General features: G+C 67.0%; 202 protein-coding genes, 1 tRNA gene and 1 riboswitch (2 of these 204 only partly in view). Of the genes, 109 read left to right on the plus strand and 94 right to left on the minus strand.

Translation table 11 applies throughout. The features are described 5' to 3' along the window. Positions 1–1,361 carry the 5' portion of an FAD-binding oxidoreductase gene (locus OHZ10_RS03510; RefSeq protein ID WP_059236028.1) on the minus strand. The gene continues 49 nt to the left of window position 1, outside the view, so only the first 1,361 of its 1,410 coding nucleotides appear in the window; the start codon lies at positions 1,359–1,361; its stop codon lies off the left edge, out of view. Positions 1,362–1,497: 136 nt separating this feature from the next. On the opposite strand from OHZ10_RS03510, the gene OHZ10_RS03515 reads away from it, so the two are divergent. After that, positions 1,498–2,049: a cob(I)yrinic acid a,c-diamide adenosyltransferase gene (locus tag OHZ10_RS03515; RefSeq protein WP_059236027.1), complete on the plus strand. Its 552-nt coding sequence runs from the start codon at positions 1,498–1,500 to the stop codon at positions 2,047–2,049. A 94-nt stretch (positions 2,050–2,143) separates the two neighbouring features. Next, entirely contained in the window at positions 2,144–3,352 is a 1,209-nt protein-coding gene (hmpA, locus tag OHZ10_RS03520; protein ID WP_174993209.1) for an NO-inducible flavohemoprotein, read from the plus strand. A gap of 77 nt (positions 3,353–3,429) precedes the next feature. Here hmpA and aroG read toward each other — a convergent pair whose 3' ends face one another. Continuing rightward, positions 3,430–4,503, minus strand: a complete 1,074-nt coding sequence (gene aroG, locus OHZ10_RS03525; protein ID WP_059236025.1) for a 3-deoxy-7-phosphoheptulonate synthase AroG — start codon at positions 4,501–4,503, stop codon at positions 3,430–3,432. Here aroG and OHZ10_RS03530 point away from each other — a divergent pair. Continuing rightward, on the plus strand, positions 4,502–4,789 hold the full coding sequence (locus OHZ10_RS03530; RefSeq protein ID WP_174993210.1) for a hypothetical protein: 288 nt from the start codon (positions 4,502–4,504) through the stop codon (positions 4,787–4,789). The genes aroG and OHZ10_RS03530 overlap by 2 nt on opposite strands. Before the next feature lie 110 nt (positions 4,790–4,899). Here the strand turns inward: OHZ10_RS03530 and tldD are convergent, their stop codons facing one another. From tldD to OHZ10_RS03545, 3 genes are all read right to left on the minus strand, one after another. Beyond that, entirely contained in the window at positions 4,900–6,366 is a 1,467-nt protein-coding gene (tldD, locus tag OHZ10_RS03535; protein ID WP_059236024.1) for a metalloprotease TldD, read from the minus strand. Between the two features lie 85 nt (positions 6,367–6,451). Next, entirely contained in the window at positions 6,452–7,279 is an 828-nt protein-coding gene (locus OHZ10_RS03540) for a carbon-nitrogen hydrolase family protein (protein ID WP_174993211.1), read from the minus strand. Between the two features lie 62 nt (positions 7,280–7,341). After that, complete coding sequence (locus OHZ10_RS03545; protein WP_342703637.1) at positions 7,342–11,541, minus strand: YhdP family protein; 4,200 nt, start codon at positions 11,539–11,541, stop codon at positions 7,342–7,344. Positions 11,542–11,772: 231 nt separating this feature from the next. On the opposite strand from OHZ10_RS03545, the gene glnE reads away from it, so the two are divergent. After that, the gene (glnE, locus tag OHZ10_RS03550; protein ID WP_256085579.1) at positions 11,773–14,574 is read left to right on the plus strand and encodes a bifunctional [glutamate--ammonia ligase]-adenylyl-L-tyrosine phosphorylase/[glutamate--ammonia-ligase] adenylyltransferase; all 2,802 of its coding nucleotides are present in this window, start codon (positions 11,773–11,775) and stop codon (positions 14,572–14,574) included. Positions 14,575–14,667: 93 nt separating this feature from the next. On the opposite strand, the gene recN is transcribed toward glnE, so the two are convergent. Then, complete coding sequence (recN, locus tag OHZ10_RS03555; RefSeq protein WP_340623811.1) at positions 14,668–16,317, minus strand: DNA repair protein RecN; 1,650 nt, start codon at positions 16,315–16,317, stop codon at positions 14,668–14,670. A gap of 19 nt (positions 16,318–16,336) precedes the next feature. Then, positions 16,337–17,239 (minus strand): NAD kinase, encoded by a 903-nt coding sequence (locus OHZ10_RS03560; RefSeq protein WP_059236015.1) that lies wholly within the window; start codon positions 17,237–17,239, stop codon positions 16,337–16,339. A gap of 131 nt (positions 17,240–17,370) precedes the next feature. On the opposite strand from OHZ10_RS03560, the gene hrcA reads away from it, so the two are divergent. The 3 genes from hrcA (at position 17,371) to OHZ10_RS03575 (ending at position 20,085) form a co-directional block, all read left to right on the plus strand. Further along, entirely contained in the window at positions 17,371–18,393 is a 1,023-nt protein-coding gene (gene hrcA, locus OHZ10_RS03565; RefSeq protein WP_011544637.1) for a heat-inducible transcriptional repressor HrcA, read from the plus strand. Between the two features lie 135 nt (positions 18,394–18,528). Continuing rightward, a complete protein-coding gene (gene hemH, locus OHZ10_RS03570; RefSeq protein WP_059236013.1) occupies positions 18,529–19,593 on the plus strand; it encodes a ferrochelatase in 1,065 nt (354 codons plus the stop codon). An 84-nt stretch (positions 19,594–19,677) separates the two neighbouring features. Next, positions 19,678–20,085, plus strand: a complete 408-nt coding sequence (locus OHZ10_RS03575; protein ID WP_342703640.1) for an RNA-binding S4 domain-containing protein — start codon at positions 19,678–19,680, stop codon at positions 20,083–20,085. Here the strand turns inward: OHZ10_RS03575 and OHZ10_RS03580 are convergent. Beyond that, the gene (locus OHZ10_RS03580) at positions 20,057–20,218 is read right to left on the minus strand and encodes a hypothetical protein (RefSeq protein WP_174993215.1); all 162 of its coding nucleotides are present in this window, start codon (positions 20,216–20,218) and stop codon (positions 20,057–20,059) included. The genes OHZ10_RS03575 and OHZ10_RS03580 overlap by 29 nt on opposite strands. A 355-nt stretch (positions 20,219–20,573) precedes the next feature. Here OHZ10_RS03580 and grpE point away from each other — a divergent pair, with 355 nt between their 5' ends. From grpE to OHZ10_RS03605, 5 genes are all read left to right on the plus strand, one after another. Then, positions 20,574–21,119, plus strand: coding sequence for a nucleotide exchange factor GrpE (gene grpE / locus OHZ10_RS03585; protein ID WP_059236009.1), 546 nt, complete (start codon positions 20,574–20,576; stop codon positions 21,117–21,119). A gap of 10 nt (positions 21,120–21,129) precedes the next feature. Then, positions 21,130–21,555, plus strand: coding sequence for a thioredoxin family protein (locus tag OHZ10_RS03590; RefSeq protein ID WP_059236007.1), 426 nt, complete (start codon positions 21,130–21,132; stop codon positions 21,553–21,555). A 147-nt stretch (positions 21,556–21,702) separates the two neighbouring features. Continuing rightward, entirely contained in the window at positions 21,703–23,655 is a 1,953-nt protein-coding gene (dnaK, locus tag OHZ10_RS03595; RefSeq protein WP_174993216.1) for a molecular chaperone DnaK, read from the plus strand. A 265-nt stretch (positions 23,656–23,920) separates the two neighbouring features. Beyond that, positions 23,921–25,057 carry a molecular chaperone DnaJ gene (gene dnaJ / locus OHZ10_RS03600; RefSeq protein WP_043189531.1) on the plus strand — a complete coding sequence of 379 codons (1,137 nt, stop codon included), beginning with the start codon at positions 23,921–23,923 and terminating at the stop codon, positions 25,055–25,057. 3 nt (positions 25,058–25,060) lie between these two features. Then, positions 25,061–27,013, plus strand: a complete 1,953-nt coding sequence (locus OHZ10_RS03605; RefSeq protein ID WP_342703643.1) for a bifunctional anthranilate synthase component I family protein/class IV aminotransferase — start codon at positions 25,061–25,063, stop codon at positions 27,011–27,013. Between the two features lie 28 nt (positions 27,014–27,041). Here the strand turns inward: OHZ10_RS03605 and OHZ10_RS03610 are convergent, their stop codons facing one another. The 8 genes from OHZ10_RS03610 to hda all read right to left on the minus strand — a co-directional run bounded on the left by OHZ10_RS03610 (position 27,042) and on the right by hda (position 33,091). Next, the gene (locus OHZ10_RS03610) at positions 27,042–27,470 is read right to left on the minus strand and encodes an STY0301 family protein (RefSeq protein ID WP_342703644.1); all 429 of its coding nucleotides are present in this window, start codon (positions 27,468–27,470) and stop codon (positions 27,042–27,044) included. After that, on the minus strand, positions 27,467–27,766 hold the full coding sequence (locus OHZ10_RS03615) for a BPSL0067 family protein (RefSeq protein WP_196486606.1): 300 nt from the start codon (positions 27,764–27,766) through the stop codon (positions 27,467–27,469). The genes OHZ10_RS03610 and OHZ10_RS03615 overlap by 4 nt, the downstream gene beginning before the upstream one ends. A gap of 237 nt (positions 27,767–28,003) precedes the next feature. Then, the gene (gene panB / locus OHZ10_RS03620) at positions 28,004–28,819 is read right to left on the minus strand and encodes a 3-methyl-2-oxobutanoate hydroxymethyltransferase (RefSeq protein ID WP_256085585.1); all 816 of its coding nucleotides are present in this window, start codon (positions 28,817–28,819) and stop codon (positions 28,004–28,006) included. Between the two features lie 43 nt (positions 28,820–28,862). After that, positions 28,863–29,549: a deoxynucleoside kinase gene (locus OHZ10_RS03625; RefSeq protein ID WP_059236000.1), complete on the minus strand. Its 687-nt coding sequence runs from the start codon at positions 29,547–29,549 to the stop codon at positions 28,863–28,865. After that, a complete protein-coding gene (folK, locus tag OHZ10_RS03630) occupies positions 29,546–30,088 on the minus strand; it encodes a 2-amino-4-hydroxy-6-hydroxymethyldihydropteridine diphosphokinase (RefSeq protein WP_006476832.1) in 543 nt (180 codons plus the stop codon). Before folK ends, OHZ10_RS03625 begins: the two co-directional genes overlap by 4 nt. A 35-nt stretch (positions 30,089–30,123) precedes the next feature. After that, complete coding sequence (gene pcnB / locus OHZ10_RS03635) at positions 30,124–31,662, minus strand: polynucleotide adenylyltransferase PcnB (RefSeq protein ID WP_059235996.1); 1,539 nt, start codon at positions 31,660–31,662, stop codon at positions 30,124–30,126. A 5-nt stretch (positions 31,663–31,667) separates the two neighbouring features. Further along, positions 31,668–32,345: an HAD family hydrolase gene (locus OHZ10_RS03640; protein WP_034182802.1), complete on the minus strand. Its 678-nt coding sequence runs from the start codon at positions 32,343–32,345 to the stop codon at positions 31,668–31,670. A gap of 11 nt (positions 32,346–32,356) precedes the next feature. After that, positions 32,357–33,091, minus strand: a complete 735-nt coding sequence (gene hda / locus OHZ10_RS03645) for a DnaA regulatory inactivator Hda (RefSeq protein WP_059235994.1) — start codon at positions 33,089–33,091, stop codon at positions 32,357–32,359. 250 nt (positions 33,092–33,341) lie between these two features. Between hda and purM the strand changes: the two genes are divergently transcribed. The 3 genes from purM to OHZ10_RS03660 all read left to right on the plus strand — a co-directional run bounded on the left by purM (position 33,342) and on the right by OHZ10_RS03660 (position 36,212). Further along, on the plus strand, positions 33,342–34,397 hold the full coding sequence (purM, locus tag OHZ10_RS03650) for a phosphoribosylformylglycinamidine cyclo-ligase (protein WP_342703650.1): 1,056 nt from the start codon (positions 33,342–33,344) through the stop codon (positions 34,395–34,397). Between the two features lie 140 nt (positions 34,398–34,537). Next, positions 34,538–35,758, plus strand: coding sequence for an ISL3 family transposase (locus OHZ10_RS03655; RefSeq protein WP_059233026.1), 1,221 nt, complete (start codon positions 34,538–34,540; stop codon positions 35,756–35,758). 58 nt (positions 35,759–35,816) lie between these two features. Then, on the plus strand, positions 35,817–36,212 hold the full coding sequence (locus OHZ10_RS03660) for a YybH family protein (protein ID WP_059235989.1): 396 nt from the start codon (positions 35,817–35,819) through the stop codon (positions 36,210–36,212). Between the two features lie 36 nt (positions 36,213–36,248). On the opposite strand, the gene tet is transcribed toward OHZ10_RS03660, so the two are convergent. After that, complete coding sequence (gene tet, locus OHZ10_RS03665; RefSeq protein ID WP_342703652.1) at positions 36,249–37,442, minus strand: Tet(A)/Tet(B)/Tet(C) family tetracycline efflux MFS transporter; 1,194 nt, start codon at positions 37,440–37,442, stop codon at positions 36,249–36,251. 62 nt (positions 37,443–37,504) lie between these two features. Here tet and tetR point away from each other — a divergent pair, with 62 nt between their 5' ends. Next, positions 37,505–38,137 (plus strand): tetracycline resistance transcriptional repressor TetR, encoded by a 633-nt coding sequence (gene tetR / locus OHZ10_RS03670; RefSeq protein WP_174993222.1) that lies wholly within the window; start codon positions 37,505–37,507, stop codon positions 38,135–38,137. A 5-nt stretch (positions 38,138–38,142) separates the two neighbouring features. Here the strand turns inward: tetR and miaA are convergent, their stop codons facing one another. Together miaA and mutL are read right to left on the minus strand one after the other, a co-directional pair. After that, positions 38,143–39,120, minus strand: a complete 978-nt coding sequence (gene miaA / locus OHZ10_RS03675) for a tRNA (adenosine(37)-N6)-dimethylallyltransferase MiaA (RefSeq protein ID WP_059235986.1) — start codon at positions 39,118–39,120, stop codon at positions 38,143–38,145. Further along, positions 39,117–41,117, minus strand: coding sequence for a DNA mismatch repair endonuclease MutL (gene mutL / locus OHZ10_RS03680; RefSeq protein ID WP_342703653.1), 2,001 nt, complete (start codon positions 41,115–41,117; stop codon positions 39,117–39,119). Before mutL ends, miaA begins: the two co-directional genes overlap by 4 nt. 183 nt (positions 41,118–41,300) lie before the next feature. Between mutL and OHZ10_RS03685 the strand changes: the two genes are divergently transcribed. Further along, positions 41,301–41,984: a DedA family protein gene (locus OHZ10_RS03685; protein ID WP_059235982.1), complete on the plus strand. Its 684-nt coding sequence runs from the start codon at positions 41,301–41,303 to the stop codon at positions 41,982–41,984. A gap of 77 nt (positions 41,985–42,061) precedes the next feature. Here OHZ10_RS03685 and OHZ10_RS03690 read toward each other — a convergent pair whose 3' ends face one another. The 3 genes from OHZ10_RS03690 to OHZ10_RS03700 all read right to left on the minus strand — a co-directional run bounded on the left by OHZ10_RS03690 (position 42,062) and on the right by OHZ10_RS03700 (position 47,464). Beyond that, positions 42,062–42,874 (minus strand): mechanosensitive ion channel family protein, encoded by an 813-nt coding sequence (locus OHZ10_RS03690; RefSeq protein WP_059235980.1) that lies wholly within the window; start codon positions 42,872–42,874, stop codon positions 42,062–42,064. A gap of 202 nt (positions 42,875–43,076) precedes the next feature. Next, entirely contained in the window at positions 43,077–44,909 is a 1,833-nt protein-coding gene (locus OHZ10_RS03695; RefSeq protein ID WP_342703654.1) for an HAD-IIIC family phosphatase, read from the minus strand. 593 nt (positions 44,910–45,502) lie between these two features. After that, positions 45,503–47,464: a GSCFA domain-containing protein gene (locus OHZ10_RS03700; protein WP_342703656.1), complete on the minus strand. Its 1,962-nt coding sequence runs from the start codon at positions 47,462–47,464 to the stop codon at positions 45,503–45,505. A 383-nt stretch (positions 47,465–47,847) separates the two neighbouring features. On the opposite strand from OHZ10_RS03700, the gene OHZ10_RS03705 reads away from it, so the two are divergent. Beyond that, complete coding sequence (locus OHZ10_RS03705) at positions 47,848–48,243, plus strand: hypothetical protein (RefSeq protein ID WP_155627173.1); 396 nt, start codon at positions 47,848–47,850, stop codon at positions 48,241–48,243. A 171-nt stretch (positions 48,244–48,414) separates the two neighbouring features. On the opposite strand, the gene OHZ10_RS03710 is transcribed toward OHZ10_RS03705, so the two are convergent. After that, positions 48,415–49,215, minus strand: coding sequence for an ABC transporter permease (locus OHZ10_RS03710; RefSeq protein WP_059235975.1), 801 nt, complete (start codon positions 49,213–49,215; stop codon positions 48,415–48,417). Beyond that, positions 49,212–49,847: a hypothetical protein gene (locus tag OHZ10_RS03715; RefSeq protein WP_342703658.1), complete on the minus strand. Its 636-nt coding sequence runs from the start codon at positions 49,845–49,847 to the stop codon at positions 49,212–49,214. The genes OHZ10_RS03710 and OHZ10_RS03715 overlap by 4 nt, the downstream gene beginning before the upstream one ends. Positions 49,848–51,164: 1,317 nt before the next feature. On the opposite strand from OHZ10_RS03715, the gene OHZ10_RS03720 reads away from it, so the two are divergent. Further along, on the plus strand, positions 51,165–54,146 hold the full coding sequence (locus OHZ10_RS03720) for a glycosyltransferase (protein ID WP_081051876.1): 2,982 nt from the start codon (positions 51,165–51,167) through the stop codon (positions 54,144–54,146). Positions 54,147–54,208: 62 nt separating this feature from the next. Beyond that, positions 54,209–55,114 carry an NAD-dependent epimerase/dehydratase family protein gene (locus OHZ10_RS03725; protein ID WP_081051875.1) on the plus strand — a complete coding sequence of 302 codons (906 nt, stop codon included), beginning with the start codon at positions 54,209–54,211 and terminating at the stop codon, positions 55,112–55,114. Positions 55,115–55,246: 132 nt separating this feature from the next. On the opposite strand, the gene OHZ10_RS03730 is transcribed toward OHZ10_RS03725, so the two are convergent. The 3 genes from OHZ10_RS03730 to OHZ10_RS03740 all read right to left on the minus strand — a co-directional run bounded on the left by OHZ10_RS03730 (position 55,247) and on the right by OHZ10_RS03740 (position 59,953). Then, on the minus strand, positions 55,247–56,677 hold the full coding sequence (locus OHZ10_RS03730) for a mannose-1-phosphate guanylyltransferase/mannose-6-phosphate isomerase (protein ID WP_174993227.1): 1,431 nt from the start codon (positions 56,675–56,677) through the stop codon (positions 55,247–55,249). A gap of 76 nt (positions 56,678–56,753) precedes the next feature. After that, on the minus strand, positions 56,754–58,517 hold the full coding sequence (locus tag OHZ10_RS03735; protein WP_342703659.1) for a capsular biosynthesis protein: 1,764 nt from the start codon (positions 58,515–58,517) through the stop codon (positions 56,754–56,756). A 284-nt stretch (positions 58,518–58,801) separates the two neighbouring features. After that, the gene (locus OHZ10_RS03740) at positions 58,802–59,953 is read right to left on the minus strand and encodes a glycosyltransferase family 1 protein (protein WP_342703661.1); all 1,152 of its coding nucleotides are present in this window, start codon (positions 59,951–59,953) and stop codon (positions 58,802–58,804) included. 175 nt (positions 59,954–60,128) lie between these two features. On the opposite strand from OHZ10_RS03740, the gene OHZ10_RS03745 reads away from it, so the two are divergent. The 3 genes from OHZ10_RS03745 to OHZ10_RS03755 all read left to right on the plus strand — a co-directional run bounded on the left by OHZ10_RS03745 (position 60,129) and on the right by OHZ10_RS03755 (position 63,775). Then, positions 60,129–61,307: a polysaccharide biosynthesis/export family protein gene (locus OHZ10_RS03745; RefSeq protein ID WP_174993230.1), complete on the plus strand. Its 1,179-nt coding sequence runs from the start codon at positions 60,129–60,131 to the stop codon at positions 61,305–61,307. 154 nt (positions 61,308–61,461) lie between these two features. Then, on the plus strand, positions 61,462–62,511 hold the full coding sequence (gmd, locus tag OHZ10_RS03750) for a GDP-mannose 4,6-dehydratase (RefSeq protein WP_059235963.1): 1,050 nt from the start codon (positions 61,462–61,464) through the stop codon (positions 62,509–62,511). 121 nt (positions 62,512–62,632) lie between these two features. Continuing rightward, on the plus strand, positions 62,633–63,775 hold the full coding sequence (locus tag OHZ10_RS03755; RefSeq protein ID WP_059236894.1) for a glycosyltransferase family 4 protein: 1,143 nt from the start codon (positions 62,633–62,635) through the stop codon (positions 63,773–63,775). Here OHZ10_RS03755 and OHZ10_RS03760 read toward each other — a convergent pair. The 3 genes from OHZ10_RS03760 to OHZ10_RS03770 form a co-directional block, all read right to left on the minus strand. Further along, the gene (locus tag OHZ10_RS03760; protein ID WP_342703664.1) at positions 63,761–64,900 is read right to left on the minus strand and encodes a glycosyltransferase family 1 protein; all 1,140 of its coding nucleotides are present in this window, start codon (positions 64,898–64,900) and stop codon (positions 63,761–63,763) included. The two genes, OHZ10_RS03755 and OHZ10_RS03760, sit on opposite strands and share 15 nt — an antisense overlap. Positions 64,901–65,065: 165 nt before the next feature. Then, positions 65,066–65,725, minus strand: a complete 660-nt coding sequence (locus tag OHZ10_RS03765) for an ABC transporter ATP-binding protein (RefSeq protein WP_059235959.1) — start codon at positions 65,723–65,725, stop codon at positions 65,066–65,068. Between the two features lie 145 nt (positions 65,726–65,870). Further along, on the minus strand, positions 65,871–67,022 hold the full coding sequence (locus OHZ10_RS03770) for a hypothetical protein (protein ID WP_425394777.1): 1,152 nt from the start codon (positions 67,020–67,022) through the stop codon (positions 65,871–65,873). Positions 67,023–67,468: 446 nt separating this feature from the next. Here OHZ10_RS03770 and OHZ10_RS03775 point away from each other — a divergent pair, with 446 nt between their 5' ends. The 7 genes from OHZ10_RS03775 (at position 67,469) to OHZ10_RS03805 (ending at position 81,603) form a co-directional block, all read left to right on the plus strand. After that, positions 67,469–68,674: a capsular biosynthesis protein gene (locus OHZ10_RS03775; protein ID WP_342703666.1), complete on the plus strand. Its 1,206-nt coding sequence runs from the start codon at positions 67,469–67,471 to the stop codon at positions 68,672–68,674. Beyond that, positions 68,667–69,458, plus strand: coding sequence for an SDR family NAD(P)-dependent oxidoreductase (locus tag OHZ10_RS03780; RefSeq protein WP_174993233.1), 792 nt, complete (start codon positions 68,667–68,669; stop codon positions 69,456–69,458). Before OHZ10_RS03775 ends, OHZ10_RS03780 begins: the two co-directional genes overlap by 8 nt. Continuing rightward, positions 69,455–70,987, plus strand: a complete 1,533-nt coding sequence (locus OHZ10_RS03785) for an LTA synthase family protein (RefSeq protein WP_059235952.1) — start codon at positions 69,455–69,457, stop codon at positions 70,985–70,987. Before OHZ10_RS03780 ends, OHZ10_RS03785 begins: the two co-directional genes overlap by 4 nt. A 3-nt stretch (positions 70,988–70,990) precedes the next feature. Further along, positions 70,991–78,625 (plus strand): SDR family NAD(P)-dependent oxidoreductase, encoded by a 7,635-nt coding sequence (locus OHZ10_RS03790; RefSeq protein ID WP_342703668.1) that lies wholly within the window; start codon positions 70,991–70,993, stop codon positions 78,623–78,625. Continuing rightward, positions 78,622–79,539: a UDP-3-O-acyl N-acetylglycosamine deacetylase gene (locus tag OHZ10_RS03795; RefSeq protein ID WP_340623823.1), complete on the plus strand. Its 918-nt coding sequence runs from the start codon at positions 78,622–78,624 to the stop codon at positions 79,537–79,539. The genes OHZ10_RS03790 and OHZ10_RS03795 overlap by 4 nt, the downstream gene beginning before the upstream one ends. Positions 79,540–79,603: 64 nt before the next feature. Next, a complete protein-coding gene (locus OHZ10_RS03800; protein WP_174993236.1) occupies positions 79,604–80,932 on the plus strand; it encodes an aminotransferase class I/II-fold pyridoxal phosphate-dependent enzyme in 1,329 nt (442 codons plus the stop codon). Then, positions 80,929–81,603 (plus strand): GNAT family N-acetyltransferase, encoded by a 675-nt coding sequence (locus OHZ10_RS03805; RefSeq protein ID WP_059235944.1) that lies wholly within the window; start codon positions 80,929–80,931, stop codon positions 81,601–81,603. Before OHZ10_RS03800 ends, OHZ10_RS03805 begins: the two co-directional genes overlap by 4 nt. 24 nt (positions 81,604–81,627) lie before the next feature. On the opposite strand, the gene OHZ10_RS03810 is transcribed toward OHZ10_RS03805, so the two are convergent. Together OHZ10_RS03810 and OHZ10_RS03815 are read right to left on the minus strand one after the other, a co-directional pair. Continuing rightward, positions 81,628–82,461, minus strand: a complete 834-nt coding sequence (locus OHZ10_RS03810) for a class II glutamine amidotransferase (protein WP_059236892.1) — start codon at positions 82,459–82,461, stop codon at positions 81,628–81,630. 156 nt (positions 82,462–82,617) lie between these two features. Continuing rightward, positions 82,618–82,947, minus strand: coding sequence for a carboxymuconolactone decarboxylase family protein (locus OHZ10_RS03815; protein ID WP_043189451.1), 330 nt, complete (start codon positions 82,945–82,947; stop codon positions 82,618–82,620). Positions 82,948–83,077: 130 nt separating this feature from the next. On the opposite strand from OHZ10_RS03815, the gene OHZ10_RS03820 reads away from it, so the two are divergent. The 10 genes from OHZ10_RS03820 to OHZ10_RS03865 all read left to right on the plus strand — a co-directional run bounded on the left by OHZ10_RS03820 (position 83,078) and on the right by OHZ10_RS03865 (position 93,916). After that, positions 83,078–84,025, plus strand: a complete 948-nt coding sequence (locus OHZ10_RS03820) for a cupin domain-containing protein (protein ID WP_059235942.1) — start codon at positions 83,078–83,080, stop codon at positions 84,023–84,025. Between the two features lie 103 nt (positions 84,026–84,128). Beyond that, entirely contained in the window at positions 84,129–84,572 is a 444-nt protein-coding gene (gene yiaA / locus OHZ10_RS03825; RefSeq protein ID WP_059235940.1) for an inner membrane protein YiaA, read from the plus strand. Positions 84,573–84,710: 138 nt separating this feature from the next. After that, a complete protein-coding gene (locus OHZ10_RS03830) occupies positions 84,711–85,775 on the plus strand; it encodes a glycosyltransferase family 2 protein (RefSeq protein ID WP_340623824.1) in 1,065 nt (354 codons plus the stop codon). Between the two features lie 66 nt (positions 85,776–85,841). Further along, on the plus strand, positions 85,842–86,858 hold the full coding sequence (locus tag OHZ10_RS03835) for a hypothetical protein (protein ID WP_342703669.1): 1,017 nt from the start codon (positions 85,842–85,844) through the stop codon (positions 86,856–86,858). Further along, a complete protein-coding gene (locus tag OHZ10_RS03840; protein WP_226196939.1) occupies positions 86,855–87,604 on the plus strand; it encodes a ferritin-like domain-containing protein in 750 nt (249 codons plus the stop codon). Before OHZ10_RS03835 ends, OHZ10_RS03840 begins: the two co-directional genes overlap by 4 nt. Further along, entirely contained in the window at positions 87,601–88,758 is a 1,158-nt protein-coding gene (locus OHZ10_RS03845; protein WP_059235934.1) for a hypothetical protein, read from the plus strand. The genes OHZ10_RS03840 and OHZ10_RS03845 overlap by 4 nt, the downstream gene beginning before the upstream one ends. Further along, positions 88,755–89,372, plus strand: a complete 618-nt coding sequence (locus OHZ10_RS03850; protein WP_342703672.1) for a phosphatase PAP2 family protein — start codon at positions 88,755–88,757, stop codon at positions 89,370–89,372. Before OHZ10_RS03845 ends, OHZ10_RS03850 begins: the two co-directional genes overlap by 4 nt. Beyond that, a complete protein-coding gene (locus OHZ10_RS03855) occupies positions 89,369–90,316 on the plus strand; it encodes a fatty acid desaturase family protein (protein WP_342703673.1) in 948 nt (315 codons plus the stop codon). Before OHZ10_RS03850 ends, OHZ10_RS03855 begins: the two co-directional genes overlap by 4 nt. 43 nt (positions 90,317–90,359) lie before the next feature. Beyond that, on the plus strand, positions 90,360–91,514 hold the full coding sequence (locus OHZ10_RS03860; protein WP_342703675.1) for a beta-propeller fold lactonase family protein: 1,155 nt from the start codon (positions 90,360–90,362) through the stop codon (positions 91,512–91,514). Positions 91,515–91,591: 77 nt separating this feature from the next. Then, the gene (locus OHZ10_RS03865; RefSeq protein ID WP_342703677.1) at positions 91,592–93,916 is read left to right on the plus strand and encodes a hypothetical protein; all 2,325 of its coding nucleotides are present in this window, start codon (positions 91,592–91,594) and stop codon (positions 93,914–93,916) included. A gap of 208 nt (positions 93,917–94,124) precedes the next feature. Here OHZ10_RS03865 and OHZ10_RS03870 read toward each other — a convergent pair. The 9 genes from OHZ10_RS03870 to OHZ10_RS03910 all read right to left on the minus strand — a co-directional run bounded on the left by OHZ10_RS03870 (position 94,125) and on the right by OHZ10_RS03910 (position 100,660). Next, positions 94,125–94,201: transfer RNA gene (locus OHZ10_RS03870), tRNA-Lys, on the minus strand. 110 nt (positions 94,202–94,311) lie between these two features. After that, the gene (ybgF, locus tag OHZ10_RS03875; protein WP_059235926.1) at positions 94,312–95,061 is read right to left on the minus strand and encodes a tol-pal system protein YbgF; all 750 of its coding nucleotides are present in this window, start codon (positions 95,059–95,061) and stop codon (positions 94,312–94,314) included. 19 nt (positions 95,062–95,080) lie between these two features. Beyond that, complete coding sequence (gene pal, locus OHZ10_RS03880; RefSeq protein WP_011351072.1) at positions 95,081–95,593, minus strand: peptidoglycan-associated lipoprotein Pal; 513 nt, start codon at positions 95,591–95,593, stop codon at positions 95,081–95,083. A 17-nt stretch (positions 95,594–95,610) separates the two neighbouring features. Beyond that, a complete protein-coding gene (gene tolB / locus OHZ10_RS03885) occupies positions 95,611–96,906 on the minus strand; it encodes a Tol-Pal system beta propeller repeat protein TolB (RefSeq protein WP_059235924.1) in 1,296 nt (431 codons plus the stop codon). Between the two features lie 108 nt (positions 96,907–97,014). Continuing rightward, on the minus strand, positions 97,015–98,064 hold the full coding sequence (gene tolA / locus OHZ10_RS03890) for a cell envelope integrity protein TolA (RefSeq protein WP_059235922.1): 1,050 nt from the start codon (positions 98,062–98,064) through the stop codon (positions 97,015–97,017). After that, on the minus strand, positions 98,061–98,510 hold the full coding sequence (tolR, locus tag OHZ10_RS03895; RefSeq protein ID WP_059235921.1) for a protein TolR: 450 nt from the start codon (positions 98,508–98,510) through the stop codon (positions 98,061–98,063). Before tolR ends, tolA begins: the two co-directional genes overlap by 4 nt. Positions 98,511–98,520: 10 nt before the next feature. Further along, on the minus strand, positions 98,521–99,198 hold the full coding sequence (gene tolQ / locus OHZ10_RS03900; protein WP_021157170.1) for a protein TolQ: 678 nt from the start codon (positions 99,196–99,198) through the stop codon (positions 98,521–98,523). A gap of 130 nt (positions 99,199–99,328) precedes the next feature. Then, the gene (ybgC, locus tag OHZ10_RS03905) at positions 99,329–99,814 is read right to left on the minus strand and encodes a tol-pal system-associated acyl-CoA thioesterase (RefSeq protein WP_342703680.1); all 486 of its coding nucleotides are present in this window, start codon (positions 99,812–99,814) and stop codon (positions 99,329–99,331) included. Positions 99,815–99,913: 99 nt separating this feature from the next. Further along, entirely contained in the window at positions 99,914–100,660 is a 747-nt protein-coding gene (locus OHZ10_RS03910; protein WP_059235917.1) for an SDR family NAD(P)-dependent oxidoreductase, read from the minus strand. Positions 100,661–100,840: 180 nt separating this feature from the next. After that, a riboswitch (ZMP/ZTP riboswitch) is annotated at positions 100,841–100,941 on the plus strand. Positions 100,942–101,078: 137 nt separating this feature from the next. On the opposite strand from OHZ10_RS03910, the gene glyA reads away from it, so the two are divergent. The 7 genes from glyA to OHZ10_RS03945 all read left to right on the plus strand — a co-directional run bounded on the left by glyA (position 101,079) and on the right by OHZ10_RS03945 (position 105,870). Next, entirely contained in the window at positions 101,079–102,326 is a 1,248-nt protein-coding gene (gene glyA, locus OHZ10_RS03915; RefSeq protein ID WP_059235915.1) for a serine hydroxymethyltransferase, read from the plus strand. Positions 102,327–102,332: 6 nt separating this feature from the next. Then, on the plus strand, positions 102,333–102,812 hold the full coding sequence (gene nrdR, locus OHZ10_RS03920; RefSeq protein WP_059235913.1) for a transcriptional regulator NrdR: 480 nt from the start codon (positions 102,333–102,335) through the stop codon (positions 102,810–102,812). A gap of 153 nt (positions 102,813–102,965) precedes the next feature. Next, complete coding sequence (locus tag OHZ10_RS03925) at positions 102,966–103,529, plus strand: GspH/FimT family pseudopilin (protein ID WP_256085613.1); 564 nt, start codon at positions 102,966–102,968, stop codon at positions 103,527–103,529. Positions 103,530–103,534: 5 nt separating this feature from the next. Then, positions 103,535–103,936 (plus strand): hypothetical protein, encoded by a 402-nt coding sequence (locus OHZ10_RS03930; protein ID WP_081051914.1) that lies wholly within the window; start codon positions 103,535–103,537, stop codon positions 103,934–103,936. Then, the gene (locus tag OHZ10_RS03935; RefSeq protein WP_342703682.1) at positions 103,926–104,759 is read left to right on the plus strand and encodes a PilW family protein; all 834 of its coding nucleotides are present in this window, start codon (positions 103,926–103,928) and stop codon (positions 104,757–104,759) included. Before OHZ10_RS03930 ends, OHZ10_RS03935 begins: the two co-directional genes overlap by 11 nt. A 140-nt stretch (positions 104,760–104,899) precedes the next feature. Then, positions 104,900–105,427 carry a pilus assembly protein gene (locus OHZ10_RS03940; RefSeq protein WP_081051873.1) on the plus strand — a complete coding sequence of 176 codons (528 nt, stop codon included), beginning with the start codon at positions 104,900–104,902 and terminating at the stop codon, positions 105,425–105,427. Further along, positions 105,424–105,870, plus strand: coding sequence for a type IV pilin protein (locus OHZ10_RS03945; protein ID WP_342703684.1), 447 nt, complete (start codon positions 105,424–105,426; stop codon positions 105,868–105,870). The genes OHZ10_RS03940 and OHZ10_RS03945 overlap by 4 nt, the downstream gene beginning before the upstream one ends. A 54-nt stretch (positions 105,871–105,924) precedes the next feature. On the opposite strand, the gene OHZ10_RS03950 is transcribed toward OHZ10_RS03945, so the two are convergent. The 3 genes from OHZ10_RS03950 to OHZ10_RS03960 all read right to left on the minus strand — a co-directional run bounded on the left by OHZ10_RS03950 (position 105,925) and on the right by OHZ10_RS03960 (position 107,226). Continuing rightward, on the minus strand, positions 105,925–106,368 hold the full coding sequence (locus tag OHZ10_RS03950) for a DUF3318 domain-containing protein (protein WP_059235905.1): 444 nt from the start codon (positions 106,366–106,368) through the stop codon (positions 105,925–105,927). Positions 106,369–106,411: 43 nt separating this feature from the next. Further along, positions 106,412–106,801, minus strand: a complete 390-nt coding sequence (locus OHZ10_RS03955; RefSeq protein WP_059235903.1) for a phage holin family protein — start codon at positions 106,799–106,801, stop codon at positions 106,412–106,414. Positions 106,802–106,923: 122 nt separating this feature from the next. Further along, positions 106,924–107,226, minus strand: a complete 303-nt coding sequence (locus OHZ10_RS03960) for a DUF883 family protein (RefSeq protein WP_006494044.1) — start codon at positions 107,224–107,226, stop codon at positions 106,924–106,926. 318 nt (positions 107,227–107,544) lie between these two features. Here OHZ10_RS03960 and OHZ10_RS03965 point away from each other — a divergent pair, with 318 nt between their 5' ends. Further along, positions 107,545–108,183, plus strand: a complete 639-nt coding sequence (locus OHZ10_RS03965; RefSeq protein WP_034187217.1) for a peroxiredoxin — start codon at positions 107,545–107,547, stop codon at positions 108,181–108,183. Between the two features lie 122 nt (positions 108,184–108,305). Here the strand turns inward: OHZ10_RS03965 and OHZ10_RS03970 are convergent, their stop codons facing one another. Then, a complete protein-coding gene (locus tag OHZ10_RS03970) occupies positions 108,306–109,493 on the minus strand; it encodes an acyl-CoA dehydrogenase (RefSeq protein WP_059235901.1) in 1,188 nt (395 codons plus the stop codon). 115 nt (positions 109,494–109,608) lie between these two features. On the opposite strand from OHZ10_RS03970, the gene OHZ10_RS03975 reads away from it, so the two are divergent. Together OHZ10_RS03975 and OHZ10_RS03980 are read left to right on the plus strand one after the other, a co-directional pair. Further along, on the plus strand, positions 109,609–110,400 hold the full coding sequence (locus OHZ10_RS03975) for an IclR family transcriptional regulator (protein WP_342703688.1): 792 nt from the start codon (positions 109,609–109,611) through the stop codon (positions 110,398–110,400). A 148-nt stretch (positions 110,401–110,548) separates the two neighbouring features. After that, entirely contained in the window at positions 110,549–110,959 is a 411-nt protein-coding gene (locus OHZ10_RS03980; RefSeq protein WP_256085617.1) for a GFA family protein, read from the plus strand. Between the two features lie 132 nt (positions 110,960–111,091). Here OHZ10_RS03980 and OHZ10_RS03985 read toward each other — a convergent pair whose 3' ends face one another. Then, entirely contained in the window at positions 111,092–111,895 is an 804-nt protein-coding gene (locus tag OHZ10_RS03985; protein ID WP_059235895.1) for an EAL domain-containing protein, read from the minus strand. Positions 111,896–112,247: 352 nt separating this feature from the next. Between OHZ10_RS03985 and OHZ10_RS03990 the strand changes: the two genes are divergently transcribed. The 5 genes from OHZ10_RS03990 to fahA are packed head-to-tail and all read left to right on the plus strand — an operon-like array spanning position 112,248 to position 118,176. Further along, on the plus strand, positions 112,248–113,909 hold the full coding sequence (locus OHZ10_RS03990) for an FAD-dependent oxidoreductase (RefSeq protein ID WP_342703690.1): 1,662 nt from the start codon (positions 112,248–112,250) through the stop codon (positions 113,907–113,909). Positions 113,910–113,936: 27 nt separating this feature from the next. Further along, positions 113,937–114,167 (plus strand): DUF2783 domain-containing protein, encoded by a 231-nt coding sequence (locus tag OHZ10_RS03995; RefSeq protein ID WP_342703692.1) that lies wholly within the window; start codon positions 113,937–113,939, stop codon positions 114,165–114,167. After that, positions 114,164–115,525 carry an MFS transporter gene (locus OHZ10_RS04000; RefSeq protein WP_342703694.1) on the plus strand — a complete coding sequence of 454 codons (1,362 nt, stop codon included), beginning with the start codon at positions 114,164–114,166 and terminating at the stop codon, positions 115,523–115,525. Before OHZ10_RS03995 ends, OHZ10_RS04000 begins: the two co-directional genes overlap by 4 nt. A gap of 15 nt (positions 115,526–115,540) precedes the next feature. Then, on the plus strand, positions 115,541–116,875 hold the full coding sequence (gene hmgA / locus OHZ10_RS04005) for a homogentisate 1,2-dioxygenase (RefSeq protein WP_174993247.1): 1,335 nt from the start codon (positions 115,541–115,543) through the stop codon (positions 116,873–116,875). Next, positions 116,872–118,176: a fumarylacetoacetase gene (gene fahA / locus OHZ10_RS04010; protein ID WP_059235883.1), complete on the plus strand. Its 1,305-nt coding sequence runs from the start codon at positions 116,872–116,874 to the stop codon at positions 118,174–118,176. Before hmgA ends, fahA begins: the two co-directional genes overlap by 4 nt. A gap of 95 nt (positions 118,177–118,271) precedes the next feature. Here the strand turns inward: fahA and OHZ10_RS04015 are convergent, their stop codons facing one another. The 5 genes from OHZ10_RS04015 to OHZ10_RS04035 form a co-directional block, all read right to left on the minus strand. Continuing rightward, entirely contained in the window at positions 118,272–119,432 is a 1,161-nt protein-coding gene (locus tag OHZ10_RS04015; protein WP_059235881.1) for an MFS transporter, read from the minus strand. Between the two features lie 93 nt (positions 119,433–119,525). Next, entirely contained in the window at positions 119,526–120,695 is a 1,170-nt protein-coding gene (locus OHZ10_RS04020; RefSeq protein WP_059235879.1) for an MFS transporter, read from the minus strand. 242 nt (positions 120,696–120,937) lie between these two features. Next, complete coding sequence (gene bluB, locus OHZ10_RS04025) at positions 120,938–121,687, minus strand: 5,6-dimethylbenzimidazole synthase (protein WP_174993250.1); 750 nt, start codon at positions 121,685–121,687, stop codon at positions 120,938–120,940. A gap of 172 nt (positions 121,688–121,859) precedes the next feature. Then, complete coding sequence (locus OHZ10_RS04030) at positions 121,860–122,858, minus strand: 2-hydroxyacid dehydrogenase (protein WP_059235876.1); 999 nt, start codon at positions 122,856–122,858, stop codon at positions 121,860–121,862. Between the two features lie 30 nt (positions 122,859–122,888). Next, entirely contained in the window at positions 122,889–123,872 is a 984-nt protein-coding gene (locus tag OHZ10_RS04035) for a LysR family transcriptional regulator (RefSeq protein WP_059235873.1), read from the minus strand. A gap of 750 nt (positions 123,873–124,622) precedes the next feature. Between OHZ10_RS04035 and OHZ10_RS04040 the strand changes: the two genes are divergently transcribed. Next, positions 124,623–125,834, plus strand: coding sequence for a pyridoxal-phosphate-dependent aminotransferase family protein (locus OHZ10_RS04040; protein ID WP_059235871.1), 1,212 nt, complete (start codon positions 124,623–124,625; stop codon positions 125,832–125,834). Between the two features lie 27 nt (positions 125,835–125,861). On the opposite strand, the gene OHZ10_RS04045 is transcribed toward OHZ10_RS04040, so the two are convergent. Continuing rightward, on the minus strand, positions 125,862–126,797 hold the full coding sequence (locus OHZ10_RS04045) for an AraC family transcriptional regulator (protein WP_256085622.1): 936 nt from the start codon (positions 126,795–126,797) through the stop codon (positions 125,862–125,864). Positions 126,798–126,931: 134 nt separating this feature from the next. On the opposite strand from OHZ10_RS04045, the gene OHZ10_RS04050 reads away from it, so the two are divergent. Then, on the plus strand, positions 126,932–127,822 hold the full coding sequence (locus OHZ10_RS04050) for a DMT family transporter (protein ID WP_059235867.1): 891 nt from the start codon (positions 126,932–126,934) through the stop codon (positions 127,820–127,822). A gap of 119 nt (positions 127,823–127,941) precedes the next feature. Here OHZ10_RS04050 and OHZ10_RS04055 read toward each other — a convergent pair whose 3' ends face one another. Next, positions 127,942–129,156, minus strand: a complete 1,215-nt coding sequence (locus OHZ10_RS04055; RefSeq protein WP_342703700.1) for an MFS transporter — start codon at positions 129,154–129,156, stop codon at positions 127,942–127,944. A gap of 338 nt (positions 129,157–129,494) precedes the next feature. On the opposite strand from OHZ10_RS04055, the gene xdhA reads away from it, so the two are divergent. The 4 genes from xdhA (at position 129,495) to OHZ10_RS04075 (ending at position 134,526) form a co-directional block, all read left to right on the plus strand. Next, the gene (xdhA, locus tag OHZ10_RS04060; protein ID WP_342703702.1) at positions 129,495–131,033 is read left to right on the plus strand and encodes a xanthine dehydrogenase small subunit; all 1,539 of its coding nucleotides are present in this window, start codon (positions 129,495–129,497) and stop codon (positions 131,031–131,033) included. 18 nt (positions 131,034–131,051) lie between these two features. Then, entirely contained in the window at positions 131,052–133,412 is a 2,361-nt protein-coding gene (xdhB, locus tag OHZ10_RS04065) for a xanthine dehydrogenase molybdopterin binding subunit (RefSeq protein WP_059235862.1), read from the plus strand. A 1-nt stretch (position 133,413) separates the two neighbouring features. After that, complete coding sequence (gene xdhC / locus OHZ10_RS04070) at positions 133,414–134,031, plus strand: xanthine dehydrogenase accessory protein XdhC (RefSeq protein WP_059235860.1); 618 nt, start codon at positions 133,414–133,416, stop codon at positions 134,029–134,031. Positions 134,032–134,124: 93 nt separating this feature from the next. Next, positions 134,125–134,526: a nuclear transport factor 2 family protein gene (locus tag OHZ10_RS04075; RefSeq protein ID WP_342703703.1), complete on the plus strand. Its 402-nt coding sequence runs from the start codon at positions 134,125–134,127 to the stop codon at positions 134,524–134,526. Positions 134,527–134,553: 27 nt separating this feature from the next. Here the strand turns inward: OHZ10_RS04075 and OHZ10_RS04080 are convergent, their stop codons facing one another. The 3 genes from OHZ10_RS04080 to OHZ10_RS04090 all read right to left on the minus strand — a co-directional run bounded on the left by OHZ10_RS04080 (position 134,554) and on the right by OHZ10_RS04090 (position 137,749). Then, a complete protein-coding gene (locus OHZ10_RS04080; RefSeq protein ID WP_256085624.1) occupies positions 134,554–135,501 on the minus strand; it encodes a LysR family transcriptional regulator in 948 nt (315 codons plus the stop codon). Positions 135,502–135,570: 69 nt separating this feature from the next. Then, positions 135,571–136,209, minus strand: a complete 639-nt coding sequence (locus OHZ10_RS04085) for a DsbA family protein (protein WP_059235855.1) — start codon at positions 136,207–136,209, stop codon at positions 135,571–135,573. 94 nt (positions 136,210–136,303) lie between these two features. Then, positions 136,304–137,749, minus strand: a complete 1,446-nt coding sequence (locus OHZ10_RS04090; RefSeq protein WP_256085625.1) for a TAXI family TRAP transporter solute-binding subunit — start codon at positions 137,747–137,749, stop codon at positions 136,304–136,306. Positions 137,750–138,189: 440 nt separating this feature from the next. Here OHZ10_RS04090 and OHZ10_RS04095 point away from each other — a divergent pair, with 440 nt between their 5' ends. The 5 genes from OHZ10_RS04095 (at position 138,190) to OHZ10_RS04115 (ending at position 144,491) form a co-directional block, all read left to right on the plus strand. After that, positions 138,190–138,555 carry a BON domain-containing protein gene (locus tag OHZ10_RS04095; protein ID WP_059235851.1) on the plus strand — a complete coding sequence of 122 codons (366 nt, stop codon included), beginning with the start codon at positions 138,190–138,192 and terminating at the stop codon, positions 138,553–138,555. A gap of 138 nt (positions 138,556–138,693) precedes the next feature. Beyond that, positions 138,694–140,784, plus strand: a complete 2,091-nt coding sequence (locus tag OHZ10_RS04100; RefSeq protein ID WP_342703705.1) for a D-(-)-3-hydroxybutyrate oligomer hydrolase — start codon at positions 138,694–138,696, stop codon at positions 140,782–140,784. Positions 140,785–141,399: 615 nt separating this feature from the next. Continuing rightward, positions 141,400–143,235, plus strand: coding sequence for a S10 family peptidase (locus OHZ10_RS04105; RefSeq protein ID WP_059235847.1), 1,836 nt, complete (start codon positions 141,400–141,402; stop codon positions 143,233–143,235). A gap of 261 nt (positions 143,236–143,496) precedes the next feature. Beyond that, positions 143,497–144,054: a nucleotidyltransferase domain-containing protein gene (locus OHZ10_RS04110; protein ID WP_059236884.1), complete on the plus strand. Its 558-nt coding sequence runs from the start codon at positions 143,497–143,499 to the stop codon at positions 144,052–144,054. After that, positions 144,054–144,491, plus strand: a complete 438-nt coding sequence (locus tag OHZ10_RS04115; protein WP_174993254.1) for a hypothetical protein — start codon at positions 144,054–144,056, stop codon at positions 144,489–144,491. Before OHZ10_RS04110 ends, OHZ10_RS04115 begins: the two co-directional genes overlap by 1 nt. Positions 144,492–144,605: 114 nt before the next feature. Here the strand turns inward: OHZ10_RS04115 and OHZ10_RS04120 are convergent, their stop codons facing one another. The 5 genes from OHZ10_RS04120 to OHZ10_RS04140 all read right to left on the minus strand — a co-directional run bounded on the left by OHZ10_RS04120 (position 144,606) and on the right by OHZ10_RS04140 (position 149,953). Next, positions 144,606–145,394 (minus strand): sulfite exporter TauE/SafE family protein, encoded by a 789-nt coding sequence (locus tag OHZ10_RS04120; RefSeq protein WP_059236882.1) that lies wholly within the window; start codon positions 145,392–145,394, stop codon positions 144,606–144,608. Positions 145,395–145,709: 315 nt separating this feature from the next. Beyond that, positions 145,710–147,149: a DHA2 family efflux MFS transporter permease subunit gene (locus OHZ10_RS04125; protein ID WP_342703707.1), complete on the minus strand. Its 1,440-nt coding sequence runs from the start codon at positions 147,147–147,149 to the stop codon at positions 145,710–145,712. A 136-nt stretch (positions 147,150–147,285) separates the two neighbouring features. Beyond that, positions 147,286–148,017, minus strand: a complete 732-nt coding sequence (locus OHZ10_RS04130; RefSeq protein ID WP_059235841.1) for a DsbA family oxidoreductase — start codon at positions 148,015–148,017, stop codon at positions 147,286–147,288. A gap of 182 nt (positions 148,018–148,199) precedes the next feature. Beyond that, positions 148,200–148,994, minus strand: coding sequence for a helix-turn-helix transcriptional regulator (locus OHZ10_RS04135; protein ID WP_174993256.1), 795 nt, complete (start codon positions 148,992–148,994; stop codon positions 148,200–148,202). Next, the gene (locus tag OHZ10_RS04140) at positions 148,991–149,953 is read right to left on the minus strand and encodes an ornithine cyclodeaminase family protein (protein WP_342703709.1); all 963 of its coding nucleotides are present in this window, start codon (positions 149,951–149,953) and stop codon (positions 148,991–148,993) included. Before OHZ10_RS04140 ends, OHZ10_RS04135 begins: the two co-directional genes overlap by 4 nt. Before the next feature lie 379 nt (positions 149,954–150,332). On the opposite strand from OHZ10_RS04140, the gene OHZ10_RS04145 reads away from it, so the two are divergent. From OHZ10_RS04145 to OHZ10_RS04185, 9 genes are all read left to right on the plus strand, one after another. Next, positions 150,333–151,112: an ABC transporter substrate-binding protein gene (locus OHZ10_RS04145; RefSeq protein ID WP_059235835.1), complete on the plus strand. Its 780-nt coding sequence runs from the start codon at positions 150,333–150,335 to the stop codon at positions 151,110–151,112. Between the two features lie 67 nt (positions 151,113–151,179). Next, on the plus strand, positions 151,180–152,424 hold the full coding sequence (locus OHZ10_RS04150) for an NAD(P)/FAD-dependent oxidoreductase (protein WP_059235833.1): 1,245 nt from the start codon (positions 151,180–151,182) through the stop codon (positions 152,422–152,424). A gap of 525 nt (positions 152,425–152,949) precedes the next feature. Next, positions 152,950–156,174 (plus strand): hypothetical protein, encoded by a 3,225-nt coding sequence (locus OHZ10_RS04155; RefSeq protein WP_342703710.1) that lies wholly within the window; start codon positions 152,950–152,952, stop codon positions 156,172–156,174. A gap of 300 nt (positions 156,175–156,474) precedes the next feature. Further along, positions 156,475–156,834, plus strand: coding sequence for a hypothetical protein (locus tag OHZ10_RS04160; RefSeq protein WP_340623849.1), 360 nt, complete (start codon positions 156,475–156,477; stop codon positions 156,832–156,834). Between the two features lie 27 nt (positions 156,835–156,861). Then, on the plus strand, positions 156,862–157,377 hold the full coding sequence (locus tag OHZ10_RS04165; protein WP_059235828.1) for a sigma-70 family RNA polymerase sigma factor: 516 nt from the start codon (positions 156,862–156,864) through the stop codon (positions 157,375–157,377). After that, positions 157,374–158,156 (plus strand): anti-sigma factor, encoded by a 783-nt coding sequence (locus OHZ10_RS04170; RefSeq protein ID WP_342703712.1) that lies wholly within the window; start codon positions 157,374–157,376, stop codon positions 158,154–158,156. The genes OHZ10_RS04165 and OHZ10_RS04170 overlap by 4 nt, the downstream gene beginning before the upstream one ends. Positions 158,157–158,182: 26 nt before the next feature. After that, positions 158,183–158,596 carry a hypothetical protein gene (locus OHZ10_RS04175; RefSeq protein ID WP_059236880.1) on the plus strand — a complete coding sequence of 138 codons (414 nt, stop codon included), beginning with the start codon at positions 158,183–158,185 and terminating at the stop codon, positions 158,594–158,596. After that, the gene (locus OHZ10_RS04180) at positions 158,593–159,225 is read left to right on the plus strand and encodes a LolA family protein (RefSeq protein WP_059235824.1); all 633 of its coding nucleotides are present in this window, start codon (positions 158,593–158,595) and stop codon (positions 159,223–159,225) included. The genes OHZ10_RS04175 and OHZ10_RS04180 overlap by 4 nt, the downstream gene beginning before the upstream one ends. Before the next feature lie 44 nt (positions 159,226–159,269). Continuing rightward, the gene (locus OHZ10_RS04185; RefSeq protein WP_256085633.1) at positions 159,270–159,785 is read left to right on the plus strand and encodes an SRPBCC family protein; all 516 of its coding nucleotides are present in this window, start codon (positions 159,270–159,272) and stop codon (positions 159,783–159,785) included. A gap of 16 nt (positions 159,786–159,801) precedes the next feature. Here OHZ10_RS04185 and OHZ10_RS04190 read toward each other — a convergent pair whose 3' ends face one another. The 6 genes from OHZ10_RS04190 to OHZ10_RS04215 form a co-directional block, all read right to left on the minus strand. Further along, positions 159,802–160,851 (minus strand): ABC transporter ATP-binding protein, encoded by a 1,050-nt coding sequence (locus OHZ10_RS04190; protein WP_059235819.1) that lies wholly within the window; start codon positions 160,849–160,851, stop codon positions 159,802–159,804. Between the two features lie 28 nt (positions 160,852–160,879). Next, positions 160,880–162,478, minus strand: coding sequence for an iron ABC transporter permease (locus OHZ10_RS04195; protein WP_342703715.1), 1,599 nt, complete (start codon positions 162,476–162,478; stop codon positions 160,880–160,882). A 2-nt stretch (positions 162,479–162,480) separates the two neighbouring features. Beyond that, on the minus strand, positions 162,481–163,515 hold the full coding sequence (locus tag OHZ10_RS04200; protein ID WP_059235816.1) for an iron ABC transporter substrate-binding protein: 1,035 nt from the start codon (positions 163,513–163,515) through the stop codon (positions 162,481–162,483). 61 nt (positions 163,516–163,576) lie between these two features. Then, entirely contained in the window at positions 163,577–164,884 is a 1,308-nt protein-coding gene (gene efeB / locus OHZ10_RS04205) for an iron uptake transporter deferrochelatase/peroxidase subunit (protein WP_342703717.1), read from the minus strand. An 11-nt stretch (positions 164,885–164,895) separates the two neighbouring features. Further along, positions 164,896–166,029 carry a hypothetical protein gene (locus OHZ10_RS04210; protein WP_174994368.1) on the minus strand — a complete coding sequence of 378 codons (1,134 nt, stop codon included), beginning with the start codon at positions 166,027–166,029 and terminating at the stop codon, positions 164,896–164,898. Positions 166,030–166,106: 77 nt separating this feature from the next. Further along, positions 166,107–167,573: a carbohydrate porin gene (locus OHZ10_RS04215; protein WP_342703719.1), complete on the minus strand. Its 1,467-nt coding sequence runs from the start codon at positions 167,571–167,573 to the stop codon at positions 166,107–166,109. A 681-nt stretch (positions 167,574–168,254) separates the two neighbouring features. On the opposite strand from OHZ10_RS04215, the gene OHZ10_RS04220 reads away from it, so the two are divergent. Together OHZ10_RS04220 and groL are read left to right on the plus strand one after the other, a co-directional pair. Then, entirely contained in the window at positions 168,255–168,548 is a 294-nt protein-coding gene (locus OHZ10_RS04220; RefSeq protein ID WP_059235800.1) for a co-chaperone GroES, read from the plus strand. Positions 168,549–168,594: 46 nt separating this feature from the next. Then, the gene (groL, locus tag OHZ10_RS04225) at positions 168,595–170,235 is read left to right on the plus strand and encodes a chaperonin GroEL (protein WP_011351137.1); all 1,641 of its coding nucleotides are present in this window, start codon (positions 168,595–168,597) and stop codon (positions 170,233–170,235) included. Positions 170,236–170,419: 184 nt separating this feature from the next. Here groL and OHZ10_RS04230 read toward each other — a convergent pair whose 3' ends face one another. Beyond that, the gene (locus OHZ10_RS04230; protein ID WP_059235797.1) at positions 170,420–171,286 is read right to left on the minus strand and encodes a hydroxymethylpyrimidine/phosphomethylpyrimidine kinase; all 867 of its coding nucleotides are present in this window, start codon (positions 171,284–171,286) and stop codon (positions 170,420–170,422) included. 253 nt (positions 171,287–171,539) lie between these two features. On the opposite strand from OHZ10_RS04230, the gene OHZ10_RS04235 reads away from it, so the two are divergent. The 8 genes from OHZ10_RS04235 (at position 171,540) to OHZ10_RS04270 (ending at position 178,143) form a co-directional block, all read left to right on the plus strand. After that, the gene (locus tag OHZ10_RS04235) at positions 171,540–171,710 is read left to right on the plus strand and encodes a rubredoxin (protein ID WP_004186709.1); all 171 of its coding nucleotides are present in this window, start codon (positions 171,540–171,542) and stop codon (positions 171,708–171,710) included. A gap of 104 nt (positions 171,711–171,814) precedes the next feature. After that, on the plus strand, positions 171,815–173,116 hold the full coding sequence (locus tag OHZ10_RS04240; protein ID WP_340623857.1) for a hypothetical protein: 1,302 nt from the start codon (positions 171,815–171,817) through the stop codon (positions 173,114–173,116). A 182-nt stretch (positions 173,117–173,298) separates the two neighbouring features. Then, positions 173,299–173,877 (plus strand): YqgE/AlgH family protein, encoded by a 579-nt coding sequence (locus tag OHZ10_RS04245; RefSeq protein WP_006491354.1) that lies wholly within the window; start codon positions 173,299–173,301, stop codon positions 173,875–173,877. Then, positions 173,874–174,323, plus strand: a complete 450-nt coding sequence (gene ruvX / locus OHZ10_RS04250; RefSeq protein WP_011351144.1) for a Holliday junction resolvase RuvX — start codon at positions 173,874–173,876, stop codon at positions 174,321–174,323. The genes OHZ10_RS04245 and ruvX overlap by 4 nt, the downstream gene beginning before the upstream one ends. After that, a complete protein-coding gene (gene pyrR, locus OHZ10_RS04255; RefSeq protein ID WP_059235792.1) occupies positions 174,310–174,822 on the plus strand; it encodes a bifunctional pyr operon transcriptional regulator/uracil phosphoribosyltransferase PyrR in 513 nt (170 codons plus the stop codon). The genes ruvX and pyrR overlap by 14 nt, the downstream gene beginning before the upstream one ends. A 73-nt stretch (positions 174,823–174,895) precedes the next feature. After that, entirely contained in the window at positions 174,896–175,927 is a 1,032-nt protein-coding gene (locus tag OHZ10_RS04260; RefSeq protein WP_006476735.1) for an aspartate carbamoyltransferase catalytic subunit, read from the plus strand. Positions 175,928–175,979: 52 nt separating this feature from the next. Beyond that, entirely contained in the window at positions 175,980–177,266 is a 1,287-nt protein-coding gene (locus OHZ10_RS04265) for a dihydroorotase (protein WP_342703724.1), read from the plus strand. Positions 177,267–177,285: 19 nt separating this feature from the next. Beyond that, positions 177,286–178,143: a lysophospholipid acyltransferase family protein gene (locus tag OHZ10_RS04270; RefSeq protein ID WP_059235787.1), complete on the plus strand. Its 858-nt coding sequence runs from the start codon at positions 177,286–177,288 to the stop codon at positions 178,141–178,143. A 32-nt stretch (positions 178,144–178,175) separates the two neighbouring features. On the opposite strand, the gene OHZ10_RS04275 is transcribed toward OHZ10_RS04270, so the two are convergent. After that, positions 178,176–179,015 carry a symmetrical bis(5'-nucleosyl)-tetraphosphatase gene (locus tag OHZ10_RS04275; protein WP_059235785.1) on the minus strand — a complete coding sequence of 280 codons (840 nt, stop codon included), beginning with the start codon at positions 179,013–179,015 and terminating at the stop codon, positions 178,176–178,178. 343 nt (positions 179,016–179,358) lie between these two features. On the opposite strand from OHZ10_RS04275, the gene rfbB reads away from it, so the two are divergent. From rfbB to OHZ10_RS04325, 10 genes are all read left to right on the plus strand, one after another. Beyond that, complete coding sequence (gene rfbB / locus OHZ10_RS04280; RefSeq protein WP_059235783.1) at positions 179,359–180,420, plus strand: dTDP-glucose 4,6-dehydratase; 1,062 nt, start codon at positions 179,359–179,361, stop codon at positions 180,418–180,420. Positions 180,421–180,431: 11 nt separating this feature from the next. Then, positions 180,432–181,325, plus strand: a complete 894-nt coding sequence (rfbA, locus tag OHZ10_RS04285; RefSeq protein ID WP_174994372.1) for a glucose-1-phosphate thymidylyltransferase RfbA — start codon at positions 180,432–180,434, stop codon at positions 181,323–181,325. Beyond that, entirely contained in the window at positions 181,310–181,858 is a 549-nt protein-coding gene (gene rfbC / locus OHZ10_RS04290; protein ID WP_059235779.1) for a dTDP-4-dehydrorhamnose 3,5-epimerase, read from the plus strand. The genes rfbA and rfbC overlap by 16 nt, the downstream gene beginning before the upstream one ends. Beyond that, entirely contained in the window at positions 181,855–182,751 is an 897-nt protein-coding gene (gene rfbD / locus OHZ10_RS04295) for a dTDP-4-dehydrorhamnose reductase (protein WP_174994374.1), read from the plus strand. The genes rfbC and rfbD overlap by 4 nt, the downstream gene beginning before the upstream one ends. Before the next feature lie 76 nt (positions 182,752–182,827). After that, on the plus strand, positions 182,828–183,634 hold the full coding sequence (locus OHZ10_RS04300) for an ABC transporter permease (protein WP_342703727.1): 807 nt from the start codon (positions 182,828–182,830) through the stop codon (positions 183,632–183,634). Beyond that, entirely contained in the window at positions 183,624–184,937 is a 1,314-nt protein-coding gene (locus OHZ10_RS04305; protein WP_059235773.1) for an ABC transporter ATP-binding protein, read from the plus strand. The genes OHZ10_RS04300 and OHZ10_RS04305 overlap by 11 nt, the downstream gene beginning before the upstream one ends. 77 nt (positions 184,938–185,014) lie before the next feature. Next, a complete protein-coding gene (locus OHZ10_RS04310) occupies positions 185,015–186,160 on the plus strand; it encodes a DegT/DnrJ/EryC1/StrS family aminotransferase (RefSeq protein WP_059235771.1) in 1,146 nt (381 codons plus the stop codon). Next, positions 186,147–187,451 (plus strand): glycosyltransferase, encoded by a 1,305-nt coding sequence (locus tag OHZ10_RS04315; protein ID WP_059235769.1) that lies wholly within the window; start codon positions 186,147–186,149, stop codon positions 187,449–187,451. Before OHZ10_RS04310 ends, OHZ10_RS04315 begins: the two co-directional genes overlap by 14 nt. A gap of 35 nt (positions 187,452–187,486) precedes the next feature. After that, on the plus strand, positions 187,487–188,851 hold the full coding sequence (locus tag OHZ10_RS04320) for a glycosyltransferase family 4 protein (protein WP_059235767.1): 1,365 nt from the start codon (positions 187,487–187,489) through the stop codon (positions 188,849–188,851). A gap of 55 nt (positions 188,852–188,906) precedes the next feature. After that, a complete protein-coding gene (locus OHZ10_RS04325; protein ID WP_342703730.1) occupies positions 188,907–190,811 on the plus strand; it encodes a glycosyltransferase family 2 protein in 1,905 nt (634 codons plus the stop codon). A gap of 70 nt (positions 190,812–190,881) precedes the next feature. Here OHZ10_RS04325 and OHZ10_RS04330 read toward each other — a convergent pair whose 3' ends face one another. Beyond that, entirely contained in the window at positions 190,882–193,455 is a 2,574-nt protein-coding gene (locus OHZ10_RS04330) for a glycosyltransferase (RefSeq protein ID WP_342703732.1), read from the minus strand. Between the two features lie 123 nt (positions 193,456–193,578). Between OHZ10_RS04330 and OHZ10_RS04335 the strand changes: the two genes are divergently transcribed. Genes OHZ10_RS04335 through OHZ10_RS04350 form a run of 4 tightly spaced genes read left to right on the plus strand, consistent with a single transcriptional unit; the run spans position 193,579 to position 198,241 of the window. Then, positions 193,579–194,370, plus strand: coding sequence for a glycosyltransferase family 2 protein (locus tag OHZ10_RS04335; RefSeq protein ID WP_233464356.1), 792 nt, complete (start codon positions 193,579–193,581; stop codon positions 194,368–194,370). After that, entirely contained in the window at positions 194,367–195,332 is a 966-nt protein-coding gene (locus tag OHZ10_RS04340; protein ID WP_340623863.1) for an SDR family oxidoreductase, read from the plus strand. The genes OHZ10_RS04335 and OHZ10_RS04340 overlap by 4 nt, the downstream gene beginning before the upstream one ends. A gap of 5 nt (positions 195,333–195,337) precedes the next feature. Next, the gene (locus OHZ10_RS04345) at positions 195,338–196,354 is read left to right on the plus strand and encodes an MraY family glycosyltransferase (protein WP_059235757.1); all 1,017 of its coding nucleotides are present in this window, start codon (positions 195,338–195,340) and stop codon (positions 196,352–196,354) included. 12 nt (positions 196,355–196,366) lie between these two features. Further along, complete coding sequence (locus OHZ10_RS04350; protein WP_059235754.1) at positions 196,367–198,241, plus strand: polysaccharide biosynthesis protein; 1,875 nt, start codon at positions 196,367–196,369, stop codon at positions 198,239–198,241. Positions 198,242–198,346: 105 nt separating this feature from the next. Here the strand turns inward: OHZ10_RS04350 and OHZ10_RS04355 are convergent, their stop codons facing one another. The 5 genes from OHZ10_RS04355 to OHZ10_RS04375 are packed head-to-tail and all read right to left on the minus strand — an operon-like array spanning position 198,347 to position 203,775. Further along, positions 198,347–199,453 (minus strand): glycosyltransferase, encoded by a 1,107-nt coding sequence (locus OHZ10_RS04355; protein WP_342703736.1) that lies wholly within the window; start codon positions 199,451–199,453, stop codon positions 198,347–198,349. Between the two features lie 27 nt (positions 199,454–199,480). Next, the gene (galE, locus tag OHZ10_RS04360) at positions 199,481–200,503 is read right to left on the minus strand and encodes a UDP-glucose 4-epimerase GalE (RefSeq protein ID WP_059235750.1); all 1,023 of its coding nucleotides are present in this window, start codon (positions 200,501–200,503) and stop codon (positions 199,481–199,483) included. A gap of 15 nt (positions 200,504–200,518) precedes the next feature. After that, the gene (locus OHZ10_RS04365; RefSeq protein WP_342703738.1) at positions 200,519–201,655 is read right to left on the minus strand and encodes a glycosyltransferase family 4 protein; all 1,137 of its coding nucleotides are present in this window, start codon (positions 201,653–201,655) and stop codon (positions 200,519–200,521) included. 42 nt (positions 201,656–201,697) lie between these two features. Next, entirely contained in the window at positions 201,698–202,522 is an 825-nt protein-coding gene (locus OHZ10_RS04370; protein WP_342703739.1) for a glycosyltransferase, read from the minus strand. Further along, a complete protein-coding gene (locus OHZ10_RS04375) occupies positions 202,519–203,775 on the minus strand; it encodes a lipopolysaccharide biosynthesis protein (protein WP_059235743.1) in 1,257 nt (418 codons plus the stop codon). The genes OHZ10_RS04370 and OHZ10_RS04375 overlap by 4 nt, the downstream gene beginning before the upstream one ends. A 243-nt stretch (positions 203,776–204,018) precedes the next feature. Here OHZ10_RS04375 and OHZ10_RS04380 point away from each other — a divergent pair, with 243 nt between their 5' ends. From OHZ10_RS04380 to waaA, 4 genes are all read left to right on the plus strand, one after another. Next, the gene (locus OHZ10_RS04380) at positions 204,019–205,413 is read left to right on the plus strand and encodes a phosphomannomutase/phosphoglucomutase (protein WP_256085640.1); all 1,395 of its coding nucleotides are present in this window, start codon (positions 204,019–204,021) and stop codon (positions 205,411–205,413) included. A gap of 175 nt (positions 205,414–205,588) precedes the next feature. Beyond that, the gene (gene waaC / locus OHZ10_RS04385) at positions 205,589–206,584 is read left to right on the plus strand and encodes a lipopolysaccharide heptosyltransferase I (protein ID WP_342703741.1); all 996 of its coding nucleotides are present in this window, start codon (positions 205,589–205,591) and stop codon (positions 206,582–206,584) included. A gap of 24 nt (positions 206,585–206,608) precedes the next feature. Further along, entirely contained in the window at positions 206,609–207,493 is an 885-nt protein-coding gene (locus OHZ10_RS04390) for a Kdo hydroxylase family protein (RefSeq protein WP_342703742.1), read from the plus strand. Positions 207,494–207,530: 37 nt separating this feature from the next. Beyond that, positions 207,531–208,889, plus strand: coding sequence for a lipid IV(A) 3-deoxy-D-manno-octulosonic acid transferase (gene waaA, locus OHZ10_RS04395; protein ID WP_059235737.1), 1,359 nt, complete (start codon positions 207,531–207,533; stop codon positions 208,887–208,889). A 59-nt stretch (positions 208,890–208,948) separates the two neighbouring features. Here the strand turns inward: waaA and ureG are convergent, their stop codons facing one another. The 16 genes from ureG to hemN all read right to left on the minus strand — a co-directional run bounded on the left by ureG (position 208,949) and on the right by hemN (position 223,515). Continuing rightward, positions 208,949–209,596, minus strand: coding sequence for an urease accessory protein UreG (gene ureG, locus OHZ10_RS04400; protein ID WP_059235735.1), 648 nt, complete (start codon positions 209,594–209,596; stop codon positions 208,949–208,951). A gap of 16 nt (positions 209,597–209,612) precedes the next feature. Continuing rightward, complete coding sequence (locus OHZ10_RS04405; protein WP_059235733.1) at positions 209,613–210,293, minus strand: urease accessory protein UreF; 681 nt, start codon at positions 210,291–210,293, stop codon at positions 209,613–209,615. Continuing rightward, positions 210,280–210,879 (minus strand): urease accessory protein UreE, encoded by a 600-nt coding sequence (ureE, locus tag OHZ10_RS04410; protein ID WP_059235731.1) that lies wholly within the window; start codon positions 210,877–210,879, stop codon positions 210,280–210,282. The genes OHZ10_RS04405 and ureE overlap by 14 nt, the downstream gene beginning before the upstream one ends. 18 nt (positions 210,880–210,897) lie before the next feature. Next, the gene (ureC, locus tag OHZ10_RS04415; RefSeq protein ID WP_059235730.1) at positions 210,898–212,604 is read right to left on the minus strand and encodes an urease subunit alpha; all 1,707 of its coding nucleotides are present in this window, start codon (positions 212,602–212,604) and stop codon (positions 210,898–210,900) included. Positions 212,605–212,635: 31 nt separating this feature from the next. Beyond that, positions 212,636–212,941, minus strand: coding sequence for an urease subunit beta (locus OHZ10_RS04420; RefSeq protein ID WP_034187295.1), 306 nt, complete (start codon positions 212,939–212,941; stop codon positions 212,636–212,638). A 7-nt stretch (positions 212,942–212,948) separates the two neighbouring features. Then, positions 212,949–213,251 carry an urease subunit gamma gene (gene ureA, locus OHZ10_RS04425; protein WP_006406310.1) on the minus strand — a complete coding sequence of 101 codons (303 nt, stop codon included), beginning with the start codon at positions 213,249–213,251 and terminating at the stop codon, positions 212,949–212,951. Positions 213,252–213,487: 236 nt separating this feature from the next. Next, positions 213,488–214,363: an urease accessory protein UreD gene (locus tag OHZ10_RS04430; RefSeq protein WP_342703747.1), complete on the minus strand. Its 876-nt coding sequence runs from the start codon at positions 214,361–214,363 to the stop codon at positions 213,488–213,490. A gap of 154 nt (positions 214,364–214,517) precedes the next feature. Continuing rightward, positions 214,518–215,210: an urea ABC transporter ATP-binding subunit UrtE gene (gene urtE, locus OHZ10_RS04435; protein WP_059235726.1), complete on the minus strand. Its 693-nt coding sequence runs from the start codon at positions 215,208–215,210 to the stop codon at positions 214,518–214,520. A 4-nt stretch (positions 215,211–215,214) separates the two neighbouring features. Then, positions 215,215–216,072: an urea ABC transporter ATP-binding protein UrtD gene (gene urtD / locus OHZ10_RS04440; RefSeq protein ID WP_059235724.1), complete on the minus strand. Its 858-nt coding sequence runs from the start codon at positions 216,070–216,072 to the stop codon at positions 215,215–215,217. Beyond that, positions 216,069–217,256 (minus strand): urea ABC transporter permease subunit UrtC, encoded by a 1,188-nt coding sequence (urtC, locus tag OHZ10_RS04445; RefSeq protein WP_342703750.1) that lies wholly within the window; start codon positions 217,254–217,256, stop codon positions 216,069–216,071. The genes urtD and urtC overlap by 4 nt, the downstream gene beginning before the upstream one ends. Before the next feature lies 1 nt (position 217,257). Next, entirely contained in the window at positions 217,258–218,877 is a 1,620-nt protein-coding gene (urtB, locus tag OHZ10_RS04450; RefSeq protein ID WP_342703752.1) for an urea ABC transporter permease subunit UrtB, read from the minus strand. A 146-nt stretch (positions 218,878–219,023) separates the two neighbouring features. After that, on the minus strand, positions 219,024–220,331 hold the full coding sequence (urtA, locus tag OHZ10_RS04455) for an urea ABC transporter substrate-binding protein (protein WP_059235720.1): 1,308 nt from the start codon (positions 220,329–220,331) through the stop codon (positions 219,024–219,026). Positions 220,332–220,694: 363 nt separating this feature from the next. After that, the gene (locus OHZ10_RS04460; RefSeq protein ID WP_059235719.1) at positions 220,695–221,018 is read right to left on the minus strand and encodes a rhodanese-like domain-containing protein; all 324 of its coding nucleotides are present in this window, start codon (positions 221,016–221,018) and stop codon (positions 220,695–220,697) included. A gap of 14 nt (positions 221,019–221,032) precedes the next feature. Then, positions 221,033–221,689: a protein-L-isoaspartate O-methyltransferase family protein gene (locus OHZ10_RS04465; protein ID WP_059235717.1), complete on the minus strand. Its 657-nt coding sequence runs from the start codon at positions 221,687–221,689 to the stop codon at positions 221,033–221,035. A 104-nt stretch (positions 221,690–221,793) separates the two neighbouring features. Beyond that, the gene (locus OHZ10_RS04470; RefSeq protein ID WP_059235716.1) at positions 221,794–222,051 is read right to left on the minus strand and encodes a hypothetical protein; all 258 of its coding nucleotides are present in this window, start codon (positions 222,049–222,051) and stop codon (positions 221,794–221,796) included. Between the two features lie 72 nt (positions 222,052–222,123). Continuing rightward, positions 222,124–223,515, minus strand: coding sequence for an oxygen-independent coproporphyrinogen III oxidase (hemN, locus tag OHZ10_RS04475; protein WP_059235714.1), 1,392 nt, complete (start codon positions 223,513–223,515; stop codon positions 222,124–222,126). A gap of 159 nt (positions 223,516–223,674) precedes the next feature. On the opposite strand from hemN, the gene OHZ10_RS04480 reads away from it, so the two are divergent. The 3 genes from OHZ10_RS04480 (at position 223,675) to OHZ10_RS04490 (ending at position 225,489) form a co-directional block, all read left to right on the plus strand. After that, complete coding sequence (locus OHZ10_RS04480; RefSeq protein WP_226196932.1) at positions 223,675–224,001, plus strand: YkgJ family cysteine cluster protein; 327 nt, start codon at positions 223,675–223,677, stop codon at positions 223,999–224,001. Next, positions 223,998–224,579 carry a DUF1439 domain-containing protein gene (locus OHZ10_RS04485; protein WP_059235712.1) on the plus strand — a complete coding sequence of 194 codons (582 nt, stop codon included), beginning with the start codon at positions 223,998–224,000 and terminating at the stop codon, positions 224,577–224,579. The genes OHZ10_RS04480 and OHZ10_RS04485 overlap by 4 nt, the downstream gene beginning before the upstream one ends. Positions 224,580–224,658: 79 nt before the next feature. Beyond that, entirely contained in the window at positions 224,659–225,489 is an 831-nt protein-coding gene (locus OHZ10_RS04490; protein WP_174994386.1) for an undecaprenyl-diphosphate phosphatase, read from the plus strand. Between the two features lie 93 nt (positions 225,490–225,582). Here OHZ10_RS04490 and trmB read toward each other — a convergent pair whose 3' ends face one another. From trmB to OHZ10_RS04505, 3 genes are all read right to left on the minus strand, one after another. Next, positions 225,583–226,350: a tRNA (guanosine(46)-N7)-methyltransferase TrmB gene (gene trmB / locus OHZ10_RS04495; RefSeq protein ID WP_059235706.1), complete on the minus strand. Its 768-nt coding sequence runs from the start codon at positions 226,348–226,350 to the stop codon at positions 225,583–225,585. Between the two features lie 348 nt (positions 226,351–226,698). Further along, a complete protein-coding gene (gene uraD / locus OHZ10_RS04500) occupies positions 226,699–227,226 on the minus strand; it encodes a 2-oxo-4-hydroxy-4-carboxy-5-ureidoimidazoline decarboxylase (protein ID WP_342703758.1) in 528 nt (175 codons plus the stop codon). Positions 227,227–227,375: 149 nt separating this feature from the next. Then, the gene (locus OHZ10_RS04505) at positions 227,376–228,314 is read right to left on the minus strand and encodes a LysR substrate-binding domain-containing protein (protein WP_256085644.1); all 939 of its coding nucleotides are present in this window, start codon (positions 228,312–228,314) and stop codon (positions 227,376–227,378) included. A gap of 378 nt (positions 228,315–228,692) precedes the next feature. Here OHZ10_RS04505 and OHZ10_RS04510 point away from each other — a divergent pair, with 378 nt between their 5' ends. The 3 genes in view from OHZ10_RS04510 to uraH (OHZ10_RS04520) are tightly spaced (at most 46 nt apart) and all read left to right on the plus strand, a layout consistent with a single transcriptional unit that may run on beyond the window. Then, positions 228,693–230,033, plus strand: a complete 1,341-nt coding sequence (locus tag OHZ10_RS04510; protein WP_174994301.1) for an MFS transporter — start codon at positions 228,693–228,695, stop codon at positions 230,031–230,033. 2 nt (positions 230,034–230,035) lie between these two features. Then, positions 230,036–230,557 (plus strand): hydroxyisourate hydrolase, encoded by a 522-nt coding sequence (gene uraH / locus OHZ10_RS04515; protein ID WP_174994302.1) that lies wholly within the window; start codon positions 230,036–230,038, stop codon positions 230,555–230,557. Between the two features lie 46 nt (positions 230,558–230,603). Next, a protein-coding gene (uraH, locus tag OHZ10_RS04520) for a hydroxyisourate hydrolase (RefSeq protein WP_059235698.1) crosses the window boundary here: on the plus strand, positions 230,604–230,686 show its 5' end (the start). Its footprint extends 253 nt past the window's final position; the window shows 83 of its 336 coding nt (coding positions 1–83); its start codon is at positions 230,604–230,606; its stop codon lies off the right edge, out of view.

Below are 230,686 nucleotides of genomic sequence, written 5' to 3' on the forward strand. Positions count from 1 at the left end.
GCGAGCTTGATCGCGCGCATCGTGTCGATCGCGTTGTCGCCGTGCTCCTTCGGCAGGAAACGCATCTTGTGCAGCCCGACGCCGTGCTCGCCCGTGCAGGTGCCGCCGAGGCGCAGCGCGCGCTCGACGATCCGGTCGTTGATGTGCTCGGCTTCGGCGATTTCCTCGGGTTTGCCGGGATCGATCAGGATCGCGACGTGGAAATTGCCGTCGCCGACGTGACCGACGATCGGGCAGGGCAGCGACGACGCGCGCAGGTCGACTTCGGTTTCCTCGACGCATGCGGCGAGCTGCGAGATCGGCACGCACACGTCGGTCGTCACCGCGCGACAGCCGGGCTTCAGCTGCAGCATCGCGAAGTACGCGTTGTGGCGCGCGGCCCAGAGCCGGGTACGGTCCTCGGGGCGCGTCGCCCATTCGAAGCCCTGGCCGTTGTTCTGGCCGGCGAGCGCCTGCACGAGCTCGGCCTGTTCCTTCACGCCGGCCTCGGTGCCGTGGAATTCGAAGAACAGCGTCGGCGCTTCGGTCAGCGTCAGGTTCGAATGGCGGTTGATCGAGCGCACGGCGAGCGCATCGACGAATTCGACGCGCGCGATCGGCACGCCGATCTGGATCGTCTCGATCACGGTGCGTACTGCGTCGCCCATCGTCGGGAACGTGCAGATCGCGGCCGATACGGCTTCGGGCAACGGGTGCAGGCGCAGCGTGATCTCGGTGATCACGCCGAGCGTGCCTTCGGACCCGACGAACAGGCGCGTGAGGTCGTAGCCGGCCGACGACTTGCGGGCGCGCGAGCCGGTTTTCACCACGCGGCCGTCGGCGAGCACCGCGGTCAGGCCGAGCACGTTCTCGCGCATCGTGCCGTAGCGCACGGCGTTGGTGCCCGATGCGCGGGTCGCGGTCATTCCGCCGATGCTGGCGTCGGCGCCCGGGTCGATCGGGAAGAACAGGCCGGTGTCGCGCAGCGCTTCGTTGAGCGCCTTGCGCGTGATGCCCGGCTCGACCGTTACAGTCAGGTCTTCGGCGTTGATCGACAGCACACGGTTCATTTCCGACAGGTCGAGCGACACGCCGCCGCGCACCGCGAGCAGGTGGCCTTCGAGCGACGAGCCGGCGCCGTACGGGATCAGCGGTACGCTGTAGAGCGAGCACAGCGACACGACTTCGCATACGTCGTCGGTGCTGTGCGCGAACACGACGGCGTCGGGCAGTTGCGGATCGAACGGCGATTCGTCGCGGCCGTGGTGGGCGCGGACCGCGTCGGCGGTCGACACGCGCTCGCCGAAGGCGGCGCGCAGCGCATCGAGCATGGCGGGGGGCAGCGGGCGGCGCGTGGTGGCCGGCGGGGCAGGGTGATTCACGAATGTCTCCTGACTGCTTGTCAAACTTTCGGCCCATTCTACGCTGTAACGCCCGCTGCGCCTCCCGCCGCGGGCTGCGATAATCGCGTTCCAGCCACCCGGGCCGCATCGCGGCCGCGCACGAGAGGACATTCGCATGGGCAACCGCTTGAGCAAGATCGCGACGCGCACGGGCGACGACGGCACCACCGGCCTCGGCGACGGACGGCGCATCGGCAAGGACGACGCGCGGATCGCCGCGATCGGCGACGTCGACGAACTGAATTCGAATCTCGGCGTGCTGCTGGCCGAGACGCTGCCGGACGACGTGCGCACGGCGCTCGTCACGATCCAGCACGACCTGTTCGATCTCGGCGGCGAGCTGTGCATCCCCGGCCATGCGGTGCTCGACGACACGCACCTCGCTCGCCTCGACCGGTGGCTCGCCGACTACAACGCGACCCTGCCGCCGCTGAAGGAATTCATCCTGCCGGCCGGCTCGCGGGCGGCGTCGCTCGCGCACGTCTGCCGGACCGTGTGCCGCCGCGCGGAGCGCTCGATCGTCGCGCTCGGGCGCCATGACACGCTCCATGATGCGCCGCGGCGCTACGTGAACCGGCTGTCCGACCTGCTGTTCGTGCTCGCGCGCGTGCTGAACCGCGCCGGCGGCGGGGCCGACGTGCTGTGGGAGCGCGGGCGCGTCCGCTGACGCGCCGTCGCGTTTTTGCGCACTGCGACAATTTGCCCAGGGAGCGTGTATTTTTAAAGATGTATTGTATGGGCATGTTTAACGGAGAACGAACATGACCCACATCACCGCTGACCAGATGGCCCGTGTGAAGGCCACCGCCCCCGTCCTTGCCGTGCATGGCGCGACGATCACGAAGCACTTCTACCAGCGCATGTTCGCGCGTCATCCGGAACTGAAGAACCTGTTCAACCAGACGCACCAGAAGACCGGCAGCCAGCCGGAAACGCTCGCGAAGGCCGTCTACGCGTATGCGGCGAACATCGACAACCTCGGGGCGTTGGGCGGGGCGGTGTCGCACATCGCGCACAAGCATGCGAGCCTGAACATCCGTCCCGAGCATTACCCGATCGTCGGCGAGAACCTGCTCGCGTCGATCGTCGAAGTGCTCGGCGACGCGGTCGATGCGCAAACGCTCGAAGCGTGGCGCGTCGCATACGGCCAGCTCGCGCAGATCCTGATCGGCGCCGAGGCCGACCTGTACGCGGGCGCTGCGTGGAGCGGCTTCCGCCCGTTCAAGGTCGCGCGCAAGGTGCGCGAGAGCGACGAGATCACGTCGTTCTACCTGACACCCGCCGACGGCGGCGCGGCGCCGGCCTTCGAGCCGGGCCAGTACATCACGGTGAAGCGCTACGTCGGCGATCTGGGCGTCGACCAGCCGCGCCAGTACAGCCTGTCCGATGTGCCGCACGGCAAGTGGCTGCGCATCTCGGTGAAGCGCGAAGCCGGCCTGCCGGAAGCGATTCCCGCCGGCAAGGTGTCGACGCTGATGCACGACGGTGTCGAAGAGGGCTCGATCGTCGAAGTGACCGCGCCGATGGGCGAATTCTCGTTGAAGCGCGGCGTCGATACGCCGGTCGTGCTGATCTCCGGCGGCGTCGGCCTGACGCCGATGGTGTCGATGGCGTCGACGCTGGTCGACGAAGGCAGCAAACGTGACGTGCGGTTCGTCCACGCATGCCGTTCGGGCGCGGTGCACGCATTCCGCGACTGGCTGAACGAGACGGTGCACGAACACGCGAACGTCAAGCGCACGGTGGTGTACGAGCTGGTCGGCCCGAACGATCGCGCCGGCATCGACTACGACCTCGAGGGGCGCCTCACGCCGGAGCGCGTGCAGCAATACGCACGGGTGCCGGACGCCGACTACTACATCTGCGGCCCGGTCGCGTTCATGAAGGCGCAACGCGATGCGCTGGTGGCGCTCGGCGTCGCGCCGGAACGCATCAATACCGAGATCTTCGGTTCGGGCGCGCTCGAGTGATGTGTTGACCGGCAGTCAGCGGCCCATGAAAAAAGCCCGGCGCGAGCCGGGCTTTTTCGTTGCGGCGGTCCGGGCGATCAGTTGCCGCTGCCGCGCGCGACGCGGCGTGCCTTGACCGATTCCGCGAGGCCCTCGAGCACCTTCACGCTGTCGTCCCACGCGATGCACGCGTCGGTGATGCTCTGGCCGTAGGTCAGCGCGCAGCCTTCCTTCAGGTCCTGGCGGCCTTCGACCAGGTGCGACTCGATCATCACGCCGACGATGCGAGCGTCGCCGGCCGCGATCTGGCGGCCGATGTCCGCGCAGACGGGGATCTGGTTCTCGTGCTTCTTCGAGCTGTTCGCGTGGCTCGCGTCGATCATCAGGCGCGCGGCGAGGCCCGCCTTGCCGATGTCCGCGCAGGCGGCGTTCACGCTGTCCGCGTCGTAGTTCGGCGTCTTGCCGCCGCGCAGGATCACGTGGCAGTCCTCGTTGCCGGCCGTCGACACGATCGCCGAGTGGCCGCCCTTCGTCACCGACAGGAAATGGTGCGGCTGCGACGCGGCCTTGATCGCGTCGACCGCGATCTTCACGTTGCCGTCGGTGCCGTTCTTGAAGCCGACCGGGCACGACAGCCCCGACGCGAGCTCGCGGTGCACCTGCGACTCGGTCGTGCGCGCACCGATCGCGCCCCACGAGACCAGGTCGGCGATGTACTGCGGGCTGATCATGTCGAGGTATTCGGTCGCGGCCGGCAGCCCCATTTCGTTGATCTGCAGCAGCAGCTCGCGCGCGGTGCGCAGCCCTTCGTTGATCTTGAAGCTGTTGTCGAGGTGCGGATCGTTGATGAGCCCCTTCCAGCCGACCGTCGTGCGCGGCTTCTCGAAGTACACGCGCATCACGATTTCCAGTTCGCCCTTGAAGCGCTCGCGTTCCTTCACGAGCCGGCCCGCGTATTCGATCGCCGCCTTCGTGTCATGGATCGAGCACGGCCCGACGACGACGATCAGCCGGTCGTCCATCCCGTGCAGGATGCGGTGCATCGACTGGCGCGAGTTGTAGATCAGCTCGGACGCGGCTTCGGAGCACGCGAATTCGCGGATCAGGTGAGCGGGCGGCGTCAGTTCCTTGAGTTCGCGAATGCGGACATCGTCGGTGTTGTGCGGGGGCATGCTGTTTCTCCTTGGTTCCGGGCGCCGTTCGATCAGTGGGCGTGCGGCAGATTCATCAATTCAAGCGATTCAGTGGTTTCGGTCGGGGCCGCGGGACCGCTGCGGCGGCGACCGGGTGGCGAAGGGCGAAAAAAAACCGCCGGGTTCGCCGGCGGTTTTTTCGGGAATTTCGGTTGCGCTTTACGCGCCATCAACCCTCTCGATCCGCCAGCGGTCTGAGATACCAAAAAAAGTAAAAGTAAAACTTGGCGGACATGACGGGGATTCGGTTCGTCAAAAAAGTTGATTCGGAATTTATACCGCGTCGTCGGACAGCTGGCAACCGGGAAACGTCGAAAATGCGGACAATCCGCGCGTTTTATCCAAAATGCGCGGATTGTCTGCGCCGCGATGCGGTTATGCCGTACCGCCGACGGTCATCCTGTCGATCCGCAGGGTCGGCTGGCCGACGCCGACCGGCACGCTCTGGCCTTCCTTGCCGCACACGCCGACACCCGAGTCGAGCGACATGTCGTTGCCGATCATGCTCACGTCCTTCAGCGATTCGGGGCCGCTGCCGATCAGCGTCGCGCCCTTCACCGGGTAGGTGATCTTGCCGTTCTCGATCATGTACGCCTCGGACGCCGAGAACACGAACTTGCCGTTCGTGATGTCGACCTGGCCGCCGCCGAAGTTCACCGCGTACAGGCCGTTCTTCACCGACGCGATGATTTCCTGCGGATCCTTGTCGCCGTTCAGCATGTACGTGTTCGTCATGCGCGGCATCGGCAGCGCCGCGTACGACTCGCGCCGTGCGTTGCCGGTGACCGGCATCTTCATCAGGCGTGCGTTCAGCGTGTCCTGGATGTAGCCCTTCAGGATGCCGTCCTCGATCAGCGTCGTGCACTGCGTCGGGTTGCCTTCGTCGTCGATGTTCAGCGAGCCGCGGCGGTTCGGCAGCGTGCCGTCGTCGACGACGGTCACGCCCTTGGCAGCAACCCGCTCGCCGATCCGGCCCGCGAAAGCCGACGAGCCCTTGCGGTTGAAATCGCCTTCGAGGCCGTGGCCGATCGCCTCGTGCAGCAGCACGCCCGGCCAGCCCGGCCCGAGCACGACCGTCATCGCGCCGGCCGGTGCGGGGCGGGCGTCGAGGTTGACGAGGGCCGCGTGTACGGCGTCGTCGACGTAGCGCGACAGGACTTCGTCGGTGAAGTAGCCGTAGTCGAAGCGGCCGCCGCCGCCGCCGGAGCCGATCTCGCGGCGGCCGTTTTGTTCGGCGATCACCGTGACCGACACGCGCACGAGCGGGCGGATGTCGGCCGCGAGCGCGCCGTCGCTGCGCGCGACCAGCACGACGTCGTATTCGCCGGCGAGGCCGGCCATCACCTGCGTGATGCGCGGGTCGCGCCCGCGCGCCATCTGCTCGATGCGCTCGAGCAGCTTGACCTTGGCCGTTGCGTCGAGCGATGCGAGCGGGTCGGACGGCAGGTACAGGTCGCGGCCCGAGATGCCCTTCAGCGACGTCGCGGCCTTGATCTTCTGGCGGCCGCCACCGGCTGCCGCGATCGCCTTGGTGGCCGCGGCGGCTTGCGCGATCGCTTCCGGCGACAGGTCGTCCGAGTACGCGAACGCGGTGCGGTCGCCCGCGACCGCGCGCACGCCGACGCCCTGGTCGATGCTGAAGCTGCCCGATTTGACGATGCCTTCCTCGAGGCTCCACGCTTCGCTGCGGGTCGCCTGGAAGTACAGGTCCGCGTAGTCGACGCGGTGCGTGAAGATGTCGGCGATCGTGCGCGTGAGCAGGCTTTCGTCGAGGCCGTACGGCGTGAGCAGGATGTCCTTCGCCAGCGCGAGGTTGCGGATGCCGGGTTCGATGATGTTCATGCGGATATCGGGGTTTCTCAAAAAGTTGTCGGGTGCTGCTGGGCAGATGGGTTGGCCGCGCGGCGTTTCAAGCGGTGCGGCGAATTCAGGTCAGTACGCGGTGCCGCCACGCGGGCAGGCTCTGGCGCACGTCGGCAATGCGTTGCGGGTCGATCGAGCCGAGCACGACGCTGGCACCGACATCGCGGACCGCGACGATCTCGCCCCACGGATCGATCAGCATGCTGTGGCCCCAGGTGCGCCGGCCGTTCTCGTGCTTGCCGCCCTGCGCGGCCGCGAGCACGTAGCACTGGTTCTCGACGGCCCGCGCGCGCAGCAGCGTTTCCCAGTGCGCGCGGCCTGTCGTATACGTAAACGCCGACGGGACGACGATCAGCGCGCAGTCGCCCATCCGGCGATACAGCTCCGGAAAGCGAAGATCGTAACAGACCGACAGGCCGACCCGCCCGAACGGCGCGTCGAACGCGACGACCGTGTCGCCCGCGCGGATCGTGCGGGCCTCGTCGAACGATTCGTCGCCTTTCTCGAAGTTGAACAGATGGATCTTGTCGTAGCGCGCGGCCTCGTGGCCGGACGGATCGAACACGAGCGTCGTGTTCAGCACGCGATCGGGTTCGGGCGCCTTCAGCGGCAGCGTGCCGCCGATCACCCAGACGCCGTGGCGCCGTGCGGCGTCCGCGAGGAAGCGCTGGATCGGGCCGTCCTGGTACGGTTCGGCGAGCGCGAGCTTGTCGGTGTCGCGATGGCCCATGAAGCAGAAATACTCGGGCAGCAGCACGAGCTGCGCGCCTTCGCCGGCGGCTTCCGCGATCAGGCGGCGCGCTTCGGCGAGATTGCGTGTGACGTCCGGCGTGCTCACCATCTGCAGCGCGGCGACCCGGAAGGGTGTGGCGGAACGGGTGTGGTCGGTCATCGCGGGATCGGTTGCGTCATAAATGGGGTGCGGCCCGGCACCACGGGCGGTTCGATGCGCGCTCAATGGTTCACCGCACTGGCCGGACCGTGATCCATCTTACCTTGATCGCCTCGCACCCGCTCGATGTGCGGGTGCGCCCACGAACCGGTGATCGCGTAGTCGAGCGCGAACGCGCGCGACAGCGTTTCCGACAGCGCGTAGTTCGCGGCCAGCACGCCGATGCCGAGCAGCGGGTTGATGACGGCCGCGCCGATCGCGGCTGCGCCCGCGCTGATTTTCGGCGCGACGTGCGCATGCAGGTCCTGCGTCTCGGTGCCGAGATCGACCGCGCCGCGCACGGTGACGTTCGCGGGCCCCGTCATCATCGAGAAGTCGTCGGTGCGCGCGATCCCGTTTGAAATCTGGCCGGTGCCCGTGATCTTGTCGAACGGCAGCCCCTTGCCCACCACGTCGCGGAAATTCAGCGTCAGGAAGCGCGCGAGGCTCTGCAGGCTCAGCACGCCGAGGAGTTTCGCCGCGCCCGGATCGACTTTCAGGATTTGCCCGTGTTCGAGGTCGAGCGCGACCTGGCCGCCGAGCGATGGGAAGTCGAGCGCGGTCGGGCCGCCGCGCCAGCCGACCTTGCCCGTTACCGAGCCGTGACCGTCCGCGAGCGTCCGCGGCAAGCCGACGCGGTCGAGCAGCGCGCCCGCGTTGCCGATGTCGAGCTTGAAGTCGAACACGGTGCGGCGCGGCGCATCGTTTTCGTCGGCGCCGCGGGCGAGCGCGCGGCGCGACGTGCGCCAGTTGCCGGTCGCGGTCAGCTTCGCGGCCGGGTTCGACAGTTCCAGCTTGTCGAGCTGCCACACGGGCGTGCCGTCTTCGTCGATGTTGCGCGCGTTGACGACGAGACGGCCGATGTCGTGGTCGCGCGCGACGACCTGGTCGACGATCAGGTCGATCGACGGCATCGGGCGGTCGGTCGGCGTCGGCAGGTTCATCGCGCGGCCGACGAGGTCGTGCTGCGCACTCTGCGGCACCACGAGCTTCGCGAGCCGCGCATTCAGCACGCCTGCGCCGTTGTGGCCGCCGCCGGGCGCCCACGACAGGTAGCCCGATACCTGGTTCGATGCGATGTTCGCCTGCCAGAGGTCGTCGACATGCGACGCGCCGACGATCACGTTCTCCCAGTTGCGCTTGAGCAGCTTCAGCGTGCCGAAGTGGAACGCGAAGCGCTTCGGCGCGAAGCTCGCGAAATCGACGCGCGGCGCGGTCTGCGGCTCCGGTACGCGCGGCGTGTCCGGTTTCAGCGTGTGGGCGAGCGCGAGCCATGCGTCGGCGTCCAGCTCGTCGACGTCGACGGCCGCGCTCACGCCGTCCTGCGGCATGTCGGGCATCCGGTGGATGCCCATCGCGCCGCGCACCGCGCGCAGCGGCTGGCCGCGCGTCGCGTCGAGCAGGTAGGTCGCGGACACCGGGCCGAGCGTCAGGTCGGCATGTTCGAGGCGCTTGCCGTCCGCCTGCGGCGCCGGCTGCAGCGTGAAGCTGAACGGCATCGGCGTGCCGGCCTGTTTCGCGAACGGTGCCGGGAAGTTCAGCGCGACGCCCGTCAGGTCGGAATGCGCGCTGATGTCGGGCAGGCGGCCCGGCGCGCCGCGCACGGCGACCTTGTACGGCGCATCGCCGACCACGTGTTCGAGCAGCGCGGCCGCCGGGCCGTGCAGGTTCAGGCCGCGTGCGGCGTCGAGCGCGAGCCGGCCGTCGACGTCCACCGTGTACGGGCCGTGCGACTGGAAGTTGCCGCTCGCGCGCACCGGGCCGCCGAGGAAGCGTCCCGACAGGTCGTGCAGCGATGCGCCGGCCTCGGTGAAGCGGACGCTGCCGCGCAGTGCCGACAGCGGCGGCACGCCGCGGGTCGACAGCGTGTTGCCGCCGAACGCGAGCGCGCCTTCGATGTGCGTATGCGGATGCGCGACGTGCTGCGGAATCGTGATCTTGAGCGCGAGCGACGCGGGCCCCTGCGCATCGATCCGCTGGCCGATATGGCCGCTCATCGTGCCGAGCGAGCTGTTGTCCGCATAGTCGACCAGGTCGGCGAGCGGCCCCTGTGCATGGCCGTCGATGATCAGCGGCGAGTGGGTCGGATTGCCGAGATCGTCGATGCGGCCCGCGACCTTCGTCAGCGCGACGCGCTTGTAGTGCGCGCGCTCGATGTCGAAGCGCAGCTTGTTCTGCGCGAGCTCGAACACGCCGTCGATCCCGTCGAGCGCCGGCCAGACGCTCGGCGTGCCGTTCGCGAGCTTGCGCGGCGGGTACGGCGTCGGCTCGAAGCGGCCGCCGGTGAATGGCGCGACGATGTGGAACACGCCGGCGTCCGGCTCGTGTTCGAACGGGAATTTCTCGAGCGGGCCGCGGGCGACGATCGACGCGCCCTGAGTGACCTTGCCGTCCTGCAGCGCGTGGCCGAGATAGTCGCGCAGGTGTTCGGACATCCCGGTCGGCAGGTAGCGCGGAATGCGCGCCACCGACGCGCGGGCGAACTCGGCGCGCAGGTCGAGCGAGCCGCGGCCGTGGCCGGGGTTCGTGTAGGAACCCGACACCGCGATTTCGGCATCGGGGTTCGACACGAGCAGGTCGGGCAGCGTCACGTCGACGCGCGCGTGCTTGTCGCCGGGCGCGGGCGCGATCACCCATTTGACGTTGCCGCGCAGCCGGTCGAACGTCAGGCGCGGCTCGTCGAACTCACCGGGCACCGTGACGGCCGCGTTGACCGTGTCGAAATGCGCGGTGCCGCCCGTCTCGCTCGCGTCGACGCGGCCCCACAGGTTTTCGACGCCCGGCCAGCCGGCGCGCGGGTGGCCGCGCGGCGACAGGCCGGGCGGCGGCTCCTGCGCGGCGAAGCTGAGGCCTTGCAGGTCGCCGAGGAAGCGATAGCGGACGATCGGCGCGGCGCCGGTGCGGCGCTCCTCTTCCGCGAGGTCGGCCCGCGCGGGTTTCGCGCGCTCGACTTCGATCTGGTAGTTCGACATCATCCCGCGCGGATCGATCTTGATCAGTTCGTTGCGCAGGCGTGCAGGCAGCGGCAGGCCGCGAATGAATTCGCTGAGGATGCCGAGATCGACGCGATCGCCGACGACGCTGATCAGTTGCCCCTGGGTCGCCGTCGGCACGCGGTAGCGGGCCGTCAGCGTCGACAGCGCGAGCGAGCGGGCGAGCGGCGTGCCGTCGTCGAGCGGCGGCTGGCCGAGTTCCGCGTGGAAGCGCGACAGGTGCAGCGTGTAGTCGTGCCCCGTGTCCATCGCCATGTCCCAGCCGAATCCGACCACCGGCACGTCGAGCCGCGGCTGCGTCGGCCGCACGCGCAGCGTGACGTCGGCGCCCTGCAGGTCGCCGCCCGCCGAGCGCAGCCGGCCGTCGCGGAAGGTCGCCCAGATCGCGTTGTCGATCCGGCCGGCATGGATCGTGAGCGGGATGTCGAGGTAACGGGCGAGCGTCTGCAGATCGACGGGGCCGGTCGACAGGTACGCGTCGCCGGTCCAGTTGGACGGCTTGCCGACCGGCGCGAGCGCCTTGTGCGTGAAGCGCGCGCGGAAATCGAGCGGGCCGAGCAGCAGTGTGCCGTTCGCGGGCGCCTGCAGCGCGGCCCGGTGTACGCGGCCGTCGTTGAGCACCGCGATCCGGATGCCCGACAGCACGAGCTCCGGCGCGTCGTGCTGCGCGTCGCGCCAGCGCAGCGTGCCGCCGCGCAGCACGATCGCTTCCTGCTTCAGCAGCCAGGTGCCGAACGTGTCGTTGCCGCCGTGGGTGGTCGCGACGCCGATGCCCGCGACGCTCAGCGAACCGTCGGCCGCGCGCGCGACGACGAGGTCGGGCTGGTCGACGATCAGGCTCGACAGCGCGGGCGACAGTCGCAGCAGCGACATCCACGACAGCGCGGCGGTCGCATGCGGTACCGACAGCGCGATCTTGCCGTCACGGCCGCGGATCGTCAGGTTCGTGAGTTCGACGCCCGGCTGCATGCCGGACCAGTTCGGGGAAAGCTTGCCGATCGAAAGCTGCGCGTGGAGCTTGTCGGACACGAGGCGCTCGATGCGCGGACGGAATTCGTCGATGCGGGGCAGCAGCACATAGCGCAGCCCGAGGAACGCGCCGGACGCAACGAAGTAGGTGCCGATCCCGACTGCCAGCGTCACCTTGAACACGCGACGCAGGACCGGATGATCGTGCTTCGGAGGTCCCGCTTCGGGCGCAGCTACGGCGGATTCCTGACGGTCGGACATGCGGCGGACGGGCGGCGATATGGTAGTTTTGCAGACTGACGTTGAAATGTATCACACGGGTTCGTGCCGGCGGCCGTTGCGGCAGCACGGCACGGGCTTTCCGGCGCGCGGTTTCGCGGCGGACGCACGTGCGTCCGCCGCTGCCGCGCCGAGTTCACGAGACCGGCCGGCAGCGGGGCGCGTACGCGCCGGGCCGCTGCCGGCCGGCCTTTCCGCCAGGCCCGCTTCTCGATGACCGACGCTTCCGCCCTGATCAGCACGTCCTATTCCCGATACCTCGCCCGCGCGGCTGCCGCGCGGCCCGCGCTGGCCGACCAGGTCGCCGCATGGGCGGCCGCGCCGCTCGGCCGCGCGCAGCTCGACGCGCGCCTCACCGAATTGCTCGCGACGCCGGCCGGCACGGCCGCGCCGACCGAGGAGCAACTGAAGCGCGCGCTGCGGCAACTGCGCGCGGAGGCGTTCGGCGCGGTCGCGGAGCGCGACCTGCGCGGGCTGGCGGACGTCGCCGAAGTGACGGGCGCGATGACCGATCTCGCCGAAGTGGCCGTGCAGCGTTCGCTCGCGCTGCTGTCGACCGAGCTCGAGGCGCTGTACGGCGAGCCGCGCGGCGCCGACGGCCAGCGCGTCGTGCTCGGCGTGGTCGGAATGGGCAAGCTCGGCGGCCGTGAGCTGAACGTGTCGTCGGACATCGACCTGATCTTCGTCTACGAGGACGACGGCGAAACGACCGGCGGCGCGCGTTCGCCGCTGTCCACGCAGGAATACTTCACGCGGCTCGGCCGGCGCCTGATAGGCGTGCTGTCCGAGGTCACGGCCGACGGCTACGTGTTTCGCGTCGACATGCGGCTGCGCCCGAACGGCGATTCGGGGCCGCTCGTCTGCAGCCTCGGGATGCTCGAGGAATATTTCTACGTGCAGGGGCGCGAGTGGGAGCGCTATGCCTGGATCAAGGGGCGGCTCGTGTCGGAAGGCGACAGCGACGCGGCCCGGCGGCTGGAGTCGCAGCTCGAATCCATCGTCAAGCCGTTCGTGTACCGCCGCTATCTCGATTTCGGCGTGATCGGCGCGATCCGTTCGCTGCACCAGCAGATCCGTCACGAAGCCGCGCGCCGCGCGTCGATGCGGCCCGACAAGGCCGACGACATCAAGCTCGGGCGCGGCGGGATCCGCGAGATCGAGTTCAGCGCGCAGGTGTTCCAGCTGATCCGCGGCGGCCAGGATGCCGAATTCCGCGTGCGGCCGACGCTCGCGGTGCTGCGCCATGCGCAGGCGCGCGGGCTGATCGGCGAGGACGTGCGCGCGCGCCTGTCCGATGCTTACAACTTCCTGCGCACGCTCGAGCACCGGCTGCAGTACCGCAACGACGCGCAGACGCACGCGATGCCGGTCGAGCCCGATGAACGCGCGGCGCTGGCCGCATCGCTCGGCTTTGCCGACTATGCGGCGCTGATGACGGTGCTGGACGGCCACCGGACCTTCGTCGAGGCGCAGTTCCACCAGATCTTTGCCGACAAGGTGAGCGGCGGGCCTTGCGCGGCCGGCGACGACACGGCCGCCGCGTGGATCTGGAGCGGCGCGCTGGCCGACGACGGCGAGGACGACGCGCTGGTCGCGCGCCTCGACGGCCTCGGTTTCACCGATCCGGCCACCGTGCTCGCGCGGCTGCGCGCGATCTGGCAATCGTCGCGCTACACCGGGCTGCCGGAAAAGAGCCGGCAGCGCTTCGACAGCGTCGCGCAGCGGGCGCTCGACGCCGCCCCGAAGATCGACGCCGCACGCCGCGACGACACGATCGTGCGCCTGTTCGACCTGCTCGAGACGGTCAGCCGGCGCGGCGTCTATCTCGCGCTGCTGACCGAATACCCGGCCGCGCTCGACCGCGTGCTGTCGGTGCTCGGCGCGACGCGCTGGGGCGGCGGCTACCTGATCCGCCACCCGCAACTGCTCGACGAGCTGCTCGACGACGAGGCGATCGCGAGCCCGTTCGACTGGCCCGCGTTCAAGGACGCGCTGCGCGCACGCCTCGCGGCGGCGGACGGCCCCGAGCAGCAGATGGACTTGCTGCGCCACGCGCAGCACGCGGAGGTGTTCCGGATCCTGCTGATCGATCTGGCCGGGCAACTGTCGGTCGAGCATGTGAGCGACCGGCTGTCGGAGCTGGCCGACGCGGTGCTCGACGTGACGATCGAAGTCGTCTGGTCGCAGCTCGCGAAGCGCCATCGCGACGTGCCGAAGTTCGCGGTGATCGCGTACGGCAAGCTGGGCGGCAAGGAGCTCGGCTACGCGTCGGATCTCGACCTGATCTTCCTGTACGACGACCCCGACGAGCGCTCGGCGGACGTCTACACGACCTTCACGCGGCGCCTCATCACGTGGCTCACGACCGCGACCGGTGCGGGGGCGCTGTTCGACATCGACCTGCGGTTGCGGCCGAACGGCGAGGCCGGGCTGCTCGTCACCGATCTCGATGCGTTCCGCCGCTATCAGCTGCGCGAGGGCGACGCCGCGAACACCGCGTGGGTGTGGGAGCACCAGGCGCTGACGCGTGCCCGCTACAGCGCGGGCGATGCGCAGATCGGCGCGGACTTCGAGGCGATCCGCCAGCAGGTGCTGACGACGCCGCGCGACGGCGGCGTGCTCGCGAAGGAGATCGTCGACATGCGCGGCAAGGTGTTTGCCGGCCACCCGAACCAGACCGAGCTGTTCGACCTGAAGCACGATCGCGGCGGGATGGTCGACATCGAGTTCATCGTCCAGTACTGGGTGCTGCTGCATGCGTCGAGCGACGCCGAGCTGATCCGCAATACCGGCAACATCGCGCTGCTGCGCGAGGTCGCCCGCTTCGGGCTGATGGGCGAGGACGAGGCCGAGCGCGTCGGCGCGGCGTACCGCAAGTACCGGAAGCTGCAGCACAAGCTGCGGCTCGACGGGATGGAGAAGGCGCGTGTCGATCCGGCGATGGTGGCCGACGAGCGGGCTGCGGTGACGGCGCTGTGGGAGCGCGTGTTCGGCGCGGTTGAAACGGGCGTTTGAACGAAAGCAGGGCAGTGCGCGGTATCGACCCGCGCACCGCCCTGAATCGCCAATGTGCGAACCCGTTCGGCTTGAACGGAGCAGGCGGCCGCGTCAGGCCGCCAGCATTTCCTTCGCGTGCTTGCGGGTGGTGGCGGTGATCTCGAGCCCGCCGAGCATCCGCGCGACTTCCTCGATCCGGTTGGCGCGGTCGAGTGCGACGACCGTCGACACCGTGCCGCCGCGATCGTCGGCGCCCTTCGCGACCTGGAAGTGATGGTCGCCGCGCGCGGCGACCTGCGGCAGGTGCGTCACGCACAGCACCTGGCGGTCGCGCCCGAGCTGGTGCAGCAGGCGGCCGACCACTTCGGCGACGCCGCCGCCGATCCCCGTATCGACTTCGTCGAAGATCAGCGTCGGCGTCGGGCTTGCCGCGCTCGCGATGACCGCGAGCGCGAGGCTGATCCGCGCGAGCTCGCCGCCCGACGCGACCTTCGCGAGCGGCCGCAGCGGCACGCCCGGATGCCCGGCGACGCGGAATTCGACCTGCTCGAGCCCGTGCGGGCCGCCGTCGGCAAGCGGCACGAGTGCGACTTCGAAACTGCCGCCCGCCATCGACAATTCCTGCATGCCGGTCGTGACGGCCGTACCGAGCGCCTTCGCGGCCTGCGCGCGCGCCTTGGACAGGTGCCGGGCGTCGGCGAGATAGGCTTCGCGCGCCTTGGCCTGCGTCGCTTCGAGCGCGCCGAGATCGGCGGCTGCGTCGAGCGCGACGAGCTGCGCGCGGCGCGCCGCATGTTCCTCGTGCAGCGTGTCGGGCGGCAGCCGGAACTTGCGGGCGGTCGAGTGCAACGCATCGAGCCGCGTTTCGACCTGCGCGAGCCGCTCGGGATCGAGATCGGCGCGCTGCGCATAGTGCGACAGCGAATAGACGGCTTCCTGCAACTGGATCTCGGCCGGTTCGAGCGACGCGAGCGCATCGCTGAGCGAGGTGTCGTAGTCGGCCAGGCTGCGCAGCTTCGACACGATCGCGCCGAGTTGCGGGAGCATCGCGTCGTCGGATTCGGACAGCGCGTTGAGCGCGCCGCGCACGCCTTCGATCAGGTTCGCCGAATGCGACAACCGCTTGTGTTCGTTGCTGACTTCGTCCCATTCGCCGGGCTGCGGCGAGAGCTTGTCAAGCTCGGCGAGCTGCCACGCGAGCTTTTCGCGTTCGAGCTGCAACTCGCGCTCGTGCGCTTTCGCGGCGTCGATCGCCTGCGTCGCGTCGCGCCACACGCGCCATGCGCGTGCGACGTTCGCCGCATCGGCGACGAGCCCCGCGTGCGTGTCGAACAGTTCGCGCTGCGCGTCGGGCCGCATCAGCAACTGGTGCGCGTGCTGGCCGTGGATGTCGACGAGCATCTCGCCGAGTTCGCGCAGCTGTGCGAGCGTCGCGCTGGTGCCGTTGATGAACGCGCGCGAACGGCCATTCGCGTCGATCACGCGGCGCAGCATCACGGTGTCCTCGGCGTCGAACGCGTGTTCGTCGAGCCAGCGCGCGACGCGGTCGTGCGGCGTGAATTCGGCCGTGATGTCGGCGCGGCCGCAGCCGGTACGCACGACGCTCGCGTCGGAACGTTCGCCGAGCGCGAGGGCAAGGGCGTCGATCAGGATCGATTTCCCGGCGCCGGTTTCGCCGGAAAAGACGGAAAAGCCGCTGTCGAATTCGAGATCGAGCGCGGCCACGATGACGAAGTCGCGGATCGAGAGGTGGCGGAGCATGATGTAGGGCGGAGCGGCGTCAGGACGCCTTGTCGTCTTCGTTCGAGGCGTGTTCGTTCCAGTGCAGCTTCTTGCGCAGCGTCGTGTAGTAGCTGTAGCCGACCGGGTGCAGGAACGGCACCGTGTGCTTCGAGCGGCGCACCTCGATCGTGTCGTTCAGTTCGAGCGACGTGAACGACTGCATGTCGAAGTTCACGTTGACGTCGCGCCCGCCGACGATCTGGATCGCGATTTTCGAATCGTCGGGCAGCACGATCGGCCGGTTCGACAGCGCATGCGGCGCGATCGGCACGAGCACGATGCCCGCCAGCTGCGGGTGAAGAATCGGGCCGGCCGACGACAGCGCGTAGGCGGTCGAGCCGGTCGGCGTCGCGACGATCAGGCCGTCCGAACGCTGGTTGTACATGTACCGGCCGTCGACCGACGCGCGCAGCTCGACCATCCCGGAGAAGCCGCTGCGGTTCACGACGACGTCGTTGAACGCGATTGCGTGGTAGATCGGTTCGCCGTCGCGCATGATCCGCGCCTCGAGCAGCGCGCGCTCCTCGCGCTCGAACTTGCCGGCCAGCATCACGGGAACGAGCGCGTGCATGTCGGCCGCGGCGATGTCCGTGATGAAGCCGAGCCGCCCGTGGTTGATCCCGATCAGCGGTGTCCGGTACGGCGCAAGCTGGCGGCCGATGCCGAGCATCGTGCCGTCGCCGCCGAGCACCACCGCCACATCCGCTCGCGCCCCGATTTCGGCCGGGGTGAGCGCCGGGTAGCCGGTGATGCCGATTTCGCGCGCGGTATCGCCTTCGAACACGACCTCGAAGCCGAGCTTCGCGATGCTGGCAGCCAGCGTGGCGAGCGGCTCGGCGATGACGGGCGTGTTGCTCCGGCCGACGAGCGCGACAGTATTGAACTGATTACCGGTTTTCATGCCGGCATTACACCATAGCTCGTTGACGAAAAGAACCGGCTGTGCGCCGAAGGGGCCGGATCGGGCCGGCCCGCGCAACGGAGGGAGACGCCACTCGCCGCGGTCGCGCGGTTGCGCTAAAATTTTCCACCATGCTAGATCCTCGCGCACGAACCCTCCTGAAAACCCTGATCGAACGGTATATCGCCGACGGTCAGCCAGTCGGATCGCGCACGTTGTCCCGTTATTCCGGGCTCGAGCTGAGCCCGGCGACGATCCGCAACGTGATGTCCGACCTGGAGGAGCTCGGCCTCGTGTCGAGCCCGCACACGTCGGCCGGCCGCGTGCCGACGCCGCGCGGCTACCGGCTGTTCGTCGACACGATGCTGACGGTCGAGGCGCCGATCGACGCCGAAGCCGTCGCGCGGCAGGTGCAGAACACGCTGCAGGCCGGCGAGCCGCAGCAGCGGGTGGTCGCGGCCGCCGCGAGCGTGCTGTCGAACCTGTCGCAGTTCGCGGGCGTCGTGCTGACGCCGCGCCGCAGCCACGTGTTCAAGCAGATCGAGTTCATGCGCCTGTCCGACAAGCGCATCCTGCTGATCATCGTCACGCCCGAGGGCGACGTGCAGAACCGGATGCTCGCGACGCCGCGCGACTATTCGCCGTCGCAGCTGACCGAGGCGTCCAATTACATCAACGCGCATTTCGCCGGCCTGTCGTTCGACGAGGTGCGCCGCCGCCTGCGCGACGAGATCGACCAGCTGCGCGGCGACATGACCACGCTGATGCACGCGGCCGTGACGGCCAGTACCGAGGTGCCCGACACCGAGGACACCGTGCTGATTTCCGGCGAGCGCAACCTGCTCGAAGTGGCGGATCTGTCGTCCGACATGGCGCGGCTGCGCAAGCTGTTCGACGTGTTCGACCAAAAGACGGGCCTCCTGCAACTGCTCGACGTGTCGAGCCACGCCCAGGGCGTGCAGATCTTCATCGGCGGCGAATCGACGCTCGTGCCGATCGAGGAAATGAGCGTCGTCACCGCGCCTTACGAGGTGAACGGGCAGATCGTCGGCACGCTCGGCGTGATCGGCCCGACCCGCATGGCGTACAACCGCGTGATCCCGATCGTCGACATCACCGCGCGCCTGCTGTCGCTCACGCTGAGCCAGCAATAGGCTGCAATCGGCAGCCTGATCCCGCCCCGTCATCGTGTCGCAATGCCGCCCGCGCCGACAGTCGGCCGAACGGCACGGGGCGGCCCGCTATAATTGAGAGCCGTCCGGTCCCGTGCCCCGAGCACGTTCTTGCCCATGCGTTTCGATCTTGAGCCGCCTTCGAGCATCGCGGCTGCCCATCGCATCGGTGTGCTGCTGATCAATCTCGGCACGCCCGACGCGCCCACGCCGCGTGCGGTGCGGCGCTACCTCGCCGAATTCCTGTCGGATCCGCGCGTCGTCGAGATTCCGCAGGCCGTCTGGCAGGTGCTGCTGCGCACGCTGATCCTGCCGCTGCGCGGCCGCGCGTCCGCGAAGAAATACGCGGCCGTCTGGATGCCCGAGGGCTCGCCGCTGCGCGTGTACACCGAGCGCCAGACCGACAGCGTGCGGCACCTGCTCACGTCGAACGGCTATCACGTGACGGTCGACTACGCGATGCGCTACGGCAGCCCCAGCATTTCGCACGCACTCGCGCAGTTCAAGCGCGCGGGCGTCGAGCGCGTGCTGCTGATGCCGATGTATCCGCAATACTCGGCGTCGACCACGGCCACCGCCTTCGATGCCGCCTTCGACGCGCTCGCGCGCATGCGCAACCAGCCGGAAGTGCGCACGGTACGGCATTACGCCGACCATCCGGCCTATATCCATGCGCTGGCCGAGCAGGTGCGCCAGTACTGGGCGCAGCACGGCCGCCCCGATTTCGCGGCCGGCGACAAGCTCGTGCTGAGTTTCCACGGCGTGCCGAAGCGCACGCTCGACCTCGGCGACCCGTATCACGACCAGTGCCAGCAGACGGGCGCGTTGCTGATGGCCGCGCTCGGGCTGTCGACGACCGAATGCCGCGTGACGTTCCAGTCGCGCTTCGGCAAGGCCGAATGGCTGCAGCCGTACACCGCGCCGACGCTGCGCGAGTTCGGCGAGGCCGGCGTGCGGCGGGCCGACGTGTTCTGTCCTGGTTTCACGGCCGATTGCCTGGAGACGATCGAGGAGATCGGCATGGAAGTGCGCGACGCGTTCCTCGCCGGCGGCGGCAAGACGTTCCACCGCATTCCGTGCCTGAACGGCGCGCCCGCGTGGATCGGCGCGGTCGGCGAGATCGTCGCCGAGAATCTGCAGGGCTGGCCGGTCAAGGCCGCGCAGCCCGAAACGGTGAACTGAGATGAAACGACCCCCACGCTCACTTTGCTCGCTGCCCCCCGAGGGGACGGTCAGCCTCCTTGGGGCGGCCCGGCGGAGGCTGACATGAACTACCAGATTTCCACGGATCCCGGCGCAAAGCTGCGCATCGACAAATGGCTATGGGCGGCCCGCTTCTTCAAGACGCGCTCGCTCGCGACCGATGCGGTCGACAAGGGGCACGTGAAGATCGGCGGCGCGGCGGTCAAGCCGGCGAAGGACGTGCGGGTGGGCGACGAGGTCGAGATTGCGATCGACGGCATCGTCTGGCACATTGCCGTGCTGGGCGTGTGCGACGTGCGCGGGCCTGCGAGCGTCGCGCAGGCGCTTTACGCGGAAACGGAAGCAGGGCGGGCCGCGCGGCTCGCCGAACTGGAGCGGCGCCGCACGTATCGCGAGCCGGCGGCCGAACTGCACGGCCGGCCGACGAAGCGCGACCGGCGCATCATCGACAGATTTTCGGGTGGGCGCTGAACATCTGGTCGAATGTCGCCCGCGCGCTGCCGTATTCGGTCGTGCGGTCGGTAACGGCTCCGGACAGGCAGATGGTGGTGGTGCCGGCAATGAGTACCAGCGCGACCACCGATATCGCAAAGGTCAGTTTCACGGTACTCCCCTCGGGCTCAAGGGTGAAAACGGCGCCAGGTGGATGTCAGGCGGCGGTCAGCTAGGGGTAAACACGCTTTTCCGACGCTTGACTGGAGTGTAGTGCAGCGGGCCTGTGCCAAGCTAGTACTTGCCAGGTAAGCGTTGTTACAGCCGGTTTCGCCCGATCTGGTGGACTGTGCGGGCCACGCCCCGCCGGGCGGCGCGGTTGTTTCGCGGCATTGGCGAATGCCGGCGAATAACCCTCTTGAAATCGCAGTTTTCGCCCTTATTTGCACCAACAATGTGCGGTTCCGCCGGGTATACGGTCCGGCGGTTGCCGATTTGGCTTCAACCTCTAATCGACTTTCAGCGACATGGAAAACACGCAAGAGAACCCGGCTACCCAATCGGCCGAAGACATCGGCAGCGAGAAGCAGGCGGCGCAAGGCGCCGCTCCCGCCGCCGAAGCAGCCGACGCGGCGCTCGCGGAGGCTCAAGCCAAGGTCGCCGAGCTGCAGGAGAGCTACCTGCGGGCGAAGGCCGAGACCGAGAACGTCCGCCGCCGCGCGCAGGACGACGTGTCGAAGGCGCACAAGTTCGCGATCGAGAGCTTCGCGGAACACCTGCTGCCGGTGCTGGACAGCCTGGAAGCGGCCGTCAGCGACACGTCCGGCGACATCGCGAAGGTCCGCGAAGGCGTCGAGCTGACGCTGCGCCAGCTGACGAGCGCGCTCGAGAAGGGCCGCGTCGTCGCGCTCAACCCGGTCGGCGAGAAGTTCGATCCGCATCAGCACCAGGCGATTTCGATGGTGCCGGCCGACCAGGAGCCGAACACCGTCGTCACCGTGCTGCAAAAGGGCTATACGATCGCCGACCGCGTGCTGCGTCCGGCGCTCGTCACCGTCGCCCAGCCGAAGTAAGGCTGCCGGGATGGTGCCCGCCGGCGTCGATCCGGCCGCGTTCGACGCGTTCGACATGCAGGCGCTCGACGCTGGCACGTTCGACGCGGCCATCGGCGGCGCGGGCGACGCGCTGGCGGTGGTGTTCTTCTGGGGCGTCGACTGCTTCAACTGCGAGATCGCGAAGAAGGCGATGCTCGCCCAGCCCGACGCGATCCGCGCGCTGGATCTGAAGTGGTTCCATTGCAACGTGTACGAACACCATCAGCTGGGGCGCCGCTTCGGGCTGCACGGCGTGCCGACGTGGTTCTTCTTCCACCGCGGCAAGCGGCTGGGCCGCGCGACGGGCTGGCATGGCCTCGCGCAGTTCCAGGCGGCCGTGTCGGCGGCGCGGGCGAAGGTCGCGGCGGCGGCCGGCGATCCGCCGGGCGGCGATCCGCTGGCCGGCGGCGATTGAAAAAATTTAATATCCGCATCGCTCGTCGGGTCTTGAAAACGGACCGGACGGACGCATTTCGGGAACAGAGTTGAATTCTGGCGTGCGAAACCGCCCAAAAGCGCGGGGTTTCGTGCAGCAAACAAGCATTTCTGGAGATTAGGAAAAATGGGAAAGATCATCGGTATTGACCTCGGCACCACGAACTCGTGCGTCGCCATCATGGAAGGCAACCAGGTCAAGGTCATCGAGAACTCGGAAGGCACGCGCACCACGCCGTCGATCATCGCCTACATGGACGACAACGAAGTGCTCGTCGGCGCGCCGGCCAAGCGTCAGTCGGTGACCAACCCGAAGAACACGCTGTTCGCGGTGAAGCGCCTGATCGGCCGCCGCTTCGAAGAGAAGGAAGTCCAGAAGGACATCGGCCTGATGCCGTACACCATCGTCAAGGCCGACAACGGCGACGCATGGGTTGAAGCGCACGGCGAAAAGCTCGCGCCGCCGCAGGTTTCGGCGGAAGTGCTGCGCAAGATGAAGAAGACGGCCGAAGACTACCTCGGCGAGCCGGTCACGGAAGCCGTGATCACGGTGCCGGCGTACTTCAACGACAGCCAGCGCCAGGCGACCAAGGACGCCGGCCGCATCGCAGGCCTCGAAGTCAAGCGGATCATCAACGAGCCGACCGCAGCCGCGCTCGCGTTCGGTCTCGACAAGGTCGAGAAGGGCGATCGAAAGATCGCCGTGTATGACCTCGGCGGCGGTACGTTCGACGTGTCGATCATCGAGATCGCGGACGTCGACGGCGAAATGCAGTTCGAAGTGCTGTCGACCAACGGCGACACGTTCCTCGGCGGCGAAGACTTCGACCAGCGCATCATCGATTACATCATCGGCGAGTTCAAGAAGGAGCAGGGCGTCGACCTGTCGAAGGACGTGCTCGCGCTGCAGCGCCTGAAGGAAGCCGCTGAAAAGGCGAAGATCGAGCTGTCGTCGAGCCAGCAGACCGAAATCAACCTGCCGTACATCACGGCGGACGCGTCGGGCCCGAAGCACTTGAACCTGAAGATCACCCGCGCGAAGCTGGAAGCGCTGGTGGAAGACCTCGTCGAGCGCACGATCGAACCGTGCCGCATCGCGATCAAGGACGCCGGCGTCAAGGTGTCGGACATCGACGACGTGATCCTGGTCGGCGGCCAGACGCGCATGCCGAAGGTGCTGGAAAAGGTGAAGGAGTTCTTCGGCAAGGATCCGCGCCGTGACGTGAACCCGGACGAAGCCGTCGCAGTCGGCGCGGCGATCCAGGGCCAGGTCCTGTCGGGCGACCGCAAGGACGTGCTGCTGCTCGACGTGACCCCGCTGTCGCTCGGTATCGAGACGCTCGGCGGCGTGATGACGAAGATGATCAGCAAGAACACGACGATCCCGACGAAGCACGCACAGGTGTACTCGACGGCCGACGACAACCAGGGCGCCGTGACGATCAAGGTGTTCCAGGGCGAGCGCGAAATGGCAGCGGGCAACAAGCTGCTCGGCGAGTTCAACCTCGAAGGCATCCCGCCCGCACCGCGTGGCGTGCCGCAGATCGAAGTGACCTTCGACATCGACGCGAACGGCATCCTGCACGTCGGCGCGAAGGACAAGGCGACCGGCAAGGAAAACAAGATCACGATCAAGGCGAACTCGGGCCTGTCCGAAGCTGAAATCGACCAGATGATCAAGGACGCGGAAGCGAACGCAGCGGAAGACCACAAGCTGCGCGAGCTGGCCGATTCGCGCAACCAGGGCGATGCACTGGTCCACAGCACGAAGAAGGCGCTGTCCGAGTACGGCGACAAGCTGGACGCGGGCGAGAAGGAAGCGATCGAAGCGTCGCTGAAGTCGCTCGAGGAAGTGCTGAAGGACACGTCGGCCGACAAGGCGGCGATCGACGCGAAGGTCGAGGAACTCGGCAAGGTGTCGCAGAAGCTCGGCGAGAAGATGTACGCCGACATGCAGGCCCAGCAGGCAGGTGCGGCTGGCGCGGCCGGTGCAGCGGAAGGCGCGGCCCACGCGGGTGGCGCACAGCAGGCTGCCGACGACGTCGTCGACGCCGAGTTCAAGGAAGTGAAGAAGGACTAAGCCGGGTTGCAATGGCACCGCACGCCGCGCGTGGAAACGCGCGCGGCGCGACTGACCAGCGGCTGAAAAGCGGTCTGTCTTTCCTTCCGGATGGCCGGATCGACTCCACGCCTGGCGGGCTTCGCGGCCCTCCGGGCACATTTGTTTTTTGGCGGGTGCTGCGCGAGCCGTCCGCGGACGGCGCAGCGCCAGACGAGTCGAGAGACTTTACTGCAGGCGAAAGGAGCCGCCGCGTGCGCGATGCGTGGCGGCACAGTGAATCGATATGGCGAAACGGGATTACTACGAGGTTCTGGGCGTCGCGAAGAATGCGAGCGACGACGAAATCAAGAAGGCATATCGCAAGCTTGCGATGAAGTATCACCCTGACCGCAATCCGGACAACAAGGATGCGGAAGAGCATTTCAAAGAGGTGAAGGAAGCCTATGAAATGCTGTCGGATGGTCAGAAGCGGGCCGCGTACGACCAGTACGGCCACGCGGGCGTCGATCCGAACATGGGCGGTGCGGGTGCACAGGGCTTCGGCGGCTTCGCGGATGCGTTCGGCGACATCTTCGGCGACATCTTCGGTCAGGCTGCGGGCGGCGCCGCGCGCGGCGGCCGTGGCGGCCCGCAGGTGTACCGCGGCGCCGACCTGCGCTACAGCATGGAAATCACGCTCGAGCAAGCTGCGCACGGCTACGACACGCAGATCCGCGTGCCGAGCTGGGTATCGTGCGAGGTGTGCCACGGGTCGGGCGCGAAGCCCGGCACGAAGCCGGAAACCTGCCCGACCTGTCATGGCCAGGGCACGGTGCGCATGTCGCAGGGCTTCTTCAGCATCCAGCAGACCTGCCCGAAGTGTCATGGCACGGGCACCTACATTCCCGAGCCGTGCGTGCATTGCCACGGGTCGGGCAAGGTGAAGGAAACCAAGACGCTCGAAGTGAAGATCCCGGCCGGGATCGACGACGGGATGCGGATCCGCTCGGCCGGCAACGGCGAGCCGGGCATCAACGGCGGGCCGCCGGGCGACCTGTACGTCGAGATCCACATCAAGCCGCACTCGGTGTTCGAGCGCGACGGCGACGATCTTCACTGCCAGATGCCGATCCCGTTCACGACCGCCGCGCTCGGCGGCGAGATCGAAGTGCCGACGCTGGCCGGCCGTGCATCGTTCCCGGTGCCGGAAGGCACGCAGTCGGGCAAGACGTTCCGCCTGCGCGGCAAGGGCATCAAGGGGCTGCGTTCGAGCATCGCGGGCGATCTGTACGTGCACGTGCAGGTCGAGACGCCCGTGAAACTGACCGACAACCAGCGCGACCTGCTCAAGCAGTTCGAGAAATCGCTGGCCGAGGGCGGCGCGCGTCACAGCCCGCAGAGCAAGAGCTGGTTTGACCGTGTGAAGAGCTTCTTCGAGTAAAGCATGACTGAAGGCAACGAGAGCGCGTCGTTCGCGCTCTTGGACGATTGCGACTCGACCGCGTCCGCGCGGTCGAGTCGTTTGTATTCGGGCTTCGTGCACGAACGCGTGTGCACGGACCCGGCGCAGCTCGACGAAATCGATGCGGCGGTCGCGCAGGACCTGCGCGACGGGCTGCACGCGGTCGTCGTCGGCGATTACGAATTCGGACGCAACCTGCAACGAGCGCAGCCGGGCCATGCCCCGCTGCGCTTTTTGCTGTATGCGCATTGCGAGCGCCTGTCGCGCGACGAAGTCGACGCGTGGCTTGCGCAGCAGGACGGCGGCGGCGCGCCGTCGATCGCGGGTGTCGCGCATGTCGCGAAAAGTGTATCGCGCGACGCGTTCGACGCGGCGATCGCCGCGGTGCACGACGCGTTGCGCGCGGGCGATTCGTACCAGGTCAACTACACGTACCGGCTGAATTTCGACGTATTCGGCACGCCGCTCGCGCTGTACCGGCGGCTGCGCGCGCGCCAGCCCGTGCGGTACGGCGCGCTGATCGCGCTGCCCGGCGGCGCGTGGGTCGTGTCGTGTTCGCCGGAACTGTTCGTCGAGAAGCACGGCGACGTGCTGCGCGCGCGGCCGATGAAGGGCACCGCGCCGCGGTCGGCCGATCCGCGCGACGACGCGGCAGCTGCCGCGTTCCTCGCGAACGATCCGAAGAACCGCGCGGAAAACGTGATGATCGTCGACCTGCTGCGCAACGACGTGTCGCGGATCGCGCGAACCGGCACCGTCAAGGTGCCGGCGCTGTTCTCCGTCGAACCGTATGCGTCGGTGTGGCAGATGACGTCGACGGTCGAGGCCGGCTGGCGCGATGGCACGACGTTCGCGCAGATGCTGCGCGCGCTGTTTCCATGTGGGTCGATCACGGGCGCGCCGAAGTACCAGACGATGCAGCTGATCGATGCGATCGAGTCGACGCCGCGCGGGCTTTATACGGGCGCGATCGGCTGGCTCGACGCCGTGAAGCAAGGCGCCGATTCCGACGCGACGGGTGATCGCCTGGCCGGTTGTGGCGACTTCTGCCTGTCGGTCGCGATCCGCACGTTGACGCTCGATGCTGCGGGCGACGGTGCTGACCGCGAAGGTGCGACCGGTGCCGGCGCCGAAGCACGCAATCCGGCAACGCCAATCACCGGTCGCCGTCGCGGCACGATGGGCGTTGGCGCGGGCATCGTGCTCGACAGCGTCGCGGCCGACGAATATGCGGAGTGCGAATTGAAGGCACGATTCCTGACGGACGCCGATCCCGGCTTCCAGCTGTTCGAAACGACGGCCGCCACGCGTGCGGACGGTATTCGCCATCTCGACCGCCATCTCGCCCGGCTGCAGCGCAGCGCGGATGCGTTCGGCTTCCGCTTCGACGCCGACGCGTTGCGCCGCGAGATCGACGCGCGCTGCGCGGCGCTCGACGGCGGCGATGCTTACCGGATGAAGCTCGCGCTCGCGAAGGACGGCACGGTCGAAATCGTCGCGGCGCCGCTCAAGGCGTTGCCGGCAGGGCCGGTCGGCGTGATGCTGGCGTCCGCGCACGGTTTCGCACCGACCTGCGCGAGCGATGCGCTGCTGCTGCACAAGACCACGCGCCGCGCCGAATATGACCGCGCGTGGCAGGCGGCGGAAGCGCTGGGCGGCTTCGACATGCTGTTCGTCAACGAGCGCGGCGAGGTGACGGAAGGCGGGCGCTCGAACCTGTTCGTGAAGCTCGACGGCCAGTGGGTGACGCCGCCCCTCGCGTCCGGCGTGCTGCCAGGCGTGATGCGCGGCGTGCTGCTCGACGATCCGACACTAGGCGCAAAAGAGCGCGCGCTGATGCTCGATGATGTGCTGAACGCGGATGAGTTGATGATCTGCAATGCGTTGCGCGGGCCGCTGGCAGCGCGGCTGATTCACGGCTGCGCACCGGCCTGAACGCGGATTACCTCTGCGGCGTACATTGCTAGCTTTGTACGATGGCGTGCCCACTTTTGTAGCGTGCGATGCAAGTCTGTGCCTGTTTGCCCAGTGGCCGTGCGATTACGACGCTCGTATTGCCGTAGTCGCACGAAACCCAGTAGTCTTCACGGTTTTCGGCAAGCGACCAGATATGAATGTCGCTTTTTGACTCGGAACGCGAGCGGTTCGGCCGCAACGACATCATCCGATCCGGCGACCCTGACCAGAAGGTGACGCTGGCAAGTGGATAGGTGTTTTGCGTGTCGAAGTTTTTCCAGCCATCGGGTGGTTGACCATCGAGTTGCTGGGTAACGGCAATGCGTGTGGGGCAATCCGTGGTTGCCGCGGACGCGGGTAACGCGGTGAGCGGACTGCATGCGAGCGCGGCGATGGTGAGCAGCCGATTCGGTGTTGGGCGGATGAACATCGTCATTTCACGACCGAAAATGCATCGGCGTTATTGCTCGGATCGATGTAACGGCCGTTTTTGTCCTTGCCTTTGAACGGAATGCCTCTTCTCTGAATTGCCTTGAGTGAACGCCATTGTTCAACGACGTGGATACCTCGGACATCCTGGCCTAGATAGAACGCTGCATGATTGCCGTGTGGTCGGCTTGGGTAGCGATCGTTCTCGAAAGTTGCAATGACGGTTCCAACGCGGAGACTCTGATCGCCGCTTGCTTTTTTCTCCGGGCGCCAGATGGCGGTGGGGCCGACGGAAGCGTAAATTTTGACCGGCGCGACGCATTATCCGTCGCCTGCGAGCTTTTGCCCGACGAGTTCAGTCGCCTTCTCATGCACGTGAGCCATCTTTGTCGCTCCTTCGATCGACGAAGGCTGGATGGTTTCAGCGACGAAGGCGAGCAGAAATAGGACGAGTTAGAAAGTATGTGCTGTCCATCGGGGCAGTGCGAGTCGCGGTGTGCCGCAGCTTGCCGCCAGCGCGCCACGGCACTGTCGCCCGGATTAGAACGAATGCTCGGGGCCGGGGAACGACCGGTCCTTCACCGCGCTCACATAGGCTTCGACGGCCGCCTGTATGTTCGGCTGGCCCTGCATGAAGTCCTTCACGAATCGCGGCCGCTTGCCGGGAAACACGCCGAGCATGTCGTGCAGCACGAGCACCTGTCCCGAGCAGTCGACGCCCGCGCCGATGCCGATCGTCGGAATCTTCAGCATGTGCGTGACTTCGGACGCGACGAGCGTCGGCACGGCTTCGAGCACGACGAGTTGCGCGCCCGCGTCCTCGACCGCGCGCGCGTCGCGCAGCAGCTGCGCGGCGCCGGCTTCGGTCTTGCCCTGCACCTTGAAGCCGCCGAACGCATGCACCGATTGCGGCGTGAGGCCGACGTGCGCGCACACGGGCACCGAGCGTTCGACGAGGAAGCGGATCGTTTCGGCGAGCCATTCGCCGCCTTCGAGCTTGACCATCTGCGCGCCCGTGCGCATCAGCTTGACCGCGTTCGCGAACGCCTCGGCCGGCGTGCCGTACGTGCCGAACGGCAGATCGGCGACGACCAGCGCGCGCGGCTGCGCGCGTGCGACGCAGGCCGTGTGATAGGCGATGTCGTCGAGCGACACGGGCAGCGTGGTCGTGTGGCCCTGCAGCACGTTGCCGAGCGAATCGCCGATCAGCAGCACGTCGGTGCCCGCGCGATCGAGCAGCGCGGAAAAGCTCGCGTCGTAGCAGGTGAGCATCGCGATCTTCTCGCCGGCGTCGCGCATTGCCTGCAGCTTGGGCACCGTCACGGCAGGCCGGCTCGATTCCTGGAGATAGGTCATGGGAAATCCGGGTCGATGGGTGAAGAACGACAGGCGGGACGCGTCAGCGCGTCGTCTCGCCCTTGACGAAGAATTCCTTGCGGCCGCGCATCGTCTCGATGCGCTCGACCAGCAGGGCGAGATCTTCGGGGGAGTCCAGCGGGTTCAGGTGTTCCGCGGCGACCGTCAGCACCGGCGTGCGGTCGTAGTGGTAGAAAAATTCGTTGTACGCGTCGACGAGCGAGCGCAGGTACGCATCGCTGATCTGCAGCTCCATCGGCAGCCCGCGCTTCTGGATGCGCGAGAACAGCACTTCGGGGCTCGCCTGCAGATAGACGACGAGGTCGGGCGACGGCGCCTGCGGCACGTCGACGTGCGTCGCGACCGAGCGATACAGCTGCCATTCGTCTTCCGGCAGGTTCAGCCGCGCGAAGATGTCGTTCTTCTGCGGCATGAAATCGGCGATGACGGGGCGGCCCGTTTCGAGCGCGCCGATCAGCTCGCGCGCCTGCTGCGCGCGCTGCAGCGCGAACGACAGCTGCACGGGCAGCGCGTAGCGCGCGGTGTCGCGATAGAAGCGTTCGAGGAACGGGTTGTCCTGCGGGCGTTCGAGCAGCGTCTGCATCGACCAGCGCTCGGCGAGCAGGCGCGCGAGCGTCGTCTTGCCGACGCCGATTGGGCCTTCGATCACGAGATAGCGGTGCGGGGCGCGCAGGTCGGGCGCGGTGACAGTCAGCGGAGTCGAGTTCATCGGCAGCGGGTCTTGTCGGCGTCTTCGCCGGCAGCGAGTGCCTTCTGCATCAGGCACTGGCAGGTTTGCACCTTCTCGACGCGCTGGTCTGCCACGGCGGCGAGGAAGGCGTCGGCACGGCCGCGCGCGGGAATGTCGAGCGCCGGCTCGATCTCGACGAGCGGCACGAGCGCAAACGCACGGTCGGTGAGGCGCGGGTGCGGGACGATCAGGTCGGGTTCGTCGATCGAATCGGCGCCGAACAGCAGGATGTCGAGGTCGAGCGTGCGCGGCGCATTGCGATACGGGCGCTCGCGCCCGAAGTGATGTTCGATCTTCTGGCAGAGCGCGAGCAGCTCGCGGGCCGACAGCGTCGTGTCGAGCTTGACGACGCAGTTGTAATAGTCGTCGCCGCCCGCTTCGAAGGGCGCCGTGCGATACAGGCTCGATTTCCCGAGGATCGAGATGGTGCGCTGCTGCGCAAGGCACACCACCGCGTCCTTCAGGGTCTGGCGCGCATCGCCGAGATTCGCCCCCAGTCCGATATATGCAACCGTCATGGCATCACTTCCTACGTCGTTCGCCGGCGAGCGCGTCAGTCGTCGGAACCGCCCGAGGTATCCGGTGCCTGCTCGGCGGCACCTTCACCCGGCTGGCGGTTTCGCACACCGCCGCGGCGGCGCCGCTTGCGGGGCGATTTTTCCTTCGAGCCGCCCTGCGTGAGCAATGCCTCGCGAGCAGCCGCGTCGCCTTCGATGAAATCCGTCCACCACTGTCCGACTTCCGCATCGAGCTCGCCGGATTCGCAGCGTAACAGGAGGAAATCATACCCCGCTCTAAACCTTTGGTGTTCCAGCAGCCGCATCGCGCTGCGGCCCGAGCGTTTCTCGAGGCGCAACTGCAGGCCCCAGATCTCGCGCATGTCGGCCGAATAGCGTTTGTGGATCGCGAGTTTCTCGGTCTGCATGTCGAGCACGTCGTCCATCGCGCGATGGAGCGCCGGCACCGGAATTTCGCCTTCGGCCGTGTATTGCTCGAAGCGCTGGCGCATGTCGTGCCACAGCAGCGTCGCGAACAGGAAGCCCGGCGACACCGGCTTGCCGGCGCGCACGCGCGCGTCGGTGTTGTTCAGCGCGAGCGTGATGAACTTCTCGCCCTGCGGCTGTTCGAGTACGACGTCGAGGAGCGGCAGCAACCCGTGGTGCAGGCCTTCCTTGCGCAGCCGCGTCAGGCATGCGAGCGCGTGGCCCGACAGCAGCAGCTTCAGCATTTCGTCGAACAGGCGTGCGGCCGGCACGTTGTTGATCAGGTCGGCGAGCGCGTTGATCGGCTCGCGCGTGTGCGGCTCGATCTCGAAACCGAGCTTCGCCGCGAAGCGCACGACGCGCAGCATCCGCACCGGATCCTCGCGGAAGCGGGTAGCCGGATCGCCGATCATCCGCAACAGGCGGGCGCGCATGTCGGCCATCCCGTCGTGGTAATCGAGCACCGTCTGCGTCGACGGGTCGTAGTACATCGCGTTGATCGTGAAGTCGCGGCGCGCGGCATCTTCATGCTGCTCGCCCCACACGTTGTCGCGCAGCACGCGGCCGCTCGCGTCGACCGCGTGCGTGCGGCGATCGAGTTCGTCGCGCTTCAGGCGCTTGGGCGGCTCGGCGGCGGCCGCTTCGGGCGGCGCATCGACCAGCGCGCGGAACGTCGACACCTCGATCAGTTCCTGGCCGAACTGCACGTGGACGATCTGGAAGCGGCGGCCGATCAGGCGCGCGCGGCGGAACAGGCGCTGGACTTCGGTCGGCGTCGCGTCGGTCGCGACGTCGAAGTCCTTCGGCGCGATGCCGAGCAGCAGGTCGCGCACGGCGCCGCCGACGATGAACGCGCGAAAGCCCGCCTGCTGCAGCGTGTCGGTCACGCGCACCGCGTTCTTCGAGATCAGCGCCGGATTGATGCCGTGCACGCTGGCCGGCACGACGGTCGGCTCATGGTTGCTGCGCGGCTTTTTCGCGCCACCGCCACGGGTGCCCTTCGGCGCGCGCGGGGCAGCAGGGGCCGCTTCGTCGGCCGGGGCCGCTGCGGGAGAGGTTTGCTCGCTTTCGTCCTGGCCGAGCAGCTTGCGGATGAATTTTTTGATCACGACGTTCAGAAGAGATCGAGGATACGCCAGCCGCGGGTGCTTGCATGCGCACGCAGCGTGTCGTCAGGGTTGGTCGCGATCGGGTCGGTGACTTTCTCGAGCAGCGGGATGTCGTTGTGCGAGTCGCTGTAGAAGTAGCTGTGCGCGAAGTCGTCCCAGTGCTTGCCGAGCGACGCGAGCCACGCTTCGGTCCGCACGATCTTGCCTTCGCGGTAGCTCGGCGTGCCGGTCGGTCGGCCCGTATACGGTGAATCGGGGTGCCCGTCGGTCGTCTCGACCTCGCACGCGATCAGCGTATCGACGCCGAACGCGGTCGCGATCGGGCGCGTGATGAATTCGTTGGTTGCGGTCACGACGCAGCACAGGTCGCCCGCATCGAGGTGCTTGCGCACCAGTTCGAGCGCGGCGGGCGTCATCGCGGGCCGGATCACCTCGTGCATGTACTGCTCGTGCCATTCGGCGAGCTGCGCGCGCGAATACTTCGCGAGCGGCGTGAGCATTGCCGTGAGGTACGCGTGGATGTCGAGCTTGCCGGCCTTGTAGTCGGCGAAGAACTGATCGTTCTGACGCGAGAAGCTTTCCGCGTCGACGATGCCGAGCTTCACCATGAAGCGGCCCCATTCGTGGTCGCTATCGGTCGGGATCAGCGTGTGATCGAGGTCAAAGAGTGCCAGATTAGTCATGGAAGCGCATTTTACTCGAAGCGGTTCGGGCCCGTGCCCGGTGGTGTGATGTCGTCGCCGGGACGCGCGAGCATCCGGCGCAGCAGCGGCAGCGTGACGGCGCGTTTCTGCTCGAGCGAAAAGCGGTCGAGCGCGTCGAGCAAGGCCATCAGGCTCGGCATGTCGCGGCGGAAATGGGTCAGCAAATAGGCGGCGATGTCGTCGGTGAGCGCGATCCCGCGCTCTTTCGCGGCGAGCTTGAGCACCGCGATCTTGCCGGCGTCGGACGGCGGCGACAGGTGGAACACGAGCCCCCAGCCGAGGCGCGTGCGGAGATCCTCGCGCACGTCGAGCGCGAGCGGCGCTGCGGGGCCCGCCGCGACGAACGCGCTCGACGGGTGCGCACGCACTTCGTTGAACAGGTTGAACAGCGCGACCTGCTGCGTGTCGCTCATCCGGTCGCAGTCGTCGATCGCGTAGATGCCGATGCGCGGATCGAACGTGAACGCGCCGAGCGGGCTCTGCGGCGTCAGGTAGCGCGCGTAGCCGTACGACGCGTCGCTCACGAGCGCCTGCAGCAGGTGGGTGCGGCCGCTGCCGGGCTCGCCCCAGATGTAGAACGACCGGTCCGGCACGGGGCCCGCCGCGAGCGCGAGGTCGAGCTTCTGCAGGCGCGAGATGAGCTCGTCGTTCTCCTCGTTCATGATGAAGTTGTCGAACGTGGCGGGCGGCGGCGTGCCGAGATCGAGCGTCAGTTGACGGGACACAACAGTCACAATGCAGGTCGGTTGAAAATACGCGCGCCGTACGCCGGGCACGCGCCGGGGGCTGCGGTTCCATGGGCTTCACGCGCGGCCGCACGCACGGCGCCGCGCGGGTTTCGGCGCGGTTCGCTCGGCGTTGAAAACGGGGACGTGTTGACCAAGATGCAATCCCTGACGATTCGGTGCTGGGAATTCCGGCCAACGGGCCGGCTTCGGGTAAAATCGCATTTTACCGACCTTCTCGCATTCCCCCATGAATCCTCCGAAATCCGCTCCTGACGCTCAGGGTCTGTCCTATCGCGACGCAGGTGTCGACATCGACGCGGGCGACGCGCTCATCGACAAGATCAAGCCTTTTGCGAAGAAAACCCTGCGCGACGGCGTGCTCGGCGGCATCGGCGGGTTCGGCGCGCTGTTCGAAGTGCCGAAGAAGTACAACGAGCCGGTGCTCGTGTCGGGCACCGACGGCGTGGGCACCAAGCTCAAGCTGGCGTTTCATCTGAACAAACACGACACGGTCGGCCAGGATCTGGTCGCGATGAGCGTGAACGACATCCTCGTGCAGGGCGCCGAGCCGCTGTTCTTCCTCGACTACTTCGCGTGCGGCAAGCTCGACGTCGACACGGCCGCCACGGTCGTCAAGGGCATCGCGCAGGGTTGCGAACTGTCGGGCTGCGCGCTGATCGGCGGTGAAACGGCCGAAATGCCGGGCATGTACCCGGACGGCGAGTACGACCTGGCCGGCTTCGCGGTCGGTGTGGTCGAGAAGAGCAAGATCATCGACGGCAGCACGATCGCCGAAGGCGACGTGGTGCTGGGCCTTGCGTCGAGCGGCATCCACTCGAACGGCTTCTCGCTCGTGCGCAAGATCATCGAGCGCGCGAACCCGGACCTGTCGGCCGATTTCCATGGCCGCTCGCTGGCCGACGCGCTGATGGCGCCGACCCGTATCTACGTGAAGCCGCTGCTCGCGCTGATGCAGAAGCTGTCGGTGAAGGGCATGGCCCACATCACGGGCGGCGGTCTCGTCGAGAACATCCCGCGCGTGCTGCGCGAAGGCCTCACCGCCGAGCTCGACCAGAACGCATGGCCGCTGCCGCCGCTGTTCAAGTGGCTGCAGGAGCACGGCGGCGTCGCCGATGCCGAAATGCACCGCGTGTTCAACTGCGGCATCGGCATGGCCGTGATCGTCTCGGCGGCCGATGCGGACGCAGCGATCGCCGACCTGACCGCCGCCGGCGAACAGGTGTGGAAGATCGGCACCGTGCGTGCGACCCGCGAAGGCGAGGCGCAGACGGTCGTAGTCTGACCGCAGCAGCAGATGCAGCAAGGAAAGCCGCCCGGAGTCGATCCGGGCGGCTTTTTTTTGGTTCATCGCAGGAAACCGTGGAGCCTTGAAGAGCGATTGCGTAACCTGACGCCTGACTTTATGGAGGTCAGGAGGCAGAATTGCTCGATCGCAAGGCACTTCAGGCACTGGGTTGCTGGACAGGCTATCGGCTGGAGCGGGTGGAGTGGCCGCAGGGCGATAGCCGCACGCTGTCGCTGTACTTGAAGCCGGTCAGCAAGGTCATGTACTGCGAGCAATGCGGAGCGCGTTGCCAGCAAATCCACGAGACGACGGTTCGTCGGGTGCGCGATCTGCCGCTGTTCGAGTACCGGGTGGTGTTGCATGTGCCTCGTCGCCGGGTCTGGTGCGAACGCTGCGGCGGGCCGAGGCTGGAGAAGCTGGACTGGCTGGGACGCTACCAGCGGGTGACGGAGCGATTCGCCAAGGCCTGCGAGAAGCTGCTGCAAGCGGCCAGCGTGCAAGCGGTAGCGGCCTTCTACGACCTGGGCTGGCATACGGTCAAATCGATCGACAAGATGCGCTTGCGCGCACGCGTGGCCGAGCCGGACTGGTCAACGATCCGCTATCTGGCGATGGACGAGTTCGCGCTACATAAAGGCCATCGCTACGCCACGGTGGTGGTCGATCCGATCGGCCGGCAAGTGCTCTGGATCGGACAGGGGCGCTCTCGCGAGACGGCCAGGGCCTTCTTCGAACAACTTCCCGCGGGCGTCGCCGAGCGCATCGAAGCGGTCGCGATCGACATGACCACGGCCTACGAGTTGGAGATCAAGGCGCAGTGTCCACAAGCCGAGGTGGTCTACGACCTGTTCCACGTCGTCGCCAAGTACGGGCGCGAGGTCATCGATCGGGTGCGCGTTGATCAGGCCAATCAGTTGCGCCACGACCGGCCGGCCCGGAAGGTTCTGAAGTCCAGTCGCTGGCTGCTGCTGCGCAACCGTCGCAACCTGAAGCAGGAACAGGCCGTGCATCTGAAGGAACTGCTGGCCGCCAATCAGCCGTTGCTGTGCGTCTACGTGCTACGGGACGAACTCAAGCGGCTCTGGTTCTACCAGAAGCCAGCTTGGGCGCAAAAAGCCTGGGAGCAATGGATCGAGCAAGCACGGCAAAGCGGGATTGCCGCGCTGCAACTGTTTGCGCAGCGTCTGCAGAGTTACTGGCACGGAATCCTCGCCCGCTGCCGCCATCCGCTCAATACCAGCGTCGTCGAAGGCATCAACAACACCATCAAGGTCATCAAACGCAGGGCCTACGGGTACCGCGACGAGGAATATTTCTTCCTCAAGATCCGCGCCGCGTTCCCCGGTAATCCTCGATGAACCTTTTTTTTCGGGTGCGCGTGCAGTACGGACGCGCGCCGATGAAGGAGGGACGACGATGACCGAAGACGAACACGCGATCCGCGCGCTCGTGGACAACTGGTTCGTGTCGAGCCGGCGCGGCGATCTGGCGACCGTGCTTGACCTGATCGCCGACGACGCGATCTTCATGGTGGCCGGCAAGCCGCCGTTCGACAAGGCAGCGTTCGCGGCCGCGTCGCGTGACGCGAACGCAGGCGCCGAGCATGCGCCGAAGGTCGACGGCCGTTACCGGATCGACGAGCTGCGCGTGCTCGGCGACTGGGCGTACATGCGCAATTTCATCGAGATCGAGGCGACGCCGCCGGGCGGCGACACGATCCGCCGCTCGGGCCATACGCTGACGATCTTCCGCAAGGCCGACGGCCGCTGGCAACTCGTGCGCGATGCGAATCTCGTGACGCTCGTGCATTGAACGCGGCGGCACGGGTGGCGGGGCACCCGCCGATGCTCATGCGGACGGCCGCGGCGCGTTTGCCGGGCGCGTGCCGGCCAGCAATGGCGGCACCAGCAGGTACAGCAGCGCCGCCGCGGCCCAGACGAGCCCCGGCCACGTCGTGCGCGTCGCCGCGTAGGTTGCGGTGACGACCAGCGGCCCTGCGACGCCGATCAGGCTGGTCACGCTCGCCAGCATGCCTTGCAGTTCGCCCTGGCGCGCATCGTCGACCTGCCGCGCGAGCATCGCCTGCAACGCCGGCAGCGTCATGCCGCCGGCCGCGAACAGCGGCAGCAGCGTGAACGGCACCCATGCGGCGGTCGCGAACGCGATCACCGCGAGCCCGAGTGCATCGCCCGCGAGGCCCAGCGCGAGCGCGCGGCGCTCGCCGAGCCGCGCGATCAGCGGCCCGATCGCGAATGCCTGCGCAAGCGCGTGGCACGCGCCGTAGCCGGCGAGCGACAGCCCTGCGACCGGCGTCGACCAGCCGAAATGTTCCTGGCCGTACAGGATCCACAGCGTCGCGGGCGCTTGCGATACGAGCGCCACGATCACGTAGATGCCGACCAGCGGCACGAGCGCGGGTGCGCCGCTCAGCCGGCGCAGGCTCGCGAACGGGTTGAGCGAGCTGGCCGCATGGCCGTCGCGAGCCGAACGCGGGCGCGACTCCGGCAGCGCGCGCCACACGAGCACGAGATTGAGCGCATTGAGCAGCGCGGCCGCGACGAACGGCGCACGCAGGTGCAGCGCACCGAGCAGCCCGCCGATCAGCGGGCCCGCGATGAAGCCGATGCCCATCATCGCGCCGAGCTGGCCGAAGCGCCGGGCGCGGTCGGGTTCGGCCGTCACGTCGGTCACGTACGCGGTCGCGACCGCGACGTTCGCGCCGGTGATGCCCGCGACCAGCCGCCCGACGTAGAGCCAGGCGAGCGTCGGCGCGAGCGCCATCAGCAGGTAGTCGAGCGCCGCGCCCGCAAGCGACGCGAGCAGCACGGGGCGGCGGCCGAAACGGTCGCTCAGCGCGCCGAGCAGCGGGGCGCACAGGAATTGCGCGAACGCGTACAGCGCGAGCAGGACCCCGTAGTGGGTGTCGGTGCTGCCCGCGCCGGCGAGCGAGCGCAGCAGCCCGGGCAGGATCGGCATCACGATCCCGACGCCGATCGCGTCGAGCAGGACCGTGGCCAGAATGGCAATCAGGGACGGATTCAAGAAGGTAACTCTATCGATGATAGAGTGGTGATTATTCCATAGTTTCCCTATCGGTGATAGAGATGAAGGACACAGGGGCGCGGCTGACGCGCGACACGGTATTGCGCGCGGCGCTCGAATTGCTGGATGAAGTGGGGATCGATGGGCTGTCGACGCGGCGGCTGGCCGAGCGGCTCGGCGTGCAGTCGCCGACGCTTTACTGGCATTTCAGGAACAAGGGCGAACTGCTCGACGCGATGGCCGAGGCGATCATGCTCGAGCGCCACGACGCGTCGCCGCCGCAGCCGGGCGAAGCATGGGATGCGTGGCTCGCCGGCAACGCGCGCAGTTTCCGTCACGCACTGCTGGCCTACCGGGACGGCGCGCGCCTGCATGCCGGCACGCGGCCGCGCGCGCTGCATTTCAGCTCGATCGAGCGCAAGGTCGCGCTGCTCGGCGACGCGGGTTTCACGCCGGACGAGGCGGTCGACGTGATGTACGCGATCGGCCGCTTCGTGGTCGGATGGGTGCTGGAGGAGCAGGCGGAGCCGGACGGCGACGCCGAGGCGCCGTTGCCGGACGCGGCCGAGTATCCGCTGCTCGCAAAGGGCTGGAACGCGCTGCGCGAGCGCAGCGGCGACGAAGCGTTCGAGCGCGGCATCGCGTGGATCGTCGACGGCGCCCGTGCGCGCCTGGCGGCGCGTCGGGCGGGCTGACGCGTTCAGTTACCCGGCGTGCTGCCGTCGAGTACGCGTTCGAGCGCGTCGAGCGCGCGGGCCGTCGAATCCGGCGCGATGCAATCGACGACGATCCGCTCCGGCATCGCACGCAGCCACGTGATCTGGCGCTTGCAGAGCTGGCGCGTCGCGAAGACGCCCTTGTCGCGCATCGTCCGGTAGTCGGTCTCGCCGTCGAGGAATTCCCATGCCTGCCGGTAGCCGACGCAGCGCATCGACGGCAGGTCGGGATGGAGATCGTCGCGACGGCGCAGCCGTTCGACTTCGTCGATGAAGCCGGCGTCGAGCATCGCGTCGAAGCGCTGCGCGATCCGTGCGTGCAGTACCGCGCGATCCGACGGTTCGAGCGCGACCGGCACGAAGCGGTAAGCGGCGGCCGCATCGTCCGTGCGGCGCGGCGCGGCAAGCAGCGCCGACATCGGCTGCCCGCTCAGCGTGAAGATTTCGAGCGCACGCTGGATCCGCTGCGAATCGTTCGGCGCGAGCCGCGCGGCCGTGTCGGGATCGACCTGTGCGAGCCGCGCGTGCAGCGCGGGCCAGCCGTCGCGCGCGGCGTCGGCGTCGAGCTTCGCGCGCACGTCCGGATCGGCGCCGGGCAGGTCGTTGAGCCCCTGCGTCAGCGCCTTGTAGTACAGCATCGTGCCGCCCGCGAGCAGCGGCGTGCGGCCGCGCGCGATGATCTCGCCGATCAGGCGCAGCGCGTCCGCACGGAATTCCGCGGCCGAATACGCGTCGGCCGGATCGATGATGTCGATCAGGTGATGCGGCACGCTCGCGCGCTCGTCGCGCGACGGTTTCGCGGTGCCGATATCCATGTCGCGGTAGACGAGCGCCGAATCGACGCTGACGATCTCGATCGGGCGGTGCGCGGCGAGCGCCAGCGCCGCGGCCGTCTTGCCCGACGCGGTGGGGCCGAGCAGGCAGGCGATCGTCGTCGGAGAGGACTGCGGTGAAGCGCTCATTGGCCGCGCATGAACAGGCGGTCGAGATCGTTCAGCGTGAGCTGATACCAGGTCGGCCGGCCGTGATTGCACTGGTCCGCGCGCTCGGTCGCCTCCATCTGGCGCAGCAGCGCGTTCATCTCGTCCAGCGTCAGGCGCCGGTTCGCGCGCACCGCGTGATGGCAGGCGAGCGTGCCGAGCAGTTCGTGCTGGCGCTCGGTGAGCACGCGCGAGCCGCCGAACGCGTGCAGGTCGGCGAGCACCGCGCGCGCGAGCGACTGCAGGTCGGCGTCTTTCAGCAGCGCCGGCACCGCGCGGATCGCGAGCGTCGTCGGCGACAGCACCGCGAGGTCGAAGCCGAGCGATTCGAGCGTGTCGCGTTCTTCCTCGACCGTGCCGATCTCGACCGGCGTGGCCGTCATCGACACGGGCAGCAGCAGCGACTGCACGGCGACCGTGCGGTCGGCGAGCGCGTTCTTGAACTGCTCGTACAGGATCCGCTCGTGTGCCGCATGCATGTCGACGATCACGAGGCCGTACGCGTTCTGCGCGAGTACGTAGATGCCGTGGATCTGGCCGAGCGCGAAGCCGAGCGGCTGCTCGTCGTGCGCGGTGGCGGCGAGCGGCGCTGCGGCGAAGCCCGGCAGCGGCGCGACCGGCGCGCCGGCCGAATCGCGGGCGAGGGTCGTCGTGCCGTCCGGCGTGCCGGCACCGCTGTCCTTGCGGCCGAACAGCGCATCGTAGAGCGCGAGCGGCTGCGCGACGGGCAGCGTGCCCTGCGTCATGCGCGCCTGGCGCATCCAGGTGTTGCCGGACGACGAGGACGACGGCGGCGAGAAGCCGCTACCGCCGAAGCCACCGGTGCTGCCGGTCGGGTGGCCCTGGCTCTGGCCGAGCGGCGTGTCCAGGAACGACGATGGCCCGCGCGGCGCGGGTTCGAGATGCGCGGCATGGCCGCCTGCCGTGATTTCCGGCGACGCGCCCGCGTGGCGCGCGAGCGCGCGCTGGACCGCATGGAACACGTACTGGTGGATCGAGCGCGAATCACGGAAGCGCACCTCGATCTTCGACGGATGCACGTTCACGTCGACGGCTTCGGGCGGCAGGTCGAGGAACAGCACGTACGACGGGTAGCGGTCGCCGTGCAGCACGTCCTCGTAGGCTGCGCGCACCGCGTGCGTCAGCAGCTTGTCGCGCACGAAGCGGCCGTTGACGAAGAAATACTGCTGGTCGGCGCGCCCGCGGCTCGCGGTCGGCAGCCCGGCGCAGCCGTAGACGGCCAGCGGTCCGGCCTGTTCGTCGAGCGGCAGGTGCGCGGTCGCGAAGCTGTCGCCGAGGATCTTCGCGACGCGCTGCGCGGGCTCGGTCGCATTCCAGTGCTCGACGGCCTTGCCGTTGTGCAGCACCGAGATCGCGACGTCCGGCCGCGCGAGCGCCGCGCGGCGGATCATTTCCAGGCAGTGGCCGAATTCGGTCTGCTCGCTCTTCAGGAACTTGCGCCGCGCAGGGGTGTTGAAGTACAGCTCGCGCACTTCGATCGTCGTGCCGGTCGAGCCGGCGGCGGGCGACAGCACGCCGGTCTGCGCATCGATCTTCATCGCATGCGCGGCATCGGCCGTCCGGCTCGTGATCGACATCTCGGCGACCGACGCGATCGACGCGAGCGCTTCGCCGCGGAACCCGAGCGTCGCGACCGCCTCGAGCTCCTCGAGCGAGCGGATCTTGCTGGTCGCATGGCGCATCAGCGCGAGCGCCAGCTCGTCGGGCGGAATCCCGCAACCGTCGTCGGTGATCGAGATGCGCTTCACGCCGCCTTCTTCCAGCACGATGCGCAGTGTCGTCGCGCCGGCATCCATCGCGTTCTCGAGCAGCTCCTTGACGACCGACGCCGGGCGTTCGACGACCTCGCCGGCGGCGATCTGGCTGATCAGCTGGTCGGGCAGGGGCTGGATCGCGCGCAGCGGGCGCGGAGCGGGGGCGGGCGTGGCGCCCGCGGCCGTTTCGGTGATATCGGACATGGCCGAATTATAGCGAGGCGGCGGATGCGTGCCGGGGTGGCCCGCCGTTACGTTTTTTCACGGAGCCTTAAGGTAGTTTCGGTATCATGACTCCATTGCGCGCGCCGCCTTGGCTGGCGGGCGCCTCCGCCATCTCTGGCCTTTTCCGGCCGTTCCGGCCCTATCGCCTTCGAGGAATCGCATTTGGATACGCTGCTTCATTTCGTCAACCTTGTCCTGCATATCGACGCCTTCCTCGGCGATTTCATCCGGCAGTACGGCGCGTGGGTCTATCTCGTGCTGTTCCTGATCGTGTTCTGCGAGACGGGGCTCGTCGTGTTTCCGTTCCTGCCGGGCGATTCGCTGCTGTTCATCGGCGGCGCGTTTGCGGCGACGGGCGAAATGAACGTCGGCGCGCTGATCGTACTGCTGCTCGTCGCGGCGATTACCGGCAACACCGTGAACTACCTGATCGGCCGCTGGGTCGGCCCGAAGGTGTTCAATACGCATATCCCGGTGCTCGAGCGCTTCCTCGATCGCGCCGCGCTGCAGAAGACCCATTCGTTCTACGACAAGCATGGCGGCAAGACGATCGTGCTCGCGCGCTTCATCCCGGTCGTGCGCACGTTCGCGCCGTTCGTCGCGGGTGCGTCGTCGATGAGCGCCGCGCGCTTCCAGCTCTTCAACGTGATCGGTGCGCTGGTCTGGGTGCTGCTGCTCGTGCTGCTGGGCTATTTCTTCGGCAACATCCCGTTCATCCGCCAGTACCTGAACGTGATCGTGCTGGTCGGGATCGGCGCGGCGATCGTGCCGGTCGCGCTCGGCGCGGTGTGGAAGCTGGTGCGCGGGAAGCAGTCGGACAACGCGCAGAAGACGGGCGGGCGCTGAGCGCGCGCGTTACCGTCGCTTCGGGGCAATAAAAAAGCGTGGCGAGTGCCACGCTTTTTTTTCGTCCGTGAATGCCGTTACGCGGTGCGATGCGAGACGGGCGTTTCGGGCGTCGGGTATTGCGCGTCGCGGAACGTCTCGAGGATCACGCGGTTGGTGTCGCAGTACACCTGCCAGTAGTTTTCGGGCGCCGTGGACGGGCGCACGAACAGCAACGGGCCTTCCGGCGTGAACTGCAGCACGCCGACGTCCGGCGCCGGGCTGGTCAGCACGTTCGGGATCTGCTGGATCGACGACTTCAGGCGGTTGATCGCGTCGACCGCATCGACACCGTTCGCGATCTTCGCGGTCAGGTCGACACGACGGTACGACGTCGCGCTGTAGTTGGCGATGTTGTCCGAGAAGATCTTGTTGTTGCCGACGATCGTGACGATGTTGTCGGGGGTGACGATCGTCGTGCCGAACAGGCCGAGCTCCTTCACGGTGCCCGTGACGCCACCCGCGTTGATCACGTCGCCGATCTTGAACGGGCGCAGCACCTGCATGAACACGCCCGCGGCGAAATGCGCGAGCAGGCCGCCCCAGGCCGTGCCGATTGCGAGGCCGAGGCCGGCGAGCAGCGCGGCGAACGAGGTGGTCTGCACGCCGAAGATCTGCAGGATCGCGAGGATCAGCAGGATCGTCAGCAGCACGCCGACGACGGAGGTCAGGTAGTCGGTGAGCGTCGGGTCGACCTTGCCGCTGCGGCGGACGACCTTGCCGAGCAGGCGGGTACCGATGCGGATCGCCCAGCGGCCGATGAACCACAGGACGATTGCGGCGAGGAGGTTGAGGCCGAAGTCGAGGCCGCGGGTCATCAGGAATTGCTGGGCGGTGGCGAGATCGATCATGCGTTCTCCAGGTGGGGGATAGGGGCGCGATGTGCGCGTGGCTGCGCAGTTATACCTGTGCGATGACGACACGGCAACCGGGCCGGGCGATTGGACTGTCAGGGATTGTCAGGGGCAATTCGTTCGGCAACCCGACGATCGTGACGGAGGCGGTGTCCGGACCCGACAGGCAACGCGCGACGCGGCATCGCAACCTGCCGGGTTAGACGGCGGTCGGCCCGGCAACCGAGAACGTGACGTGCCGTGGCGCTGCAAGTCGCTGCTGGCGCGACAGTACCCATGTTCCCGGTACTGCTTCGGTGAAGCCGCATGTCGAATAGACTGCCCGGCCGAGTGCATTCGCCGGCGTTTCGACGACGTCGCCGACCGCATCGGAATGAGCGTGAATGGCTGCCGTGATGGAAGCCAGCAGGGATTGCTCGACGCCGAGTCCGAACACGCGGCAACTCATGACGTATTGCTCGATACGCTCGTGATGCACGATTGCGACGGCGACGAGACCGTAGTCGGTGTATTTGTCGATCACATGCGCGACAACCATCACTGTGCCGGCATCGAATGCGCGAGCGCACTCGTCGAACGACCATCTGCGCCCCGTCGTATTGAACTGGTTGGATTTGTTGACCAATTCGAACGCGCGCGTGAACCTGGCATCGTTCGTATTCGTCACGCGGTGTGCCGTTACCTTTACTTGCAGCGATTGCAGGAATGCTTCACGACTCATTTTCGAACGGGCATGCTCGCGCTCGATCTGGGCTTGAATCATTTCAGTGCGGCGGCCGGATTCGTCGGTGACGTGCGCAACCTGTGTTTCGCCGGACCAGAGAAGCACGCGGCGCAGACGATAGACATCGCTGCCGAGAACCCGCATGTCCGGAAACGCCTCCGCCACGGCGGCGCGCTCGACCGGATTGTCGTCGATAAAGACGACGTTTCTCGGCAGCAGATTCGTTTCAGCGAGAATGTCCTGGATGTTTTCGACCTTGGGCTTCCAGTTGATCTTGATCGACGCGAAATCGGACATCGAGATCACGCCTCCGACGAAGCCCTCCGTGCTCCATAGTTCGCGGATGCGTTGCTCGTCGTTCTTGCTCGCGATGGCAAGCAAGATGCCGCGGCGTTTCAGGAATTGAAGCGCTTCGATGACGCCGAGCGGATAGCCTTCGATGGCGTTGAAGCGAATGCCTTCCTCGGCGATCACGCCTCGCCACAGCGTATCGTCGAGATCGACGATGACAAGCTTGACGGAGTCGATCTGTTTCGCGGACGTATACATCGCCCGTAGCTCATGCCATACGGCGGCGCAAAACTGGTTCGTCTTGATTTCGTACTGTTGACTATATTGCGCGGGCGGTTCGATTCGCTGACTGTCGAGCGGGTAGTCGAAATCGAAGACGAACGTGCCGTGTGCGTGCACCCAGATGCTGTCATCCTGAATGTATTTCTTGCCGATCGTCGACGAGATGGCGTCGATGTCGATCGTATAGGTGTTTTGACGTGCGGAAACTTCCCCGGCGATCAGTTCGTTCAGCTTCTCGGTGTAGAACACGGGATTGCGCAGATCGTATCGCGGCAACGTGCGCCCCATGGCGTTCTGCTGCGGAACCAGGAAGTTCGCGACGAATGTCAGGATCTGATGTGAGTCGTTGTAGCTCAATGCGCCGCCCAGCAGTTGCAAAAGGCGTTGTCGTGACTCGTTGAACGTCTCGACGTAGCGCTGCGGATTCTGGTAGTTCAGGCGTGCCGTCATCGTTTCCGGCGCAACGGTGCGCATTGGGAGCACGATGAGCTGAAATGCGTACGCTTCGACCGGATGCGGCGGGCTGGGCGGCAATTGGCCTGCAAAATTGTAGGGGACGTAATCGACTGTCGCGCCATCGAACGCAAATGCCGCGTAGGGCGTGAGCAATTCCGAGAAACATGACCCGATAACCAGTATTCTCGATGCGCCGTGCCGGCTCGTGGAAAGGTCGTTGGGTACGCGATGCAGCCAGTCGTCGACCGGTTGTGCTGCGGGAGACGTGGTTTCTGTCATGTGTGGATGCACCTCGTCAGATGATGGCACCGAAGCATGTGAGGTAACCGGGCTTCCAGCGACGGGCAAATTTCAGGCCTGGCGCCGTGCTTGACGAAGATCGGCCTCGCGGCGCGTGTCGCTGCAGACGCATCCGAATTTCTAGCGCCGGCGCATGGCGACGATGTGAATCTGGATGTTTTGTTGGCTGATGCGGCAATCAAGCGGTGCGCGTCGCACGTGACATGCCGCCCGGGGCTTCACGCGGCGTGACGTTCGCCAACTTGGTATATACCAAGCGCGACAGATGAGGCAACCACGGTGAGGCCGATGACGCGGAGGGACGGATGCGGTGTCGGGAGGTATCCTGGGCGGTTGCCGACTGGATGCCGCACGTCGAAAGAGGGCAGAGGCGGGCTGACGAGGTTCGCGTTGCGCGAAGAAGGCAATGCGACCGAAGCGGGCCCGACGCGGTCCGTGCATTGACGGCGAGGCGCGGGCTGGTCGCTTGCCAGCCAGCGGAAGAACCGGTGAACGCGCGCCGCGATGCAGATCGCGTCGAGCCGGGCAAGGTCGCGGCGCCGCAGCGACGCGCCCTTGCCCTTGGGTGAAGCTCAGACCTGGAAGTTCGCGATGGCTTCCTCGTCACAGACGACGCCGGTGACGTTGCGATGCAGTGGAGCGGGTTCGTCGGCTGCCGGGGCTGCCGGCCGCTCGACCGGTGCTGCGGCGACCTGATCCGTACCGCCGCCGGCATAGTGCTTCATGAACAACCGCATCACGTGTGCCACGCCCGCATCGGTCACGGTACGAAGGTCGTCATCGAAGTACGCGCCGCGATTGTAGTTGCCGGTGATGACTTCGAACGACGGGAAGTAGCCGACGTGGGCATGCGCCGTGCTCAGTTCCTCCGCCGCGACGCGCAGTACCGACTTGCTGTACGTCGTTGCCGTCAGCGCATGCTTCGGTTCGTACGTTGCGATCAGCGGCACCGGTGATACGGTCAGGATCACTCGGCATGCCGGGTTGATGACGCTGAGCATGCCGATGAACTCGTTCATGTCCGCAATCACGTCGGCTGCCGAGAAATTGACGAATTCGTATTTGTCGGCATCCATCGACCCGCCAGCGACGCCCGGTGCGAGCGGGAAAATCGCTCCGTCCGATTTCGCGCGCCACGACTCGGTCAGCCCCAGCGTGAATACGAAAACGTCCATCTGCTCGAGCATGGTGCGAACGGCCGCAAAATGCTCGGCGCGTGATGCAACGAGTTCTGCCTCCGAACCGAAACCCTCAGGTTCGATCTGCGGACGGAACGGATCGACGAAGCGACCGTCCTTGCGTTGCCACACCTGGTCTTGCGGCACGAATTCGCCGCTCACCCGCTTGAGAAGCTGCACGAGCTGGCGCGCGGTGTAAATGTTGCCGTAGCGCGCCGAGAACACGCCAAAATTACGGTTTGCGGCCTGTTCTTTCGTCGATCCCTCGGGCGCTTGCTCGGGGATGAAGTAGTTGAAGCCGTTGGCGCTCAGCGTTCGTGCGATGTGTTGCGCAAAGCAACTGCCGGCAGTCGCGACCTTCTGCTCCTGTGCAACCGAAAACTTCCCGGACACGACCGGATCGACGTCGATCGCCGCCGGCGTTGCGACGCCCTTCTTCCAGAATTGATGGTCCGGCAGGTTGCGATACGGATTCGCGAACGCGTCGGCGGCCGGTTCTGCCAACCGTCGATCGAACTCGGCAAGATAGAAATTCACCGGCATGATCGAATCCCGGTCGAATTGCTGATAAGTCGCAATCGACCCGTCGATGAACGCGCGCAGACCGATGACGCCGTTCGGCTCTACCTGCTTGAAGGCGTAGTCCCCGGACTCGGGGTAGGACGTTGCTTCCGCGACCTCCGGATAAATCGGCCAGATCGGCAGCAAGGCGAGCGGATCGTGCGCGTAGCGCCCGGGATTCTGATTGATGACGGGCACGCCGAGACGCTCCAGAACCGCGCGTGCAACGTCGGCCACCGTCGACAGTGTCGGATGGTTGTACGTGTGCATAAAGCAGCCGCTGCGCAACCATTTGTCGACGGCACCCTGCAGATTCAGGCCGGTCGCCGCAATTTCTTCTCGCAGCGCCTTTTCGGCGTGCGACCAGGTGTTCAGGTAACCGAGCTTGCGGTAAGTCTCACGGGTGAACCTTGCTTCGATCTCGTCTGCAGACAGGCCGCGCAGATAGCCGTGAACCACGAGCGACGAGTTGTAATGCATCATCGGCCCCTGAATCGCCTCGGGAACGTCGCTGCCGATGCGCTTCCCCTGCAGATAGGTCATGTCAGGGTGATGGCCGACGAATGCGAGATCCGGGAAGAGCACCAGCCGGTCGCGCGGCATGTCTGCCATGTGCTGTTCGATGAATCGCTGTGCGATGACAACGTCGTATTCCTGGAACAGCCACGGTACCGTCACCGAACCATCCGACAGCGTCGTCAGCAGGAAAAACTGCGGCTCCAGCGTGCCGCTCATCTCGCGCATGCATGCCGCGAGACTGGCTCCCTGGCAATTCGAAATGATTGCAATTTTCACAGACCAATACCTCGAATATTAAAACCGCCGTTCATCGTGGAACGGCCGCATGTTTGAAAAACGAGCAACATCCCGGTGTCTCGCCGATTGATGTTGCGAAATTCACGCAAGTCGATTCTTGCAAAACGGACTATTGCTTCCGAACTCCCTCTGGTGCGGTCGGCCCACGTCTCGAGGTTGAGCGATGTCGCGTCGTCGTGAGTGCCTTCATTGGGGAGCTTCGAGATAGGGTCTTTAATGCGCTCAAGTCACATCCATCAAGCTGCCCGGGCACAATCGAGCACGGCCTGACGGATCCATTTCTATCGAAATGTAAGGCCCGCCGTGACTGCCGAGCCCGTCAAGAGGCCAATAATACACGGTAAGGACTGAAAGTATGTGGCATGGAATTCAGGCTGCATATAGACGAGCCGAGGCAGGACTTTTCTTGCCGTTTACCGGATCCGCAGGCTGAACGTCACGTCGTCGGCACACCTTGCGCTGCTTCCATGTCGATGCGCGATGGGCGGATCAAGTTCTTCGCGCAACGCATCGGTGAGGCCGCGCACGATGGCGGGCGTGACATCGTTGCGTGTCTGGACCGGTGGTCCCGAGACAGTTTCCGGCAGAGGGGCTTCGCGGTTGATCAATCCGCGCCGGGCGGCCTGGAAGATCGGGAAGTGCTGCGGCTCGATGAAGTGCGGCCCGCTACATGGTCGAGGCGGTGCAGCTGCGAGCAACGGGGGAAGCTGGGGCGCCGGTATATTCATGGCCGCCGTGTGACCGCCGTCCATATCTGATGCGGTCCGGCCATACGCGCCTGATCCTCATGCAGCGCTGTTCTTCGATTCCGATGCGATTCGCGCGGGTGTCTGCGGACGAAGCTGCAGCCCCGCTTGCGGGTGCCGGGGGCGGGAAATGTTTTGCTTGATGGCGCCTCGCCCCGGCAACGCGTAGAGATTACCGATAGCTTAATCGGGCTGGACTCTTTTTCCTGCCTCGCGCGTGAAAAACAAGCCGACGAACAGAAGCGTCGCGTCGACGAATACCATGTACGTAACATCGTAATGCGTCTTGACGACGGATCCGAAAAACCCGGCGCGCAGCATTTCGGTGCCATTGACCATGGGCACGAGAAGTGCATATTTTCGCCACGCCTCGGGGAGCCATTCGACCATAAAGGCCGAGCCGGAAAGCGGAAAGACCAGATAGGCGATCGTATGCCAGAGCCGCTCGACCATTTCACTCCGCTCGGTCAGCGAGCCAATCGTCAGTGCCAATGCTGCCCCGAAAACGGAAAGATATAACCATCCGGCCAATACGAGCGAGATATCCTTCGGAGGCTCCATCCAGCCGACGATGATATAGATGACGCTCAGAATAATGCACGACATCGTGGCGCCGGAGATCTCGAGCAGGATGCGTGCCCAGAAAAAATCGACAACGCGGACGTTGCGGTGATAGAGCAAACTCTGGTTCGGCAGGATCGCCAGTGCACAGCGGGTGGTGCAGTTTCGCCAGACCAGAACGGCGGAATAGCCGGTCAATGCGAACGCGGTAATCGAAATGGATGCGACGTGTTCGGCTTTGACCAGGTTCCACAGCGTCGTGACACCGACTGTAAATGTCATCGGCTCCAGGAAAATCCACAGGAAGCCTACGTTGTGGCGGCCATAGCGCGTCAATATTTCACGCATCAGCAACGCGCTGATGACGCGTAGCTGAATGCTGATCGATCGGACCAGCGGCGTATTGTGCTGAGATTCAATCATGTAAGCGTAAAGGTTTCGAGAGTGCCGGCGAAGCGGGGCAACCGTTCGATTGAAGGATTGCCTCTGTGAGGCGGGCAATCGGTGATGCGGTACTTCTTGCTTTCCACCCTGTCCTCGAGCACGTCGACGCCTTCTTTCAAAATCGGAAGCGATGCCGGGGCGATATCGGGCCTGCTGCTCTGCTGGCCGTGGCAGGTGACCCCATTGCCCTTGCGGTGCCCGGAACCCGATTTAGCGTCGTCCCGACGGAAGAATCCGGTCGAGAGTATATATGGAACGCAACACTGCATGCACGTATGGAATGCGTTTGAACTGGCCAGCGATCGGGATACGAACGACGGTCTCACCATTCGGTGCATTCGTGTGTCGCGAACACGTTGCCCCGATTGGCGCCGGGCGTAGGCTGTCGAGATGCGTGGGCAGGGGGCGCAGCTGCGAGTGTCGTGCACCGTCCGTTGCGTGCCGCCGGGGTGCCGGTCTGGCCAAGTCGTTTTGTTGCGCCCGGTATTTGCCGTCGCGCTGCTGGCAGGGCTCTTATCGTCGTTGCCGGTGTCCGGTACGTAAGCGCCGGACGATGGATTTTCGTCTGGCCCCGCGTCTTGATCGCAATCGTTGAGCAGCAGGAAGTCCATGTGAGTATTGCGGGAAGGCTGCATGCATCTTCGTGGGTCATTTTCATGACACCGCGCCCGCCCGAAAGCAGATCGTGCGAGCCGCGTTTCACCGGTTGGACTGGGCGACATGGACGGCTGCCAAGAGGGCATTTTATTTTGCTGTCGCGCGCAAATGCATTTAAATTGAAAGGCGTCGATTTTTGTATGGTAATCGCGATGGTGAGTGGCGTTGTGTCGATCGTCCATTAATGGTGATTTGATGTTTTTCAGATCATTTTTATTTTCATGGCGAGGAATGTCGGTAAGGCGCTGCTTTACTGATCTCGCCGGAACGGATGTTGCACATCGGGTGAGTGGGGGTGGGGCTTGCCAAATTCGGGGCGACTTCGCATCCGGCGAACGATTCGACGGCCGTCACTCAAGCTTGCGATTCGAACGACCTGGTCCAGTCGTAACGCGCTTCGGTGATTCGAATTAAATGGCGAGTCGGAAAGACGTTTTGCAAGCGTTCCGTTGCGATGTGAGTTCGGCGCAAACGCTTGCGTTGCGATCCGGGTGGCGTCGGTGAAGCGGTTTCTACGGAGGACGCCGGCGATGAAGTGGCGCCTGGTGCGTGCCGAATCAAAAAGGGCGGATACCGGATGCCTCGGGGTCGCGTCGTTGTCGGTGCCGGGTGCCGTCTTGGTTGTTCTTGACAATGTGACCATTCGGCTTCGGGTGAATTCGATCTGGACGCCCGCGGCGGCGCAATAGATGGCTCGGTAGATTCGCGGTATCGCTGCCGGTGTCGGCGCGCTTTCAGGGCATTTCAAAGCGTCTCGATTCCTCGTGACGTAATTTTGTATTCATGCGGAAATTTGTGGAATTTGTTGCGTGGATGGTTCGGTTTTCAAGTAAATTTCGCTTGTATGGTATTCGACGCCGAGTGCGTGACTTATAATTGCCGGTCGCCGCTGGTCGGGACCGTTGTACGTGTCCGTGACGGCAACGAATTTTCCCGGTTTCGCTTCCTGCATCCGGCAGTGAGGCTGGCTGCGGCCGCATCGTTTGGTGCCGCGCTGGGGTATGCCGACGGCCCTCGTTGACGAGCCGGGCGGTGGATGCGGCGACTGCGCGCGAGGCGCGCAACTCCTTGAAACGGGCGGGCGGTGAAAGAAAAGGCGCAGGACGGGCGGCGTTTTGGGACTGACAAGAGAGTCACCTGTTTTGAATTTATTGATTTCGTGTTGTGGAGCGCGCCATATAAATGAGATCGAATTAGAGGGTAATGGGTCGTGCTCAATTTCGGTTTGTTGCTAATTCCAGTGGTGTCGCTTCGAATTTGGTGAACTCTTGATGAATATGAATGTCGCAGGCCTGCTGCGGGCCGATGGTGAAGATTTTGTTCGTAACGCCTATCTTTCGTTGCTGCGTCGTGAGCCCGACGAAAGCGGCCGGGCTCATTATCTGGAACGTTTGAAGTCAGGTGTGCCGAAGGAACGTATTCTCGCTGAATTGTATTTGTCGGCGGAAGGTCAGCAGAAGAGCGTTCGTGTCGATGGAATGGACGATGTGGTGGCCACGTATCAGCGCACCTCCTTTGCGCCGTTCAAATTCCTGAGCAAGCTTTTTTCTTCGAATGCATCGCCGTCGCTTTCCGAGGCGGTCGCGCCTCCGGTTCCCGTCACGGATGCACACCTCGAGGCGCCGGCCATGCCGGCGCACGAGATTGCTGTCGCGCGCGTCGAGCCCAAGCCGGTTATTCCGGTTCCGGTCGTGGCGCCGCGCGATGAGCCGGCGGTATGGATGGACCTGACCGCGACGATGGAGTGGCGCGGCGGCGTGGTGGGTATCATCCGTGCGGAACTCGAGGTCGCGCACGGGTTGAAAAAGGTGCATCCGGGCATTCGCTTTTCCATGCAGCGAGGCGGCGGCTTTATTGAAATTCCGCAAGAGCAGATGCGGTGGCTGTTCGATGCCGACAACGTTGCGGAAACCTATATTCGTACGGTCGGCGCCCAGATCTCGAGCGAGCAAAACGACACGTCCGGCAGTCCGTGCCTGGCGGAGGTCCTGAATCTCGTCGCACCCGACAACGCACCGTTCTTTCATCCGTATATCGCAGGCGATGCGATCTTCTCGTGCGGCTGGATCACGAGCCAGAAGGAAGCTTATTTCTCGCGGCTCAAGAACGAGTGTCCGGGCGTGTATCTGTCGTATCTCGTCTACGACGTCATCCTGTTGCGCAAGGGAACGAGCCATCTGTACGACAAGCAGACACGTGACCAGTTTGCGCAGTATCTCGAGTGGGTGGCGGAAAACGTCGATTTCATCCTCTACGGCGGACAGACTGCCCAGCGCGATGCGACGGAAATTTTCAAGGAGCGCGGCTGGCGCGTTCCGCATAGCGACTTCCTCAAGCTCGGGTCGGACATTGCGCGTGCGAAAGGCACCCAGGACGACCGGACCATCCTGCGCGACATCGGTATTACCGGGCCGTACCTGATTACCGTGGGCTCGATCGAGCCACGCAAGAATCACGACACGATTTATCGGGCGTACCTGATGGCGCTCGAAAAGGACCCGCGCAAGGTTCCGCAACTGGTGATCTGCGGCAAGCCCTGGTGGTCGGAGGATCTGCTGGATGCGCTCAATCGCGATCCGCGTCTCAAGGGGGTGATCATCCGGTTGTCCCCGACCGACGAGCAGCTGGCGGCGCTGTATCGCAATTGTCTTTTCACGCTGTTGCCCAGCCTGTACGAAGGCTGGAGTCTGACGCTGCCCGAGAGCCTCGATCAGGGCAAGTTCTGCATTGCGAGCGATAACCCTCCGCTGCGCGAAGTGGGGCGTGACCTGGTCGAATTCGTTCCGGCCTGGGACGTCGCGACCTGGGCGGAAAAGATCGTGTTCTATGCGAACGACGCGCAGGCACTGCTGCAGCGCGAGTCGCGGATTGCGAAGGAGTGGACCAAGACGACGTGGCTCGATACGGCCGGCATGATCCGCAGCAAGATTGCGAACTACCGGGCGAATCATCCGGCTGCGCATGCGGAGCCGTCGATCTGGATGGATCTGACCACGACGTATCTGTATTGGCATGGCGGCGTGCAGGGCATTATCCGGGCCGAACTTACCTACGCACGGTATTTGCACGAGCTGGCGCCCAATACGCATTTCTTTGCCTGCCACAACGGCTTGATGTTCGAGATCTCGTCGGACAATCTTTCGTGGCTGTTCAACAGCGATGACCTGGCGACGTCTTACCGGCACTTCCACGAGTTCTACAAGGAGCATGAAGCCGACGGAACCGGTTGTCGTCATCCGTTCGCGCATGGCGCCGGCCCCGATCATCCGGGCGTGCTGCGAGAATTCCCGGACAACGCGATCGTGTTTTTCGCGGCGATCGACTGGAATCCGTCCCACGAAATGGCGCGATCCCATCAGGCGGTGCAGCTGGCGCGTCAGAAGAAGAACGTGACGGTTTCCCAGCTCATCTACGATTTCACGCCGATGCTGATTCCGCACCATCACATGAAGGAAACCGCGGACGCATACGAGCCCTTCATCAAGTACTCGTCGGAAAACTTCGATCATCTCGTGTACGGCGGGCAGACGGCACGACGCGACGGCATCTCGTTCCAGAAGGCGCATGGGTGGCCGACGCCTCCCAGCGATTACGTCGAATTCGGATCGGACATTTCCGAGTCGGATGTCGTGTCGACGCGTGCGAGCGCATCCGCCGACGCGGCGGTGCTGCAGAGACTCGGTGTCGCATCCCGGTTCATCATTACGGTTGGAACACTGCAACCGAGAAAGAATCAGGAAATGCTCTATAAAGCGTATGTCACGCTACTGGAGCAAGGGCACGAGGCGGAATTGCCCCAGATGCTGTTCATCGGCGGAAAGGGTTGGAACTCGGATGACTTCCTGAAGGTCTTCTCGGAGGATGAGCGCATCAAGGGCAAGATTTTGCTGCTCCGCCCGACCGATGCCGAACTGAATGTGCTTTATCGACATTGCCTCTTTACGCTGCTTCCGTCCTTCTACGAGGGATGGAGTCTGACGTTGCCGGAGAGCCTGAGTTACGGGAAATTCTGCCTGACGTCCGACTGCGATCCGCTGCGTGAAACAGGGCGGGATCTGGTCGAATACATCAACCCGCTCGATACCTATCGCTGGGCGGAGCGCATCCTGCATTACTCGACGCATCACGAAGAGGTCGCAGCGTGGGAAGACCGAATTCGTCACGGCTGGAAGTCCAGGACGTGGCGTGAATCGACCGAGATGCTGCTGGAATCGCTCCGTCGTGCTCATCTCGAACGCGGCGCGAAGAGATAAGTGCCGAGGCTGTATTCGAGGCCGCCCGCCTGGGGTGGCCTCCACTATGAATTCACGACGAAATGGCAACGATACTCATCACTGGCATCACGGGTTTCATCGGGACGCATTTGGCGGCGCATCTGACCCGCCAGGGGCATCGGGTTTTCGGTACGACAACGGGTACGTCGGACAACGCGTTGCAGTGTAGTCTCCACGACTACGAGCAAGTGGCTTCCGTTGTTCGAACGGTCAATCCGGACGTGCTGATCCATCTTGCAGCGTTGTCGTCCGTGACGAGCGGTACGACGATGCAATACTACGAAACGAACGTCCTGGGCACGGAGCACGTACTGAAGGCCATCGACAGCCTCGGTGGGCGGCGACGCATCATGTTTTCCAGCACGGCGGGCGTTTATGGAAATCAGAACACCGAAGTCCTGACGGAACTGTTGACGCCGAAACCCGTGAGTCACTACGGCATCAGCAAGCATGCCGCCGAATGCCTCGTCATGAATTATCGCGACAAGCACGACATCACGATCCTGCGGCCGTTCAATGTCGTGGGGACGGGCCAGAATGCGGACTTTATCGTGCCGAAGCTCGTCAGTCATTTCGCGAGGAAGGCGCCGTCGATCCGGTTGGGCAATCTCGACCCGGTGCGCGACTATATCGATGTCGATGTGTGCTGCAGCATGGTTGCCGATGTGCTGGATAAGTCCGCTTCCTTCGGGGAGGTGCTGAATGTTTGCGCGGGCGCCGGCAAATCGGTCAGGGATCTGCTTGCAATCATGACCCGGATCTCCGGTCACGAGATCGAGGTCGTGTCGGCGCCGGAATTCATGCGCAAGAACGAGGTGATGCGATTGCTGGGCGATCCTGCCAAGATCAACTCCATTTTGCCTGCCCGGGACAATACCAATGATCTGGAGAAGGTGATCGGCGAGATGTTGTCGGATGCCCGGAACCGGTTGGCGGGCACGCAGTAACGCGGCTTCGCTCGCTGCAGGGCGGGCTGCCATTCATTCGTGGCAGGTCGATGTCGTGCGAAGGGTGGCGGTAAATGAAAACGGCGCATCTCATGATGCGCCGTTTTATTTTCTCGCGGTGTAATCGCGGGATTACTTTTGCGGGACGCGGCCGTAGGTGTCTTCGAACCGGACGATGTCGTCCTCGCCGAGGTACGGGCCGGACTGGACCTCGATCAATTCGAGCGGAATCTTGCCGGGATTCTGAAGACGATGCGTGGCGCCGAGCGGGATATAGGTCGACTGATTTTCGGTCAGCATGATTTCCCGATCCGCATTGGTGACGAGCGCGGTGCCCTTCACGACGATCCAGTGCTCTGCCCGATGATGGTGCATCTGCAGGCTCAATTGTGCGCCGGGATTCACGACAATGCGCTTTACCTGGAAGCGGTCGCCCTGATCGATGCCTTCATAGGATCCCCAGGGACGGACGACGCGTCGATGCGTGACCGATTCTTGACGGCCGGACGCGTTGAGTTGCTCGACCACCTTCTTCACGTCCTGCACTCGATCGCGATGTGCGACGAGCACGGCGTCTGCCGTTTCGACGACGACAATATTCTCGAGACCGATCGCGGCGACCATCCGGTGTTCGGCGCGAATATACGAATTCTTTGTCGCGTCGGAGAATACGTCGCCGATCAGGGTGTTGTCGTCGTCGTTCTTTTCGGCAAGGTCGGCCAGCGCGCCCCAGGTGCCGATGTCATTCCAGCCCAGATCCGTCGTTGCGATCACGGCCGCGCGATCGGTTTTCTCCATGACGGCATAGTCGATCGAATCGCTCGGGCTCAGTGCGAAGGCCTGTGCATCGAGGCGGACGAAATCGTTGTCATGTTGCGCTTGTTCTAGGGCCAGTGCCGTCTGCGTGGCGATTTCAGGCGCGTAGCGCGTGATCTCGTCCAGATACGTCGAGGCCTTCAGCATGAACATGCCGCTGTTCCAGTAGTAATCCCCGGACTTCAGGAAAATTTCGGCCGTTTGAGTGTCGGGTTTTTCAACGAACGCGTCGACCGAATAGATCGGCTTGCCGTCGACCAGGGCGGAGCCGCGGCGGATATAGCCAAAACCGGTATGCGGACTTTCCGGCGTGATGCCGAAGGTCACCAGATGATTGTCCTTCGCGATCGATGCGGCATGCTGGGCCGCCTTGATAAAGGCGGGTTCATTCAGGATCGCGTGATCCGACGGCAATACGAGCAGCAGCGCATCCGGATTTTTCCTGACCGCCATATGTGCTGCGACCGCAATGGCGGGAGCAGTATTGCGGCCGATCGGCTCGAGGACGATCGACGACGGCGCCACGCCGCATTGACGGAGTTGCTCCGCGACAAGAAAGCGCTGTTCGCTGTTTGTCAGGATGATCGGGCGTTCGGTATTGGGAAGATGCTGCAGTCGAACGGCAGTCTGCTGAAGCAGCGTCTGCTCACCGGTGAGCTTCAGGTATTGCTTCGGGTAACCGCCGCGCGACATGGGCCAGAGCCGCGTGCCGCTGCCGCCGCAAAGAATAACGGGAAAAATGGTCATCGAAAATCTCGGAGGTGGTTATGTAAAAAATTTTATGACACTCAAACGTTGGCAGCAGCGTGTCACTATGAATGCGTTAAGGGTCGTGATATCCGGTTCGTGACTGGGTCGTGCGAACGAGCCGCCAGTGAATGTGGCTAAATGCGTTGTAGCACCATCTGAATATTTTCAATGCCGTGCGTTGGCGATTTTTCCCGGCCGATATAAGAGGCCTCTCTATGAGCGGTGCCAACTGTAAGGCGACGGCTTCGGGCGTAGTATAAAGCTTTGTCTGCCAGTGCCAATATATCGGATATCGTAATAATGTTCCCGCGACCAGCATGTCGAGCGTTAGTGAGCGCTTGCGCCACGGTTGCGGGCTGATCGCGTCGTTTGTCAGGCCCCAACCGGCGTAAAACGGCAGGCCATACGTAAATACAGCCTTATTGCGCAGCAAAGCGTCGAAGCCCGACAGCGACGAGAGCGTATGCACTTCGTCCGCCTGCTCGATCAGCGACACGATGTCCGACGTGATGTCGATTACATCCGCATGCCCGTCGATGTCGATCGCGCCGACCCGGTTGCCGGACAGCACGTCCGGGTGCGGCTTGTAGACGATGAACGCATCGGGACGCTGCGCCCGGACTTCGGCGAGCAGGCCTTCTGCGGTATTGATGGCGCGAGTGCCCAGCCGTATCGACGCGTCGTCGGCGACTTGTCCAGGCACGAGGATCACGCGCCGGTCGCGCGGTGCTTGCCACTCGGGACGGCGCCGGCCAAGGTTGTACTTGGTGATTCCGAGGCGAACAATCGTTTCGCGAAGCGCCGCTGCGCGCGCGAGTTCGGTATTGCCGAACGGGCTTTCGTTGAGAATCTGCGTGAGGTCGCTCGGCACGCTCGGATCGAAATACAGGCCGGAGTGATCGATGACCTGGCTGTAAGGCGGGGTCATGTCCGACCCGAGCCCGGCCGAATGAATGAACCCGTCTTCGATTCGATGCCGTTTCACGTCGCCGGGAATGCCGTCAGCCGGGCGAGCGCCCCACAGCACGGCGCTTTCGCCGGCACGCAGCCGTTCCGGCGATTTGCTCCAGCGTAACGTACCGCCGCCGGCGGTCAGATAAGGCGTTGCCAGTCTGCGTTTCCACCATTGGAAGCGCAATCCGCAAACATCATTCAGGTCGGCGAAGCGTGCGCGTACGTCGTGCTGCAACTCAATCGCGTCGAGTGCGCTGTCGAGTGTGCCGGTTTGGCCGGGTAGCGTGTCGAGATAGCGCGAGAAACGCAGAAACGCGGCATGGAACAGCAGCGGAAGCGTCGGGCGGGCAGTGCGGGACGCGAACGTCACGTTATCGTCGGTCAATCCCCAGCCGGCGTAGTACGGGCGCCCGAACACGTGGAGCGGCACGCCAGCCAGCAGCGCGCCGAAGCCTTCCGAGGCGCTGACGACGTAGACGCGATCGAAGTGTTCGAGTGCCGCGGTGAGCGAGTAGGAGAGGGGCAGCCGCGGGAGGTCGCTCGAGATTGCCCGGGACGCATGCGACAGCCATCGGCCTTGCCCTGCATCGGATGTCGGTCCGAGCCAGAGTTCGGCGTCCGGGTGTGCGCGGCGGGCGGCGTCCACCATCGAGCGAAATGCATCGACGCGCGCCGTCGATCGTTCGCGGGGGCCGGCCATGCTTTTTTCGCGCTCGTCGATCAGCAAGATGCGCTGCGCGTGTCCGCCCTTGGCGAGTGCCGGTGGAAGCGTCGCTGCACGCTGGCGGAGGTGCAAGGCATCGCTTGTCAGCATGCGACGCATCAGGCGATCCGCTTCGGCGGCGTCGAAATCGGTGGCGCCGGACCCGAACCATTGGTTCATTGCGGTTGCGACCGGGTCGCAACCCGTGGCTGTCAGCGGCAGGCAGAACCATGAAAGGGGTGGCGCGTAGCGCGCATCGCGCGCGGGAAGCGGTCCAGGCCAGGCTTGCCATCCGGTCGCGCCGGTCGCGCGTGCGATCCTGGCGCACCATGCCCCGACGGTGTCGCGGGGCCACAGGTATCGAGTCCGGCCGGACAGCCATCCGATCAGGCGTCTGCCTTGCCTGAGATAGCGAGGGTCGCTGGCCGTCGGGGACGGCAGCGATGTCTGATTGAGGCGGTGCATTAGTCCAGTGCCGCGATGAATCTGTCGACCTCGCTGAAATGCGCATCCCACGTCGGCTGTCGAAATCGTTTGACGCGTTGCAACTGCTCCGAGCGCTCGACGCTGTTGGCCTCCGTATAGGCCATGATGCGGGCGATCCAGCCTGGGCCGTCCAGCGGGTCCAGGTAGTCGGGCACGTCGCCGGCGATTTCGTGGAAGACGCCCAGATTGCTGGCAATGACGGGGATCTGTGACGACAGCGCTTCGACGAGCGGCATGCCGTAGCCTTCCGCAAATGACGGAAATAGCAGTGCCCGCGCATGTTGCAGCCATGCGTGGAGCTGATCGTCGGTGCAGTTCGCCTCTTCGATAACGACGTTTCGAATGCTTTCGCAGCGTTCGAGCATGTCGATCACGTTTTCGCATTCCCAGCCGCGCCGACCTATGATGACGAGCTTCGGCGCTGCGTCACCGTATTTTTCAACGAGCTCGCGCCAGACATGCAGAAGGAACCAGTGGTTCTTGCGTGGTTCGATCGTGCCGAGCATGACAAAGTAAGGTGTGCCGATCGGTGCGGGGCGAGACGGATAGGCCGATACGCCCGGTGCGAGATGGGCGACGACGCATGGGGGCAGCGCCAGGCCGGCGCGCTGCGCCTCGTCCTCGAGCGCATGTCGTGTGTCATGCGAATTGGCGATCAGGCCTTTGGCGAGTCGCAGCGCGGTATGAATCCGTGTCCGATGGATATCGGCTATGCCGGGTCGGCAATACTCGGCGTGCGTCAGTGGAATCAGATCGTGCACCATGAAAACCGGGCGCGCGTTGCGTTTCGTCATCGCCCGGTAGTACCGGGGAAATTCCATGCCGCTGTGGCTCGTATGCAGCAGGATCGCGTGCTCGAACCGTTGAGGCTGCATCGCCGTGGCGAGTGCGCGTGCAATGAGCGATCGCGTGGCCCAGGGTTTTCGCGTTGAAGTCGACAAACGGGAGAACAACAGCTGCGAATGGCTTTCCGACAAAACCGCTGAATAGCCGCGTTCGCTCAATACGGCGCGTGCTTGCGTGCCATATCTCTGTATATAGGCGAGGCCTACTCTGTCGACGCCCGTAGGGAGCGTGCCTTCCTGGAGTCGCGTGACAAGGCGTGTGACGTCAAGGAGTATGGTTGTCACGCGAATGTCGTCGATTGATGTTAATGGGCGCCGGTTTGTACAAAAAGCTGCATTTTCTACCGCGCCTCTGTCGTCCGCGGGCGACAGGTTCGTTTGCGACGAGTAAAAAAGAAGTTTATTGTATCTCGCAACGTGAGACAATTCACGACTTTGGAATTTTGCTTGCTCGTAACAAATGTCGCGATTGCTCCGTTGTGTTACTTGGTCCGCACTCTTGTTGAGCGGCGTACTTTCCGGTTGTTCCACGATTCCTTCCTCGGGGCCGAGCCGTTTTCAGGTCGAGCGCGCCGGTAGCGGGTCCGGGCAGTCCGAGGCGGGCACCGCCGGCATTCAGGTCGTCGACCTGACCGATGCCGTTGCGCGCAAGCTGTTCTCCGAGCGAGGTCAGGGCGATTTTGTCTCGACGCTTGGCGCTGACACGAATTTCAGGCAGCAGCTCGGCGTGGGCGATACGATCGAAGTCTCGATCTGGGAGGCGCCGCCCGCGACCTTGTTCGGCGCCGCGCAGGTCGACAGCAAGTCCGGGCCGACCAACGCGCGCGTGACGGTGCTGCCGGATCAGACGATCGACGGCGACGGCACGATCAATGTGCCGTTCGTCGGCGCCGTCAAGGCGCAGGGCCGCACGCCGACACAGCTCGGGCGTGATATTTCGGCTCGACTCAAGAACATCGCCCATGACCCTCAGGTGCTGGTCAAGCTTTCGCAGAACGTGACGTCGTATGTAACGGTTGTCGGGGATGTGAACACGAGCAGCAGGATGCAACTGTCGGCGCGCGGAGAGCGCCTGCTCGATGCGCTCGCGAGCGCGGGCGGCGTCAAGCAATCGATCGACAAGATTACGTTGCAGGTCACGCGAGGCGACGTTGTGGCGTCCATGCCGATGCAGAACGTGATTCGCAATCCGCGCCAGAATGTCCCGCTGCGTGCGGGCGATGTCGTGACCGCCCTGTACCAGCCGTACAGCTTCACGGCACTGGGTGCGACGGGGAAGAATCAGGAAGTCAATTTCGAGGCGCAGGGGATCTCGCTGGCGCAGGCGCTTGCGCGCGCAGGCGGGCTCGACGATGCGCGCTCGGATGCGAAGGGCGTGTTTATTTTCCGCCTGGAGGACGCCAAGGCGTTGTCGTGGCCGAATCAGCCGGTACGGACGACTGCGGACGGCAAGGTGCCGGTTATTTACCGGCTGGATTTGCATGATCCGAGCGCGATGTTCGTGGCGCAAAGCTTCGTGATGGACAACAAGGACATGCTGTACGTGTCGAATGCACCGATCGCAGAGCTGCAGAAGGTGTTGAACCTGGTGTTCTCCGTGGCCTTCCCGGTTGTCAGTGGCGTTCAGGCATTCAGGTAAGCAATCAAGGCTGCGTACTATTACACGGTGAGTCATGGCAGCGGATGTCGCGCAATGCTTTAGCCATGCTATGTATCGTCAGGCCGGCGTTCCGCTGAACATCGGGTCGCAGCGTCGATCGGTAGTTCGCAATATCGGTGCATAACATTTCATCATGGAGTCTGAGTTTGTGAAAAAGGCGATTATTACCGGCATTACCGGTCAGGACGGGGCCTATCTCGCGCAATCCCTTCTGGAAAAGGGCTACGTGGTATATGGGACTTACCGCCGGACGAGTTCGGTCAACTTCTGGCGAATTGCCGAACTCGGGATCGAGGATCACGAGAACCTGCATCTCGTCGAATACGATCTGACGGACCTGGGTGCCAGCATTCGCCTGTTGCAGACCACCGGTGCGACCGAGGTGTACAACCTCGCCGCGCAAAGCTTCGTTGGCGTATCGTTTGAACAGCCCATCACGACGGCTGAAATCACGGGTATCGGCCCGCTGAATCTTCTTGAAGCGATCCGCATCGTCAATCCGGAAGTGCGCTTTTACCAGGCCAGCACGTCGGAGATGTTCGGCAAGGTCCAGGCGATCCCGCAGGTCGAAGATACGCCGTTCTATCCGCGCAGTCCTTACGGTGTCGCGAAGCTGTATGGCCACTGGATCACCGTCAACTATCGCGAGAGCTACAACATCTTCGGTTGCAGCGGCATTCTGTTCAACCATGAATCGCCGTTGCGCGGCCGTGAATTCGTGACGCGCAAGATCACCGACAGTATGGCGAAGCTGCGTCTCGGCAAGCTGGACGTTCTCGAACTCGGTAACCTCGACGCCAAGCGCGACTGGGGCTACGCGAAGGAATACGTCGACGGCATGTGGCGGATGCTGCAGGCTGACAAGCCCGACACTTACGTCCTGGCCACCAATCGCACCGAAACCGTGCGGGACTTCGTCTCGATGGCGGCGCGCGCAGCGGGCTTCGAGCTGGCATGGGAAGGCAAGGACGCGTCGGAAGTGGGCATCGACATGGCGACGAACAAGACGATCGTGGCGATCAATCCGAAGTTCCATCGGCCGGCCGAGGTCGATCTGTTGATCGGTAATCCCGAGAAGGCGCGCAAGGATCTGGGCTGGGAGCCGAAAACGACCCTGGAAGAGCTGTGCCAGATGATGGTCGAGGCTGATCTGCGTCGTAACGAGGCTGGCTTCTCGTTCTGATCGCGACGTTTGCCGGTGCCCTTCGGGGTATCGCAAACGTATCGCAATGGGGTATCGCACGGGCCATGATGTCATCGCATCAGGCCCGTTTTGCTTTTAGTGGATGGCGTTCGGGAGGCATGTGAAGGTAATTCTTGCAGTGGATTCGATCCGGCCTCCGCTCACGGGGATTGGCCGTTACACGTGGGAATTGGCCAAGCATTTCGCTTCACCGGAAGGCGGTCTCGACGCGATTCGTTTCTACTTCGCGGGGGCATGGGTCGACGACGTGGCTGGATTGCTTGACGGCCAGCCGGTCGCGCCGACTCGCAGCCGTTTGCCAAAATGGGCGCGATCGTTGCCGCCGGTCAAGGCTTTCCAGCGATGGAGCGGTGACCGGAGGTGGCGTGACCATCTATTCCATTCGCCCAATTATTTTCTGCCCGACGAATGTGCGACCGGTATCGTCACGGTGCATGATCTGTCGGTATTCAAGTATCCGGAGACCCATCCGGTCGAGCGATTGCGTCATTTCGAGCGAGGCTTTGCGTCGACGCTCGCGCGCGCCGCGCACCTTGTTACCGATTCCGAATTTACTCGCCGCGAGGTCGCCGATTTCTTCGGCTGGCCAATCGACAATATCACTGCCGTCCCGCTTGGCGTGCCTGCGGAGTTCCGGCCGCATACGAACGACGAACTTGCTGCGCCGCTCGCCGCCTATCAACTGTCCGCGGGTGGCTACGGACTGAGTGTATCGACGCTCGAGCCACGCAAGCGTATTGATCGCCTGATCGACGCATACGCGGAGCTCCCTGTTGCCCTGCGCACCCGATACCCGCTCGTATTGGTCGGCAGCAATGGATGGTTGAACGACGATCTTCACGCCAAGATCAGGAAAGGGGAGAGCGAGCAATGGCTGCGCTACCTCGGATTCGTGCCGGAAGCCGTATTGCCGGCCCTTTATGCCGGCGCCCGCGCGTTCTTCATGCCGTCAAAGTACGAAGGCTTTGGCTTGCCCGTGCTCGAGGCGCTGGCGAGTGGCGTTCCGACGCTGACTTCCAATGTCTCGTCGCTGCCGGAGGTGGCGGGTGATGCTGGCTGGCTGGTTGAGCCTGACGATCACGATGCATTGCGACATGGCATCGAGCGTGTGCTGAGCGACGATGGTTGGCGAGATGCCGCGAGGGCCCGTGGCTTGGAACTCGCTCGCGACGCGACGTGGGCGCGTTGCGCGCGCCGCATGCTGGCTGTCTACGAGCGGTTCGAGCAGTCAGCGCGACTCTGACAGGTCTGAAAGCAGCGTCTTTATCTGTGCCGCACTTTCCTGCCAGGTGATGGGGCGGATCGCGCGACTGTCCGGTGCGATGTCGTCGTCGATTGCGCGCAGCCAGGTGTGTAGCGACGTCGCCAGCCCGGTGCCGTCGCTGGCCGAGAAGTAGGTGGCATGTTCGCCGGCCACTTCGCGGAAAACGGGGAGGTCGCGCAGCAGCAGCGGCAGACCGTGTTGCGCGGCTTCAACGATTGGCAGACCGAAACCTTCCCCTTCGGATGCGAACAGCAGCCCGTCCGCGCGAGCGTACAAGTCCGCCAGCGCCGCGTCGTCGATGTCCTGCAGCCAGTTCAGGCGTTTTCCGCGCTCTGCATGGCCGTCGAGGCGCATCGTCAGCTCCTGTACCGCCCATCCTGCGTTACCGACGATCACGAGCGTTGCATCGACGCCGTCGTTCCAAAGTGCTTCGAACGCGTCCAGCACCTGCCGGTGTCCCTTGCGCGGCTCGATCGTTCCGACCATCAACACCGTGTGTCCGCGCCCGGTCATGCGCGGCTTGCGTGGCATCGTACCGGTCGCGTTGGCGGGGTGCGGCTGGAAGTCGGCGCCGAGATGGAACCAGCCTGCCGGTACCTCGTGCTCGGCGATGCCGAAGTACGTATCGAGGAAGGCCTGTGCCTCGACGGCAACCGATCTCGAGATGCAGTACAGCGCGTCCGCGTGGATTGCGATGGTCGACAGCCATTGCTTGAATGATCGGGCCGAGCGCGGCGTGAACCACTCCGGGTGCTGTATCGGCAGCAGGTCGTAGACGACGAATGCCAGCAGGACGCCTTGCTGTTTCCATTGAAGGAAATCACGCTGTCGCTTCGGGGCGATGCGGCTCGTCAAGTCGAGACCGAGGAACACGTCCCCGGGATTCGCATGAACCGGTGCGTCGCTTGCCGGAGGCGGGGTGCCCGCCAGTTTGGCCGCGTAGATGTCGGCATAGCGATAGCGGTCGCGCCGATTGGCGCGCACCAGTCGAACCACGAAGCCGGGCGGGGGAGACGCGATCAATTGCAGGGCGAGCGAGCGCACCACCCGCTGAATGCCGGTGCCTGCATCATGTTGCGCAATGATTGACACGTCGACGAGCAACTGGTGTTCCCGCGACGCTGGCGCTGATTGCGTGCTGGTGCGCAGCCGGTCGGCTGCGTGACGTGCGTATCGGGTCAGCGGGGCATGCCAGTGCGTTGCGGCGCAGTGAGCGAGCGCGGCGCGATTGAACCTTGTCAGGGGCATCGGTCGGGTGGAATGGGCGCGTCAGTTGATGGCGCTGTTTTCCTGGTAGAACGCGTAGGCCTCTTCGATCTCGTCAAACATGCGCAACCGGCCTTGCACCAGCACGGCTGCCCGGGTGCAATGTTCGCGGATGTACGCGGCATCGTGGCTGACGATGATGAGGGCCCGATCCGCACGTCGCTCAAACAATTCGTGGTGGCACTTGGCGTGAAACCGGCTGTCGCCGACCGCAATGATTTCGTCGATGAGGAAGCAGTCAAATTCGATCGCCATCGACAATGCGAATGCGAGGCGCGCACGCATACCTGCCGAATAGCTCTTGACCGGCTCTCGCAGGTAATAGCCCAGTTCCGAGAACTCTTGTACGAACGGTTCGGCGTCTTTGACGTTGACGCCGTAGATGCGGCAGATGAACCGCAGGTTGTCCATCCCGGTGAGGCTGCCCTGGAACGCACCGCCGAATGCGAGCGGCCACGACACGCTCATGCTGCGATGAACCATGCCGGCGCTCGGGAGTTCCGCGCCGCTGATGAGCCTGATGAGTGTCGACTTGCCGGCGCCGTTCCGTCCGAGAATGCCGATTTTCTCGCCCCTGTTGACGCGCAGGTCGATCTTTTCGAGGACCCTGCGTCGGCCCTGTCGCGTGTAGTAGTCTTTGGCGATGTTCTTGAGTTCGATCATCCGAATTCAACTATTGAGCGTGCGTTACTGGGGCGATTGAGCCGGAGTCGGGCCAGCACGGCGCCAGCTCCGGCATGTTTGCAGTCCGATCCCGGGCATCGATTCCACGACCGATACGGCGTGGAGATGCCGGATGAGTCGCGGCTCAGTTGTGGTGCTCGCGCAGGCCCGCCAGCAAAAGCGACAGAACGCCCCACGCGATCATGCCCAGCGCAAATACTTCGAAAATCGACTTCAGACGCTTGGGTTCGACTGCAATGTCGGGGGTATTCGGCTGGATCAGGCGTTCCAGATAAAGCTGCTTTCGCTGAGCTTCGGCCCGTGCGTTTTCCAGGGCGGTCATTGTCGACGCGAGTTGCTTGTCGGCGAACTGCGCGTCGAGCTGCATGCGAGCGTAGGTCGCGGCCTTGGCCGAAAGCGAGTTCTTGCCGCCGGTAACGCCCGTTGTCGCTTCCTCGATCTGTTTCTGCAGATTGGCGATATTCGTTTTCAGGACGGAAATCTGCGGGTTTTGCGGCGCGATCGACTGAATCTGGGCGAGTTGCGTCTGCGAGGCAAAGAGCTGCGCCTGAAGCGTCGTAACCTGTTGCAACTGCAGCGCGGATTGCTTGTCCGGGTCGAACACCGTATATGACTTTCGGTATTCGGCCAGCGCTGCTGCCGCGTCTTTCGCTTTCGCGGCCGCTGCATCGACTTCACGTTGTGCGAACTGGACCGTATCTGCCGCGGCGCGCTGATTCATCTGGTTGATCAGGCGCTCGCCCATTTCCAGCAGACGTTCGTTGATTCGCTGAGAGTCTTCCGCGGTATATGCACGAACCTGCAGCTTCGTAATGCCGGATTCGGAATCCAGTGTCGCCGTGACAACGTGCTTGTCGTAATATTTCCACAGCTCTTCAAAGCTGCTGTCCGGCCACGTGTGAAACCGGCTGACAAAATCGCCGTGCTTCGTATAGGCGTCGAAAATATAATTGTTGGCGTTCAGTTCGCGAAGCGCATCTCGCGACGCCATGTAGTCGAGGACGGAGAACGTGTCGTCCGCGGAGCGCGAGAGTCCGGTGCCTTGCAGGAATGCGCCGACGATGCTGCTCTGGGTCTGCTTTTGTGGGCTTTTTACCACGAAGCGCGATTCGGACACGTAGACGTCCGATGCAATGACGCCAAAATACAGCGTGGCAATTGCCGTGGGAATAATAACGGTTGCCGCGAGCAGGCGATTGATCCGCTTGAGCCGCTGAACGAGACCGGGTTTCTCTTCGGTCGGGGTTGTCACGTCGCTGGTGGTTACGTTTTCCAACTTTTTTCCGTCAATACAGAGTGCAAAGTGGCTGGCGAGCATGACGTCAACATGCGTCAGCCCGGGAGCCGAATTCGGATAAGCGGGGCCGTAGGACCGGCAGCCGGTGCGGGCGAAGTGCCCGGGCTGCCGGGTCCGCGCCGGACATCTATATCGGCTGCTCCGCCTCGATCGGGTAGAGGGTGCGTCGACCTGCGTCTGCTCAAGGCGCCTGATTATAGGCTAGCTGTGCGCCATTCGGCTATGATCGGGGCGGCGGCCGGTGCCGGCAGGGCACATGCGGACGACTTTATGAATTTTGTCTTCATTCTGTCGTTCTTTCGGCATAAAATTGCGCCCAGCCGCCAGCGGAGTTTGGCTCTTGCCGATGTCGATGGGGGCTCGTCAGAAGAATAAAGCCTGTCTGGCAGTTTCCAGAGAAATTTTCGCTCCCCTTCCCGATATCCATGCCTCGCTCATTTCTAGTGCTGCAAGGCACGGCTTCAGTGTTTTTCAGTCGTCTTTCAGAAGCACTCGCATCACGTGGCCACGACGTTCATCGTGTCAATTTTTGCGGTGGCGACTGGTTTTACGGTAGAACCGGGAAGGTGACCAACTATTCCGGGAAGTTTGCGCACCTGTCGAATTGGTATTCGGACCTCGTGCGCGCCAAAGGCATTACGGATGTCTTGATGTTCGGTGACTGTCGCGCGGTCCATCGGCACATGCACCCGATTTCCGAGCAGTTCGGTCTGCGCGTGCACGTGTTCGAGGAGGGCTACGTCCGTCCGCACTGGATCACGCTTGAAAGCCACGGTGTGAACGGTCGCTCGCGAATGCCTGCGGATCCGCGGGAATACATGAGGCTGCGCGACGTCATCCCGGCGGCGGAACCCGGCGTGCCGACCGGTTACAACCTGTATGAGCGGGTGTTTCATGACATCACGTACCGGGTCGCCAATGCGCTGCTGATGTGGCGTTTTCCGCTGTATCGCAGCCACCGGCCGAAGAACGGCGTGTTCGAGTACACGGGCCTCGCGGTTCGCGCGCTGCTGCAAGGCAAGCATCGGCGAGAGGCCGAAGCCGTCACGCGCGAACTGCTGGCGAACCGGCGGCCGTACTATCTGTTCCCGCTGCAGCTCAACTCCGATGCGCAGATCGTCGTGCATTCGCCCTTCGACGGGGTACGCGATGCGATCGACCACGTGGTGCGCTCGTTCGCCCGGCACGCGCCGCGCGATGCAACCCTGCTGATCAAGAACCATCCGCTCGACACGGGGATGATCGAATACCAGCGCTTCGCGATGTCGATCGCGCGCGAGGCCGGTATTGGAGATCGGGTCCGCTTCATCAACTCGGGCCACTTGCCGACGCTGCTCGAGCATGCGCGTGGCGTGGTCGTGGTGAACAGCACGGTCGGCCTGTCGGCTTTGCACCACGAGCGCCCGCTAGTGGTGCTCGGGACCGCCATTTATAATATGCCCGGCTTGACCTGGCAGGGAAAACTGGACGATTTCTGGCACGGCGGCGATCTGCCCGACATGCACCTTTATCACGCCTTCCTGGACTACGTGATGCATCACACGCAAATCAACGGCGATTTCTACACCCGAACCGGCATCGAGATGGCGGTCGCGGGGGCGGTCGAGCGCCTGGATCGCGCGGATGCCTGATCAGCGGCCGCGAAACATCGTCATCACCGGCGCGAGTGCCGGTCTCGGTCGTGCGCTTGCGCTTGCCTATGCGCAGCCGGGCACGACACTCGGCATCGTCGGCCGCAATCTCGCCGAGGTCGAGAAGACGGCGGCGGCCTGCCGGGCGCGCGGCGCCACGGTCGACACGGGCGCGGTCGACGTGCGCGATGCCGCGTCGATTGCCGCCTGGCTGACCGATTTCGACAGCCGTCACCCGATCGACCTCCTGATCGCGAACGCCGGCGTGGCCAGCACGATCGCCGATACGAGCGACTGGGAAGGCCTGGAGCGCACGGCTCGCGTCATCGATACGAATCTCTACGGTGCATTGCATACGGTCCTGCCGGTCATCGACCGGATGCGCGAGCGCAGGCGCGGGCGAATCGCGATGGTCAGTTCGATCGCCGCGCTGCGCGGCATGGCGATCTCGCCGGCCTATTGCGCAAGCAAGGCCGCAATCAAGGCCTACGGCGATTCCGTGCGCCCGCTGCTGGCGCGCGACGGCGTGGGCGTCACGGTCATCCTGCCCGGCTTCGTGAAGACGGCGATGAGCGACGTATTCCCCGGCGACAAGCCGTTCCTCTGGAGTGCCGATCGTTCGGCCGCGTACATTCGCCGACGGCTCGATGCGGGCCGAAGCGAGATCGCGTTCCCCGGATTGCTTGCGTTCGGCATGCGCCTCCTGCCGCTGCTGCCCGCCGCGCTCGCCGACGCGATCCTCGACCGCCTGTCCTATCTGCCGTCGAAGGACCGGGCCAATTGAGCGCGCGTCTCGCCGTGACGCTGACGGCCGCCGTCGCGCTGTCGTTTGCGGTCGACGCGATCGCGATCCCGCGCGCGCCGCTGCGGCGGCCGCCGCTGTCGTCAGTGCTTCATATTCTGGCCGTACTCTTCGTGCTCGACCTGGTGTTCGCCATCACGTCGCGGCCGCTGTTTTCGGCCTGCGCGTCGCTTGCGCTCGTCGGTTTAGTCGCCGCAGTCAGCAATGCGAAGTATGAGTCGTTGCGCGAGCCGTTCGTATTTACCGATCTGAGCCTGTTCAGCCAGTTGTTTTCGCATCCCCGTCTTTACCTGCCGTTCCTGAGCGTCGGCAAGGTCGTCGCGATCGGTGCCGGCATCGTGCTCGTGATCGCGGGCTTCGTCGTCGAGCGTCCCGTGCTTGCAGGCTCGCGCGTGCTGGTCTGGTTCACGGCGGGGTTGGCGTTCATGCTGGCCGTGCTCGTGGCCGCCCGTGTGCCGCTGACACTCGATCCCGAGGCCGACCAGCGTCGTCACGGTTTTTTTGCCGTATTCGTCGCCTATCTGCTCAACGGCTTGCGCCCTGCGACGTTCCGGCGGTTCCGCGAGGTCATGGCAGCGGGGCCGTTCACCACGGGCAAGCCGACGCAACGCCCCGACGTGATCGTGATCCAGAGCGAATCGTTCTTCGATGCACGCCGGCTCGGAGACGCGGTCGAGCCGGGTCTTTTCAGGCGTTTCGACGAAGCGCGTCGCGAGGCCGTCTGGCATGGCGAGATGACGGTGCCTGCGTGGGGAGCCAACACCATGCGAACGGAATTCGCGGTGCTGACCGGCACGGAATCCTTTTCGCTCGGGTATGCGCGTTTTTATCCTTACGCATTTGTAAGAAATAAAATCGCTTCGCTGGCATCCTGGTTCAACCGTTGCGGCTACGATACAGTCGCGATTCATCCCTATTACGCCGATTTCTTCGGGCGGAACCGGGTATTTCCGTTGCTCGGCTTTACGCGCTTTCTCGACATCCGCCACTTTGCATCGGCGTCCCGCGCCGGCCCGTACGTGGCGGACGCGGCAGTGTCCGAGTCAATCATCGCGGAACTCGACGCGGCGGGCGGCGGCCGCCCGCGCTTCGTCTTTGCGATGACCATGGAAAACCACGGGCCGCTGCATCTGGAGCAGGTTTTGCCTGGAGAATCCTCTTCGCGGCATACTCTCGGCGAGGATGCATCCTGGCGCGATCTGACCGCCTATCTGCGGCACGTCGAAAATGCAGACGCAATGATCGGGCGCCTGATCGATTACCTGCGCACCAGCAATCGTGAAACGATCGTTTGTTTCTACGGCGATCACGTTCCCGCTCTGCCTCGTGTTTTTCATAAGCTGGGCGTGACGCCACAACGCAGCGACTACTTCATTTGGCGAAATTACGGCTCAGTTAGCGCGAATTGCCGGGATTTGGCGGCCGAGGAGTTGGGGGCGGTCCTGCTGCGCGTGGTACAAGAGGACGGACATCGCGCGGAAGGGCCGTGCGCATCCGAGAAAGCGACATAAAAGATGAACAGTAAGATTGCAATAATTGGGATGGCTTGTCGGTTTCCCGGGAGCGCGAACAATCTTGGCGACTTCTGGCAACTGCTGCGCGACGAACGCGACGCAGTGACCGAAATCCCCGCCGACCGTTTCGGTACCGATTTCTATCGGCACCCGTCCAAACGCGAACCGGGCAAGAGCTATACGTTCTCGGCCGGCGTCCTCGACAACGTCGCCGGCTTCGACGCCGCGTTCTTCGGCATTTCCCCGCGCGAAGCGGCCCAGATGGATCCGCAGCAGCGCCTGCTGCTCGAACTCGCCTGGGAAGCATTCGAGGACGCCGGCGTGCGTCCGGCCGACATGCGCGGCAGCAACTGCGGCGTCTTCGTCGGCGCGGCCAGCATGGACTACGGCAACCGCAACATGGACGATCTGAACGTGATCGATCCGTATTCGGCGACCGGCAATACGCTGAGCATCGCATCGAACCGCGTGTCCTACCTGTTCGACCTGCGCGGCCCGAGCATGTCGGTCGATACCGCCTGCTCGTCGTCGCTCGTCGCCCTCCATCAGGCGGTCAAGGCGCTGCAGTCCGGCGAAGCCGACGTGGCGCTCGCGGGCGGCGTCAACCTGCTGCTGCATCCGTTCGGCTTCGTCAGTTTCTCCAAGGCGTCGATGCTGTCGCCGCGCGGCCGTTGCCGTGCGTTCGATGCGACCGGCGACGGCTACGTCCGCTCGGAAGGTGGCGCGTTCGTGCTGCTCAAGCCGCTCGATCGCGCGCTGGCCGACGGCGACACGATCCATGCGGTGATCGCCGGCTCCGGCGTGAATTCGGTCGGCCACTCGCCGGGCGGCATCAGCGTGCCGGGCGCGGACGCACAGGCGTCGCTGCTCCGCAGCGTGTACGCGCGCGCGGGCATCGATCCGCGGTCGCTCGCGTACCTCGAGGCACACGGCACCGGCACGGCGGTCGGCGATCCGATCGAGGCGCGCGCGCTGATCGATGTCGTGTCGGGCGAACGCCCGGCGGATCGTCCGCTGCTGATCGGTTCGGTGAAGACCAACATCGGCCATCTCGAGACGGCCTCCGGCATGGCCGGCCTGCTGAAGGCCGTGCTGTGCCTGAAGCATCGCGCCGTGCCGCGCTCGCTGCATTTCGTCACGCCCAATCCCGGGATCGATTTCGACGGCGGGCGTCTGCGGGTCGTCGATCGCTACATGCCGCTCGACGCGGGCGACACGCCGCTGACGGTCGGCGTCAATTCGTTCGGCTTCGGCGGAACGAACGCACACGTCGTGCTGACCGAAGCGCCGGCGGCCAATGAGGCGTCGGCGGCTGCGCCGGAGCCGGCCGATACGCCGTCTCCGCTCGTCCTGACCGCGCGCAGCGCGAGTGCGCTCGGTGCGCTCGCGGGCCGCTATCTGGCCACGCTCGACAACGGCGGCGACTGGCAGGCGCTTGCCGCCGCGGCCGCGCGTCGTCGCCAATGGCTCGAACATCGCGCGATCGTCGCGCCGGCCGACCTGGCCGAAGGCCGTGCGGCGCTTGCGGCACTGGCCCAGCCGGCGCAGGAAGGCCTGCCTGCCTGCGTGGCAACCGGCCAGGCGCCCGCCGACGCGCCGCGCACCGCGCTCGTGTTCTCGGGCAACGGTTGCCAGTGGGTCGGGATGGGCAACGAACTCTATGCGGAGAACCCGGTTTTCCGCGCGGCGCTCGACGAAGTCGATGCGCTGTGGTGTGCCGACGGCAGCCCGTCGCTCGTCGATGTGATGCGCGGCGGCCCGAGCGCGGAATGGCTGGCCGGCGCGGGTGCCGAATGGCTCGCCGCGACGGAAAACGCGCAGCCGCTGCTGTTCGCGATCCAGGTCGGCATGATCCGCGTGATCGATGCACGCGGGATGCGTTACGACGCGGCGATCGGCCACAGCGTCGGCGAAATTGCCGCCGCGTGGGTGACGGGCGCGCTGTCGCTCGCCGACGCGGTTCGCGTGATCAAGATCCGTAGCCGCGCGCAAGCGATGACGCGCGGCAGCGGCCGGATGGCGGCCGTCGGCATCGGCGAGGCGGCGGCGCGCGAACTGATCGCGCGCCACGGGCTCGCTCGTCGCGTCGAGGTGGCCGGCATCAACAGCCCCGATGCAGTGACGCTCGCGGGCGAGCTGCAGGGCCTGCAGGCGCTCGAGGCGGCGCTGCGCGGCAGCGGCAAGTTCTTCCAGATGCTCGATCTCGACTATGCGTTCCACAGCAGCCACATGGATCGCATCGAGCCGGTCGTGCTGGCCGAACTGGCCAGCCTGCGGCCGCAGCCGGGCAACGGCGCATACGTGTCGACCGTGACCGGCGGCGCGCTCGCCGGCACCGAGCTCGACGCGCGCTACTGGTGGCGCAACATCCGCGAGCCCGTGCGCTTCGGCGACGGTATCGCGCACCTGATCGAGCAGGGCGTCCGGCTGTTCGTCGAAGTCTCGCCGCATTCGATCCTGCGCACGTACGTGAAGCAGGCGTTCGCGGCCGCCGGTGCAACCGGCGTGGTGCTGCCGACGCTCAAGCGCGATCACGGCAGCGCAGCGACGTTGCGGCAAGCGATTCTCGCGGCGATCGCGCACGGCGCGAGCGTCGACTCCGACCGCTTTGCGCCGGGCGCGTCGCGTGCGGCATTGCCGTCCTATCCGTGGCAGCGCGACCGCTTCTGGTTGACGCCGACCGTCGAAGGCTACGGTCTCGTCAATCGCCACCGCGAACATCCGCTGCTCGGCTATCGTCTGCACGAACACGCGTTCGGGTGGGAAAACCAGCTCGATCCGGCGAAGCTGCCGATGCTGGCCGATCACGTCGTCGACGGCGGCGTGGCGTTCCCGGGAGCCGGCTACGTGGAAATGGCGCTCGCCGCGGCGCGCACCTTCTTCGATACGCCGGATGCGGCGCTCGAGAACGTCGAGATCCGCACGCCGGTCGTCTTCCAGCCGCAGCAGGCGAAGCTGTTCCGGCTCGTGATCGAGCCGCGCACCGCGACCTTCACGATCGAGACGCGCGACCGGATGTCCGACAACGCCTGGACGCTGAACGTGACGGGGCGGATGCTCGAAAGCGGCAACGCGCTCGGCGCCGCGAGCGTCGTGCCGGCCGATACGCTCGAGCGCCTGCTCGCGCTGCCGGCTGCTGACGGCGACACGCTGTACGCGAACACGGCCGCCATCGGCCTCGGCTACGGGCCGGCGTTCCGCTGGGTCCGCACCGTGCGGGTCGCCGCGGCCGAGGACGCCGCGCTGGCCGACGTGGCCGCGCCGGCCGCGTGCGGCGACGCGCGGGCGCTGTCCGCCTATCTGCTGCATCCGGCTTTGATGGACAGCGGGTTTCATCCGCTGTTCGCGTTGCTGTCGGCGCAAGCGCGCGACGGCGAGCATCCGGCCTACGTGCCGGTGCAGATCGGCCGGGTCGACTATCTGCGCGGCGACACGGTCGCCCGCGTGCTCGCGCGGATCGACCGGCGCAGCCCGCATTCGATCGTCGCGCATTTCGAATTCCTCGACGCGCAGGGCGCGATCGTCGCGCGGCTGGGCGGGTGCCGGTTCCGGCGCGTGGATCTCGTCGGGCGCCGGCAGAACCTGCCTTCGCGCTTCGTCTACCGCCTCGAAGAGATGCCGTTGCCGAACGACGTCGACGCGGCCGGTTTGCCGGCGCCCGACGCGCTGCTCGCGCAAGCCGTCGCGCGGCTCGAGGCTGCGGGGCTCGACGGCCGCCGGACGCAGCATCTGACCGAAATCCTGCCGCTGCTCGACGTGCTGGCGAGCCTGTACGTGCTTCGCGCGTTCGATGCGCTCGGCGCATTCGCCGGCACGTGGCAGCCTGCACCGGAGCGGGCGGCGCTGGCCGCGCGTCTCGCCGACATGCTCGTCGAGGACGGTCTCGCCCGTCACGATGGCGCCCGTCTCGTGCGCGACGACGCAGCGTGCGCGGCACTGCCGCCGCTCGACGATCTGTGGCGCGGGCTGCTGGCCGAATCGCCGGGGCACGTGGCCGAACTGACGTTGCTCGCCCACTGCGGCGCGGCGTTGCCCGACGTGCTGAGCGGCACGAAGGACGGCGCACGCTGGTTGTCGCCGACCGGCCACAGCCTGGTCGAGCAACTGCTTGCCGCGTCGCCGACCTGGCAGCACGTGCACGCGCTGCTGACGGCCGGCGTCGAGCAGGCGGTCGACGCCTGGAAACCGGCGCGCCGGCTGCGTGTGCTCGAACTGGGCGCGACGGACGGCGACGTGCTGCAGACGCTCGGCATGCATCTCGCCGCCGCGCGCTGCGATCACACGATCGCCGCGACGGCCGGCCAGCTTGCCGGGTTCGACGCGGATGCGGAAGCGGCGGTGCGCACGGTGGCGCTGCAGTCGGGCGAACGGCTGTCGCTGTCCGCCGACGAAGCCGGGCCGTACGACCTGATCGTCGCGAACCGCGCGCTGAGCGGCCGTCACGATGTCGCCGATGCGCTGAACGCGATGCGGTCGTGGCTGGCGCCGGACGGATTGCTGCTGCTGGCCGAGTCGCGCCGCGGCCGCTTCTCCGACATCGTGTTCGGTTCGCAGCCCGCATCGACGGACGCCGGCATGCCTGCGCCGCTGGCGCCGGCGGATCTCGAGGCGGCACTCGAGCGCGCGGGTTACGTCGACGTCGTGCGGCATGTCGAGCAGTCGCTCGATCTGGACGGCACGCCGTCGTTCGTCATCGCGCGCAACCCCGCGAGCATCGCTGCCGCCCAATGCGGCAACGACGCGAGCGAGCTCGATACGCTCGCCCGCAGCGAACAATGGCTCGTGATGCACGCGCCGGATACGGCCGGCGGTTTCGGCGGGCGGCTGGCCGATGCGCTGGCGCACGCGGGCTATCCGGCGGACATCGTGGACATCTCGCATGCAGCCGATGCGATCGCGTCGCTGCCGGCCGGGCAGCCGGCGCACGTCGTGTTCTGCGCACCGGAAACGCCGCTTGCCGAAGCGGCGACGGGCGACGACCTGATGGCCGCGCTGCGTCATGGCGTGATCGCGCTGGCGGCGCTGGTCCGCGCGCTCGGCGCACAGCCGAACGCGGCCACGCGGCTGACCGTCGTCACGCGCGGCGGTGCGCCGTTCGCCGGGACCGCGAATGCGCACCCGGAGCACGCGACGCTGTGGGGCCTCGGTCGCGTGCTGGCGAACGAGCATCCCGAACTCGCGTGCCGCCTGATCGACGTCGAACGCGCGGCGGACGGGATTCCCGATACGCTGATTCGCGAGCTGACCGGCGCGGCGGTCGAGGAAGAAGTGATTCTGACCGCACACGGCCGCCTGGTGCCGCGCATGCTGACGGCCGCGCAGGCTGCGGCGCGCAACGACGGCGCGATCGCACGCGCGGCCGTGCTCGCGTTTGACGCACCGGGCTCGTTGCGCAACCTCGAATGGTTTGCGTTGCCGGACAGCGCGCTGGGCGAGGACGAGGTGGAAATCGAGCCGGTTGCCACCGGCCTGAATTTCCGCGACGTGATGTATGCGATGGGGCTCCTGTCCGATGAGGCGGTCGAGACCGGCTTCGCGGGCGCGACGATCGGCATGGAACTGTCGGGCCGCGTCGTGCGAACGGGGCGCACGGTGACGGAATTCGCACCGGGCGATGCCGTCCTCGGCTTTGCGCCGGCGTCGTTCGCGTCGCGCGTCAGGACGCGCGCGCAGGCGATTGCGCCGAAACCCGAGCGCCTGTCGTTCGAGGAAGCGGCGACCGTGCCGACCACGTTCTTCACCGCGTACTACGCACTCGTCGAACTCGCGCGGCTGCGCCGCGGCGAGCGCGTACTCGTGCATGGCGGCGCGGGCGGCGTCGGCATCGCCGCGATCCAGCTCGCGCGCCACTTCGGCGCGGAGGTGTTCGCGACGGCCGGCAGCGACGAGAAGCGCGAGTTCGTGCGCCTGCTCGGCGCCGATCACGTGCTCGATTCGCGCAGCCTGGCGTTCGCGGACGAGATCCGCGCGATGACGGGTGGCCAGGGCATCGACATCGTGCTCAATTCGCTCGCCGGCGAAGCGATGGTGCGCAGCATCGATACGCTGCGTCCGTTCGGCCGTTTCCTCGAACTCGGCAAGCGCGATTTCTACGAAAACAGCCATATCGGGCTGCGGCCGTTCCGCAACAACATCAGCTATTTCGGCATCGATGCCGACCAGTTGATGGGCGCATTGCCGGAGCTGACCGCGCGCCTGTTCGGCGAAGTGATGGCACTGTTCGCGGCAGGCGCGCTGCATCCGCTACCGTATCGCGCGTTCCCCGCCGAGCGTGCCGAGGATGCGTTCCGCTACATGCAGCAGGCGCGCCAGATCGGCAAGGTGCTCGTGACCTATCCGTCCGGCACGCCGGCGCCGACGCGCGGCGTCGCGCGCGCGGGTTCGCTCGCGCTCGATCCGCATGGCGTGTACCTGGTGGTCGGCGGCACGGGCGGCCTGGGCTTCGCGAGCGCGCGCTGGATGGTCGAGCACGGTGCACGCCGGCTGACGCTGGCGAGCCGCACAGGCGAGCTCGCCGCCGCCGCGCGCGAGGAAGTCGCGCACTGGCGCGACACGCTCGGCGTCACCGTCGACGTCGTGTCGTGCGACGTCACCGATGCCGCGGCGGTCGATGCGATGATTGCCGCGATCGTCCGGCGCGATCTTCCGCTGAAGGGCGTACTGCATTCCGCGATGTCGATCGACGACGGCCTCGTGCGCAATCTCGACGACGCGCGCATGGCCGCGGTGCTCGCGCCGAAGGTGGCCGGCGCGTGGAACCTGCATCGCGCGACGCGCGGGCTGCCGCTCGACCTGTTCGTCGTCTATTCGTCGGCGACGACCTATCTCGGCAATCCGGGGCAATCGAACTACGTCGCGGCCAACAGCTTCCTCGAGGCGCTGGTCGAACATCGCCGCGCGGCAGGATTGCCGGGCACGTTCATGGCCTGGGGGCCGCTCGAGGACGTCGGCTTCCTCGCGCGCCACGCCGATACGCGCGAAGCGTTGCAGTCGCGGATCGGCGGTGCATCGATCACGTCCGGCGAGGCGATGGCCGCGCTCGAGCGCGCGCTGGTCGCGGGTACGGCCGGCGAAGCCGTGGTGCGGCTCGACTGGCACGCGGTTGCGCGCGGGATGCCGGCCGCGAAGGCGCGCCGCTACTCGCTGCTGCAATCGCAAGCGAAGGGCGGCGATGCGCGCGACGGCGGCACGCAGTTGCGCGAAGAGGTGCTCGCGTTGCCGCGCGACGAAGCGATTGCGCTGGTTGCGCGCACGCTGCAGGCGCAGATCGCGCGGATTCTGCACATGACGCCGGATCGCATCGCGCTCGACAAGTCGGTGCTCGACATGGGCATGGATTCGCTGATGGGGATGGAGCTCGGCCTCGCGGTCGAGGAGGCGTTCGAGGTCAAGCTGTCGGTGATGGCGATCGCGGAAGGGGCGTCGGTGACGACGCTGGCCGGGCGCATCGTCGATTCGATCGGCGCGTCGGCCGATGCGGGCGCCGATGCCGCGCCGGCGACCGACGCCGCGCACGAGGCCGTCGCGGCGCTCGCCGCGAAGCATGCGATCGACGGTGAAGCGCGCGCGATGCTCGATACGCGGCCGGCGCCCGTCGCGGGCCACGCGACGCCGACGCTGGAGGTTGCCCGGTGAGCGCGCCGACCGGCTGGGCGACGCGTCAGGGCACGCTGGCACGCCCGCTGACGATCGACGGGCACGGGTTGCACACGGGGCGCCGGGTGAGCGTGCGGATCCTGCCCGCACGGCCGCAAGACGGCATGACGGGCATCGCGTTCCGTCGCATCGAGCACGGGCGCGCGCTCGCGACGCTGCCGGTCGATCCCGCGCTGCGGCGCGCGCAGCCGCTCTGCACGATGCTGCGCAATGCCGACGGCGTCGGCGTTCGCACGGTCGAGCATCTGCTCGCGTCGCTGCTCGCGTGCGAGATCGATCACGCGATCGTCGAGCTCGATGCGGAAGAAGTGCCGATTCTCGACGGCAGCGCAACGCCATGGGTGGACGCGATCCGCGCGTGCGGCCGCGTCGCGCTCGACGCGCCGAAACGTTTCATCCGCGTGCTGCGACCCGTCGTCGTCACGGACGGCGACGGCGACCAGCGGCGCGAAATGCGGATCGAGCCGGCGCCGCGCTACGAGCTGAGCGTGCGCAACGACCTGCGCGGCTTCGGCGACATGCACTGGGACGGCGCGCTGACGCCGGCCGCATTCGCGACCGAAATCGCGCCGTCGCGCTCGTACGGGCGCGTGAAGTGGGCCGTGCCGGCAATCGTCGCCGGCTATCTGCGCGGCGTGCCGATCCTGCGCGGCGCGCGGCCGTCATGCACCGCGTCCATCGTCGGCAATCGCGTGCTGGGCGGAATGCGGCTGCCGGAGGAGTTTGTCCGGCACCGCGTGCTCGACCTGGTCGGCGATCTCGCGCTGGCGGGGGCGCCGCTGCTGGCGCGCGTGAGCGCGCTGCGGCCGAGCCACGAGATGAATTTCCGGCTGGTCGATGCGCTGCTGGCCGCGCCCGATGCGTGGCAGTGGGCCGAGTTTTCCGACGCGTGACACCATGCTTTTTCAAAATGCGCGGCGTAACATAGCGTCTTTTCGAGATACAGCGAAGGAAGCAATGGCACTGGGAGAGCATCTTCGCCAGCAACTGGCGGCGAAAGCCCTGAAACGGCAACTTGAGCGCGCGACCGATGCCGCAGCGGCGCCCGGCGTGCCCGGCACGCCGGCAGCACAGACCGTGTCCGCACGCAGCCGCTTCGAATCGATGCCGCAGTATCAGCAGGTCCGGATCATGCGCGAGATGGGCGAGAAACTGCGTGTCGACTCGCCGTTTTTCCGTGTGCACGACGGCGTCGCCGGTGCGACGACGCAGATCGGCGGACGCGAATACCTGAACTTCGCGAACTACAACTACCTCGGCCTCGCCGGCGACCCGGCGGTGTCCGCGCGTGCGAAAGCCGCGATCGACCGCTACGGCACGTCGGCATCGGCGAGCCGGATGGTCGCGGGCGAACGCCCGGTGCAGCGCGACCTCGAGCGCGCGCTGGCCGCGTTCTACGAAACCGACGATTGCGTCGCGTTCGTGAGCGGCCATGCGACGAACGTGACCGTGATCGGCGCGCTGTTCGGCCCGGGCGATCTGATCGTTCACGATGCGCTCGCGCACAACAGCATCGTGCAGGGTGCGCAACTGAGCGGCGCGAAGCGGCTGAGCTTCGCGCACAACGACTGGCAGGCGCTCGACGAGCTGCTGTCGCGCGTACGCCGCGAATACCGGCACGTGCTGATCGCGATCGAGGGGCTGTACAGCATGGACGGCGATTTCCCCGACCTGCAGCGCTTCGTCGACGTGAAGACGCGCCACGGCGCGTTCCTGCTGGTCGACGAGGCCCATTCGCTCGGCGTGCTCGGCGCGACCGGCAAGGGCATCCGCGAGCATTGCGGCGTCGCGCCCGACCAGGTCGACATGTGGATGGGCACGATGAGCAAGACGCTGGCCGGCTGCGGCGGTTTCATCGCCGGCTGCCAGCCGCTCGTCGACATGCTGCGCCACCTGGCCCCGGGTTTCCTGTACAGCGTCGGGCTCGCACCGACGCTCGCCGAAGCGTCGCTGGCCGCGCTCGAACGCCTGCAGGCCGAGCCGGCGCGCGTCGCGCAACTGCAGGCGCGCGGGCGGCAGTTCCTGACCGAGGCGCGGGCCGCCGGGCTGAATACGGGCACGAGTGCCGGGTATGCGGTCGTGCCGGTGATCACCGGGAGTTCGCTGAAAGCCGCGCAGTGGGCGAATGCGATGTTCGACGAAGGGATCAACGTGCAGCCGATCTTCTATCCGGCCGTCGAGGAAAAGGCCGCGCGCCTGCGCTTCTTCATCTGCTCGACGCACGAGCCGGAGCAGATCAGCCGGACCGTTGCCGTGTTGTCGCGGCTTGCGGGACGCGCCGCATGACGCAGGCCGCCGCGTTCGCACAAGCGGTCGCGCGCACCGGTGAACCCGCACGGTTTCGCGCGGCGGATGCGGATGATGCGGCCGCGTGCGGGCCGCTCGTGTTTGTGTCCGGCGTGGGCGAATTCGGCTTCTTTCTCGGCGAGAGCGATGCGCGCTGCATCGCTTTCCTGCAACAGGCGTTCCGTTCGCGCTACGGACGCTTTTCGTGGCGCCGGCATCGCGTCGCCGTTGCCGGCGACGGTGCCGTGCTCGCGGTGATGGCGATTCACGACGGGCAGCGGACGATGTTCGACGACCTGCATGTCGTGTGGGCGCTCGCGCGCTTCTTCGGCGTGCGCCGCACCATCGGCCAGTTGCTGCGCGGGCTGATCCTCGAAACGGAGCTCCCGGCGCCGAAGCGTTCGCAGATCCTCGTCGCGCATTGCGCGACGGACGAGCGCCTGCGCGGCACGGGCGTCTTCAGCGCGCTGTTTCGCGATGCGCTGGACACCGGCGCATTGCCGGCCGACGGCAGCCGCGACGTCGTGCTCGACGTGCTGACCCGCAACGTGCGCGCCCGCACGCTGTACGAACGCCTCGGGTTCGTCGCGCTGCCACGGCCGCGCGCCCGTTCGCGCCGGCTGCCCGCCGGGCTCGATTCGATCCGGATGCGCTTGTCGCGCCACGCCTGACGGCGCGCGCGGCGCCGGCCGCCGCTACTTGTGTCGCGGTGCGAACGGCTGCTGCTGCACGTCCGCGCCGTGCGCGACGATCGCCATCCCTTCCGGTACTTCCTCCCACGCGCCGCGCAGGTCGACGAGCGGTTCGGATACGACCATGAACGCGTCGTCGCCGGCCTCGGCGATGCGCGGGTTATGCGGATACAGCTCGTGCAGGTGCTTGAACGACGTGCTGTGGAACAGCGAGCGCGATTGCCGTTCGCTCGAATAGCGCACCGCGACGATCCGTTCGCCGTCGGTCGCGCAGATCGTCATGTTGAGCGGATCGGCGACGCGATGCCGCGCGGCGGTTTCCTCGACCACGCCGACCATCCGCTCGAGCGCCGGCAGCGGCGTCTGCTCGAGGCCGTACGTCAGGGCGAGGCGGAACATCAGCTCGGAGTCGGTCGAGCCTTCGAGTGTCGGGAACAGCGCGGGATCGACCTTCAGCGTCAGGTCGCGGCGCAGCTTGTGGAAGTCGCGGATCAGCCCGTTGTGCGCGAACAGCCAGCGGCCGTGGCGGAACGGATGGCAGTTGGTTTCCTGTACGGGCGTGTCGGTCGCCGCACGAATGTGCGCGATGAACATCCGCGAGCGGATCGCACGCGCGGCTTCGCGCAGGTTGCGGTCGTTCCATGCGGGATGCACGGAGCGGTAGCGGAACGGGAGTTCGTCGGGATGGCCGTACCAGCCGATGCCGAAGCCGTCGCCGTTGGTGGTCGTGGCGCCCAGCTCCGAATGCAGGCTCTGGTCGATCAGCGAATGCTTCGCACGGAACAGCACGGTTTCCAGATGGATCGGATTACCGGTATAGGCGAGCCAGCGGCACATGGAGCGCTCCTTCGCGACGGTTCGTTCGCGCATGGTAGCCGACTTCGCGGTGCAGGCGCGTCCGGGGGAGGTGGCCGCAATCGTCAGACATGGCGGCCGGTGCGCGCGATGCGCAACGCAGCGGCGCGGCGCGCAGGCCGTGCCGCTGCCGTCGGCTCAGTCGCCGAGCGCGTCCATCACGCGCGCCGAATAGACGAGCGCCGCGCCCGCATTCAGCGCAATCGCGACGCCGAGCGCCTCCGCCACTTCCTCCTTGGTCGCACCATGCTTGGCGGCTTCGGCCGTATGCACGGCAATACAGCCGTCGCAGCGCGTCGTGACGGCCACGGCAAGCGCGATCAGCTCGCGCGTCTTCGCATCGAGATGGCCGGTCTTGGCGCCGGCGCCGGACAGCGCCTTGTAGCCGGCCAGCGTATCGGGCGACAGCTTGGCGATTTCACCGATGCGCGTCGAGAGTTCCTTCCGGTATTCGTTCCAGTTCAGCATGATGCGTCCTTTTCGAGAAGAGGTGAGGAGGGCGGCGGGCGCCGCGATCTCGGGCGATGCAGACCTATTCTGATCGCTCGCGCTGAGGGTTTCGATACGCTAGAGTGTCAATTTTTAGCGCAATCGTCTCATGGACGCGTTGAGTCAACTGCTGTCGCTGGGCCGCAGCCACGTCGAGCTCGACGTGCGCTGCCTGCTCGACGGGCCGTTCGCGATGCCGCACGACCCGCTGCCGCCCGGCGAGGCGGCGTTCCACCTGGTGCTGACCGGCACGTGCCGGCTGCGCACCGCCGACGGGCGCACGCTGCAGCTCGCCGAAGGCGATTTCGTGCTGCTGCCTGCGGGCGTTGCGCACGACCTGCTCGACACCGGGAGCGGCCGGTCGCAGCCGGCCGCGCCGCTGCGCGATTCGGGCGCCGGCGACGGCGCGGTACTGCCGGTCAAGTCGAATCTCGATCCGGCCGGGCCGGGCGGCGCGAGCGTCGACCTGCTGTGCGGGCGGTTCGTCTATGCGCGCGGCGCCGGCGAACTGCTGATGCGCACGCTGCCTCAGGTGCTGCACGTCGGATTGCGCGAAGCGTCCGGGTTCGCGCCGCTGCAGCTGCTGACGAGCGTGCTGCGTATCGAGGCATCGAATGTGCAGCCGGGTGCCGGAGCAATCGTGAACGCGCTCGGGCAGGCGCTGCTCGCATACGCGCTGCGTGCGTATGGCCGAGGCGCGCGCGTGCCGTCCGGCTGGCTCGCGCTCGCGGCCGATGCGCGGCTCGGTCCGTCGGTCCAGGCCGTGCTGCAGGCGCCGGAACAGCCGTGGACGGTCGAATCGCTCGGCGCGGCGGCGGCGATGTCGCGCGCGACCTATGCGCGGCATTTCCGCGAGAAGGCCGGGATGAGCGTCGGCGCGTTCGTCGCGCAGATCCGGATGATGCATGCGTGTGCGCTGTTGCAGGACACGCAGCGCGGGCAGGCGGAAATCGGGCAGGCGGTCGGCTATCAGTCCGAAGCCGCATTCGGCAAGGCGTTTCGCGCGGTGCTCGGCACGACGCCGGGGCGCTGGCGGCGTGCGCGGCGCGAAGCGTAAGACTGCAAGCACGGCCGTCTTGGTGCGTGCCAAAGCTGCTACCATGCGCAAAACGCAGTTCAACGATAACGATTTCGAACAAGAAGAAAGAGAGGGCAAAGCAATGAACCAGACCACCATCCAGCAGCCGTCGTTCGCGTTCGTGGCCGCATCGTGGGCCGCGCTGCTCGCCGGTTTCGCCGCATTCCTGATCGGGCTCTGGAACGCCGGCATGCAGCTCAACGAGAAGGGTTACTACTTCACCGTGCTGGTGTTCGGCCTCTATGCGGCGATCTCGCTGCAGAAGAGCGTGCGCGACCGCGCGGAAGGCATTCCCGTCACCGGCATCTATTACGGCCTCAGCTGGATCGCGCTGCTGCTGTCGATCGCGCTGCTGGTCGTCGGCCTCTTCAACGCGACGCTGCAACTGAGCGAAAAGGGCTTTTACGCGATGTCGTTCGTGCTCGCGCTGTTCGGCTCGGTGGCCGTGCAGAAGAACACGCGCGATCTGCAGAACGCGAAGCCGCGCTTCACCGACGCCGATTCCGCGCCGTCCGTTCAGGAGTGACGGCACGCGCAACGGGCGCCCGCCGCGGCCGCCTGTTGCGCCATGACGCGTGCGGTGCCCCGCACTCGCCGGCGCGCCGCAGCCCGCCGTCCTTTCGTTTCATCCATGCCGTCGCGCATGACGATGGAGATATTCCGGATGCCGAACTTCAATGAACCCGCACCGCGCACGCGCGCGGCCGCCCGCGCCGTGGCGGCGCATGCGGCGCTCGTGCTCGAGACGAACAACCTGCGCGGCGGCGCGGGCCTCGTGCAGGCCGTCGACAGCCTGAAGCGCCTCGTGTCGGCGCTGTCGAAGCAGACCGTGCCGCCGGCGGCGCTTGCGCAATGGATCATCACGCACGACGGGCTGCCGGCCGATGCCTGCGCGGACATCGCCGCACTGGCCGGCCGCCCGATCGACTTCGTCGAGATCGGCGCGAGCACCGGTTACTACGATGCGAAGAACGACGGCTTCGATCGCGTCGACGCTTCGCGCTGCGACGTCGTCGTATTCGGCGATGCCGATTGCCGGCCGGCCGACGACTGGCTCGAACACCTGCTGGCGCCGTTCGCACGCAACACGGGTGACGCGCCCGTCGCGGTGGCGGGGCGGACCAGTTATGCACCCAACGTGCTCGGCATCGCGCTGACGTCGATCGATTTCATGTACTTCCCGAGCCCGCTGCGCGACGGTGCCACGCGCAATTTCTACGCGAACAACGTCGCGTTCCGGCGCGACGTGTTTGCGCGATTCCGCTACGAGCCGCTCGACGGCGTCTATCGCGCGCATTGCCAGGTGATGGGGCTGCGGATGCAGGCGGCCGGCGTGGCCGTCGAGTTCGCGCCGGCCGCGCACACCGAGCATCGGCTGCCGGACACGCATCGCGAATCGCTGAAGCTGCGCTGGATGCGCGGCGAAGACAGCGTCGGGCTGACTCCGTACCTCGTGAATGCTTATCTGCCGCGCCAATGGCAGTGGCTCGGCCGCAGCGGCCCGCTCGGCCCGTTCTGCGTGATGGCGATGCGGCTCGGCTACAGCCTGCGCGCGCTCAATCGCCAGCAGTTGCCGCAACTGGGCGCGATCCGCTATCTCGCGGCCGTCGGCGTCACGATCGCCGCATCCGCCGTCGATACGCTCGGCGCGCTGGCGCGCGGCTTCGGGCTCGCGGGACGTGCGTCGGCCCGGCGCGATCTCGACGCGTTGTCCTATCACCGCCACTGAAGCGACGCCGCCCCTCGCGGCGGCGCCACGCGACTTCGACATCCCGACTCCCTTCCGACGACGACCATGCCCTCACTCGCCACCCGTATCGCCAGCCTCGCCCTGTTTGCCGCCAGCGCCGGCGCCCATGCCGCGCCGGTCGATCATGCGGGGCGCGGGATCTACCACTTCGCGTCGCAGAGCGGCTGCCCGTTCGCGACCGCGGCCGCGGCGGACTGCAATCGCGTCGCGCTCGATGCGCCCGACGTTCACGCGAGCATCGATACCGGTGCGCACACGATCGTCTTCTCGAGCGATGCGGCGCGCCGCACGAAGGACGTGCTCGGCGACGTGCTGCTGCAAGGCACGGGTGTCGATGCCGACGGCCGGCGCGTGCCGTTGAGCGTGCACGTGCTGCTGCGTCGCGACGGCGCGAAATGGGACCGCGACGTGTACGTCCATGCGCCCGTGCACGGCAAGTTCACCGATGTACGGATCGATCCGTACCGCGTGCGCGTGAAGGACGGTGACGGCGAGCGCGACGTGCTCGCGCCGGACGAAACGCTTGCGCTGTTCGCGCATCCGTCGCTTGCGTCGCGGCTTGCGCGGCATCTCGTGAAGGTGAGCGCGACCGATCCGAAGCAGCCGTCCGCGAACGACATCACGATCGCACTCGGTGTCGGCGGCCTGACGAAGCCGGTCGCACGCGCGAGCTTCACGTCGAACGCGCCGCACGATGCCGACGTCGATCGCGCGCTCGCGTCCGGCACGTGGTCGGTCCGCTTCGATGCGCTGAGCAATCACATCCCGGTGTGGGTTGCGCAGCGCGAGCTGTTCCTGTTCGGCCTCGACGGCAGCGCACTCCTGAAGGACGTGCGCGAGCGCGGCTTCCGGAAGAACGACCGGATCGAATTCGGCGCGCGCGACGGCAACGGCTATCTGCGCGTGAATGGCCGAGAGGAAGCATTCGCGGGCGCGGCCGCCTCCGCGCATGCATTCATGCAGGAAAGCTTCGTCGGCCTGATCCTCGGCTGGCGTCGCGATCCGGCGGCCGCAGCGGCAGCCGCGGCGAAGTCTGCATCCGCGCGGAACGAGCCGGCATGACCGCGACGGGCGAATTGCCCGCAGCGTCGCAGGCGCCGCACGGCGAGCGCCTCGGCTGTCTCGACGCGCCGGTGCCGCGCGGCGCGGCGCGGGTGCGCGCGTATCTCGTCGATCGCATCAAGCGGGCGGCGATCCGGCAACTTCATCGCAGCACGCATGGCGAGCGCTGGATGCTGCGCATGTACCTGATCGGCGAAGAAGCGACCGAGTGCGCGTTGCACGACGACTGGACCGGACAGCCGCCGGACTGGCTCGCGCCACGCATCGAGCAGCATCTCGCGGACGAGCGCCGTCACGCGGCGGCGTTTGCCGATGCGCTGCGCCAACGCGGTGTCGAGGCTCCGGCCGGCCCGCACGAACCCGACTGGCTGAGCCGGCGCAAGATCATGCGATGGCGCCGGCTCGCGCAGCGCTACGCGCCGCATTTCGCGCAAGGTGTGCTCGTGCCGGCGTATGCGACCGGACTGTGCGCGGAACAGATGGCGATGCGCGTGCTCGCGCGCCACTGCGCGACGATCGGCGACGCGCATCCGCTGTATCCGTTGCTCGCGCGCGTACTCGCCGACGAGACGCGCCACGTCCGGCTCTGTTCGGACACGCTGCGCCGTCTCGTCGAGCCGTCCGAGGCCGCCTCGCTCGCCGCGTTGCTGGGCGAGATCCGCGCGATCGACGCCGGTTTCGGCGTGACGGGCGCGCTGGCGATGTATGCGGCCGGCTGGGCGCAGTCGCTGCGTCCGCGCACATGATGCCGCGCATCGTCTATCTCGCGACGGCCGACGCGCGCGGCCACCTGATGCGTGCGCAACTGCTCGTGCATGCGTTGCGTGCGGCCGGCGCGCAGGTCGACGTGCTGACGACGTCGGATGCCGGTCGGGCATTCCTGGCCGCGTTCGACCTCGACGCGGCCGTGCTGTCCCGGCACTATGCGGTGCAGTTCGACGAGCGGCAGAACATGCTGCGCGACGCGACCGATCGCAATGTCGCGCACTACGTGTTCAGGCCGACGCGCATGCTGCGCGACATCGTGCGGCTGCGTGCGATCGTGCGCGATGCGGATCTCGTGATCAACGACTCGTTTCATCCGGCGCTGCTGTTCATGGGCGCGGTGCCGGGCTGGCGGCGTCGCGTCGTCCACGTGTATGGCGGCAGCCTGCGCCGCGCGTTGACCGCGAATTTCGATGCTCGGCTGCCGCGCGTGCTGGCGCGCGCGTTCGCGCGAATCGTCGACTGGCAGATCGATTCGGCGCTGGGCTGTATCGAGCACGATTTCGCGTACGACGACGCCGACGATGCGCAGCGATCGCGTCTGCACTGCCGGTTGCCGACGCCGGTGCCGGTCGTCGCCGAGTTGCCGCTGCCGGAACCGGCTGCCGCGGCCGTTTATCTGAATCCGCACTTCCGCGACGTCGCGCTTGCCGATGCGTTGTCGGCCGGCATGCGCGACGCGGGGCTCGCCGCGCACCGTGTGGGCGAGGGCTATGCAGGGCACGACGGCTGGACCGGCGTCGACGCCGACTGGCCGACGCGCGCCGCGCATGCGCCGCTGATCGTGTCGGCGCCCGGCATGGCCGCGCTGTCGATCGCGCGCGTGTATCGCCGGCCGATCCTGCTCGTGCAGACCGATCAACCCGAACAGGCGAGCAATGCCGCGCGTGCGGCACAGCTGCAACTCGCGCATCGCGTCGTCACCTGGCGCGGCGATGCGGCGGCATTTCGGCAAGCGGTCGGACAGGCCGCAAGCGAGCTGATGCGCGATCCCGGTAGTCCGGCCGGCACGCTCGCGGGCCGCGAGCATGCGCGTGCGCGGGTGGATGCGTGGACGTCGCGCATCCTCGCGTTGCGTCCGCATGCGCGGGCGGCGGACGCGGAACCCCGATGCGAGGCGCCGGCGCCGCGATGAATACAGGGTTGCTTCGTGACGATCGCCGGCCCGATGTCCGGCAGATGCTGGCCACGATGGCCGGCATGGCAGCGGGCCTCGCGATCTTCTTTTTGCTGGAGCGCGGCGTCATGCCCCGCTATGTGCTGGCCACGGCGCTCGATGTGCGGATTCCGTTCATCGCGTGGTCGTGGTTCGTCTACGTCGCGTTCTTTCCGTTCGTGATCGTGCTTGCCGCGTATGCGCGCCCGTCTGCCTTCGCCGCGTTCAAGGAGGCCGTGCTGATCGCGTTCGTGCTCGGTGTCGTCTGCTTCCTGCTGGTGCCGGAAGCCGTGCCGCGGCCCGACGTCGCGGAGATCGGCAATGCGTTCGTGCGCCATCGCGTCGCGCGCATGTGGCAGCTCGATCTCGCGGCCAACGGGTTCCCGAGCCTGCATGTCGCGGTGACGTGTCTTGCGTGCCGGATGCTGACGGACCGGCGCCGGATCGTTGCGGCGTCGATCGGGCTGCTGATCTGCGTATCGACGCTGACGCTCAAGCAGCATACGGTGGCCGACGTGCTGGGCGGCGTCGCGCTCGCGATGATCAGCGCGCTGTGGGTCGGGCGGCGTGCGTGGCGCAGGAGGCTCGCATGACGGATACGCGTGTGCGCCCCGCCGGACCGGATACCGGGCTTGCGCGGTTCGTGCCCGATCCCGCGCTGTTTCGCGTGAACGCGTTGCGTGTCGGCGTGGCGCTGGCGGGCGACTGGCTGATGATTGCCGCTGCGTTCGCGGTTGCGATCGCGTTGCCGCATCCGTTCGTATACGCGTGCGCCGCGATCGCGATCGCGCGCAGCCAGCTAGCGCTCGCGGTCATGATGCATGAAGGCGCGCACGGGTTGCTCGCGCGGAACCCGCGCGTCAACGACGTGCTGGGGCAACTGGTTGCGGCCGGCCCGCTATGGCTGTCGCTGCGCACGTATCGAGCAGGTCATCTGAAGCATCATCGCGCGCCGATGCAGGCGGACGATCCCGTCGCGCTGCTGTTCGGCGTGCACGACTATCCGGTGACGCGCGTTCGGCTGATCGGTCGCCTGCTCGCGTATGCGTGCGGGATCGGTTACGTGACGAGCGTCGTGAAGCTCGCGCGCGGCGCATTCGCGCATGCGTTGCCGAAGGTCGAAAAATCACGCGCGTATGCGGCGTGGGAGATCGCTTCGATGCTGGCCGGCAACGGCGTGCTGTTCGGCGCGCTCGCGCTGGCCGGCCATCCGCTGCTGTACGTCGCGCTGTGGATCGTGCCGTCCGTCACGCTGTTGCCGCTCGCCGGGCAGGTGCGCGCGATCTTCGAGCACGCGGGGTTGCCGGCGTGCGCGGACCAGAGTCGCAACGCGCGCACGATCGTCCGGCGTTCGTGGCAGACGTTCCTGTTCGGCCCGCACGCGATTCATTTCCATATCGAACATCATCTGTTCATGCGGATGCCGTTCCACAACCTGCCGGTCGTGCACCGGCAGCTTGCGCAGCTGCAGTTGCTGCCCGACGGCAACCTGTACGCCGGGTACGGTGCGGTGCTGCGGGACGTGAGCGTGCGCTGACGCAGCGTTCGATGCCGCGTGACCATTTTCCGGGAGTAAAAGAGTGAGAGTCGATTTCAAGCCGCGGGTGCTGCACCGGGCCGTGCTTTCCGTGGCGCTTGCGATGCTGGCGGCCGGCGCGTGCGCGCAGACGGAGCTTGCCGCGACGACGTCCGCGACACCCCCTGCGCCGGCCGTCATTGCGGTCGGTAACGGGCCGGCCGGCATGGCGTTCGGGCCGGACGGCAAGCGCCTGTACGTCACCAGTAACAGCGACAACACCGTCGCAGTGATCGATGTGGCGGTCGGGCAGCGCATGCGCGACCTCGGCGAGCGACCGGCCGAGGCGGTGAAGGATGGTTGCCCCGACAATTTCTGCCGCGGGATGGGGGCGACGGGCATCGCGATCGCGGCCGACGAGCGCCATGCATATGTCAGTTCGATGCGTCCCGATTCGCTCGCGAAGCTCGACCTCGACAGCGGGCATGTCGACGGCGTCGCGAAGGTGCAGCGCTTCCCGCAGGCGGTCGCGATATCGACGGATGGCACGCGCGCGTACGTGCTGAACGTGGTCGCCAACTCGGTATCCGTCGTCGATCTCGCGACGTTCCGCTCGCTCGGCAAGCCGATCGCGCTGAGCGGCGGGAACGCCGGCAACCAGCCGTTCGGACGGCCTGCCGCGCTCGCGCTGTCGGCGGACGGACGGCGCCTGTTCGTCACGAACGGCGTGGCGGGCGCCATCGACGCATTCGATACGCAGACGCGCGCGCAGGTCGGCACGATCGCCGATGCGGACGCGTTCGACGTGGCGGTCGAACCGGGTTCCGGCGACCTGGTCGCGCTGTTTCGCGACGGCATCGCGGCCTACGACGCGAACACGCTGAAGCCGCGCCAGGCCGCCCAGTATTGCCGCGCGCTGACGAGCTACCAATTCGCGTTCAGCCCGGACGGTCGCCTGATCGCGTTCAGCCTGCCGCAGGAGAACACGGTGCTGGTCGCCGATCGTGCCACGGGCATGTTGCGCGCCGCCTACCGCACCGGCGAATGGCCGCTTGCGCTGGCGTTCAATCCGGACGGCAGCCGGCTCGCGGTGCTCAATGCGAGCCAGGCCGGCAGCGTGTCGCTGTTCGATGTACGCGATCCGGGGCGGCTGGCCGACTATGTGGCCGCCAGCGGCGAGCTGTTCTGCCGGCCGGCCGCGCAGGCCGCGGCGCAATGAATGACAGGAACCGGCCGGCTTGCCCGCGCAATGCGCGGGCCGGCAGTCGGCGCGAATGGAATGGCAAGGAGACGAAGATGATCCGGAATGCAAACGGGTTCGGTGTGCGCATCGCGACCTGCGCGGCCGTGGCCGTGCTGCTGAGCGCGTGCAGCAACTTTCCGCTGGCAGGCGGGCCGTCGCTCGAGTGGGTGGCCGGCACGCCCGGCTCGGAAGGCAATCTCGACGGTGCCGGTACGGCGGCCCGCTTCGCCGGCGACCTGCGGCTGCATGCCGACCGGGACGGCGGCGTGCTCGTGGTGGACCGGTACGCGTCGACCGTGCGGCATATCGATGCGCAGGGCCATGTGACGACGCTGGCCGGCCGCAGCGGTGTGCGCGCGTATCTGGATGGCGTGTCTGCCGCCGCGCGGTTCGACCAGCCGGGCGATGCCGTGCGCGCGCCGGACGGCACCGTCTACGTGGCTGACGCCGGCAACGCGCTGGTGCGCGCGATCCGGCCGGACGGCACCGTTGCCACGATCGCCGGCGTGCCGGGCAAGCCGGGCGATGCCGACGGCCCGCGCGGGATCGGCCAGCTCGATCAACCGGACGCCATCGCGCTGGACGGGCAGGGCCGGCTCTGGACGCGCGAACGCTATTCGGGCCATGTGCGCATCGTCGGCGCCGACGGCTCGGTGACGACGTGGAAGCAGCCCGACGGCGATTGCACGCCGTCCGGGATCCGCGCGATTGCGGCGAGCCCGGACGGGGCGATCTGGGTCACCGACGGCAAGACGTTCGGCCGCGTGACGCCGAACGGCTACACGCCGTTGTCGTCGTGCAAGACGGCCGACGCGCCGGACGATGTCACGGCGGCGGCCGCGTCGGCGCGTGTGCCGCCGGAGCCGGGGCCGGTCGCGGCACTGGCCGGAAGCGTGCCGTTCATCGGCATGGCACCGGTGAGCGAGAATGACAAGCCGGCCGACGCAAGCGATGCGCGCGACGATCCCGGCTACATCGCGCTTGCGTTCGATGGCGCGGGACAGATGATTGCGGCCACGGCGCGGTCGATCGCGGTGATCGGTGCCGACGGCAAGCCGGGCGCGACCGTGCGCATCGCACAGCCGGCGTTGCAGCGCGGGCGCTCGGACGATCGCGACCTGACGTCGCTGGCAATCGACGGATCGGGCCGCAGGCTGGTGGCGACGGGCAGCGGCCAGGTCGTGCTGCAGGCGGCGCCGGACGGCCGCCTGCTTGCCTACGCGGGCGTGAGCAACCGCAGCGATGCGCGGCTGGTGACCGATGCGGCCGACGCGAAGATCGCGCGGTTGCCGGGATCGGTCGACGACGATTTCGCGGTGGCCGCCGATGGCACGATCTACTACGTCGACCGGCTGGACGATGCGATCTACCGGATCGCGCCGGACGGCAAGAGCGAGCTGTGGGCCGGTGCGCCGGACGACAAGGGGCGCAACGACGGGCCGCGCTTGAAGGCGCGTTTCCGCTATCCGTCCGGGCTCGCGCTGGACGCGTCGGGCAACCTCTATGTCGCCGACAGCGGCAACGCGCGGATCCGTCGTATCGACCCGCAGGGCAACGTGCAGACGGTGAGCGGCAAGGCCAGCGACGAGACGCGGGTCGACGGCCCGTTTGCGCAGGCGACGTTCTGGCGGCCGCGCTATCTGCGTTTCGATCGCGATGGCCGCCTGTACGTGCTGGACGACAGCCCGTACGTGGCGGGCCGCGGTGCGAGCATCCGCCGGCTCGATTTCTCGACGGGGACGGTCGCGACGGTCGCACGCGAGGCGCAGCAATACAAGATTCCGCGCGAGGACGTCGAACGCTTCGTCACGAGCAGGCGGATGCCGGGCAGCTACGAGGATCTGGCGGTCGGCCCGCAAGGACAACTCTACGTGTTGAGTCGCGACGTGATCTGGCAGATCGACCCGGCGACCGGCGCGCACCGCATCCATTTCCTGCCCGGACCGTGGCCGGCCGCGGAGCACGCGTACTACGGCGCGCTGGCGAACGCGAAGTCGCGCGACGAGGAAGACCGGCTGACGAACAACCTGATCAGTTGCGACTGGACGTGGTGCATGCCCGACCGGATCGCGGCCGATGCGAGCGGCAACGTGTATGTGAGTGACCGCGGAAACCATACCGTCCTGCGGATCGATGCGAAGGGCGATGCGGCGGTGATCGCCGGGCAGCTCGGGTTACGCGGCAATCGGCCGGGTACGTTGCCGGGGGTGCTGAATCGTCCGGCGGGGATGGTCACCACGCCGAACGGCGATCTGTTCGTCGAGGTCGGTGACGAGGGGATCGTGCGATTGCGCGCACCGGGTGCGGCAGCGGCGCAGGTGCCGGTTGCGGCCGCGACGCCGGAGAAGGCCGTGGAGGCGAGCGCGCGACAGCCGTGACGGACGGAGCAAGCGACGCTTGCAGGCAGCGGTTGCGCTGCGCCGGCGAGCGTCGCTGTCCTGGCAGACCGGCGCATGACGTCGAACGGTGCGCGGTGCGCTTTCAACGCAGCGTTCAACGCATTGAGGGAAGGGACGTGTTGTTCGGCAAGGCGACAGACGCAAAAAAGCCTCCGCGAGGGAGGCTTATTGCACTATCGAAGATAGTTGGTAGGGTGGGAGGGACTCGAACCCTCGACTCTCTGATTAAAAGTCAGATACTCTAACCAACTGAGTTACCACCCCACGTTCTTGAAACCTGTTTTGGTTCGTTGCTTCAACAACTTGGCAAGCGACCCAAAGAGCAAAAGATTATAGCGGCGGGTTGTGAACCTGTCAACAACCCGTCACGATAATTATTTGATCGTCTCGAGCTTGCCCTGCGCCGTCTGTGCCGCGTTCGAACCGGCGTACTGCGACACGACCTGCTCGAACGTCTTCTTCGCGGCCGCCTTCTGGCCTTGTTCGAGCTGGTTCGTCCCGATCGCCACGAGGGCATCGGCCGCACGCGGGTGCTGCGGAAACTTGCTGACGATCCCCTGCCACGTCGCGGTCGACCCGCGGTAGTCACGGAGCGCGTATTGCGCATTGCCGTACCAGTACTGCGCGGTCGGCTGATAGGGGCTCTGCGGATACTTCGCGATGAACGCGCGGAACGAAGCCGCGGCCGCCTTGAAGTTGCCGTTGCGGAACTGCTGTTGCGCCGCATTGAGCGCATCCGTTTCACCCGGCTGCACGGTGCCTTCGACACCATCGATCGTCGCCTGCTGCGGCTCGAACTTCTTGAGCCGCGTGTCGAGATCCTGGTAGTACTCCTTCTGCTGCCGCTCGAGCGTCGTCAGCCGGTTCGTCAGATCCTCGTTCTCGCCGCGCAGCGTCGCGACCTGCTGGTTCAGCTGGTCGAGACGGCCGGATTGATCGAGGATCGTACGCTGGGCGGCGGACAACTGGCTCGACAGGTTGTCGGTTTTGCTGCGCAGATCGAGCACGGCGCGGCGCGCTTCGTTGTCGTCGAACACGCCGGCGTGCGCCGGCGCGGCCGACCACGCCGCGCCGGCGACGCAGAGAGCTGCGGCTGCACGCAGCCAGGTTACACGGTGCGTCATACGGCGATTCTTCCGTTACTTACTGTTGGTAGACGAGGTCGGCGCGACGGTTCTGCGCCCACGATGCTTCGTCGTGACCTGCTGCCTGCGGCTTTTCCTTGCCGAGGCTCACGGCTTCCATCTGCGAATCGTTCACGCCGAGCAGTGCCATCGCACGGCGCACGGCTTCCGCACGCTTCTGGCCCAGCGCGAGGTTGTACTCGCTCGTGCCGCGTTCGTCGGTGTTGCCCTGGATCAGCACGTGGCGCTGCGGGTGGCTCTTCAGGTACTGAGCGTGCTGCTGCATCAGCGGCTGGTACTCGTCCTTCACCGAATAGCTGTCGAAGTCGAAGTAGATGCTGCGCTTCGCGAGCGGGCTGTTCGGGTCGTTCAGCGGATCGACGTTCACTTGCGCGACGTTGTCGGCGCTCGGTTGCGTGCTGACTGCACCCGCGTTGTTCGCCTTGTCGTCGAGCTTCACGCCCGACTTACATGCGGCGAGCGCGCTGATCATCATCACGGCCAGGGCCAGACGAGCTTTATTCGACATCATGGTTACTCTCCTTGTGGTCATTGCATGAAGGGCCCCCACGACGGCTCGCGAACGGAACCGCCCTGGACGGACAGGATTTGCGGCGGCGCGCTGCCGTCGGAGGGCACTGCAGCCAGAACGTTGCGACCACCCGACTGGGTAGCGTACAGAAGATACTGGCCGTTTGCCGCGAAGCTCGGCGATTCGTCGCGATTGGTATTCGTGATGGCGTTCGCCGCGCCGGATTGCAGATCCTGAACGTACAGCTTGAAGCCCCCACCCGTGCGGGAGATGTAAGCGAGCAGCTTGCCGTCCGGGCTCACGCGCGGGCTCGTGTTGTAGCTGCCGGTGAACGTCACGCGTTGTGCCGCACCGGCGCTTTCACCCTGTGCGGGCATCCGGTAGATTTGCGGCGCACCGCCGCGATCGCTCGTGAAGTAGATCCAGCGGCCGTCCGGCGAGTAGTACGGCTCGGTATCGATCGAGCTGCTCTGCGTGAGACGACGCAGGCCGCCGCCGTTCGCGTTGACCGTATAGATTTGCGTATTGCCAGTCAGCGACAGCGCGACGGCGAGCGTGTTGCTGTCCGGCGACCAGGCCGGTGCGCTGTTGTTGCCCTTCTGGTCGGAGACCATGAAGCGGTGGCCGGTCGGCAGGTCATGGATGTAGACGATCGGCTTCTTGCGCTCGAACGACACATACGCGACCTTCGTTCCGTTCGGCGACCACGACGGCGAGATGATCGGTTCGGTGCTCGACAGCGCGATGCGCGCGTTCTGGCCGTCCGAATCCGAAATCTGCAGCTGGTAGCGGTTGCCGGTCTTGATCACGTACGACAGGCGCGTGGCGAACACGCCGCGCACGCCGAGCAGCTTCTGGTAGATGTAGTCGGCGATCTTGTGGCCGGCCGTGCGCAGCGTGCTGTCGGTGGCCGTCAGCGACAGGCCGCCGAGGCTTTGCTGCTTCACGGTGTCGTACAGGATGAAATTGACCTTGTACTGGCCGTTCGCCTCGCGGTTCACGCTGCCGGCGACGAACGCATTCGCGCCCTTGGCCTTCCATGCGCCGAGGTCGACCGAGGCGGTCTCGGGCACGGGCGTGCTGCCTGCGTCGATGTTGGTGAATTTGCCGCTGCGGGCGAGGTCGGCACGGACGATCGACGTGACCTGCTGCGGCAGGTTCGCCTCGTTCGTGAAATTCGCCGTGGCGATGGGGAACTGGGTCGACCCGACACCGGTGATCAGCACGTTGACCTGGGCGTTAGCGGCGCTGCCCGCCGTAATCAGACACGAGGCCACGAGTGCCCTGAAACCTAGTTTTGTCATCAAACTCATGCTTCTTGCTTCCCGTATGACTTGATCGCTGCGCAACCGCAGAGACAGTAAAAATACCCGATTCGTTCCCGTCTGACAGCGACGCCCGGAGTGTAAGCGCATTTCCTTTCACTCCGCCGCCTTGAAGGTAATCGTAATGTCCGACGGGGTACGACCGTTAGAATCGGGCGGCAACGGGACCGATGCGTGGATCGCATTGACCACGGCTTGATCCCACCCCGAATTCCCGCTGGAGCGGGAGACCGATGCGCTCAATACGTCACCGGACGGCGTGCACCGAATCTTGACGACGGTGGTCAGGCCTGCTCGCTCGCCGCCCCAAACGATGTTCGGTTTGACGCGGCGGCGCACCTTGTCGGCATAGCCGGGCGTCGCGGCATTGCCGCCGGAGCCCGTGCCGGTGCCGCTTTTCGCGAGGCCTTCGCCGCCGCCTTCACCGGCGCCGGACAGGCCCTGCATCTGTGCGAGACGCGCGTTGCGCTCGCGGTCGAGCTTCGCGTTCGCAGCCGCACTGGCCTTCGCGTGCGCGGCGGCGTCGGCCTTCGCCTTGGCCTGGGCTTCCGCCTTTGCCTTCGCGGCCGCGTCGGCCTTGGCCTTCGCCGCCTGCTGCGCTTCGAGCTGCGCCTGCTTCTGCTGCTGGAGTTTCTGCTGTTCGAGCTTTTGTTGCTCGGCGAGCTGCTGTTGCTTGAGCTTGTCGGCCTGCTTCTGCTTGTCGCGTTCCGCGGCTTTCTGCGCGGCGAGTGCGGCGGCCTGCTGTGCCGCGAGCTGCGCGCGCCGGGCTTCGTCTTCCTGCTGAGCTTTCAACTGTTGCGCGCGGCGCTGCTGATCGAGCAGCGCCTCGCGCGCGGCTGCTTCCTGCTGCCGCTTCTTCTGCTGCAGTGCGATGTCGGCCTGTTCGTCGCGCACCGGGGGAGGGGGCGGCGCGACCTTCGCGGGCGGCGTCACGACGGGCCGCGGCGCGGCGACGTCGGGCACCTCGGTCCACAGCTCGGCTTCTGCGCCGGCCGGCGTGCTGTTCTGCCACTGCACGCCATGATAGAGGAACAGGGCGAGCAGCACGTGCATCAGCGCGGCGAGCGCGAATGCGCGCCAGGTGCCGCGCTCGCGGGGAGGCTGAGGCGGGTAGGCGGAGCTGCGCGTGGATTGCTGCCGGTTCATTGCGATTTGACGAGGAGACCGACGCGCTTGACGCCACGCGCCTTCAGATCGGACATCACGGTCATGACGGCATCGTACTGCACGGTCTTGTCGGCTGCGATCACGACCGGCTGGTCAGGGTGATCGGCCTGACGGGCCGAGATGAAGCCGTCGAGCTCGGCCTTCGTCATCGTGTCTTCCTGGGTCGCGCCCGAGTCGCTCTTGTACTTGACGCTCATCGTGCGGTCGGCCTTGATGTTGACGACGACGGGCGGCGTTTGCTCCTGCGGCGCGGCATTGCCGACGGTCGGCAGGTTGATGATCGACGGGGCGACGAGCGGTGCGGTGACCATGAAGATCACGAGCAGCACCAGCATCACGTCGATGTACGGCACGACGTTGATGTCGGCCATTGCACGGCGCGAGCGGCCGCCGCGCATGCTGGATCGGATGGGGCTTCCTGCCATGGCGCGCTCCTTACTGGGCCTGACGCTGCAGGATGTTCGAGAACTCTTCGATGAAGGTCTCGAAGCGGATCGCGAGGCGGTCGATGTCGTGCGCGTAGCGGTTGTACGCGACCACCGCCGGAATCGCGGCGAACAGGCCGATCGCGGTGGCGACGAGCGCCTCGGCGATGCCCGGTGCGACGTTCGCGAGCGTGGCCTGCTGCACGTTCGCGAGGCCGCGGAACGAGTTCATGATCCCCCAGACCGTGCCGAACAGACCGATGTACGGGCTGACCGAGCCGACCGACGCGAGGAACGCGAGGTTCGCTTCGAGCACGTCCATTTCTCGCTGGAACGACGCGCGCATCGCGCGGCGTGCACCGTCGAGCACGAGGCCCGGATCGCTGATGCGCTTTTCCTTCGCCTTCAGGAATTCGCGCATCCCCGATTCGAAGATCCGCTCGAGCGCGCCGATCGTGTGGCGGTTGTTGGCCGCGCTCTGGTACAGCGCCTGCAGGTCGCCGCCCGACCAGAAATCCTTCTCGAAGCGTTCGGTCTGCGCGCGCGCGCGGCGGATCGCGAACCACTTGCGGAAGATGAAGGTCCACGACATCAGCGACAGCAACAGCAGCAGTCCCATCACGGCCTGGGCCAGCACGCTCGCGTTGAGGACGAGGGAAATGATCGACAGGTCTTGAGAAGTGTTCATAGAGGTTTGAGTAACGGCCCTTCGGGGCGCCCGGTATGCGTGCGGCGCGGCGCGCCGGTCATGCCTGACGCCGAACCTTGCTTAGTATCGAATCAGAACGGCAAGTTCATAGGCTTTGTCTAAACGGCGCTCATGCGAGCTTCGTTGACAGTGAAGTGTGCCCGGCGTCGATGACGGGCCCGCGTTGCAGTGCGTCGAGCACGGCCGGCGGGATGGCCGCGGGCCGGATATCGTTACGGTTGACGCAGCCGAGGCGAATGTGTCCGGCCACGAGCAGCGTGTCGCCACACCAGGCTTCCTGCGTGAAATCCACCGAGGCGCGGCCGATGCGTCCGGGCCGGCTCGTGATCGTCAGCGTATCGTCGAGTCGCGCCGGCGCGCGGTAGTCGAGCGACGTACTGCGGACGATGAAGATCGCGCCGGTATCGTCGGCGAGCTGGCGCTGGTCGACGCCGCACGCGCGCAACCACTCGGTGCGGGCGCGCTCGAAGAACTTCAGGTAGTTGGCATAGAAGACGATGCCGCCTGCATCGGTATCCTCGTAGTACACGCGCACCGGCCAGGTGAAGCCGGACGGCGCGTCCGGGGAGCGGGTAGGCTGAGTCATGGCGCGCATTCTACCGGAAGGCAGGGGGCCGATTCGTAACCGATTCGTAACGGAATGTAGTACGCCGTAGCACACCGCGGGCCGGCCCGGGGCCGGGCCCGCGGGGCTTCAGCCGCGGTGGACGGTCGGGCCGCCGGGGGCTTGCGCGATCGGCATCAGCTCGATCGTGTTGACGTTGACGTGTGCCGGGCGCGTCGCGATCCAGTAGATCGTATCGGCGATGTCCTCGGGCATCAGCGGCTGGACGTTGTTGTAGACGTTTGCCGCCTTCTCGTCGTCGCCGCGATAGCGGACGTTCGAGAACTCGGTGCCGCCGCACAGGCCCGGCTCGACGTCGGTCACGCGCAGCGGCGTGCCGAGCAGGTCGGCGCGCAGGTTCAGGCTGAATTGTCGGACGAAAGCCTTGGTTGCGCCGTAGACGTTGCCGCCCGCATAAGGGTACGAACCCGCAACCGAGCCGAGATTGAAGATATGGCCGCGGCCGCGCTCGACCATGCCGGGCAGCAGCGCGTGCGTGACGGTGACGAGGCCCGTGCAGTTCGTGTCGATCATCGTGCGCCATTCGTCGAGGCTGGCCTTGTGGGCCGGCTCGACGCCGAGCGCGAGGCCGGCGTTGTTGACGAGCACGTCGAGCGCCGCGAATTCGGCGGGAAGGGCGGCCGGCACGGCCTCGACGGCTGCGCGGTCGCGCACGTCGAGCTCGAACGGCAGAAGGGCGTCGCCGAGTTCGGCGGCGAGCGCGTCGAGACGATCCTTGCGGCGTGCGGTGGCGACGACGCGATGGCCTCCGTTGACGAAGGCACGGGCGATGGCGGCGCCGAAGCCGGCGGACGCGCCTGTGACGAACACGATCATTGCTGCTCCTGGTCGATGACAAAATAGCGGGCGATATCCCGCAAGCCTACTGAGAATGCCGCACCGCGGCAAGGCGGCAGAGCGTTTCAGCGCGGGCGCGTAGAGTCTGGCCCCAATTGCTTCGGGCACCCTTTCGTGCGGTTGCCTATTCATGACGCATCCAATACACTAACGCGCTCATCACCCCTGCGTGACTGGCGATAGAACCCTTCGGGTTCAAGGTGGAGCATCCCACCGTGAAGCGCGGGGCGCCGTTTTTGCCGTTCGCCTGGGCAGCCGTTGTGCGCCGTCGCGTGCATCGCCGGTGGCTGTCCTGCCTCGCGTCATACGGATTCTTCCGCCACGTCGAGCTGGTCCCGCCAGCAGCGCACCGTACTCGGCCACTCCGGTCAACCTGTACACACTTAACGGAAACCGTATGTTTGACAGAGCCCAAAGCACCATCGCGAACGTCGATCCCGAAATCTTTGCAGCGATCGAGCAGGAAAACCGCCGCCAGGAAGATCACATCGAGCTGATCGCGTCGGAAAACTACACGAGCCCGGCCGTGATGGCCGCACAGGGCTCGCAGCTCACGAACAAGTACGCGGAAGGGTATCCGGGCAAGCGCTACTACGGCGGCTGCGAGTACGTCGACGTCGTCGAGCAGCTGGCGATCGACCGCGTGAAGCAGCTGTTCGGCGCGGAAGCGGCGAACGTGCAGCCGAACTCGGGTTCGCAGGCGAACCAGGGCGTGTTCTTCGCGATGCTGAAGCCGGGCGACACGATCATGGGGATGAGCCTCGCGCACGGTGGTCACCTGACGCACGGCTCGCCGGTGAACATGTCGGGCAAGTGGTTCAACGTGGTGAGCTACGGCCTGAACGAGAACGAAGACATCGATTACGACGCCGCCGAGCAGATGGCGCAGGAACACAAGCCGAAGCTGATTGTTGCGGGCGCGTCGGCGTTCTCGCTGAAGATCGATTTCGAGCGTCTGGCGAAGATCGCGAAGTCGGTGGGCGCGTACCTGATGGTGGACATGGCGCACTACGCGGGCCTGATCGCAGCGGGCGTGTACCCGAACCCGGTGCCGCACGCGGACTTCGTGACGACGACGACGCACAAGAGCCTGCGCGGCCCGCGCGGCGGCGTGATCCTGATGAAGGCGGAATACGAGAAGCCGATCAACTCGGCGATCTTCCCGGGGATCCAGGGCGGCCCGCTGATGCACGTGATCGCGGCGAAGGCGGTGGCGTTCAAGGAAGCGCTGTCGCCGGAGTTCAAGTCGTACCAGGAGAAGGTGGTCGAGAACGCACGCGTGCTGGCTGAAACGCTGGTGAAGCGCGGCCTGCGGATCGTGTCGGGCCGTACGGAAAGCCACGTGATGCTGGTGGACCTGCGTGCGAAGCACATCACGGGCAAGGCAGCGGAAGCGGCGCTGGGCGCGGCGCACATCACGGTGAACAAGAACGCGATCCCGAACGATCCGGAAAAGCCGTTCGTGACGAGCGGCGTGCGCCTCGGTTCGCCGGCGATGACGACGCGTGGCTTCGGCCCGGCGGAAGCGGAACAGGTGGGTAACCTGATCGCCGACGTGCTGGACAACCCGGAAGATGCAGCGACGATCGAGCGCGTGCGCGCACAGGTCGCCGAGCTGACCAAGCGTTTCCCGGTCTATCGCTGATCGACGATGCGCTGCCCGTTCTGCCGGCATGACGACACGCAGGTCGTCGACTCGCGCGTGTCCGAAGATGGCGCCGCGATTCGCCGGCGCCGTCGCTGCTCGGCTTGCGACAAGCGCTTCACGACGTACGAGCGGGTCGAGCTGTCCCTGCCGTTCGTCGTGAAGAAGGACGGCAGCCGCACGGAATTCGACCGTCGCAAGATCGTCGCCAGCATGCAACTCGCGCTGCGCAAGCGGCCGGTTGCTGCCGACGCGATCGACGCGGCGGTCGCCCGCATCGAGTATCAACTGCTCGCGACAGGCGAGCGCGAAGTGCGTAGCGAGAAGCTCGGCGAACTCGTGATGAACGAGTTGCGCGGCCTCGATACGATTGCCTACGTCCGCTTCGCATCGGTGTATCGCCGGTTCGAGGACGTTTCCGAATTTGCCGACGTGATCGAAGAGTTCCGTCGCGCCTCTCCCGCCAAGCCCCCGCGTAAGCGCTGACGCGCTGCGTCCGTTCATCGTCATCTCCGTTGGTTCGATTCGCGCCGATTGTGTCGGTCGCGATCGCATGTCGCCAGTCGGCCGTTCGGCAAATGGCGCGCATCCGCATGCGTCGCTACAGTCGTCGCATCACCCTGGCGGAGGACGATTGCGATGGCGCTGCGCGCTCACCCCTTGAAAAATGTGGAGCAACGCACGAGCGGATTCACGCTCGTCGAGCTGATGGTCGCCGTCTCGCTGGCGGCGGGGCTCGCGCTTTATGCGGTACCCGCGTTCGACCAGTGGCACATGCGCGAACGCGTGGATGCCCGCTCGCGTACGTTGCTCGGTGCGCTGTCGTTTGCGCGCACCGAAGCGGCGCGTCTCGGCACGCGCGTCACGCTGTGCCGGGCCGGGAGCGGCGGCGCCTGTCTGCGCGCCGGTGAGCGGTGCGGGCCGGCCGAATGGTCGTGCGACTGGATCGTCAGCGGGCAGGTCGACGGGCGCTCGCGCGTGCTGCGACGCTATCCGCACGACGGCGAAGTGGCCGTCGCGGGTGCCGCGCACGATCTGGCGTTCGCGCCGCCGGTCGGTCAATCGATCGGCGGAATCCGGCGTTTCGAATTGCGTCCGCGGCGCAGCGTGACCGGCGCTGACGATGCGCGCGTGTCGCGTTGCGTGCGGATCGCGGCTGGCGGCCGCGCGCGCGTCGCCGCCGGCCGCTGCGACACGGCGTGATCGCCATGCGCAAGGCCATGCGCGGCACGTCGCTGATCGAGGCGGCGCTCGCCATCGCGTTGCTCGCGACCGTGATGCTGGCAGTGGCAGGCAGCCAGCTTGCGATGGCACGCGCACAGCGCGCGACGATCTGGCGCGAGCGTGCGCTGTGGCTGGCCGATGCACGTATCGAGCGTCTGCATGCAGCCGCGGCGGCCGACGACGGCCTTGCAGCGCGGGCGGTTGCCGCGTTGCCGGGCGGTGCGATGACGCTCGATGGCGGGCCGGGCGGTGTGCGCTACGCCGTTGTCCGCTGGCGTGGCGGCAACGCGGCCGCGTCGCCGCGATGTGAAGCCGCAGGCGCGTCGGCGCAACTGCCGTCGTGCGTCCGAGTTCCATTTCGGGAGCGGGCGGCCGATGAACGCTGATCGTTACTCCCGCGCCCATACGCTGCTCGAAGTGCTGATCGCGATGACCGTGGGTCTCCTCGTGCTCGCGGCGGCTGGCGCGCTGTACCACGCGCAGCGCATTGCACAGCATCGCGCGGACGACGGGTTCAGGATGCGCGACGCGGCCGGTACCGCGCTGATGCTGATCGGTCAGCAGATCCAGATGGCGGGATTCCGGCCGCTCGATGCCGGCGAGGTATCGGCGTTGCCGCCGGTGTTCGGCTGCTCGATGGCGCGCGTGCGGGGCAACGGCGCGCAGGTGCGATGCGAGCCTGCGCATACGGCGTCGGACGCGTTGCTGGTCCGGTATGTCGCCGACGCCGTGTCGACGTGGACGACGGTGAGCGGCCAGGCGTCGGATTGCCTCGGGCAGGGTGTCGGCGTGCCCGGCGAGCGTTCACCGGTGGAAAATCGCTTCGATGTGCATGTCAGCCCGTCGACGGGCGAGCCCGAGCTGTATTGCGAAGGAAGCGGCCGCCCGGGCACGCCGCAGCCCGTCGTGACGGGAATCGATCAACTGCGCGTGCGCTACGTGCGTCGCGGCGCCGCGCAGTTCGTCGACGCCGATGCGATGCGTGCCGACGACTGGCCCGAGATCGTGGCCGTGCATGTTTGCGTGCGGGCGCGCGGCGAGCCGATGCGCGTGCCGACGCGTCACGTCGACTGCGACGGTCGCGTCGCCGTTGCACCGGACGGCCATGCGCGTTTGACGCTCGATCGCATCGTCGCGTTGAGGAACACCGCGCTTGCATCCGGCGCTGCGTTACCCGATGCAACGCACGCAAGCGGGGTGGTGCGATGAGTGGAGCAGGGCGGTACGCGCGGGTTATCTCACCCTGCGTTGCGGCGGGCCACGTGTATGGGTGCATCGCCGCAAACGGTGACGAGCCGCAGCCGGTCGCGTGCACGAGAGGGCTGGCGGCGACCCCGTGCGAGCCGCGCATGGGCTTCCGGTCAGCCCGCCGCGCCTGGCGTCGCGACGCCGGCCTCGCATTGCCGGCAGTCGTTGCGATCGGTGCAGCGGTCGCGGCGCTGACCGGCACGTGGTTCGAAGCCGCGCTGACGGAGTCGCGCCGCACACGCGCGTTGTCGGATCGGCTGATTGCATTCCACGCAGCCGATGCCGCGCTCGCAGCGTGCACCGAGCGATTGCTCCGTGGCTCGGTGCCCTGCGCGAACGAAAGCGAATCGCACGCGGAGCCCGACGCATGGCGGCGCATGCCGCCGCTGGCGGCTGCTGAAGCGTTCGCGCCGTTCGCCGGCTGGCCGATGGCCGCGCAACCGCCGCGATGCCTGGTCGAAGCCTGGCGGCGCCCGACAGGGCCGTCCGGTGGCAGCACTTACCTCGTCACCGCGCGTGGCGTCGGCGCGCATGCATCGAGTGCCGTCTGGCTGCAACACCAGGTCGTAATACGCGATGGACGCATCGTCGCGCTGCGCTGGCGTCGTGTCGCCGGAGTGCTTCCATGAGCGGTCGCATCTGCATAAGCCGGCCGGCAGGATTTACGCTGATCGAGTTGATGATCGTGCTGGCAATCGTCGCGGTGCTGGCCGGATGGGGCATCCCGTCATATCGGGAGCATGTCGCGCGCGTTCATCGCGCGTCGGCGGTATCCGCGCTGTACCGTGCAGCCCAATTTCTCGAAGCGCTGGATGGTGCGCCGCCTTCGGCATTGCCGGACGCGCTGGCACAGGCACCATCGGACGGGCGTGCCGTCTATCGATTGACGCTGCTGCGGCCGGATGGCGGCGATGCGCCGGTGAGCTACGAACTGGAAGCAAGCCCGCTCGATACCGGCCCGATGCACGACGATGCATGCGGTACCTTCACGTTGCGTTCGGACGGGACGAAAGGCAATGCGCGGCGCGATGGCGCCGACGAATCGGGCGCCGTGTGCTGGGGTGTGCGTTGAGTGTGCAGGAAAGGCGCGCAGCGACGCATGGCCGTGCGCGCAGGATGCCGACGGTCAGTCGTCGTGTGCGTCGAGCCCGCGCTCGTCGCGGGACTGCTTCCAGATCCGGTAGACCTCCCATGCGGCGAAGCCGAGCGTGCCCCACTTCAATGCGGGGCCCGCACTCGCGCGCAGCAGCGAGCGAACGGGTTTCGCCAGCACGAGCGATGCGAGCGAACTCAGCATCGGATACTGGTTGACGAGATTGCCGAGGCTCGCGTTCAGGTTCTTCGCGGACTGGCCGAATTTGTGGGTGGAAAGGCCGGGGATGAACACCTTGAGCCAGCTGAAGCGCGTGACGGCCTGGCGCATTTCACCGGCGGCTTCCGCGAGTTCGAGCCGCTCGACTTCGGATCGCAGGATCAGCAATTCCTTGCGGAGCGCGCGATGCTGCGATGCGCTCCAGTTCGATCGCGACGAATGGGAGCGGGATGAATTGCCCGTAACGTTCTGGCTCATGGCGCGTCGGCGAAGTAGGTGGGAGGGGGGAGCGCGATTGTGCTCACGGCTTGCCGCGGAACAGTTCGCGGTCTTTCTCGAGTTCGGCGAGCGTCGCCTCGAACACGGTCGGCGCATCGCGCAGGCCCGAGCGCGCCTTCAGCGCGCAGGCGATGCCGCCCGCGGCATACACCGCGGTAATCGCGGCAAGCGACTGCCAGCGATAGGTATCCCAGAACGCGATCGCGACGAGCACGGTCAGGCTGATGAGCGCCATCGTCGCGAGCATCATCGCGGCGAGCCCGAGGAACAGCACGCCCATCAGGCGCTCCTTCTCCTCGGCAAGCTCGATGCCCACGAGTTCGAGGCGCGTCTGCAGAAGGCCGATCGCGGAGCCGACGAGGCGGCGCAGCGGTCCTTGGCCGGACGGCTGCGAGGGGGTATCTGTCGTCATGGATGAGGTGCGTGCGCGTGCAGTGAGCAGCTAGGACAAAGCCGCCGGCGGAGACCGCCGGCCGGCTTCGACGCCCGCGGGCCGCATGACGCGGCCCGCGGGACGAAACGGCGCAGAGCGCGTTACTTGCGGTTGATCAGCAGGCCGATCAGCACGCCGACGCCGGCGGCCACGCCGATCGACGTCCACGGGTGCTCGTGCACATAATCGTCGGTCGCGCGTGCGGCCTTCTTGCCTTTCTCGACCACCACGACCTGGACGTCGGCTGCCTTTTCCTTGGCCTGCTTCAGGCGCGACATGGCCTTCTCGCGCAGTTCGGCCGCACGGTCGCCCGTGCTGCTCGCTGCTTGCTTGAGCAGGTCTTCGGCGTCCGACAGAACGGTTTTGATATCCGACATCAGTTTCTCCTTGTTGATTTCCGACATTGCAACTCCCTTCATGCTGTCATGCTGCAGGTTCACATCGTAGCGAAACCCCTGCCTGCTGGCGAGCCGGGAAGACACACGGCGGCAGTGCAAGACTGCATGGTAAACGACTTGTAATCATGAACAGAGCCGCAAACCGGGTGAAAAGTTTCCCGTGCGGCCGTCCGACCGGCCCCGACGCCGGGTAAAAATGACAAAAAAGTATGAATATCAAACGGAATAATCGTTCGCACCGCGCATTGCTTCCCGTAAGCTGATGGACTGTCCCGCGCTGTCCAGCGCGCGATTTCAACCAGCATCGTTCGAGGAGGGAACATCATGAGTCTGCGTCTTGGCGACATCGCACCGGATTTCGAGCAGGAATCGAGCCTGGGCACCATCAAGTTTCACGACTGGCTCGGCAACAGCTGGGGCGTCCTGTTTTCCCATCCGGCCGACTACACGCCGGTGTGCACGACCGAACTCGGGCTGACCTCGAAGCTGAAGGGGGAATTCGAGAAACGCAACGTGAAGGTGATCGCGCTGTCGGTCGACGGCGTCGAATCGCACAAGGGCTGGATCAACGACATCAACGAAACGCAGTCGACGGTCGTGGGCTTCCCGATCATCGCCGACGCGGACCGCAAGGTTTCGCAGCTGTACGACATGATCCACCCGAACGCGAACGAAACGCTGACGGTGCGCTCGCTGTTCGTGATCGACCCGAACAAGAAGGTGCGGCTCACGATTACCTATCCGGCCAGCACCGGGCGCAACTTCGACGAAGTGCTGCGCGTGATCGATTCGCTGCAGCTGACCGACAACTACAAGGTCGCGACGCCCGGCAACTGGAAGGACGGCGACGACGTCGTGATCGTGCCGTCGCTGCAGGATCCGGAAGAGCTGAAGAAGCGTTTCCCGAAGGGCTTCAACGCGGTGCGTCCGTATCTGCGCCTGACGCCGCAGCCGAACAAGTAAGCATCGGCTGCCCGGAACCGCGGTTCCGATGAAAAACGGCCCGCCCGGCAGTCATGCCGGGCGGGCCGTTTGTCTGGTGGCGCATGCGCGGCATCGCTGCCGCGTGCATCGCATCCGGATGCTCAGAAGAATGCCTGGATGCCCGTCTGTGCGCGGCCGAGGATCAGCGCGTGGATGTCGTGCGTGCCTTCGTACGTGTTGACCACTTCGAGGTTCACGAGGTGGCGCGCGACGCCGAATTCGTCGGAGATGCCGTTGCCGCCGAGCATGTCGCGCGCGAGGCGGGCGATGTCGAGCGACTTGCCGCACGAATTGCGCTTCATGATCGACGTGATCTCGACGGCCGCCGTGCCTTCGTCCTTCATCCGGCCGAGGCGCAGCACGCCTTGCAGGCCGAGCGTGATTTCGGTCTGCATGTCGGCGAGCTTTTTCTGGATCAGCTGGTTCGCGGCGAGCGGCCGGCCGAACTGCTGGCGGTCGAGCACGTACTGGCGCGCGGTGTGCCAGCAGGACTCGGCGGCGCCGAGCGCACCCCACGCGATCCCGTAGCGTGCCGAGTTCAGGCACGTGAACGGGCCGCGCAGGCCGCTCACGTTCGGCATCAGGTTCTCTTCGGGCACGAACACCTCGTCGAGGACGATCTCGCCGGTGATCGACGCGCGCAGCCCGACCTTGCCGTGGATTGCGGGTGCCGACAGGCCCTTCCAGCCCTTCTCGAGGATGAAGCCGCGGATCGCGTCCTTGCCGTTCTCCTCGAGCTTCGCCCACACGACGAACACGTCGGCGATCGGCGAGTTCGTGATCCACATCTTCGCGCCGGACAGCGAGTAGCCGCCGGGCACCTTCTTCGCGCGCGTGACCATGCTGCCCGGATCGGAGCCGTGGTTCGGCTCGGTCAGGCCGAAGCAGCCGATCCATTCGCCGGTCGCGAGCTTCGGCAGGTATTTCTGCTTCTGCGCGTCCGAGCCGAATTCGTAGATCGGCACCATCACGAGCGACGACTGTACGGACATCATCGACCGGTAGCCCGAATCGACGCGCTCGACTTCGCGCGCGATCAGTCCGTAGCTCACGTAATTGAGGCCGGGGCCGCCGTATTCCTCGGGAATCGTCGGGCCGAGCAGGCCGACTTCGCCCATCTCGCGGAAGATGGCCGCGTCGGTGCGCTCGTGGCGGAACGCTTCGGTGACGCGCGGCGCGAGCTTGTCCTGTGCGTACGCCTGCGCGGCATCGCGCACCATCCGCTCTTCTTCGGTCAGTTGCTGGTCGAGCAGCAGCGGATCGTCCCAATGAAAAGTTGCAGCGGTCATCGTTTCATCTCCTGTTGGTCCGGTCTTCCAGCCGGGCCCCATGCCAAAAGTTCGCTTGACTGTAGTTCCGCTGTGCGGAACAATGTTTTGCAAATCGAACCCAGTGTAGCACCAGATGACACTTTCAACCATCGACGAAACCACGATCGACGAGCGCAAGTTCGTCGTCGCGCTCGCGCGCGGGCTCGACCTGTTGCGCGCATTCCGACCCGGCGAGACGATGCTCGGCAACCGCGACTTCGCGGAGCGCACGGGGCTGCCGAAGGCGACGGTGAACCGGCTCGCGTACACGCTGACCGTGCTCGGCTACCTGCGCTACGACGAGACGCTCGGAAAGTATGCGCTCGACGCCGGCGTGCTGTCGCTCGGCTACGCGCTGCTGTCGGGGGCGGGGACGCTCGACCTGGCGCGGCCGCACATGCAGGCGCTCGCGCGCGAGATCGGCGCGGCCGTGTCGCTCGGCTGCCGCGACGGGCTCGACATGATCTATCTGGAGACGATCCGCAGCGAGACCGCGCTGACGCTCGGGCTCGCGCCCGGTTCGCGGCTGTCGATGCTGACGAGCTCGATGGGGCGGGCGTACCTGGCCGTGCAGCCGGAGGACGTGCGCCGTGCGCTCTATGCGGAACTGCATCGCGCGGCCGGCGACGCGGCCGACGCCGACGCGCTCGTCGCCGCCGCGCAGCACGCGGTGGCCGAGTTTTCGGCGGGCGGGTGCTGTTATTCGTTCCGCGCGTGGCACATGGACGTGAACGCGGCGGCCGTGCCGTTTCGCGAGCCGCGCGAGGGGCGCTGGCTGATCCTGAGTTGCAGCGGCCCCGCGTCGTCGATGGACGAGACGTACTTTCGCACGCAGGTCGGACCGAAGCTGAAGGCGCTCGCGCAGCGGCTCGGGCAGACGGTCTGAGCATGGCGGCGCGCGGCGGCTGCCGTCGCGCCGCCATCGCTTCGCACGCGGTGTGCGTGGGCACGGGAGACGGGGCTGCCGCCGTCTCTTGTGCGGCGGCCGAACCGCGCTCATCATCGGTCGCTAGTTCCCGACGACGAGGTTTGCGATGTCTCACCCGGAATCGATGGAGGGCGGATGCGCGTGCGGCGCGGTCCGCTACCGTATTGCCCACGTGCCGACCGATGCGGGCTTCTGCCACTGCCGGCTCTGCCAGCGTACGACTGGCGCGGCGGTCGTCGCATCGGCATCGGTGCCGATCGACGGTTTCGAATATCTGCAGGGCGAGCCGATCGTCTACGCGTCGAGCGCGTGGGGCGAACGGCGTTTCTGCGGCCGTTGCGGCGCGCAGCTCGAATACCGGCGCTCCGATGCGCCGCAGACGGTCGAGATCAATGCCGCGACGCTCGACGAGCCGTCGCGGCTGCGTCCGGCGTGGCATGTCTGGTATCGGGATCGTTTCCCGGGCGTCGAGATCGGCGACGAACTGCCGAAGTACGACGATGACGGAAGACCGTAAACGGTAACCGCCGGTACGGGCGGGCAGGCGCGGGGCAGCCGCGCGCGCCGGTAACACCCTCTTGCGGGCATCACGACATCCGGGCCTGCCTCCGGCGCGCCGCTCCCCGCGCGCGCCTTCCACGCCCGCGGCTCAGGCCGTCACGACCTTCGCGAATACAGGCCCCTGCATGAACCGCACGTCGTGCTGGCGCAGCAGCTCGCACTGCGTCTCGTCGACGACGCCGTCGAAGATCAGCGGAATCCGCACGCGCTGCGCATAGGCGACGAGCGCCTTGACCATCCCGTCGCGCAACGCGATGCCCGCATCCATCTTGATGTAGTCCGGGCGTGCCATGTCCGATTCGACCGCGAGGATGCGGCCCGGGTCGGGCAGCTTGTCCGCGACCTTGAAGCCGTGATGCTGGTAGCTGCGCGTCAGGTAGCCGAGGAACGTCTTGTGGGCGACCGCGACCGCCGGCAGCTCGATCACGATCCGCTCGGCTGGCAGCCCGAAGCGCTGCAGCACCGACGAGAAATGCTTGCCGTGGTCGTACTTCACGCTCTTGAGCAGCCGCTCGTGCACGCGCAGGAACAGCAGCCCGTGGCGCTGTGCGCCGAAGAAATTGATCGCGTGCAGCGCGCGCGACAGGCGGTCGATCGCGACGAGGGTCTGGTCTTCGACGGCCGAATCGACCGGATCGTGCGGCGCGCCCGTGACGAGCGTGACGGCCTGGAAGCCGAGCTCGTCGCCGTAGCGCGCGATCGCATCGGCGAACGACGTCGATTGCGGCGAGCCGGGCATCGTCACGTCGTAGATCGGTTCGTAGGCGCTGGCGAGCGTGCGCTCGGGCAGATTCGCGCACGCGGTGCCGCCTTCGGCCAGCGCGAGGTGTTCCCGCAGATATGGCAGTTGCCCGGCACGGGCGACCAGCTCGGGGATGGTGGGCGGAATCATCGGCGTGAAAAGGAAAAATGGCGGCCGAAAGGGCCGCCTCTTCTCTCGATATTAGCAGCGTGCGCCGCGCTCGGCTTGGCGTTTCGCTCATATGGTTATCCCGTCCCGGGGGCAGTGCCTAGGGTTTACGTTGATTTCACTATTCGTAATTGGTTTTACTATTCGTAAATCCAAGATTTGTCGCCGATCAAGAAATGCGGCAGGCGGGTGCCGCGAGACGGCGCCGTTCGCGAATCAACAGGAAGCAAGGAGCGAGACGTGGCGGTTGACAGGACAGGCGGGCAGGCGCGCCGGCAGGAGACGGAAGGAACGACGGGCGCGCCGGTGCGCGCGCGGCAGGGTTGAGGAGCGGATGGCGACCATGAGCATCGATTACCAGACGCTGAAGTTCGAGTACCGCGCGCGCGCGCACGACGCGGCCATCCACCCGGTGATCGTTGTCGGCGCGGGCCCGGTGGGCCTCGCGGCCGCGATCGACCTCGCGCAGCAGGGCGTGCCCGTCGTGCTGCTCGACGACGACGACACGCTGTCGACCGGCTCGCGCGCGATCTGCTTCGCGAAGCGCACGCTCGAGATCTTCGACCGGCTCGGCTGCGGCGAGCGCTTCGTCGACAAGGGCGTGAGCTGGCACGTCGGCAAGGTGTTCCTGCAGGACGAGCAGCTGTACGCCTTCGACCTGCTGCCCGAGGAAGGGCATGCGCGCCCCGCGTTCATCAACCTGCAGCAGTACTACGTCGAAGGCTATCTGGCCGACCGCGCGTTCGAGCTGCCGAACATCGACATCCGCTGGAAGCACAAGGTGACGGGTATCGTGCAGTCGGCCGAACACGCGGTGCTGACGATCGAGACGCCGGACGGCGTCGCGACGCTGCACGCGCAGTACGTGATCGCGGCCGACGGCTCGCGCAGCCCGATGCGCGCGCTGATGGGCCTCGAAAGCCACGGCCGCACGTTCAAGGATCGCTTCCTGATCGCCGACGTGAAGATGAAGGCGGAGTTTCCGACCGAGCGCTGGTTCTGGTTCGATCCGCCGTTCCACCCGAACCAGTCGGTGCTGCTGCATCGCCAGCCGGACAACGTGTGGCGCATCGACTTCCAGCTTGGCTGGGACGCCGACCCCGTCGCCGAGAAGCAGCCGGAGCGCGTGATTCCGCGCGTGCGTGCGCTGCTCGGGCCGGACGTCGAGTTCGAACTCGAATGGGTGAGCGTCTATACGTTCCGCTGCCAGCGGATGGACACGTTCCGTCACGGCCGCGTGCTGTTCGCGGGCGACTCCGCGCACGGCGTGTCGCCGTTCGGCGCGCGCGGCGCGAACAGCGGCGTGCAGGACGCGGACAACCTTGCGTGGAAGCTGAAGCTCGTGCTCGACGGCGGCTCGGCAGACAGCCTGCTCGACACGTATGCGAGCGAGCGCGAGTTCGCGGCCGACGAGAACATCCGCAACTCGACACGCTCGACCGACTTCATCACGCCGAAGAGTGCGGTGTCGCGCGTGTTCCGCGATGCGACGCTGAAACTCGCGCGCGACTGCGAGTTCGCGCGCAAGCTCGTGAACAGCGGCCGCCTGTCGGTGCCGGCGGTGCTGGCCGATTCGCCGCTGAACACGCCCGATCGCGGCGCCGACACGTTTGCTGGTGCGATGCGGCCGGGCGCGGCGGCGGCCGATGCGCCGGTACGCGTGCAGGGTGCGTCGGGCTGGCTGCTGCAGCGTCTGCGCGGCGGCTTCACCGGCGTGCTGTTCGGGTTGCCGGGCGATGCGGCTGCGCTCGCCAGGGCCGTCGACGGCCTCGCGCTGCCGGTGCGTCCGGTACTCGTCGTGCCGGCCGGGCACGCGCAGCCGGTGGCCGGCGTCGACGTCGTGGAGGACGTCGACGGATTCGCCGCGCAACGCTACGACGCGCAGCCGGGCACGTTCTACCTGCTGCGCCCCGACCAGCATGTTTGCGCGCGCATGCGCACGCTCGATCGTCAGGCGATTGCCGACGCACTGGCGCGCGCGACCTGCGCACGCTGAATACGACAAAGACACCGGAGACCCGTCATGCCCTCACTCGACACCCGCCCGCGCCTGGCCGACCCCGACGCGTTCTACGAAGCGCTGATCGACATGCATCGCGACCTGTCCGACGCCGACAGCCAGCTCGTCAACGCGAAGCTGATCCTGCTGCTCGCGAACCAGATCGGCGATGCCGACGTGTTGCGCGAAGCGATGGCGCTCGCGCGCCAGGGCGTGACGCCGCCCGTGTACCCGGCCGCCGAGGTGGCGCAATGAGCGCGGCGCCGGCCGACGCGCGCGTGCTCGAAGTCGAGCGCGTGATCGACGAGACCCATCGCCCGGGCTTTCACTGGATGCTGCTCGTGCTGTGCGGGCTGTGCCTCGTGATCGACGGGTTCGATGCGCAGGCGATGGGCTACGTCGCGCCCAGCGTGATCGCCGAATGGGGCGTGCCGAAGCAGGCGCTCGGCCCCGTGTTCAGCGCGAGCCTGTTCGGGATGCTGCTCGGTGCGCTCGGGCTGTCGGTGCTCGCCGACCGGATCGGGCGGCGCCCGGTGCTGATCGGCTCGACGCTGTTCTTCGCGGTGACGATGCTCGCGACGCCGTTTGCGGGTTCGATCCCGGTGCTGATGACGTTGCGCTTCGTCACGGGGCTCGGCCTCGGCTGCATCATGCCGAACGCGATGGCGCTGGTCGGCGAGTTCAGCCCGGCCGCGCATCGCGTGAAGCGGATGATGATCGTGTCGTGCGGCTTCACGCTCGGCGCGGCGATCGGCGGCTTCATCAGCGCCGCGCTGATTCCGGCATTCGGCTGGCGTTCGGTGTTTTTCGTCGGCGGCGCGGTGCCGCTCGTGCTGACCATCGCGATGGTCGCGCGGCTGCCCGAGTCGCTGCAGTTCCTGGTGCTGAAAGGGCGTGTCGCGCAGGCGCGCGACTGGCTCGCGCGATTCGCGCCGCAAGCCGGCATCGATGCGAACACGCGCATCGTCGTGCGCGAACGCGCGGCGAGCGGCGCACCGGTCGCCGAACTGTTCAGCCACGGCCGCCTGCCGGTCACGCTGCTGCTGTGGGCGATCAGCTTCATGAACCTGATCGATCTGTATTTCCTGTCGAACTGGCTGCCGACCGTGATGCGCGATGCCGGTTATTCGCCGGGCACGGCGGTGATCGTCGGCACGGTGCTGCAAACGGGCGGCGTGGTCGGCACGCTGTCGCTCGGCTGGTTCATCGAACGTTACGGCTTCGTGCGCGTGCTGTTCGTGTGCTTCGCGTGCGCGGCCGTGTCGGTGGGGCTGATCGGTTCGGTCGCGCATGCGCTGCCGTGGCTGCTGGTCGTCGTGTTCGCGGGCGGATTCTGCGTGGTCGGCGGGCAGCCGGCCGTGAACGCGCTCGCGGGCCAGTACTACCCGACGTCGCTGCGCTCGACGGGCATCGGCTGGAGCCTCGGCATCGGCCGGATCGGCTCGGTGCTCGGGCCGCTCGTCGGCGGGCAACTGATTGCGCTCAACTGGTCGAACGGCGCGCTGTTCCATGCGGCCGCGGTGCCCGTGCTGTGCTCGGCGCTGTTCGTCCTCGGGCTCGCCGGTGTGACGCGGCGCAACGGCGTGCAGGCGCCGAATGCCGCGATGAATTGAGGGAGAAAGGAAACGATGACGCTTGACCTGTCGAAACCGGCAACCGCCGGCTACCTGAGCGGTTTCGGGAACGAATTCGCCACCGAGGCACTGCCCGGTGCGTTGCCGCACGGCCGCAACTCGCCGCAGCGCGCGCCGTACGGTTTGTACGCGGAGCAACTGTCGGGCACCGCGTTCACCGCGCCGCGCGGCCACAACCGTCGCTCGTGGCTGTACCGCATCCGTCCGGCCGCCGTGCACCGGCCGTTCGAGCCGTACGCGGGCCCGCAGCGGCTCGTGTCGGAATTCGGCGATTCGGCCGACGTGCCGCCGACGCCGCCGAACCAGCTGCGCTGGGATCCGCTGCCGATGCCGGCCGAGCCGACCGATTTCGTCGACGGGCTCGTGACGATGGCCGGTAACGGCTCGGCCGCCGCGATGAACGGCTGCGCGATCCACCTGTATGCGGCGAACCGCTCGATGCAGGACCGCTTCTTCTACAGCGCGGACGGCGAACTGCTGATCGTGCCGCAGCAGGGGCGCCTGTTCATCGCGACCGAATTCGGCCGGGTCGACGTCGAGCCGTTCGAGATCGCGGTGATCCCGCGTGGCGTGCGGTTTGCCGTCACGCTGCCGGACGGCGACGCACGCGGCTACATCTGCGAGAACTTCGGCGCGCAATTGCGCCTGCCGGATCTCGGCCCGATCGGCTCGAACGGTCTCGCGAACCCGCGCGACTTCCTGACGCCGCAGGCCGCGTACGAAGACCGCGAAGGCGCGTTCGAGCTGATCGCGAAGCTGAACGGCCGCCTGTGGCGCGCGGATATCGGCCATTCGCCGCTCGACGTCGTCGCGTGGCACGGCAACTACGCGCCGTACAAATACGACCTGCGTCTGTTCAACACGATCGGCTCGATCAGCTTCGACCATCCCGATCCGTCGATCTTCCTCGTGCTGCAGTCGCAGAGCGACACGCCGGGCGTCGACACGATCGACTTCGTGATCTTCCCGCCGCGCTGGCTCGCGGCCGAGGATACGTTCCGCCCGCCGTGGTTCCACCGCAACGTCGCGAGCGAGTTCATGGGGCTCGTGCACGGCGCGTACGACGCGAAGGCCGAAGGCTTCGTGCCGGGCGGCGCGAGCCTGCACAACTGCATGTCGGGCCACGGGCCCGACGCGGACACGTTCGAGAAGGCGTCCGCGAGCGACACGACGAAGCCGCACAAGGTCGACGCGACGATGGCGTTCATGTTCGAGACCCGCACGCTGATCCGGCCGACGCGCTATGCGCTCGACACCGCGCAGCTGCAGGCCGACTACTTCGAATGCTGGCAAGGCATCAGGAAACACTTCAATCCGGAGCAACGATGAGCGATACCCAAGACTGGCGCGCGACGCTCGACCCGGCTCGCAAGAGCTGGGTCGACACCGCGAACGATCCCGCCTGCGATTTCCCGATCCAGAACCTGCCGTTCGGGATCTTCAGCGATGCGAAGCAGGCGGCGCGCCGTGCGGGCGTGGCGCTCGGCGACCAGATCGTCGATCTCGCCGCGCTCGCGCGCGCGGGCCTCGTGACGCTGCCGGCCGGCGCCGATGTGTTCGCCGCACCGACACTGAACGCATTCATCGCGCTCGGCCGCGACGCATGGCGCAGCGTGCGCGTGCAACTGTCCGGCCTGTTCTCGCGCGACAACCCGACGCTGCGTGACGATGCGGCGCTGCGCGCGCAGGTGCTTGTCGCACGGCGCGACGCGACCCTGCATCTTCCGGTCGAGATTCCCGGCTACACCGATTTCTATTCGTCGAAGGAGCACGCGACCAACGTCGGCTCGATGTTCCGCGACCCGAAGAATGCGCTGCTGCCGAACTGGTCGGAGATGCCGATCGGCTACAACGGCCGTGCGTCGTCGGTGGTCGTGAGCGGCACGCCAGTGCGGCGCCCGAACGGCCAACTGAAGCTGCCCGACCAGGAGCGCCCGGTGTTCGGCGCATGCCGCAAGCTCGACATCGAACTGGAGACGGGCTTCATCGTCGGGCAGGGCAACGCGCTCGGCGAGCCGATCGCGTGCGAGGACGCGGAAGCGCATATCTTCGGGATGGTGCTGCTGAACGACTGGAGCGCACGCGACATCCAGCAGTGGGAATACGTGCCGCTCGGGCCGTTCAACGCGAAGACCTTCGCGACGACGATCTCGCCGTGGATCGTCACGCTCGACGCGCTCGAACCGTTCCGCACCGCTCAGCCGGAACAGTCGCCGCAGCCGCTCGCGTATCTGCAGCACGCGGGCAGGCATGCATTCGACATCGCGCTCGAAGTGACGCTGCGCGCCGAAGGCGCGGCCGAAGCGACGTCGATCTGCCGGACGAACTTCAAGCACATGTACTGGACGATGGCGCAGCAGCTTGCACATCATACGGTCGCGGGCTGCAACACGCGCGTGGGCGACCTGATGGGTTCGGGCACGATCAGCGGGCCGACGAAGGATTCGTTCGGCAGCCTGCTCGAACTGACGTGGAACGGCAAGGAGCCGGTCGCGCTGAGCGGCGGCGGCAGCCGTGCGTTCATCGAGGACGGTGACGAGCTGACACTCGCCGGGTGGTGCCAGGGCGACGGCTATCGCGTCGGCTTCGGCACGTGTGCCGGCAAGATCCTGCCGGCGCAGAATGCGTAACGCGTCACGCGCGAGACGTCGCGCGTAGCGCACGGTGGCCCGGCAATGCAAAACGGCCCGCATCATGCGGGCCGTTGTCATTTCGTCGATCCGTATCAGACCGCGCGTTGCAACGCGGTGCGGCGTTCCCACAGCGCGGCCGCGACGAACGCCGCGACGCAGGCGACCAGCACGCCGACCAGCGCATTGCTGCCCAGTTGCTCCATCAGCGCGCCTGCGACCAACGGGCCACCGAAGCTCGCGGCGCTCCACGACGCCGACACGAGCGAACTCGCGGTGACGAGTGCCGCGCCACGGAAGCGTTCGCCGCACGCGACGAGCGACAGCGTGTAGATGCTGCCGGCCGCCGCGCCGAGCACGAACAGCAGCGGCCAGCACAGCCACGGATTCGCGATGACGAACGGCAGCAGCGGCAGGCCGGCCAGCACGATCCAGCCGGCGCCGAGGTGCACGCGTTCGCGGCCGAGCTTGTCCGCGAGCCAGCCGATCGGGAACTGCATCGCGGTATCGCCGAACAGCATGATCGACGCGAGCAGCACGGCGGTCGCGCTCGCGACGCCGTGATCCATCGCGTAGAGCGGCAACAGCGACAGCGCGAGCGTATCGAACAGCGCGAAGAAGCCGGTGCCGATGATCAGCGCCGGCATGCGCGGCAGGATGTCCAGCCAGCGGCCGTGCGCTTCGTGATGCGCGTCGTCGCCGGCGAGCGGCGCGCGCCGGATCGTCGCAAGCGTCGGCAGCGCGAGCAGGAACAGCGCGCCGCACAGTGCGAAGCGGATGCCCGTCGCACCGGCGATCTGGCTTACGAGGACGGGGCCCGCCATCTGGAACAGCGTGAAATTGGTTGCGTAGATCGCGACGACGCGGCCGCGTGTCGAATCGTCGGCAAGCTGGTTGACCCACGCTTCCCCGATCGTGAACAACAGCATCAGCGCGGCGCCGCACAGCACGCGCAGCACGCCCCACAGGATCAGGTTCGACGTGAACTGCATCAACGCGGTGGCGGCCGCGAGCAGCACGACCGACACGACGATCGCGCGGCGCGAGCCGATGTGCCGCGCAAGCGCGGTGACGAACGGGACGATCGCGAGGCCGCCGAGTGCCTGCGCGGCCGTCAGCATGCCGACGACGTTGGTGCCGTGTCCGGCTTCGGTCAGTGCGAGTGCGGTGAGCGGCAGCGTGGCGCCGGTCCCGAGCCCGACGACCGCGACGCTCAGGATCAGCGCGAGAAAATCGCGATTAAGAATGGCTTTCATCGGCGGGGATGCTACACCGCAGTCCTTGAAAGGTCCATGAAGGCCATCAGGATCGCATGGAGTTGCGTACGCAACGATTGCAACGGGGTTGCATTACACGTACTCGGTCGGCACGGCCACCGGACGGCGTTCGAGCGACGCCGACCACAGCGTGAGCGCGAGCGCCGCGACGGCCATCGCGACGCCGACCCACGGCAGGTTCACGAGCGACACGCCGGAGCCGATCGCCATCCCGCCGAGCCACGCGCCGGTTGCATTGCCGAGGTTGAACGCGCCCTGGTTCAGCGTCGACGCGAGGTTCGGCGCATCGCTCGCGCGATCGACGATCATGATCTGCAGCGGCGGCACGATCGCAAACGCGAGGATGCCCCACACGAAGATCGTCGCGAGCGCGGCGAACGGCACGTGCATCGTGCCCGCGAACAGCGCGAGGACGATGCCGATCAGCGCGAGTGTCGCGATCAGCGACGGCATCCGGCGCCAGTCGGCGAGCTTGCCGCCGAGCGTGCCGCCGACCGTCAGGCCGAGACCGAACAGCAGCAGCACATAGGTGACCTGACGCGGCGAGAAGCCCGTCACGTCCTCGAGGATCGGCGTGATGTACGTGAACACGCTGAACAGGCTCGCGGACGCGAGCACGCTGATGCCGAGCACCATCAGCACCTGCGGGTGCTTCAGCACGCTGAATTCGCGCGTGATGCTGGTGTCGGGCATCGCGAGGTTCTTCGGCAGGCACACCGCGAGCGCGGCGGCCGCGGCGATGCCGATGCCGGTGACGGCCCAGAACGTCGCGCGCCAGCCGAACGCCTGGCCGAGCGCGGTGCCGAGCGGCACGCCGAGCACGTTCGCGAGCGTGAGGCCGGTGAACATCAGCGCGATCGCCTGCGCGCGGCGGTTCGGCGCGACGAGGTTGCTCGCGACGACCGAGCCGATCCCGAAGAACGCGCCGTGACAGAACGCGGTGACGACGCGCGCGGCCATCAGCACCGCGTAGCCCGGCGCGATCGCGCAGAACAGGTTGCCTGCGATGAACAGCCCGATCAGGCCCATCAGCGCGCGCTTGCGCGGCATCTTCGCGGTGACGATCGCGAGGATCGGCGCGCCGATCGTCACACCGAGCGCGTAGCCCGACACGAGCATCCCGGCGGCCGGAATCGACACGCCGAGATCGCGCGCGACATTGGGCAGCAGGCCCATGATCACGAATTCGGTGGTACCGATTCCAAATGCGGCGACGGCAAGGGCGAAAAGAGGTAAGGGCATCGCGGTAGGCTCGGGAAAGATGCCGCTCGAGCCAGGCGCAGGATGCGCGGGACGGGCGGTCGGCAAGGCGAACGACAGCCGCGATTCTACTTCAGTGAAAACCCCTATGCTTGGGGCCAAAACGGTTGTTGCCGCCGTGCGACGCGCCGGCCGGCGGGACGCTCACAGTGTGGGATCCGGCGGCGATTTTCCGCGTTCGACCGCGTTTGGGGGCGGAACGATGGCAGCGGCCGGGCCGTGCGTCAGGCGATGCGTTCGGGTGGACCGCCGGGCGTCGCGTTCGGCGTGTTGTCCGTTTCGGGATCCGTCGCCGTGTCGCCCGGCGTTGAAAGCGGTCCGGCGCCGTCGAGCGCGGCCGGATCGTCCCAGCCGTTTTCGAACAGGCACGCTTCGATCGGCATCCGCGCGGCCCAGCGTTCCGCTTCGAGCATCGGCTGCGTATAGAACGCGTCGACGTGCCCGACGCACAGCACGGCGATCGGCTTCGCGCCGTCGGGCATCCGCAGCAGCGTGCGCAGCGCATCGACGTCGAACAGCGACACCCAGCCCATCCCGAGCCCTTCCGCGCGCGCCGCGAGCCACATGTTCTGGATCGCGCACGCAGCGGACGCCAGATCCATCTCCGGCAGCGTGCGGCGGCCGAACACGTGGCGCTCGCGGCCGTCGGCGAGCGCGACGACCAGCAGTTCGCCACATTCGCGCACGCCTTCGACCTTCAACCGCATGAATTCGTCCTGGCGTTCGCCGAGCGCGTCGGCGGTCGCGCGGCGCTCGGCGTCGACCAGCGCGTGGATCGCGGCGCGCAGCGCGGGATCGGTGATGCGGATGAAGCGCCACGGCTGCATGAAGCCGACACTCGGTGCGTGGTGCGCCGCGCGCAGCAGGCGCGCGAGCACGGCCGGATCGACGGGCGCCGGCGTGAAGTGGCGCATGTCGCGCCGTTCGAAAATGGCGCGGTAGACGGCGGCGATGTCGGAATCGTCGAAACGCATGAGCGGCAAAGGCAGGGGAGGACGTCGGCGCAACGATATCAGACCGCGCGCCCGAAACGTTGCTTCAGCCGAAACAAAGCACGGAATTGTTGACGAAGGCGAGTGCGGTGCGCAGCAGCGGGCACAAGCAAACGATTGCGGGCGTGCTGCTGACCGTCAAACGTGCCGTTTCTCAGCGGTTTGCCGTCACGGTGTTCTGCGGCGCGCCCGCATGCCACGCCTCGATGTTCAGCAGCGTCGTGTGCGCGATCTCGGCCAGCGCCTCGCGCGTGAAGAACGCCTGGTGCGACGTGACGATCACGTTCGGGAACGTCAGCAGGCGCGCGAGCACGTCGTCCTGCAGCGGCAGGTCGGAGTGATCCTCGAAGAACAGCCCGCTTTCCTCCTCGTACACGTCGAGCCCGAGATGGCCGAGCTGGCCGCTCTTGAGCGCGTCGACCAGCGCTTGCGCATCGACGAGGCCGCCGCGGCCGGTATTGATCAGCATCGCGCCATGCTTCATCCGCGCGAGGGTCCGTTCGTTGATCAGGTGGTGGGTCGACGGCAGCAGCGGGCAGTGCAGGCTGACGATGTCGGCGTGATGCAGCAGCTCGTCGAGTTCGACGTAGCGGGCGCCGAACGCGATCAGTTCGTCGTTGTACGGCGGCACCGAGTGTGCGAGCACGTGCATCCCGAAACCCATCACGATCTTCGCGAACACGCTGCCGATGATGCCGGTGCCGATCACGCCGACGGTCTTGCCGTGCAGGTCGAAGCCGAGCAGGCCGTTCAGCGAGAAGTCGCCTTCGCGGGTGCGGGCGACGGCTCGCGGCAGGCGGCGGTTGAGCGCGAGGATCAGTGCAACGGCGTGCTCGGCGACCGCATGCGGCGAATAGGCGGGCACGCGCACGACCGCGATGCCGAGCCGCTCGGCGGCCGCCAGGTCGACATGGTTGAAGCCGGCCGAGCGCAGCGCGATCAGGCGCGTGCCGCCGTCGGCAAGCCGTTCGAGCACGGCTGCGTCGACGGTGTCGTTGACGAACGGGCAGACGACGTCATAGCCGTGCGCGAGGATCGCGGTTTCCGCGTCGAGGTGCGACGGCTGGAAGTGCAGCCGATAGCCGAACTGCCGGTTGGCGGCGGCAAACGAATCGTCGTCGTACTGCCGGCTGCTGAACAGGATCACGCGCACGCTGCACCTCCGAAGGCTGACGCGCGCAGTTTACTGCAGCCCCGTGACGATGTCGGCACGTTCAGGCCCGCGCGCCGGCCGCAGGAAGCCGTAATCCGTCCGGTCGCGGGCGGTTTGCGCGCTGAAGTGGTCGAGCGCGTGCGCGACGAAACTGCGCGTGCGGGCCGGCACGTACTGGCGGTTCGGATAGACGAGCGACAACTGCGTGTCCGGATCGTCGATCCGGTAGCCGGCCATCAGCCGCACGAGCGTGCCGTTGTTGAGCGCGTCGGCCACGCATGGCTCGGGCAGCACCGCGATGCCGGCGCCGGCCACGGCCGCCGCCTGGACGAGCGCGAGCTGGTTGACCGTGCAGGCCGGGCGTACCGTGACCGAATGCGCGACGCCGTCGTGGCCGACCAGTTGCCACGTGGGCGCGTGCTGGTGCGCCGCGAGCGTGACCCAGTCGTGGCCCGGCAGGTCGTCGGGCTGACGTGGCTCGCCGCGGCGGTCGAGATAGGCGGGTGCCGCGCACGCGACGAACGGGTTCGGCGCGAGTGCATGGCCGATCAGCGTCGGATTGCCGTCGAGCCGGTTGCCGGTGACGATGCCGACGTCGTAGCCGGAATCGAGCACGTCGAGCGGCTCCTCGGCAACGGTCAACTGCACGCGCAGCTCGGGGTAGCGGTGCCGGAAGCTGCTGACAAGCGGCGTCAGCGCCAGCGGCGACAGCAGGCCCGATGCGACGACGCGCAGCGTGCCGGCCGGTTCGCGCACGGCATGTGCGACGGACGATTCGAGGTGGTCGAATTCCTCTAGCAGCGCACGGCAACCTTCGAGGTAGCGCACGCCGGCCTCGGTGAGCGACAGGTTACGCGTGGTGCGGTGGATCAGCCGGGTGTTCAGGTGGCCCTCGAGCATCGCGATCGAACGCGTGACGAGTGCATTGGACACGCCGAGATGGTGCGCCGCGCGCCGGAAGCTTTGCTGCTCGGCGACGCAGACGAATACACGCATGGTCTGAATCTGGTTCATGGCTTGCGTATTTCTGGCCCGGTTGATTGATTTTGATTGTGATTTTCCGCCGCGCAACCTCGAAAGCGCATCGCGCGGCCCCCAGTTCTCCTTCGTATCGAAAAATCCATTTCCGATTCCGCAGACAATTGTTAAATACCGGACCGATATCCGTCAACCTGCGAAAACGGGCGGGTTGCGGAAAATTAAAATCGGGGGTACCGGTTTAACGTTGCGACGCAGCAACGACTCGTCTGGAAAAACCGTCGCGCTATTGGAATATGCGTCGAGATGGCGAATATTTCTTATGTTAATCAATCGGTTGGGGTCGATTTGAGTCAGGTTTTCAGAATAATTAAGGAGTCGATCCCCTAAATACATGCCGCAATAGTGGATGTTTTTTCTACGCCGGATTTTGTGTATCGCATTCCCCTCTGTAATTTTTATCAGGTGGCAGGTCGATTGCGCTCGATGGCTGAATCGGGTTGAACCGGCGGCTTCGACGACTCTTCGTGATATTGACCGAGAAAATCGTGTGTGAAGAACCCGAATGGAACCGTTTCACAACCGGCATGCCGCCTTTTTTCATTCGGAAAGCGCATTGCGCGACGGGTGCGCGGCCGGCTGGCCCGGTCCGGCGACCGGGCCACCGTCGTGCCGTCCGGACGTGCGTGCCTCTTGCGCGAGGCCGCGGAACGCGGAATGATCGATGAGTTCGCTGCGCAGTGCCGCGGGCGTCCGTGCACTTCCTTTCCTCACCTTTTTCCAGCCATGTCCATCGATTACTCGCCGATTCCCTGTCCCGTCGTCGTGCCGCTCGACGCGATCCTGCCCGAAGAACCGCTGCTGATGATGGGGGCCGGCCCGGTTCCGATCCCGGCCGCCGTCGCCAAGGCGAACACGATCGTGATCAACCACCTCGGCGCGACGATGGCGAAGATCATCGAGCAGGTGAAGGAGATGGCGCGCTACGTGTTCCAGACCCGCACGAAATGGGTGCTCGGCGTCGCGGGTCCCGGCTCGGCCGCGATGGAGATGGCGATCTCGAACCTCGCGTGGCGCGGCACGCGCGTGCTGTCGATCCGCAACGGCTTCTTCAGCGCGCGGATGGCCGAGATGGCCACACGCGTCGGCGCCGACGTCGCGACGCTCGAAGTGGCGGACCGTGCGGTCGCGAGCCTCGACGAGATCGCGGATGCGATCGCGCGCGAGCGGCCCGAGATCGTCACGATCGTGCAGGGCGAGACGTCGAACACCGTATGGAACCGCGACCTGCGCGACATCGCGGCGCTCGCGAAGGCGGCCGGCGCACTGGTCGTCGTCGACGCGGTGTGCACGCTGTCGACGATGCCGCTCGAAATGGACGCGTGGGGCATCGACGCGGTGATCACCGGCGGCCAGAAGGGGCTGTCGTCGATCCCGGGCGTGTCGCTGATCGCCTTCTCCGACGCAGCGTGGGAGCGCATGAAGCATCGCACCGAGCCGAACGCGCACTGGTGCCTCGACATGGCGCTCGCGGAGAACTTCTGGCACAACGCCGGTTATCACTACACGGCGCCCGTGTCGGGCGTGCTCGCGCTGCACGAGGCGCTGCGGCTCGTCTGCGCGGAGACGCTCGAAAGCCGCTTCGCGCGCCATCTGCGTTGCTCGCTCGCGCTGCAGGCGGGCGTCGAGTCGATGGGGCTCAAGCTGTACGCGCCGAAGGACTGCCGGCTCAATTCGGTGGTCGGGATCGAGACGCCCGAGGGGCTCACGCCCGGAATGGTCTGCGGCCACATCTCGAAGCAGTACCAGGTCGAGATCTCGGGCTCGTTCGGGTTGCCGATCGTGCGGATCGGGCAGATGGGCGAGCAGTGCCGCGAACACAACCTGTTCCGCACGCTGCATGCGTTCGGCCGCACGATGGTCGACCTGAAGGTGCCGGTCGACCTGCCGGCCGGTGTCGCGGCGCTCGAACAGGAACTGTCCCGGCGCGGCGCGTAAGCGGGAAAGCGAGGAAAGGGGCCGCGCTCAGCGGCCCTGCATCGCGCGCCGGTAGGTATTCGGCGTCGTGCCGTGCGCGTCGCGAAAGCGATGGCTGAAGTGGCCGGCGTTCGCGTAGCCGCAGTCGGCCGCGACCTGCGCGAGCGGCAGCGCCGTCGTGCGCAGCAGCTCGCGCGCCCGGGCGAGGCGCTGCTCGGCCACCCAGGCATGCGGCGCGCGGCCGAACGACAGCCGGAACATCCGCGAGAAATGGTATTCGGACAGCGCGGCGACCTCGGCCAGTTCGCCGAGCGTCAGCGGCTGCGTGAGATACGTATCGATATAGTCGCGCACGCGGCGGCGCACGGCCGGCGCGAGCCCGCCGCGGAACGTCGTGTCGGTGCGCGTCGTGCTCTGCCCGCGCAGCAGCAGGCTCAGCACCTCGTGCGCGGTCTCGTTCACGCGCAGCCGCTCGTCGGCATCGTCCCAGCCGTCCAGCGCGAGCGAGCGCAGCAGCGTGGCGACGCGCGCATCCTCGAAATAGGTGCGATCGGCGAGCTTCAGCTCGCGCGGCTCGCGATCGAGTTCGCGGATCGCGCGCTGCGTGAAGTGCTCGGGCAGGAAATACAGGTGGATGAAGTGCATCTCGCCGCGCACCCACCAGCGCGATTCATGGTCGCCCGGCAGCGCGCACAGCAGGCTCGGCGCACCGTAGCGCGGCACGCGCTGGCGCTCGGTCCGGTAGCCGCCGTCGAGGTAGCACGACAGCGTGTGGTGGCCGGGCTGCTCGTAGACCGTCTCGCTTTCGTCGGTGATCCGCGTCCATTCGGCGATCGCCAGATGGTCGCCGAGCCATGCGAAGCGCTCGAGCGTCGCGTTCGCGTCGGCGAGCGTGCGGCAGACCGACTGCAGGCCGAACGGCAGATCGCCGCCGGCCAGGGCGGCGGCGTGGTCGACGGGCGGGGCGGAGAGGGAGAAGCTCATGATGCGCCGAGTATAAGCGGGGACGCGGCAGCGCGTGCGGCGTCCCCCAAAAGACCGCAATTCCGGACAATCGGCCCGCGCCGCGCGGCGGCATAGTCGGGATCCCGATTCACCCGATTTTCCGGATTGCCGCCATGAACCTGTCGCTTTATTTCGTCACCGTGCTGATCTGGGGCACCACCTGGATCGCGATCAAGTGGCAGCTCGGCTCGGTGCCGCCGCCCGTGTCGATCGCGTGGCGCTTCTGGCTCGCGGCCGTCGTGCTGTTCGCGCTGCTGCGCGTGATGCGCCGGCCGGTGCGCCCGCCGCGCGAAGCGTGGCGTTTTCTCGTCGCGCAGGGCTTCGCGCTGTTCTGCCTGAACTTCCTGTGCTTCTACTATGCGGAGCAGGTCGTGCCGAGCGGACTCGTCGCGGTGATCTTCTCGACCGCGCCGTTGTTGAACTCGATCAACGGCAGGCTGTTCATGGGGCGCCCGCTGCGGCCGTCGGCGATCGCCGGCGCGCTGCTCGGGCTGACCGGCATCGCGTGCCTGTTCTGGCAGCAAATGGCCGGCCATCTCGACGACCATGCGACCTGGATGGGGCTTGCGATCGCGTTCGCGGGCACGATGTGCTTCTCGATCGGCAACCTGCTGTCGAGCCGGATGCAGTCGATGGGGCTGCACCCGCTCGTGACCAACGGCTGGGCGATGCTGATCGGCGCGGCGATCCTGACCGTCGGCAGCGTGGCGGCCGGGATGCCGTTCACGCTCGACACGAGCCCGCGCTATCTCGGCGCGCTCGTGTATCTGGCCGTGCCGGGTTCGGTGATCGGTTTCACCGCGTACCTGACGCTCGTCGGCCGGATCGGGCCGGAGCGCGCCGCGTACTGCACGGTGCTGTTCCCGATCGTCGCGCTGGCCGTGTCGACGGTGTTCGAGGGCTACCAGTGGTCGCCGCTCGCGGTGGTCGGGCTGCTGCTCGTAGTGGCCGGCAACCTCGTCGCGTTCGACCTGACGCGCCGGCTGTTTCTGCGGACGGCCTGATTGACGCTCGCGGCTGCCGAACCGGCCAACGGATAAAAAAACGCCCGCGCGATGAGGGCGTTTTTTTTGGGGCGGCGGCGCGATGTGCGCGACCGGCTGCGATGCGACGCGCAGCGTGGTCAGGCCGCCGCGCTCGTCCCGGCCACGCGCGCCTGCCGCTGGTACAGCACCATCGACAATGCGACGCCCGCGGCGGCGGCCACCGCCGCGAACAGGAACACCTGCGGATAGCCGAACGCGCCCGCGACATAGCCGGCGAGCGGGCCGGTGATGCCGAGCGACAGGTCGAGGAACACCGAATACGCGGACAGCGCCGCGCCGCGGCTCGCGGGCGGCACGAGCGCGACGGCCTCGACGCCGAGCGCCGGGAAGATCAGCGCGAAGCCGAAGCCCGTCAGTGCGGCGCCGACGAGCGCGATGTGCGGCACCGGCGCGAGCCATAGCAGGAGCAGGCCCGAACATTCGAATGCGAACGACACGATCGCGACGCGGAAGCCGCCGTAGGTCTTGATCGTGTTCGCGAACAGCAGGCGTGCGCCGATGAACAGCGTGCCGAACACGGTCAGCGACAGTGCGGCGTTCGGCCAGTGGCGCGCCGCGTAGTACAGCGTGACGAAGGTCGCGATCGAGCCGAAACCGGCCGAACCGAGCGCGAGGCCGAGGCCGTGCGGCAGCACGCGCGTGAACACGCTCGCGTATGACATCCGTTCGCCGTGCACGAGCGGCACCGAAGCGATCAGCCGTGCAAGGTAGAAGCCGAGCGCGGCCAGCGCGATCACGATCACGCCGATCAGCGCCGGGTTCAGCGTATTCGCGATCGCGACGCCGACCGGTGCGCCGAGCGCGAGCGCGCCGTAGGTCGCGATGCCGTTCCACGAGATCACCTTCGCGTTGTGTGCGACGCCGACGCGGCCGATGCCCCACAGGATCGCGCCGGTACCGCACAGGCTTTCGCCGACGCCGAGCACGAGACGGCTCGCGACCAGCAGCACGAGGCTCGCGGCCGGCCAGTGCGCGAGCAGCAGCGCGACGAGCAGCAGCACCCCCGACGCGCCGCAGCCGATCAGCCCGCGCAGCACCGTCTGCTTCGGGCCGAGCGTATCGGCGAGGCGCCCGGCGAGCGGCCGCGACGCGAGCGTCGCGAAGTACTGGACGCTGATCGCGCCGCCCGCGACGATCGCGGAAAAGCCCAGGTCGTCATGGACGAAGCCCGGCAGCACCGCGAGCGGCAGGCCGATGGTCAGGTAGCAGATGAACGTGAAGCAGACGACGGACACGATTTGCAGCGTGACCGCGAACCCGCTGCGCGGCGGTGTGGCGGAATCGGTGGACATGGGGTCGGAACGAATGAACGAAACGGACGGAAGACGGCGAAAAAGGGAATCGGGATTTTCCCATGGAACCGGTTTTCCCGCAGGTACCATTTAGTTAATCGCGACCTTTTTTCGAGGATGGCGGACGGCGGCGGGTGCGTCGGGAACGGCCGCAGCGCACCGTGTGGAAAGGGCGCCGGGCGGGCCCGGCGCTCATATCGCGGCAGTTATATGGGCCCCATGCGTGATGGGCTATGGGTTGCGGAATTTGATGGTGATAGCGTGCAAACTGTCAGAAAAACGTCGGTCAGGCGCTCCGCGCAGGCCGCCTTGCCCCCCATTTGAAGAATCATCGAGACATGAGTGAGCCGATCCGCTTCTACCATCGTCACGCGATCCGCGAAGTCAGCGGCGCGGACGTTACCCGCACCGTGCTGCAATACCTGCGCGAGGACGCGCATTGCACCGGCACCAAGGAAGGCTGCGCGGAAGGCGACTGCGGCGCATGCACGGTCGTCGTCGGCGAGCTGACCGACACCGGCGCGGTCGAGTTCAAGGCCGTCAACGCGTGCATCCAGTTCCTGCCGACGCTCGACGGCAAGGCGCTGCTCACGGTCGAGGACCTGCGCCAGCCGGACGGCGCGCTGCACCCGGTGCAGCAGGCGATGGTCGATTGCCACGGTTCGCAATGCGGGTTCTGCACGCCCGGCTTCGTGATGTCGATGTGGGCGCTGTACGAGAAGCACGGCCACGAAGGCTGCGCCGCCACGTGCACGAAGGCGAAGGACGTGCCGACGCGCACCGAGATCGCCGATGCGCTGACCGGCAACCTGTGCCGCTGCACCGGCTATCGCCCGATCGTCGAGGCGGCCGTGCAGATGTTCGATGCGCCGGCGCCGTCGGCGCCGGTCGACACGGCCGCGCTGGCCCGCACGCTCGCGTCGCTCAAGCGCGACGACACGTTCGACTACACGACGGTCAACGGCGCGCGCTTCGCGGCGCCGCGCACGCTCGACGCGCTGGCCGCGCTGAAGGCCGAGCGTCCCGACGCGCGGATTCTCGCGGGCAGCACCGACATCGGCCTGTGGGTGACCAAGCAGATGCGCCGGCTCGACGACCTGATCTACGTCGGCCAGATCGCCGAGCTGCAACGCCTCGTGGAACGCGACGACTGGATCGAGATCGGCGCGGGCGTAACGGTCGAGAAGGCTTATGCGGCGCTGGCCGTCACGTATCCGGAACTGACCGAGATGTGGAAGCGCTTCGCGTCGCTGCCGATCCGCAACGCGGGCACGATCGGCGGCAACGTCGCGAACGGCTCGCCGATCGGCGATTCGATGCCGGGCCTGATCGCCCTCGGCGCGCGGGTCGTGCTGCGCGGCGGCGACACGGTGCGCGAGCTGCCGCTCGAGGCGCTGTACACGGGCTACCAGCAGAAGGACATGGCGCCGCACGAATTCGTCGTCGGCCTGAAGGTGCCGACCCGCACCGGCGCGCGCGCGAAGCTGCAGTTCCGCACGTACAAGCTGTCGAAGCGGTTCGACTCGGACATCTCGGCCGTGTGCGCGGCGTTCGCGTTCATCGCGGACGGCGACACGATCCGCGAGCCGCGCATCGCATTCGGCGGGATGGCCGCGACGCCGAAGCGCGGGACCCACACCGAAGCCGTGCTCGATGGCGCGCAGTGGCACGAAGCCACCGCGCAGGCCGCGATGCAGGCGCTCGAGCGCGACTACCAGCCGCTGTCGGACATGCGTGCGACGAGCACGTACCGCCTCGATACCGCGAAGAACCTGATGTACCGATTCTGGCTGGAGACGCGTCCGCACGACCCGCTGCCGCCGCAAGCCCTGAATGTGCGTGAAGTGGCCGCCGAAGCCGGCGCGGCGCGCGTCTGAAGACGGAGAACACCGAACATGAACCAGCAAGCAGAACCGTTCCTGAGCACCCTCGACCCGCAGGCCGACGCCGCGCAGGTCCACGTGTCGCGCGCGCACGAATCCGCGCACCTGCACGTCAGCGGGCGTGCGACCTACACCGACGACATTCCGGTCGTCGCGGGCACGCTGCACGCCGCGCTCGGCCTGTCGGCGAAGCCGCACGCGAAGATCGTGTCGATGAACTTCGACGCGGTGCGCGCGACGCCGGGCGTAGTCGCCGTGTTCACGGCCGACGACATCCCGGGCGTCAACGATTGCGGCCCGATCATCCACGACGACCCGGTGCTCGCGAAGGGCATCGTGCAGTTCGTCGGCCAGCCGATGTTCATCGTCGTCGCGACGTCGCATGAAACCGCGCGGCTCGCCGCGCGCCGCGCGCAGGTCGACTACGAGGAACTGCCGGCGATCCTGACCGCGCAGGAAGCGCGCGCAGCCGAAACCTATGTGATCCCGCCGCTGAAGCTCGCGCGCGGCGACGCGGCTGCGCGGCTTGCCGTCGCGCCGCACCGCGAGTCGGGCGAGATGCTGCTCGGCGGCCAGGAGCAGTTCTACCTGGAAGGGCAGATCGCTTACGCGGTGCCGAAGGACGACGACGGGATGCACGTGTACTGCTCGACGCAGCACCCGAGCGAAATGCAGCACCTCGTCGCGCACGTGCTCGGCGTCGCGTCGCACAACGTGCTCGTCGAGTGCCGCCGGATGGGCGGCGGGTTCGGCGGCAAGGAATCGCAGTCGGGCCTGTTCGCGTGCTGCGCGGCGCTCGCCGCGTGGAAGCTGCTGTGCCCGGTGAAGCTGCGTCCGGACCGCGACGACGACATGATGATCACCGGCAAGCGGCACGATTTCCATTACCGCTTCGACGTCGGCTACGACGACGACGGCCGCATCGACGGCGTGGCGCTTGACATGACGTCGCGCTGCGGCTTCTCGGCCGATCTGTCGGGCCCGGTGATGACGCGTGCGGTGTGCCACTTCGACAACGCGTACTGGCTCGGCGACGTCGACATTGCCGGCTATTGCGGCAAGACCAACACGCAGTCGAACACCGCGTTCCGCGGCTTCGGCGGCCCGCAGGGCGCGTTCGCGATCGAGTACATCCTCGACGACGTCGCACGTTCGCTGGACCGCGATCCGCTCGACGTCCGCTACGCGAACCTGTACGGCAAGACCGAACGCAACGTGACACCGTACGGGCAGACCGTCGAGGACAACGTGCTGCAGGAATTGCTCGGCGAACTCGAGGCGACGAGCGACTACCGCGCCCGGCGCGCGGGCGTGCGCGAATTCAACGCGCGCAACACGGTGCTGAAGAAGGGCATCGCGATCACGCCGGTGAAGTTCGGCATTGCGTTCAACGTCACGCACTTCAACCAGGCCGGCGCGCTGGTGCACATCTACACCGACGGTTCGGTGCTCGTGAACCACGGCGGCACCGAGATGGGGCAGGGGCTCAACACGAAGGTCGCGCAGGTCGTCGCGCACGAGCTCGGCATCCGCTTCGGCCGGATCCGCGTGACGGCGACCGACACGAGCAAGGTCGCGAACACGTCCGCGACGGCGGCGTCGACGGGCTCGGACCTGAACGGCAAGGCCGCGCAGGATGCGGCGCGCCAGTTGCGCGAGCGGCTCGCGGTGTTCGCGGCGAAGCAGTTCGGCGACGGCAAGGTCGATGCGGCCGATGTGAAGTTCGGCAACGACTTCGTGTCGGTCGCCGGCCACAACGTGCCGTTCGGCGAAGTGATCGCGAAGGCGTACCTCGCGCGCGTGCAGCTGTGGTCCGACGGTTTCTACGCGACGCCGAAGCTGTACTGGGATCAGTCGAAGCTGCAGGGCCGGCCGTTCTACTACTACTCGTACGGCGCGGCCGTGTCGGAAGTCGTGATCGACACGCTGACGGGCGAGATGCGCACGCTGCGCGTCGATGCGCTGCACGACGTGGGCGCGTCGCTGAACCCGGCGCTCGACGTCGGCCAGGTCGAAGGCGCGTTCATCCAGGGGATGGGCTGGCTGACGACCGAGGAGCTGTGGTGGAACAAGGGCGGCAAGCTGATGACGCACGCGCCGTCGACGTACAAGATCCCGACGGTGAACGACACGCCGCCCGAGTTCAACGTGCTGCTGTTCAAGAACCGCAACGTCGAGGACAGCATCCACCGTTCGAAGGCCGTCGGCGAGCCGCCGCTGCTGCTGCCGTTCTCGGTGTTCTTCGCGGTGCGCGACGCGGTGGCCGCGGTCGGCGACTACCAGGTGAACCCGCCGCTCGACGCGCCGGCCACCGGCGAGTCGATCCTGCGCGCGATCAGCGCGGTGCGCGCAGCACGCGCAACGGCAGGCTGAGATGAACGGCCCCGCACGCTCGCTTCGCACTGCGCCGATCCCCGCGTTCGCGCAGGGCACCGGCCAGCGCAACCGCGCGACCGGTGCGCCCGCGCCGATGCACATCGTGCTGTTCGGCGCCGGGCACGTCGGTCACGCGCTCGTCACGCTGCTCGGCGCGCTGCCGTGCGTCGTGCAGTGGGTCGATACGCGCGACGAGCTGTTCCCGGACGAATGTCCGCCGAACGTGCAGCCGGAGCCGACCGACACGCCGGAGGCGGTCGTCGACGCGGCGCCGCCCGGCGCGTACTTCCTCGTGATGACGCACAACCACGCGCTCGACTTCTCGCTCGCCGCGCAGATCATGCGGCGGCGCGATTACGCGTATTTCGGGATGATCGGCTCGCGCACCAAGCGCGTGAAGTTCGAGCGCCGGCTCGCCGCGCGCGGCGTCGATCCGGCGCGGCTCGTGGAGATGGTGTGCCCGATCGGCGTCGCGGGCATCGTCGACAAGGCGCCGGGCGCGATCGCGGTGGCCGTGTGCGCGGAGCTGCTGCAGGCGCGCTCGGGCATGCCGGTGGCCGATGCGAAGGCGGTGGCGGCCGGGCGCGCACGCGACGAGGTGTCCTGCTCGCGGTAACGCCGCGCGGCCGGCGCACGGCCACGCGATTTTGCATACACTGCACGACAACGCGCGGCATCGGGCCGCGCGTCACCTCACCGTGCACGCACCATGTCCGATCACCCGATCTTTCTCGACGCGCTCGATGCGAGCCTCGTCGCCATCGAGCGCTGGCTGTCCGGCGTCGATACCGCGCCCGCGGCACTCGACGCGCTGCTCGCCGCGTTTTCTCCCGGTTTCACGATGATCCTGACCGACGGCCGCGCGGTCGACCGTGACGGCACGCGCGCGTTGTTCGCGAAGCTCGCCGGCGCGAAGCCGGGGCTGCGCATCACGCTGTCGGAGATCCGCGTGCTCGCGGCCGACGCATCGCATGCGGTGATCACCTATCTCGAAGCGCAGCACGCGACTTCGGGCGAACTGCCCGCGCGCCGTGCGACGGCCGTGTTCGAGCGCGACGCGGCGGGCGTCGTGCGCTGGACCCATCTGCAGGAAATCTTCTGCACGGCCTGAGCGGCCGCGTGGCGTGGCGGCCGCGTCTCAGCGCTTGCGCGTGCGGGTGACCGTCAACTCGTCGGACACGCTTTGCATCAGCGCGCACAGCCACGCGATGTCGGTTGGCCGGTCGGGCTGCGGATGCGTGAGCAGGTAGCTCTTGATGCGCGGGAACGGCACGGGCGGCGTGACGACGACGAGCGGCAGCAGTTGCGCATAGTGCGTCGCGAAGCGGCGCGTGGTCGTGAAGATCAGGTCCGACTGCAGCAGCACCTGCGGCACGATCCCGAAGTACGGCAGCGTCGTCACGATGCGCCGCGTGAGGCGTGCGCGTGCGAGGCCGATCTCGATCGCGTTGCGCTTGTCGCCGGTGTACGGCGTCGGCGCGACGTGCGCGGCCGACGCATAGGCTTCGCGCGTGAGCGGCACGCGCGCGAGCGGATGCGCGTCGCGCATCAGGCACACGATCGTGTCGGAGAACAGGTCCTGTCGCGCGAACTGCGGGTCGGGCTTCGGCCAGTTGCCGATCACGAGATCGAGCGCGCCCGATTCGAGCGCGCCCGCGTGGTCGAGCGCGGGATTCAGCGAATCGATTTCCAGGTGCGCATGCGGCGCCGCGTCGCGAAAGCGCTCGATCAGCGTCGGCATGAAGAAATCGTTCAGGTAGTCGGGTGCCGCGACGCGAAACGTACGCCGCGCGGACGACGGATCGAAGTCGCCGTGCGGCGTCGCGATGAAGTCGACCTCGCGCAGCGCGCGCGCCGCGGCCTCGAGCAGCGATGCGCCGTATTCGGTCGGCACCATGCCGGATTTGCCGCGCACGAGGATCGGGTCGTTCAGCGTCTCGCGCAGCTTGCGCAGCGCGGTGCTGATCGCGGGCTGGGTCTGGTTCAGTCGCAGCGCGGCCTGCGTGACGCTGCGCTCGAGCAGCAGCGTGCGCAATACGCGCACGAGCCAGATATCGAGCGAGGCGGTACGGTCGTCGTCTTCCATCGGTTGGGGGGTGTTCAGGTGACGCGTAACCTTACCGCAGCCGCGCGTTGCCGTGCGTGATACCGGCCATCACGCACGCCCCTTCGGCAGCGCGCTGATCCGCTTGACCTCGCGCGATTCGAGCCAGTTCGGCGTGCGCGCGCAGTACAGCACCATCGGCAGCGCGTCTTCGCCCCAGAACAGCTGCTGGTTCATCCAGAACGTCGGCACGCCGAATACGCCGAGCGCGATCGCGTCGGCGTTGTTGCGGACCAGTTGCGCGGTGGTTTCCTCGAATTCGATCAGTTCGTCGCCGTGGCCGACGCCGACGCGCTCGCACAGTGCCGCGAAGCCTTCCGGTGTCGACGGATCGTTGCCGTCGCGCCAGATGAAGCGGAACATTTCCAGCACGGTCGCGATGTCGGCGCGCAGCGCGATCGCGAGGCGCAGCAGCTTGTCGGAATCGAACGGGTGCGCGGGCGGCATCTTGAAGCGGATGCCGAGCTGTTCCGCGCGGAACAGCGCGTGACGGTACGTGAACACGCGTTTGGCCGGCACGTCGGCGCTCGGGCGCTGCCCCCAGTGGCGCTGCAGGTCGAGCAGCGAGACGGCGACCGGTTCGAACGGCACGTCCGGCCATTTGCCATGTTGTTCGAGCAGCAGATACGAGAACGGCGACACGAAGTCGAAGAACCAGGCGGGCTGGGCGGTATCGAGGCCGGTTGTCATGTCGTTCTCCAGAGGGTGGGGCGTGCGGCGCCTGGCGGCGGCCTCCATGTTACGCGGCGGCGCGCGCATGCAGCAATGATCGCGGATCGTCCGCTCACGCGGAACCGGGAGTCGCCCGGGGGCCTTCGCCGGCCGGCGGCGGCGCGGTCTCGGCGCGTGCCTGCGGCGGCCCGCTGGCGCCGGGCGGGCCTGCCGGCGCGTCGTGGTCGTGCGCGGTGAGCCGTTCGCGCACGAAGCCGATGTGCTCGCGCAGCACGTAGAACTGCCCGGCGTACGCCAGCGGCATCTTCATCCGGTTCACGGCTTCCTCGATGTCGTCGAGCTCGTCGAGCAGCTGAACGCGCTCCTCGGCCGTGTGCTCGCCGAGCGCGCTGCGCTCGAGCGCGATCAGCGCGCCGTACCAGCGGTAGATGCGCGAGCGCACGCGCCAGCCATACAGCGACGGCACGAGCCGCAGCCCGGGGATCAGGACGACGACCAGCGGCACGACCACCACCAGCAGCCGGTCGACGAGGCTCGCGACCCAGAACGGCAGCCGCCGGTACAGGAAGGTCTTGCCCGACTTGTAGTAGCGCGCCGCGTCGTCGGACAGCTGGAACCCGCGCGTGACGGGGGACGGGAATTCGCCCGCGTGCTGCAGGATCGTCGCGTGGCCGTGCACCTCGCGCGCGGCCTCGATCAGCAGGTCGGACAGCGCGGGGTGCAGCGAGTCGCGTGCGACGAGTTCGATCGTCGGCGCGACCGTGTGGATGTCGGCGGGCGGCAGGTTGTGGCCGAGATCGTAGACGCCCATCGGCAGCGTGATCGCGGTCAGGTACGGAAAGCGCCGCGCGTAGGCCTCGGCCTGCGTGAACGAATACACGTGCACGCCCGGCGCGCGGAACAGTTTCGCCATCACCGGGATCTGCGTCGAGTCGCCGGACAGGAAGGCCGCGTCGATCTTGCCGTCGAGCAGCGCGGTCGCGGCGTCTTCGCCGGCCGTCGGCAGCAGCTCGGTCGAGCCGCCCGGCACGATGCCGTTCATCTTCAGCAGCGCGAGGCTCAGCTCGCGCGCGCCGCTGCCTTCCACGCCGAGCGCGAGCCGCTTGCCCTTGAAGTCGGACAGGCGCGCAACGACCGGGCCGCGGTACATGATCGCGAGCGGCACGTAGCCGATGCTGCCGAGCGAGACGAGGTGCTCGTCGCGCTCTTTCGGGCCGATGCCGCTCTGCACGAAGCCGACGTCGACCGGCGCGTTCGGGTTCGCCAGCCGTGCGAGGTTCTGCGCGGACCCTTCCGACGACTGGACGTCGAGCGTGACGCCGTTCTTCGCGAGGATCGCCTTGTATTTCTGCGCGGCGTTCCAGTAGGTGCTGCCGGGCGGCCCGGACGAAATCACCAGCGTGGACGGCGGTGCCGGCTGGATCAGCTTGACCGCGAGCCAGACGGCGGCGCCGGCGAGCAGCACGGTCGGGCCGATCGACAGCGCGAGGTCGCGCCACGACACCGCGACGAAGCGGGCGAGGATGCGGCGGGGCGGGCGAGGGCGGGCAGGCTTCATGGGGTCGGCGGATGACGCTGGCGTGACGCATCGATGACGGTCGGGCGGTTGTCACGGGCGATGCGGATTCTCGCGGCGATGGTACCCGGTTTCACCGCACGTGCGCGAGTCGGGCGGCCCGCCGCGGCGCGGCGGCGACAGCGGCGGGCGGCCCCGCGTCAAAAGCTTTGCGCTTCCGCGGGCGCTGGATTACATTGTGCGACGCAGCCGCGCCCGATTCGCGCGCGACCCGGCACGCAATGAGACCGGGCGCGTCCGGCCGGCGGCTGTCCGGCCCGGCCGGCCCGCTTGTCAGCGTGCGCCGACCGCCGGCCCGTGCCGCCTCTCTCGTATCGCCGTGGAAAACACCGGCTGTCCCGCCCGTTCGCGCGCGGGCCGGCTGTTTTTGGGGGTATCCGGCCGTACTGTGCACGGCCGTTCCGGAGTGATAAGGAGATAGCATGAAGTCGATCGTGTTGAGAGCGTTGGGCGTCGCCGCCGTGGCGGCCTGTCTGTCGGGCAGCGTGTATGCGCAGTCGAGCGACGCGGCGGCAACGGAAGCGCCGGCGGCCGCGACGAGCGCGCCGAAGGCTGCCGCGAAAACCGCGAAGAAGGCGAACCGCAAGCTCGGCTACGCGGTGCGCAAGGCGATTTCGAAGGAATCGGGCGTGAATGTGTCGAACCTCGTCGTACGCTCGAAGGGTGGCGCGATCACGCTGGAAGGCACGATGCCGGCCCAGGACCAGATCGACAAGGCCGAAGCCGCGGCCAAGGGCGTGAAGGGCGTGACGTCGGTCACGAACAAGCTGACGGTTCAGCAGCAGTGATGCCGGGCGGCGGCGCGCAAGCGCCGCAGGCGCCCGTTTCCAGGCGGGCCCCGGCATGCCGGGGCCCGTTTGCGCTTCAGAGGCCGACAGCCGCGCGCGACGCGGCGGCGGACCGATAACGATATCGAGAGGGCGGCGATGACGAGGCTCGGGTGGGGCAGGCGGATGGTGTGGGGCGCGGCGCTGGCCGCGGTCGCGATGCTCGGCGCCTGCAACGGCGACGATTCGGCCGAGCGCAACCGGTTGCCCGGCTTCGTGTCCGGCAGCGTGCGCACGACGGCCTACGACGGCGCGAGCGACGACCTGCTGACGGCCGGCCTCGGCAAGACGGGCCTCGGCGCGGCCACCGCGCCCGGCTTCGCGAACGCGTCGCGGCCGACGAGCGCCGAACTGCGCCGTCTCGCGATCTGGTCGAATTACCGTGCGCTCGTCGACATGAGCGCGAACGGCGGCTACGGCCGTTTCTGGGGGCCGAACGTCGACCTCGACGGCAACACCACCCTCGGCGAAGGCAAGATCCCCGGTACCGAATACCTCGCGTACTCCGATGACGGCAGCGGCAGCAAAAACGTGACGCTGCTCGTGCAGGTGCCCGCCAGCTTCAATCCTGCGCAGCCGTGCATCGTCACCGCGACGTCGTCGGGCTCGCGCGGCGTGTACGGCGCGATTTCCGCGGCCGGCGAGTGGGCGCTCAAGCGCGGCTGCGCGGTGGCCTACAACGACAAGGGCGGCGGCAACGGCGCGCACGAGCTGGGCTCCGACACCGTCACGCTGATCGACGGCACGCTCGCCAACGCGGTGCTGGCCGGCACCGCGAGTCTGTTCACCGCGAACGTGACGAGCGGCGATCTCGCCGCCTTCAACAACCGCTTCCCGAACCGCTATGCGTTCAAGCACGCGCATTCGCAGCAGAATCCCGAGCAGGACTGGGGGCGCGTGACGCTGCAGTCGGTCGAGTTCGCGTACTGGGCGCTCAACGAGCAGTTCGGACCGCTGATCGACGGCTCGCATCATGGCGTGCGCTATCGCCCGGGCGACGTCACGACGATCGCCGCATCGGTCAGCAACGGCGGTGGCGCGTCGCTCGCGGCGGCCGAGCAGGACAGTCGCGGCTGGATCACCGCGGTCGTGGTCGGCGAGCCGCAGATCAACGTGCGGATGGCGCCGAATGCGCTCGTGCGCACGGGCGGCCAGCCGGTGCCGTCGTTCGGCCGGCCGCTGGCCGATTACGCGACGCTTGCGAACCTGCTGCAGCCGTGCGCGGCCGCATCGGCATCGCTCGCCGCTGCGCCGTACCTGAGCGCGCTGCCGGCCGCGACCACCCAGTCGATCCGCACGCAACGCTGTGCGACGCTCGCCGCAGCCGGGCTCGTGTCGGGCGCCGATACGCAGAGCCAGGCCGCGGACGCGCTCGCGCAGCTCCATGCGGCCGGCTATCTGGCCGATTCCGACCTGCTGCAGGCGCCGATGTGGGATTCGCAGGCGATTCCGGCGATCGCGGTCACCTATGCGAACGCGTATACGCGCTCGCGCGTCACCGACAACCTGTGCAACTTCAGCTTCGCGACGACGAACCCGGCGACGGGCGCGGTCGCGGCGCCCGCCGCCTCGCCGATGCCGGCCGTGTTCGGCGTCGGCAACGGCGTGCCGCCGACGGCCGGCATCGACCTCGTGTTCAACAACGGCGCGGGCGTCGACCACCGGCTCGCGACGCCCGATGCGAGCTTCGCGGGCGCGCTGTGCCTGCGCCAGCTGTGGACGAACGGGATGCTCGGGATGCCCGCGAACGTCGACGCGGTGCGCGTGAACGCGAACCTGCAAGGCAAGCCGGCGATCATCGTGCAGGGCCGCAGCGACGCGCTCGTGCCGGTGAACCACGCATCGCGCGCGTATGTCGCGCAGAACGGCATCAGCGAAGGCGGCCGCAGCCAGCTCGTGTTCTACGAGGTGACGAACGGCCAGCACTTCGACGCGTTCCTGCCGGTCCCGGGCTTCGACACGCGCTTCGTTCCGGTCCACTACTACAACCTGCAGGCGCTGAACCTGATGTGGCAGCACCTGAAGAACGGCGCGCCGCTGCCGCCGTCACAGGTGATCCGCACGGTGCCGCGCGGCGGCACGCCGGGCGCCGCCCCTGCGCTGACGAGTGCGAACCTCCCGCCGATCTCGACCGCGCCGGGCGCGAACGCGATCACGACCGGCGCCGGCACGATCGACGTGCCGCTCTGACGGCGCCCGCCGCGCCGCCCCGACCAAGCCGGACCGCCGTCCGGCTTTTTTCTTTTCGTCGTCTGGAATCGGTCCCGCACTGCCTTTTATCGGAATGGCGAGCGCCGTAACAAATTATTACTTTACGGCGGTAAATCCGGAACCTATTATGCGCCGGTATTTTCACTTAATTTAATAAATTCCGGATACGAGAATATTCCTTTCCGTTTAGTTAATCGATCCTTTCGATTTTATTAAATCGGCTCGAGCTGCGATTGATCGGTATTTCGTGATTAATCGGCATCTCGCCGAGGGGGATTGTTCGTCAGTTCGAAGTGAAGGCGCCTTGATGGGCGGGCTTTGCGGGGCATCCTTTGGCCGTCGATTTTGTACGAGTGCGAATGCGCGGAATGAATTCGCATTGCTGCGGATTATTGAATTGTCGTTTGCAATGGAATTGATTCCATTGTGCGGTTGCAAAAAAACATGGGTGGGGTAAATCATGCCGGTCGGTATTTGCCGATTCGGTAAAAAACTCGGAGTGCGTCGCATAACGAATGCATTCCCGGTGCGGAGCGCCGGCGCAAATGATCCTTTGCGACCGGCGGTATTTATCGTTCTGTTCGAGAGGCAATAATGACGACACGGAAGTCCTTGAAAGACGGTTTCGCGCTATTCGGAACGACTTTGAGCATGCCGCTCGCCGCAGCCGCGGCCGCGGCGCTGCTCGTCACGGGGTGCGGCGGCGACGACGGGCCGAGCCCGACCGCGTCGGCCGCCGCCGCGGCCGCGACGTCCAGCGGCAGCACGTCGGCCAACACCAACGCAACGGCCGCCGCTGCAGCCGACCAGCCTTACGTCGACACCGACGTGTACGGCACCGGGCCGAACGACGCGGTCACGGATTCGACCGAAGGCGCGGCGGTCGTGCACCGCCAGGTCACGATCGGCGGCAAGACGATCAAGTACACGGCGACCACGGGCCACCTGACGACGATCGATCCGGTCACGTCGGCGCCGAACGCGAAGATGTTCTACGTCGCGTACACGCAGGACAACCCGGACCCGTCGAAGCCGCGCCCGGTCACGTTCTTCTACAACGGCGGCCCCGGCTCGTCGTCGGTCTACCTGCTGCTCGGCTCGTACGGCCCGAAACGCCTGCAGTCGTCGTTCCCGAACTTCACGCCGCCCGCGCCGTACAAGCTGCTCGACAACCCGGACAGCCTGCTCGACCGCACCGACCTCGTGTTCATCAACCCGGTCGGCACCGGTTACTCGGCGGCGATCGCCCCGGCGAAGAACAAGGACTTCTGGGGCACCGACCAGGACGCGCGCTCGATCGACCGCTTCATCCAGCGCTACCTGACCAAGTACTCGCGCTGGAATTCGCCGAAGTTCCTGTACGGCGAGTCGTACGGCACCGCGCGCAGCGCGGTCGTGTCGTGGGTGCTGCATGAGGACGGTATCGACCTGAACGGGATCACGCTGCAGTCGTCGATCCTCGACTACGCGAACGCGCTGTCCGCGCCGGGCACGTTCCCGACGCTCGCGGCCGATGCGTTCTACTGGAAGAAGACGACGCTCAACCCGACGCCGACCGATCTCGACGCGTACATGGTCCAGGCCCGCAACTATGCGGACAACACGCTCGCGCCGCTTGCGCAGAAGCCGAACCCGCAGGACGGCGGCTTCGTGAACGTGCGGCTGAACCTGAACCTGCAGACCGCGCAGCAGATGGGCTCGTACATCGGCACGGACCCGACGTCGCTGATCCAGACGTTCGGCAACCCGGCCGCGCTCGGCAACGTGCCGTCGTCGAACGACAACCCGCCGTACACGTTCTTCCTGACGCTCGTGCCGGGCACGCAGATCGGCCAGTACGACGGTCGCGCGAACTTCACGGGCAAGGGCATCGCGCCGTACATCCTGCCGAACTCGGGCAGCAACGATCCGTCGATCACGAACGTTGGCGGCGCGTACACGGTGCTGTGGAACAGCTACATCAACACCGACCTCAAGTACACGTCGACGTCGTCGTTCGTGGACCTGAACGACCAGGTCTTCAACAACTGGGACTTCAGCCACACGGACCCGACCGGCGCGAACAAGGGCGGCGGCAATACGCTGTACACGGCCGGCGACCTGGCGTCGACGATGAGCGTGAACCCGGATCTGAAGGTGCTGTCGGCGAACGGCTATTTCGACGCCGTCACGCCGTTCCACCAGACGGAGCTGACGCTCGCGCAGATGCCGCTCGATCCGACGCTCAAGGCGCAGAACCTGACGATCAAGAACTACCCGTCGGGCCACATGATCTACCTGAACGACGCGTCGCGGACCGCGCTGAAGGGCGATCTCGCCAGCTTCTACGACGGCATCCTCGCGAACCGTACTGCACTGCAGCGCGTGCTGAAACTGCAGGCGCGCACGCAGCAGCTCAAGCAGCAGAAACTGCAGCAGCAGGGGCAGTAAGCGCCGCGGGCGGCTCGTCGCCCGAAGCGACATGCAGAACACCGCCTCGTCACGCGCCCCGGTTCCTCACGTGGCGTGTGTCGATGGCGGTGCCGTCATTCTCCAGGATGCCCCGTGAGTCACGGACTCTCGGGGCATCGTCGTGTCTGGAGGTCGACGCGTCGATGTATGATCCTCAAAAGAGGGATGAATAGCCCTCTATTGAGGATTTGATGGAAAATCCTCATAATGAGGACAATTGTCCCTGCATTGAGGATTGATGTGAGTCTCGCCGACTTTCTCTTCACACCGGGCATGCAGCGGGTGCTGGGTGCGACGCTGCTGCAACCTGACCGCAGCTTTACGTTACAGGAACTGCTGCGCCTGGCAGACAGTGGGCGCGGTAGCGCCCAAAAGCAGGTGGATCGGTTGGTCGAGGTCGGCGTACTGATGGAAGACGCCCGACGAGGCAGACAACGGAGCATTCGCGCGAATACGGAATTCATCCTTTATCCGGAACTGGTCAGCATCGCGCGCAAGACGTTTGCCGTCGCGGAGCCGTTGAAGGAGGCCTTGTCGCCGTTTGCCGCGCAGATCACCACGGCGTTCGTGTTCGGCTCGGTGGCCAAGCGTTCCGACAGCGGCCGTAGTGACATCGACCTGATCGTCATCGGGAACGTCCGGCTTCTCGAGCTATCTGAAGCCCTGCACGTGGTCGAGCAAAGCCTGCTGCGCCCCGTCAATTTCTCTTTGTACGAGCCTGAGGAATGGGCTGCGCTGGTCGACGCGGACCCCGTCATGGCCCAGATCGCCCAAGGCCCAATGCTGAGGATACTGTGATGCCGCGCCCAGCTGAATACGAAAACCTCATCAGGACGAAAGCCTTCGATCCGGTTGCGCCGACGCCCGGGGCAATCGCGGGCTTCCTGCGCAATGCCGCGGACTACAAGGCCACTGCCGATGAACTGGATCACGCCCGGCATCTGCAGGTGTTGACGTTGGCCCACGAAGGCTATTTTCAGGTGGTACAGGCGATCCTGGAGTTTTATGAGGTGCGAACCAAGGATGCCGGCCGTAACCTAGCCATCCAGCGCGTGTCGACCTCGCTGGGCGTGAGTCCGCAGGAATTTGCGTTCATCACGAAGGCACACGAGCGCCGCAACGGCACGTCGTACGTTTCCCCGTTTCCCCCGGTTTCGAAGGCAGAGGCCGCTACCATGCTGAGCATCCTGGCCAAATACCTGCCCGTTGCACATGCGCTGACAGGTACGCCGTGAGACTCGCCCGGGCGTTCATCAAGACATGAGGTGAAGGCCAGTCGCCAACAGGGACGGTGCTTTTCGTTGGCGATGGGAGTGTGTCGATGCGCGCGGGTCGTCGTGCCGGGCCGCTTACGCGAGCACGAGCCGCACGCCGACCGCGACGAGCGTCGCGGCGAGCAGGTTGCGCAGCAGCCGCTCGGGCGCGCGCGCCGACAGCAGGCTGCCGAGCACGATGCCGGGCAGCGAGCCGAGCAGCAGCGACAGCAGCATCGACCAGTCGACCGAGCCGAGCAGCCAGTGGCCCATGCCGGCGACCAGCGTGAGCGGCACTGCGTGCGCGATGTCGGAGCCGACGATGCGGGTCGTCGCGAGCGCAGGGTACAGCAGCAGGAGCACCGTCACGCCGATCGCGCCGGCGCCGACCGACGTCATCGACACGAGCACGCCGAGCACGGCACCCGTCAGCACGGTCGACCACAGTGTGCGCGCGGGGCTCGGCGCGAGCGGGTTGCGCGCGGCGAATGCGGTGAGCTGAGGCCGGAAGATCAGCGCGAGCGACGTGAGCAGCAGCGCGACGCCGAGCACGAGCTGGATCATCCGCGCGGTGCCCGGCGTATTCATCCCGTGCGTATGGAGCCACCACAGCGTGACGGCCGCGGCCGGCACGCTGCCCGCGGCGAGCCGGCCCGTGATGCGCCAGTCGATCGAGCCCTTCAGGCCGTGGACGAGCGTGCCGGTGGCCTTGGTCGCGGCCGCGTACAGCAGGTCGGTGCCGACCGCTGTCGCGGGATGCACGCCGAACAGCAGCACGAGGATCGGCGTCATCAACGAACCGCCGCCGACGCCCGTCAGGCCGACGAGAATGCCGACGAACAGGCCGGACAGGGAGTACAGCAGATCGATATGGGGAAGCGACATCGGAAGCAGGCGGTTATGCGGCGTTCGGCGGCGGCGCGCGGCTGCGGCGCGCGCGTCAAAGTCCGCCATTGTCGCAAAAGTGGCGCGTCAATGTACGACTGCGTTAAAAATCGGCCGGGAAGGCCCGTGCGGCAGGCGGCCGGGCAAACGTGAAACGGGCGTTCGAGCCGGCGGAGGGCCGATGGCAGTCATCGGCCCGCACAAGTATGACGAATCGGGCGCATGTGTCGCGTCGCGCATCCGGCGCGCGTAAAAAAGGGCGCGACACTGCGCGCCCGGGTTCGATGCCGGTTGCCCGCCCTGGCGAGTCGCCGGTCAGTGCATCGCGGAGCCGGCGCCTTCGACGGCGCGTTGCGGCCGGATGCGCAGCGCGAGGCCGATCAGCGCGGCCACCGCGGCGAACGCCGCCCCGAACGCGAATGCGGCGTGGTAGCCGCCGTTCAGCGCGTCGAGCGGCGTGGCCTGCGCGGCGGCGAGCGCGTCGGTGCGGGCGCCCGCGAGACTCGCGAGGACGGCGAGCCCGAGCGCGCCGCCCATCATGAACGCGGTGTTGACGATCCCCGACGCGAGCCCGGAATCGGCCGGGTCGACGTCGTTCATCGCCGCGAGCAGCATCGGGTTGAACGCGACGCCCGCGCCGATGCCGAGCAGCGTCATGCCGGGCAGCACATGCCACACGAAACCGCCGTCGACCGGCGCGCGCGAGAACAGCGCGAGGCCGCAGGCCGCGATCAGCAGGCCGGCCGCGATCGGGCCGCGGATGCCGAAGCGCATCACGATCCGCGCCGACAGCCCGAGCGAGAACGCGGCCATGATCAGGTTCGCCGGCAGGAACGCGAGGCCGACCTGCAGCGGCCCGTAGCCGAGCACGCGCTGCATGTACAGCGCGGACAGGAAGAACCACGCGAACATCGCGGCCGCCCACAGCACGGCGATCACGTTCGCGAGCGCGACGTTGCGCGCGGCGAACAGCGTCAGCGGCATCAGCGGATGCGCGGCGCGCGACTCGATCGCGATGAACAGCGCGAGCAGCACGACGGCCGCGCCGATCAGCGCGACGGTCTGCGTCGACAGCCAGCCGGCCTCGTTGCCGCCGACGATCCCGTACACGGCCAGCATCAGCGATGCGGTCACGGTGATCGCGCCCGCAACGTCGAGCCGGGCGGTGCCGGCCGGCGCACGCATGCGCGGCAGCAGCGCGGCGCTCATCGCATAGACCGCGACGCCGATCGGCAGGTTGACGAGGAAGATCCAGTGCCACGACAGCGAGCTCGTCAGCAGCCCGCCGAGCAGCACGCCGATGCTGCCGCCGCCCGCGCACACGAAGCCGTAGACGCCCATCGCGCGCGCGCGTTCGCCGGGCTCGGTGAAGAGATTCATGATCAGCGACAGCGAGACGGCCGACACGACCGCGCCGCCGAGCCCCTGCACCGCGCGCGCGGCGATCAGCATCGCCTGCGATTGCGCGAGGCCGCAGGCGAGCGACGCGAGCGTGAACGCGACGAGGCCGGCGAGGAACATGCGCCGCTGGCCGTACAGGTCGCCGAGCCGGCCGCCGAGCAGCAGGCAGCCGCCGAACGTCAGCAGGTACGCGTTGACGACCCACACGAGGGCCGTTTCGGTGAAATGGAGGTCGGTGCTGATCGACGGCAGCGCAACGTTCACGATCGTGCTGTCGAGCACGATCATCAGCACGCCGAGACAGAGAACGATCAGCGCGTACCAGCGCTTCTCGCCGTGGATCCCGTGGGTCATGGGCTTGCAGCCTTCTGATAGTTATTTGAAAGGATGCATTGTAGACGCCATCGGCGCGGGCTTCCTGCCGGTTTGTGGCAGGAGCGTCGCGTAGTCGCGCGCGGGGCCGCGCGCGACTGACAAAGGGAGCAGGACGTTACGAGCGCGCCGGCAGTTCGCAGCCGTCGGGGCCGCAGGCGGCCGCGTCGCTGCCGTCGAGTTCGACGATGCCGTCGCGCCACGCCTGTTCGAGCGCCTGCGCGAACGCGTCGGCCGGCTGCGCGCCCGACACCGCGTAGCGGCCGCCGAGCACGAACAACGGTACGCCGCGCCCGCCGATCTGCGCGGCGCGTGCGATGTCGGCTTCGACTTCGTCGCGGTATGCGTCGCTGCGCAGCACGGCTTCGACGGCCGAGCGTTCGAGCCCGGCTTCGACCGCGAATTCGGTCAGCTCGGCATGATCGAACAGCGAGCCGTGCTCGCAGAAATACGCGCGGTACAGGCGCTCGGTCAGCGCGTGCGCGCGGCCGGTCGCTTCCGCGAGCTTCACGAGCCGGTGGCCGTCGAGCGTATCGCCGACCAGCGTGCCGGGCAGGTCGTAGCGCAGCCCGACGCTCGCGGCCGCATCGGTGACCTGGCGCAGCATCTGGTCGACCTGCGCGGGCGACATCCGGTATTTGCCGGCCAGCATCGCCTCGACCGGCTCGACAGGCTGGCCGGGCATCAGCCGGTACGCGCGCAGCGCGACGTCGACCCGATCGGCATGCGCGAACGCGGCGAGCGCCTCGTCGAAACGGCGCTTGCCGATCCAGCACCACGGGCAGATCAGGTCGGACCAGATTTCGACGGTCAGGGTCGGGCGGGCAGTCGGGGCGGGGGCGGTCGTCATGGGCGGTCCAGGGCGGCAAAAAAGTGTAACCGGGACTATATCACTTTATGCTTCGACGCCAGGGCGCGCGCAGACCCGTGCGGAACGGGGCCGTACCCGGCGTATCACGAAGCATAGACAGGGAAATGGCTTCCCGGTAGCGATGACCGATGCGGGCCGTCGTTGCGCCCGCCGCGCAGCGCTTACGCGTCGCCTTGCGTTTCCTTCAGGTGCTTGAGGTGCTTGTAGACCGTTGCGCGCCCCATCCCGAGCACGTTCGCGACGTAGTTCGCCGCGCTCTTGCCGCGGAACGCGCCTTCCGCGTAGAGCGCCTCGACGAGCTCGCGCCGGTGCTCGCGCGTGAGCCCGTTCAGCCCGACCTGCCGCTCGCGCAGCCAGCCGTGCAGGAACGTGTTGATGCGCTCCTGCCAGTCGTCGCGGAACAGCTCGTCGGGCTGGGCGACGACGCCCGCGCCCTTGATGAACAGGTCGAGCGTCGCGCGCACCTCGTCGAACACCGCAATGTTGAAGTTGATGCACATCATCCCGGCCGGGCGGCCGTCGTCGTCGAACAGCACGTTGCTGACGCAGCGCATCCGCCGGCCGTCCCAGTTCAGCTTCTCGTACGGGCCGATCACGCGTTCGCGCGCGGAATGATCGATCTCCTCGAGCGCGGAATCGTCGCCGACCTCGCGCTTCGACAGGTTGTTCGCGAGATACAGCACGGTCTGGTCGTGCAGGTCGTGGATCACGACTTCCGCGTACGGGAAGAACAGCGCGGCGATACCGTCGGCGATCGGCGCATAGCGGGTGAGCAGCAGGTCTTTGACGGGGGATTTCTTCTTGCGCATCGGTGTCGCCATCTCGGGTGGGCGGGAGCCGGGCAGCGCGTCGGGCCGGCGTGCCGGCGCGCCGGTGGCCGGCATGCCCGTGCGCCCGCGCGCGGCCGCCGCGGCGGTTGCGTCATTGTATCGGCCCCGCGTGCGCGTGCCGCTCATGCGCGCGTCAGCTGCGTATACAGTGCGTGCGCGATCGCGATGTCCTCGAGCCCGAGGCCGATCGAGCGGAAGAACGCGTGACGCGTGCGCGACGGCGCTGCGCAGGCGCCGGCGACGAGCGCGGGCAGGTCGCCGACGATCCGCCCGGCCTCCCAGCCGTGATCGGCCGCCGCGATCTGCATCTCGCCGGCGCTTGCCGGGGTCGTGTGCCGGTAGTCGCAGTACACGTCCATGTCGGGCAGCCATGCGGGCGGGATTTCGTGCGCGCGCGCGACGTTCGTGCTGATCGACGTGACGAGCGCGGGGCGCGTGAGCATCCCGTCGCCGAGCACGGGCGTGCCCGACGACGTGCACAGCATCACGACGTCCGCGTCGCGCACGCAGGCTTCGACACTCGCAGCCGCACGTGCGCGCGAGTCGAGTTCGGCGAGCGTTGCCTGCTGCGCGGCATCGCCGGCGAGCGCGGGCGAGTACACGCTGATCGTCTCCCAGTCGCGCAGTGCCGCCGTGTGCCGCAGGTGCGCGAGGCCGACCGCGCCTGCGCCGACGATCGCCAGATGGCGTGCGTCGCGCGCCGCGAGGCAGTCGACCGCGAGCGCCGTCGTGCCGGCCGTGCGTTCGACGGTCAGCAGCCCCGCGTCGCACCACATCAGCGGCTGGCCGGTCTGCATCGACATCAGCGCGGTCCACGCGGTGACGATCGGCCTGCCGCCCGTCACCACGTACGGCGACAGCTTCGCGCCGAAGACCTGCGCATCGGCGAGCGCGCCGAGATACGTGATGAAGTCGCCGGCCTGGTCGGGAAACAGCGTGAGCGTCTGCGGCGGCTGCACCGCGCGCGCCGCGGCGAGCGACGCGAACATGCGGCGCAGCGTGCCGAGCACGTCGAGCGATGGCAGCGCCGCACGCACGGCGGCTTCGTCGACGGTCAGCGGCAGGGTCGGGACGGTTTGCGTCATGGGGACATCTCCGGTCGGTGCCGGACAGACCGTCTCGAAAGGCGGTGTCCGGTGGTGTTCGTGATGGACTAAAAGTCTAATATAGACAAACAAATTCTGGAGGATTTTTCTTTTCGAGACGTTGTGTCGTTGCCTGGATGATGAAAAACACCATGAAATCAAGGATCTTTTGACGAGGTGTCGAAATCCGGGCGGGGTGCAGCAGGACGAGACTCTCGTATCCCCTATAGTCTATAGTAGACTTTTAGTCTATATTTCGCGTGCAGGACAGGATGCGCCGCCACGCGGCGGCCGCCTGCATCGAATGCCGATCCGGCGCCCGGCCGAGGGCGTCGTGCAACCGATCTCCATCGCCTCAATCCAGAACGGAAGGACCGTCATGAACTGGAAGCTTTCCCTTTGCGCCGCTGCGGCGCTCGCGTGCGCGGCCGTCACGGCCCATGCGGAACAGACCACGTTGCGCTTCGGGATCGAAGCGGCCTATCCGCCGTTCGAGAGCAAGACGCCGGCCGGTCAGCTGCAGGGCTTCGACGTCGACATCGGCAATGCGGTGTGCGCGAAGCTGAACATGAAATGCGTGTGGGTCGAGAATGCGTTCGACGGCCTGATCCCGGCGCTGCAGGCGCGCAAGTTCGACGCGATCAATTCGGCGATGAACATCACCGCGAAGCGCAAGCAGAGCATCGACTTCACGCCGGCGATCTACGTGGTGCCGATCGTGATGGTGGCCAGGCGCGGTTCGCCGCTGCGGCCTGACGTCGCGAGCCTGCGCGGCAAGCATGTCGGCGTGCTGCAGGGCTCGTCGCAGGAGGATTTCCTGAAGGCGCACTGGGCCAACGCGGGCGTGGCCGTCGTGTCGTACCAGGATCAGGACCAGATCTACGCCGATCTCGTCGCGGGGCGGCTCGATGCGGCCGTGCAGGAAGCGCAGACCGCGCAGGACGGCTTCCTCGACAAGCCGGCCGGCCGCGATTACCAGATCGTCGGCGACGCGCTGAAGGATCCGGCGACGCTCGGCGAGGGCACGGGCTTCGGGATGCGCAAGAACGACAAGGCGCTGCAGGCGAAGATCGTCGGCGCGCTCGACGCGCTGAAGAAGGACGGCACGCTGAGCGCGCTGTCGCAGAAGTACTTCAAGCGCGACATCATCGCGAAGTAAGCATCGCCGCGCGCCGGCCGCGATGCCGGTGCGCCGCCCATCGAATCTCGACACGGTACAGGGAACCATGGATTTCGACGTCATCGTTCTGGGAGCCGGCATCGTCGGCGTGTCGTCGGCGCTGCATCTGCAGGATCGCGGGCTGCGCGTCGCGCTCGTCGACCGGCGCGCGCCCGGCGAGGAAACGAGCCACGGCAATGCCGGGCTGATCGAGCGCTCGTCGGTCGTGCCGTACGCGTTTCCGCGCCGGCTCGGCACGTTGCTGCGCTATGCACGCAACCGCTCGGTCGATCTCTACTGGGACTACCGCGCGCTGCCCGCGTATGCGGGCTGGCTCGCGCGCTTCTGGCGCGAATCGTCGCCGCAACGGCTCGCGGCCGCCGCGCGCGACCTGCTGCCGCTCGTCGCGGCGAGCGTCGTCGAGCACGATGCGCTGCTCGCGCGGACCGATGCGCAGCCCCTCGTACACGACGGCGGGTGGATCGAGGCGTTCCGTTCGCCCGCGTTGTTCGACGCGGAGGCGCGCGCGCAGCAGCGCGTGGCCGACGCGCACGGGTTGCGGATGAGCGTGCTCGATGCGCATGCGCTGCGCGCGCGCGAGCCGGGTATCGGCGACGCATTCTGCGGCGCTTTCCACTGGCAGGACCCGAAGACGGTGTCGAGCCCGGGCGGGCTGACCAAGGCCTACGCGCGGCTGTTCGAGCGCGACGGCGGCACGTTCGTGCTCGGCGATGCGAAGACGCTCGTGCAGGTGGACGGTGGCTGGCAGGTCGGGACCGAACACGGGCCGATTGCCGCGCGCTCGGCCGTGGTCGCGCTCGGGCCGTGGTCCGATCACGTGTTCGCGCCGCTCGGCTACCGGATTCCGCTGCGCGCCAAGCGTGGCTATCACATGCACTACCGGCCGACGCGCACGCCGTTGAACGTGCCCGTGTGCGACACCGAGGAAGGCTTCGTCGTCGCGCCGATGGAGGGCGGCCGCCTGCGGCTCACGACGGGCGTCGAGATCGCGCTGCGCGGTGCGCCGCCGACCGGCGTGCAGCTTGCGCGGGCCGAACCGCTGGCGCGCGACGCGTTCGGCATCGGCGAACGGCTCGATCCGGAACCGTGGCTCGGGATGCGGCCCTGCACGCCGGACATGCGTCCGGTGATCGGGCCCGCGCCGCGCCACCGTCATTTGTGGTTCGCGTTCGGCCATTGCCACCACGGGCTCACGCTCGGCCCCGCGACCGGGCGTCTGCTCGCCGAAATGATGACGGGCGCGCCGACCTATATCGATCCCCATCCGTACCGGCCCGCGCGCTTCGGTTGAACCTGTCGCGCGCTAGGGCGGCTCCGGCCGCCGGCGCGCGCTGCCCCGCTCATGCCGGCGGCCATGCGCGCGTTTCACAGTTTTTCATTCGGCTATCCGAATTATCGAAAGCCACGCAATCGGAAATGATCTGCGTAATCGGCAAGAAAGAAAATCGCGAGATAAATAAAATCAGAAAATTCGCGATTTATCAATGCATTTTCATATTGGTGAAATGCGCAACCGGCGGCGGTCGCTGACGGTATAGGGCGCTATCGCGGCCGGGTGTTCCGGCGTTACGCGGGATGTACCGGAACACGTTACCACGGGGCTCGCAAACGTTACGTTACATCCACGTCCCGGCAGCGTCTATCGTCAGACGATTTGGGATCGGAAGCCCGTGTATTTCGTCTGAAATCGATTAAAAAAGCGTTATTGACCACTAATGGCCAGACGAATCAATCCGCTTTTTTGAATTGGCACGCTTCGTGCAATCCGTCCCCATGCTTTATCAACGTGGTGCCAACCGAGATGGGGAAAATAACGATGGGACACAATCTTAAATTGACGGGTGTGGCGCTGTCGGTCGCGACGGTGTTCGGGGTGCTGGCTTCGGGTTCCGCGATGGCGGGGGCCCTCGATTCGCTGCCGATCCCGCAAGTGATCGTCAATCCGCCGACGAACAGCGTGACGGTCGGGCTGGTCGCGACGGGCACGTCGCCGCTGGGCTCGGTTACCGTTGCGGCGGGCGGGTCGGGTGCGATCCAGACGTCGCTCGGCGATCCCGGTCAAGCGCTGTCGGGCGCCGTGGGGGCGGTGACGGGCGCACTCGGCGGCGGTGGCGGCACGGTGCAGCCGCTCGCGCCGGTACAAGGCGTGTTGAACCAGGTGACGGGGGCACTGAATGGCGGCAACCCCGCAGGCGCATTGACGGGTGCGCTGAGCACGGCGACGGGGACGCTGAGCAATGCGGTTGGCACGGTAACGGGTGCACTGGGCAATGTCGGCGGCGGCGCAAACCCGCTGGCGCCGGTGCAGGGTGTGGTGAATCAAGTGACGGGTGCGCTCGGTGGCGGTAATCCGGCTGGTGCACTAACCGGCGCGCTGGGCCAGGTGACGGGCGCGCTGGGCGGTATCGGCGGCGGCGCGAATCCGCTGGCGCCGGTGCAAGGCGTGGTGAATCAGGTTACGGGTGCGCTCGGTGGCGGCAACCCGGCCGGTGCGCTGACCGGCGCGCTGGGCCAGGTGACGGGCGCGCTGGGCGGTATCGGCGGCGGCGCGAATCCGCTGGCGCCGGTGCAAGGCGTCGTGAATCAAGTCACGGGCGCGCTCGGTGGCGGTAATCCGGCTGGTGCGCTGACCGGCGCGCTGGGCCAGGTGACGGGAGCGCTGGGCGGTATCGGCGGCGGCGCGAATCCGCTGGCGCCGGTGCAAGGCGTCGTGAATCAAGTCACGGGCGCGCTCGGCGGCGGTAACCCGGCTGGAGCACTGACGGGCGCGCTGGGCACGGTGACGGGCGCACTGGGTGGTATCGGTGGCGGCACGAATCCGCTGGCGCCTGTACAAGGCGTCGTGAATCAGGTCACGGGCGCGCTCGGTGGCGGTAATCCGGCTGGTGCACTGACGGGCGCGCTAGGCACGGTGACGGGCGCACTGGGTGGTATCGGTGGCGGCGCGAATCCGCTGGCGCCGGTGCAAGGCGTGGTGAATCAGGTCACGGGTGCGCTCGGTGGCGGCAACCCGGCCGGTGCGTTGACCGGCGCACTCGGCAGTGTGACGGGCGCACTGGGTGGCATCGGTGGCGGCTCGAACCCGCTCGCGCCGGTCCAGGGCGTCGTGAACGGGCTTATTGGCTCCATCGGCGGCGGCGATCCGGCCGGCGCACTGACCGGTGTCGTCGGCACGGTGACGGGCGCGCTGGGCAACCTCGGCAGCGGCTCGAACCCGCTCGCGCCGGTTCAAGGCGTGGTGAACGGTGTCGCGGGCGCACTTGGCAGCGGCAACCCGGCAGGTGCACTGACGGGGGCTCTCGGCACGGTAACGGGGGCACTGGGTGGTATCGGCGGTGGCGCGAACCCGTTGGCGCCGGTTCAGGGCGTAGTGAATCAGGTGACGGGCGCACTTGGCAGCGGCAACCCGGCAGGCGCACTGACGGGGGCTCTCGGCACGGTAACGGGGGCACTGGGTGGTATCGGCGGTGGCGCGAACCCGTTGGCGCCGGTTCAGGGCGTAGTGAATCAGGTGACGGGTGCACTTGGCAGCGGCAACCCGGCAGGCGCACTGACGGGGGCACTCGGCACGGTAACGGGCGCACTGGGTGGCATCGGCGGGGGCTCGAACCCGTTGGCGCCGGTCCAGGGCGTCGTGAACCAGGTCACGGGCGCGCTCGGCGGCGGCAACCCGGCCGGCGCACTGACCGGTGCACTCGGTACGGTGACGGGGGCATTGGGCGGTCTCGGCGGCGGCAACCCGGCCGGCGCATTGACCGGCGCACTCGGTACGGTGACGGGGGCGCTGGGCGGTCTCGGCGGCGGCGCGAACCCGATCACGCCGATCCAGAACGTCGTGAACCAGGTCACGGGCACGCTCGGCAGCGGTAACCCGGCCGGCGCCCTGAGCAACGCGGTCAACACGATCACGGGCGCACTCGGCAACGTCGGCGGTGCAGGGAGCCCGCTCGCGCCGGTGCAAGGCGTCGTCACGCAGCTCGCCGGCACGCTCGGCAACGGCGATCCTGCCGGTGCGCTGACGAACGCGCTGAACTCCGTGACGGGCGCGCTCGGCGGGGCGAACCCGCTGGCGCCGGTGCAGGGCGTCGTGAACCAGGTCGTCGGCACGCTGTCGGGTGCAGGCGGCGGCAGCCCGATCACGCCGATCACGAACCTCGTCAACGGTCTGCAGAACGCGCTGCCGGGCGGCAATCCGGCCGGCGCGATGACCGGCGCACTCGGGTCGGTGACGGGGGCGCTCGGCAACCTCGGCGGCTCGAACCCGCTGGCGCCGGTGCAAGGCGTCGTGAACCAGGTCGTCGGCGCGCTCGGCGGCAGCAACCCGGCCGGCACGCTGAGCAATGCGGTCGGTACGGCCACGGGCGCACTCGGCAACGCGGTCGGCTCGGTTGCAGGCGCGCTCGGCGCACTGGGCGGCACGAGCCCGCTGGCGCCGGTGCAGGGTGTCGTGAACCAGGTCGTCGGTACGCTCGGCAGCGGCAATCCGGCCGGTGCACTGACGGGCGCGCTGAACTCGGTGACGGGCGCCCTCGGCAATCTCGGAGGCTCCAACCCGCTGGCGCCGGTGCAGGGCGTCGTGAACCAGGTGGTCGGCACGTTGTCGGGCGCGGCGGGCAACAGCCCGATCGCACCGATCACGAACCTCGTGAATGGCCTGACGGGCGGCGGCAATCCGGCCGGCGCACTGACCGGCGCACTCGGTTCGGTGACGGGCGCACTCGGGAACGGGCCGGCGGCACTCGGCCAGGCGGCCGGCGCGCTGTCGGGCGCAGCCGGTTCGACGGCAGCGGCAGGCGGCAGCCTGCTCGGCGCGGGCGCGAACGCGGCCGGCGGCACGGCGGGCGCGGTCGGCTCGCTGCTGACGACGGGCGCCAACTCGACGGCGACGGTCGTCAATGCGGTCGGCACGTCGGTAGGGACGGCGCTCGGTTCCGCGCCGAGCCTGTCGGTGACGCCGCATTCGGGCAACAGCTCGCCGAACAACCCGCTCGCACCGGTGACGACGCTGCTCCAGTCGCTGACGGGCGCACTGCCGAAGTAACCGGCGGGAACGCACGGCGGCGCCGCATCGGCCGCCGTGCGAGAGGGTCGTGCAACACGGGTCGTGCAACGCGGCATGACAGTAATGTCATGCCGCGTTGTCTTTTTCGGGCTTCAGGCTTTCTTTCGTCCCATGAATGACCGCTGCCGATCGCCGCGGCGCAGCATGGAATAACCGGTCCCCGCCGTCCGTTTACATACCGAGTTCCGGCTCGGCCGGCCGGCGGGATAATGGCCGCAACGCAGCCGATCGCACCGTCCGGCCCCGCCGTGCCGTAACACCACGCCAAGGAGAACGGGAATGAAACGGATGCTATTCGCCGTCGCACTGACGGCGGCGATCGTGCGGCCGGCGGCCGCGGAACCGCCCCGGGCCGCCGACGGGAAACTGGTCGACGAAGCGCACATGACGCTGTACGTATTCGATCGCGACGCGCCCGGCAAGAGCGCGTGCGACAGCGCGTGCACGGCCAACTGGCCGCCTGCGCTCGCCGATGCATACGACAAGGCGTCGGGCGCGCTGAGCCTCGTCGCGCGCGACGATGGCAAGAAGCAATGGGCGTATCGCGGGCGTCCGCTGTATCGCTGGAAGATGGACCGCAAGGCCGGCGACGCGGGCGGCGACGGGATCGGCGGCATGTGGCACGTCGCGCGTCCGTGATCGCGCGGCGATGCGCGAGGCATCCCGATGAGCTACGAATCGGATCTGCTGGTGTGGCTGCCGCATCTCACGCGCTATGCGCGTGCGCTGACGGGCGAGCGCGCCTGGGCGGACGATCTCGTGCAGGACACGCTCGAGCGTGCGCTGAACCGGCCGCCGCGCGACGCCGGCAACCTGCGTGCCTGGCTGCTGACGCTGCTGCGGCACCGCTTCATCGACCAGTTGCGGGCACGGCACGAGATCGCGGTCGACGATGCGACGGCGCCGTGGCAGACGATGGCCGCGCCGGCCGGCGAGATCGGCGGGCTGGTGCTGCGCGACGTGCAGCGCGCGCTGTACCGGCTGCCGGTCGAACAGCGCGAGGTGCTGTTGCTCGTTGCGCTTGAAGAGTTGAGCTATCGCGATGCCGCGCAGGTGCTCGGCGTGCCGGTGGGCACGGTGATGTCGCGGCTCGCGCGCGCGCGGGCCCAGATGCGTGCACTGCTGTCGGACGAGCCGTCGGCGCACGGCACGGCCGCGTTACGAGTGATCGGGAAGCCATGATGGACGATTCGCACCAAGCTTCGAACCCGCGGGACGACGATGCGTCGGCTCAGCTGCTGTCCGCGTTGCTGGACGGCGAGCTGTCCGGGCGCGAGCAGCGCGAGATGCTCGAGCGCCTGCAGTCCGATCCGGAGGAGGCCGAACGATTCGCGCATTACCGCGCGCAGCGCGACGCGCTGAAAGCGCTGTTCCCGCTGCCGGGCGCGGCGCCCGCGTTGTTCGTGCAGCGTCGCGCGCCGCGCTGGCGCGCGTTCGCCTATGCATGCTCGGGGCTGGCGGCCGGGCTGCTGATCGGTGTCGCGCTGCATGCGGGCTGGGCGGCGTTCGGCAGCGCCCCGGCGTTCGCCGCGCGCGCGGATGTCGCGTATGCCCTGTACGCCGCCGATCGCGAGCATCCGGTCGAGGTCGGCGCGGGCGATCCCCGGCGTCTTGCCGCATGGCTGTCGGCGCGCGTGGGGCACCCGGTGCGCGCGCCTTCGCTTGAAGAATACGGTTATGCGCTGCTGGGCGGCCGGTTGCTCCCCGGCGAGCACGGGCCGGCTGCGCAGCTCATGTACCAGCGCGCGGACGGCGAGCGCGTGACGTTGTACGTGACGGCGTACGACGCACGGCATCTCGCGCCGCAGGCAATGTCGGCCGATGGCCGCTACACGTATTTCTGGTCGGATCGCGGAATGGGCTACGCGTTGTCGGGCCGAGGCGATGAGCGGCGCCTGCGCGAGCTCGCGATCGAAGCATGCGGCGCGCTCGGCGGCTCGACCGACGCGTGGAAGGGCTGACGCGCGACGCCGGCAGGGAGCAGGCGATGAAGATGACGAAGGGGCTCGTGCTGGCGGCACTCGCGGCGAGTGCGACCCTCGCGCGGGCGGACGGCGATGCGCCGGTGCGCGTGCCGGTCGGCGCCGACGGCGTGCAGCGGGTGGCGATCGTCGGCGGCAGCTATTTCTTCCGCCCGAACCACGTGATCGTGCGCGCGCACGTGCCGGTCGAGCTGACCGTGTCGTCCGAGCCCGGCGTGGTGCCGCACAGCTTCGAGATCGACGCGCCGCAGGCCGGTATTGCGGTGCACACCGAACTCGGCACGACGCCGAAGACGTTTCGTTTCACGCCGGCGCAGCCGGGCCGGTTCGCCTACTATTGCACGCATCGGCTGCTGTTTTTCAGGAGCCATCGCGAGCGCGGGATGGAAGGCGTGCTCGATGTCGAGGCGGCGCCGTGATCGCCGCGTTGCTGGCCGCGAGCCTGATAGGAGCGAGCATGACAGCCGACCCCGTGACCGTCGCCCAGGCGCATTTCGACCATGTCCACTCGTACCGCGCGACGATCCGCTCGTCGGCGCGCGGCGGCGAGCACACCGAAATCCGCTACGCCTACCTGAAACCGGGCTTCGTCCGGATGGATTTCGTGTCGCCGCATCACGGTGCCGTGCTGGCATACGATCCCGGCGACGGCAGGGTGCGGCTGCGCCCGTTCGGCGTGCACGCGCCGCCCGCGCTGACGCTGTCGCCGTCCAATCCGCTCGTGCGCGACCGCAGCGGCCACCGGGTCGACCGGTCGGACGTCGGCGAACTGCTGCGCAACGTTCATGCGCTGCAGCAGGGCGGCGCGACGGTGACCGAAGGCGAGGAGGCCGTCGGCGGCCGGAATGCGCTGCGCGTATCGGTCACCGGCGCGCCTGCGCACGTGGTCGATGGCGTGCATCGCTACCGGCTGTGGCTGGACGCCGAGGACGGCTTTCCGCTGAAGGTCGTCAGCTTCGCCGACGATGACGACGTACCGCTCGAAACCGTGACGCTCGACGACGTGGAGATCGACGTCGCATTTCCCGAGCGTTTCTTCGCGCCCTGACCGACACGCGGGTCTGTTCTCCTGACGTACTTGCCGGAGGCTGCATGGCGGAATACCGGTTCTCGACGACCTGGCACGTGGACGCCCCGCTCGCGGCGGTCTGGGACGCGATCTACCAGGTCGACCGCTGGCCCGACTGGTGGAAGGGGGCCGTGCGCACCGTCGAGCTCGAGCAGGGCGATGCGCGCGGCGTCGATGCGCTGCACCGGTATACGTGGAAGGGCGCACTGCCGTACCGGCTGACCTTCGACATGCGCGTGCGGCGCGTCGAGCGGCCGCATGCACTTGAAGGCCGCGCGAGCGGTGCGATCGAAGGCGACGGACGCTGGTCGTTCGCTGCCGACGGCCCGCGCACGGTCGTGCGCTACGACTGGCACATCCGCACGCACGTGCGCTGGATGAACTGGCTCGAGCCGCTCGCGCGGCCGCTGTTCCGGTGGAATCACGACGTCGTGATGCGCGAAGGCGCGAAGGGGCTTGCGCGGCGGCTGCGCGCGACCGTCGAGACGGATGGGCGGACCTTCCGGCCGCTGTCGGACGCGGGCTGCGCCGACGCGTGACGACGATGCGCGCCGCTCAGCGCGCGTACGCCATCACCGCACCGTCGACGACGAGCGCGACGCGTTCGCCGACAGCCGGGCACCGGTGTCCCGGCACGCGGACGCGCACGAGCACGTCGCGATCGGCATCGAGGCGCGCGAGCACGTCGGCGTCCTGGCCTGCGAATTGCGCGGCTTCGACGCGCGCTGCATGACCGCGTGCGGCGTCGGCCTGGGTGACCGGCACGAGGCCGATCTGCTCGGGACGCAGCATCGCGTCGGCCGGCCCGTCGGGCAGCGGCGCGACGAGCGGTAACTCGCCGAGCGCACAGGCGATGCGCGCATCGCGCACGCGGCCCGCGAGCAGCACGGCCTGCCCGACGAACGACGCGACGTCGCGCGTGACGGGCTGCCGGTACAGCGTCTGCGGCGCGGCCGTCTGCACGAGCCTGCCTTGCCACATCACCGCCACTTCGTCGCCGAGCGTCATCGCCTCGGGCTGGTCGTGCGTGACGAGCACCGACGTTGCACCGGCCGCGGCGAGTGCGTCCGCCACCGCGCTGCGGGTTTCGTGCCGCAGCGACGTGTCGAGCGCGGAGAACGGTTCGTCGAGGATCACGAGCGACGGCTCGGGCGCCAGCGCCCGCGCGAGGGCGACGCGCTGCTGCTGGCCGCCGGACAGCTGCTGCGGCGCACGGCTCGCGTACGACGCGGGCAATCCGACCATCTCGAGCAGTTCGTCGACGCGGTGATGGCGCCGCCGCGCCGCGCGCGGCAGCCCGAACGCGATGTTGTCGGCCACCGACAGGTGCGGAAACAGCGCGCCTTCCTGCGGCACGTAGCCGATCCGGCGCTGTTCGGGCGGCAGGTGCACGTCGGGCGCGGCGACGCGACGTCCGTCGATCTCGACGGTGCCGCGCTCGGCGCGCTCGAAGCCGCACAGCACGCGCAGCAGCGTCGTCTTGCCGCTGCCGGACGGGCCGAGCAGCGCGAGGCGCGTGCCGCGCCGCACCGTGAGGTCGATGTCGTGCAGGACGGTATGCGATCCGAACGATTTGGACAGGCCGTGGATGCGTAGTTCGCTCATGGGCGGTTCCGGAGAAAAAGAGCGGTGCTCAGTTGCGCACCGACGCGCGGCCGAGCAGCAGGAACAGCAATCCCGACGCGCCGAGCGACAGCGCGACGAGCAGCGCCGCATAAGGCGCCGCGGCCGCGAACGCGAGCGTCGCCGTATCGCTCCACACCTGCGTCGCGAGCGTGCGCGTGCCGATGGGCGAGAGCAGCAGCGTCGCATTGAGTTCCGTGACGACCGAGATGAACACCATCGTCGCGGCCGCTCCGAGACCGGGCGCCGCGAGCGGCAGCACCACGCGCGTGAGCGTCGCGCGCCAGCCAAGGCCGAGCGCGCGTGCGGTTTCCTCGAGCCGGACCTGCACGTGCGACAGCGCCGCCCGCACGCTGACGACCGCGAGCGGCAAGAACAGGATCGCGTATGCGGCGACGAGCGCCGGCGCGCTCTGGTAGAGCGGCTGCAGCAGCCGCACCGTGATCGACACGATCGCGAGCGCGACGACGATGCCGGGCACGCCCTGCACGGTCATCGCGGTGCGTTCGAGGAACGTCGCGACGCGGCCCGGATGACGGACCAGCAGGAACGCGAGCGGCAGCGCGAGCAGCGTCGTGACGGCCGCGGCCGCGAGGCCGTAGCCGGACGACGCGAGGGTGGCTTGCCACAGCAGTTCGGGCGAGACGTCGGCCGGCGTGACGGCGGCAGCACCTTGTTGCGTGAGCCAGTAGCCGATCATCGCGAGCGGCACGCCGAGCGTCGCGGCCGCGAGCGCAGCGAACGCGCCGGTGACGGGACCGCGCAGCGTGCCGAGCGGATAACGCATCGCGACGCGGCGCGCGGCGCGATGCGTATGGCCGTAGCGCGCATGGCCGCGCGCCCGTGCCTCGATCGCGAGACACAGCAGGCACAGCGCGATCAGCACGCAGCCGAGCAGCGACGCGCCGCCGCCGTCGAACGCGGTGCGGTATTCCGCGTAGATCTCGGTCGTGAACGTGCGAAAGCGCAGCAACTGGAACGCGCCGAATTCGGACAGCACGCCGAGCGCGACGAGCAGCATCCCGCCGCATAGCGCGGGGCGCAATTGCGGCAGCACGACGCGGAAGAACGTATGCCACGGCGAGCAGCCGAGCGTGCGCGCGCTTTCCTCGAGTGCCGGGTCGAGTTCGCGAAGCGCCGCGGCCACCGGCAGGTAGACGAGCGGGAAATACGCGGAAGTCAGCACGATCAGCGCGCCGAGGAAATCCTGCAGGTCGAGGCTCAGCGACACCCACGCATAGCTCGTGATGAACGGCGGCACCGCGAGCGGGGCGGCGGCGAGCGCGGTCCACAGCGGCCGCGCGGGCAGGTCGGTGCGCTCGATGAACCAGGCGACCGCGGTGCCGAGCAGCGTGCACGCGAGCGTCGCGGCGAGCGTGATCGACAGCGTGTTGACGAGCAGTTCGCCGACGAGCGGGCGCCACAGCAACTCGATCGCGTCGTCGATGCCGAAGGTGGCTGCACGGTACAGCGTGAAGCCGAGCGGCAGCAGGATCGCGAGCGGCCCGCACGCGGCCGCGGCGACGAGCGCGCGCGACGGGCGGCGCCGCGTCGCGGTGCGCTCGCCGTCGCGCGCGGTGCGGGCCGTGCGGGACACGGCGTCGCTCATCGTCAGAGCAGGCCGGCCTGGCGCAGCAGCTTGCCGGCCTGGCTGTCGTCGCCGAGCTGTTCGAACGTCAGCGCCGGCGGGCTCAGTTCGTTGAACGGCTTCAGGATCGGATCGGGGGCGACGCCCGGATGCAGCGGATACTCGAAACTGATGTGGCCGTTCGCCATCAGTTTCTGCGCGCGCTCGCTGACGAGATACGCGACGAACTTCTGCGCTTCGGGCTGGTGCTTCGACGCCTTCAGCACCGCGGCGCCCGACACGTTCACGGCGGCCCCGACGTCGTGGTTGCCGAAGTGGTGGATCGCGCTGCGGGTCGACTTGTCGCCGAGTTCGGCGTGCAGGCGGTCCCAGTAGTAGTTGTTGATGATGCCGGTCAGCACGCCGCCGCGGTTGACGGCCGCGGTCACGCCTTCGTCGTCGTCGAACACTTGCGCGTTGGCCTTCAGGCCCTTCAGCCATTGCAGCGTCGCGGCTTCGCCGTGCAGCGCGAGCACCGCGCTCACGAGCGGCAGGAAGTCCGCATCGCTCGGCGCGACGCCGACCTTGCCTTTCCATTCCGGCTTCGCGAGATCGAGCAGCGACGCGGGCAGTTGCTGCGGCTGGAGCTTCGCGGTGTTGTAGACGAGCACGTTCTCGCGCGCGAGCACGCCGACCCAGTTGCCGTCGGCCGGGTTGAAGCGCGCGGGCACCGCCTGCAGCGCGGCGCCGTCGGTCTTCGCGAGCAGGCCCTTGCGGTCGAGCAGCACGAGCTCCGGCGAATTCTCGGTGAAGTACACGTCGGCCGGCGTGCGGTCGCCTTCCGCGACGATCTGCGCGGCGAGCGCGGGGCCTTCGCCCGAGCGCACCTTCACGGTGATGCCGCTTTGCGCTTCGAAGTCCTTGACGAGCTGGTTGACGACCTGCTCGTGTTGCGCGTTGTACAGCGTGAGCGTCGCGGCATGCGCGCGCGTGGCGTGCAGCGCGCCGGTCAGCATCAGCGCGGCGGCAGCCGCGGCGATCAGGTGCCGCAGCGGGCGGCTAACGGGAAAAGTGTTCATGTCGTCGTCGTGAGTTGCATCCGGACGGGCCGGGGAAAAAGGGCGTGGCGTCGCGAGGCCGTTACGCTTCGAACAGCGCGGCGCCGATGTACGAACCGGGTTGCGCGCCCGGCGGACACGCGAAGATCGCGCTGCCGACGTGCGTGGTGAACTGGTTCATGATGTCCAGCTTCGCGAGCTTCTCGTTGATCGGGATGAAGCCGCGGCGCGGGTCGCGCTGGTGCGCGACGAACATCAGCCCCGCGTCGTACTCGGTCTGCTGGCGCCACGGCGGCCAGCGCTCGATGTAGAAGTTCGCGCTGTCGTTGTACGAGTACGCGCGGCGCAGGATCTGCGCGCCGTCGTTCACCTGCGGCGATGCGAGACGCGCGTGCGCGTTGTCGGGGATCACCGAATTGCCGTCCTTGTCGACCGCGTCGAGGTCGAGCGCTTCGAATTCCTGCTTGCCGCCGATCGGCGCGCCGCTGTACTTCTTGCGGCCGAACACCTGCTCCTGGAAACCGAGCTCGGTGTTGTCCCAGTGTTTGAGCGTGATGCGGATGCGGCGCACGACCGTGTAGGTGCCGCCGTTCATCCATGCCGGACCTTCGTTGCCGGCCCACACGAATTCGTTCATCGCGGCCGGATCGTCGCGCGACGGGTTCATCGTGCCGTCCTTGAAGCCCATCAGGTTGCGCGGCGTCTCGCCCGGCTTGCCGGACGTGAAGCCGGCCTGGCCCCAGCGCATCTGCACGGCGTTGCCGCCGAGGCGCACGAGCTGGCGCACCGCGTGGAACGCCACTTGCGCGTCGTTCGCGCACGCCTGGATGAACAGGTCGCCGCCCGTCTTCTCCGGAATCAGCTGGTCGCCGTTGAAGCGCGGCAGGTCGACGAGTGCGGCCGGGCGCTGCTTCGCGAGGCCGTAGCGGTCCTTGCCCGCGACCGCGAACAGGCCGGGCCCGAAGCCGAACGTGATCGTCAGCCGCGACGCGCCGATACCGAGCGCGTCGCCCGAGTCGGCCGGCGCGACGTCGTCGCCGCCGGTCGCCGGCAGCGGCTGCGCGGTGTCGCCGCGCGTGAGGCGTGCGGCGGCGTCGGTCCAGGTCTTCAGCAGCGCGATCACGTCCGCGCGCCGGGTTGTCGCGAGGTCGAGTGCCGTGAAATACGCGTTGCGCTGCTGCGGCGTCGTGATGCCGCCCTGGTGCTTGCCGTAGAACGGTTCGATGTCGTCGTCGTGCGCGTGCGCACCCGGCGCGACCGCGGGCGCCGCATCGGCCGCGCGGGCGGCCGGCATCGTGCCCGCCGCGAGACCTGCGGCGACGGCTGCGCCGCCGGCCTTCAGGAAGCCGCGGCGCGCGGGGCGCGGCGGCGGGTTCAGATCGTCTGCCATGGTCGGTTCCGTTACTTCGCGAGCATCAGCGTGTTGACGTCGTCCTGGACGTAATAGAAGCCGTCGCCGGCCGGCGTCATCGCGATCCCGAACAGGTCGCCGTTACCGGGCGGCGACTGCGCCTTGTCGGTGTCGATCCAGCGCGCATAGAGCTGCTTGCCGGCGACCGGGTCGATCTCGACGACCTGGCCGTTCAGCGCGTTGGTCGCGAGCAGATGGCCGTTCGGCGCGGTCGCGAGCGCGAGCGGGCGGCGCAGGAAGCCGTCGGCGGTGACCTGGCGGCCGACCCCCGCGCTGGTGTCGCGCGTGAGCGGATCGTCGATCTCGACGATCCGGTTGCCGATCGCATCGGATACGTACAGCTTCTTCTGGTCGCCCGACAGCGCGAGGCCGGTCGGGCCGACCAGGAACACGCCCTTGTCGGCCTGCGCGCCGAGACCGCTCGCGACGACCGTTTCCTGCTTGATGACGGGCGGCTTGCCGGCCGGCACGTCGAGGTCGACGCGCAGCACGGTCGCCTGCTTGTAGACGGGCGGGTTGCCGTCCGCGCCGCCGACGCCGAAGCCGGCCATGCTGACGAACAGCGTCGCGCTGTCGCCGCGGTCGACCACGGCCATGTTGCCCCACGGGTCGTTGATGTTCGCGCTCGACCAGGTCGACGCGATCTTGCCTTGCGGATCGAGCACGATCAGGCAGCCGGCGCCTTTCGTCGACGTCGTGCCGTCGTTGCTCGGCGTGCTGCCGACGATCACCCAGCCCGACTTCAGCATCGTCATCGCGGTCGACAGGCCGACGCCGCCCGGGCACGCTTTCAGGTCGCGCGGAATCGTCGCGAACAGGCTCATCTGCTTGGTCGACGGGCGATAGTTGACGATCGTGCTGCCGGTGCCCTGCAGGTTTGCCGCGTTGTTGAAGTTGTCGACGAGCACGTCGCCTGCCTGGATCGAGCCGGCCGATACCGGCGCGACCGCGATCGCGTACGGGTTCTGGTCGCCGTTGTCGGGCACCGTGTTGACGAGCAGCGTGTGACGATGCAGCGTCTCGAGGAAGCCTTGCGGCTCGGCGAACGCGCCGGCGGCGGCCGTCAGCGCGACGGCGGCCAGTGCGCCCGTCGCGAGGCGGCGAAGCGGGGCGGATTGAATCATCTGGATCTCCTGGGGGGCGCGCCGCGCCGGCGGCGCGCGAAAACGGGGGATGTGGGCGGGTGGCGTGCGCGCGGCGCTCAGAACGTGATCGTCGTGCGTGCGCCGAGCACGAACGTGTTGCGCAGCGGCTGCGTCGCGTCGCTCGGGTTCTGGCCCGCGCCGGCGTTGAACGTGTACTGCGCATCGGCCGCGATCACCCACCACGGGTTGACCTGGTACTGGTAGGTCGCCTCGACGGTCGTCTCGCGGGTGCGCACGCCGTACGGGCCGGCGGCAAAGGTCCGTGCGGCCTGGTCGAGGTCGGTCACGTGGCTGCCGACCTGGATGTACGTGACGGCGAGGCCGACGCTGTCGTTGTCGCGGCCGTCGAACGGTGCCTTCAGCACGATGCCCGCGTTGGCCGCGAAGCTCACCAGGTTGCGGTCGCCCGGCGCGCCCATCACGCGCGCGAACACGCCGAGGCTTTTCGCGCCGGACGGGTCGGGGCGCCAGATCATCTGGTCGGCCACCGCGTAGAAGCTGTAGTCGCCGTGATGCTGTTGCGCGTTGCCGTTCGACGCGGGATCGGCGAGCGACAGCCCGTCGGTGCCGGTGCCCTGGTCCGCGAAGCGGCCGTTGTGATACCAGACGCCGATCTTGTAGGTGCCCGGCAGCCCGTTCGAGTGGCCGGTATCCATTTCGCCGTCGGACGGCTGGTTCAGCGCGTACTGCAGCTCGCCGATGTAGAGCGTGCCGTTGTGCAGGTTGAAGTTCGTGCCGCTCAGGTTGTTCGGGTTGTTGCCGAGCGGATCGCCGTCGAACACGCCCGCGAGCGCGGTGAGCTTCGGCGTGATCTGCGCGCGCACGCGCACGCCGAGGCCCGCGAGCGGATACGCGGGGCCGCCGTTCGGCAGGTCGTACGACGGCAGGGCGGGCCAGCCGAACATCGTGTTGACGAACGTGTTCGCATACGTGCTGACCATGAATTCCTGGTCCAGGCTCTGCTGGCCGATCTTCACGTCGACGCGCTTGTCGAGGAACGACTGCTGGTACCAGAGCTCCCACAGGCGCGTCGTGTCCTGCGCCTCGATGCCGCTTGCGGTGTTGAGCGTGCCGAGATTCCGCGCGCTGAGGTTGCTGCCGTGGATCTGCAGTGCGCTGACGTTGAAGGTGCCGCCGGGCAGGCCGATCGCCTTTTGCGTATCGACCGTCAGCGTCGCCGTCGTCAGCCCGTCGTACGTGCCGCCGCGGTTCAGGCCGCCGCGCAGGTTCGCGAGGTATTCGCTGGTTTCGGTGATCTGCAGCGTCGCGCCGTACTTGCCGAGCCACGGGCGGATGCCGCCCATGTCGCCGAGCAGGCTCTGGCGTGTCCAGATGCCGGTCCACATGTCGGTCGGCTTCGCCTGGATCGCGAGATCGGCCTCGGGCGCTTCGGGTTGCGCGTCGACCGGCGCGGCGGCGAATGCGGCGCTGCTCGTGAACGATGCGCACGCGAACGCGGCCGCACAGGCGGCGGGGCGCATCCGGGCGCGGATGCGGTCTCCATGGAACGATGCAACCTTCATATCAAATCCCGGGTTCTAATTGATTTGGAGTCCTGCTTGTTGGTCGCTGTCCCGACGCTCGGCACCGATCGGCCCGGGCATGAAGAAGAGCGCAACGCGGCGCATCGTAGGAGTGTCAAATGGGAAAGTCAATGTAAACGAGAATGATTCGCATCTAAATTACTGAATGTAATGGGCGGGCTTACGGGTGGGGTCCGACGGGGGTTTTTCAGGAGGAAAAACGTAAATATCTGCGTAATGCAAATGAATGCTTCGGTGCGGAGCGATGGAACGCCGGGCAAGGGGGCGCGACGATCGCCGGGCGGGGGGAGCGGACGCGTTGCGGCGGAGGGAATCGGCGCCTGCGCAGGTTTTTTGACGTGATGCCGGTGGGGGCAGGAACTCCGTGCTTACCCGGTGTCCAAACGGGGCTGGATGAGATTCGCGGGCTGCGCGGGCCCGTCTTCCGGGCCGGGTAGCGTAGGTAAGGGTTTTGTTGTGAAAGGGTTTTTTGTAATTTTCGCGTGTTTTTCCCGCTGCCGCGCCGCGTTGAAAATTCGTCCGGCTCCCCTTCTTGAATTTGTCAAAACCCGTCCATATAATTAGCACTCGCTGCACGAGAGTGCTAACAATTCTCTGCCGGGCGATTTGCCGGGCAGATTCCCTAAGCGTTCTTCAATCTCAGTCAAGAGAGGAGTGAATATGAACCTTCGTCCTTTGCACGATCGCGTGATCGTCAAGCGCCTGGATCAGGAAACCAAGACCGCCTCGGGCATCGTCATCCCCGACGCCGCTGCTGAAAAGCCGGACCAGGGCGAAGTCCTGGCCATCGGCCCGGGCAAGCGTGACGACAAGGGCGCCCCGATCGCACTCGACGTGAAGGTCGGCGATCGCGTCCTGTTCGGCAAGTACGCAGGCCAGACCGTCAAGGTCGACGGCAACGAACTGCTGGTCATGCGCGAAGAAGACATCATGGCCGTGGTCAACGCCAAGTAAGCGTCCTCCGACGGTACATATTCCCAAGAATTCAAGGAGTTAGAAGATGGCAGCTAAAGACGTCGTATTCGGCGATTCCGCCCGTTCGAAGATGGTCGAAGGCGTGAACATTCTCGCCAACGCAGTCAAGGTCACGCTGGGTCCGAAGGGCCGCAACGTGGTGCTCGAGCGCAGCTTCGGCGGCCCGACGGTCACCAAGGACGGTGTGTCGGTCGCGAAGGAAATCGAGCTGAAGGACAAGCTCCAGAACATGGGCGCGCAAATGGTCAAGGAAGTGGCTTCCAAGACCAGCGACAACGCAGGCGACGGCACGACGACGGCAACCGTCCTCGCGCAATCGATCGTTCGCGAAGGCATGAAGTACGTCGCATCGGGCATGAACCCGATGGACCTGAAGCGCGGCATCGACAAGGCAGTCGCAGCGGCTGTCGAAGAGCTGAAGAAGATCAGCAAGCCGTGCACGACGAACAAGGAAATCGCACAGGTCGGCTCGATCTCGGCGAACAGCGACACGTCGATCGGCGATCGCATCGCTGAAGCGATGGACAAGGTCGGCAAGGAAGGCGTCATCACCGTCGAAGACGGCAAGTCGCTGGCCGACGAACTCGACGTCGTCGAAGGCATGCAATTCGACCGCGGCTACCTGTCGCCGTACTTCATCAACAACCCGGAAAAGCAAGTCGCCGTTCTCGACAACCCGTTCGTGCTGCTGCACGACAAGAAGGTGTCGAACATCCGCGATCTGCTGCCGGTGCTCGAGCAAGTCGCGAAGGCTGGCCGTCCGCTGCTGATCATCGCTGAAGACATCGAAGGCGAAGCGCTCGCGACGCTGGTCGTGAACAACATCCGCGGCATCCTGAAGACCGTTGCGGTCAAGGCGCCTGGCTTCGGGGATCGTCGCAAGGCGATGCTGGAAGACATCGCGATCCTGACGGGCGGCCAAGTGATCGCCGAAGAAACCGGCCTGACGCTCGAGAAGGCAACGCTGGCAGAACTGGGCCAGGCGAAGCGCATCGAAGTGGGCAAGGAAAACACGACGATCATCGACGGCGCAGGCGAAGCCGTGAACATCGAAGCACGTGTGAAGCAAGTGCGCGCGCAAATCGAAGAAGCGACGTCGGACTACGACCGTGAAAAGCTGCAAGAGCGCGTGGCCAAGCTGGCCGGCGGCGTTGCAGTGATCAAGGTCGGTGCTGCGACCGAAGTCGAAATGAAGGAAAAGAAGGCACGTGTCGAAGACGCACTGCACGCAACGCGCGCAGCTGTGGAAGAAGGCATCGTGGCAGGTGGCGGCGTTGCGCTGATCCGCGCTCGCACCGCGATCGCGGCCCTGACCGGCGCGAACGCCGACCAGAACGCCGGCATCAAGATTGTGCTGCGTGCAATGGAAGAGCCGCTGCGCCAGATCGTCACGAACGGCGGCGAAGAAGCCAGCGTCGTGGTGGCGGCAGTTGCTGCAGGTACGGGCAACTACGGCTACAACGCGGCAACGGGCGAGTACGTCGACATGGTTGAAGCCGGCGTCGTCGACCCGACCAAGGTCACGCGCACCGCACTGCAGAACGCAGCGTCGGTTGCAGGCCTGCTGCTGACGACGGACGCAGCTGTCGCAGAACTGCCGAAGGAAGACGCACCGATGCCGGGCGGCATGCCGGGCGGCATGGGCGGCATGGGCATGGACATGTAATCGACTTCGGTCGAGGTGTCCGGAGCGCGCAGCGATGCGCGTTCCAGCCAAAAGAAAAGACCCGCAGCGATGCGGGTCTTTTTTTATTTGGCGCGAGGAGTTTGATGCGCGCGGGGCGGCCGGAACGTCGCGCCCGAAGCGGCGCGGCGTGTGCGGCGGCGGGACCGGCCCGCCGCATCGCGCGTCAATGCCGGTGCGACGTCCTCAGTACCGGGTCGGCCTTCACGGCCGGCGGCGTGTCCGAATCGTCGTTGCTGCGCGCCCAGAAGAACCGGTCGGGCAGGTAGGCGCCCATGCCGGGCCGGAACGCGTCGCGCACCGCCTGGTACAGGTATTCCTGCGCTTCGCGGACGGCTTCGGGCGGCTCCTGGCCATTCGCGAGCAGTGCCGCGATCGCCGCGCCGAGCGTGTCGGTGATGCCCATCAACCGGTGCGGCGAGCGATCCCACATGTCTTCGCGAAGCTGGCCTTCCTCGCCGTACAGCGTGTTGACGAGCCGGTGCGAGCCCGTTTCCGACGACAGGATATATTCGCAGCCCTGCGACAGCAGGTGCGACACGGCCGCGTCGAGATTCGGCGCCTCGGCATCGCCATCCGGTTGCGCGAGCGCGATCAGCGTCGCGTGGTCGGCGACCAGCAGCGTGGTTTGCGGCGCCAGCAGGTCGGCGATCGATTCGCGCAGGTCGTCGGCCGCGAGCACGTGCTCGTCGTCGAGCGTGAAATCCGGCGCGAGCACGAGCGGTACGCCGTCGTAGTCGGCGACGACTTCGGCGATCGCGCTCACGACTTCCGCACGCGTGGCCGCGCCGATCTTGAACGCGGCAACCGGCATGTCTTCGAGCAGCATGCGCGCCTGCGCGGCGACGACGTCGGGGTCGAGGCCGGTCACTTCTTCGCAGGCGGCCGAGTCGCGCACGGTATAGCCCGTCAGGACGGACACGCCGTGACAGCCCATGCTCGCCAGGGTCATCAGATCGGCTTGGAGGCCGGAGCCGCCGGTGGGATCGGACAGGCCGAAGGTGAGGACGATCGGAGGGGCGTTGCTGGACATGTAAAAATGGGGCAAGAGAAAAACGGGAAAGCGACGGAGATGCGGACGGCGAGGCGCGTGGCCGTTTTCGGCCCTGTGTTGCCCGGCAGGCCGCACTTTTCAACCATTATGCGGTGGAATCCGGCCTGCACGATGGATTTTTTAGCGCAGCGCAACGTAGTCGCTGTCCTCCAGCGCGATTGCTAGGCAGTCCGGCCCCGACACGGTACCATCATGGCTCCCGAATTTACCGACTTTTCCCGACGCGGCTAAGATGGAATACAAGAGCTGGATGTGCCTGATTTGTGGCTGGATTTACGACGAAGAAGCCGGGCTGCCGGAAGAGGGCATTGCCCCGGGCACGCGCTGGGAAGACGTCCCGATCAACTGGACGTGCCCTGAATGCGGCGCCCGCAAGGAAGACTTCGAGATGGTCCAGATCTGACCGGACCCCTGGCCCACGGACACCCCGCTCAGGCCTCGCACCGGCCCGGCGCTCGCGCGCCGCGGTTCGCGCGAGCGACTTGACGATGACAGGCGCGCGTGTCCATGACGTCCGATCCGGCGAACGTTCCCCACCCTGACGCACTGCCCAACCCGCGTGGCGGGGCCGTGCGTGCGGCCGACGCATGGCTTGCGGCGGCCGCCGACGCATTCGAGCGGCACGACGATGCGGCTGCGCCGCTTTCCGCGGCCGCGGCCGTGCTGGCGGAGGCCGGCTGGCTGCCGGCCGCGCGTTTCGCCGGGCAACTGGCGGCCGCCGTGCCGCTCGTCGCCGCCGAGCCGACGCCGGCCGGCTGGCGTGCCGCGCTGCGCGATTTCCGCGCGGCCCTCGGGCGCCACAACCTGCGCGAGCTTGCGTGCTCGCCCGTTCTCTTCGAGCATTTCCGTGCATTGCGCGCGCAAAGCGCCGCCGACCTGCGTGCGAGCGCGCCGCTCGATGCGCTCGCGCTCGTCGGCCGCGCGGTGCCGCCGGCCACGCTGCGCGCGTTGCCCGACGCGATGGCGGCCCGGATCCGCGCCCGCTACGAGCAGGCGCTGCTCGGCGTGCTGCGCGCGGAGCACGGTGCGCCCGACGCTGCGCTGGACGAGCTCGACGCGATGCAGGTCGCGCTCACCGACGACGGCCCCTACGATTTCTGGCGGCTCGCGGTCGCCTGCCTGCGCGCGCTGCGCGCAAGCGGCGCGCCCGAGCTGAAGCGCTTTCTCGCGCGGACCAATCTGCTGCTCGGCGAGCACGCGCAGGGCCGGCGCAGCGCGCCGCCCGCGCTCGTGCGCGAGACGGTGGCGCTGCTGTGGCGCGATTTCGCGCTGTTCGGCGCTGCGGCAGAGGACGTCGCGCTCGTCGACGTGCTGCACGACTACGGGCTGACGGTCGACTGGCACGTGGCCGGCACGCCCGCGTCCGAAGCGTTGTGGGAGGCCGATGCGGCGCGGGCCGAGCACGATGCGCTCGCCGTCGCGCCGACCCGCGCGCTCGGCGTCGTGACCGTCAACGCGCATGCCTATGAGGATTTCCTGCAGACGGCCGATGCGTCGATGGCCGATCTCGCGGCCGATCCGGCCCGGGCCGATGCAGGCGCGGCCTGGCACGCGTCCGGCGCCGCCTACCGGGTCGGCACGGCCGCGTGCGCGCTCGGGCTCGGCCATGCGGCACTGCTGGCCGACACGCTCGGCCTTGCGTGGCGCCGTGCCGCCCACGGCGTGCCGCTCGCCGACGGCGGCCTCGACGCGCACGGCCACGCGTCCGACATGCTGCGCGCGGCGCTGCTGAAGATCGCGGCCGGCGTCGCGCCGCCGGACCTTACCGCGGCGTCCGAAGCGCTCGGCACGGCGCTCGGCCGGACCTGACGAACAAGGGGACGGGCACATGGCGGCGCCCCTTGTCGCGCGGGCCTGCAACACGCTGCCGACAGCGCCCGCGCGCGTGTTAGAGTGCCGTGTGATCCGCGCGCGCCGTTGCCAGCGTGGCGCGGCGTTGCTTGTTGATCGCGGCCCGGTCAGGTCGCGGCGTCTTTGCTAAAATTCAAACCATGTCAAAGCCTTCCGATCGCATCAATCTCACCAACCAGTTCCTGATCGCCATGCCCAACATGGCCGATCCGACGTTCTCGGGAACGGTGGTCTATCTTTGCGATCACAGCGAGCGCGGTGCGCTCGGCCTCGTCATCAATCGTCCTACCGATATCGATCTCGAATCGCTGTTCAACCGCATCGACCTGAAGCTCGACATCGAGCCGCTGCTGCACATTCCCGTGTACTTCGGCGGCCCGGTCCAGACCGAGCGCGGCTTCGTGCTGCACGAGCCGGTGGAAGGCGCGAGCTACAACTCGTCGATGTCCGTCGACGGCGGGCTGGAGATGACGACGTCGAAGGACGTGCTCGAGGCGGTCGCGACGGGCACCGGCCCGAAGCGCTTCCTGCTGACGCTCGGCCATGCCGGGTGGGGCGCAGGGCAGCTCGAGGAAGAAATTTCCCGCAACGGCTGGCTCACCGTGGCCGCCGATCCGCGCATCGTGTTCGACACGCCGGCCGAAGAGCGTTTCGAAGCCGCACTCGGCCTGCTCGGCGTCAGTTCGTCGATGCTGTCCGGCGAAGCAGGGCACGCATGAGTGGCGCGAGCGCGCGCGATGCGACGCTCCTGGCGTTCGACTACGGCGAAAAACGGATCGGCGTCGCGGTCGGCAACGCGTTGACGCGCTCGGCCCGTGCGCTCGTCGTGATCCAGAACCTGAACCGCGAACACCGCTTCAAGGCGGTCGGCGACCTGCTGGCCGAATGGCGGCCGGACGCGCTCGTCGTCGGCCTGCCGATGCACCCTGATGGCACGCCGCACGACATGACGCAGCAGGCGAAGCGCTTCGGCAACCAGCTGAACGGCCGCTTCGGGCTGCCGGTCACGTGGGTCGACGAGCGCTATTCGTCGGTCGAGGCCGAGGCCGGGCTGCGCGAGCGCAACGTGCGCGGCCGTGCCCGCGCGGAGATGCTCGATGCCGAGGCCGCACGCGTCATCCTTCAACAGTATCTCGATCAATTGTCCGACCATGAGCACCATTGATGCCGAGGCGCTTTACCGCGTCCTGCTCGACCAGATTCGCGCCGCGTACGGCACGGCGTTCGCCGAACCGGGCGGCCCGCGCCTCGCCGGCATTCACAGCGGCGGCGCATGGCTGGCCGAGCGCCTCGCGCGCGATCTTGGCGCACCGGCGTTCGGCGTCGTGAACGTCGCGCTGCACCGCGACGACTACGCGAAGAAGGGGTTGCACAGCCAGGCCAGCCCGACGTCGCTGCCGTTCGACGTCGACGGCGCGCGCATCGTGCTCGTCGACGACGTGCTGTACACCGGGCGCACCGTGCGCGCGGCGCTCAACGAACTGTTCGACTACGGCCGTCCGGCCGCGGTCGAACTCGCGGTGCTCGCCGATCGCGGCGGCCGCGAGCTGCCGGTCGCCGCCCGCTTCGCGGGCGGTACGCTCGACGTGCCGGCCGGCACGACGCTCGTGCTCGCGCGCGACGACGCGCAGTTCACGCTGAGCGTCGATCCGCACGGCGCCTGAACGACACGCGAACCGTATCCCGGGCCGCTGGTTTGCACCGCGGCCCGTTTGCATAGTTGGAATCACGCATACCATGACCACCGACACCACTGGCCGCACCGGCAATCCCGCTGCGGCCGCGAGCCCCGACCGGTTCCGCTACGGTTTCCTGAAGGGCAACCCGCAGCTCACGAAAAACGGCGAGCTGAAGCACCTGCTGTCGATCGAGGGCCTGCCGCGCTCGATCGTCAATCACATCCTCGATACGGCCGAGCAGTTCGTCAGCGTGACGGACCGTGAAGTGAAGAAAGTGCCGCTGCTGCGCGGCAAGTCCGTGTTCAACCTGTTCTTCGAGAACTCGACGCGCACGCGCACGACCTTCGAGATCGCCGCGACGCGCCTGTCGGCCGACGTGCTGAACCTGAACATCAACGCGTCGTCGACGAGCAAGGGCGAATCGCTGCTCGACACGATCAACAACCTGTCGGCGATGCATGCCGACCTGTTCGTCGTGCGCCACGCATCGAGCGGCGCGCCGTACCTGATCGCCGAGCACTGCGCGCCGCACGTGCACGTGATCAACGCCGGCGACGGCCGCCATGCGCACCCGACGCAGGGCCTGCTCGACATGTACACGATCCGTCACTACAAGCGCGACTTCACGAAGCTGCGCGTGGCGATCGTCGGCGACATCCTGCATTCGCGCGTCGCGCGTTCCGACATCCACGCGCTCACCACGCTCGGCGTGCCGGAAGTGCGCGCGATCGGCCCGCGCACGCTGCTGCCGGGCGGGCTCGAGCAGATGGGCGTGAAGGTGTTCCACAACCTCGACGAAGGGCTGAAGGGCGTCGACGTGATCATCATGCTGCGCCTGCAGAACGAGCGGATGAGCGGCGCGCTGCTGCCGTCCGCGCAGGAATACTTCAAGACGTGGGGCCTGACGCCCGAGCGCCTCGCGCTCGCCGCGCCCGACGCGATCGTGATGCACCCGGGCCCGATGAACCGCGGCGTCGAGATCGATTCGCAGGTCGCCGACGGCCCGCAGTCGGTGATCCTCAACCAGGTCACGTTCGGCATCGCCGTGCGGATGGCGGTGATGGGCATCGTCGCCGGCAACAGCGACTGAGCCCGCTTTCGCGCATCCTTATTCACGCAAACAACGCATTCACTGACAGCGCATGAAGATTCATATCAAAGGCGGCACGCTGATCGATCCGGTCGCCGGCACCGAGCGGCAGGCCGACGTATTCGTCGCGGCCGGCAAGATCGTCTCGATCGCCGAGGACCGCAAGGCGCCGGCCGATTTCAACGCCGTGAAGACCATCGACGCAACGGGCCTGATCGTCGCGCCCGGCCTCGTCGACCTGTGCGCGCGGCTGCGCGAGCCCGGCTACGAACACAAGGCGACGCTCGCGTCCGAGATGGCCGCGGCCGTCGCGGGCGGCGTCACGACGCTCGTGTGTCCGCCGGATACCGACCCCGTGCTCGACGAGCCGGGCCTCGTCGAGATGCTCAAGTTCCGTGCGCGCAACCTGCACCAGGCGAACGTGCACCCGCTGGGCGCACTGACGGTCGGCCTCAAGGGTGAAGTGATCACCGAGATGGTCGCGCTGACCGAGTCCGGCTGCGTCGGCTTCACGCATGCGAACGTGCCGGTGCGCGACACGCAGGTGCTGCTGCGCGCGCTGCAGTACGCGAGTACCTACGGCTACACGACGTGGCTGCGTCCGCTCGACGCGTTCATCGGCCGCGGCGGTGTCGCCGCGAGCGGGGCGCTCGCGTCGCGGCTCGGTCTGTCCGGCGTGCCGGTCGCGGCCGAGACGATCGCGCTGCACACGATCTTCGAACTGATGCGCGTGACCGGCGCGCGGGTGCACCTCGCGCGTCTGTCGTCCGCGGCCGGCCTCGCGCTTGTGCGCGAGGCGAAGGCCGAAGGGCTGCCGGTGACCTGCGACGTCGGCGTGAACCATCTGCATCTGATCGACGTCGACATCGGCTACTTCGATTCGCAGTTCCGGCTCGATCCGCCGCTGCGCAGCGAGCGCGATCGCGAAGCGATCCGCGTGGCGCTCGCCGACGGCACGATCGATGCGATCTGCTCCGATCACACGCCGGTCGACGACGACGAGAAACTGCTGCCGTTCGGCGAAGCGACGCCCGGCGCGACGGGGCTCGAGCTGCTGCTGTCGCTGACGCTGAAGTGGGCGGACGAGACGCGTACGCCGCTCGCGCAGGCGCTGCGCCGCATCACGTCCGCGCCGGCCGATGTGCTGCAGTTGCCGGCAGGCCGCCTCGCCGAGGGCGGCGCGGCCGATCTGTGCGTGTTCGACCCGCGCGCACACTGGCGCGTCGAGCCGCGTGCGCTGAAGAGCCAGGGCCACAACTCGCCGTTCCTCGGTTACGAACTGCCGGCTACCGTGCGCGCGACGCTCGTGGCCGGGCAGGTCGCGTTCGAGCGCCACTGAACCACGCCGGACCTTCGCCATGACCGCCATTCGCAAGCTGCGTCTCGTCATTCACCTGTTGCGCGGCATGGCGACCGTCGCGCTGCGTTTTTCGCACGTCACGCCCGCGCGCCGCGCCGAGATGACGCGCCGCTGGTCGCTCAAGATGCTGCGGATCTGCGGGATGCGCCTCGTCGTCCACAACGACGGCGCGCGGCTCGACGCGAGCGCGCTCGTGGTCGGCAATCACGTGTCGTGGCTCGACATCTATGCGGTCAACGCGTGGCGGCCGACGCCGTTCGTGTCGAAGGCCGAGGTGCGGCAGTGGCCGGTGGTCGGCTGGCTCGCCGAGAAGCTCGACACCGTGTTCCTGCAGCGCGAGAAGCGCACCGAGGCGATGCGGATCATGCACGAGATGGCCGAGCGCCTGCGCAACGGCGGGCTGATGTGCGTGTTTCCGGAAGGGACGACGTCCGACGGCCAGGCGCTGCTGCCGTTCCACGCGAACCTGTTCCAGGCCGCGGTATCGGCCGGCTGCGCGGTGCAGCCGATCTGCCTGATGTACGAGGACGCGCAGCGGCGGCAGTCGGTCGCGCCGGCCTACACGGGCGAGCTGTCGCTCGGCAAGTCGCTCGACATGGTGCTGCGCGGCGGCCCGCTCGTCGCGCACCTGTACGTGTGCGAGCCGATCGCGCCGGGCGGCGACCGGCGGACCACGTCCGCGGCGGCGCGCGACGCGATCGCGGCGGCGCTCGCGACGCTGCAGGAGAGGGTCGGCAAGCCGTCGGCCGAGTCGCTCGCGGAGCTGCAGAAGCATGCGTATCCGGCAACCGAGCTTGGTGCCGGCGGGGCAGGCGAGGCGGCAGCCGACGAGCCCGTGCCGGGGCGCGAGGGCTGACACGCCGGCGGTTCACGCGAACCGGCGTGCCGTCACTCGCCGCCCGGCGAGCGGCATGCTTCGCATTGCACCTGCGTGACCGTGCGCTGCGCCGGATCGGCCGTTAGCCGTACGGCCGACAACTGGTTTCCCCATACGCATCCCGAATCGAGCGCGACCAGGTTCTCGCGCAGCATCAGGCCGAGTGCGGCCCAGTGTCCGAACACGACCGTCACGTCCTCCGTGCGGCGCCCCGGCACGTCGAACCACGGCAGGTAGCCGGGCGGCGCGCTGTCGGGGCCGCCGTTCGCCTTGAATTCCATTGCGCCGTCGGGCGTGCAGAAGCGCACGCGTGTGAACGCGTTGAATGCGACGCGCATCCGGTCGCGCTTCTTGAGATCGGGGCTCCATTGATTGGGCTCGTTGCCGTACAGCTTCTGCAGCGTGTCGCGCCAGTCGGGCGCGCGCAGCGCGCGCTGCAGCTCGTCCGCGAGTTCGAGCGCGAGCGTGGTATCCCATTGCGGCAACACGCCCGCGTGCACGAGCAGCATCCCGTGCTCCGCATGCACGAACGGGCGGTGGCGGACCCAGTCGAGCAGCGCGTCGGCGTCCGGCGCGTCGAGGATTTCGCCGATGGTGTCGCCCGGGCGCTCGGTGCGCAGGCCGGCCGAAACCGCGAGCAGGTGGAGGTCGTGATTGCCGAGCACGACGGTTGCACGCGGGCCGAGGTCGACGAGCGCGCGCAGCGCGGCGAGCGAGCCCGGCCCGCGGTTGACGACGTCGCCGGCGAACCACAGCGGCGTACCGGCGGGCGCCGAAAGCTTTTCGTACAGCGCCTGGAAAGCGGAATGACAGCCCTGGAGGTCGCCGATGGCGATGGGGGTCGGAAGCATGAGGGTCGGATCGTGACGAATCGGGATGAACTGAGAAAAAAATCGCATAAACACACGCGCGACGCAACAGTCGTTCCCCGTCGGAGCACGTGCGGGGCATGCGATTTTTCGTGACGCAAAGGGCCGGGGCGCTGTATCAAGTTGTTAGCAGCATGGAGTTGGCGCCGACTGGATTCCTATAATTGTCATTTTCGCTCCGAAATTAACATCTCGTGGCTTTGCCGGTCATGGCGACCGGTTAAAATGCCGGGCCTGATCGGCCGAGACTTGGCCACTGTGACATGACAGGGAGTGCGATGCGCGTCTGCCAGGCGCGCCGCACATTATTACTAGAGGAAGTTTCATGATCCTGGTTACCGGCGGCGCGGGTTTTATCGGTGCCAATTTCGTACTCGACTGGGTGGCGGCTTCCGGTGAGGCCGTGCTCAATGTCGACAAGCTGACCTATGCGGGCAACCTGCGTACGCTGGCGCCGCTGGACGGGAATCCGGATCATGTGTTCGCCCGGGTCGACATCTGCGATCGCGCGGCACTCGATGCGCTGTTCGCCGCGCACAAGCCGCGCGCCGTGATCCACTTCGCCGCCGAAAGCCACGTCGACCGCTCGATCCACGGGCCGGCCGATTTCGTGCAGACCAACGTCGTCGGCACGTTCACGCTGCTCGAGGCGGCACGCATGCACTGGAACGGCCTGAACGAGACGGACAAGGCGGCCTTCCGCTTCCTGCACGTGTCGACCGACGAGGTGTTCGGGTCGCTGTCCGCGACCGATCCGCAATTCTCGGAGACGACCGCGTACGCGCCGAACAGCCCCTATTCGGCGACGAAGGCCGGCTCCGATCACCTGGTGCGTGCGTATCACCATACGTACGGCCTGCCGACGCTCACGACGAACTGCTCGAACAATTACGGCCCGTACCAGTTCCCGGAGAAGCTGATTCCGCTGATGATCGCGAATGCGCTCGCGGGCAAGCCGCTGCCGGTCTACGGCGATGGCCAGAACGTGCGCGACTGGCTGTACGTCGGCGACCACTGCAGTGCGATCCGCGAAGTGCTCGCGCGCGGCGTGCCGGGCGAGACGTACAACATCGGCGGCTGGAACGAGAAGAAGAACCTCGACGTCGTGCATACGCTGTGCGATCTGCTCGACGCGGCGCGGCCCAAGGCGGCGGGTTCGTATCGCGAGCAGATCACCTACGTGACGGACCGTCCGGGCCACGACCGCCGTTACGCGATCGATGCGCGCAAGCTCGAGCGCGAGCTCGGCTGGAAGCCTGCAGAGACGTTCGAGACGGGGCTCGCGAAGACCGTGCGCTGGTACCTCGACAACCAGGCATGGGTGGACGACGTCGCATCGGGCGATTACCGCAAGTGGGTCGAAACCAACTACGCGCAACGCACGTGAGGGTCTGATCGATGGCACGTAAAGGCATTATCCTCGCCGGCGGCTCGGGCACGCGGCTCTATCCGATTACCTACTCGGTGTCGAAGCAGCTGCTCCCGGTGTACGACAAGCCGATGATTTACTACCCGCTTTCGACGTTGATGCTCGCGGGCATTCGCGACGTGCTGATCATTTCGACGCCGGCGGATACGCCGCGCTTCCAGGCGTTGCTGGGCGACGGCTCGAAGTGGGGGATGAACCTGCAGTACGCGGTCCAGCCGTCGCCGGACGGGCTCGCGCAGGCGTTCATCATCGGGCGTGACTTCATCGGCAACGATCCGAGCGCGCTCGTGCTCGGCGACAACATCTTCCACGGCAACGATCTCGCCAAGCAGCTGCTCGCGGCCAACGCGCGCACCGAAAGCGCGACCGTGTTCGCCTATCACGTGCAGGATCCGGAGCGCTACGGCATCGTCGAATTCGACGACCAGATGCGCGCGCTGTCGATCGAGGAGAAGCCGCTCCAGCCGCGCTCGCGCTACGCCGTGACCGGCCTCTATTTCTACGACAACGACGTGTGCGACATTGCGGCCGACATCAAGCCGTCGGCGCGCGGCGAACTGGAAATTACCGACGTCAATTCCCGTTATCTCGCGGCCGGCAAGCTGCAGGTGGAGATCATGGGGCGCGGCTACGCGTGGCTCGATACGGGCACGCACGATTCGCTGATGGAGGCCGCGGCTTTCATCGCGACCTTGCAGAAACGTCAGGGTCTCGTGGTCGCGTGTCCGGAGGAAATTGCATACCGACTGGGCTGGATCGATGCCGAGCGCCTGCTGGAGCTTGCTGCGCCGCTCGCCAAGAACGGGTACGGGCAATATCTGAAGAACCTACTGACGGAAAAGATCCTATGGCAATCACGGTAACTTCCACGGCAATTCCAGACGTCAAGCTGATCGAACCCAGGGTCTTCGGCGACGCTCGCGGGTACTTCTTCGAGAGCTTCAATCAGCGGGAATTCCGTGAGCAGGTTGCGGATGTCGAGTTCGTTCAGGACAACGAGTCGCGCTCGGGCAAATCGGTGCTGCGCGGGATGCACTATCAGATCAGCCATGCGCAGGGCAAGCTGGTCCGCGTCGTCGAAGGCGACGTGTTCGACGTCGCCGTCGATCTGCGCCGTTCGTCGCCGACCTTCGGCAAATGGGTCGGCAGCGTGCTGTCGGCGGAAAACCACCTGCAGATGTGGGTGCCCGCCGGATTTGCGCACGGCTTCCTGGTGATGTCCGAGACGGCGACGTTCCAGTACAAGACGACCGATTTCTGGTATCCCGAATTCGAGCGCGTGCTGCTGTGGAACGATGCGCAGGTCGGCATCGACTGGCCGCTCGACGGCGATCCGGTGGTCGCGCCGAAGGATCTCGCCGGCACCGTGCTGGCGGATCTGGAGACCTACGCATGAAGATTCTCGTGACGGGGGCGAACGGGCAGGTCGGGTGGGAGCTCGTCCGCGCGCTGCAGCCGCTGGGTGAGGTGGTCGCCGCGACGCGTCACGCCGTCGATCTCGGCGACGCGGCTGCCGTCGGCGCGTATGTCGACGCGCTCGCGCCCGATCTCGTGGTCAACGCGGCCGCCTATACGGCGGTGGATCGCGCCGAGGACGAGCCCGACGCTGCGTTCGCGATCAATCGCGACGCGGTGGCCGTGCTCGCGCAGGCCGCCCGCAAGCGCGGCGCATTGCTGATCCATTTCTCGACCGACTATGTGTTCGACGGAAGCAAGCGGACGCCGTATGCCGAAAGCGACGCCGTGTGCCCGCTGAACGTCTACGGCGCGAGCAAGCTGGCCGGGGAACAGGCGATCGCCGCAGCCGGCGGCGACTGGCTCGTGTTCCGCACGTCGTGGGTGTATGCGTCGCGCGGGCAGAATTTTCTGCGCACGATGCTCCGGCTCGGCGCGAGTCGCGAGACGCTGTCCGTCGTCAGCGACCAGTTCGGCGCGCCGACGAGCGCGCGCATGATTGCCGACCTGACCGCGCACGCGGCGGCGAAAGCGCTTGCCGAGCGGCGGGCGGGATCGTTCGCGAGCGGCCTGTATCACATGACGGCGCAGGGCGAGACGACGTGGCACGCGTTTGCCGAAGCCATTTTCGCCGGCGCCAGACGCCTGTCCCCGCAGGTCGACCTGTCGATCCGCGAGGTGACGCCGATCCCCGCGGCCGACTATCCGGCGAAGACCGCGCGTCCGGCCTTTTCGGTGCTCGACAACACGCGGTTCGACGAGCGTTTCGGATTGCATCGGCCGCAGTGGTCGGACGGGCTTGCGCTCGTCCTCGCGGAACTGTTCGATGCCTGATGCCGCCCGGCCCGGGCGGCGCACATCCCAATTCATGCCGCGTCGTGCGTGCGGCATGACCTAGCCAGAGATTGTCATGCGGGAACTCATTCAACCATCACTCCCCATCTGGCGGCATCGCCGCCTGATCCTCCAAATGGCGCGCCGCGAAGTGGTCGGCCGCTATCGCGGCTCGGTGCTCGGCCTGCTGTGGTCGTTCTTCAACCCGCTGCTGTTGCTGACCGTCTACACGTTCGTGTTCAGCGTGATCTTCAAGGCGCGCTGGAATACCGGATCCGATTCGAAGACCGAATTCGCCGTCGTGCTGTTCGTCGGGATGATCATGTTCCAGGTGTTCTCGGAAGCCGTGAACCGTGCGCCGTCGCTCATCATCAGTAACGCGAACTACGTGAAGAAGGTCGTGTTCCCGCTCGAGGTGCTGCCGGTCGTCGCGTTGCTCGTCGCGTTGTTCCATGCCGGGATCAGCTTCTGCGTGCTGGTGCTCGCGATGCTCGTGCTGGGTTTCCCCGTGCACGCGACGATCGTGTATTTCCCGCTGATCGTGGTGCCGTTCATCCTGTTTACCCTCGGCGTCTGCTGGTTCCTGGCGTCGCTGGGCGTGTTCATCCAGGACATCGGCCAGTCGATCGGGCTCGTGACGACGGTGCTGATGTTCCTGACGCCGGTGTTCTACCCGGTGAGCTCGTTGCCGGCCCATTACCAGCGTATCGTCGGGATGAATCCGCTCGCGTTCGTCATCGAGCAAAGCCGCAACGTCGTCATCTTTGGGACCGTGCCGAGCTGGACCGGTGTGTTGTTGATGATGGTCGTCAGTGTTGTCGTCGCGGCGCTGGGCTACCAATGGTTTAATCGCACGAGGAAAGGATTCGCAGATGTCCTCTGATCTCGCAGTCAGCGTGAAGGACCTGAGCAAGGTCTTTCATATTTACGATAGCCCGCGCGCGCGCCTGTTGCAGATGCTGTTCGGCGCCCGCAAGCAGTACTACCGGGAATTCTGGGCGCTGCGCGACATCTCGTTCGACATCGCACGTGGCGAGACGATCGGGATCGTCGGTCACAACGGCTCCGGAAAATCCACGCTGCTGCAGGTGATCTCGGGGACGCTCTCGCCGAGCGCCGGCCACGTCGAAACGAACGGCAAGGTCGCCGCGCTGCTCGAACTCGGGTCGGGCTTCAACCCCGAATTCACCGGCCGCGAGAACGTGATGCTGTACGGCCAGATTCTCGGGATGAGCGAAGAGGAGCTGGAAGAGAAGTATCCGGCGATCGTCGAATTCTCCGAGATCGGCGATTTCGTCAACCAGCCGTTGAAGACCTATTCGTCGGGCATGTACGTGCGCCTGGCATTCTCGGTCGCGATCCACGTCAATCCGGACATCCTGATCGTCGATGAAGCACTGTCGGTCGGCGACGCGTTGTTCCAGGCAAAGTGCATGGCCGTGATGAAGAAGCTGATGGATCGCGGCACGACGCTGCTGTTCGTCAGCCACGATCCGGGCTCGGTGAAGGCGCTGTGCAACCGCGCGATCCTGCTCGATCACGGCAACATGCTGGCCGTCGGCTCGACGGACCATGTGATCGAATCGTATTACTCGTCCTACGTCCGCAAGAAGCAGCACGTGATCGAGGACGCCGATGCGCCGGCGGCGCAGATCGCCGAACTCGACGCCGGCCTCAACGACGGTGCGGACGAGTTCCAGAAGCAGGCGGCGTTCCAGCGGATCCGCAACGGCCGCGCGAGCTTCGTCAACGTGCAGTTGCTGAACGAACAGGGCCGCGCGACGCGCCAGGTCACGTACGGCGACACCGTGACGCTGCGCATGGTCGTGAGCATCGAGGAAGATTTGCCGCTGCTCGCGTTCGGCTATCACCTGCGCGACAAGAACGGCTTCGATATCGCGTACTCGGACACCGGTCTCGAGCATGCGCATTTGTACGACCTGCACGCGGGCGAAGTTCACGTGGTCGACTGGACGTTCAAGGTGTCGCTGCGCGGCGGCGATTACAGCATCAGCGCGGCGACGTCGGTGCCGACGGACCTGAGCATCGGCCAGGTCGACACGTGCGATCATGTGCCGATCGCCGTGCAGTTCAACGTCTCGCGCGGCACCTACCTGCCGCTGTATGGCGCCGTGCATTTCGACAACAAGGTCCAGACGCGGCTGTTGTCGAAGACGGTGGCCTGACGCAGCGTTGGCCGGCAGTGGATCCGGCGCCGGGGCCGGCGTGCGGATCCGCACGAGGAATCAATCAGGAGCGCCCTATGAGACAAAAGCCGGATGGTTTCGCCAATCCGATCTATGTGACGAGACCGATGTTGCCGCCGCTCGGCGAGTTCACGTCGCAGCTGGAAGACATCTGGGACAGCGCGTGGCTGACGAACGGCGGGGCGAAGCACGTCGCGCTGGAAGCCGCGCTCGCGAAGCGGCTCGGCGCCCGGCATTTCTCGCTGTTCAACAACGGGACGAGCGCGCTGCTCGTCGCCTGCCAGGCGCTGCGGCTCGCCGGTGAAGTCATCACGACGCCGTTCACGTTTCCCGCGACGCCGCATGTGCTGCACTGGAACAACGTGACGCCGGTGTTCTGCGACATCGACGAGGACACGCTGACCATCGATCCGGCCGTGGCCGAAGCGCTGATCACGCCGCGCACGACGGGCGTGCTCGGCGTGCACGTCTACGGGATGCCGTGCGACGTGAAGGCGTTCGAGCGCATTCGCGAGCAGTACGGCGTCAAGGTGCTCTACGACGGCGCGCACGCGTTCGGCACGGAAATCGACGGCAAGCCGGTGGCCGAGTTCGGCGACGCGACGATGTACAGCTTCCATGCGACGAAGCTGTTTCATTCGGCCGAGGGCGGCGGGCTGGCGATGGCGGACGAAGCGATGAAGCGGCGTGTCGATCTGCTGAAGAATTTCGGCATCTTGAACGAAACCGAAGTCATCATGCCGGGCACCAACGGCAAGATGAACGAAGTGCAGGCGGCACTGGGCCTCGTCAATCTCGCCCATTACGATGCGGAGCATGCCGCGCGGCAACGCGTGGCGCAGGTTTACCTGAGCCGCCTGGACGAGATTCCCGGCATCACGTGCTTCCGGCTGCCGCCGAACGTCGGCCACAGCATGCAGTATTTCATCGTGCGCGTGAACCCGCAGGCATGCGGCGTGTCGCGCGACCAGTTGTACGACACGCTGAAGCAGTTCAACGTGTTTTCGCGGCGCTATTTCTACCCGCTTTGCAGCGAGCACAATTGCTACCGCGCGCTGCCGAGCGCTGATCCGGGTCGCCTGCCGGTTGCGACGCGCGTGTCCCGCGAAGTGCTGGCGTTGCCGTTATACGGCGAGCTTGGGGAAGACGGGGCGAATCGCATCGTCGACATCATTCAATACATCTGCAATGGCAAACAATAATTATTCGACCGGGGAATCGCGGCCGCGTGTCAGCGTTCTCACGACGTCTTACAACTACGGCAGATTCATCGGGGAGACGATTCGGTCGGTGCTGTCCCAGACGTACGCGTCATGGGAACTGATCATTGTCGACGACTGTTCGACCGACGATTCCTGGGAGGTCATCCAGCAGTTCGACGACCCGCGGATTCGCGCGGTGCGCCAGGAGCGGAACCAGGGCGCGTGCGCGGCGTACAACACGGCGCTGCGTCTCGCGTCCGGCGAATTCATCGCGAGCCTGGATTCCGACGACGTGTTCGTGCCCGAAAAGCTGGCGGCGCAGGTGGCGTTCCTGGATGCACATCCGGACGTCGACATCTGCGGCAGCTTCATGGCGGAGATCGATGCATCGAGCCAGCCGGTCGATGCCGACAAGTGCTTTTATGCGCCGTGGTTCAATCAGGATCTCGACCTGAATGCACCCGACAGCTGGGTGTGGGAGAACCACCTGTGCCATTCGACCGTGCTGGTCAGGAAGTCCACGCACGACCGTATCGGCTTGTTCCGGGAGGATCTGACTTACTCGCCGGACTGGGATTTCTGGCTGCGTTCGCTCGCCGGCGGCGCGCGGTTCCATGTGATGAAGGACGCGCTCCTGCTGTATCGTGCGCACGGCGGCAACATCACGCATCGCAATCGCGATGCGCTGATGTGGGAGTATGCGGACATCTCCGGCGGTGTCGTGCATCCGTACCTCGAGCGGATCGGGCGCTTCGACCTGCTCCGCAAGAGCATGGAGTCGTTCGTCGGCCGCTTCTTCGAAATCGACGGCGACTGGCGGCGGTTTCTCGAGCTGATCGAGATGCTGCGCGTGTACGACCGTCACGAGGACACGTTCAGGATTCCGCCGCATCTGTTCTTCAATGCCGAACTGACCGCGTTCGTGACGAGACTCGCATCCGGCTGGTCGCCGCAGACGTTTGCCGCGGTTCGCGAGCGGCTGTCGAGGCCGGAGGGCGAGTACGCGGGTTCGGCGCCCGCGGTGGACGCGCAGGCGTCCGGCGACGCCGCGACGTTTCAACTGCTGATTCGCGTCGAACGCGACCGCGCGCTTGCCGAACTGGATCAGGCGCGTACCGAGCGCGAGCGCGTCGCCGCGGAACTCGAACACGCGAGGGCCGAGTTGCGCGCCGCGGCCGAGCGGGAAGGGCGGCTAGCCGCCAGCCTGGCCGACGCGCAGACGGAACTCGATCGTGTCAGGGGCACCATCTGGGGCAAGGCGGATAATCTGTACCGGCGCCTGAGCCGATAGCCCGTGCACCAGCGAATGATTCAAGATATCTAACCATGCCGCGATACCAGCATCTTCTGTACTTTGCCCAACGCGTCTACCATCGCCTGCCGGTGAGCCAGGAGGCGAAGTGGCGCGTTCGCAAGGCCATTTCGCCGGTTATCACGTCGTTGCGTCAGGGCAAGTCGATTCGTCAGGCGTTGCGCTCGGCGGTCCGGCGCGAAAAGTTGCTCGACCATGCGCGCGAGTCGCGCCTGCAGCACCTGCTGCTCGATCTCGCGCAGCGGGGCGTGCGTAACGTCAGCCATGTCATTGCAGTGCCGTTCCTCGGAACGGGCGGCGCGGAGAACGTCGCGCTCAATTTCTCGAAAGCGTTGCGCGAGATCCATCCCGATCGGCAGATCCTGATCGTCGTCGCCGATCGCGACCTGGTCGACGAGCGCGTCGCGCGGATCGAAGGCGTGCATGTGGTCGTCCTGCGCGATTTCACGGGCGACGATTCGTACGCGCTGAAGCAGGCGCTCCTGTACGACATGCTGCTGGCGATCCGGCCCGCCGTGTTCCACAACATCAACAGCGAAGTCGCGTGGAACGCGGTCATCTCGCAGGGGGGCCGGCTCAAGGAAGTCACGCGCCTGTTCGCCAGCATTTTTGCGTTCCAGTTCGCGGAGGACGGCAAGAGCAAGATTGGCTACGCGGCCTATTTCCTGCAGCCGGGGCTGCCGGCGCTGACCGCGCTGCTGTCCGACAACCAGCGCTTTGTGACCGATGCGCGCGCCGAATACAACCTCGGGCAGCAGGGCGACAAGCTGCATGCGGTGTACAACCCCAGCCGGATGGCGACCGACGGATGGAAGGCCCGGGCGCTCGCGCGTATCGCGAGCCGCGGGCAGGATCTGGCGGGGCAGCGCCCGGCATTTCTGTGGGCCGGGCGGCTCGACAAGGAGAAGCGTGTCGACCTGCTGCTGGCGCTCGTGCAGGCATGCCCGCACATCGACTTCTACGTCTATGGCCAGGCGGTCGTGAACGTCAGCGAGCAGCTGCCCGATCTCGCGAATCTGCATCTGATGGGGCCGTTCACGTCCCCGGAAGAACTCGTGCGCGAACGTGCGTACACGGGCTTCATCTTCACGTCGAAGTGGGAAGGCATGCCGAACATCCTGCTCGAGATCGGGACGCTGGGTGTGCCGGTCATCGCGCCGACGGTGGGCGGTGTGGGCGAGCTGATATCGGATTCGACCGGATATCCGCTGTCCGAGAAGCCGGAGGTTGCGGATTATCGCGCGGCGATGGAGTCCGTCATTTCGAATTCGCAGGAAGCCGAAGCGCGCGCCCGCGCGCTCGTCGAGCTGATCGACGGGCGCCATACGTGGCAGCGGTTCGTCGAGCATGTCAAGGAGTTGGAAGGTTATGGGAGCTGACCGGAAAGAGTCGGGCGTTGACGACTCGCGTGATCCGTCGTTGCCGCTCGTATCGGTGGTAATCCCCTGTTTCAATCAGGCGCAGTATCTGAACGAGTCGATTTCGTCGGTCCTCGACGCGTATCGCGGGCCGCTGGAAATCATCGTCGTCGACGACGGCAGCACGGCCCCCCGGACCGATATCCATCTGCGTGCGGCGCAAGCGCTGTCGCCCGCGGTGCGGGTGATTGCGCAGCAGAATGCGGGGCTTTCGGGCGCGCGCAACACGGGGATCGCGGCCGCGACCGGCGAATTCGTGCAGTTGCTGGATGCGGACGACCTCATCGTTCCGCCGAAGCTCGACCTGCAGGTGGCGCATTTCCAGGTGGCGAATGCGCTCGACGTATCGGTGTCCAACTTCCTGTTGTGCGACGACACCCGCTCGGTCTTTTCGAAGAACGACGAAGCGATCGCGCACTCGGCGCTCGGCCTGTCCGATTTTCTGTACAAATGGGAGCGCGGCTTCGCGATTCCGATTCACTGCGCGCTGTTTCGCCGGACCGTGCTGATGGACGCGCCGTTCGACACGTCCGCGCGCGCGAAGGAAGACTGGCTGTTCTGGTGCGGCCTGAGTGCGCGCGGCGCACGCATGGCCTACCTCAACGCGCACAATGCGATTTACCGGCAGCATGCGCAAAGCATGCGCCGGTCGTACGTGAAGATGGGCAAGAGCTGGCTGCATGCAGCCGCCAAGATCGACGCGATGGTGTCTGCGCGCGAACCGGCGTTCTTCGAATCGGCGGTCGACTGGTTCGAGAATTTCTATCGGAAGCATCCGGCGTACGTCGAGGAAATCGCGCAGTTGCGCGGCCACGCGCATGCAACCGGATCGGGGGCCGCCGCGTCGCCGGCCGCTCCCGCCGATCTGCACGCGCAGAAGCTTGCCCGACTGCAGGCCGCCATCGCGAAGATGCCGACGTCGGCGGCACCGCTGATCAGCGTCGTGATCCCGGCATACAACCACTTCGACTACATCGACGGCTGCCTGCTGTCCGTGATCGAACAGCAGGGCGTCGCATTCGAGATCATCTGCGTCGACGACTGTTCTCCCGATGCGCGCACGACCGCGCTGCTGCGTGCGCTGCAGGGCACTCACCCGAACGTGCGGATCGTCCTCAACAGCGAAAACAAGGGCATTTCGCGCACGCAGAACGAAGCGGTCGAACAGGCGGCCGGGGAATACGTCGCGTTCGTCGATTGCGACGACGCGCTGGCGCCCGGCGCGCTGTCCCGAGTCGCCCGGGTATTGACGCAGGGGCAGCCATGCGACTACCTGTTCACCGACCGGTTCGACATCGACGAAAGCGGTGACGAGATCCGGCGCGCGGACTACGGCGGCTATCCGGCCATTGCGTTCAGGAACGATGCGAGCATCAAGGACGACCTGCTCGACGGCATGGTCGCATCGCATCTGAAGGTGATCCGGCGCCGTGCGTATCTGCAGTCCGGCGGGTCGGTCGATGCCTATTCCGGCATCCAGGACTGGGAGCTGGCGCTGAAGATCGCGGAGTTCGGCAGCTTCCATTACCTCCACGAGCCGCTCTATCGGCACCGGATCCATACACGCTCCGTCACGTCATCGGATAGCGTCGGTCAGTTCAGGCGAACCAATATCGTCCGGCGGCAGTTTGCCGGCAGGTGGCTTTGCGACGGACGCGACCGAACCGGGCCGGTCACGCATTTTTCGAGCGACGCGAAGTCGATGCCGTCGATCGCGCAACTGAAGGAAGCGTGGCGGCAGGGGCAGCGATGCGAGATGGTCGTCACGGCGGATGCGCCGCCGCCGGTGCTCAATTTCCTGCGGGAGTTCAATTCGTATTTCGACCGCATCGTGTGGACGAGCGCCGAAACCTATGCGGGCCTGCTCGGGTATGTGGAGCCCGGCGTGATGGTGGCGCACGGGCAGGCGCCGCACGACTGACCGGAGCAGGGCGCGCGCGTTGCACGCGCGCCCGGTCTGACGGTTTGCCCGGCGCGGTGCCGGGCCGTGGTTACTTCCACGTGAACGGCCGCATGATTGCCCGCAGCAGCGGGCCCAGCACCGGAATCCGGTGCAGGCGCAGATACGCGCGATAGACGATGAAAATGCGCGCGCGCTGAAACGCGACCCACTGGTTCGCGTATTGCCGCAGTTCGACCGACTCGCTGCGGAGGACGTCGGCTTCGCGAGCGTGGACGAGCAGCTTTGCGCGTGCGTCCGCGAGCTCGCGCCTCAGGCGACGCAGTTCTTCCTGGTTTTCCGCGGATGACGCGGCTTGGCCGGCAGGCGCCTGGGCAGGCGGGTGGGACTCTTGATGGGAGGCATTCATACCGAATATCCGCTGAATGTTCGCGACGTACTGTGCGTCGCCGTGCTTGTCGTGAACGTAGTCGGACGCGCGCTTCGACAGCGCGCCGAGCAGACCGGGTTGGGCGTACAGGCGCTCGATGGCTTCGCGATACGCGTCGACGGCTTCGTCGAGGTCGTTCGATGCCTCGATGAGGAGGCCGGTCTCGCCGTCGAGCACGGCTTCGCCGATACCGCCGATGTTCGGCGCGATGACCGGGAGCCCCGAGCCCATCGCTTCGAGAATGACGTTCGGCAATCCGTCGAACCACGACGTATAGACGAGCGCGTCGTACTCGTGCAGCGGAAGATCCGCGAACGCCGAAAACGGCCCCTTGTAGCTCGCGCCGGCCAGGTCGACTTCGAACCCCGGCGTAATGCCGCCGTACAGGTCGAGCGTGATGCCGGTGCCGCTCTGCGCGAAGTACTTCGACAGCGCGACGGCCAGTTGCGGCCGCTTCTGGCCATCCAGCCGCGATGCCCACAGCAGGCGGCGGCGCGGCGTCGCGTGGAGCGTCGGTTCCTTGACGCCGTGCAGCAGCGCGGGAAGGTTGTTCCAGCGGGACGCGCTGGCGCCGAAGATGAATTCGTCGTCGACGACCGTTTGGCCGTTGTCGGTGACGATTCGCGTGATGTGCTGGATGTTGTTCGTCAGGAACTCGACTGCGCCGCCGGAGATGATCGATACGTCGTTTTCGTAGACGCGCGTGTCGCAGAACCGGTAGTACGTGACGTCACGCCCGCTGAACTGCGCGAAATGACGGCTCAGCATGCGGTGGGAAAACACGCATGCGCGAACGTGCAGCCGGGCATCGGGTGCCGCGGCGCGAATCAGGCGCGCGGTGATGCGATCGCGCTGGCGGTCGTCGAGCTTCTGGCCGAGCACCGCGATGTCGACGAAGATCGCCGCGTCGGGCAGCCGCGACAGCCACGCGTGCTTCTCCATCGGCTCGCCGGACAGCACGAGGATGCGCTTCGACGCGCCGCATGCCAGCAGGCCGTTCATCACGTCGAGGATGTAGCGCTCCGCGCCGCCGGCGGGCAGGAACGGGATCAGGAACACGTCCGTGATCGGGCCGGCGTCGCGAATGGCCTCGCACATCTCGTAGTAGACCGCGGACGGCTCGGGCGTCGACCACATCGCGCTCGTCTGGCTGCCGTGCCGCAGCGACAGCGTGTCGACGGCCGGGTCGATCCGGTTGGCTGCCTCGGTCATGTCGGACAGCAGCCGGCTGCCGAGGAACTTCTGCTTGACGTCGTACCACGGCGGCAGCATGCGTTCGCCGGCGCGATACGCGCGATAGTCGTCCGCGAACACGCGCAGGTAAACGGCCGGGTCGAACAGGTCGGTATCCGGTGTTTCGAGCTCGACGCTCTGGTTGCGCGCGGCCGCCATGATGCTCTGCTGGCGCTGGCGATAGTAAAGCACGGAGTCGGGGATGTAGTGCGCCTTCATCCCGAGCGCGATCGCGCTCGCATTGAAGTGCCAGTCCTCGAATGCGTGGCCGCGTTGCGTGTCGCAGTGAACGTACTTGAGGCGCTCGAACGTCGAGCGATGGAAGAACACGCGCGACACGTACGGATGGATGTCCGCCAGCAGGAACGGCATCAGGTCCGCTTCGCCGTATTCGGTAATGAAGTACATCGAACCGAATGCGATCAGGTACTGCGGGAACAGCAGCGCATCGTTGCCGTAGCGCTTGGCCGCAGCCAGTGCTTCGACGAAGAAGTTGAACGAGACGAGATCGTCGGCATCGGCCGTGGCGAAATACTCGCCTTGCGCGATCTCGCAACCGGAGTTTCTGCTCAGACCCAGCGAGCGGTTCGACACCTCGATCGTCTGGACTCCGTCGAAACTGGAGAGGTCAGCCGATGCGATGACGGAGCGGGTCGCTTCGTTCGGGTTATCGAGGACGACGACAATTTCCAGGGTGATACCGCGGGCTCTTGCGAAGTCTGACGCTTCAGCCAGGGACCGGAGCGTCCGGTTGATGATGCCGCCCTCATTGTGAGCGTTGAGAATCACCGAAATATCAAACATAGGGTGCAGCTGGCGGGATGCGTATCGAGGTGACGCATTATATACAGAAGCATTTGGCGTTTCGGCGCCGCGCGGCGCCGGCCGGAGCGGGGCAACGAGCCCCTGTCTTGCGGCCCTTTTTCCCGCCGGGATGCCCGTGGCGCCCGCCGCCACGGCATAATTGCTACAAATGGCAATCCCGGTTGCGTGTGCAGGCATGGCTGCGCACACTCGCGGATTCCCCTCGCGCCAAATGTTAACGATAGTCAGCACGTGACATCTCATCCGCAAGCATCCTTTCGCTCTCCGCATTCCGTCGACGAAGTCCTGTCGATTTCCATCGTGACGTACCACCCGGACGAGGCGCTTCTCGCGCGCACGTTCTCCAGTCTCCGCGCGGCATGTGCGCGCCTTCAGGCCGTGCGCGGCGGCAGCGCGATCAGCGTGTGCGTGGTCGATAACGGCGGCTTGCCGGACCTCGCGGCGGAGCGCGCCGCGTTCGAGCAGGCCGGCATCGGGTACGGCGTGCTGTCGGGTCACGGCAACGTCGGCTACGGACGCGGGCACAACCTCGCGATCGAAGCGGCGCGCAGCCGTTATCACCTGATCCTGAACCCCGATATCGACCTCGAGCAGGATGCGCTCGCGCAGGCACTCGAGTTTCTCGATACGCATCCCGAAGCTGGCCTGCTGACGCCGCGCATCGGCGACGATTCGGGCCGGATCCAGTATCTGTGCCGCCGCTATCCGGCGCTGGTGGATCTCCTGGTCAGGGGCTTCCTGCCGTCGGCCCTGCGCCCGCCGTTCGAGCGTCGGCTGGCCCGCTACGAGATGCGCGACCGCATCAACGAAACGGATGTCGTGTGGGATCCGCCGATCGTCAGCGGCTGTTTCATGCTGTTCCGTACCGACGTGCTCGCGCGCCTGCAGGGCTTCGATCCGCGCTATTTCCTGTACTTCGAGGATTACGACCTCAGCTTGCGGACCGGCCAGTGCGCGCGCACCGTCTACGTGCCGCTGGCGCGCGTGATCCACCACGGCGGCGGCGCGTCCCGCAAGGGGTCCGCGCACATCCGCATGTTCGCGGCGTCGGCGTTCAAGTTCTACAACCGCTTCGGCTGGAGGCTCTGGTGACCCGCCTCGTCGTGACGGGCGCGAACGGCTTCGTCGGCCGCGCGGTCTGCCGGCTGGCGCTCGCGGCGGGCCATACGGTCACGGCGCTGGTGCGCCGTCCCGGCGGGTGCGTCGACGGGGTTCGCGAATGGGTGCACGATGCACCGGATTTCGCCGGGCTGGTCGACGCGTGGCCGGCCGATCTCGAAGCCGACTGCGTGATTCACCTGGCTGCGCGCGTTCACGTGATGCGCGACGAGTCGCCCGATCCGGATGCCGCATTCGAGGCGACCAACGTTGCGGGGACGCTGCGCGTGGCCGAGGCGGCGCGCGCGCACGGCGCCCGCCGCTTCGTGTTCGCCAGCAGCATCAAGGCGGTCGGCGAGGGCGATCGCGGCGTGCCGCTCGCGGAAGACGCCGTGCCTGCGCCGCTGGATCCCTATGGGCGTTCGAAATGGCGCGCGGAACAGGCGCTCGCGCAATTCGGGTTGCGCGCGGGTATCGACGTGGTCGTCGTCCGTCCGCCGCTCGTCTACGGTCCCGGCGTGCGCGCGAACTTCCTGCGGATGATGGATGCGGTGTCGCGAGGGCTGCCGCTCCCGCTGGGTGCAATAGCGGCGCGTCGCAGCCTCGTCTACGTCGACAATCTCGCGGACGCGCTGCTGCGCTGCGCGATCGACCCGCGGGCCGCGGGCGAGTGCTTTCATGTCGCCGACGACGATGCGCCGTCGGTCGCCGGATTGCTGCGGATGGTCGGTGATGCGCTCGGCCGGCCGGCGCGGCTGTTCCCGGTACCCGTCGCGCTGCTGCGCGCACTCGGCAGGCTGACCGGCCGCAGCGCCGCCGTCGAGCGCCTGACCGGCAGCCTGCAGCTCGATGCCGGCCGCATGAAGCGCGTGCTGGACTGGCAACCGCCCCATACGACGCGGCAGGGCCTCGAAGCGACCGCCGCGTGGTATCGTTCGCGCGACAGACAGAAATAGACAATATGCATCCCGCGATTACCACGTGGCTCACGGCGACCGGAGTGGCTCTGGCCGCCGCCGTCGCCTCGACGCTCATTCTGCGGACGCTGCTCGCCACGGGGCTGGCCTGGCGACTCGCGACCGATATTCCGAACGACCGTTCGCTGCATACGCTGCCGACCCCGCGCGTCGGCGGCTGGGGCATCGTGCCCGTGTCCGTGATCGCGATCCTGTGGCTTGCGCCGTCGATGTGGCTGGTGGCGGTGGCCGCCGCCGGGCTGGCCGCGCTGTCGCAGCTCGACGACCGGCGCGGGTTGCCGGCGCGGGTCCGGTTCGCCGCGCACCTTGCCGCGGTCGTCGCGCTGATCGCCGTCTATCCGGCCGCCGCGCCGTGGTGGCTCCTTGCCGGCGTCGGTTTCGGGATGATCTGGCTGACCAATCTGTACAACTTCATGGACGGCGCGGACGGTCTCGCCGGCGGCATGGCGCTGTTCGGCTTCGGCGCCTATGCGGCCGCCGCGCTGGCCGGTGCGCAGCCGGCGCCGGATCTCGTCGTGGGCGGCGCGGCGATTGCGGGCGCCGCGTTCGGCTTTCTGCTGCTGAATTTCCATCCGGCGAAGCTGTTTCTCGGCGACGCGGGCTCGATTCCGCTCGGGTTCATGGCGGGCGCGCTCGGCTACTGGGGCTGGCGCGGCGGGGTCTGGCCGATCTGGTTTCCGGCGATGGTGTTCTCGCCCTTTATTGCCGATGCATCTGTAACACTTGCGAGACGTTTGTTACGCGGGGAAAAGTTCTGGCAGGCGCACCGGGAGCATTACTATCAGCGAATGGTGCGCTCCGGCACGGGCCATCGGCGCACCGCCATTTACTGGTACCTCGTGATGCTCGCGGGCATAATCACAGGCCTGTGGGCATTGGACCGCCCGGCCATGCAGCAGTGGGGGCTGTTGGCCGCCTGGTATGGCGTGCTGGCGTGTATTGGCTGCGCGATCGACGCGCGCTGGCGCCGGGTCGGTACGGTCACCGAAAACAAATCTTGAGGTCTCCCGCCGATGTTGCGATCCAAAGCATCTTGGCTGTCACTGAGTGCTTTCCTGTTCGACCTGCTGGCGGTACTTGCCGCCTGGCTGTTCGCCTATCTCGTCCGCTTCAACGGTAGCGTTCCGCCCGATTTCCTCGGCGGCGCGCTGATGGCGCTGACGTGGGTGCTGCCCGTGTACGCGCTGATGTTCCACGTGTTCGGCCTGTATCGCGGGCTGTGGGTGTTTGCGAGCCTGCCCGACCTGATGCGCATTGCGAAGGCAGTGGGCGGCGGCGGCGTGATCGTGATGATCGGCGCGGTAATGTTCCAGCCGGTGCCGATCATTCCGCGCTCGGTGCTGCTCGTGTCGCCGCTGATGCTGTTCCTGGCGATGGGCGGCGCGCGCGCGCTGTATCGCGCGACCAAGGAGTATTACCTGTACGGCGGGCTCGTCGGGAAGGGCAAGCCGGTGCTGGTGCTCGGCGCGGGCACGGCCGGCGCGAGCCTCGCGCGCGAACTGTCGCGCTCCGGCGAGTGGCGTCTCGTCGGTCTGCTCGATGACGACGTCACCAAGCAGGGCCGGGAGGTCTACGGTTACAAGGTGCTGGGCTCGTTCAACGACCTCAAGCACTGGACCGACGCGATGAAGGTCGAATACGCGATCATCGCGATTCCGTCGGCGTCGGTCGAGGTGCAGCGCCGCGTCGCGACGCTGTGCGTGCGGGCCGGCGTGAAGGCGATGGTGCTGCCTTCGCTGACCGCGCTGATGCCGGGGCAGGGCTTCCTGTCGCAGGTGCGGAACATCGATCTCGAGGATCTGCTCGGCCGCGACGCCGTGACGATCGACACGCCGCACGTCGAGGCGCTGCTGCGCGGCCGTGTCGTGATGGTGACGGGCGCGGGTGGCTCGATCGGCTCCGAGCTGTGCCGGCAGATCCTGCGCTTCGCGCCGGCGCAACTCGTCGCGTTCGACCTGTCCGAATACGCGATGTACCGGCTGACCGAGGAGCTGCGCGAGCGCTTCCCCGATCTGCCGGTCCTGCCGATCATCGGCGATGCGAAGGATTCGCTGCTGCTCGACCAGGTGATGTCGCGTCACGCACCGCACATCGTGTTCCACGCGGCCGCCTACAAGCACGTGCCGCTGATGGAGGAGCACAACGCGTGGCAGGCGCTGCGCAACAACGTGCTCGGCACCTATCGCGTGGCCCGTGCGGCGATCCGCCACGACGTGCGTCACTTCGTGCTGATCTCGACCGACAAGGCCGTCAATCCGACCAACGTGATGGGCGCGAGCAAGCGCCTGGCCGAAATGGCCTGCCAGGCGTTGCAGCAGACGAGCGGGCGCACGCAGTTCGAGACGGTGCGCTTCGGCAACGTGCTCGGCAGCGCCGGCAGCGTGATTCCGAAGTTCCAGCAGCAGATCGCGAAGGGCGGCCCGGTGACGGTCACGCACCCGGAGATCACGCGCTTCTTCATGACGATCCCGGAAGCGTCGCAGCTCGTGCTGCAGGCATCGAGCATGGGGCATGGCGGCGAGATCTTCATTCTCGACATGGGCGAACCGGTGAAGATCGTCGATCTCGCGTGCGACCTGATCCGCCTGTACGGTTTCTCGGAAGAACAGATCCGCATCGAGTTCACCGGGCTGCGGCCGGGCGAGAAGCTCTACGAGGAATTGCTCGCGGACGACGAGGCGACGACGCGCACGCCGCATCCGAAGCTGCGGATCGCACGTGCGCGCGAAACGCCGGACAATTTCCTCGACGAGCTGCTGCCGTGGCTGATGCAGCATCGCGTGCTGCCTGACGACGAAGTGCGGCGCGACCTGCGGCGCTGGGTGCCCGAGTATCAGACGGCCACCGTGCCGGCCCTGAAGAGCGTGCGGGTCGCGTCGAACCGCTGACGGCCGTGCCGCGGCGGCGCGGCCACCCGCGGCCGCCGTTTCGCCCAAAAGAAAAGCGCCCCGCGGGGCGCTTTTTTCATGCCGGGCCGTGAGCGGCCCGGGCGTTCAGCGGCTGTGCCGGTGCTTGCGCACCACCATCCACCGCGGCGCGCGGAACCGCACGATGCTGATGTACAGCCACACGTAGGTCAGCGCGAACAGCACGACGAACACGAACAGGTGCACGGTGTGCCGCCAGAACAGCGTCGCCGGGATCACCGCGACGAGGCACAGCAGCCACAGGTACGGCGACGTCAGCGAATTGCGGCGCGTCAGGTCGTGCGCGTGCTTCGTGCCGACGGCCCAGCGCATCAGCCGCTTGTACACGAGCATGTGCAGGTGCACGCCGTCCGGAATGCCGGGCGACATGCCGCGGATGAATTTCTTCCGGTAGATCGAGAAGCAGGTCTCGAAGATCGGATACATGAACAGCAGCACGGGGTACCACGCCGATACCTCGCGGTTGCGCATCACGAGCATGATCGCGAGTTCCGCGAGCATGAAGCCGATGAAATACGCGCCGCCGTCGCCGAGGAAGATCAGCCCGGCCGGGAAATTCCACAGGAAGAAGCCGAGTACGGCGCCCATCATGATGATCGACGCGGACATCACGACCGGGTCGCGGACCTGGAACGCCACGTACGCGAGCGACGCGAACATCATGAAGCTGACCATCGACGCGAGGCCGTTGAAGCCGTCGATGATGTTGATCGCATTCGCGAGCGCCGCGACCGCGAGCACGGTGACGAATGCCGAAATGGCGACGTAGCCGAGCAGGAAGTCGAGCGGCGGCACGCTGATGCGCGTGACCGCGATGTTCATCAGCCAGAATGCAAGCGCGGCCGCGCCCATCGTGCAGAGCAGCCGCGCGCGCGGCGACACGCGTTTGGTCAGGTCCTCGACGAGGCCGGACAGGAACGCCGGCATCCCGCAGGCCACGATGCCGAGAATGCTGCCGGTAATCGTCGGGTAGCGTTCCGTGAGCAGCAGCGCCGACGCGACGACGCCTGCGAGGATCCCGATGCCCCCGACCCGCGGCACGGGCCGCACGTGGAATTTCTGCACGCCGGCAAGGTCGCTGTCGATCGAGAATTTCTCGTGAAGGTGCGCGTAGCGCACGATGAACAGCGTGACGAGCAGGGAGACGATGAAGCCGGACGCGAAGCTGAGCATGGGATCGCTCGAAAAATGGACAGCGGATTATACAAAACCGCGCGGGTTCCCCTCCTGCCATCGCCAGTGGTCGGCACACATTTCTTCAATACCGAGCGCGGCACGCCAGCCGATGATGTCGGCCGCGGCCTGCGGGTTCGCGTAACACTCGCCGATGTCGCCCGGGCGGCGTGCGACGAGCTCGTACGGCACCGGGCGGCCCGACGCCTTCTCGAACGCGCGCACGACTTCCAGCACGCTGTAGCCCTGGCCGGTGCCGAGGTTCACGACGAAGCTCGCGTCGCGCTTCGTCAGCGCGTCGAGCGCGGCGATGTGCCCCTTCGCGAGATCGACGACGTGGATGTAGTCGCGTACGCCCGTGCCGTCCGGCGTCGGGTAGTCGGAGCCGAACACGCGCAGCTTTTCCAGCTTGCCGACCGCGACCTGCGCGACATACGGCATCAGGTTGTTCGGGATGCCGGCCGGATCCTCGCCGATCAGCCCGCTCGCATGTGCGCCGACCGGGTTGAAATAGCGCAGCGTGGCGATCCGCCACGTCGGGTCCGAGACTTCGAGATCGCGCAGGATCTGCTCGGCGATCAGCTTCGACTGGCCGTACGGGTTCGTCGCGGACAGCGGGAACGATTCGTCGATCGGCGAGCGCTCGGGTACGCCGTACACGGTCGCGGACGAGCTGAACACGAACTGCTTGACGTTGCGCTCGCGCATGACCTTGAGCACGGCGAGCAGGCCGCCGATGTTGTTCTGGTAGTACTCGAGCGGCTTCTCGACCGATTCGCCGACGGCCTTGAGCGCCGCGAAGTGAATCGTGCCGGTGATCGGGTGCGCGTCGAACACCTTCGCGAGCGCGGCTTCGTCGCACACGTCGACCTGGTGGAACGCGGGCGTCTTGCCCGTGATCTGCGTGATGCGCCGCACGGACTCGGACTTGCTGTTGACGAGGTTGTCGACGATCACGACGTCGTAGCCGTTGCCGAGCAGCTCGACGGTCGTATGCGAGCCGATATAGCCCGCTCCGCCGGTGACGAGGATGGTGCCTTTAGCGGTCATTGCTGATGCGCTCCTTCAGAGGGTGATACCGGTTAACGAATGGATGGTACGCCGGTAGCGTTCGACGACCTGCTGTTCGTCGAATTCCGCCGTGACCTTCTGCCGGCCGCGTGCGCCCATCGCGTCGCGTCCGGCCGTTCCGAGTTCGATCATGCGGAGCAGTTGCTCCGCGAGGCTTGCGCTGTCGCGCACGCGGCACAGGAAGCCGGTTTCGCCGTCGGCGACGACGTCGCGGCAGCCCGGCACGTCGGTCGCGACGATCGGGCGGCCCATCGCCGACGCTTCCATCAGCGTGCGCGGCACGCCTTCGCGATACGACGGCAGCACGACGCAGTCGGCCGCCGCGATGTGCGGGCGTACGTCGTGCGCCTCGCCGAGATATTCGATGACGCCTTCGCGGACCCACGCGTCGACATCCGCGCGGCCGATCGCGCTCGGATTGTCGACGCCGAGCGGCCCGAGCAGCCGGAAGCGCGCGTCCGGGACGCGGGCCCGCACGAGGCGCGCGGCCTCGACGTATTCGCGCACGCCCTTGTCCCACAGCAGCCGGCCGATCAGGATGAAGACGGGGGCGTCGCCGGCGGGCAGCGGCACCGGCGAGAACTGTTCGAGATCGACGCCTTCGCCGTGCAGCAGCCGCGCGCGATCGGGGTGCGCGAGCAACTGCTCGTCGGTGAAGGTCGCGAGATCGTCGCGGTTCAGGAACCACACTTCGCGCGGGAAGCGGAACGCGAACCGGTACAGGCGCTTCGCGACGCTCGCCGCGCGGCTCTTCTGGATGAACACGTAGCCGAGGCCCGTCGTCACCGCGATCGACGGCACGCGCGCGAGCCACGCGGCAACCGAGCCGTAGATGTTCGGCTTGATCGTGTAATGGAACACGAGATCGGGCTTCAGCGCGCGGTAATGGCGCGCCAGCGCGGCGAGCGTGCCGAGATCCTCGCGCGGGCTCGTGCCCTTCGACGCGACCGCGAGCGCCACGTAGCGGCAGCCCATCTGCTCGAGCAAGGGCACCGTGCGGTCGTGCGGCGCGATCACGACGACCTCGGCGCCGCGCGCGACGAGCGCACGGATCAGCCCGTGGCGATAGGTATGGATCGCCCAGGCCGTGTTGCAGACGAGCGCAATGCGCAGCGGGGAGGTGGCGGACATGAAAAAAAGAAAAAATAAAGCGTCGAAAATGCCGGAAACGCGTCAGGCGGACGGCCGCGCGGCGAACAGCGTCTGCTTGATCCGCTGCAGCGTACGGTACGGCGTCACGAAATGCAGCAGGTTCTTGGCGAGGCCGGCCCAGTCGTACGGGTTCAGCGCGTTGAAGTGGCGCAGCAGCAGCGTGAGCGTCGATACCAGCTGGCGCCGGCGTTTGGTCGCGCTGATCCCGCCCTCGTTAAGCTCGTAATACAGGCCGAGTTCCGGCAGGTTCGCGCAATCGTAGCGTTGCATTAACCGCAAAAAAAGATCGAGATCCTCGGCCGCACGGTATTTCGCGCGATAGTTGCCCACTTCGCGCACGGCGTCGATGCGCAGCATGACCGACGGATGCACGAGCGGCGAGCGCAGGAAGCGCGTGCGGCGCAGCGTGCGCGGATCGGCGGGCGGCGTCAGCATGAAGCGCGGCTCGCCGGCACGCGACACGACCTGCGTCCACATGCCGACGCAGGCCACGTTCAGGTGGGCGCCGAGAAACGCGCGCTCCTTCGCGAGGCGCTGCGGCGCGGAAAGGTCGCCGGCATCGATGCGTGCCGCATAGCGGAAGCCGCGGGCCGCGAGCGCGTCGATGCCGGCCGCGAGCGCGCGTTCGATGCCGCCGTTCTGCGGCATGCGCAGCACGTCGATCGACAGGCCCGGCAGGTCGGGCGCGACGATCGGCGGCGTGCTGCCATCGTCGACGATCAGCACGTGGACGGGCGCATCCTCGCGAAACGACGCGAGGGTCCGGACGACGTCGTCGTGCCCGTTGTAGGCCGGCATCAGCACGGCCACGTCGTCGAGCGGGGGCGGGCAATCAGGGGACGTCATGTTCGCAGCTTGAAACGGATGTAATAAAAGTTGACGGCGGCGGCGGCCAGGTAGCCGGCCGCCAGCCCGACGAGCGCGCCGTACAGGCCGAGCCGCGGGATCGCGAACAGGTTGACGAGCGCGGCGATCGCCAGCGCGAGCAGCCATTTCGACAGCAACACGAATTTTGCTTGATATTTGAGAACGATAAGATTGCCTATCGCCTCGATGCCGGCCGGCACGGACAGCCAGACGGCCCAGCGGAAGATGTCGACCGATGCCTCGTAGCCGTGGCCGAACACCTTGCCGACGATCAGCGGGGCGGCCGCGTCGAGCACGAGCGCGCCGGCCGTCATCAGGCAGGCCGTCATCGCGATCAGCCGGACGATGTTGCGGCGCAGCCGCGCGACGTCCTGCACGCGGTAGACGAAGGCGGGCGCGATCGTCTGCGCGAGCATCAGCGCGAGCGTGATCCAGTTCTCGTTGAGCTGCTGCGCGGCCGAATAGCGGCCGAGATCGGCGAACGACACGTGACGCTCGAGCATCAGGCGGTCGAGCTTCAGGAACAGGTACATGCAGATGAGGCCGAGCCAGAACACGGTGCCGGCCGTCGCAAAGTGCCGGAACAACGGCTTGTCGAGCGTCCAGCCGAGCGTGCCGCCGTTGCGATGCCGGTAGTACAGCAGCAGCGCGAAGCCGATTGCGGCGGCCTCGAGCGCCCACAGCCACGCGAAGCGTGCGGGGCCGGCCGCCGCGCGGACCAGCAGCCACACGAGCAGCGCCTTGGCGAGCGCGGTGATCATGCTGGCGACGAGCTGCGGCTTGCTGTAGGTCATGCTCTGCAGCCACGCGTTGATCACGCCGACGAACGGTTCGCGGAACACCATCGTGACCGCCAGGCCCGCGAGCATCGCGCCGACCAGCGGGTCGAACGCGCCCGCGGCGATCGCAATCCAGGTCGCGGCGAGCGCGGCGGCCGACACGGCGATGCGCAGCGCGAACGCGCTGCCGAGCACCGCGCCGAGCTGGGCGGGCGGGCGCTGGACGATGGTCGGGACGAGGATTTCCGCGCCGCACACCCAGGTGAGCGGCGCCAGTACCAGGAGAAGCGTATTCGCATACTGCCATTTGCCGAACACATCTGGCCCGAAATAACGGGCCAGCAGGCCGCTGATCGCGATCGCGACGCCGATCTGCGTGAGCCGTTCGAGCCCCAGCCAGACGAGGTTCGCGACGGCCTTCGCGACGTCCGGGTTGCCGAAGCGCTTCAGCATGCGCCGGGGCGGCACGCGCGGGGGGCGGCCGGAGGCTGCGGGTTGGCGGCGGCGGGACGGCTAGGCATTAAAATGGGCGACATGCGCGTCATCAAAACCCGCGATTATAAGTGGGATCGCGGCCGCTCCAGCCGTTCCGCTCCGTGTTCCGCCGGCAGGCATGTATCATGCGCGGCACCGGCGAGAGGCAGCCACGCAGGCCTGACAATTTTCCATGCACGCAACTGAGAGAGAAGTGAATCGATGATCTCCCAATCCATCTTCAAGGCATATGACATTCGTGGCGTGGTCGGCAAGACACTCGACGTCGACACCGCGCGCGGGATCGGCCGGGCATTCGGCAGCGAAGTGCGTGCACAGGGCGGCGACGCGGTCGTCGTCGCGCGCGACGGCCGTCTGTCCGGGCCGGAACTCGTCGGTGCGCTGGCCGACGGCCTGCGTGCGGCGGGCGTCGACGTCGTCGACGTCGGGATGGTGCCCACGCCGGTCGGTTATTTCGCGGCGAACGTGCCGCTGGCGCTGAAGGGCGGCGAGCGCCGCGTCGATTCGTGCATCGTCGTCACGGGCAGCCACAACCCGCCCGACTACAACGGCTTCAAGATGGTGCTGCGCGGCGCCGCGATCTACGGCGAGCAGATCCAGGCGCTGTACCGCCGCATTGTCGACGAGCGCTTCGAGTCGGGCAGCGGCACCTATGAGGAGATCGACGTCGCCGATCAGTACATCGCGCGCATCGTCGGCGACGTGAAGCTCGCGCGGCCGCTGAAGCTCGTCGTCGACGCCGGCAACGGCGTCGCCGGCCCGCTCGCGACGCGCCTGTTCAAGGCGCTCGGCTGCGAACTCGTCGAGCGCTTCACCGACATCGACGGCACGTTCCCGAACCACCACCCCGATCCCGCGCACCCGGAAAACCTGCAGGACGTGATCCAGGCGCTGAAGGACACCGATGCCGAGCTCGGCTTCGCGTTCGACGGCGACGGCGACCGCCTCGGCGTCGTCACGAAGGACGGCCAGATCATCTATCCGGACCGCCAGCTGATGCTGTTCGCGGAAGAGGTGCTGTCGCGCAACCCGGGCGCGCAGATCATTTACGACGTGAAGTGCACGCGCCACCTCGCGCAGTGGATCAAGTCGAAGGGCGGCGAGCCGCTGATGTGGAAGACGGGCCACTCGCTCGTGAAGGCGAAGCTGCGCGAGACGGGTGCGCCGCTCGCCGGTGAAATGAGCGGCCACGTGTTCTTCAAGGATCGCTGGTACGGCTTCGACGACGGCCTCTACACGGGGGCGCGCCTGCTCGAGATCCTCACGAAGACGGCCGACCCGAGCGCGCTGCTCAACGGGCTGCCGGACGCGATGAGCACGCCCGAGCTGCAGCTGTGGCTCGACGAGGGCGAGAACTTCCGCCTGATCGACAAGCTGCAGAAAGAGGCGAAGTTCGACGGCGCCGAGGAAGTCGTGACGATCGACGGCCTGCGCGTCGAGTACCCGGACGGCTTCGGCCTCGCGCGTTCGTCGAACACCACGCCGGTCGTCGTGATGCGCTTCGAATCCGAGACGAAGGAAGGGCTCAAGCGCATCCAGGAAGACTTCCGCCGTGTGCTGACGGCCGCGAAGCCGGACGTCAAGCTGCCGTTCTGAGCGCCGGCGGCCTGCGGGCCGCCGGCGGCGCCGCGGCCGGGTCATCGGCCGCGATCCTCCCGAAAAGCGGCGCATGCCACGGGCGTGCGGCCGCTTTTTGTCTGTCCGGGCCGCCGGGCGAGATAAAATCCCCCCTTTATGCTTGTCGCCGGCTGCCAGCCGGCGTTTTTTCAGCGTGCAAAAGATCCTGATCGTGCGCGTGTCGTCGCTGGGCGACGTCGTGCACAACATGCCGGTGATCGCCGATATCCGGCGCCGCCACCCCGATGCGCAGATCGACTGGCTCGTCGAGGAAAGCTTCGTCGACCTGGTCAAGCTCGTCGACGGCGTGCGCAACGTGCTGCCGTTCTCGCTGCGCCGCTGGCGCAAGAAGCCGCTTGCGGGCGCCACGTGGCGCGAGATCCGCGCGTTCCGCCGGCGCCTCGCGGCCGAGCAGTACGACCTCGTGATCGACTGCCAGGGCCTCATCAAGACGGCCTGGGTCGCAAGCTGGGCGCGCGGCCCGCTCGTCGGGCTCGGCAACCGTACCGACGGCGCCGGCTATGAATGGCCGGTGCGCTTCTTCTATCGCAAGCGCGTGCCGATCGCGCCGCGCACGCACGTCGTCGAGCGCTCGCGGCAGCTCGTCGCGGCGGCGCTGGGCGACCCGGCGCCGACGCCGGCCGATCCGGTCGACTTCGGCCTCGACACGCGCGCGGCGGCACTCGCGGTGGCCGCGCTCGGCCTGAACCTGCCGGTGCCGTACGTCGTGTTCGTCCATGCGACGTCGCGCGCCGACAAGCAGTGGCCGGACGCCGCGTGGATCGAGCTCGGCCAGGCACTCGTGCGGCGCGGCGCATCGCTCGTGCTGCCGTGGGGCAACGACGCGGAGCGCGCGACCAGCGAGCGGCTCGCGAAGGAGTTCGGTGCGGCGGCGATCGTGCCGCCGAAGCTGTCGCTGCCGGCCGTGGTCGGTCTGATCGACGGCGCGGCCGCGACCGTCGGGGTTGATACAGGTCTGGTTCACATCGCGGCCGCGCTGAAGCGTCCGACGGTCGAACTGTACAATTTCGCGACGGCCTGGCGGACCGGCGGCTACTGGTCGCCGAACGTCGTCAATCTCGGCACGGCGGGGCAGCCCCCGTCGATCGCGCAGGTGAAGTCGGCGCTCGCGGGCTTCGGTCTCCTGTAACGCTGTCACTCACGCGAACCGATCATGAGCGAATCCCAGATCATCGAAGTCCCGTCCGCCGACTGGAGCGGACACAACCTGTCGGCGCCGCGCGAGCAACTGCTCGCCGCGGTCGAGGAAGGCAAGGTGCTGTATTTCCCGCATCTGCGCTTCGCGATCGAAGGCGGCGAGGAAGCGTTGCTCGATCCGGCGCTCGCCGATCCGAAACGCAAGAACATCAGCCTCGCGCCGAACGGCGGCGCGCTCGCCGGCGTGCTCGGCGACAGCGTCACGCAATCGGCCGTGCGCGCGCTCGTCGCGCGCTTCCAGCAGCAGGCCGGCTCGCTCGTCGACGGCCTCTTTCCCGAATACCGCGGCAAGCTGCGCGTCGCGCCGACGAGCCTGCGGCTGATGCAGGTCGAGACGCGCCAGACGTCGTGGCGCAAGGACGACAGCCGGCTGCACGTCGACGCGTTCCCGTCGCGGCCGAATTACGGCGAGCGGATCCTGCGCGTGTTCACGAACGTGAACCCGGCCGGCGTGCCGCGCGTATGGCGTGTCGGCGAGCCGTTCGAGGACGTTGCGAAGCGCTTCCTGCCGTCGATCAAGCCGCAACTGCCGGGCGCCGCGTGGCTGCTGAACCTGCTGCACGTGACGAAGTCGCCGCGCAGCGCGTACGACCACCTGATGCTGAACCTGCACGACAGCATGAAGGCCGATCTCGACTACCAGAAGACGAGCCCGCAGGAGACGATGCCGTTTCCGCCCGGTTGCGTGTGGATATGTTTCTCGGATCAGACTTCGCACGCTGTGATGTCGGGCCAGTTCATGCTCGAACAGACGTTCTTCCTGCCGGTCGATGCGATGGTCCGCCGCGAATGCGCGCCGCTCGGCATTCTCGAGCGCCTGAAGGGCAGGGCGCTGGTTTGAGCGCGCCCCTGCTTCGACGCAACACGAGGGCCGCGGCATGCTGAGGGTGATCTATCGCGCGCTGTGGTGGCTCGTCGCGCCGGCCGCGGTCATCCGGCTCTACGTGCGCTCGCGCAAGGAGCGCGGCTATCGCGAACACATCGGCGAACGCTTCGGCCACGTGACCGGCCGCTCGCGCGACGACCGCACGCCGCTGATCTGGGTGCATGCGGTGTCGGTCGGCGAGACACGCGCCGCGCAGCCGCTGATCGACGCGCTGATGCACGCGCGCCCCGATGCGCGCATCCTGCTCACGCACATGACGCCGAGCGGCCGCGCGACCGGCGAACAGATCTTCGGCGATCGCGTGCTGCGCTGCTACCTGCCGTACGACATGCCGGGTGCGGTGCGGCGCTTCCTGCGTGCCTGGCGGCCGACGCTCGGCCTCGTGATGGAAACCGAGGTGTGGCCGACGCTGATCGACGAATGCCGTCGCGCGGATGTGCCGCTCGTGCTGACCAATGCACGGATGTCCGCGCGTTCGTTCCGGCGCGCGGCGAAGTTCGGCGCGGCGACGCGCGACGTGTTCGGCGGGTTCTCGCGCGTGCTCGCGCAGAGCCCGGCCGATGCGGAGCGGCTCACGTCGCTCGGCGCGCGCAACGTGACCGTGCTCGGCAACCTGAAGTTCGACATGACGACGCCGCCGGAACTCGCGGCGCGCGGCCATGCGTGGCGCGACGCGATCGGCACGCGGCCCGTGTGGGTGGCCGCCAGCACGCGCGAGAACGAAGAAGCGCTGGTGCTGCAGGCGTTCGCGGAAATGCGCACGCCCGGCGCGCTGCTGGTGCTCGTGCCGCGTCATCCGCAGCGTTTCGCCGAAGTCGAGGCGCTCGTCGCGCGCGGCGGGCTCAAGTCAGTGCGCCGCTCGGTGTGGGCCGCCGACGCGGCCGCGCTCGCGGCCGGCCAGCCGGCCGCCGAACCGCTGCCGGACGACGTGACGGTGCTGCTCGGCGATTCGATGGGCGAACTCGGCGCGTATTACGCGGCCGCCGACATCGCATTCATCGGCGGCAGCCTGCTGCCGCTCGGCGGCCAGAACCTGATCGAAGCGTGCGCGGTCGGCGTGCCGGTGCTGATCGGCCCGCACGTGTTCAACTTCACGCAGGCGACCGCCGACGCGGTCGCGGCCGGCGCGGCGATGCAGGTTGCGGATCCGCTCGATCTCGCGCACGTGCTCGACGCGCTGTTTGCCGACAAGGCGCGGCGTATCGCGATGGGGGCGGCCGGTGCGGCCTTCGCATCGCGTCACCGCGGCGCGACCGCGCGCACGGTCGACGTGCTCGCGGCGCTGCTGCCGCCTGCCGAACGCGGCGAGCGCATGCTGCAGGACGCGCAGGACACGTCCGACGACGAATAGACGGCGGGCGGCGCAATGCCGCCCATGCGCGGCGGCGACGTGTGCCGCCGCCACGCCGCTCAGACCGTCAGCAATCCCTTCTTCTCGATGAATGCGATCACGTCCGCGACGCCTTCGAGCGCCTTCAGGTTCGTCATCACGTAAGGCCGCTCGCCGCGCATCTTCCGCGTGTCGGACGCCATCACGTCGAGGTTCGCACCGACCAGCGGGGCGAGGTCGGTCTTGTTGATCACGAGCAGGTCGGACTTCGTGATGCCGGGGCCGCCCTTGCGCGGAATCTTCTCGCCGCCCGCGACGTCGATCACGTAGATCGTCAGGTCCGACAGCTCGGGGCTGAAGGTTGCCGCGAGATTGTCGCCGCCCGATTCGATGAACACGATGTCGGCGTCCGGAAAGCGCGCCAGCATCCGGTCGACGGCTTCGAGGTTGATCGAGGCATCCTCGCGGATCGCCGTGTGCGGGCAGCCGCCCGTCTCGACGCCCATGATGCGTTCTTCGGGCAGCGCGCCGGCCACCGTCAGCAGCCGCTGGTCTTCCTTCGTGTAGATGTCGTTCGTGATCGCGACGAGGTCGTACCGGTCGCGCATCGCCTTGCACAGCATTTCGAGCAGCGTGGTCTTGCCGGAGCCGACGGGGCCGCCGATGCCGACGCGCAGCGGCGGCAGTTTCTTCGTGCGGCGGGCGGAGGAGGGGGCAGGTGCGTTCATGGTCGGGCGATGGGGTTCAGGAGCGGAACAACCGCGAGTACTGGGTTTCGTGCCGCGCGGACAGGATGCCGAGCTGCGGCGCGAACGTGTTGATGGCGTCGGGCGGCGTCGCGAGCGCGCGGCGCACGGCCGCGTCGATCGCGCCGCGCAGCGCGACGATGATGCGCTGCCCGGCGAGCTGGCCGAGCGGCACGGCCTTCAGCGCGGCGGACGTCTGGTTCTCGACCCAGCCGAATGCGTACGCGGCGAGCGTCGCGTCGGCGCTGGCATCGTGCATGGCGGCCGCGTAGGCGAATGCGGTCGGCAGCGCGACCGGCGAGATCGACGCGAGCGTCGCGCGGCGCGCGGCATCGCCCCATTCGAGCGAGGCGCACAGCTGCGCGAGCGACCAGCCCATCTGTTCGGTTTCGCGGCGCAGTTCGGCCGATTCGCGGCTCGCGATGAACCAGGCGTTTTCGGCGGCAAGCGCGGACGTGTCGTGCGCGTGCCAGCGTGCGAGCTGGTGCGCGAGAAACGGCAACTCGCCGTGCGCAAGCACATCGGTCAGGCCGCTGGCGATCCAGTCGCGCGCGGAATCGGCGTCGTGGATCAGGTTCGCGTCGAGCGCGGCTTCAAGGCCCTGCGAATAGCTGTACGCACCGATCGGCAGTGCCGGCGACGCGAGGTGCAGCAGCGCGACGAGTTCAGTGGTGGTCATGGCCGTGGCCGTGCGTGCATCCGGAACCATGCTGATGATCGTGATCGTGATCGTGCGAATGCGAGTGGCCGTGATGGTCGCCGAATACCTGCTGCGCGAGCGCGTAATCCTCGGCGAACGTCGCGTCATGCCCGTGCTTGTGGCCGCCGCCATACGCGCCGGCTTCCGGCTGGAACGGCGCGTGCGCTTCTTCGACCTGCGTGCCGAGCCGGCGCAGCATGTCGGCGAGCACCGGATCGGCTTCGAGCTTCAGGTAGCCGTCGCCGATCTCGACCGGCGTGTGGCGGTTGCCGAGATGGTACGCGGCGCGCATCAGCGTGAGCGGATCGGCCGCGCGCACGAGCAGCACGGTCTCGGGCGCGGCGGCGACGCGCACGAGCGCGCCGTCGTCGGCGACGAGCACGTCGCCGTCGCGCAGCACGGTGCCGCGCGGCAGCAGGACCGCGACGTCCTCGCCGGTGTCGAGCGTCGCCGCGAGGCGGCTCTTGCAGCGGGCGTCATAGGCGAGCGTGAGCGTCGGCGCGCGTGCGACGAGCGACGCGGCGAGCTTCACGTTCGGGGCAATGCGTTTGTCGAGGGTGCGCATGAAATCGGGAGCCGGAAATCAGAACAGGAAATAGCGCTGCGCCATCGGCAGCACCGTCGCCGGTTCGCAGGTGAGCAACTGGCCGTCGGCGATCACGTCGTAGGTTTCGGGATCGACGCTGATCGACGGGCGCCACGCGTTGTGGATCATGTCGGCCTTCGTCACGGTGCGGCAGTTGCGCACGGGCACGATCCGCTTCGCGAGGCCGTAGCGCTCCGCGATGCCTGCATCGGCCGCCATCTGCGACACGAAGGTCAGCGACGTGCGGGCGAGCGCACCGCCGCGCGTCGCGAACATCTCGCGATAGTGAACCGGCTGCGGCGTCGGGATCGACGCATTCGGGTCGCCCATCTGCGCCATCGCGATCATGCCGCCCTTCAGGATCATCGACGGCTTGATCCCGAAGAACGCAGGCTCCCACAGCACGAGATCGGCCCACTTGCCGGGCTCGATCGAGCCGACTTCGTGCGCGATGCCGTGCGTGAGCGCCGGGTTGATCGTGTACTTCGCGACGTAGCGCTTCGCGCGGAAGTTGTCGTTGCGCGGGTTGTCTTCCGGGAGCGCACCGCGCTGCACCTTCATCTTGTGCGCGGTCTGCCACGTGCGGATGATCACTTCGCCGACGCGGCCCATCGCCTGCGAATCGGACGACAGCATCGACAGCGCGCCGAGATCGTGCAGGATGTCCTCGGCCGCGATCGTCTCGCGGCGGATCCGCGATTCGGCGAACGCGAGATCCTCGGCGATCGACGGATCGAGGTGATGGCACACCATCAGCATGTCGAGATGCTCGTCGAGCGTGTTGATCGTGTACGGGCGCGTCGGGTTGGTCGACGACGGCAGCACGTTCGACTCGCCGCACACCTTCAGGATGTCGGGCGCATGGCCGCCGCCCGCACCTTCGGTGTGGTACGTGTGGATCGTGCGGCCCTTGAACGCGGCGACCGTCGATTCGACGAAGCCGCCTTCGTTCAGCGTGTCGGTATGGATCGCGACCTGCGTGTCGGTGTCGTCGGCGACCGACAGGCAGTTGTCGATCGCGGCGGGCGTCGTGCCCCAGTCTTCGTGCAGCTTCAGCCCGATCGCGCCGGCCGCGATCTGCTCGACGAGCGGTTCCGGCAGGCTCGCATTGCCCTTGCCGAGGAAGCCGAGATTGATCGGCCAGCCGTCGGCGGCCTGCAGCATCCGCTCCATGTGCCACGGGCCCGGCGTGCAGGTCGTCGCGTTGGTGCCGGTGGCCGGCCCCGTGCCGCCGCCGAGCATCGTCGTGACGCCGGACGCGAGCGCCTCGTCGATCTGCTGCGGGCTGATGAAGTGAATGTGCGTGTCGATCCCGCCCGCTGTCACGATCAGCCCTTCGCCGGCGATCACTTCGGTGGCCGCGCCGATCGCGATCGTCACGCCCGGCTGGATGTCGGGGTTGCCGGCCTTGCCGATCGCGGCGATGCGGCCGTGCTTGAGCGCGATGTCGGCCTTCACGATGCCCCAGTGATCGAGGATCACCGCGTTCGTGATGACCGTGTCGGGCACGTCGGCGGCCACGCGCTGCGACTGGCCCATCCCGTCGCGGATCACTTTCCCGCCGCCGAATTTCACTTCCTCGCCGTAGGTCGTGAAGTCGCGTTCGATCTCGATCAGCAGTTCGGTGTCGGCGAGCCGGACGCGGTCGCCCGTCGTCGGCCCGAACATTTCCGCGTACGCGCGGCGGCTCAAGCGTAGTGTCATGTCGTGCTGTTCCTGAAGAGCGGGGCGCCGCTTACAGCGGCCCCATCACCTTGCCCTGAAAACCGTAGACGGCGCGCGCGCCCGCGAGCGCGACGAGCTCGACGGTGCGCGTCTGGCCCGGCTCGAAGCGCACGGCCGTGCCGGCCGCGATGTTGAGCCGGAAGCCGCGTGCGGCCGCGCGGTCGAACGACAGCGCATCGTTGACTTCGAAGAAGTGGTAGTGCGAGCCGACCTGCACCGGGCGGTCGCCGGTGTTCGCGACGACGAGCGTGAGCGTTGCGCGGCCCGCGTTCAGTTCGTGTTCGCCGTCGTCGGTGAGGATTTCGCCGGGGATCATGCGTGCCTCACGGAATCGGGTGATGGACGGTCACGAGCTTCGTGCCGTCGGGGAAGGTCGCTTCGACCTGGATGTCGGGAATCATCTCCGGCACGCCGTCCATCACGTCGTCGCGCGTGAGCAGCGTCGTGCCGTAGTGCATCACCTCGGCGACCGTCTTGCCGTCGCGCGCGGCTTCCATCAGCGCGGCGGTGATGAAGGCGACCGCCTCCGGATAGTTGAGCTTCAGGCCGCGCGCGCGACGGCGTTCGGCCAGCAGCGCCGCTGTGAAGATCAGCAGCTTGTCCTTCTCGCGGGGAGTCAGTTTCATGAAGGCAAACGTTCAGGAAAACGTAATTTTTATCGGGGCGCATGCAACCGGGCGAACGCGCGGGTCATCGTAGCACCGCGCTGTTTTGCGTGCGTTGTGTATCGGTTATGTAAGCAGCAAGGCGCGTGCCATGTGCATCGGGCACGGTGTGATGCGCGTTCGTGGTGCGTCGTGCATGGGTAGCGTGCAGCGTCCGATGCGGTGCTGCGCCGAAACGGTGCGCGGCGCGGGCGTGCTCAGGTTTGCCAGAGACGCAGCGGTCGTGCGTCGACGCCGTGCACGATCGGCCGCAATTGCAGCCAGCAGCCGGTGAAGTGACGCTGCAGCGCTTCCATCGACGTCGCCAGCGCGCGCACGAGCACGACGCCCGGTGTCACGCAGGTCGCGCCCGCGCGCAGCGTGTCGTCGAACGGCATCCGGGCGGCGAGCGCTTCGGCCAGCGCGGCGTCGCACGCGGCGCCGGCGGCCCACAGCGTGCCGTATGCGGGAAAGCCGGTGAGGCCCTGCAGTGCGCCGCGCAGCGGATCGCGTGCATCGAGCAGCGCGCGCTCGGTCCAGAGCGGCCGGCCGTCGGCATCGACGAGCGCCGAAGCCGAAGCGATGCGGCCTGCCGACCAGGTTTCGCCGGCGGCCTGCCGGCCGAGCTGCGTCGCGTCCCAGCCGATTGCGCTCGCGCCCGTGCCGAGGGTCACCGTGAAATCGAGCGCTGCGTGCGCCGCATCGAAGAACAGGTTGTTCTGCGGCAGCCAGTCGAGCTTCGCGTCACGGCCGACCGTGATGCCGATGCGCTGCGTCGCGTCGAGGCCGTTCGACTTGTACCACTTGGTCGCGCCGGGCGTCGTCAGCACCGCATGCGTGCCGTCGCCGAGCGCAATGTCGATGTCGAGCCGGTCGCCGCCCGCGACACCGCCCGGCGGGTGGACGATCACCGCGTGGCAGATCGCGTCGCCTTCCGGATACAGCGGCCGCTGCACGCGCAGCGGGCCGTCGTGCAGCCGGTGCGCGAGCGTCGTGCGCGCGCCGTGCCGTTCGAAGCCGAGTTCGAGACGGCCGCGCCACGACTTGGCGACGGCGGGGCGGGACAGCGGGGCGTGCGAATCGGGGGCGGACATCGGCGGCGAACGGGAAACGAGGGTAACGGACGCGAAAAACGTGGATGCTACCGGAACAATAATGCAGATGCCGCGTTCGTTGAAAGCGCCGCGTGCGGGGGTCTTGCGAGCCGGCCGCTCATGTCCGTCGCCGTGCCTACCGCCGTGCCGCGCGTCACACCGCGATCAGTTCGCGCACGCCGTTCGTCTCCATGTCGTGCGCATCGCCGCCCGCGACGATCTCGCCGCGGCTCATTACCCAGTAGTTGTCCGCGATCGATTGCGCGAAGTCGTAATACTGTTCGACGAGCAGCACGGTCATCCGCGATTCGTCGACGAGCTGGCGCAGCGTGCGGCCGATGTCCTGGATGATCGACGGCTGGATGCCTTCGGTCGGCTCGTCGAGGATCAGCAACTGCGGCTCGCTCATCAGCGCACGGCCGATCGCGAGCTGCTGCTGCTGGCCGCCCGACAGGTCGCCGCCGCGCCGTGCGCGCATGTCCTTCAGCACGGGAAACAGGTCGTAGATGCGGTCTGGCACCTTCGACGGCGCCTTGCGGCTCGCCGCGCCGACGAGCAGGTTTTCCTCGACGGTCAGCCGCGGAAAGATGTCGCGGCCCTGCGGCACGTACGCGAGCCCGGCCGCGACGCGCGCATACGGCGGCAGTGCGCCGAGTGCCGTGCCGCGCCACGACACGCTGCCGCTCTTCGCGGCGACGACGCCCATCAGACAGCGCAGCAACGTGCTCTTGCCGACGCCGTTGCGGCCGAGCAGCACGGTGAGCTTGCCGTCGTCGGCGGCGAGGTTCACGTTGCGCAGGATATGGCTGCCGCCGTAGTACTGGTTCAGTGCTTCGATCTTCAGCATCGCATCATCGTCCGAGATAAGACTCGATCACCGCGTCGTCGCGCTTGACCTGGTCGAGCGTGCCTTGCGCGAGCACCGCGCCTTCGGCCATCACCGTCACGCGGCCCGTGTCGCCCGCGAGCGCCGCGACGAATTCCATGTCGTGCTCGACGACCATCATCGAGCAGGTGCCGCGCAGCGTGTTCAGCAGTTCGGCAAGTTCCATCGTTTCGTGATCGGTCATCCCGGCCGCCGGCTCGTCGAGCAGCAGCAGCGCCGGGCGCTGCATCAGCAGCATGCCGATCTCGAGCCGCTGCTTCTGCCCGTGCGACAGTTCGCCGGCCGCACGATACGCATGGCTTTCGAGGCCGATCAGCGCGAGTGTCTCCTCGATCTTCGCCTGTGCCGTGCGGTCGAGCCGCGCACGCAGCGACGCGAGCCAGCCCTTGTCGGTCTGCATCGCGAGCTCGAGGTTTTCCCAGACCGGATGCTGCTCGAACACGGTCGGCTTCTGGAACTTGCGGCCGATGCCCGCGCGCGCGATTTCGGGCTCGCTCATCCGCGACAGGTCCAGCGTCTGGCCGAGAAACACGCTGCCGGCGTCGGGGCGCGTCTTGCCGGTGACGACATCCATCATCGTCGTCTTGCCCGCGCCGTTCGGGCCGATCACGCAGCGCAGCTCGCCTGCGTCGATGGCGAGCGACAGCTTCTTCAAGGCACGAAAGCCGTCGAAGCTCACTTCGATATCTTCGAGGTACAGGATCGTGCCGTGCGACGTGTCGATGCCGGGCGGCACGACGCGCCCCATCGACGCGGTGCCGCTGACGGTCAGCAGTTCGTCCTCGAGCGGCGGCGTGAACTGGTACAGGGCCGTTCCGTTCATGCGCGTTTCCCCTTCGCGATCAAGGTTTCGACGAGACCCATGATCCCGCGCGGCAGCAGCAGCGGCACGAGCACGAAGATCAGGCCGAGGAAGAACAGCCAGTATTCGGCGAAGTACGCGGTAAACAGGCTCTTCGCGCCGTTCACCGCGAATGCGCCGACGATCGGCCCGATCAGCGTGCCGCGCCCGCCCACCGCGACCCAGATCGCCATTTCGATCGAGTTGCCGGGCGACATCTCGCCGGGGTTGATGATGCCGACCTGCGGCACATACAGCGCGCCCGCGATGCCGCACAGTACGGCCGACACGGTCCACACGAACAGCTTGTACGCGAGCGGGCTGTAGCCGAGGAACATCAGCCGCGTCTCGCCGTCGCGCACCGCGGTGACGACGCGCCCGAGCTTGCTCGTGACGATCGCGCGCGCGGCGATGAACGCCAGCACCAGCGTCGCGAACGTCAGCAGCAACAGCACCGTGCGCGTGCCGGGCGAGGTAATGGCGAAGCCCGCGATGCGCTTGAAGTCGGTGAAGCCGTTGTTGCCGCCGAAGCCCGTCTCGTTGCGAAAGAACAGCAGCATCGCGGCGAACGTCAGCGCCTGCGTGATGATCGACAGGTAAACGCCTTTCACGCGCGAACGGAACGTGAAGAAGCCGAATACCCAGGCGAGCACGGCCGGCACCAGCACGACGAGCGCGAGCGCCCATGCGAGATGCTGCGTGCCGCTCCAGTACCACGGCAACTGGTGCCAGTCGAGGAACACCATGAAGTCGGGCAGGTCGCTGCCGTACTTGCCGTCGCGACCGATCTCGCGCATCAGGTACATGCCGATCGCATAGCCGCCGAGCGCGAAGAACAGGCCGTGGCCGAGGCTCAGGATCCCGCAGTAGCCCCACACGAGATCGAGCGCGAGCGCAGCGATCGCATAGCACATCAGCTTGCCGGCGAGCGTCATCGCGTACGCGGACAGATGGAACGCGCTCGCTTCGGGCGCAACGAGCGCGGCGAGCGGCACGCCGATGCCGATCGCGATGCACAGCGCGACGAGCGCGAGCCACGCGCGGCGCGACAGCAGCGCGGGGCGGGGCGGCAGGCCGAGCGCGAAGCCGTCCGCCGCGCGCGCGGCGGCAGCGGGCTTCGGTGAGCCGGAAACCGGGTTCGATATCGAGTCGGTGAAGGAAGTCACGTCAAGCCTCCGCGCTGCGGCCCTTCGGGGCAAACATGCCCTGCGGGCGTTTCTGGATGAACAGCACGATCATCACGAGCACCGCGATCTTCGCGAGCACGGCACCCCAGAACGGTTCGATCGCCTTGCTCGCGAGGCCGAGCCCGAAGCCGCCGAGCACGGTGCCGGCGATCTGTCCGACGCCGCCGAGCACGACGGCCATGAACGAATCGATGATGTAGTTCTGGCCGAGATCGGGGCCCACGTTGCCGATCTGCGATAACGCGCAGCCGCCGAGGCCCGCGATGCCCGCGCCGAACGCGAACGCATACGCGTCGACGCGTGCGGTCTTCACGCCGACGCACGCGGCCATCCGGCGGTTCTGCGTGACCGCGCGCACGAACAGGCCGAGCCGCGTCTTCGTCAGCACGGCCCACGCGACGAACACCACCGCGAGCGCGAACGCGAGGATCGCGAGCCGGTTGTACGGCAGGATCAGGTTCTGCATCACGGGTACACCGCCGCTCATCCACGACGGGTTCACGACCTGCACGTTCTGCGCGCCGAACAGCATGCGCGTCGCCTGGATCAGGATCAGGCTCACGCCGAACGTTGCGAGCAGCGTTTCGAGCGGGCGGCCGTACAGGTGCCGCAGCACGAGCCGTTCGAGCACGATGCCGACGAGCGCGGCCGCCACGAACGACACGGGCACGGCGACGAGCGGGTACCAGTCGAACGCGCCAGGCGCGTAGCGCTGGATCAGCGTCTGCACCACATAGGTTGCGTACGCACCGATCATCAGGAATTCGCCGTGCGCCATGTTGATCACGCCGATCAGCCCGTACGTGATCGCGAGGCCGAGCGCGGCGAGCAGCAGCACGCTGCCGAGCGACAGGCCCGCGAACAGCGTGCCGACGATCTCGCCACGGCGCTGCAGCGTATGCAATGCGTCGAGCCCTTGCTGCGCGGCGTCGCGCACGCGCGCGTCGGGTTCCGCGTAGCTGCCGTCGGCGTTCTTCGCGACGAGCGGGCGCAATTGTTCGATCATGTCGAGATCGCGGCGTGTGGCCACCACCTGCACGGCTTCGAGGCGCTTTGCCGGATCGGCGTCGTGCAGCGCGGCGATCGCCCACAGTGCGTCGAGGCGGCGCTTCAGCGCGGGATCGGTTTCCTTCGCGCGGGCGCGCTCGATCATCGGCTTGAGCGCCGGGTCGGGCGACTTCAGTAGCGCATCGATCGCGTCGCGTCGCGCGGCGACGTCGGGCGATGCGAGCGCGAGGCCCGACAGCGCGCCCGCGATCTTCGTGCGCAGCAGGTTGTTCAGCATCACCGGCTGCGCGTCGCCGGCCGGCGTCACGACCTGCGTGAGCGCATCGTGCGCGGTGTCGCCGGTCTGGATCAGCAGGCGGCCGTCGGCGGTCGCGAGCGCGTCGCCGTTCGACAGTGCATCGAGCACCGCGACGGCGCGCGGATCGGCATCGGCGGCGAGGCGTTCGATCGCGGATGTCTTCGCGTCGAAGTCGTCACCGGCGAGCGCGGCGGTATCGGCCGCCGTCAGCGCGAACGCGGCGTGCGGCAGCATGCCCGCGAGGGCGGCGCACGCCGCGATCGCGCGAACGGCTCGGCGAAAGCGTGTAGGCATCGGGAAATCCTGTCGGGCTTGAGGAAGCGGATTCGGGCGGTACTGCACCGGCGCGGGCGGTTCGTGACGGCAACCGCGGCCGGCGCGGCGGGCGCATCGGCATGGGGACGGCGCGTCACGCGTGATGCGCGACGCGCCACATCGCGTCAGGCCAGTGCCGCACGCTGCCGGCGCAGGAACGCCGGGATCGACGTGACGATGTCCGGCTTGCCCTGGTTGCCGGCAATGAACGGGCTCCACGGCTGCGCGCGCACGGCGGTCTTCGTCTTCCACACGACGTTGAACTGCCCGTCGCCGCGAATCTCGCCGATCATCACCGGCTTGTGCAGGTGATGGTTGCCGTCCATCGCGAGCGTAAAGCCCGACGGTGCGGCGACGGTCTGGCCGATCATCGCGACGCGCACCTTGTCGACGTCGGTGCTCTTCGCCTTCTCGACGGCCTGTTTCCACATGTGGATGCCGACGTAGGTCGCTTCCATCGGATCGTTGGTCACGCGCTTCGCGCCGCCCGGCAGGTTGTTCGCCTTTACCCACGCGGCGAACTGGTCCTTGAACTTCGTGTTGGTCGGGTTCTTCACCGACATGAAGTAGTTCCACGCGGCGAGGTGGCCGACGAGCGGTTTCGTGTCGATCCCGCGCAGCTCTTCCTCGCCGACCGAGAACGCGACGACCGGCACGTCGGTCGCCTTGATCCCCTGGTTGCCGAGTTCCTTGTAGAACGGCACGTTCGAGTCGCCGTTGATCGTCGAGATCACGGTCGTCTTGCCGCCCTGCGAGAAAGTCTTGATGTTCGCGACGATGGTCTGGTAATCGCTGTGACCGAACGGCGTGTAGACCTCCTGAATATCGGCGTCTTTCACTCCCTTCGATTTGAGGAACGCGCGCAGGATCTTGTTGGTCGTGCGCGGGTACACATAGTCGGTGCCGAGCAGGAAGAAGCGCTTCGCGCCGCCGCCTTCCGCGCTCATCAGGTACTCGACGGCCGGAATGGCCTGCTGGTTCGGCGCGGCGCCCGTGTAGAACACGTTGCGCGACATTTCCTCGCCTTCATATTGCACCGGGTAGTAGAGCAGACCGTTCAGCTCCTCGAACACCGGCAGCACGGACTTGCGCGACACCGACGTCCAGCAGCCGAACACGCACGCGACCTTGTCCTGCGTGAGCAGCTGGCGCGCCTTCTCGGCGAACAGCGGCCAGTTCGACGCGGGATCGACCACCACCGGTTCGAGCTTGCGGCCCATCACGCCGCCGCTCTTGTTGATGTCGGCGATCGTCATCAGCGCGGTGTCCTTCAGCGACGTCTCCGAGATCGCCATCGTGCCCGACAGCGAATGCAGGATGCCGACCTTGATCGGGCCGGTGCCCGCATCGGCCGCTTGCGCAAACGGGCTCTTGCCCGCCAGCGCGAGCGCGCCGGCCATCGAACCGAACTTCAACAGACTGCGACGTTTCATCGGGATCCCCTTGTCGTGTTGGATGTGCGTGCGCCATGGCGGCGCCGGCCATCGTGTAACGCAAGGCATGTGCCAGTCGCGCGAATGCACGCCCGGCGTGCCTGTGCGGCAGGTCAGCGGGCGCCGGGGCGGTGCGGATGATGCGTCGTGCAGCATGCGCGGTCCGTTGCGGTGCAGGCTCGCGGGCGCAAATGGTGCACGGCCGGGGTGCGGCGCCGTTGCGCGTCATCGGCGGTGGGCGGAAGGAAACGAGGCAGGGCCGAAAAGAACAACGGGCACGCGATGCGTGCCCGTTCGGCGGATCAGTGTGGCCGGCGGCAGCGTGCCGACGGCGAGGCGGCGCGCGATGCGCCGCGGGAAAGGTCAGTAACGCGGCACGGACGGGTCGACGTCGCGCGACCACGCGTCGATCCCGCCTTGCAGGTTGTACAGCTTCGTGAAGCCGCGCGATTCGAGGAACATCGCGACCTGCGCGCTGCGCATGCCGTGATGGCACACGCAGACGATTTCCGCTTCGTCGTCGAGCTCTTCGCTGCGCGCGGGAATCTGCTGCATCGGGATCGATACGCTGCCGGCGATCTGCGCGGTCGAGATTTCCCACGGTTCACGCACGTCGAGCACGACCGGCGCGGGGCGCGCCGAATCGCCGAGCCATTCCGCGAGCATCGCGGGCGTCAGGATCTGCATGGGGGCTCCGCTGCTCAGAACTTGAAGCGCGACGGCTCGATCGCGTTGACGAGGTGGTCGATGTACGTTTCGAACACGTCGGCGACGCGGTACTGCTTGTCGTCGATGCGCGTGATGATCTGCGCCTTCATCACCGGACGGCCGCCGACGAATGCCGACAGGCGGCCGCCGACCTTCAGTTGCTCGAGCATCTCCTGCGGCACGACGGGCAGGCCGCCCGTGACGCAGATCACGTCGTACGGCGCCTTGCCGGCCCAGCCGCGCGAACCGTCGCCGAGCACGACTTCCGCGTTGGTCACGCCGTCGTTGCGCAGGTTGTCTTCCGCGAACTTCGCGATCGCCGGATCGATCTCGACGGCCGTCACGTGCTGTGCGCGATGGGCGAACAGTGCGGTCAGGTAGCCCGAACCCGCGCCGATCAGCAGCACGTTTTCGTGCTTCTTGACCGTCAGCTCCTGCAGCACGCGCGCTTCGACGCGCGGGAACAGCATCTTGCTGGACCCGCCGGGCAGCGGCAGTTCGAGGTCGGCGAACGCGAGATCGCGGTATTCGGCCGGAACGTAGTTTTCACGCTTGACGATCGACAGCAGGCCCAGGACGTCCAGATCCAGCACGTCCCACGGCCGGATCTGCTGTTCGATCATGTTGAAACGCGCGTTTTCGATATTCATGGTGTGGTCACGCAGCCTGGTCGGCCATCAGCGGGGATAGAGAAACTTCGTGATTGTACCAAACGGGGCGGCCGCGAAGCCTTCAGGCGGCCTGCAACAGACCTTTACCCTTTGCTCTTCTTGATCTGCGCCTCGAACGCGAGGTCGAGCTTGCTCGCCTTGCGCGGCTTTTGGGGGCCGAATTCGTCGACGAACTTGACGAACTCGTCGAGCGGCAGCGGCTCGCAGCGCTTCTCGGCGGTGCCGCCGGAACGGTCGACGAGATAGAACAGGCCGCCCGCCATCGCGACGGCCGCGAATTGCGGGTTGCCGGAGCGGGTCTTCAGGCGTTCGACCGCGTAGGTCGCTTTGGTGGTGCGCATCGTGCGGGTTCTGGCGGAGCGTAAGCCCCACACTGTATCAAACCGGCCGCCCGCGTGCGGCCGGCGCGGGCGTCAAACGGTGCGCGAGTAGCGTTGCCGCGGCGTCTGGCCGAGATAGGCGTCGAACGCCATCGCGATGTTGCGCACGACCATCCGGCCGGCCGGATGGATCGTCAGGCGGTCGCGCGCGATCGTCAGCAGCCCGTCGCGTTCGAACGGGCGCAGCGCGTCGAGCTCGCGCGCGAAATGATCGGCGAAGCGGATGCCGTGCGCGGCCTCGACATGCGAGAACGGCAGCTCGAGGTTGCACATCAGTTGCGTGATCACGTCGCGGCGCAGCCGGTCGTCGGGCGTGAGCCGCACGCCGCGCGCGATCGGCAGCCGGCCCGCGTCGAGCGCGGCGCCGTAGGCGGGCAGATCCTTCGCGTTCTGCGCATAGACGTCGCCGACCTTGCCGATCGACGACACGCCGAAGCCGACGAGATCGGTATCCGCGCGCGTGCTGTAGCCCTGGAAGTTGCGCTGCAGCGTGCCGTTCTGCTGGGCGCGCACGAGTTCGTCGGACGGGCGGGCGAAGTGGTCCATCCCGATGTACACGTAGCCGGCCGACGTCAGCATGTCGATCGCGAGGCCGAGCAGCGCGATGCGCGTTTCGGGCGGCGGCAACATCGCATCGTCGATCTGCCGCTGCATCTTGAACAGGTGCGGCATGTGCGCGTAGCCGAACACCGACAGGCGATCCGGCGCGAGCTCGATGATCGTCTCGAGCGTGCGCGCGAACACGGCCACGGTCTGGTGCGGCAGCCCGTAGATCAGGTCGACGCTCACCGAATGGAAGCCCGTCGCACGCGCGGCGCCGAGCAGGTCGGCCGTCATCGCGAGCGGCTGGATGCGGTTGATCGCCTGCTGGACGGCCGGATCGAAATCCTGCACGCCGAGGCTCAGCCGGTTGAAGCCGATCGTGCGCAAGTGCACGAGCGTCGCCGGCGTGACCGTGCGCGGGTCGATCTCGATCGAGAACTCGGCGTCGGCGTCCGGCGCGAGCGCGAAGTGCTCGCGGGTGGCCGCCATCAGCTCGGCCGTTTCGTCGTCGGACAGGAAAGTCGGCGTGCCGCCGCCCCAATGCAGCTGCGTGACGGGGCGGGACGGATCGAACAACGCCGCTTGCAGCGCCATCTCGCGCTTGAGCTGCTCGAGATACGGGCGGGCGCGGCGGTGGTTGTTGGTCGCGATCTTGTTGCAGCCGCAGTAGAAGCATGCGGTGTTGCAGAACGGGATGTGGAAATACAGCGACAGATCGCTCGACGACGCGCCGGGGTCGCTGGCCGCGCGGACGTAGTCGGCCGGGTCGAACTCGTCGCGGAACTGGAGCGCGGTGGGGTACGACGTATAGCGCGGCCCGTTCGCGCCGTATTTCGCGAGCAAATCGGGACGGAACATTGTGTCGGCAGAACCAGAACTCATGACGGTCTCGCGCTTTTTAGATGCTTTCGAGTATATAAACGCGCGATTCGGCTGCATTGTGTAATAACGTCGCAGCCGGCGATGGCACAATGCGGGGTGGGGCTGCCGGACACCGCGTCCGGTTGCCGCACCGTTTGTGTTGTTTGTCGAGAGAGCCGAGTGTCCGTCGAATTGCCTGTCCGCCCGGCGCCCGCCGATGTTCCGCCGCACGCGTGCCGCGAGGGCTGCGGCGCGTGCTGCATCGCGCCGTCGATTTCCAGCCCGATTCCGGGCATGCCCGGCGGCAAGCCGGCCGGCGTGCGTTGCGTGCAGCTCGGCGACGACCTGCGCTGCATGATCTTCGGCCGGCCCGAGCGCCCCGCGTGCTGTTCCGGGCTGCAGCCGTCCGCCGACATGTGCGGCGCGTCGCGCGACGACGCGCTCGCATGGCTCACGCGCCTCGAGGCCGCGACGCGGCCGGCGCATCCAGGAGAGAGTTCAGCATGACCGCACCCCGCGCGCCCGGCCGGCGCCGTTTTCTCGCCGCAACCATCGGCGCCGTCGGCGTGTGCATCTCGCTTGCCGCCTGCGCGTCGACGTTCCCGTTCATCCCCGATCACTACACGTTCTCGCGCGGCGACGTGCAGAAGGCCGTCGGGCGCAAGTTTCCGTACCAGAAGACGGTCGCGCAGGTCGTCGACGTGGCGCTCGCGAACCCGGCCGTCAACCTGCTGCCCGACCAGAACCGCGTCGCCGTGCAGCTCGACGCGCATTTCACGAGCCCGTTCCTGCGTGCGCCCGTCAGCGGCAAGTTCACGGTGTCCGGCCAGCTCGCGTACGACGCCCCGAGCCGCTCGGTCGTGCTGAAGGCGCCGGCCGTCGACAGCCTCGTGCTCGACGGCGACGCGCAGATGTACGCGCAACAGGTCGGCGCCGCAGCCGGCCTGCTCGCGACGCAGTTGCTGACCAACTATCCGATCTACACGTTCAAGCCCGAACAGCTGCAATTTGCCGGGGTGAACTACGAACCCGGTACAATTACGATTCTTACAAACGGCATACGCGTGGCGATCGTCGAAAAGTGACGACGGACCGGGCGCGGCCGGGCGGGCCGCGCGTGGAAGAGTGGCCCTTTCTTTCGACCATTTCGGAGTTGGGCCACGGATGGACTGGATCCTGATCTGCAAGGCATTGATCCTCGGCGTCGTCGAGGGGCTGACGGAATTCCTGCCGGTGTCGAGCACCGGTCACCTGATCGTCGCGGGCAGCTTCCTGAATTTCAACGATTCGCACGCGAAGACCTTCGACGTCGTGATCCAGTTCGGCGCGATTCTCGCGGTTTGCTGGGAATACCGGCAACGGATCGCATCCATCGTGTCCGGGCTGCCGAGCCGGCCCGACGCGCGGCGCTTCACGCTGAACGTCGCGATCGCGACGATTCCCGCGATCGCGCTCGGCCTCCTGTTCGAGAAGAAGATCAAGGCCGTGTTGTTCTCGCCGGTGCCCGTCGCGTTCGCGCTCGTCGTGGGCGGCGCGATCATCTTGTGGGCCGAGGCGCGGCAGCGCGAACGCCGCGAGCCGCCGCGCGTGATGTCGGTCGATGCGCTGACGCCGCTCGATGCGTTGAAGGTCGGTATCGCGCAGTGCTTCGCACTGGTGCCCGGCATGTCGCGCTCGGGCTCGACGATCATCGGCGGGATGCTGTTCGGTCTCGACCGGCGCGTGGCCACCGAATTCTCGTTCTTCCTCGCGATCCCGATCATCTTCGGCGCGACGCTCTATGAAACCGTGAAGGACTGGCAGGCGTTCACCGTCGATTCGCTCGGCCTGTTCGCGCTGGGGCTCGTCGCGGCGTTCGTCAGCGCCTTCGTGTGCGTGCGTTGGCTGCTGCGCTACGTCGCGACGCACGATTTCACGGTGTTCGCGTGGTACCGGATCGCGTTCGGGCTGTTCGTGCTGCTGGTCGGTTATAGCGGCTGGCTGAACTGGGCGTAAGGCCGGCACGGAGGCCGCTGCGTCTCCAATGAAAAAAGCCCGATCGGCAGAGGCCGGTCGGGCTTTTTTTTATCCCGCGCGGGGCGGTGCGATTCAGCCTGCGCGCTTGCGGAACACCAGGTCCCACACACCGTGGCCGAGCCGCAGCCCGCGCCGTTCGAACTTCGTCACCGGACGGTAGTCGGGGCGCGGCGCATAGTCGGCAGCCGTGTTCTCGAGCGTCGGTTCAGCGCCGAGCACTTCCAGCATCTGCTCCGCATAGTTCTGCCAGTCGGTCGCGCAATGCAGGTAGGCGCCCGGCTTCAGGCGCGATGCGAGATGCGCGACGAGCGGCGGCTGGATCAGCCGGCGCTTGTGGTGGCGCGCCTTGTGCCACGGATCGGGGAAGAAGATGTGCACGCCGTCGAGGCTTTCCGGCGCGAGCATGTGCTCGAGCACCTCGACCGCGTCGTGCTGGATGATGCGGATGTTCGGCAGATCCTGCTCGCCGATCAGCTTCAGCAGCGCGCCGACGCCCGGCTCATGCACTTCGACGCCGAGGAAATCGTCGCCCGGACGATGCGCGGCGATTTCCGCGGTCGATGCGCCCATCCCGAAACCGATCTCGAGAATGCGCGGTGCCTTGCGGCCGAACACGGCATCCCAGTCGGGCATCTCCGGCGCATACGGGACGACGAAGCGCGGGCCAAGGTCGTCAAGCGCACGGCGCTGGCCGGTCGACACGCGGCCGGCGCGCGTCACGAAACTGCGGATGCGGCGGTGGTGCAGCGGGTTGACTGCGTCGGCGCCTTCGGCGGCTTCGTCGGGAATGGCGTCGTCGTGCGGCGGCAGGCCGGCTTCGTTCGGATCGTCGTGCATCATCGGTACAGAGAAAGGCTCGGTTGCGGGCGAGGGCATCGGGCGCGCGGGACGCGCCTGCGCGGTACAAAAAAGCCGCCTTCGACGAGGCGGCTGGGCGCGCGGTTGCGGAACGTGGCGACGGGAGCGGCGATACGCCGTCAAGCCGTTGATCCTGAAGGATTTCCCGTTCAGCCAACCGGAAAGAGCCGGATTATGGACTGGTTTGATCCGACTGGCAAGGTTGCGGCGGGCGGCGGCCGCGCTGCCGCTGGCCCCGGGGCCGACGCGCTCCGGGTTGGGGCCATATGGAGAGAGGGCCGACGCGCATGCCGCTTCGGCCCTCGTTTCAGCGAACGGATGCGTTGCGCGTCACGCGACGCGCGCGTCGAGCCGGCGGCGCGTGATTGCCTTGATCTGGTTCAGCGCGTAGTCGAGTTCGAATGCGGTTTCGCGCGACGTGCGGCTCTCCAGTTCGAAGAAGATGCCGGCCTTCGTGTAGTGGCGCACGCAGATGATGAACGGGAAGCCGTGCTGCTCGCGATACGCACGGTTCATCCGCTGCAGGCGGATTTCCTCGTCGTCGGTCAGTGCATCGAGGCCGGCGCTCGTCTGTTCGCTGACCGATGCATGCGTCAGCCCGCCGCCGCGCACCGCCTGTGCAGACAGTTCGGGGTGGCGATCGAAGAACGCCTTTTTCGCGTCGATGCCGCGCGCGCGGATGCTGGCCATCATCGCGTCGTGCAGTGCGTCGACCGAAGCGAACGGGCGCGCGGCCCATGCGTCTTCGGCGATGTCCGGCGAGTGCTCGAAGATGTCGCCGAGGGCTTGAACGAACTGATCCTTCGCCATCGCGTTGATCGCGGCGAGCCGGGTGGTGTCGAGTGGAGTCGAGGACATCGTCTGTAGGAACCTTCGAGCGGGAATGGAGGTTCCGAGTATAGGAATCGCACCGGTGCGACCAGAAGTGGGCAAGTCCTATTGGCCGTATACCAGCCGGGGCATCGGCCCCGCACGTCGGCGGTTCCGGGCCCGCGTCGCCGCGCGCGTCATGCGGCGCCGGCAATCGACGTCAGCCGCTCGCCGCTGTCCGACAACAACCCGCGCAGCCACGCATGCGCCTTCGAGCGATGCTTGTTCGGATGCCAGAGCACATAGAAGCGCATCAGCGGAAAGTTGAACGGCGCCGGGCGGATCAGCAGCGGCAGGCGGCGCGCGTAGTACGCCGCGAAATGCCGCGCGGTCGTCAGGATCAGGTCGGACTCGCTGACGAGGTACGGCGCGAGACTGAAGTAAGGGCAGGACATCTGACGGCCGCGGCTCAGGCGCAATGTCGCGAGTGAACTCTCGACGACGCCGCGCTGCGAGCTCGAGTAGGGCAGCGGCACCAGGTGCGACGCATCGATATAGCTTTCCGCGGTGAGCCTGCCGGGCTTCGCGAGCGGATTGTCCTTCGACATCAGGCACACGATTTCGTCCTCGAGCAGCACGTTCATGTGCAGGTGCTCGGGTGGCGTCGGCCAGTTGCCGATCACGACGTCGACCTGTCCTTCGGCGAGCGCCTTCTCGTAGTCGTATTCGGTGCCCATCGGCAGCGTGACGAGCTTCGAGTTCGGCGCGTGCTGGCGGAACCGCCGCGCCAGGTCGGCAAAGAACGGCGGCGCGAGGTAGTCGGGCATCGCGATCGTGAACGTGCGGTCGGAGCGCTGCGGATCGAAGGCGTCGTCGGCGCTGAACATCTTGTCGAGCGCATTGAGCGCGACCCGCGCGTCCTGCGCGAGCTGCAGCGCGCGTTCGGTCGGCACCATCTCGTTCTTCTCGCGCGTGAGCAGCGGATCGTCGAACAGCTTCCGCAAGCGTTTCAGGGCGCTGCTGAGCGCGGGCTGCGACTGGTTCAGCCGGATCGCCGTGCGCGACACGCTGCGTTCCTCGACGAGCGTACACAGCACGCGAAGCAGGTAGGTGTCCAGCGGATCGTCGTGGCGCATGGTGATTCCGGGTTCGTTGAGCGGCTCCACTTTGCCGTCGAGTGCCGAACGGCGTCAACGGGGCGCGGCGGGTGGCGGAGCGTCCGCGCGGCCGTCGTGCGACGGGCGGGCGCGCCGCCGATGCCGCTGAAACGGCCGCCACGCTTGACGTGCGACGCCCCGCGAAGCGATACGGGGCGGCCTGCAGCGCGGTTTGCTATGGGGCCTATAACAACCCGAGCCTGTCTGCTGCCGGACCCCTGCGATATGGTCGGGCTTCACAACAAGATCACGGCCTGGCAAGCCGCCGACGCACGACCGGATTGCTGCGCAGCGTGGCGGCGACACGGGCGGTCGCGTCGCCGGCCCAGGACGGTCGAGTCATTACAGGAGACAACTGTGTCCGTCACGGAACAGCATTCGTCAGTCTATTCGTCGGCCGAGCCGACGCTTGAAGAGCGCGTCTATCGCAAGGTGTCGTGGCGTCTTCTGCCGTTTCTCTGCGCACTGTGGGTGCTCGCGTGGCTGGATCGCGTGAACATCGGTTTCGCGAAGCTGCAGATGCTCGATACGCTCAAGTTCAGCGAGGCCGTCTACGGGCTCGGCGCCGGCATCTTCTTTCTCGGCTACTTCTTCTTCGAAGTGCCGTCGAACGCGCTGTTGCAGAAGATCGGCGCGAAGAAGACCATCATGCGCATCACGATCGGCTGGGGGATCATCTGCATCCTGCAGTCGTTCGTGAAGACGCCGACGCAGTTCTACCTGCTGCGCTTCCTGCTCGGCGCATTCGAAGCCGGCTTCTATCCCGGCATCATCCTGTACTTGACCTACTGGTATCCGAGTTCGCGGCGCGCAAAGGCGTTCGGCACGTTCATGTCGGCGTCGGCGATTGCCGGCGTGCTCGGCGGCCCGCTCGCCGGCAGCATCATGACGTCGCTCGACGGCTCGCACGGCTTCCACGGCTGGCAATGGCTGTTCGTCATCGAGGGCATCCCGTCGGTGCTGGCCGGGGTCGTTGCGTACTTCTACATGACCGACCGGCCCGAGCAGGCGAAGTGGCTGTCCGTCGCCGAGCAGCAGGTCGTGCGCAACGTGCTGGACACGGACAAGCGCGAGCTCGGCGAGCGCGGCCACGACTGGCGCACGCTGTTCCGCAACCCGAAGGTGTGGCTGATGATCGCGATCTTCTTCTGCCTGCTGTGCGCGAATTCGGCGCTGACGTTCTGGATTCCGACGATCATCCGCGACTCGGGTTTCGGTGCCACCGTGGTGATCGGCTGGATCGCCGCGCTGGCCTACGTGTTCGGTGCTGCCGGGATGATCCTGAACGGCGCGCGTTCCGACCGGAGCAAGGAAGTGCGCTGGCACTTCGCGATACCGTCCGGCTGCGGCGCGCTGGCAATGGCAGCGATGGCCGTGCTGCTCGGGATGCCGGGCGTGGCGCCCGCGTTCACGATTGCCGCGATGATCATCGCGCTGGCCGGCACGATGAGCGCGATTCCCGTGTTCTGGCAGTTGCCGAACCTGTATCTGGCCGGCAGCGCCGCGGCGATCGGCGTCGCGCTGATCAATTCGGTGTCGAACCTGGCCGGCTTCGGTGCGCCGTATGTGCTCGGGCTCGTCAAGAGCGCAACCGGCAGCCTTGCACCGGGCCTTTACCTCGTCGCGGCGATCGAGCTGATGGCCGCCGTGCTGGTCGTGACCGGCATCGCGCATGCCCGCAAGTCGAAGGAGTCCTGATCATGAGCGAATTCATCAAGCGAGAGCGCCGGCAGTTCGTGATGGCGTCGATGGCCGCCGCCGGCGGCATGCTGCTGGCCGGCCGCGCACAGGCTGCGACGCCGCTGGCGGCGCAGGGCGATGCGCTGAAACCCGCGCAGGCGGCCGATCCGGTCTCGCAGCATGGCGCGAGCCCGCGCCTGACCATTCACCTGCTCGATACCTACCACGGCGCACCCGCGGCCGGCATGCACGTCGAGTTTTCGCGGATCGAGAAGGGCGAGGCCGTGCCGATCCGCAAGGCCGTCATCAACCCGAACGGGCGGACCGATGAGCCCCTGCTGATCGGCGACACGTACGTGGCGGGCGATTACGAGCTGCTGATGCAGGTCGACGATTACTTCAGGATGAAGGGTGCGCGGCTGCCGTCGCCGTCGTTCCTGACGCAGGTGCCGATCCGCTTCCGCGTCACCGATGCATCGGTGCGGCTGCACCTGCCCGTGCAGTTCGGGCCGTGGAATTACACGTACTACCGCGGCAGCTGAGCGGCAGGTTCATTCCGGATCCCTCGACCCGAATTGGAGCAAGCGAATGGCAGGCATCAGCACCCATGTTCTCGACCTGACGACCGGCAAGCCGATCGGCGGCGTACCGATCGAACTGTACGACCTGGG

Source organism: Burkholderia arboris (assembly GCF_038723655.1).
GTDB classification, from domain to species: domain Bacteria; phylum Pseudomonadota; class Gammaproteobacteria; order Burkholderiales; family Burkholderiaceae; genus Burkholderia; species Burkholderia arboris.

Coding starts and splice junctions, on each gene's coding strand:
- OHZ10_RS03515 (WP_059236027.1), top strand. CDS start 1,498: ATGGGCAACCGCTTGAGCAAGATCGCGACGCGCACGGGCGACGACGGC.
- hmpA (WP_174993209.1), top strand. CDS start 2,144: ATGACCCACATCACCGCTGACCAGATGGCCCGTGTGAAGGCCACCGCC.
- OHZ10_RS03530 (WP_174993210.1), top strand. CDS start 4,502: ATGCTGTTTCTCCTTGGTTCCGGGCGCCGTTCGATCAGTGGGCGTGCG.
- aroG (WP_059236025.1), bottom strand. CDS start 4,503: ATGCCCCCGCACAACACCGACGATGTCCGCATTCGCGAACTCAAGGAA.
- tldD (WP_059236024.1), bottom strand. CDS start 6,366: ATGAACATCATCGAACCCGGCATCCGCAACCTCGCGCTGGCGAAGGAC.
- OHZ10_RS03540 (WP_174993211.1), bottom strand. CDS start 7,279: ATGACCGACCACACCCGTTCCGCCACACCCTTCCGGGTCGCCGCGCTG.
- OHZ10_RS03545 (WP_342703637.1), bottom strand. CDS start 11,541: ATGTCCGACCGTCAGGAATCCGCCGTAGCTGCGCCCGAAGCGGGACCT.
- glnE (WP_256085579.1), top strand. CDS start 11,773: ATGACCGACGCTTCCGCCCTGATCAGCACGTCCTATTCCCGATACCTC.
- recN (WP_340623811.1), bottom strand. CDS start 16,317: ATGCTCCGCCACCTCTCGATCCGCGACTTCGTCATCGTGGCCGCGCTC.
- OHZ10_RS03560 (WP_059236015.1), bottom strand. CDS start 17,239: ATGAAAACCGGTAATCAGTTCAATACTGTCGCGCTCGTCGGCCGGAGC.
- hrcA (WP_011544637.1), top strand. CDS start 17,371: ATGCTAGATCCTCGCGCACGAACCCTCCTGAAAACCCTGATCGAACGG.
- hemH (WP_059236013.1), top strand. CDS start 18,529: ATGCGTTTCGATCTTGAGCCGCCTTCGAGCATCGCGGCTGCCCATCGC.
- OHZ10_RS03575 (WP_342703640.1), top strand. CDS start 19,678: ATGAACTACCAGATTTCCACGGATCCCGGCGCAAAGCTGCGCATCGAC.
- grpE (WP_059236009.1), top strand. CDS start 20,574: ATGGAAAACACGCAAGAGAACCCGGCTACCCAATCGGCCGAAGACATC.
- OHZ10_RS03590 (WP_059236007.1), top strand. CDS start 21,130: ATGGTGCCCGCCGGCGTCGATCCGGCCGCGTTCGACGCGTTCGACATG.
- dnaK (WP_174993216.1), top strand. CDS start 21,703: ATGGGAAAGATCATCGGTATTGACCTCGGCACCACGAACTCGTGCGTC.
- dnaJ (WP_043189531.1), top strand. CDS start 23,921: ATGGCGAAACGGGATTACTACGAGGTTCTGGGCGTCGCGAAGAATGCG.
- OHZ10_RS03605 (WP_342703643.1), top strand. CDS start 25,061: ATGACTGAAGGCAACGAGAGCGCGTCGTTCGCGCTCTTGGACGATTGC.
- OHZ10_RS03610 (WP_342703644.1), bottom strand. CDS start 27,470: ATGACGATGTTCATCCGCCCAACACCGAATCGGCTGCTCACCATCGCC.
- panB (WP_256085585.1), bottom strand. CDS start 28,819: ATGACCTATCTCCAGGAATCGAGCCGGCCTGCCGTGACGGTGCCCAAG.
- OHZ10_RS03625 (WP_059236000.1), bottom strand. CDS start 29,549: ATGAACTCGACTCCGCTGACTGTCACCGCGCCCGACCTGCGCGCCCCG.
- folK (WP_006476832.1), bottom strand. CDS start 30,088: ATGACGGTTGCATATATCGGACTGGGGGCGAATCTCGGCGATGCGCGC.
- OHZ10_RS03640 (WP_034182802.1), bottom strand. CDS start 32,345: ATGACTAATCTGGCACTCTTTGACCTCGATCACACGCTGATCCCGACC.
- purM (WP_342703650.1), top strand. CDS start 33,342: ATGAATCCTCCGAAATCCGCTCCTGACGCTCAGGGTCTGTCCTATCGC.
- OHZ10_RS03660 (WP_059235989.1), top strand. CDS start 35,817: ATGACCGAAGACGAACACGCGATCCGCGCGCTCGTGGACAACTGGTTC.
- tetR (WP_174993222.1), top strand. CDS start 37,505: ATGAAGGACACAGGGGCGCGGCTGACGCGCGACACGGTATTGCGCGCG.
- miaA (WP_059235986.1), bottom strand. CDS start 39,120: ATGAGCGCTTCACCGCAGTCCTCTCCGACGACGATCGCCTGCCTGCTC.
- mutL (WP_342703653.1), bottom strand. CDS start 41,117: ATGTCCGATATCACCGAAACGGCCGCGGGCGCCACGCCCGCCCCCGCT.
- OHZ10_RS03690 (WP_059235980.1), bottom strand. CDS start 42,874: ATGATCGATCTCGCCACCGCCCAGCAATTCCTGATGACCCGCGGCCTC.
- OHZ10_RS03695 (WP_342703654.1), bottom strand. CDS start 44,909: ATGACAGAAACCACGTCTCCCGCAGCACAACCGGTCGACGACTGGCTG.
- OHZ10_RS03705 (WP_155627173.1), top strand. CDS start 47,848: ATGGAATTCAGGCTGCATATAGACGAGCCGAGGCAGGACTTTTCTTGC.
- OHZ10_RS03710 (WP_059235975.1), bottom strand. CDS start 49,215: ATGATTGAATCTCAGCACAATACGCCGCTGGTCCGATCGATCAGCATT.
- OHZ10_RS03715 (WP_342703658.1), bottom strand. CDS start 49,847: ATGGACTTCCTGCTGCTCAACGATTGCGATCAAGACGCGGGGCCAGAC.
- OHZ10_RS03720 (WP_081051876.1), top strand. CDS start 51,165: ATGAATATGAATGTCGCAGGCCTGCTGCGGGCCGATGGTGAAGATTTT.
- OHZ10_RS03725 (WP_081051875.1), top strand. CDS start 54,209: ATGGCAACGATACTCATCACTGGCATCACGGGTTTCATCGGGACGCAT.
- OHZ10_RS03730 (WP_174993227.1), bottom strand. CDS start 56,677: ATGACCATTTTTCCCGTTATTCTTTGCGGCGGCAGCGGCACGCGGCTC.
- OHZ10_RS03735 (WP_342703659.1), bottom strand. CDS start 58,517: ATGAACCAATGGTTCGGGTCCGGCGCCACCGATTTCGACGCCGCCGAA.
- OHZ10_RS03745 (WP_174993230.1), top strand. CDS start 60,129: ATGTCGCGATTGCTCCGTTGTGTTACTTGGTCCGCACTCTTGTTGAGC.
- gmd (WP_059235963.1), top strand. CDS start 61,462: ATGGAGTCTGAGTTTGTGAAAAAGGCGATTATTACCGGCATTACCGGT.
- OHZ10_RS03765 (WP_059235959.1), bottom strand. CDS start 65,725: ATGATCGAACTCAAGAACATCGCCAAAGACTACTACACGCGACAGGGC.
- OHZ10_RS03775 (WP_342703666.1), top strand. CDS start 67,469: ATGCCTCGCTCATTTCTAGTGCTGCAAGGCACGGCTTCAGTGTTTTTC.
- OHZ10_RS03780 (WP_174993233.1), top strand. CDS start 68,667: ATGCCTGATCAGCGGCCGCGAAACATCGTCATCACCGGCGCGAGTGCC.
- OHZ10_RS03790 (WP_342703668.1), top strand. CDS start 70,991: ATGAACAGTAAGATTGCAATAATTGGGATGGCTTGTCGGTTTCCCGGG.
- OHZ10_RS03800 (WP_174993236.1), top strand. CDS start 79,604: ATGGCACTGGGAGAGCATCTTCGCCAGCAACTGGCGGCGAAAGCCCTG.
- OHZ10_RS03805 (WP_059235944.1), top strand. CDS start 80,929: ATGACGCAGGCCGCCGCGTTCGCACAAGCGGTCGCGCGCACCGGTGAA.
- OHZ10_RS03810 (WP_059236892.1), bottom strand. CDS start 82,461: ATGTGCCGCTGGCTCGCCTATACCGGTAATCCGATCCATCTGGAAACC.
- OHZ10_RS03815 (WP_043189451.1), bottom strand. CDS start 82,947: ATGCTGAACTGGAACGAATACCGGAAGGAACTCTCGACGCGCATCGGT.
- OHZ10_RS03820 (WP_059235942.1), top strand. CDS start 83,078: ATGGACGCGTTGAGTCAACTGCTGTCGCTGGGCCGCAGCCACGTCGAG.
- yiaA (WP_059235940.1), top strand. CDS start 84,129: ATGAACCAGACCACCATCCAGCAGCCGTCGTTCGCGTTCGTGGCCGCA.
- OHZ10_RS03830 (WP_340623824.1), top strand. CDS start 84,711: ATGCCGAACTTCAATGAACCCGCACCGCGCACGCGCGCGGCCGCCCGC.
- OHZ10_RS03835 (WP_342703669.1), top strand. CDS start 85,842: ATGCCCTCACTCGCCACCCGTATCGCCAGCCTCGCCCTGTTTGCCGCC.
- OHZ10_RS03840 (WP_226196939.1), top strand. CDS start 86,855: ATGACCGCGACGGGCGAATTGCCCGCAGCGTCGCAGGCGCCGCACGGC.
- OHZ10_RS03845 (WP_059235934.1), top strand. CDS start 87,601: ATGATGCCGCGCATCGTCTATCTCGCGACGGCCGACGCGCGCGGCCAC.
- OHZ10_RS03850 (WP_342703672.1), top strand. CDS start 88,755: ATGAATACAGGGTTGCTTCGTGACGATCGCCGGCCCGATGTCCGGCAG.
- OHZ10_RS03855 (WP_342703673.1), top strand. CDS start 89,369: ATGACGGATACGCGTGTGCGCCCCGCCGGACCGGATACCGGGCTTGCG.
- OHZ10_RS03865 (WP_342703677.1), top strand. CDS start 91,592: ATGATCCGGAATGCAAACGGGTTCGGTGTGCGCATCGCGACCTGCGCG.
- ybgF (WP_059235926.1), bottom strand. CDS start 95,061: ATGACGCACCGTGTAACCTGGCTGCGTGCAGCCGCAGCTCTCTGCGTC.
- pal (WP_011351072.1), bottom strand. CDS start 95,593: ATGATGTCGAATAAAGCTCGTCTGGCCCTGGCCGTGATGATGATCAGC.
- tolB (WP_059235924.1), bottom strand. CDS start 96,906: ATGAGTTTGATGACAAAACTAGGTTTCAGGGCACTCGTGGCCTCGTGT.
- tolA (WP_059235922.1), bottom strand. CDS start 98,064: ATGAACCGGCAGCAATCCACGCGCAGCTCCGCCTACCCGCCTCAGCCT.
- tolR (WP_059235921.1), bottom strand. CDS start 98,510: ATGGCAGGAAGCCCCATCCGATCCAGCATGCGCGGCGGCCGCTCGCGC.
- tolQ (WP_021157170.1), bottom strand. CDS start 99,198: ATGAACACTTCTCAAGACCTGTCGATCATTTCCCTCGTCCTCAACGCG.
- ybgC (WP_342703680.1), bottom strand. CDS start 99,814: ATGCGCGCCATGACTCAGCCTACCCGCTCCCCGGACGCGCCGTCCGGC.
- OHZ10_RS03910 (WP_059235917.1), bottom strand. CDS start 100,660: ATGATCGTGTTCGTCACAGGCGCGTCCGCCGGCTTCGGCGCCGCCATC.
- glyA (WP_059235915.1), top strand. CDS start 101,079: ATGTTTGACAGAGCCCAAAGCACCATCGCGAACGTCGATCCCGAAATC.
- nrdR (WP_059235913.1), top strand. CDS start 102,333: ATGCGCTGCCCGTTCTGCCGGCATGACGACACGCAGGTCGTCGACTCG.
- OHZ10_RS03925 (WP_256085613.1), top strand. CDS start 102,966: ATGGCGCTGCGCGCTCACCCCTTGAAAAATGTGGAGCAACGCACGAGC.
- OHZ10_RS03930 (WP_081051914.1), top strand. CDS start 103,535: ATGCGCAAGGCCATGCGCGGCACGTCGCTGATCGAGGCGGCGCTCGCC.
- OHZ10_RS03935 (WP_342703682.1), top strand. CDS start 103,926: ATGAACGCTGATCGTTACTCCCGCGCCCATACGCTGCTCGAAGTGCTG.
- OHZ10_RS03940 (WP_081051873.1), top strand. CDS start 104,900: ATGGGCTTCCGGTCAGCCCGCCGCGCCTGGCGTCGCGACGCCGGCCTC.
- OHZ10_RS03945 (WP_342703684.1), top strand. CDS start 105,424: ATGAGCGGTCGCATCTGCATAAGCCGGCCGGCAGGATTTACGCTGATC.
- OHZ10_RS03950 (WP_059235905.1), bottom strand. CDS start 106,368: ATGAGCCAGAACGTTACGGGCAATTCATCCCGCTCCCATTCGTCGCGA.
- OHZ10_RS03955 (WP_059235903.1), bottom strand. CDS start 106,801: ATGACGACAGATACCCCCTCGCAGCCGTCCGGCCAAGGACCGCTGCGC.
- OHZ10_RS03960 (WP_006494044.1), bottom strand. CDS start 107,226: ATGTCGGAAATCAACAAGGAGAAACTGATGTCGGATATCAAAACCGTT.
- OHZ10_RS03965 (WP_034187217.1), top strand. CDS start 107,545: ATGAGTCTGCGTCTTGGCGACATCGCACCGGATTTCGAGCAGGAATCG.
- OHZ10_RS03970 (WP_059235901.1), bottom strand. CDS start 109,493: ATGACCGCTGCAACTTTTCATTGGGACGATCCGCTGCTGCTCGACCAG.
- OHZ10_RS03975 (WP_342703688.1), top strand. CDS start 109,609: ATGACACTTTCAACCATCGACGAAACCACGATCGACGAGCGCAAGTTC.
- OHZ10_RS03980 (WP_256085617.1), top strand. CDS start 110,549: ATGTCTCACCCGGAATCGATGGAGGGCGGATGCGCGTGCGGCGCGGTC.
- OHZ10_RS03985 (WP_059235895.1), bottom strand. CDS start 111,895: ATGATTCCGCCCACCATCCCCGAGCTGGTCGCCCGTGCCGGGCAACTG.
- OHZ10_RS03990 (WP_342703690.1), top strand. CDS start 112,248: ATGGCGACCATGAGCATCGATTACCAGACGCTGAAGTTCGAGTACCGC.
- OHZ10_RS03995 (WP_342703692.1), top strand. CDS start 113,937: ATGCCCTCACTCGACACCCGCCCGCGCCTGGCCGACCCCGACGCGTTC.
- OHZ10_RS04000 (WP_342703694.1), top strand. CDS start 114,164: ATGAGCGCGGCGCCGGCCGACGCGCGCGTGCTCGAAGTCGAGCGCGTG.
- hmgA (WP_174993247.1), top strand. CDS start 115,541: ATGACGCTTGACCTGTCGAAACCGGCAACCGCCGGCTACCTGAGCGGT.
- fahA (WP_059235883.1), top strand. CDS start 116,872: ATGAGCGATACCCAAGACTGGCGCGCGACGCTCGACCCGGCTCGCAAG.
- OHZ10_RS04015 (WP_059235881.1), bottom strand. CDS start 119,432: ATGAAAGCCATTCTTAATCGCGATTTTCTCGCGCTGATCCTGAGCGTC.
- OHZ10_RS04020 (WP_059235879.1), bottom strand. CDS start 120,695: ATGCCCTTACCTCTTTTCGCCCTTGCCGTCGCCGCATTTGGAATCGGT.
- bluB (WP_174993250.1), bottom strand. CDS start 121,687: ATGCGTTTCGACGATTCCGACATCGCCGCCGTCTACCGCGCCATTTTC.
- OHZ10_RS04035 (WP_059235873.1), bottom strand. CDS start 123,872: ATGAACCAGATTCAGACCATGCGTGTATTCGTCTGCGTCGCCGAGCAG.
- OHZ10_RS04040 (WP_059235871.1), top strand. CDS start 124,623: ATGTCCATCGATTACTCGCCGATTCCCTGTCCCGTCGTCGTGCCGCTC.
- OHZ10_RS04045 (WP_256085622.1), bottom strand. CDS start 126,797: ATGAGCTTCTCCCTCTCCGCCCCGCCCGTCGACCACGCCGCCGCCCTG.
- OHZ10_RS04050 (WP_059235867.1), top strand. CDS start 126,932: ATGAACCTGTCGCTTTATTTCGTCACCGTGCTGATCTGGGGCACCACC.
- OHZ10_RS04055 (WP_342703700.1), bottom strand. CDS start 129,156: ATGTCCACCGATTCCGCCACACCGCCGCGCAGCGGGTTCGCGGTCACG.
- xdhA (WP_342703702.1), top strand. CDS start 129,495: ATGAGTGAGCCGATCCGCTTCTACCATCGTCACGCGATCCGCGAAGTC.
- xdhB (WP_059235862.1), top strand. CDS start 131,052: ATGAACCAGCAAGCAGAACCGTTCCTGAGCACCCTCGACCCGCAGGCC.
- xdhC (WP_059235860.1), top strand. CDS start 133,414: ATGAACGGCCCCGCACGCTCGCTTCGCACTGCGCCGATCCCCGCGTTC.
- OHZ10_RS04075 (WP_342703703.1), top strand. CDS start 134,125: ATGTCCGATCACCCGATCTTTCTCGACGCGCTCGATGCGAGCCTCGTC.
- OHZ10_RS04080 (WP_256085624.1), bottom strand. CDS start 135,501: ATGGAAGACGACGACCGTACCGCCTCGCTCGATATCTGGCTCGTGCGC.
- OHZ10_RS04085 (WP_059235855.1), bottom strand. CDS start 136,209: ATGACAACCGGCCTCGATACCGCCCAGCCCGCCTGGTTCTTCGACTTC.
- OHZ10_RS04090 (WP_256085625.1), bottom strand. CDS start 137,749: ATGAAGCCTGCCCGCCCTCGCCCGCCCCGCCGCATCCTCGCCCGCTTC.
- OHZ10_RS04095 (WP_059235851.1), top strand. CDS start 138,190: ATGAAGTCGATCGTGTTGAGAGCGTTGGGCGTCGCCGCCGTGGCGGCC.
- OHZ10_RS04100 (WP_342703705.1), top strand. CDS start 138,694: ATGACGAGGCTCGGGTGGGGCAGGCGGATGGTGTGGGGCGCGGCGCTG.
- OHZ10_RS04105 (WP_059235847.1), top strand. CDS start 141,400: ATGACGACACGGAAGTCCTTGAAAGACGGTTTCGCGCTATTCGGAACG.
- OHZ10_RS04115 (WP_174993254.1), top strand. CDS start 144,054: ATGCCGCGCCCAGCTGAATACGAAAACCTCATCAGGACGAAAGCCTTC.
- OHZ10_RS04120 (WP_059236882.1), bottom strand. CDS start 145,394: ATGTCGCTTCCCCATATCGATCTGCTGTACTCCCTGTCCGGCCTGTTC.
- OHZ10_RS04125 (WP_342703707.1), bottom strand. CDS start 147,149: ATGACCCACGGGATCCACGGCGAGAAGCGCTGGTACGCGCTGATCGTT.
- OHZ10_RS04130 (WP_059235841.1), bottom strand. CDS start 148,017: ATGACGACCGCCCCCGCCCCGACTGCCCGCCCGACCCTGACCGTCGAA.
- OHZ10_RS04135 (WP_174993256.1), bottom strand. CDS start 148,994: ATGAGCGGCACGCGCACGCGGGGCCGATACAATGACGCAACCGCCGCG.
- OHZ10_RS04140 (WP_342703709.1), bottom strand. CDS start 149,953: ATGACGCAAACCGTCCCGACCCTGCCGCTGACCGTCGACGAAGCCGCC.
- OHZ10_RS04145 (WP_059235835.1), top strand. CDS start 150,333: ATGAACTGGAAGCTTTCCCTTTGCGCCGCTGCGGCGCTCGCGTGCGCG.
- OHZ10_RS04150 (WP_059235833.1), top strand. CDS start 151,180: ATGGATTTCGACGTCATCGTTCTGGGAGCCGGCATCGTCGGCGTGTCG.
- OHZ10_RS04155 (WP_342703710.1), top strand. CDS start 152,950: ATGGGACACAATCTTAAATTGACGGGTGTGGCGCTGTCGGTCGCGACG.
- OHZ10_RS04160 (WP_340623849.1), top strand. CDS start 156,475: ATGAAACGGATGCTATTCGCCGTCGCACTGACGGCGGCGATCGTGCGG.
- OHZ10_RS04165 (WP_059235828.1), top strand. CDS start 156,862: ATGAGCTACGAATCGGATCTGCTGGTGTGGCTGCCGCATCTCACGCGC.
- OHZ10_RS04170 (WP_342703712.1), top strand. CDS start 157,374: ATGATGGACGATTCGCACCAAGCTTCGAACCCGCGGGACGACGATGCG.
- OHZ10_RS04175 (WP_059236880.1), top strand. CDS start 158,183: ATGAAGATGACGAAGGGGCTCGTGCTGGCGGCACTCGCGGCGAGTGCG.
- OHZ10_RS04185 (WP_256085633.1), top strand. CDS start 159,270: ATGGCGGAATACCGGTTCTCGACGACCTGGCACGTGGACGCCCCGCTC.
- OHZ10_RS04190 (WP_059235819.1), bottom strand. CDS start 160,851: ATGAGCGAACTACGCATCCACGGCCTGTCCAAATCGTTCGGATCGCAT.
- OHZ10_RS04195 (WP_342703715.1), bottom strand. CDS start 162,478: ATGAGCGACGCCGTGTCCCGCACGGCCCGCACCGCGCGCGACGGCGAG.
- OHZ10_RS04200 (WP_059235816.1), bottom strand. CDS start 163,515: ATGAACACTTTTCCCGTTAGCCGCCCGCTGCGGCACCTGATCGCCGCG.
- efeB (WP_342703717.1), bottom strand. CDS start 164,884: ATGGCAGACGATCTGAACCCGCCGCCGCGCCCCGCGCGCCGCGGCTTC.
- OHZ10_RS04210 (WP_174994368.1), bottom strand. CDS start 166,029: ATGATTCAATCCGCCCCGCTTCGCCGCCTCGCGACGGGCGCACTGGCC.
- OHZ10_RS04215 (WP_342703719.1), bottom strand. CDS start 167,573: ATGAAGGTTGCATCGTTCCATGGAGACCGCATCCGCGCCCGGATGCGC.
- OHZ10_RS04220 (WP_059235800.1), top strand. CDS start 168,255: ATGAACCTTCGTCCTTTGCACGATCGCGTGATCGTCAAGCGCCTGGAT.
- groL (WP_011351137.1), top strand. CDS start 168,595: ATGGCAGCTAAAGACGTCGTATTCGGCGATTCCGCCCGTTCGAAGATG.
- OHZ10_RS04230 (WP_059235797.1), bottom strand. CDS start 171,286: ATGTCCAGCAACGCCCCTCCGATCGTCCTCACCTTCGGCCTGTCCGAT.
- OHZ10_RS04235 (WP_004186709.1), top strand. CDS start 171,540: ATGGAATACAAGAGCTGGATGTGCCTGATTTGTGGCTGGATTTACGAC.
- OHZ10_RS04240 (WP_340623857.1), top strand. CDS start 171,815: ATGACGTCCGATCCGGCGAACGTTCCCCACCCTGACGCACTGCCCAAC.
- OHZ10_RS04245 (WP_006491354.1), top strand. CDS start 173,299: ATGTCAAAGCCTTCCGATCGCATCAATCTCACCAACCAGTTCCTGATC.
- ruvX (WP_011351144.1), top strand. CDS start 173,874: ATGAGTGGCGCGAGCGCGCGCGATGCGACGCTCCTGGCGTTCGACTAC.
- pyrR (WP_059235792.1), top strand. CDS start 174,310: ATGAGCACCATTGATGCCGAGGCGCTTTACCGCGTCCTGCTCGACCAG.
- OHZ10_RS04260 (WP_006476735.1), top strand. CDS start 174,896: ATGACCACCGACACCACTGGCCGCACCGGCAATCCCGCTGCGGCCGCG.
- OHZ10_RS04265 (WP_342703724.1), top strand. CDS start 175,980: ATGAAGATTCATATCAAAGGCGGCACGCTGATCGATCCGGTCGCCGGC.
- OHZ10_RS04270 (WP_059235787.1), top strand. CDS start 177,286: ATGACCGCCATTCGCAAGCTGCGTCTCGTCATTCACCTGTTGCGCGGC.
- OHZ10_RS04275 (WP_059235785.1), bottom strand. CDS start 179,015: ATGCTTCCGACCCCCATCGCCATCGGCGACCTCCAGGGCTGTCATTCC.
- rfbB (WP_059235783.1), top strand. CDS start 179,359: ATGATCCTGGTTACCGGCGGCGCGGGTTTTATCGGTGCCAATTTCGTA.
- rfbA (WP_174994372.1), top strand. CDS start 180,432: ATGGCACGTAAAGGCATTATCCTCGCCGGCGGCTCGGGCACGCGGCTC.
- rfbC (WP_059235779.1), top strand. CDS start 181,310: ATGGCAATCACGGTAACTTCCACGGCAATTCCAGACGTCAAGCTGATC.
- rfbD (WP_174994374.1), top strand. CDS start 181,855: ATGAAGATTCTCGTGACGGGGGCGAACGGGCAGGTCGGGTGGGAGCTC.
- OHZ10_RS04300 (WP_342703727.1), top strand. CDS start 182,828: ATGCGGGAACTCATTCAACCATCACTCCCCATCTGGCGGCATCGCCGC.
- OHZ10_RS04305 (WP_059235773.1), top strand. CDS start 183,624: ATGTCCTCTGATCTCGCAGTCAGCGTGAAGGACCTGAGCAAGGTCTTT.
- OHZ10_RS04310 (WP_059235771.1), top strand. CDS start 185,015: ATGAGACAAAAGCCGGATGGTTTCGCCAATCCGATCTATGTGACGAGA.
- OHZ10_RS04315 (WP_059235769.1), top strand. CDS start 186,147: ATGGCAAACAATAATTATTCGACCGGGGAATCGCGGCCGCGTGTCAGC.
- OHZ10_RS04320 (WP_059235767.1), top strand. CDS start 187,487: ATGCCGCGATACCAGCATCTTCTGTACTTTGCCCAACGCGTCTACCAT.
- OHZ10_RS04330 (WP_342703732.1), bottom strand. CDS start 193,455: ATGCCTGCACACGCAACCGGGATTGCCATTTGTAGCAATTATGCCGTG.
- OHZ10_RS04345 (WP_059235757.1), top strand. CDS start 195,338: ATGCATCCCGCGATTACCACGTGGCTCACGGCGACCGGAGTGGCTCTG.
- OHZ10_RS04350 (WP_059235754.1), top strand. CDS start 196,367: ATGTTGCGATCCAAAGCATCTTGGCTGTCACTGAGTGCTTTCCTGTTC.
- OHZ10_RS04355 (WP_342703736.1), bottom strand. CDS start 199,453: ATGCTCAGCTTCGCGTCCGGCTTCATCGTCTCCCTGCTCGTCACGCTG.
- galE (WP_059235750.1), bottom strand. CDS start 200,503: ATGACCGCTAAAGGCACCATCCTCGTCACCGGCGGAGCGGGCTATATC.
- OHZ10_RS04365 (WP_342703738.1), bottom strand. CDS start 201,655: ATGTCCGCCACCTCCCCGCTGCGCATTGCGCTCGTCTGCAACACGGCC.
- OHZ10_RS04370 (WP_342703739.1), bottom strand. CDS start 202,522: ATGACGTCCCCTGATTGCCCGCCCCCGCTCGACGACGTGGCCGTGCTG.
- OHZ10_RS04375 (WP_059235743.1), bottom strand. CDS start 203,775: ATGCTGAAGCGCTTCGGCAACCCGGACGTCGCGAAGGCCGTCGCGAAC.
- OHZ10_RS04380 (WP_256085640.1), top strand. CDS start 204,019: ATGATCTCCCAATCCATCTTCAAGGCATATGACATTCGTGGCGTGGTC.
- OHZ10_RS04390 (WP_342703742.1), top strand. CDS start 206,609: ATGAGCGAATCCCAGATCATCGAAGTCCCGTCCGCCGACTGGAGCGGA.
- waaA (WP_059235737.1), top strand. CDS start 207,531: ATGCTGAGGGTGATCTATCGCGCGCTGTGGTGGCTCGTCGCGCCGGCC.
- ureG (WP_059235735.1), bottom strand. CDS start 209,596: ATGAACGCACCTGCCCCCTCCTCCGCCCGCCGCACGAAGAAACTGCCG.
- OHZ10_RS04405 (WP_059235733.1), bottom strand. CDS start 210,293: ATGACCACCACTGAACTCGTCGCGCTGCTGCACCTCGCGTCGCCGGCA.
- ureE (WP_059235731.1), bottom strand. CDS start 210,879: ATGCGCACCCTCGACAAACGCATTGCCCCGAACGTGAAGCTCGCCGCG.
- ureC (WP_059235730.1), bottom strand. CDS start 212,604: ATGACACTACGCTTGAGCCGCCGCGCGTACGCGGAAATGTTCGGGCCG.
- OHZ10_RS04420 (WP_034187295.1), bottom strand. CDS start 212,941: ATGATCCCCGGCGAAATCCTCACCGACGACGGCGAACACGAACTGAAC.
- ureA (WP_006406310.1), bottom strand. CDS start 213,251: ATGAAACTGACTCCCCGCGAGAAGGACAAGCTGCTGATCTTCACAGCG.
- OHZ10_RS04430 (WP_342703747.1), bottom strand. CDS start 214,363: ATGTCCGCCCCCGATTCGCACGCCCCGCTGTCCCGCCCCGCCGTCGCC.
- urtE (WP_059235726.1), bottom strand. CDS start 215,210: ATGCTGAAGATCGAAGCACTGAACCAGTACTACGGCGGCAGCCATATC.
- urtD (WP_059235724.1), bottom strand. CDS start 216,072: ATGAACGGAACGGCCCTGTACCAGTTCACGCCGCCGCTCGAGGACGAA.
- urtB (WP_342703752.1), bottom strand. CDS start 218,877: ATGCCTACACGCTTTCGCCGAGCCGTTCGCGCGATCGCGGCGTGCGCC.
- urtA (WP_059235720.1), bottom strand. CDS start 220,331: ATGAAACGTCGCAGTCTGTTGAAGTTCGGTTCGATGGCCGGCGCGCTC.
- OHZ10_RS04460 (WP_059235719.1), bottom strand. CDS start 221,018: ATGCAGATCCTGACGCCCGCGATGCTCGCGGAATGGCTCGGCGATTCG.
- OHZ10_RS04465 (WP_059235717.1), bottom strand. CDS start 221,689: ATGAATATCGAAAACGCGCGTTTCAACATGATCGAACAGCAGATCCGG.
- OHZ10_RS04470 (WP_059235716.1), bottom strand. CDS start 222,051: ATGCGCACCACCAAAGCGACCTACGCGGTCGAACGCCTGAAGACCCGC.
- hemN (WP_059235714.1), bottom strand. CDS start 223,515: ATGAGTTCTGGTTCTGCCGACACAATGTTCCGTCCCGATTTGCTCGCG.
- OHZ10_RS04485 (WP_059235712.1), top strand. CDS start 223,998: ATGACCGCACCCCGCGCGCCCGGCCGGCGCCGTTTTCTCGCCGCAACC.
- OHZ10_RS04490 (WP_174994386.1), top strand. CDS start 224,659: ATGGACTGGATCCTGATCTGCAAGGCATTGATCCTCGGCGTCGTCGAG.
- trmB (WP_059235706.1), bottom strand. CDS start 226,350: ATGATGCACGACGATCCGAACGAAGCCGGCCTGCCGCCGCACGACGAC.
- uraD (WP_342703758.1), bottom strand. CDS start 227,226: ATGTCCTCGACTCCACTCGACACCACCCGGCTCGCCGCGATCAACGCG.
- OHZ10_RS04505 (WP_256085644.1), bottom strand. CDS start 228,314: ATGCGCCACGACGATCCGCTGGACACCTACCTGCTTCGCGTGCTGTGT.
- uraH (WP_174994302.1), top strand. CDS start 230,036: ATGAGCGAATTCATCAAGCGAGAGCGCCGGCAGTTCGTGATGGCGTCG.